This window comes from Lysobacter sp. Root667 (assembly GCF_001427715.1).
Taxonomy (GTDB): Bacteria; Pseudomonadota; Gammaproteobacteria; order Xanthomonadales; family Xanthomonadaceae; genus Lysobacter.
This window is the reverse complement of the sequence record NZ_LMHF01000001.1, coordinates 1-225,997: the sequence shown is the minus strand read 5'-3', so window position 1 is coordinate 225,997 and position 225,997 is coordinate 1. Positions and strand designations below refer to the sequence as shown.

Genomic DNA, 225,997 nt, shown 5'->3' with positions numbered 1-225,997 from the left:
AGATCCGCCGCTTCAACCTGCGCACCGGCGACCACCTGTCCGGCCGCATCCGCTTCCCCAAGGACGGCGAACGCTATTTCGCCCTCTCCATCGTCGACACCATCAACGGCGAGCCGCTGGAAGCGTCCAAGAACAAGGTCCTGTTCGAGAACCTGACCCCGCTGTTCCCGCGCCGCAAGTTCCGGCTCGAACGCGGCGACGGTTCGACCGAAGACATCACCGGCCGCATCCTCGATCTGATGGCGCCGCAGGGCAAGGGCCAGCGCGCCCTGATCGTCTCGCCGCCCAAGGCCGGCAAGACCATGCTGATGCAGCAGGTCGCCACCGCGATCACCCACAACCACCCCGACGTGCACCTGATCGTGCTGCTGGTGGACGAGCGTCCGGAAGAAGTGACCGAAATGCAGCGCACCGTGCGCGGCGAAGTGGTCTCCTCGACCTTCGACGAACCCGCCGGCCGCCACGTCCAGGTCGCCGAAATGGTGATCGAGCGCGCCAAGCGCCTGGTCGAACACAAGAAGGACGTGGTGATCCTGCTCGACTCGATCACCCGCCTGGCCCGCGCCTACAACAACGTCGTGCCCAGCTCGGGCAAGGTCCTGACCGGCGGCGTCGACGCCAACGCCCTGCACCGTCCGAAGCGCTTCTTCGGCGCCGCGCGCAACGTCGAGGAAGGCGGCTCGCTGACCATCATCGCCACCGCGCTGATCGACACCGGCAGCAAGATGGACGAGGTGATCTACGAAGAGTTCAAGGGCACCGGCAACTCGGAAGTGCACCTGGACCGCCGTATCGCCGAAAAGCGCGTCTACCCCGCGATCAACATCAACCGCTCCGGCACCCGCCGCGAGGACCTGCTGATCGAGCCGGAACTGCTGCAGAAGATCTGGATCCTGCGCAAGCTGCTGCACGGCATGGACGAGATCGGCGCGATGGAGTTCCTGCTGGACAAGATGAAGACCACCAAGTCCAACGACGAGTTCTTCAGTTCGATGAAGCGCTGAGGCGCGCTTCGCCGGCGCCGCGAAACGCCCCGCTTTGTGCGGGGCGTTTTTGTTTGGGCGGTGGGGATGGGCGGCCCTCACCCCAACCCCTCTCCCGCGAGCGGGAGAGGGGCTAAAGCAGCAGCGTCGCAAGGATTCCCTCTCCCGCTTGCAGGGAGATGAGTTAAAAGCAGTAGCGTCGTTGCTGTTCCCTCTCCCGCTTGCGGGAGAGGGCTAGGGTGAGGGGATGAGCGCAAAGCGCGAATGCTTTTGCCGCTAACAGAACAACGGCAGGAGCCCCTCACCTCCCCGTCTCCATGGGGAAGAGCCGACGCAGTAGTCGCAGGTTCGCAGTCGCAGCTTACGCAGCTCCTACCCAGCGCATCGAAGCGCTGCCGCATTCGGCAGCCTGGAAAAAGAAACGCCCCGCAGCGCGGGGCGTTTCGCTGGTGCGATTGCTGGGATCAGAACCCGCGACCGCCACCCTGCGCCTGCTGCTGCGTCGTCTCGCCGCTGGCCATGTTGCGCGCCGCCAGCTGGCTGCTGACTTCCAGGCTCTGGCTGGCGCCGGCGGCCACGTCTATCGAGACCATGCGCCGGGTCGCCGACTGCGGATCGCCCTGCACCGCGAACAGCTTGCTGCCGTCCTTGCTCGCGAACAGATGATCGACCTGGGTCAGGCCGCCGTCGCGGGTCACGGGCACCAGCGCCGCGGCCAGGTTCTGCTGCTGTTGCTGGTTGAGCTTGACCTGCGCGGGGTCGACGCCCTTGAGCTTGTCGAGCATGTCCTTGTACATGCCGTTCAAGGAATTCGCGCCGCTGGTCAGGGCGCCGGCCACGCGCAGGCCTTCGTCGACCGCACCGCCGAGCTTGTTGGTGTTGCGGTTGGCCGCTTCCTGCGCCGCCGCCGGCAGCAGATAGGTGCCGCGCTCGCGGTCGCCATCGCGATCACGCACGTAGCGCTTGACGTCCTTGAGCTCCAGGTCGAGGAACTCCCTGGACGAACTCTTCGCCGCCTTGGCCAGATCGACGGCCTGTTGCGCGCTCAGGCGCTCCAGGCCCTGGCCGGAGGCGAGGATGTCGACCAGCGACTCGGGCTGCACCTTCTGCTTGAGGAAGGCGAGGAAGCGCTCGCGCGTTTCCGCGTTCTCGCCCAGCGCGTCGAGCACGCGGGTGGCGGTGGACATGGCGTTGCCGGCGTCGGTGGGCATGCCCGAGATCTGGCGCATCACGCCGTTGATCGCCTTGCGCGGCTCCAGGCCCTCGGCGAACGGGAAGCGCTCGCGGAATTCTTCCCAGCGCGGCGCCAGCAGTTCCTCGCGGATGTGCTTGATCAACTGGTACGCACCGGCGGCGAAGGCGACGATGGCCGCGCCCGCCGGCGCGACGCCGATCAGGCCGGTAACCAGGGAGCCGCGCGCCCCCAGCATCAAGGCGGTGGCTCCGACATCGCCGGCCATCTTGAAGCCGTTGCCGAGCAGGTCGAACGCGGCGTCGACGCGGCGATCGGTGTCCAGCGGTTTGCGGGTGATCGGGTCGCGACCGTTGAATACACGTTCGGCGTCCTGGCCGATGAGCTTGGCGTCGTTGGCCACGCCCTTGACCGCGCTGTAGCGCTCGAGGATCTTCGCCGCCTCGCGCTCGCGTCCGGTACTGGTCGCGAACTGCAGCACGGCGGCCATGGCCACCGCGTCGATCGGCTTGCCGGCCTGGTTGGCGGCGCTGCCGGCCTGGATCGCGGCTTCCAGCGCGGCCAGGGTCTGGGCGATGTCGCCGTGACCGCCGCTGCGGGCGAGCTGCTGGAGCTCGGCCAAGGGTTTGTCGATCGGCGCCTCGGGGCCGGCATCGCGCTGCGCCGACCAGGTCTTGGCGTACTCGGCCAGCGAGTTTTGCAGGTTGGCGGGCACCTCCACCGCATAGCCGTGGAACGGCGGCGAGGCGCGGCCGTCGGCGCGGGTCTCGCCGGGGTGCAGCTTCCAGGTCAGCGCCGTCTGCGCGAGCGCGCCGCCGGGGGCTGAGACCGAGGCCACCGTGGCTTCGAGGGTGTCCTCGTCCACGACCTGGCCGTTGCGTTGCAAAGCGTCGGCGACGATCGCGCGGAGCACGTTGTCGCGCGACCACTCGTCGTCGGCGGGTAGCAGCGCCGTGTAGTTGAGGGCGCGTTCCTGCGGCGCACCCTGTCCCGCATACCAGCGGCGGGCGACGGACACGCCGCCCCGGTTGCCGCTGTCGATCGAATCGACCACTGCATTCATGGACTTACTCCTTGTTCGGTGAACTAGCTCCTGGTGTACCGACCCCTGGCGCTCCGGCCGGGGGTCGAACCTGAATCATGCGCCCGTCCCGTGACCGGGGCAATTCGGGGGCGTGTGGTGGGCGCCGGGCAGGCGGGCCGGGCCGGCCAGGGCCGCCGGCGGCGGCCCGTATCGGTCTGAGATAGCCGCCGGCGGCGGCCCGTATCGGCGTGACATGCCGGATTCGGCCGTGGACGCCGGTTTCGCCTTGCGCGGTGCGACGGACCCAGAGAGAAAAGCCCCGTGGTGCGGGGCCGTTGGAGCCGGCGGGTCAGAGGCTCAATCCCGTCGGATGGCATCCAGGCCGCAGGCGTTGGGCATTCACTCGTCGACGCTGTCGAGATCGGATTCGACGTGCTGCCAGCCCGCCGCGCTGCGGCGCATCAGCACGCGGCCGCGGCGGCGGATGTCGTCGCGGTCCACCCCTTCCACCCAGAGCACGGCCTGGTCGGCGTGCTGGCGGCCGCGCGAAATCTGCGCGCGCAGCGGTTCGCCGTCGCGCAGGGATTTCAGCGATTCCTTGACCGTGCCCGGGTCGTCGTCGGGAAAGCGCCAGCGCGCGTCCTCGCCGCCCATGCGCCGCAGCGCGGCGACGTCGCCTTTGGCCAGGGCGTCCAGCCAGGCGTTGTAGGCCGCGCCGGGCGCGCCGCCGCCGGCGGGCAGGTCGCTGCCGGGCGCGGGCACGATCGGGGTGTCGAAACGCAGGTCGTAGTCGTAGGGCGTGCCGAGGAAATCGCCTTTCGCCAGCAGCCAGCGGCCGGCGATGTGGGCGGGCTCGTTGCGCTGCAGGCTCAGTTCGCCGTAGCCGCCGCTGTTGAAGCCCTCGGGCGAGTAGTACAGGCCGCACTCGCTGCCGTCGGCGGCGATGCATACGCGCACGTAGCCGCCCGCCGGTTTCTGATCGCGCACCGCGTCGGCGGCGTCGAAGGCGGCCGCGATCGCGGCCGCGTCCAGCGGCTCGGCGCTGAGGAACACCAGGGTGCGGCGTTCGTCGGCCCGATCGGTCGGCTCTTCGCTCACGGCAACCGCGTGCTTGAGCGCCAGGCGCGCATCGGCGTAACGGAAGTAACCCGAGCCGCCCTGGGCCTTGGCATTCGTGCCGATGAGTGCGGCGGCGATCAGTGCCGCCGCGAGCGCCAACGCGTTCGGGCCGTTGCGTATTCCTTGCGAGTCGCCCATGGCCGCCGTCCTTCGTGGCTGTCCCAACTAGACGGACGTACGGACCGCGCGGCGGCGGACAACGGCCGCCGGGAGATAAACCCGGCGGCCGCGGGCCGGCTTACAGCGCGAGGCCCTGCACTTCGCTGGCGAGCTTGAACGCGCTCGCCAGCGGGACCACGTCGCCGGAGTCCACATCGGACACGCCGATGCGCTGGGCGCCGGCGTCGTCGCGCAGCCAGGCCGCCTCGCGGCGCGCGCCGCGGACTTCGGTGCGCCATTGCCCGGGCCGGGTCTCGTGCGCGCCCGGGGCCTGGAACTCCACCGGCATGCTGACGGTGAGATCGCGCGCGCTGGGATGGTCGGTGTGGACCTGGACGTTGAACTGCCAGCTGCGCGCGGCGCGCGCGGTGGCCTGCTCCAGCGCCGACACGCCCTGGGCCAGGCTGCGGTCGTTGCCGTAGACGTTGAGCAGGCTGGTCTGCACCGGTGCGGCATCGAGCACGCGGCCGTCCGGCGACAGGCGCAGGTACAGCAGCACCACGCCGCCGACGCCGGCACGCGCCAAGCCCTGGGGATAGGCCGGCGCAACGATCTTGCGGCTGCTGACCGTGACCGCGGACGGCGGTGCATCCGGCAACACTCCGGAGCCGTTGCTGGGGAAGGTGACGTTATCGACCGTGACCGCGTAGCGCTCGTCGCCGAGCTGGCGCGAGGCCAGGGTGATGCGCATGCGGGTTTTGGCCTTGACCGGTTTGCCCTCGACCAGCACCGGTTCGAAACGCCAGGTGCGGACCTGGCGCTCCAGGCTGGTCCTGACGTCGTCGGGCAGCGGCGTTTCGCTGCGGTAGTCGATCAGGGCGCCGCTGGGGTCGATCGCGATCTCGCTGTCGACGCGGGTGGTCATGATCGAGTCCACCGCCGGCTTGGGCGCGGCTTGCGGCGCCTGGGCCTGGGCGGCGCCGGTGAGGGCGGCGCCGGTAAGAGCGGCCAGCGCGAACGCGGCCAACTTGCTTGAGTTTCCTTGCATCGTGTAGCTCCTGTGGTTGCCGTGAATGCGCGCGACCCCGACGTCCTGCCGGTGCAGCGGCCGCGCGCGTTGCGAGCTTAGCAATGCGCGCGCGGGCCAGGCGGGCCGAAATCACCGTTTCGCCGCACGGCGACGCGGCCCGACCGTGCTGCGACGCGCCATCGGCGGCGATTGGACCGCTGCGGCGGAAGCTGTTTCCCGCCAACGCGCATCCACCGCGGCGGCGGCGCTGGGTAAGATGACGCTATCGCGGTCGGCGCGATCTACTCAGCGACGAGGTGATGCATGCATAGCGGTGGTCTGGAACTCGCCTTGGTCTTTCTGCTCGCCGCGGTGATCGCGGTGCCGGTCTTCCGGCGTTTCGGGCTGGGCGCGGTGCTGGGCTACCTCGCCGCCGGCGTGGTCCTGGGCCCATACGGGGTCAAGGTGATCCGCGACGCCGAGCCGGTGCTGGCGGCGTCGGAAATCGGCGTGGTCATGATGCTGTTCGTGATCGGCCTGGAACTGTCGCCGTCGCGGCTGCGGGTGATGCGCAAGCCGGTGTTCGGCGCCGGCGGCCTGCAGGTGCTGCTCAGCGGCCTGGCCCTGGGCGCGGTCGCGATGTTCGGCGGCGGCCTGGGATGGAAGGCGTCGGTGGTGGTGGGCGTGGGCCTGGCGCTGTCCTCGACCGCGGTCTGCCTGCAGTTGATGTCCGAACGCAAGGAACTGACCAGCGACTACGGCCGGCTCGCGTTCGCGATCCTGCTGTTCCAGGACCTGGCCGCGATCCCGCTGCTGGCGGCGATTCCGCTGCTGGGCAAGGCTGCGGCGGTGCAAGGCGACGGCCTGCAATGGATGGCCATCGCCAAGGCGGTCGGCGCGATCGCGGCGGTGATCTTCGGCGGCCGGGTGTTGCTGCGGCACGTGTTCCGGATCGTCGCGCGCACCCAGATGCCGGAAGTGTTCACCGGCGCGGCGCTGCTGACCGTGCTCAGCGCGGCCTGGGTGATGCAGATCGCCGGCCTGTCGGCGGGCCTGGGCGCCTTCATCGCCGGCGTGCTGTTGGCCGACTCGGAATTCCGCCACGAGCTCGAATCGCAGATCGATCCGTTCAAGGGCCTGCTGTTGGGCCTGTTCTTCATGGCCGTGGGCATGAGCATCGACCTGCAGCGCGTGGTCTCGGAGCCGGCGATGATCGCGGCGATGGTGGCCGTGCTGATGCTGATCAAGTTCGCGCTGCTGTTCGGCGTCGGCCTGCACCCGGGCGGCCTGGACCGGCGCGAATCGATACAGCTGGCGGCGGTGATGTCGCTGGGCGGCGAGTTCGCCTTCATCGTGTTCAACGAAGCGGTCAACGCCGGCCTGCTCGACGACCCGTCCCGCGACCGCCTGATCGCCGCGGTCGGCGTGTCGATGGCGCTGACGCCGCTGCTGCTGATCGCGATCTCGCGCGCGCTGTCGGCCGCGCCGAAGGCCAAGCCCAAGCGCGAGTTCGACAAAATCCCCGACAACCACCCCAAGGTGATGATCGCGGGCATGGGCCGCTTCGGCCAGATCGTCGCGCGCCTGCTGTTGGCGCACAAAGTGCCGTTCATCGCCATCGAGAACAGCGCCGACCAGGTCGACTTCATGCGCCGCTTCGGCAACATGGTCTATTACGGCGATCCCGCGCGCCCCGAACTGCTGCGTTCGGCCGGCGCGGCCCAGGTCGACGTGTTCGTGATCGCCATCGACGACCTCGACGGCAACATCCGCACCGTGCGCACCCTGCGCCGGCTGTACCCGCGCGCCAAGGTGTTCGCGCGCGCCCGCGACCGCCGGCACGCCTGGCAGCTGATGGACCTGGGCGCCGAGCCGATCCGCGAGACCTTCTATTCCAGCCTCAAGCTGGGCGAGCACGTGCTGACGTCGCTGGGCGTGGCGCCCGAGGTCGCGCGCGACCACACCGAACGCTTCCGCGAGCACGACGAACGCATGCTCAACGCCCAGTACCTGGTCCACGACGACGAAGCCGCGCTGCTGCAGTCGGCCAAGGACGCGCGCAAGGAATTGGAAGAGCTGTTCGAGGCCGACCAGGGCGAAGGCATCCTCGGCGAGATCACCGCCGAGGCCGACGCGGCGGCGCAGCGCTCGCTGCATTGAACCGCGCGGCGCCGCAACGGCGCCGCGTCGCTAGGCGACTCAACGCTCGCGCAGGAAGCGCGCCATCGACACGCCGTTGCCCGGCGTCGGCGGGGCGAACTCGGCGGCGATATCGACGAAGCCGCGCATCACCGCGATCTCGCGCGGGGTGCGGTTGAGGGCGTCGCGCAGGTCCGGATCGGCGCCCGCGCGCAGCAGGCGCTGGACCACCCGCAGCAGGCCGTGCAACGCCGCCAGATGCAGCGGGCCGAAGCCGCGCGGGTCCTGGGCGTCGAGCGCGGCGTCGTGGTCGAGCAGCAGGTCCAGGCCGGCGACCAGCACTTCCTCGTCGGCGGCGGTACCGGGCTCGGCGCGCGCGCCCAGCAGCAGCAACAGCGGGGTGGCGCCGGCGGCGGACTGATCGGCGTCGACGCCGGCCAGCAGCAGGGTGTCGAACAGGGCCACCAGGCGGCTGCGCTCGCGCGCGGTGAAGCCGTACATGGACGCGCAATGCAGGGCCATGCGGCCCTGCGCGTCCTGGGCGTGGACGTCGGCGCCGGCCGCAAGCAGGCGTGCGGCGAGGTCGGTCAGGCCCAGCGCGCAGGCGACCATCAGCACGGTCAGGCCGCCGGGCAGGCGCTGTTCCAGCGAGGCGCCGGAGGCGACCAGGCGGTCGACGATTTCGCCGTGGCGCATGCTGACCGCGGCCGACAACGGCGTCGCGCCGGAATGCGCGGGCAGCTGCGGATCGGCGCCGCGCGCCAGCAGCAGATCGACCACGGCGCGATGGCCGCCGCCGGCCGCGCGCAGCAGCGCGCTGCAGCCCTGGCGGTCGAGCGCATCCACCGGCAGACCGAGATCGAGCAGGCGGCGCACCGCGTCGGCGTCGCCGACGATCGCCGCGGCCGGCACGTCGTAGGCCTGCAGCGGGCGCTTGGGCAGCGGCCAGCCGCGCCAGTCCAGCCAGTCGGCGAGGTCGCGGCGGCCGGTCGACAGCGCCACGCCGAGCGGGCTCTGGCCGTCGGCGGCGAGCAGGTCGGGCGATGCGCCCTGCGCGACCAGGCGCTTGAGCATGGTCTCGCGGCCGAGCGCGGCGGCCAGGTGCAGCGCGCTCATGCCGTGGCTGTCGCGGGTGTCCAGGGCGACGCCGATCTCGACCAGGCGATCGACCAGGCGGGTCCAGCCCAGGCGCACGGCCAGCGCCAGCGGCGGGTCGCCGTTGCGCGAATGCGCGAACGGGTCGGCGCCGCGTTCGATCAGGTCCAGGGCGAACTGTTCCAGGCCGCGCGCGGCCTGCTCGGCGCTGGCGCAGGCGGCCAGGAAGCGCGCCAGGCCGCCGCCACCGGCGGGCGAAACGCCGCGCCGCAGCAGCGCCTGCAACGCCGGCACCGCGGCCGGGCCGCGCGCCAGCAGCGCGAACATCGGAGTGTCGCCGTGCGCGTCGCGGGCTTCGGCGTCGGCGCCCTGCGCCAGCAGCCAGGCGATGCGTTCGGGCGACGGCGCATTGTCTTCGTCGTGCAGCTGGGCGCCCAGTTCGGCCGGCGTCAGCAGCTTGGCCAGGCCGCCCAGGTCGGCGGCGCGGCCTTCGCGCAGGCCGTCGCGCAGCAGGCTGGCGGGCATGCGGTCGGGCAGCGGCGCGTCGCCGGCCTCGTCGTCGCTGACCGCGGCCGGCAGTGGATAGGCGCGGTCGAGCGCGGCCACCAGCGACCAGCGCCCGGCCTCGGCGGCGCGATCCACCGCGCGCTTGCCGATCGCGTCGCGCTGTTCGGGGTCCACGCCCAGATCGAGCAGGCGCTGCACCAGCGCCGGGGTCGCGTTGTCGGCCATGCAGGCCAGCGCCAGCGCGTTGCGGCCGTCGGCGTCGGTCATCGCCGCTTCGGCGACGCCGCCGCGCGGCAGGTGTTCGAGCAGGCGCTCGAGCACGCCCAGGCGCGCGCCGCGCGCGGCTTCCAGCAGGGGCGTGCGGCTGCGCGCGTCGATCGCATTGGGATCGGCGCCGGCGGCGAGCAGCACGCTGACGATGTCCAGATGACCGGCGTAGGCGGCTTCGTGCAGGGCGCTGCGGCCGTGGCCGTCGCGCGCGTCGATCTTGGCCTTCTGCTTGAGCAGCAGGCTGACGCCGGCCGGATCGTCCTCTTCGGTACCGGCCGCGGCCAGCAGCACCGGCTGGCCGCCGGCGGGTTCCGGACGCGCGCCGCGTTCGAGCAGGAACTTGGCCAGGCGCCAATTGCCGCCGGCGCAGGCCACGCCCAACGGCGACTGGCCGTCGCGATTGAGCGGGTCGAGTTCGGCCTGGGCGTCGCGCAGCAGCGCGGCCACGCCGGGGTCGGAACTGCGCGCGGCATGGTGCAGCGGGGTATTGCCGTCGCCGTCGGCCAGGCGCGGATCGGCGCCGTTGGCGAGCAGGGTCATGACCGCGTCTGGACGGCCGTGCCAGCTGTCGCGGGTCGCGGCCAGCAGCGGGGTCATGCCCGCGGTGGCGGCATTGAGGTCGACGCCGTGCGCGATCAGCGCGCGCAGCAGGCGCAGGTCGGGCAGCACCGCCGCCAGCACCGCCACACTGCGCTGGTCGCGCTCGTCCGCGGGCGGCGCGGCGTTGACGTCGGCGCCCAATTCGATCAGTTCCAGCGCGCGCTCGACCCGGCCGCCGCGCGCCGCCGCATACAGCGCCGGCTCCAGCGGCTCGCCACTGAGCAGCGGCGCCTGGGCGGCGTCCAGCGGCTCTTCGTCGACGACGAAATCCAGCCCCGGCAGCGGGTCGGCCGGCTCGATCCGCTGCAGCAGCCAGTGCAGCAGCGGCGAGCCCAGCGCCAGCGCGACCGCCGACGCCCAGCGCCCGCCCTCGGACAACAAGCCCGGCCAGGCCAGCGCGATCACCGCGGCGGCCAGCGCCGCGACTATCGCGGCCGCGCCCAGTCCGCGCCAGGCGCCGAGCTCCAATTCGCCCAGGGCCTGCCAGTACTCGCGCAGGCCGCCGCCGTCGCGCTCCAGTTCATGCCACAGCGGCCACACCCGCCATAGGCCCAACAGGGCGATACCGGCGACCGCGCTCAACCCCAGCGCCGCCATCAGCGAGCCGGTCTGCAGCAGCGACGACAAGGGCCAGGCCACCACCAGCGCCAGCGCGGCCACGCCCGTGGCCCACAGCAGCGCCACCGAACCGGCGTCGTGCAGCCAGGCCGCGGCGCGCGGCTGATCGGCGCCATCGCGCCAGAACCGCACCGCCAGCGCATAGGCCGGCTGCGCCAGGGTGCCGGCGACCGCGGCGACCACGCCGCCGAACCCGCTCAACAGCGCCAGCGCGAGCCCCGCCGCCGCGGTCGCGGCCAGGCGCAGCCGGGCGTGCTTGGGCTCGGACCAGGGACGACGGCGCTCAAGCATCGGACCGCACTTCGTCGTGCCGCGGCGGGAACTGGATATGGAAACCGCGCGCCGCCAGGTTCTCGCGCACCACCGCGGTATCGCCGCGGGCCAGCTGGCGTTCCGGCGTCAGCGCCACTTCAAGCACGAACTGCAGCGCCCCCAGCTGGGTGCGCAGCGGTTCGGGCAGGCGCTCGAAATCGTCGCGCACGGCCAGGAAGACGTAGGTCTCGTCCTTGCGGAGGCTCTTGTAGACGTAGGTTTGCATGCGCTGGACGGCTCGGCTCCCGGTCGGATTTTCGGTGCGGATTTATGTGACACACAGCATACCTGCCCATCCGCGTCACGCGAACTCTGACGTTCAGCGTCAGGCGCGGGGCGGGCTGGTAGCGGGGGCGCTGAAGCCGGGGCCGGAGTGGCGGGTGACCGGGGTCCTGGCGCGGCGCTCCGGAGGGTCCGCCGCCTTCCAGGTCGTCCCGGCAGCCGCCGGTTGTCGCCATCGCCATCGCCATCGCGGTTGCGATTGCCGTTGCCGTTGCCGTTGCCGTTGCCGTTGCCGTTGCCGCGGCATTGAAATCCAATGCCCCGCACTCGCCCAACCCCACCCAGACCCGAAGGGCGGCGCGCAGGACGCGCGCCGTTTTTCGAGGAACAGGATGTTCCTTCGAAAAATCCCCGGAGGGTTGTCAAGGCAAGCCCTTCTCTTTGGTTACTTTCTCTTGGGCTAGCAAGAGAAAGTGACCCGCACGCGCAGCGGGCGGAAGCTGTTGCTTAAGTAACGAAACCCACGCAGCAAACTGAATTCGCGATCGCGGCTTACGCCGCTCCCACAGAAGGCAGAAGCAGAGCCGCAACGGAACCTCCGTCGGCGGGCGAAGTTCGCGGTCGCGGCTCACGCCGCTCCTACCCCAAGGCGAGTGGCAAGAGAAAGTGACCCGCCAGCGCAGCGGGCGGAAGCTGTTGCTTAAGAACGAAACCAGCGCAGCAAACGGAATTCGCGATCGCGGCTTACGCCGCTCCCACAGAAGGCAGAAAGCAAAGCCGATCCGCATCGAAACTCACGCAGCAGCCGGAGGTCGCGGTCGCGGCTCACGCCGCTCCTACCCCAAGGCGGGTGGAAAGAGGCCGCCAGCCTCAGTGATACCCCGCATCCGCCGCAATCTTCCCCTTGAACACGCTATACGACCAATACGTGTAGCCCAGGATCGCCGGCAGCAACACCACCAGCCCCGCCAGCACGAACCCCTGCGATGAAGGCGGCGACGCCGCATCCCAGATCGTCAGCCCCGGCGGCACGATGTTCGGCCAGATGCCCAGCACCAGCCCCGCGAATCCGAGCATGAAGAAGCACAGCGTCAGCACGAACGGCGCCAGGTCGCGGCCCTCGCGCATCGCCGCGCGCCACAGCGCGAACGCATTGACCAGCACCAGCAGCGGCACCGGCGACAGCCACAGGAAGTTGGCCCCGTCGAACCAGCGCGCCATGATCCGCGAGTCCAGGAACGGCAGCCATGCGCTGACCAGCCCCATGAACACGACCACCACCAGCACCAGCGGCCGGGTCAGGGTGCGCGCGATCTGCTGCATGCGGCCCTCGGTCTTCAGGATCAGCCAGGTCGAGCCCAGCAGCGCATAGCCGAACACCACCGCCGCGCCGGTCAGCATCGAGAACGGACTGAACCAGCCGAACACGCCGCCGACGTATTTGCCGCCCTGCAGCGGCATGCCTTCGACCAGCGCGCCCAGGATCACGCCCTGCGCGAACGCGCACAGCAGCGAGCCCAGCGCGAACGCCGCGCCCCAGGCCGGCTTGGCGCGATGCGCCTTGAAGCGGAACTCGAACGCGACGCCGCGGAACACCAGCGCGATCAGCATCAACAGCACCGGCAGGTACAGGGCCGACAACACGACCGCATAGGCCTTGGGGAACGCCGCCAGCAAACCGGCACCGCCCAGCACCAGCCAGGTTTCGTTGCCGTCCCAGATCGGCGCGGCGGTGTTCATCATGTGATCGAGCTGGCCCTCGTCCTCGGCGAACGGCGCCAGGATGCCCAGGCCGAGCACGAAGCCGTCCAGCAGCACGTACATCAGCACGCCGAAGCCGATCACGCCGAACCATACGATTGGCAGCCAGTATTCCATCGCCCACCACCTTCTGTGTCGCTCCCGCCGCGGCGGGACTGTCGTGCATGCGCGCGGGCCGCGCGCAAGCGATCACGCCTTGCTGTCGGCCGGCTCGTCCGGCACCGACAGCGGCCGCGCCGGCGTCTTGTCGCCCAGGCCCGGACGCGGCGCCGGCTCGTGCGGCTGCGGGCCCTTGCGGATCAGCTTGAGCAGATAACCGACGCCCGCACCGAACACGGTCAGGTACACCACCGCGAACACGATCAGCGACGTCATCACGCTCGCGGCGTCGATCGCGCTGACCGCATCGGCGGTGCGCAGCAGGCCGTAGACCACGTAGGGCTGGCGACCGATCTCGACCACGTACCAGCCGGCCAGGATCGCGACGAAGCCGCTCAGCGTCATCGCGCGCCAACCGTTCAGGACCCAGCGCCCGAAGCCGCGGCCTTCGTACAACTGCTTGCGCTTCCACGCCCACAGCGAAGCCAGCACCAGCGACAGCATCGTCACGCCCAGGCCGATCATCACCCGGAACGCGTAGAACACCGGTTTCACCGGCGGGCGATCTTCCGGCGGCACCGACTTCAGCGGTTGGACCTCGCCGTCCAGCGTGTGGGTCAGGATGATGCTGCCCAGCTTCGGGATCGCGACTTCGTAATCGTTGCGCTCGGCCTGCTCGTTGGGCACCGCGAACAGCACCAGCGGCACGCCCTCGCCCTTGGGCTTGGCCTCCCAATGCGCTTCCATCGCCGCGACCTTGATCGGCTGATGCTCGCGTGCGTTGAGGCCGTGCAGATCGCCGATGAACACCTGGGTCGGCACCGTGATCGCGGCGAAGATCACCGCAGCCTTGAGCATCCGCCGCGCCGCGTCGACGTGCACGCCGCGACGCAGATAACCCGCGCTGACGCCGCCGATCACGAAGCAGGTGGTAATGAACGCCGCCAGCACCATGTGCGCCAGGCGATACGGGAACGAGGGATTGAAGACGATCGCCCACCAGCTGTCGGGTTCGAACACGCCTTCGACGATCTTGTAGCCGGCCGGCGTCTGCATCCAGCTGTTGGCCGAAATGATCCAGAACGTCGAGATCAAGGTGCCCAGCGCGACCATGCAGGTCGCGAGGAAATGCATCTTCTCTTCGACCCGGTTCCAGCCGAACAGCATCACGCCCAGGAAGGTCGCTTCCAGAAAGAACGCGGTGAGCACTTCGTAGGACAGCAGCGGCCCGAGGATATTGCCGGCCTGTTCGCTGAGCACGGCCCAGTTGGTGCCGAACTGGAAGCTCATGACGATGCCGGACACCACGCCCATGCCGAAGGACACGGCGAAGACCTTGGTCCAGAAGAAGAACAGGTCGCGCCAGACGGTGTCGCGCGTGCGCAGCCAGCGCCATTCCAGGAAGGCCAGCCAGCTCGCCAAGCCGATGGTGAAGGCCGGGAACAGGATGTGGAACGAGATCACGAACCCGAACTGGATACGCGACAGCATCAATGCATCCACGTCACGACTCCTGTCATGTCCCGCGATTCCAACGGGACTTCAGATGCGCAGGAACATTGTGCGCCGCGTCATCAGGCCCGGTAAAGCACCGTGACGCATGGCCCAATCGCGCAAACTATTGAGGCTGCTACCCTGCGTCAATTTGCCCACCCTAGACTTCCAACCAGGTCCGCCGATGCGCCTAGTTCCGAACGCTCTGACCCTGTCGCTGGCCGCGCTGTTTCTTATGGCCCCCAGCGCCCACGCCCAAACCCCGATCACGCTCGCCCAGGCCATGGCCGACCCAGACTGGATCGGCCCGCCGGTGGAACAGGCGTGGTGGGCCTGGGACGGCCAGCGCGTGCAGTACCAACTCAAGCGCGAAGGCGCGACCGTGCGCGACATCTGGCAACAGGGCACCGGCGCCAATGCGGTGGCGGCGAAGATCGACGGCGCCGCGCGCGCCGATCTGGATGCCGCGCAGCCGGTTTACGACGCCCAGCGCACGCGCATGGCCTATGTGCGCAACGGCGATGTGTTCGTGCGCGACCTGCGCAGCGGCGCGCTCACCCAGGTCACGCGCAGCAACGACAACGAATCGCGTCCGCAGTGGAGCCGCGACGGGAACCTGGTGTTCCGCGTCGACAACAACTGGTACCAGTGGCGCGCCGGCCAGGGCGTGAGCCAGGCCGCGCAGCTCAAGGCCGAGAACGATCCGGCCAAGCCGCCGAAGGCCGACGATCTGCGCGATCGCCAGCTCGCGACCATCCGCACGCTCAAGGACGACCGCGCCAGGCGCGATGCCGCACGCGAGCAGGACGAGGCCTGGCGCCGCGCCGACGGCAGCCGCGCGCCGGCGCCGATCTACCTGGGCAGCGATGTCGAGATTTCCGACAGCGCGCTTTCGCCCGACGGTCGCTGGATGCTCGCCGTCACCCAGGCCAAGGGCGCCGACGCCGGCCAGGTCGGCAAGATGCCCAAGTACGTGACCGAATCGGGTTACGAAGAATTCGAGGAAGTGCGCACCCGCGTCGGCCGCGGCGCGCCGCTGCCGCAGAAGCTGTGGCTGATCGACATCGCCGGCGGCAAGGTCACCGAACTCAAGTACGACCGCCTGCCCGGCATCGCCGACGACCCGCTCGCGGCGATGCGCCAGGCCGCGAAGAAGGACCCGCTCAAGGGCGATCGCGCGGTGCGGATCGAAACCGACGGCGACGGCAGCGGTCCTGCGATCCGTTGGAGCGATGACGGCCGCCAGGCCGCGGTGCTGGTGCGCGCGGTCGATAACAAGGACCGCTGGCTGACCACGGTCGACCTGGCCCAGGCCACGCTGGTGGTGCGCAACCGCAGCAGCGACCCGGCCTGGGTCGGCTGGAACACCACCGACTTCGGCTGGCTGCCGGCTTCCGGTAATGCCGGGCCGGCGCTGTGGTGGCTATCAGAGCAGAGCGGTTACGCCCACCTGTACCTGAGCGAGGGCAACGGCGCGGCGCGTGCGCTGACCTCGGGCAGTTGGGAAGTGTCCTCGCCGCAGGTCAGCGCCGACGGCCGCGGCTTCTACTTCGCCTGCAACCGCAAATGGCCGGGCGACTACGAAGTCTGCGCGGTAGACCGCAACGGCGGCGCGGTGCGCGAAGTCACCGCGCTCGACGGCGTCGAAGACTTCACGCTCTCGCCCGACGGCAAGCGCCTGCTGCTGCGTTATTCCTCCAGCTACATGCCGGCGCAGCTGGCGGTGATCGGCACCGACGGCGAAGGCCTGAGCAAGCTCACCGACACCCGTACGCCGGAGTTCAAGCAGCGCGAATGGATCCAGCCCGAGTTCGTGCAGGTGCCGTCCAAGCACGGCGCCGGCACGATCTGGGGCAAGTTCTACGGCCCGAAGAACTACGAACCCGGCAAGAAATACCCGATCGTGATGTTCGTGCACGGCGCCGGTTACCTGCAGAACGTCACCGCGCGCTACCCGAACTACTTCCGCGAACAGATGTTCCACAACCTGCTGGTGCAGCAGGGCTACGTGGTGCTGGACCTGGACTACCGCGCCAGCGCCGGCCTGGGCCGCGACTGGCGCACCGCGATCTATCGCCAGATGGGCCATCCGGAACTCGAGGACTACCTGGACGGCCGCGACTGGCTGATCACGCAGAAGCAGGGCGACGGCGACCGCGCCGGCATCTACGGCGGCTCCTACGGCGGCTTCATGACCTTCATGGCGCTGTTCCGCGAGCCCGGCAAGTTCAAAGCCGGCGCCGCGCTGCGCCCGGTCACCGACTGGTCGCAGTACAACCACGAGTACACCTCCAACATCCTCAACACGCCGGAGCTGGACCCGGAGGCGTACAAGAAGTCCTCGCCGATCGAATACGCCGACGGCCTGCAGGACCACCTGCTGATCGCCCACGGCATGATCGACGACAACGTGTTCTTCAAGGACTCGGTGATGCTGTCGCAGCGCCTGATCGAACTGCGCAAGGACAAGTGGGAACTCGCGCCGTATCCGATGGAGCGCCACGGCTTTACCCATCCGGACAGCTGGTACGACGAGTACCGGCGTATCTACGAACTGTTCGAACGCAACTTGAAGTAAGACCGCGCGAACCGGGGTGCGCGGCGATGCCGCGCGCCCCGCCAGCCGGTGGGGCAGCCCGGCGCTCGTGCGGAAAGCAGGCGCCACCGGTATCGTCGCCGTCATGGACGACACCAACGACTCTCGACTTCATCCACCCTCTTGGCGGCTCGGCCGTAACGCAGCGTTGGCCGCGCTTGCGGGTGCGTGGGCGGCATTCTGTCTCCTGCTGCCGAGATTGGGTTATGCGCTGCTCGACGAGCCCGTGCGCACGCACATGCTTGAGATAACGGACACGCTGGGGCTGGTCATGGCGAAGTATTTTTCTCTGTCCGGACTACCGCCATGGCCGCTTCAGGCGATGCTGGTCTTCATCGTAGCCGCGCTCGCCGCGCTGGTTTGGCTGCTCGTGTTGCACTGGCTCGATCGGGACAAGAGCGCACGGCAAGCCTTGCGCTGGAGCCTGCGCACTTTTCCGATGCTGCTGCTGTGGTGTGCCGGGCTGGGACTCATCACCGGCGCAACGGTGCTTGCGCATGAGCACCTGGGCTCCTATGCCGTGTGGAGCATTGCTCTACTGTTGATCTATTTTCTGTCGCTGCCGTTCTTTTTCCTGCGACGCGAACCCATCGCGAGCGACCGCCCGCCGTTGGCGTGGCTTCCGTCCTGGCCCGGCTGGCCGGTGGTCAGCGTCGTTGGCGCTTGCGTACTCCTCATGTCGGCCACAGCGATGCTGGAAGCGGGACTGGAATCGGGCCCCAGCATGGTGGAGCTAATCGCGGCTGCGGTCGTTTGGGTACTGCAATCGATCGCTTTGGCGACCGTAGTGCTGCTGTGGCTGCGACGCCCCCGCTGGAATCGGCTAACGGCGGATGTGCGCGATTCATGGCGTTGGTTCCGCTTGCGTCGCGTATTCGCGGTGAGATGGCGTCTCTACGGCCTCTTTGTGCTGACCGTATTCCCGCTACTGTTCGCTATCGCACTGGATACGATCTTCTTTCAACCCGAGTTGGCACGCACGCTCGATATGCGACAACTCGCCAGACCGCTTGCGCTCGTCCGCTGGGTCGAGGTATCGGATTGGGTGATGCAATGGTGGTGGCCTGGATTAGGGCTGACCATGCTTTGGCTCGATCTGACCGCCTGTGCACGCACGCTGCTGCAGGTGGACAACGCTGGCCCGCCCTAGTCGCGCACGATCATCGCGGTGCTAGCATCGCCGCACCCAGGAGGGAATCGCCTTGCAGTCCATCCGTCGCTGTGCCGCGCTCGCCGCTTTGTTGATCGTCTCCTCCCTGGCCGCCGCGCAGGACCGGCCCGCCGCGAAGCCCGGCTACCAAGAGCAGGTCGCGCTGCGCACCTTCACCACCTCGCTGATGCGCGAGGCCATCATCGCCGAGTGCCGGGCCCAGGGGTATGCCGGCATCGACCGGCTGCAGGCCGCCTACGCGCAGTGGCGCGCGCCGCGCGAGGTCACCATCGCCACCGGCCAGGTCGCCGCGCTGACCCGCTATCCGGAGCTGGGCGGCAATGCCGCCGCGCAGCGCAGCAACTTCCGCCGCCAGTTCGACAAGAACCTGAAGCCGGGCATCGAGGCCGACCCCGGCGAGGCCTGCTCGGCCGCGCTGTCGACCTTCGCCAGCGGTCTGCCGATTCCGTTCAGCGGCGACACCCGGACCTCGCAGGAACTGCGCTTCGACATCTACAAGCAGGCCATCGTCGCCGGCAGCGCGGCCAATGGCTGTCCGGAGTTCGACACCATCGAGAGCAGCGTGCTGGAAACCTCCAAGACCGGCACCGGCGCCACCGAGCGCTGGCTGCTCAAGGGCTGCGACACGCAGATCGCGCTGACGGTGAAGCACCACCAGCCCGCGGCGAACGGCGGCTCGGACTTCGTGATCTCGGTGGCGCCCGCCGCCCAGCCCTGAGCGGCACCGGCCCAGAGCCGCACCGGCTCTGGCGGTTCGCCGAGCGATGCCGGGCCGGCGCGCCCGGCCCGGTAGAATGCGCGCCATGAGCGATTTCGACCGCGTACGCGACTATCTCACCGGCCTGCAGGACCGCATCTGCGCCGCCATCGAACAGGCCGACGGCGACGCCCGTTTCGCCGAGGACCTGTGGCAGCGCGCCGAAGGCGGCGGCGGGCGGACCCGCATCCTGCGCGGCGGGCGCGTGTTCGAACAGGCCGGGGTCGGCTTCTCCGACGTCTCGGGCACAAAGCTGCCGCCGTCGGCGACCGCGGCGCGGCCGGAACTCGCCGGCGCGTCCTGGCGCGCGGTCGGCGTGTCGCTGGTGTTCCATCCGAACAATCCCTACCTGCCGACCACCCACGCCAACGTGCGCCACTTCCATGCGGTCCGCGACGGCCAGACGGTGGCCTGGTGGTTCGGCGGCGGCTTCGACCTGACCCCGTTCTACCCTTTCGACGAAGACGTGCGGCACTGGCACCGCACCGCGCGCGCGCTGTGCGAACCGTTCGGCGGTGCCGAGCGCTACGCGGCGCATAAGCGTTGGTGCGACGAGTACTTCTTCCTCAAGCACCGCAACGAAACCCGCGGCGTCGGCGGCCTGTTCTTCGACGACCTGCACGGCGATTTCGAACGCGACTTCGCCTACCAGCGCGCGGTCGGCGACGGTTTCCTCGACGCCTACCTGCCGCTGGTCGAACGCCGCCGCGACACGCCCTACGGCGAGCGCGAGCGCCAGTTCCAGCTGTACCGGCGCGGCCGCTACGTCGAATTCAATCTGGTGCTGGACCGCGGCACCCTGTTCGGCCTGCAGTCGGGCGGGCGCACCGAGTCGATCCTGATGAGCTTGCCGCCGCTGGTGCGCTGGGAATACGGCTACGTGCCGGAAGCCGGCAGCAACGAGGCCAGGCTGGCCGAGTATCTGGTGCCGCGGGATTGGCTGGGCGAAGCGGCGGTCTAGGACCGGCCGCGGCTTTCGCAGCACGCGCGGTTTCGCGATCGCGGCTTACGCCGCTCCCACAGGAAGCGAGGCTTCGGCGCGGCGGCTCACGCCGCTGCGCCTGCGGGAAGCGCGGCCTTGGGGTAGGAGCGGCGTAAGCCGCGACCGCGTCGCGCCGCCCACGACGCCATCACGAATGCGCTAGACCCGATCGCCCCTGCGCAGAATCGTGATATGGCCGTTGGTCTCGAGCGTCGCCAGACCGATATGGTCGACCTCGGCGCAATCGTTCTCGCGCATCGCCTTGTGGAAATCGGCGCGACTGACCAGTTCGCGCCTCAGTATTTCGCGATAGACGTGGCCGTCGCGCGCCAGCACCACCGGCACGCCTTCGAACAGGCGCTCGGCGCGGTCGCTGCGCGAGCTTACATAGCCCACTCCCCAGTTCAAGGCGATCAGGGTCGCGGCCAGGATCAGGCCGCCGCCGACCGTAGTATCGGTGCCCAGCAACGCGTTCTGCACCGCGTTGCCCAGCAGCACGACCAGCAGCATGTCGAACGAGGTGAACTGCCCCATCGAACGCTTGCCCGATACGCGGATCATCACCAGCAACACGAAATACACGACGCAGGCGCGCAGCAGGTAATGCCACCACGGCATCGACAGGTCGAAGGCGTCGGACATGGGCACGGACTCCTGCGGCGGGGATGGCTGCGATTGTGGCCGAGCGGCGGGCAGCGCGGGTGTGGATCCAGTGCGCAGGTACGGCGAGCCCGGCCGCGATCGGGCCGTTCCTGAGCCCGACCGCCGCCGACGCGGCGGCCGGCGCGGCATTCCGCCGCTCGGATCCGGCAGACCGCAGCGAAGAGACGGCCCGATTTAGTCGCACAGAATCTCGCCCCGAAGGTGTGCGGTGCGGCGGTGCCGGCGCGCGACTTTCTGCGGCGCAAATAAAAAGCCCCGCAGGCAGGGGGGGCCGGCGGGGCTGGTGGAGCGGGACCTGGGGAGGGGCCTTCGCTCCGGGATCACTCCAGGGGAGGGAGAGATCAGCGACAGACGTTGCATCTGTCGCGACCTATATGACCACTCCGCACATGGATAGTTCGTGAAGATGGAAGTTAATAATTTGTTGGATTCAGGACCGATTCATTCTGCCAAACGCAGCAACGACGGGCTTTTCCGGATTATTAATGCGCTTCGTCCCAATTATCACCGACCCCGCTGTCGACGACGAGCGGCACCCTCAGTTCGGCCGCCCCGGACATCATCGCCCCGGCCTGGGCGACCAGGGTATCGACGAAGCCGGCCCGGACCTCGAACACCAGTTCGTCGTGGACCTGCAGGATCATCCGGGCCTGTCCGCCCTGCCCGGCCAGCCAGGCGTCGATGGTAATCATGGCCCGCTTGATGATGTCGGCCGCAGTGCCCTGCATCGGCGCGTTGATCGCGGCGCGCTCGGCGCCCGCGCGCAGGCCCTGGTTGGAGGCCTTGATGTTCTCCAGGTACAGGCGGCGGCCGAACACGGTCTCGACGTAGCCCTTCTCGCGCGCGTCCTGGCGGGTGCGCTCCATGAAGTCGCGCACGCCCGGGTAGCGGCTGAAGTAGAGCGCGATGTAGTCCTGCGCTTCGCCGCGGCCGATGCCGAGCTGGCGCGCCAGGCCGAAGGCGCTCATGCCGTACATCAGGCCGAAATTGATCGCCTTGGCGGCGCGGCGTTCGTTGCCGCTGACCTCGTCCATGGCCTTGCCGAACACTTCCGCCGCGGTCGCGCGGTGGATGTCGGCGCCGGACGCGAACGCGCGCAGCAGGCCCTCGTCCTCGGACAGGTGGGCCATGATCCGCAACTCGATCTGCGAGTAGTCGCAGGCGACCAGCTTGCAGCCCTCGGGCGCGATGAAGGCGCGGCGGATGCGGCGGCCGTCTTCGGTGCGGATCGGGATGTTCTGCAGGTTGGGATCGCTGGACGCCAGGCGTCCGGTCGCGGCGCCGGCCTGGTGGTAGCTGGTGTGGACGCGGCCGGTGTCGGGATTGACGATCTCCGACAGCTTGTCGGTGTAGGTGCTGCGCAGTTTCGCCAGGCCGCGGTATTCCAGGATCACCCGCGGCAGCTCGTGCTGGTCGGCGATCGCCTCCAGCGCTTCTTCGTTGGTGCTGGGCTGGCCGGTCGGGGTCTTGATCAGCGCCGGCAGCTTGAGTTCGTCGAACAGCAGGGCCTGCAACTGCTTGGGCGAATCCAGATTGAAGGTACGCCCGGCCAGTTCGGTGGCCTTCTGCTGCGCCGCGAGCATGCGCTTGCCCAGGTCCTGCGATTGCCGGCGCAGCTCGTCGGCGTCGATCATCACGCCGTTGGCCTCGATCCGTTCCAGCACCGGCACCAGCGGGATCTCGATCTCGCGGTAGACGCGCTCCAGGGCCGGCTCGGCGGCGAGCTTGGCGCCCAGCACCCGGTGCAGGCGCAGGGTCACGTCGGCGTCCTCGGCGGCGTAGCGGGTGGCGTCGTCCAGCGCGACTTGCGAGAACGAGATCGCCTTGGCGCCCTTGCCGGTCACGTCGGAGTACTTGATGGTGTCGTAGCCGAGGTAGCGCTTGGCCAGCGAATCCATGTCGTGGCGGCTGGCGGTGGCGTTGTAGACGAAGCTCTCCAGCATGGTGTCGTCGGCGTAACCGGCGACGTCGATACCGTGACGGCGCAGCACGTGCAGGTCGTACTTGCCGTGCTGGCCGAGCTTGCGCCGGGCCGGGTCGGCGAACACCGGACGCAGCGCGTCGCGCACCGTATCCAGCGCCAGCTGCGCGGGCACGCCCGGGTAATCGTGGCCGACCGGAAGGTAGTACGCACGCCCGGGCTCGACCGCGAAACTCAGGCCGACCAGGCGCGCGCGCATCGGGTCCAGCGAATCGGTCTCGCAGTCGAAGGCGAACTCGGCGGCGGCCTGCAGCTTCGCGACCAAGGCGTGCAGCTGGGCCGGCTCGACGATGGTTTCGTACTCGCCCTTGGCCGCGAGCGCCGCGTCGGGCGCCTCCGCCGACGCCGACGAGCGCGCGTGGCCGGCCGCGGTCGCGCGCAGCCCGGCGCGGTCGGCCGCGAGTTCATTCTCGGCGCTGCCGGCGCCGCCTTCGAGTTCGCGCAGCGCCTGCTTGAAGCCGTAACGCGCGTACAGCCGGCGCAGGTCCTCGGCGTGGCGTTCGCGCAGCGCCAGGTCGGTCGGGCCGCGCTCCAGGGCAACGTCGGTCTTGATCGTCGCCAGCTGGCGGTTCAAGGGGAGCCGCTGCAGCGCCGCGCGCAGGTTGTCGCCGATCTTGCCCTTGATCTGGTCGGCATGCGCGATCACGCCATCGAGGCTGTCGTACTCGGCCAGCCATTTGGCCGCGGTCTTGGGACCGCACTTCTCGACGCCGGGGATGTTGTCGACGCTGTCGCCCATCAGCGACAGCAGGTCGATCACCTGGTTCGGGCGCACGCCGAACTTGGCGAACACGCTTTCGTCCGAATCCATGCGGCTGCCGCTCATGGTGTTGACCAGGGCCACGCCCGGACGCACCAGCTGGGCGAAGTCCTTGTCGCCGGTGGAGATGGTCACGTCGATCCCCGTGCCAGCGGCCTGCAGCGCCAGGGTACCGATCACGTCGTCGGCCTCGACCCCGTCGATGCGCAGGATCGGAATGCCCAGGGCCTCGACGATCTCGCACATCGGCAGCACCTGCGAACGCAGGTCGTCGGGCATCGGCGGGCGATTGGCCTTGTACTGCGGGTCGAGGTCGTCGCGGAAGGTCTTGCCGGGGGCGTCGACCACGAATGCGACGTAGTCCGGGCGTTCGTTCAAGGTCGAGCGCAGCATGTTGACCACGCCGAACAAAGCGCCGGTGGGCTCGCCGGCCTCGTTCGTCAGCGGCGGCAGGGCATGGAAGGCGCGGTAGAGGTAGCTGGAACCATCGATCAGGACGAGTCTTTTCATGCCGGCGATTCTACGCCCGCCGGTCGCGTGCGCCGCGACCGGAGCGTGACGCCGATGCGGCCGCTTCACGGCCCCCGGAGGTATGCTGGTGGCCTGGATTCCGGAGAACCGCCATGCGCACCCTCACCGCATCGCTCGCCCTGCTGCTGCTCGCTCCGCTGGCCGGCTGCGCCACGATGGGCGGCGGCGACCCCACCGCCGACCTGAGCAACCCCGAGATCACGCGCCGCTCGACCCAGGGCGGCGACAGCGTCGAGGAATACCGCGTGGCCGGCCAGCTGCGGGTGGTCAAGATCACGCCCCAGCGCGGCCCGGTCTACTACCTGGTCGACAGCGACGGCGACGGCACCCTGGACAGCAGCAAGGGCGAAGGCCCGATCTCGCCGGTGCAGTACAAGCTCTTCAGTTGGTAAGGCACGTCCCGCACATGTCCGGACACGAGATCCGCTCCCTCAGCGGCGAGGACGAACTGCGCGCGGTGTGGCCGCTGGTGGCGCAATTGCGGCCCGAATTCGACGAGGACCGCTTCGTCGTCCAGATCCGGCGCCAGATCGACCAGGGCTGCCGCGCCACGGTGCTGTTCGACGCCGACGGTGCGCCGCGTGCGTTCGCGTGCTGGCGGGTGCTGGAAATGCTCGCGGTCGGTCTGCACGTCTACGTCGACGACCTGGTCACCGACCAGACCGTGCGCAGCCGCGGCTACGGCAAGGCGATGCTGGACTGGCTCAAGGCCGAGGCGAAACGCCTGGGCTGCGTGCGCCTGCAACTGGACTCGGGCACCCAGCGCCGCGACGCGCATGCGTTCTATCTGCGCGAGGGCTTGCGCATCGAGGCCTTTCATTTCGGGATCGCGCTGGGCGAGTAGGCGCCGCGCGGCGCGGCGGTTCGTCGCGCTCATCGCATCCATATTGCTGCGTTCGACGCGTTTCACCGCGTTGCGCATCGTATCCGCGCGGCCTCTGGACGAGCGCAGCGCGCGCCTAGCTCAAGCCGATTGCAAGTTGGCTGCATCCGCTCGTCGCTTCGGATCTGCCGGCGCATCGGCCCCGCGCGGTTTTCGCGCCGGCGCCACTACCGTTCGTCGTGGCGTCGATTCCGTTTTGGAACCGCGCGCACAAACACCGCTACCGCTGCGCTCATTTTGCGTTGCGCGACTGCGTTAAATCTAGCTGCCGGCGTGGAATCGCTCGCGCCGGTCTGGCCTAGAAGGCCGGTTCCGATGCTCAACATGGAGGTTTTCCGATGCTTAGCCTTAAGCCGCGCAGCCTGTCTGCGCTGATCGCACTCGCGCTGATCGCACCGGCCGCCAACGCGGCCCCGACCTGTCCCGCCAACGTCCTCGCGCAGCCCAAGACCAACCAGTTGTACGTGTTCTATCCGACGGTCAACACGCCGTTCCCGTCGATCGGTCCGTCCTCGTCGGCGGCGCCGTTCAACGTGGCCGATCTGGACCCGGTGGTCGGCAGCACGACAACGTTGCGCAATCGCATCACCGACTTCGTCGTCGACGACTACTGCGAGTTCAACGTCAAGGTCAATCCGGTCACCACCCTGCCCAGCCCGACGGAACCGCGCTGGCAGATCGTGGCGGTCGGCTCCGACACCGCCGGCAGCCTGTTCGGCCAAGCCCAGGCCGTAGATACCAACGACGCCGATCCGCAGGACTACGCCCGCGTCTGGGCCAAGTCCTTCAAGGACACCTACGGCGCCGCGGGCCAGCCGCTCAACGGCATCGGCTCGACGCTGGAGCGCTGGTCCACCGCGATCGGCACCACCACCTCGCACGAGTCCGCGCACAACTACGGCGCCGCCCATGGCCATTCCGCGCCGCGGCCGACCGAGGACGCGCAGAACTGGCACATCATGGCGACCGGCTCGACCGGCCTGACCGGCGAGATGCGTGCCGCGCGCAACCGCCACTTCAGCGACACCGAGTACGAGATCCTCGGCCACAACGTCGGCCTCAACACCAAGACCCTGCACAACTGGGACTTCGTCAACCCCAACAACACCAACGCCAACAAGATGCGCATCAAGCTGCTCAGCACCACCAACAGCCTGAGCATCAACTGGTGGTACAACGGCTCGGAGAGCCCCTGGCAGAACCCCACGGTGACCTACACCGGCGGCACCCAGAACTTCCAGGGCAACGTCTACTACGTGCACGACCTGGACTTCGCCAGCGCCAAGCCCTGGAGCGGCCCGACCGCCGGCGTGGTGATGCCGGCCGCGCCGTTCCACACCGGCGCCAGTTTCGCCGGCGGCGCCAGCGTGATCGTGTTCGACGTGCAGCTGTTCAACGGCGCCACCCTGCTGCCGCTGGCGCCGCGCCTGGCCGGTTACGACGCCGGCGACATCGACGTCGCCAGCGGCGCGTTCAATCTGAACTTCTTCAATACCAACCCCGCCGCCGGCGCCCTGGAATTGTCCGAAGTGCAGATCTTCCGCTCGCCGCGCATGCTCGACATCTCGGCGATGATGCGCGACGGCCGCCCGGTCGATGTGCGCGGCCAGCCGGTGGAGTTCCACTCCAGCAGCGTCATCCGCAAGCAGGTCGTGCAGGATCGTCTGCAGATCCCGCTGGGCAAGCTCACCGATCCGCGTACGGTGGATATCGTCTACCGGCCCGAAGACTGCCCGAAGGGATCGCCGGGTTCGGCGGGGCCGGGCGATCATGCCACTGGCGAGATCCGGTACTGCCACAAGGGCAACGCCCTGAGCCTGTTCCCGAACACCTACACCTACCTGGTCGCCAACGTGATCGAACCCAATGCGACCTATTGGGATCCGGGCCAGCGCAAGTTCGTGCAGGGGCCGCAGCAGAACACCATCTACTACCAGGTGGGCGGCGTGGTGCCGGACCTCAACCGCAATGGCCAGGACGATCTGATCGACATCCGTACCGGCGTGTCCAAGGACGAGGACCGCAACGGCGTGCCGGACGACGCCAGACCGGAACAGTGATGGATCGCTGAAACGCAGCGATGCGTCGGCCACGCGGCCGACGCATCGCACCGGCTTCAGGCCGGCTGCAGGTTCGCGTAGGCCAGCACCAGCCACTTGCTGCCGGCATCGTCGAAGTTGACCTGCACGCGCGCATGCGCGCCGGTGCCTTCGTAATCGGTGACGGTACCGGTGCCGAAACTGGGATGGCGCACCTGCGAGCCCAGGCGCACCGGCGGCGCCTCGATGGCGGCGTGGCCGGGGTCGCGGCGCGGCTGATTGCCGTACACCGGGCGCGACACCTGCACCTTCGGGCGCACCTCGTGCAGCAGCGACGGCGGAATCTCGCGCAGGAAGCGCGAGGGCACGCCGTACATGTCCATGCCGTGGATGCGGCGGGTCTCGGCGTAACTGAGCACCAGTTTCTGGCGCGCGCGGGTGATGCCCACGTAAGCCAGCCGGCGCTCTTCTTCCAGGCGCCCGGATTCTTCGGTCGAACGGTTGCTCGGGAACAAGCCTTCTTCCAGACCGCCCAGGAACACCAGCGGGAACTCCAGGCCCTTGGCGCTGTGCAGGGTCATCAGCTGCACGCCGTCGTCGCCGGCCTGGGCCTGGCCTTCGCCGGCTTCGAGCGCGGCGTAGCTCAGGAACGCGATCAGCTCCGGCATCGCCGCGGCGTCGTCCTCGTCGCTGCGGGTGAAGCGCGAGGCGACCGAGACCAGTTCGTCCAGGTTGTCGGTGCGCGAATCGAGCTGACCGCGCGATTCGTTGGCGTAATGCTCGCGCAGACCGGAGCGCTGCAGCACATGGTCGATCTTTTCCGGCAGCGGCATCGACGCCAGGTCGGTTTCGAGTTCGTCGATGATCCTGATGAAGCCCGCGAGCGCATTGCGCGCGCGCGCCGCCAGCAGCGTCTCCTCGGTCATCCAGCGCGCGGCGGCCCACAGCGGGGCGCCGTCGGCACGCGCGCGCTTGCGCACTTCGTCCAGGGTGCGCTCGCCGATGCCGCGCGCCGGCGTGTTGACCGCGCGCTCGAAGGCGGCGTCGTCGGCGCGGTTGGCGACCAGGCGCAGATAGGCCAGGGTGTCCTTGATCTCGGCGCGCTCGAAGAAACGCTGCCCGCCGTAGACGCGGTAGGGCACCTGTTCGGACAGCAGCGCTTCTTCGTAGGCGCGCGATTGCGCATTGCTGCGATAGAGCACCGCGACGTCGCCGTAGCTGCCGCCGTCGCGCACCCACTGGCGCAGGCGCTCGACCACGAAGCGCGCCTCGTCCATCTCGTTGTAGGCCGCATACAGGTCGATCGGTTCGCCCAGGCCGGTGTCGGTCCACAGCTTCTTGCCCAGGCGGTCCGGGTTGTGCGCGATCACCGCGTTGGCGGCTTCCAGGATGTTGGCGCTGGAGCGGTAGTTCTGTTCCAGGCGGATGGTCTGGGCGCCGGGGAAGTCGCGCAGGAACCGCTGCACGTTCTCGACCTTGGCGCCGCGCCAGCCGTAGATGGCCTGGTCGTCGTCGCCGACCACGAACACGTGGCCGCTATCGCCGGCCAGCACGCGCACGAACGCGTACTGGATGGCGTTGGTGTCCTGGAATTCGTCGACCAGGATCTCGCGGAAGCGGTGGCGGTAGTGCGCGAGCAGGGCCGGGTTGTCGCGCAGCAGTTCGTGCGCGCGCAGCAGCAGCTCGGCGAAATCGACCAGGCCGGCGCGTTCGCAGCGTTCCTGGTAGGCCTCGTAGGCGCGCCGCATCGCGTCGGCCCAGGGGTCGGCGGCCGGCTGGATATGCTCGGGACGGCGGCCTTCGTCCTTCTGGGCGTTGATCCACCAGGCGATCTGGCGCGGCGGGAAGCGCGCCTCGTCCAGTTCCAGCGCCTGCACCACGCGCTTGACCAGGCGCAGCTGGTCGTCGCTGTCCAGGACCTGGAAGCCTTCGGGCAGCTTGGCGTCCTGCCAATGCAGGCGCAGCAGGCGATGGGCCAGGCCGTGGAAAGTGCCGATCCACATGCCGCGCGCGCCGTGGCGCAGCTGCAGGTCGACGCGGTTGCGCATCTCGCCGGCGGCTTTGTTGGTGAAGGTCACCGCGAGGATGCCGTGGGTCGGCACGCCGACGACTTCGTTGAGCCAGGCGATGCGGTGGGTGAGGACTCGGGTCTTGCCCGAGCCGGCGCCGGCCAGAACCAGATAGTGGCCCGGGGGGGCCGATACGGCTTCGCGTTGGGCGGGATTGAGTGCGTCGAGCAGGTGCGATACGTCCATCGTCGTATTGTAGCGGCCGCACCCGCGGGAACCTTGCTCCAGCCTGGACATCCAATGCCCATGCGCCCTACGCCCCTGCTGTTCCTGATCGCCTGCGCGCTGGCCGCCGCCGCGCCGCCTGCGCGCGCGGACGACGGCGCCGCGCCGGCGCGCACCCTGCGCGCCGGCGGCAATGCCCTGCAGGTGAGCGTGGAAGGCGTGTCCGACCCGGCACGCGCGGCGATGCTGCAGCGCTGGCTGGCCGAAGCCGCCGACGCCACCCTGACCGCGTTCGGGCGCTATCCGCTGCGCCGGGCGCAGGTGCGGATCCGCCAGATCGACAGCCGCGATCCCAGCCCCGTGCCCTGGGGCCAGACCGAGCGCGGCGACGGCGTCGCGGTGCTGCTGTTCGTGCGCCGCGACGCCAGCCTGGCGCAACTGCGCGCCGACTGGACCGCGGTCCACGAACTCTCGCACTTGTTCCATCCCTATCTGGGCCGCGACGGCCGCTGGATGGCCGAGGGCCTGGCGAGCTATTACCAGAACGTGCTGCGCGCCCGCGCCGGCCTGCTCACGCCGGACCAGGCCTGGCGCCAGCTCGACGCCGGCTTCGGCCGCGGCCGCCGCCTGGGGCCGGGCGCGGCGCTGGACGAACTCGGCCGCGGCGGCACCATGCGCGTGTATTGGGCCGGCGCGGCGTACTGGCTGGAAGCGGACCTGGCGCTGCGCCGCGAACGCGGCCTGGATCTGGACACGGTGCTGTCGCGCTACGCGCGGTGCTGTCTGGACGCGGCGGCGGACGACATGGACGAGGCCTCGCCGCAGGCGTTCGCCGACGAGCTGGATCGCCTCGGCGGCGACGGCGTGTTCGCGCGCCTGTACCGGCGTTATGCGCGTTCGCGCGAGTTTCCGGACTTGAGTGCGGCCTACGCGGCGCTGGGCCTGGAAACCGACCCGAACGGCCTACGCTATTCGCAGCGCGCCGATGCGCTGAACTTGCGCATGGCGATCATGGCTCCGCGCCCGTCGAACGCAACGCATTGATTGCGCCAACCCGGTTCGGCGCAGCGGCGCGGCCGACGGCACCGATGCCGGAGAGCCGGTGATAGATTGCGGCGGTAGACGCGTCAGGCCATGGATTCGGCAGAAACGCCGCTGGCTGCCGGAGCCCCAGCACCCGCATAGCGGCATCGGACAAGGAGTCTTACAGATGCACAAGATCATGCTCGGCGCGGCGATCGCGTTGCTCAGCCTGGGAATGAGCTCCAGCGCGAACGCGTGGCCGCCGCCGACCGCGACCTGCGACGCCTCCAACGCCGGCGCGCAGACCGCCACCCCGTTCGGTTCCGGCTACATCGTCTGGGAATGCGACGGCAGCCAGTGGTACTTCATGCTGCAGTACGTCTGCGATTCGCAGGGCAACAACTGCATACCGCTCTGAGGGAGCGTCGCCGGACGCAGGGGCCTGCGCCTCTGCGTCTTTCCCGCGCCGCGCGCTAGATCGCGGCGCGCCGGAAGGCTGGCTTTACTGGCTCAATGCGCCGGCTTGGCCTTGGGCGCATGCGACATCAGCTTGTCCGTCATCGCGATGCCGATCGCCGAGACGATGAAGACCATATGGATGATGGTCTGCCACATCACGCCGGTCGAGGTCGACGTCGTGCACTTTGCGGCCACGCCGGTCATGCCGGCGGCCACGGCCTCGGCGGCCGCGCGGCTGGCGTTGATCGCCTCCAGCGTGTTGCACATCGGCAGGCCCAGGTCGCCGGCGGCGATGAAGGTCTTGAGCAGGTGGATCGAGGAGATGCCGATGATCGCCATCGCCAGCTTGACCTTGAGCACCGAGGCGTTGACGTGGCTCAACCACTCCGGCTGATCCGGATGCCCTTCCAGGCGCAGGCGCGAAACGAAGGTCTCGTAGCCGCCGACGATTACCATCACCAGCAGGTTGGAGATCATGACTACGTCGATCAGGCCCAGCACGATCAGCATGATCCCCTGCTCGTTCAAGGTGTTGGCGCCGTGGATCAGGTGCCACAGCTCCTTGATGAACAAGAACACGTAAACGCCTTGGGCGACGATCAGGCCCAGATACAAGGGCAGCTGCAGCCAGCGCGAACTGAAGATCAGCGCGGGCAGCGGATTGAGGCGTTCGGTACGCTCGACGGTCATGCGATGGCCTGGCGGGCTGTGTCTTAAGGCCGTCCAGGGTAACGGCGCGCCCATGACTGCGCCAAGTCGCCTGCTGAACGAAGCGCGCCGCCGCGCAGGCCCGCGCCGCCGCAACGATGCCTTCCCCGCCCGCCGGGACCGCCGCCCGGCGCAGCGCTTACACTCGGCCTTCGTCCCTGTGCGACCCGCCCATGATCGATCTCTATTACTGGCCCACGCCCAACGGCCACAAGATCACCCTGCTGCTCGAAGAGGCCGGCCTGGACTACCGCATCCGCCCGGTCGACATCGGCGCCGGCGACCAGTTCAAGCCCGAATTCCTGGCGATTTCGCCCAACAACCGCATGCCCGCGATCGTCGACCATGCGCCCGCCGATGGTGGCGAGCCGATCAGCGCCGCTCCTATCAGCGTGTTCGAGTCCGGCGCGATCCTGCACTACCTTGCCGCCAAGATCGGCAAATACCTGCCCGACGACGTGCGCGGCCGGGTCGAGACCGACGAATGGCTGTTCTGGCAGGTCGGCGGCTACGGCCCGATGCTGGGCCAGAACCACCACTTCAACCGCTACGCGCCGGAGAAGATTCCCTACGCGATCGAGCGCTACGAGCGCGAAACCCAACGCTTGTACGGCGTGCTCGATCGCCGCCTGGCCGGACGCGAATACGTCGCCGGCGGCGCGCTCGGCATCGCCGACTTCGCCTGCCACCCTTGGGCCCACTCGCACGCCTGGCACTACATCGACCTGGCCGACTATCCCCATGTGCGGCGCTGGCACGACGCACTCGCCGCCCGCCCCGCGTTCCAGCGCGCCTACGCCCTGGAACAAACCTACCGCCCGTCTCGCGACATGACCGACGAGATGCGCAAGAACCTGTTCGGAACCCCGGCCCGTACCGCATGAACACTCCTCTCGCCCGCCGCGGCCTCGCCGCCTGCCTGTTGCTCGCCATGTCGCTGACCGCCCCCGCCCTTGCCCAGAACGCGTCCGCCCTGCCGCAGAACGCTGCCGAAAAACTCACGCTCGACGCCCTCGCCGGCGACGCACCGCTGTCCGGTCCCAGCCTGACCAAGCCGCGCGTCGCGCCCGACGGCAGCCGGGTCGGTTTCCTGCGCGGCAAGGAGCGCGACAAGAACCGCCTCGACCTGTGGGCCTACGACATCGCCAGCGGCAAGTCGACGCTGCTGGTCGATTCCGACGACGTGCTGCCGGGTGCGGAAGTGCTCAGCGACGCCGAGAAGGCGCGCCGCGAGCGCCAGCGCATCTCCGCGCTGTCGGGCATCGTCGACTACCAGTGGTCGCCCGACGGCAAGACCCTGCTGTTCCCGCTCGGCGGCGAGCTCTACCTCTACGACTTGGTCATCGCGCGCTCGTCGAAATCGGGCAAGGCCGCGGTGCGCAAGCTGACCCACGGCGAGGGCTTCGCCACCGATCCCAAACTGTCGCCGCTGGGCGGCTACGTCAGCTTCGTGCGCGACCGCAACCTGTGGGTGATCGACCTGGCCGACGGCAAGGCGACCCAGCTCACCCGCGACGGCAGCGACACCATCGGCAACGGCATCGCCGAGTTCGTCGCCGACGAAGAGATGGACCGCCACACCGGCTACTGGTGGGCCCCGGACGACTCGGCGATCGCGTTCGCGCGCATCGACGAAAGCCCGGTGCCGGTGCAGAAGCGCTACGAGGTCTACCCCGACCGCACCGATGTGATCGAGCAGCGCTACCCGGCCGCGGGCGACCGCAACGTGCTGATCCAGCTCGGCGTGATCGCGCCCAAGGGCGGCCAGGCGCGCTGGATCGACCTGGGCAAAAACCCCGACATCTACCTGGCCCGCGTCGATTGGCGCGACGGCCGGCACCTGAGCTTCCAGCGCCAGTCGCGCGACCAGCACCTGCTGGAGCTGATCGAGGCCGACCTCGACAGCGGCAAGCAGCGCGTGCTGGCGACCGAGCGCGCCAAGACCTGGGTGCCGCTCAACAACGACCTGCATTTCCTCAAGGACGGCCGCATCCTCTGGAACAGCGAGCGCAGCGGTTACGAACACCTGTACCTGCTGTCCGCCGACGGCCGCAAGGCCACCGCGCTGACCGCCGGCGACTGGCCGGTGGACGGCGTGCTGGCGGTGGACGAGGAGGCCGGCCAGGTCTACTTCGCCGCCGGCAAGGACTCGCCGCTGGACGTGCAGATCTACCGCGTGGCCCTGAGCGGCGGCCCGATCGAGCGTCTGTCCAAGAGCGACGGCATCCATAACGCCAGCTTCGCGCGCAATGCCAGCGTCTACGTCGACAACTGGTCCAACCCCTCGACCCCGCCGCAACTGGAGCTGTACCGCAACGACGGCAGCCGCATCGCCGCGCTGATCGACAACGACCTCGCCGACGCCAAGCACCCGTACGCGCGCTACCGCCAGGCCCATCGCGACATCGAGTTCGGCACGCTGACCGCCGCCGACGGCAAGACCCGCCTGCAGTACAGCGTGCTCAAGCCCTCCGGCTTCGATCCGGGCAAGCGTTACCCGGTCGTGGTCAACGTCTACGGCGGTCCCGCCGCGCAGACGGTCAAGCGCACCTGGGCGCCGGACTTCAACCAGTACCTGGCCCAGCACGGCTACGTGGTGTTCTCGATCGACAACCGCGGCACCCCGCGCCGCGGCGCGGCCTTCGGCGGCGCGCTGTACGGCAAGCAGGGCACGGTGGAAGTCGCCGACCAGCTCAAGGGCGTGGCCTGGCTGAAATCGCAGCCCTGGGTCGACGGCCAGCGCATCGGCGTGTACGGCTGGTCCAACGGCGGCTACATGACCCTGATGCTGCTGGCCAAGGCCAGCGACGCCTACGCCTGCGGCGTCGCCGGCGCGCCGGTCACCGACTGGGCCCTGTACGACAGCCACTACACCGAACGCTACATGGGCCTGCCCGACAAGAACGTCGACGGCTACCGCGAAGCGCGCGTGCTCGAACACATCGACGGCCTCGAGTCCAAGCTGCTGCTGATCCACGGCATGGCCGACGACAACGTGCTGTTCAGCAATTCCACCGTGCTGATGAGCGCCTTGCAGAAGCGCGGCCAGCCGTTCGAACTGATGACCTACCCCGGCGCCAAGCACAGCCTCAAGGGCAAGGACAATCTGCACCGGCTGCGCATCACCGAGGACTTCTTCGCGCGTTGCCTGAAGCCGTGAGCCTGCGCGCACCGTCGCGTTGGCGGCTGCCGCTGGCGGCGGGGGCGCTGATCGTCGGTGGCGCCGCGCACGCCGGCACGCCGACGCTGGGCGCGACCGAGGCGCAGGCGCGCGCCGCGATCCATGCGCGCCTGGTCGCATCGCCGTACAAGATGTCCGAGCGCGCGCGCAGCGGCCGTATCCGCTACGCGCTCGCCTTCGAGCCCGCGCTGGCCTGGCCGTGGCCGGCCACCGGCGAACAGCGCGTGCAGCCGCGCGATGCCACGGCCGCGACGGCGCTGATCGACGTCTGCGGCGACTGCGGCAACGAGGCCGCGCCCGACGCCGCCGAATTGCGGCGCCACCTCGCGTCCAACGCCTGGGTCGACAGCGACGAGCGCAGCGTGCGTGCGTTCGCGCGCACTCATGTGCGCGGCCGCGGCGTCGAACACCGCATGCAGTCGCTGGTCGAGGCGGTGCAGCAGCACATGAACGGGCCCATCGCCTACCGCGACTATCTCAGCGCCTCGCAGGCCTTGAGCGCGCGCAGCGGCGACTGCACCGAGTTCGCCTTGCTGCTCGCGGCACTGGCGCGCGCCCAGGGCATTCCGACCCGCATCGTCTACGGGATCGCCTACTCCAGCCGCTTCACCGGCCAGAGCCACGTGTTCAGCCCGCATGTCTGGGTACAGAGCTGGAACGGCCGGCGCTGGATCAGTTACGACGCCGGCCTGGGCCGCTTCGACAGCGGCCATATCGCGCTGCGGGTCGGCGACGGCACGCCGCAGGACGGCGCCGGCGTGATGCAGGCGATCGGCCGATTGAAAGTGATCGAGGCGACCGGCGTGACCGCCGCCGCCCGCTGAAGGCAAGGCTCAGCGCGCAGGGCGCGAGACCCCGTCGGCCGCGTCCACCCGCGTCGGTGCGGCGTCCGGACTCGCGGCATCGCGCATCGGCAACTCCGGCAGATCGCTGTCGTCGATCCACTGCGCGTCCTGCGGATTCCTGACGCCGCCGCCGACCACCGTGACGAATTCGAGCTCAGCCGACTCTTCGCCTTCCGTCGCCGCTTGCGACGGCAGCAGCGGAGCCACGGCGACCGGAGACGTCACCGGCCCGGTGGTGGTGGCGGGCGCGAGCAGCGACGGAGGATCGGCCGCGGGCGCACCGCCGGCGAACGCACCGCCCGACACCAGGGTCGCGGCGATCGCGATACCGAAACCGGCGCCACGGCGGGCGGATGCCGGACGCGGCACACGGTAGGACACGCAGATCGGCCCAGCCGCCGCCCGCAGCAAGGCCTTGCGTTCCTGCTCGCCCATGCCGTCCAGGGCATGCACGTTCGTGCCGCAGTGCCCGCAGTAGCCTTGCAGGCGTCGCAGCTCATCGATGCCGAGCGGGCAAGGCGAATCGATCTTGGGAACCAGGGCCATGGCGCGTACTCGTGTGGGTGGGTCGTAAATCCTGGAACGGCTAGCGGCTCGGAGCGGGGTTAACGACGGGGGTTAACGACCTGGACCGAGACGGGCGCGCTCACGGCCTGCTCCAGCTGATCGGCTTGGCGCATCGGCAGTTCGGGCAGATCGCTGTCGTCGATCCATTGCGCGTCCTGCGGATCGCTGACGCCGCCCACGAAGACGATGCGTTCGTCCTCATCCTCGCCGCCGGCCTGCTCGGACGGGACCAGCGGTGCGGCCGCGGTCACCGGCGAAGCCTGCTCGCTGGCGACGGGCGGCAGCAGCGGGGGCGGATCGGTCGCGAATGCGCCGCCCGACACCAGGGTCGCCGCGATCGCGATACCGAAGCCGGCGCCGCGACGCACCGCGCTCGGCCGCGCCGACCGGTAGGACACGCAGATCGGGCCGGCGGCGGTGCGCAGCAGTGCGCGCCGTTCGGCATCGTCCATCGCGTCCAGCGCATGCACGTGCTTGCCGCAGCGGCCGCAATGGCCGTCCAGGCGCAACTGCTCGTCTATCCCCAAAGGACAGGGCGAATCGATCTTCGGTACCTGGGCCATGCTCCCCTCCTGCATGCTCCACTCTTGTAGCCCGGGTTGTATCACGGCCCGGCGCATCGCAGCAGACGCGTCTTGGCGCCCGCGTCGCCGCTGCGGATACTCTGCCGGACACCGCTCCGGAATCCGCCCGCATGACCGCCGCCGCTCTGCCGCCGCCCCTGCCCCAGCGCGACTGGGCGCAGCGCAACCGCTACTGGTTCCTGCCGCTGTTGATCATGGCCTCGGTCGGCCTGCTGCTGGGCTTCGTGCTTGGCATCGGTTCGCTGGTGATCGGGCAGCTGAAGTCCTCTCCGGCCTACATCGAAGGGGTGAAACGCGCGCGCGCCGATCCCGAGGTGATCGCCGCGCTCGGCCAGCCGATCGAGGAAGGCTGGCTGGTGATGGGCAGTTTCCGTCAGAGCAACGAGGAGGTCGACGTCACCATCAACGCGCCGCTGTCCGGCCCCCGCGGCGCGGCGCGGCTGTGGGTAACCGGCACGACCCGGGGCGAAGGCTGGGCCTACACCCAGATGAACGTGCAGCTGGAAGGCAGCCAGCGCAAGATCGATCTGCTGGATGCGCCGGCGGACTAGCCGGTCCGGGTGCGTGTCCGCGCGGCGCGCAAGCCCGGGAAACCGCCGCAAGGAAACGTGACCTACGGCGGATGCCCTCGCCCGGCGCAGGGCCTAAGGTCGGCGGACCCACTCCGGACCGCCACCAGGACCGCCACCTCATGAAAGCCCTCGCTCTAGCGATTTCCCTGGCGCTGTTCGCGCCGACCGCGGTGCTCGCCGCGCAGGCCGCCGCGAAACCCGCCGCTGCCGCCGCCAAGCCGGTGCCGGCCTGGGTCACCACGAGCAACGGCTACGCGCAGATCCTGCTCAAGGCCCAGGGCGAATTCGCCCCCGAACAGATGTCGTTCTTCGGCGTGCCCGGCTTCGACGAGCGCGTGAGCGACCTCAACCCGGACAACGGCAAGCGTTTCCGCGCCGCGATGGCCAAGGGCAAGGCGGAACTGCAGGCCAAGCTGGAGACCGAGCGCAATCCCGACGTGCGCCAGGATCTGGAAATCATGATGGCCGCCGCCGATCAGAACATCGAAGGCAGCGAGCTCAACGAACGCCTGGCGTTGCCGTGGAACGACGCGCCGCAGTTGGTGTTCCAGGGCATGCAGGGCCTGCTGTCCGACCAGACTCCGCCGGAACGCCGGGCACGCGCGCTGGCGCGGCTGAAGAACTACGTCGGCCTGGGCGCGGGCGGCAAGCCGATCACCACGCTCGCGCGCGAGCGCTACGAGGAGCGCGCCGGCGACAAGGCCATGCTGCGTCCGACCAAGCTCGAAGTCGAGCAGGCGCTGGGCAATGTCGAGACCTACGCGGCCGGCGTGCGCAAGCTGTTCGAGAAGTACAAGATCGCCGGCGCCGACGCCGCGCTGGCGGCGATGGACCAGCAGTTCAAGGACTATGCGGCCTGGGCGCGTTCCACCGTGCTGCCCGAGGCGCGCAGCGACAACCGCCTGCCGCCGGAGCTGTACGCGTTCCAGCTCAAGCAATACGGCATCAACATCGATCCGCAGCTGCTGATCCGCCGCGCCCAGGTCGAGTTCATGGAAACCCGCGCGGCGATGCGCCAGCTCGCGCCGCTGGTCGCGCAGGCCAAGGGCATCACCGGCGTCGATGGCCACGACTACATCGCGGTGATCCGCGCGCTCAAGCGCAACAGCATTCCCAACGACCAACTCGAAGCGCGCTATCGCACGGTGATCGACGCGATCGATCCGATCATCCGCAAGGAGAAGATCGTCGACGTGCCGCAGCGGCCGATGGTGATGCGCCTGGGCAGCGAGGCCGAATCGGCGGCGCAGCCGGCGCCGCATTTCCTGCCGGCGCCGCTGGTCGGCAATACCGGCCAGCAGGGCCAGTTCGTGCTGCCGGTGGCGGTGCCCAACCCCGACGGCACCGCGCTGCAGTACGACGATTTCAACTTCGACTCGGTCGCCTGGACCCTGTCGGCGCACGAAGGCCGCCCGGGCCACGAGCTGCAGTTCACCGCCATGGTCGAGCGCGGCGTGTCGCTGGCCCGCACCATGTTCGCCTTCAACTCGGTCAACGCGGAAGGCTGGGCGCTGTACGCCGAAGCCGAGATGGTGCCGTACGAGCCGCTGGACGGTCAGTTGATCGCGCTGCAGTTCCGCCTGATGCGCGCCGCGCGCGCGATGCTGGACCCGATGCTCAACCTGGGCATGACCGACCGCGAACGCGCCGGCAAGGTGCTGCTCGACGAGGTCGGTCTGTCGCCGGCGATGACCAAGCAGGAACTGGACCGCTACACCTTCAATGCCCCGGGCCAGGCCGGCAGCTACTTCTACGGCTACAGCCGCATCCTGGAACTGCGCATGGAGACCGAGCTTGCGCTAGGCGACAAGTTCGACCGTCTGGCGTTCAACAACTTCCTGCTCGACCAGGGCCTGCTGCCGCCGGATCAGTTGGCCAAGGCGGTGCGCGAGAACTTCGTGCCGGCCCAGCGCAAGCGCTGAGCGGTCGCGATACAGGCAGGGCCCGGACCGCGACGCGGTCCGGGCCCTGCGTTTTTTTGGCGCCGCGGCTCAGTAGTTCAGGTCCAGGCTCAGCAAACGCAGGCTGAGGACGAACCAGACCAGCGCGGTGCAGGCCAGCGCGATCAGGCTCGCGCCCAGGCGGCGCCAACGATCGCGCGGCGCGCGCCAGGCTTCGATCGCGTTGCGGATCGCGAGCAGCGCGACCGGCAGCGACAGCAGGGCGAGCAGCTGGGCGAAACGGATCCAGCCGTCGAGGCCGCCGTCGAAATCGGCGATGCGGGCATCGGCGCGCGACAGCAGCCACAGCCACAGCAGGGCCATCGCCAGGTTCGAGATCAGTCCGAGCCGGGTCGCCAGGCGCCAGCGCTGCGCGGCCTGGGTCAGAGTCAGCCGGCGGCCGTAATGACGGCGCACCAGCGCCGCGACCGGCCACAGCAGCAAGGCCGCCGCGTGCAGCGCCAGCGCGCCGATCAGCAGGGGCAGCGACCAGCCCGCCGAGCGCCAGGCCGGCACGGGCTGCAGCCACATCGCCGGCGGATGCGCGTCGCTGGCGACCGCGATCACGCGGCCGCGGTCGAGCTTCGCCGCCAGCAGCGCGTCGCCGCCGACCTCGCGCCAGACATAGGGCCGCACTTCGCGCCAGCGCCGCGGTTGCTCGTCCAGACCGCGCAGCGACGACACCGTGAGCGTGGCGTCGTCGTTCAACACGATCCTGCTCTGCGACAGCAGATTGGCGATGGCGAAGAAGTTGCTGAAGGAGGCGCGACTGCTGCCGTAGCGGCCGACCAGCTGGCGGCCGTGCTCGCGCGCGCTCGCCAGGGTCGGCTCCGGCGCCGGCGCTCGCGGAAAATAGCGCTGCTGGAAGCCGCGCACGATCTGCCGCCGCAGCGCGGACGCCGCGTCGCCGGAGCCGTCGACCGAGACGAACAGGCCGACCTGGGCGTCGGGGAGCAGCAGCAGCGTGCTCTGGAAGGCTTCGGTGGCGCCGTCGTGGCCGATGGTGAGCGGGCCGTTGCGGTCGTTGCGGAAGAAGCCCAGCGCCATCGCGTTCAAGGCCGGGAATGGTCGCTGCGCGGCGGCGTGCATGCGCCGCAGGGTCGCAGGCTGCAGCAGTTGGGCCTGGTCCAGGTGGCCATCGCCCAGCTGGGCGAGCATGAAGCGCGCCATGTCCTCGGCCGTGGCCGACAGGCTGCCGGCGGGCGCCGGGTTGACCAGTTCGAACGGGCGCGGCGGCGCGCCGCGGCCGTCGGCGTAAGCGCCGGCCATGTTCGCGGCCAGGAGCTTGGGCAGCGGCTGGCGGAAGCTGGAGCGGTACATGCCCAGCGGGTGCAGCACTTCGGCTTCGATGTAGTCGTCGTAACGCTGCCGGGTCACGCGTTCGACCACATAGCCGGCCAGCGCCGCGCCGTAGTTCGAATACGCGGGCACCTCGCCGGGCGCGAACACGCGCTCGGGCTGCACCGACTTGAGATAGCGGCCGTTGCCGATCAGCGACGACGGACGGTCGGCGAACAAATGCCTGATCGATTCCTCGAAGCCGGGCGTGTGCGTCATCAACTGGCGCATGGTCACCGGCCGGCCGCGGTAGGGCGCGATCTTGAAGTCGAGGTAGCGGTTGATGTCGGCGTCGAGATCGATCCGGCCGCGTTCGACTTGCTGCATCACCGCGGTCCAGGTGAACAGCTTGGACACCGAGCCGGGGCGGAACAGCGTGCGCGCCGGATCGACCGGAATGCGGCGCGCGACATCGGCGTAGCCGTAGCCCTTGCTCAGCAGCAGCTGGCCGTCCTTGACCACGGCCAAGGTCACGCCGGCCACGTCGCTGCGGGCGATGCCGTTGCCGATCAGGCCGTCGAAGTAGGCCAGGGCATCGGCGGCGTCGAGTTGCGGGGCGTCGTCCGCCTGCAAGGCGATCGCGACGGGAGGCGTGGTCGTCGTGGCGAGCGCGGGGTCCAGGATCGGCAACACCGTGGTCGGCGCGGGACCGGCGACTTCGTTCGCGGTGACCGCCAGCGGCTCGACCACGGTCTGGTCCACCGGCACGGTCTGGTCCGTCGGCACGGCTTCGCCGGTCGCGGCGGCATCGGTGCTGGAAGTGCGGCTGGGCGCGGCGTCCGGGCGCGGGGTTTCCTGCTCGAACACCACCGCCGCCGGATCGGCATTGGCTTGCACAGCACCAGCCGGCGGCGCGGCGGCGGCCTGCTGCTGGGCCGCTGCGGGCGCGGCGGCCTGCGGCGCAGCGGCGAGCGGCCGCCATCCCGCGGTCGCGACCACGATCAGGACCAGACCGATCCGGCCCTTGAACGAACCCAGCGACTTGCGCATTGCCAACGACTCCCCGGTGCGGCCGCGCGAACGGCGTGGCGACGCGCATCATCCTAAACGGCGGCGGCCGGGGGCGGGTCCGCGGCGATGCGATCGGGGCCGATCGGAGCCATGCGGCCAGAGGCGGCGCCGTCTAAAACCGCGCCGTCCCGATCCGCGCCCATTCGTACTGCCGGGCCGTTTCTGTCCCGGACGACGGCCCCGGTCGCTTTGCAGCGCTCTCGTCTTGGCCCTAAAGTTCGGCCATGACACCAAAAATGCGCACCGCCCGCCCCAAGTCCGGCTCGCGGGGCGGCGCTTCCGAGCCTGCGAGCCAGCCGGGCGACACCCTGCGCATGCTGCGTACCCAGCGCGGCTGGACCCTGTCCGAACTCAGCGACCGCACCGGGCTGCCGATCTCGACCCTGTCCAAGGTCGAGAACAACCGCATGTCGCTGACCTACGACAAGCTGACCCGGATCAGCCGCGGGCTAGAGGTCGACATCGCCGACCTGTTCGGATCGCAGTCGGCGGCGCCGCAGCAGGTGCCGACCGGCCGCCGCAGCATCACCCGCGCCGGCGAAGGCTATTCGATCGAGACCGAGAACTACGGCCAGCGGTTCCCGGCCTCGGAACTGCGCCAGAAACGCTTCACGCCGATCATGGCCGAGGTGCGCGCGCGTTCGCTGCAGGAATTCGGCGAACTGGTCCGCCACTCCGGCGAGGAGTTCGCGCTGGTCCTGGAAGGCTCGCTGGAGCTGCATACCGATCTGTACGCACCGGCGCGGCTGGAAGTCGGCGACTCGATCTATTTCGACAGCAACATGGGCCATGCCTACATCGCGATCGGCGACGCGCCCTGCCGGGTGCTGTCGGTGTGCACCGAACCGGATTCGCCCTACGCCAGCGCCGGCGCCGGTGGCGATCACTTGCACGGTCTCGCGACCGGGCGCAGCGCCGGGGCCGTCGCCCCGCCGGCCCCGGTGCGCCGCCGCGCTGCAGGCTGATTCCGCGGCATCGAGCGCCGCGATTCATTGATGTAGTCGATATCGATCGGCGCGCCCCGATGCGGCGCGCCCAGACGCTCAAGTCACCCGCGCCAGCATCCGGCGGTGCCCGATCAGGCGCGCCCAGCGCGCGCCGATGTCGCTCATGCACACATAGGCCGCTTCGCCGGCCAGGCGCAGGACCATGCGCGGGCCCAGTTGCAGGCGCGGTTCGGCCGCGCACAGCTCCCAGTCGAATCCGAGCTGGCGCGCGAACAAGGCGCAACGCGCCAGGTGGTAACGGCTGCTGAGCAGGGTCACCCGCGAGCGCATGCCCTCGCCGAGCAGGTGGCGGGCGTTACGCAGGTTCTGCAGGGTGTCGCGCGATTCGGCCTCCAGCCGCAGCGGCGCGTCCGGCGACAGCCCGCGCGCGAACAGACCGCCGCGCGCGACTTCGGCCTCGCTGGGTTCGTCCGGGGCGCCGCCGCCCAGCAGCACCACGCTCGCCGGCGGGCGCTGGCGCCACAGCGACACGGCGCGGTCCAGGCGCGCTTCGAAATCGCGGTCGATGAGTCCGCGCGGCGCGTGCTTGCCGAACAGCAGCACGCATTCGCCGCGCTCGGGCTGGCAGGGCGCGTTGCGCGCGACCCGCAGCACGTGCACGAAGTAACCGACGTAGACCAGCCCCGCGCTGAGCGCGCACACCGCCGTGGCGACCGCGCAGGCGTGCAGCACGTCGCGGTCGCCGAACAGGGCCAGGCGGTGAGCGGTACGGCTGGACATGGCGGCGCGGACGGGAAGGAACGGCGGGACGCGCAGTCTACGCCTGCGCCGCTCCCACGCCGCGTGCCGGAAGACGCACCGCCGGCATGAAAGCTGCGCACGGTGGCATGCGCGCCCGCCGGCAAGCTGAACGGCGCGGCGCGGCCGTGGAACGTCGCGCTGGCTATACTCCGGCCTCATACCGCCCGGAGTCCTGCGTGTCGTTTGAGCCGTTGCCGCCCCCGCCGATGCCCGCGCTGGCGATCCGCGCGTACACCGCGACCACCGCTCTCGGGCGCGGTCGCCAGGCCCAGGCCGAAGCCCTGCGCGAGCGTCGCGGCGGCCTGCGCCGCAACGACTTCGGCCGCGAGCCGCTGGACTGCTGGATCGGCCGCGTGGACGGCCTCGAAGACTCGCCCCTGCCGGCCGAATTCGCCGACTGGGACTGCCGCAACAACCGTCTGGCCTGGCTGGCGCTGAACCAGGACGGCCTGCGCGAGGCCCTGGCCGCGCTGGTCGCACGCCGCGGCGCCGAGCGCGTCGCCCTGATCCTGGGCACCTCGACCGCCAGCATCGGCGCCACCGAGGACGCCTATGCGCGCCTGAGCGACGGCCGTTTCCCCGCCGACCTGGACCGCCCCCACGTCCACCAGCCGCATTCGCTGGGCGGTTTCCTGCAGCAGGCGACCGGCCTGCGCGGCCCCTGCGTCACCGTCGCCACCGCCTGTTCGTCCAGCGCCAAGGTGTTCGCCCAGGCCGCGCGCCTGATCGGCTCGGGCTACGCCGACGCCGCCCTGGTCGGCGGGGTCGATACCCTGTGCGGCAGCGTGCTGTTCGGCTTCAACTCGCTGCAGCTCGTGTCCGCCGAACCCTGCCGCCCGTTCGACGCCGAGCGCGTCGGCCTGTCGCTGGGCGAAGCCGGCGGCTACGCCCTGGTCGAACGCATCGACGGCGACGACGCCGGCGCGCTGCAGTTGCGCGGCTACGGCGAATCCAGCGACGCCCACCACATGTCCGCGCCGCATCCGCAGGGCCTGGGCGCGCAGCTGGCGATGCGCGACGCGCTCGCGCGCGCCGGCATCGGCGCGGGCGAGGTCGGCTATCTCAACCTGCACGGCACCGCGACCCCGGCCAACGACCAGGCCGAAGCGATCGCGGTGGCGGCGCTGTTCCCCGCGGGCCTGCACGCCAGTTCCACCAAGGGCTGGACCGGCCACACCCTGGGCGCGGCCGGGATCGTCGAATCGGCGATCGCGCTGCTCGCGCTGGAGCGCGGCGAGCTGCCCGGCATCCTCAACAGCGTCACGCCCGATCCGGTCTGCGGGCCGCAGATCCGTTTCGGCAACGCCCAGGAGCAGATCCGCTACGCCATGAACAACTCCTTCGGCTTCGGCGGCAACAACTGCTCGCTGGTGTTCGCACGCGCATGAACGCTCCCGTCGTCATCGAAGGCATCGCTTACTGGAGCCGCGGCCTGCCGTCCTGGGCCGCCGCGCGCGATCACGTCCATGGCGCCGCGATGGCGGACGACGCGCCCGCGCGGCCGTCGCCGCAGTTGCTGCCGGCGAACGAACGCCGGCGCGCGCCGGAAACCGTCGCGGTCGCGCTGGACGTCGCCCTGGCCGCCTGTCAGGCCGCCGGCCGCGATCCGGCGACGCTGGCCTCGGTGTTCGCCTCCGCCCACGGCGACCTGGCGATCACCGACTACATGTGCGCGACCCTGGCCGGCGATCCGCGCTCGGTGTCGCCGACGCGTTTCCATAATTCTGTGCACAACGCCGCCGCCGGCTACTGGACCATCGGCGCCGGCTGCATGCGCGCGGCCACCGCGATCAGCGCCGCCCAGGCCAGTTTCGCCCAGGGCCTGATCGAAGCCATGGCGCAGCTCGACGACGGCGCCGAGGCGGTGCTGCTGGTCGGCTACGACGGCGAATCCGCCGGCCCCCTGGCCGCGGTCACGCCCAGCGGCGGCTTGCTCGGCGGCGCGCTGGTGCTGTCGCGCACGTCGCGCGCGGGCGCGCCGCGGCTGCGCGCGCAGCTGCGCGACGGCCAGGCCGATCGCGGCGGCACGCTCAGCCGGCTCACCCAGGCCAATGCGATGGCGCCGATGCTGCCGCTGTTCGACGCCCTCGCCGGCGCCGGCGGCGTCGTGCGCCTGGCCGCCGGCGCCGGGCGCGTGCTCGAACTGGACATCGGCCATGGCTGAATCGCAACGCCCGGAGCGCGACACGGTCGCGGTGGTGATCCCCGCGCTCAACGAGTCGCTGCGCATCCGCGAGACCGTCGCCGGCGCGCTCGCGCATTGCCCGAACGTGATCGTGATCGACGACGGCTCCGACGACGGCACCGCCGACCGCATCGCCGACCTGCCGGTGACCGTGCTGCGCCATGCCCGGCGCATGGGCAAGGGCGCGAGCCTGCGCGACGGTTTCCGTGAAGCGCTGCGGCGCGGCTACGCCGGCGTGCTGACCATGGACGGCGACGGCCAGCACGACCCGGCCGACCTGCCGCGCCTGCTCGCCAGCGCGCAGCGCCACCCGCACTGCATCGTGATCGGCGCGCGCCTGCGCAAACGCGCGGCGGCGCCGACCTACCGGCGCCTGGCCAACGAATTCGGCGACTGGGGCATCGGCTGGGGCTGCGGTTACCGCATCGCCGACAGCCAGAGCGGCCAGCGCTACTACCCGGCGCAGGTGTGCGCGCTGGAAGACGTGCCCGGCGAGGACTTCGTGTTCGAAGCGCAGATCCTGATCTCGGCCGCGCGCCGGCTCGGCATGGGCGTGGTCTCGGTGCCGATCGAATCGCGCTACCAGCAGGCCGACGCCACGGTGCAGTACCGCAAGAGCCATTTCCGCCCGCTGCGCGATCTGTACCGCATCACCTCGCACGTGGTCTCGCAGGTCTGGAGCTACGGCCGGCTGGTGGACGAGTACCGGCGCACCCGCGCCGCCGCGCCGGTCATCGACGATCCCAGCGGCGAGTTCGCCGCCGCGCCGCCGCGCGATCTGCCCGCCGAACCGCGCTGACCCTTCCGCACCCGCATCACCGAGTAGCCGCTCGATGACCCATACGCTGCTGTTGCAACTGCTGGTGATCCTGGTCGTGGCGCGCATCTGCGGCGCCTTGCTGCGCCGGCTCGGCCAGCCGGCGGTGGTCGGCGAGATGGCCGCCGGCTTCGTGCCCGGTCCGGTCGTGCTCGGGGCCTGCGTGCCGCGCGACGACCGTCTGCTGCGCGCCCTTCAGTTGCGCGGCGGTGCCGGCGGTGCCGGCGGTGGCGGCGCGTTCGGGCCCGGGTCGCCCAAGGGCGGCGGATTGGCGACGTAGATCGCCACGCCGTGGCCGTACTTCTGGCGCGGCGTGATGTCGACGCCGACGCCGCCGGAACTGAAACTGCGGCCGCCGTAACGGCCGCCGCCGGCGCCGACGCTGACTCCGCCGCCGCCGTAGCCGTCCTCGGTGCCCTGGAACAGCACGCCGTTGGCACCGAGCTTGGCGGCCTCGTTGCGCAGCTTGCCGATCACCGAGTTCATCTTGTTCTGTTCGCCGTAGGTGAAGGCGCCGCTGTTGCTCTGGAGCATGGCGATCTGCTCGTAGCCGCCCGGCGGCGGCGTGAAGTACACCCGCACCTGGGCCGGATCGATCGGCGGCCGCGGCGAGCCGACCAGGACATGCGAACTGGCGCAGGCGGCCAGCAGCGGAATCAGCATTGCGAGGGCGAGATGACGGCGCATGGCGCGCTCCGCTCGTGGAGGTGTGCGGCCATGCTAACTCCGCGCCGGGGTGGCGGGGTGACGGCGCGCCGAACGGGCGCGCGGCCCCGACCGGTGGCGCCCGGCGCTCGCTGCGGCCGTTCGCGCGGGCTTCAGCCCATGCCGCCGTTGATGCCGATCACCTGGCCGTTGATGTAGCCGGCGGCGTCCGAACACAGGAAGCCGACCAAGTCCGCGACCTCCTGCGGCCGCCCGGCGCGGCCGGCCGGCACCAGCTGACGGATCGTCTCCGGCGGAAACGCGTCGGCGGCCATGCGGCCTTCGATCACGCCCGGCGCGACCACGTTGACGGTGATGCCGCGCGAGGCCATCTCGCGCGCCAGCGACATCGAGGCGCCGTGCAGTCCGGCCTTGGCCGCGGCGTAGTTGGTCTGGCCGCGGTTGCCGAGCACCGCGGCGACCGAGGACAGGTTCACGATCCGGCCCCAGCGCGTGCGCGCCATCGGCAGCAGCAGCGGCTGGGTGACGTGGAAGAAGCCATGCAGCGACACGTCGATCACGCGCTTCCATTGCGGCTCGCTCATGCCGGCCATCGGCGCGTCGTCGTGCACGCCGGCGTTGTTGACCACCACCTGGATCGGGCCTTCGCCCAGCAGGCCTGCGATCGCCGCGCGCGCGGCCTCGCCGTCAGCGACGTCGAAGGCCACCGCCTCGGCGCTGCCGCCGAGCTCGCGGATCGCCGCGACCGTGGCCTGGGCGCGTTCGAGGTTGGCGTTGGCGTGCACGATCACGTGCAGGCCGTCGGCGGCCAGGCGCTCGCAGATGGCCGCACCGAGATCGCCGCTGCCGCCGGTGACCAGGGCGCGGCGGGCGGTGGAGGGCGGCTGGCTCATGCGTTGGACTCGCGGCGACGGAAACCGCGATTGTCCGCGCAGCGCGGCCACGGAGGAAGCGGCAGGCTTCAGTACGGTGCGCTTCAGTAGGGCGCGAACCCTTCCGGATACGGCGGATCGCCGTCGTCGCCGCTGCTGTTGCCGGTCTGGACCAGGGTCTGGGTGCTGATTGCGCCGGTGTCGGTGCAGGCCAGTTCCTGGGTGCCCTGCCACACCGCCCAGTCGTCGCCGTTGCCGTCCAGGACCACGATCCAGAATTCCAGCGTGCGCCTCGCGTACGGCTCCATCCGCATCGACGGCGGATCCACGAAGCTCACCGTGACCGCGCCGCTGTCGTCCTGGGACTCGTTCCAGCCGTTGAACACCGTCGACTGGCCATGCACCAGCTGGTACAGGTCGGTCCAGGTGTCGGGCTCCATGCCGGCCACATAGGGACGGTCGCTGCGCTCGATCCAGTTCAGGCGCGCGTTGTCGCGCTGTTCCAGGGCGATGCGCAGGGTGAAGGTGTGACCGAACTGGCCCGCGGCCTGGTACGGCTCCACGCTCAGCAGCTCGAATTCGATGGCCATGGCGGCTCTCCGGCGGTGCGCGAACGCGCGCGATACCTACCTGGAACGCGCCGCCGCCGGCGCCGTGAACGCTCAGTCCGGGCGCAGCATCACCGCCGCCCGGCCCGAGGCGAGCAGGACGCCGTCGTGGTGCAGGGCGAACTCGTACTGCCAGCTGCCGCCGCCGTCGATCAGCTTGCGCGCCTGCGCTTCGATCGCGCCGGGCAGGTCGTCGATGCGCGCGCGCTGCAGTTCGACGCCGCGCAGGGCGACCAGCAGACCGGGTCGCGCGGTCGTGCCGGCGTCGCGCGCGAGCAGGCCGCCGTGCACCGCCATCGCCTGGGCGCCGTACTCGCACAGATGCACCGCGCGCAGGCGGCCGCCGCTGCGCAACGGGTGCGCCGGATCGCGGTGGCCGTGGCTGCGCAGACGGATGCTGTCGGCGTCCCAGTCCAGCACTTCTTCCCACAGGCACATCGCGCCCTGGTGCGGGATCAGCGCGGCGATCGCCTCACGCGTGCGCATCGGCGTCGCCCTGCATGGTCGCCGGCTCGCGCACGATCAGCAGCGCGAGCACGAAGTTGAAGGCCACGCCCAGCGCGACCGTGGCGCCGATCGCGCGCAGCACCGGGATCGACGACAGCGCCAGCAAGGCGAACACCAGCAAGGTGGTCAGGCTGCAGACGATCACCGCGTGCAGGGTGCGCAGTTGTTCGGCGTAGTCGTCGCCGGCATGGTCGAAGAACAGCGCATAGTCCAGGCCCAGGCCCGCGGCCAGGATCAGCGCGACCAGGTGGAACAGGTTGAGTTCGACGCCCAGGCCGCGCAGCACCGCCAGGATCAGCAGCGTGGTCAGCGCCATCGGCGCCAGCACCCGCAGCACCCGCCGCGGCGAGCGCAGCGCGATCCACACCGTCGCCGCCAGCAGCACCGCCGCCAGCGCCAGCGCCCACAGCACGCGACCGCGGTAGGCGGCGACCAGCGATTCGGAGGCTTGCTTCAAGTCCAGCAGCTGCGCGCCGTGCGCGGTGGCGATGCGCGCGACCGCGGCCGGATCGTTCAAGCCGCTCAACGACACCAGCGCGGTGGCGTGGCCGGGCCGCTGCAGCAGCAGACCGGCGACGCTGGCCGCGAGCGGGGTGCCGTCGAGATCGGCCGCGGTCAGCGGCGGCGCGCTGCGCGCGGCGGCGACATCGGCGGCGAAGCCGGCGAAGGCATCGGCGCGGAACGGGCTGTCGGCGACCGCGCTGGCCAGCGCCGCGTCCAGGGTGGCCGCACCCGGCAACTTGATCTGGCGCGCGCGCTGGGTCGCGGCGCTGGGCAGGTAGCGCGCGGCCAGGTCGTAGCCGGCGATCGCGCCCTGCGCGCGCAGCCGGTCCAGGGCCGGCAGCAGGCCTTCGGAACCGCGCAACGCGGCTTCGGCGTCGCCGGCTTCCAGCGCGATCACGTAGCGCACGTCGGGCGCGCCGAGTTCGCCGCGCAGTTGCGCGTCGCGCGCGAGCGCGTCGGCCGGCACCGGAGTGAGCTTGGCCAGATCGTTCTGCCAGAACGGGCCCGGCGCCAGCCAGGCCAGGGCCAGCGCCAGCGCGGCCAGCAGCGCGATGCCGATGCCGCGCAGCCGCGGCAGCCGCGCAAGAGCGGCCCAGGCGCGCGCCAGCCAGGCCGAACCGGCGGCGTCGCGCGGCGAAGGATCGATCAGCGCCGGCAGCACGAAGCGCGTCGTCAACGCAGCCGTGCCCAGGCCGACGATGGTGAACACCGCCAGCTGCTTCAACCCGTCGACGCCGGAGACCATGAAGGTCAGGTAGGCGATGCAGGTCGAGGCCACGCCGGTGCCCAGGGTCGGCCACAGCGCGCGCGCGCTGGCCCAGGGCGACAGGCCAGGACGCTGATGACTGAAGAGGTGGATCGGGTAGTCCTGGGCGACGCCGATCAGGGTGAAGCCGAACGCGACGGTGATGCCGTGCACGCCGTCGAACAGCAGCGCGACCGCGCCCAGCCCGGCCAGGCCGGCGCTGGCCAGCGGCAGGCCGCCGAGCAGCGGCGCCTTCCAGCTGCGGTAGGCCAGCCACAGCAGCAGTACGAACACCAGGCTGTCGATGGTGCCGATCAGGCTGGCCTCGCGCGCGGTGCGGCCGCCGATCTCGACCGAGAAGGCGCCCGGCCCGCTCAGGGTGAGTTGCGACTTCGACGCGCCGCGCGCCTGCGCGAACGCGGCGCGGATCGCGTCGATCGCGGCCTGCTGGCCGGTGGGATCGAAGCCCGCGGCGCGGGTTTCCAGCGCCAGCAGCGCTTCGCGACCGGCGCGGTCGAACCAGACCCCATGCAAACGCTGCGGCGCGTTCGCCGGCTGCCAGGCCTCGGCCAGCTTCAGGGTTTCCAGGGTCGGATCGTTCGGCAGCAGCGGTTCCAGCATCGCCGAAGCCGGCGAGCCCAGGTCCTGCACCCGCGCCTGCAGTTCGTCGCCGAGGTAGGCCGCGTCGAAGAGATTCGTATCCAGCGTCGGCGACAACAGATAACGGTAGGGACGCAGGCGTTCGGGGATCGCATCCAGACCGAGGTCGGCGCCGTTGGCGACCAGTTTGAATTCCGGCTTCGTCGCCAGCGCATTGCGCATCGCCTCGGACTGCGCGGCCAGCGCCTGCGGCGTATCGCCGGACAAGGCCACCAGCAGCAGGCGCGAGCCCGGGCCTTCGCCGAGTTCGTCGATCAGCAGCTTCTGCGCCGGGGTCTGCGCGCTGGGCATGAAGCGGCGCAGGTCGCCGCTGAGTTGCAGGCGCTGGCTGATCGCCCAGCCCGCGAGCGCGAGCGCGGCCAGCCACAGCAGCGCGAGGGCAAGACGACGCGCTGGCGTCATCGCTGCGCGGCGCCGTGGCCGCGGCACAGCGCGGCGAGCTGGCTGGCGTCGACGATGCCGGCGGCCTCGCGCGCGGCGCCGGCCAGCAGGGTGCGTTGCAGCTCGATCCCGCCGCTGGCGTCCGAACGCGCCGGGCGCGCTTCGATGCAGCGCAGTTCGGCGCCGCGCCCGCGCAGGGTGATGCCCTGCAGCTTGGCCGCGACCGCGCTGCTGCGCGGCGTCAGGACCATGGTCCATTGCTGGTGCGTGCCTTCGGCGGCGACGCGGTAGTGCTGTTCCAGGCGCTTGCGGTCGCCGGCCAGCAGGGCGCCGAAGCTGGCCTGCAAGCCGGCCAGTTCCGGCGCGCGCGACAGCGAAAAGGTGCGCGCGGCCTTGCCGGCGCGCTGGATCTTCACTTCGCCGGCGCGGATGGTGGTGGTTTCCGCATACGGCGCGCGCACGTCGCGGATCAGGGTGTCGTCTTCCAGCCGCTGGTACTCGCCGCTGAGCCGCAGCGGCGCCTTGAGCAGCGCCGAACCGCGGATCTCGACGAACGAGGTCCGCATCGCCGCCGGCTGCGCCAGCCGCGACAGGATCCAGTCCGGGTCCACCGCTGCGCCCGCGTCGGGGGTCGGCGCCGCGGCCGGCTCAGGGGGAGCGGCGTACAGCGAGCCGGCGGCGCAGGCCAGCGCCAGCGCCCAGGCCCAGCGCCGCGGCCGGATCGTCGTGCGCGCCCGGGTCGGCGCCGTCGTGAGCTGTGCTGTCTTGAACCGCGTCATCGGCATGCCAGAAGTCGTAGAAGTTGAACCAGTTGTAGGGCGCGTCGCAGGCGTGGTGCTGCAGGCGCGCGGCGTAGCGTTCGATCATCGCCGGCAGCGCACGCGACCGATCCTGGCGTGCGATCGCCGATCCGTCGCTGAACGGCTCGAACACCAGATCGTAGCGGGCGCCGCCGCGGTACAGGCCGAAAGCCAGCAGCACCGGCGCCTTCAGGGTCGCCGCGACCAGCCAGGGCGCGACCGGGAACGGCGCCGGCGTGCCCAGGAACGGCGTGCGCAGCCAGGGCTCGCCGGGGCGGGCGCGGTCGACCAGCAGCGCGACCAGCGCGCCCTCGTCCAGCGCCTGCTTCACCGCCAGCACGATCGAGGGACCGTCCTGGCCGGCGTCGATCACCCCGGCGGCGATGCGCGGGTCCAGCGAATCCAGCAGCCGGGTCATGGCCGGGTTGTGCGATCGGTCGAACACCACCCGCACCTGCACCTCCGGCGCGCTGCGCGCGAGCACGCGCAAAGCCTCGAAGCTGCCCAGGTGGGAACCGAAGATCAGCGCGCCGCCGCGTCCGTGCTGGGCGTGGATCGCGTCCAGGCCGCTCACGCGCACGTCGAAGTACTGCATCCGCCCGACCAGCATGAACAAGCGGTCGAGGATGGTCGCGGAGAAGGTGTGGATGTGGCGGGCGATTTCGAACAGGCTCGGCGCCCGGCCCAGCACGCGCGTGAGGTAGTCGCGCGAAGCGCGTCGCTCGGGACCGCGCACGGCCACGAAATAGGCGGTGATCGGGTACAGGCACAGCCGCGCCAGACCGCGTCCGCCGCGCCGGCCGATCCAGCCGATCAGCCACAGCGCGAACGGGCTGCCGCCCTCGGGGCGCTGCTTCCAGTGCCCGGCGTTCACGGCGCGGCCACGACTTCGCCGCTGGCCAGCAGGGTTTCGCCGCGCAGCACCCGGAAGCGCCAGCGCGGCGCGGCGCCGTCGAGTTCGATGCGCGCGGTTTCGCCCGGCAGCAGCGGCTGGGCGAACTTCACCTGCGGCAGGCGCAGCGCGGCCAGGGGCCCGTGGCCGGATTCGATCGCCTCCAGCACACGCTCCAGCACGACCACGCCCGGCACCACCGGCTGGCCGGGGAAATGCCCAGGCAGGCTGGGATGATCGGCGGCGATGACGAATTGCATGCGGGCGATGTTCGGCGGCGGATCGGTCGAACGACAGGATAAGCCACCCGGCCGCGGCGCCATGCCGATCCTGGCGTCAATCGAACAGGCTGCGCCAGAACGAAGGCCCCAGCGCGGCCATGCGCCGCAGGAAATCCCAGAAGTTGCGGTAGGGGCGGTTCTGGAACAGGCGCTTGCGGAACAGGTACTCGCCGATGAAGAAGCCGCCGACGATGCCGTAGTTCAGCAAGTTGGCGAACAGCGACCATTGGTCCTGGCCGATCGCGAGCGGCGGCGTATGCCCCAGCCGCGCCAGCACCCCGCCGGGCACCGCGATCAGCGCCAGCACGGTATTGGCCAGCGACAGGCCGCCCAGCAGCCAGGCCCAGATCGCGGTCAGCTTGCGCGAGTAGCGGTAGACGTCGGCCGGCAGCTGTTGCGGCGCGCAGCCGTCCAGGGCGGCGACGATACGGGTGATCAGGCCCTCGCGCGGCGCGCGCAGGCTGCGCCCGAACCACCACGCCAGGACGCCGGTGAACAGCATCGGCGGCGCCAGCAGCAGCAGTTGCGGCCAGATCGTGCCGGCCAGCGCGGCCAGCGCCGCGACGATGGCCGCGAACAGCAGCCAGGCGCCGATGCGCAACCGCAGCAAGGCCTCGATCTGCACGATCAGGGTCAGGTCGACCAGGGCGATCACCGCCGGCCAGCCATCGCCGTCGTGGCTGGCCCAGTGCGCGAGCGCCGGATAGGCGATCGCCAGCAGCAGCCGCAGCACGGCGCCGGTCATGGCCTGGGGTTCGGCGTCCGCGGCGGGCGACGGGCCGGGCGCGGCGGCGCTCAGGCCGCCCGGCTCTGCTCGATGTGCGCCGACAGGGCGCGCAGCGAGCCGAAGATGCGGCGGTTTTCGTCGCTGTCCGAGCGCAGCTGGAAGCCGTACTGCTTGGACACCGCCAGCGCCAGCTCCAGGGCGTCGATCGAGTCCAGGCCCAGGCCGTCGCCGAATAACGCCGCCTCGGGGTCGATCTGCGCCGGATCGACGTCTTCCAGGTTCAGGCTTTCGACCAGGAGCTGCGCAAGTTCGCGTTCGGCGGGGCTTTGTTCGGACATCGGACGATCCAACTACGGGCGGCAAGGTGCGCCACGATCCGGCATCGGGCGGCCGCGCGCAACCGCCGGTCCGGCCGGAGGGACCGGGACAGCGATCACGAACGGCGGGCTATCATCTGCGGATGAGCTCAAGTATTCCTGCGCCCGGCCCCGCCGGCGCCCGCCCGGACCACAACCTGAACGACGCCGCCGGCCCGGCGGACCCCAAGTCTGAGGCCCTCAGCCCCGACGTGCTGGTCATCGGCGGCGGCCCCGCCGGCACCACCGCCGCGACCCTGCTCGCCCGCAAGGGCTGGAAGGTGCTGCTGCTGGAGAAGGACGCGCACCCGCGCTTCCACATCGGCGAGTCGCTGCTGCCGATGAACCTGCCCATCCTCGAGCGCCTGGGCGTGCTCGAGCAGGTCAAGGCGATCGGCACCCACAAGCCCGGCGCCGAGTTCCCGATCGACGAGCGCAACTACAACACCTTCCGCTTCGAGCGCGCGCTGAACCCGAAGTTCGGCTACGCCTACCAGGTCAAGCGCGAAGAGTTCGACCAACTGCTGTTCCGCAACGCCCAGGCCAACGGCGTGGACGCGCGCGAACAGGTCAAGGTCGAAAAGGTCGAGTTCGGCGCCGACGGCCGTCCGTCCGTGGTCCATGCGCGCGCCGCCGACGGCTCCGCCCTGAGCGTGCGTCCGCGCTACGTCGTCGACGGCAGCGGCCGCGACGCGTTCTTCGGCAGCCAGCTCAAGCTCAAGAAGAAGAATCCGCTGCACCAGTCGGCGGCGATCTTCAGCCACTTCACCGGGGTCGAGCGCCGCGACGGCGAAGACGCCGGCAACATCACCGTGCAGCGCTTCCCGCACGGCTGGATGTGGCTGATCCCGCTGCAGCAGGACGTAATGAGCGTCGGCGCGGTGTGCTTCCCCGAATACCTCAAGCAGCGCCGCGGCGAGACCGAGGCGTTCCTGATGAAAACCCTGGAATCCGAGCCGCAGGTGTGGGCGCGCATGCAGGGCGCGCAGCGGGTCGGCGCGGTCCACGTGACCGGCAACTACTCCTACACCTGCACCCAGATGACCGGCCCGGGCTGGGTCATGGTCGGCGACGCCTACGCCTTCGTCGACCCGGTGTTCTCCTCCGGCGTGTACCTGGGCATGAACAGCGGCGAGCAGGCAGCCGACGTGGTCGACGGCGCGCTGCGCGATCCGGCCAGCGAAGCCGCGCTGCAACGCGCGATGGTCAAGCGCCTCAAGCGCGGCCTCAAGCACTTCCAGTGGTTCATCTACCGCTTCACCACGCCGGTGATGCGCGCGCTGTTCAACGAGCCGCGCAATTACTGGCAGATCGAGCAGGCGGTCATCTCGATGCTGGCCGGCGACGTGTTCGACAACCAGGCGGTGCTGCGCCGCCTGCGCATGTTCCGCCTGATCTATTCCCTGACCGCGATCCGCATGGCGCCGCAGGCGCTGCGCGGCTGGTTGCGGCGCAAACGCCAGGTCGACGTCGACTTCCGCGGCGACACGCTGCAGCAGGGCAATCCGTGAGCGCGGCCGCGACCGTGGTGGCGCCGATGCCGCGCTACAGCGTCGATTACACCGACGCCGCGCCGGCGACCGTGCTGGCCGACGACGACGTGCTGGCGGTGTTCGGCTTCGGCGCCGACGCCCCGCATCACGACGACCCGCGTTACGTGCGTGTGGCCCTGGAGCCCTACGGCGAGCCCCGCCTGGAAGTCTGGCGCGGATCGGCGCCGGTGGCCTGCGGCCGCGACGGCGACCTGGTCTGGGCCGAGGATGGCGCGCTGCAGTTCGGCGCGATCGAACTCGACGAACCGCCGGGCCTGAACGTCAACGACGGCCTCGGCGCGGCCGCCGAGGCGATCTACGCGCGCATGACCGAATTCACCCGCGAGCGCGGCTACCGGCACCTGCTGCGGATCTGGAATTACCTCGACGGCATCACCGTCGGCCAGGGCGACGCCGAGCGCTACCGCGTGTTCTGCGTCGGCCGCGCCGCCGGCCTGGGCGACTTCGATCCGGCCCAGCTGCCGGCCGCGACCGCGATCGGCAAGGTCGCCGACGGCAGCCAAACCCGTCGCCTGCAGGTGTACTGGCTGGCCTCGCGCACGCCCGGCACGCCGCTGGAGAACCCGCGCCAGGTCAGCGCCTACCGCTACCCGCGCCAGTACGGCCCGCAGCCGCCCAGCTTCGCCCGCGCGATGCTGCCGCCGGCCGGTAGCGCGATACCGCTGCTGCTGTCGGGCACCGCGGCGATCGTCGGCCACGAGTCGCGCCACATAGATTCGGTCGACACCCAGCTCGACGAAACCCTGGCCAACTTCGACAGCCTGATCGCCGCCGCGCGCGTGCAACGGCCGTCGCTGCCGGCGCGCTTCGGCGCCGGCGCGCGCCTGAAGGTCTACGTGCGCGACCGCGAGGAAGTGCCGGCAGTGATGGCCGCGCTGGACGCACGCCTGCCCGGCATCGAGCGCATCGTGCTGCAGGCCGCGGTCTGCCGGCGCGAACTGCGCGTGGAAATCGACGGCGTCCACGACCTCTGACGCAGGGTGCGGTGCGCCCAAGGCGAACCGCACCGGCGCAAGCCTCCCGCTCCGACGCGAAGAGCGCGAAGCACGTAGGGTGCGGTGAGCCAAAGGCGAACCGCACCACCACGCCCCTGCACGCGCATGGCGAACCTGCCCTTCCTTAGTGAAGCCAGGAAAACGCGCCCGCCGCTGCGCTCATCCCTGCCAGCGCCCCGCTCCGCCTCCCCAGGGGTGCCGAAAGACACCCCCTGAACGCGACCGTCGGCCCTTGAATCGCCGCGATCCGGCAGCATCATGGGCTTGAGCGCATCCGCGCCCGAACGGGAGACCGCACGATGGGACTGATCAGCCTGATTTGGGGCATCCTCGCCATGATCTGGATGGTGATCGCCCTGATTCCGCTGTTGGGCTGGGGCAACTGGCTGCTGATTCCGTTCGCGGCAGTAGGCGCCATCATCGCCGCGGTCGGCATCCTGTTCACCCGCGAAACCAAGCGCGGCCGCGCCAAGGCCGGCCTGGTGCTCAACGCCATCGTGATCGTGGTCGGCATCGTCCGCTTGTCGATGGGCGGCGGCATCATCTGAGCGCGCCCGGCGCGGCGTGATCCACAGGGCGGCTTTCGCAGCCGCCCTGTGCGACGCAAACCTCTTTTGTGGGAGCGGCGTAAGCCGCGATCGAACCCCAGGCATAGCAGCCTCGTCGCTGCGAGTCGCGACCCGTATCGCTCGCACATCGCATACGGATGCACGACCGCCCGCGGAACGGATGCACGACCGCCCGCGAATCCGTTGGGGTAGGAGCGGCGTAAGCCGCGACCCGCGTCGTGGCCTAAGGAGTGCGGTCGCGGCTTACGCCGCTCCTACCCCACAGCCGTCTTCAGTCGCGCCGCGAGCAGCGCCCGCGTATGCGCAGTGCGACGCAACTCATCTCTGTGGGAGCGGCGTGAGCCGCGATCGAAGCCCAGGCGAAGCGCGTCGTCGCCGCGAGTCGCGACCCGCGTCGCTCGCACATTGCATACGGATGCATCACCTCCCGCGAATCCGTTGGGGTAGGAGCGGCGTAAGCCGCGACCCGCGTCGTAGCCGAAGGAGCGCGGTCGCGGCTTACGCCGCTCCTACGCCACTGCCGCCTTCGGTCGCGCCGCGAGCAGCGCCCGCGTATGCGCATGCTGCGGCGCGCGCAGCACCTGCGCGGTCGCTCCGGTCTCGACGATACGCCCGGCTTCCAGCACCGCGATCCGCTCCGCCACCGCGGCCGCCGCGGCGAGGTCGTGGGTCACGAACAGCAAGGCCAGGCCGCGCTCGCGCTTGAGCGTCGCCAGCAAGGCCAGGATCGCGCCGCGGTGGTGCGCGTCCAACGCCGACACCGCTTCGTCGCAGACCAGCAACTCGGGATCGGTCGCCAGCGCGCGCGCGATCGCGATGCGCTGGCGTTGCCCTCCGGAGAACTGGTGCGGATAGCGGTCCAGCATCGCCGCTTCCAATCCGACCGCCTGCAACAACTCGCCGGCGCGCGCGCGACGCGCGGCGGCGTCGCCACGGCCATGGATGCGCAAGGGTTCGGCGACCAGCTCGGCCACGCGCATGCGCGGGTCCAGCGAGGCATACGGGTCCTGGAATACCACACCGGTGCGCGCACGCAAGTCGCGCAACGCACGCGGCGCCGCCGCACTCAGGTCGATGCCGTCCAACAGCACCCGGCCCTGCGCGCCGCGCAGCAAGCGCAACAAAACGCGGCCCAGCGTGCTCTTGCCGCTGCCGCTCTCGCCGACCAGTGCCAGGCCTTCGCCGCGACGCAGCTCCAGGGAGACATCGTCCAGCGCCGCACGCGGCGCACGCGGGTAGCGCATGCGCAGGCCTTCGCCGCGCAGCAGCACCGGCGCGTCCATCGTCGACGGCGCGGCCGGCGCGATCGTATCGGCGGCCAGCAACTCGCGCGTGTAGGCGTGCTGCGGCGCCGCGAACACCGTGCGGGTGTCGCCGCGCTCGACCGCCTGACCGCGCTGCAGCACCACCAGCCGCTGCGCGTAGGCGCCGACCAGCGGCAGGTCGTGGCTGATCAGCAGCAGCGCCAGGCCGTCCTGGCGGCGCAGGTCGTCGAGCAGGTCGAGGATCTCGCGGGCGATGCGCGCGTCCAACGCGGACGTCGGCTCGTCGGCGATCAGCACGCGCGGCTGCGTCGCCAGCGCCAAGGCGATGGCGATGCGCTGGCGCTGTCCGCCGGAGAACTGATGCGGATAACGCGCCAGGGCCGCGACCGGATCGGGCAGTTGCACGCGCGCCAGCAAGGCGGCCGCTTCGGTCTGCGCCGCCGCGCGCGGCAACGCCCGCAGCGCGCGCACGGTCTCGACCAGTTGCGCGCCGACGCTGCGCAAGGGATGCAACGCCGCAAGCGGGTCCTGCGGCACCCAGCCCAGCACGCGGCCGCGCAGCGCCGCATGCGCGCGCGACCCGAGGGCGATGCTCGCGCCGTCCGCGCTCAGCCGGCCCTCGGCGCGCAGGCCCGGAGGCAGCAGGCCCAGCAACGACAATGCGCTCAGGCTTTTGCCGCTGCCGCTTTCGCCGACCACGCCCAGGCATTCGCCGGCGCGCAGTTCCAGATCCAAGGGCCCGAGCAACCGGCGCGCACCGGTATCGACGGTCAGCGCCTGCAGCGCCAGGGTCGTGCTCATGCCGCAGCGGCCTCGCTTTCGCCGCGCACGTCCAGCCAGTCGCGCAGGCCGTCGCCGAGGAACTGGAACGTCGCCAGGGTCGCGACCAGGAAACCGGCCGGGAACAGCAGCGTCCACGGTGCGCTGTCGAGTTCCTGCACGCCTTCGGACAACAGCGTGCCCCAGCTCGCCGAGGGTTCGTCGACCGACAAGCCGAGGAAACCGAGAAAACTTTCCACCAGGATCGCCTGCGGCAGGATCAGCCCCAGATAGACGAAGGCCAGCGGCAGCAGGTTGGGCAGCACGTGCCAGCGCAGGCGTTGGCCGAAATCGGCGCCGGCGGCCTGGGCCGCGAGCACGAACGGCGCCTCGCGCAGGCGCGCGGCCTCGGCCCGCATCACCCGCGCCAGGTCGATCCAGACATAGCCGCCGATCGCCGCCAGCAGCAGCCCCAGCGAACGCTCGAACAAGGTCAGCAGCAGGATCACCACCAGCAGGAACGGCAGCGCCGAGAACACGTCCAGCACCCGCAGCAGGGCGCGCTCGACCCGGCCGCCGGCGAGCCCGGCGATCGCGCCGTAGCCCAGCCCGATCGCCAGCGCGACCACGCTGGCGAGCAGGCCGATGGTCAGCGACAGGCGCCCGCCGGCCAGGGTGCGCGCATAGACGTCGCGGCCGATCGCGTCGGTGCCGAACCAGTGCCCGGCCGTGCCGGGGGCGACCGACAGCGCCTCCCAATCCGGCGTGTGCGGGTCGTAGGCGCTCAGCCACGGCCCCAGCCAGCACAGCGCGGCCAGCGCCGCCAGCGCGATCAGGCAAGCGCGGGCCAGGGGCGGGAGGGTGCGCAGGGGTCGCATCGCCTCATCGTACCGGCCACATGCCGCCCAGGCATATGCAGATGACGCATCGCCTTTTCCTTCGCGCCCGGCTTTGCGGCTCTATTCCCTACATGGCGAATAGGAAATGCTGACGATGAAGGCGAAGTACGCACTGCGCGCCATGTGCGCGCTGGCGCGCGCCGACGACGGCCGGCTGCAGGCCCGGGCGATCGCCGAACATAGCCGCGCGCCGGAAAAATTCCTGGAATCGATCCTGGTCGACCTGCGCGAGGCCGGTTTCATCCACAGCCGGCGCGGCCAGAAGGGCGGACATGCCCTGGCGCGGCCGGCCGAACAGATCCGGGTCGGCGACCTGATCCGCGCCATCGACGGTCCGCTGGCGCCGGTGCGTTGCGCCAGCGTCAGCGCCTACCGCGCCTGCGCCGACTGCCCAGACCCGGCGCAGTGCGAGCTGCGCGCGCTGATGCGCGAGGCGCGCGACGCGCTGTCGCGGGTGCTCGACGGCTGCAGCCTGGGCGAGCTGGCGCGCGGCCACGGCGCGCCGCTGCTGAGCGGAGACGCGGCATGAACGCAACCCGACGCAAACCGCGCGGCCACGACCCGGCCGCCTCGCCCGCAAGCGAGGCGGAGCCCGCGGTCAACATCGTCAACCTCAGCGACAGCGAGTTCGCGGTACTGACCGCGCTGCGCGAGATCGGCTACGGCCAGGTCGAAGTGGTGATGCACGCCTCGCAGATCGTGCAGATCACCCGCAGCGAACGCGTGCGGGTGGAAGAAGTGCGGAGCCGTCCGCGGTGAGCGGGCGTCCCCAGCGCGCGCGCCGGCTGCGCTGTCGTCGCCGGCACCCGGCTTCGATGGACTGAGGCCCTCGCCGCACGCGCGCCACGCACTCTCACCCCACTTTCCCAAGGAATCCGCCATGCCCCATCGACATCGGCGACCTGCGACCGCGACACCGTCCCCCGCCTGGCTGCTGAGCGCACTGGGCTGCGCGCTGGCGCTGCCGGCGCAAGCGCAATCCTCCGCAGTCAACGTCGAAGACCTGGCCCGCCGCCTGCAGGCGGTCGAACAACGCCTGGGTACCGCAACCGCCGACGCCGGCACCAGCGCCGCGGTCGATCCGGCCGACCTGGACCAGCGCCTGCGCGTGATCGAACGCCGCCTGGAGCTGCAGGCCGAGGCCGAGGCCGCGCGCGTGGCCTCCACCCCGACCGTCACCCTCAGCGCCGCCAAGGGCCTGTCGGTGAAGTCGCCGCCGCCGGGCGATCTGGAAGTGAAGGTCCGCGCCCTGGTCCAGGCCGACGGCCGCTTCTTCATCGACGACCGGCGCAGCCCGCAGAACGACAGCTTCTTGTTCCGCCGCGTCGAGCCGACCATCGAAGGCAGCTGGGGACCGCTGTTCGCGTTCCGCCTTGGCGCGCAGCTGGCCGGGGACAGCGCCACCGTCAACGACGCCTATGTCGACGTGCGTTTCAGCCCGCGCGCGACCGTGCGCGTGGGCCGCTACAAAGTGCCGCTGGGTCTGGAGCGGCTGCAGTCCAGCAGCGCCGGCGCCATGGTCGAGGGCGGCTTCGCCAGCGAACTGGCGCCGGTGCGCGACCTGGGCGTGCAGCTGCAGGGCGAGTTCGCCGACGGCGCGATCAGCTACGCGCTCGGCGCCTTCAACGGCGCGCCCGACGGCCGCGACGGCGCCAGCACCAATCCCGACAACGAGTTCGACCTGATCGGCCGCGTGTTCGTGGAACCGTGGAAGAACAGCGGCGGCGCCCTGTCCGGCCTGGGCTTCGGCGTCGGCGCCAGCCAGGGCGACAAGCGCGGCGCCGGCAACAACTTCCTGCCGCGCTACCGCACGCCGGGCCAGGTCCCGTTCTTCAACTACCGCAGCGCGGTGCTGGCCGACGGCGAACACACCCGCTGGTCGCCGCAGGCCTACTACTACCGCAATCGGCTCGGCCTGCTCGGCGAATACATCCGTTCGCGCCAGCAGCTGCTGCTGCCGGCCGGCAACGTGCGCGACACGCTCGATCACGAAGCCTGGCAGCTCACCGCCGGCTGGGTGCTCACCGGCGAGGACGCCAGCTACAAGGGCGTGGTCAAACCCAGCCAGCCGTTCACGCCCGGCGGCGCCGGCTGGGGCGCGCTGGAACTGGTCGCGCGCTATGGCCGCCTCAGCATCGACGACGACGCCTTCCCTCGTTTCGCCGATCCGGCCGCGGTCGCATCCGAGGCCAGCAGCTGGGGCCTGGGCCTGAACTGGTACCTGACCGGCAACTTCAAGCTGGTCGCCAACTACATCCAGACCGACTTCGAGGGCGGCGCGCCGGCCGGCGCCGATCGCGAAGACGAAAAGGTTTTCTTCACGCGGGCGCAATTCTCCTTCTGAGCATGCTCACCATCGGCGCGCGCCTCACTCGCGCACGCTTCACCACGCAAAGAGATCGCCACATGAAAATCATGCTTTCCTCGCTCGTCGTCGCCTTGGCGCTGGTCGCCGGCCCGGCCGCGGCCAAAGACGTCGAATTGCTCAATGTCTCCTACGATCCGACCCGCGAGTTCTACGCCGAGGTCAACACCGCCTTCGCCGCGCAGTGGAAACAGCAGACCGGCGAGACCCTGAAGATCCGCGCCTCGCACGGCGGTTCGGGCAAGCAGGCGCGCTCGGTGATCGACGGCCTGGAAGCCGATGTGGTCACCCTGGCGCTGGCCGCCGATATCGACGCCATCGCCAGCAACGGCAAGCTGCTGCCGGCGAACTGGCAATCGCGTCTGCCGCACCAAAGCGCGCCCTACACCTCGACCATCGTGTTCCTGGTGCGCAAGGGCAATCCCAAGGGCGTGCGCGACTGGGGCGACCTGGTCAAGCCGGGCGTGGCGGTGATCACGCCCAATCCCAAGACCTCCGGCGGCGCGCGCTGGAACTACCTCGCCGCCTGGGCCTGGGCCTCGCAGCAGTACCGCGACGGCGGCAAGGTCGTCGACTACCTCACCCGTCTGTTCAAGAACGTGCCGGTGCTGGATACCGGCGCGCGCGGCTCGACCACCACCTTCGTCGAGCGCGGCATCGGCGACGTGCTGCTGGCTTGGGAAAACGAAGCCTTGCTGACCCTCGACGAACCCGGCAACCGCGGCAAGTACGAGATCGTCGTGCCCAGCCTGAGCATCAAGGCCGAGCCGCCGGTGGCCTGGGTCGACAAGAACGTGGCCAAGCACGGCACGCGCAAGCAGGCCGAAGCCTATCTGCGCTTCCTGTACACGCCGCAGGGCCAGCGTTTGGCCGCCAAGCACCATTACCGTCCGGCCGAACCGGACAAGGTGCCCGCGGCTGAGTTGAGCCAGTTCCCGGAGATCAAGCAGGTCACGATCGACAACGCGTTCGGCGGCTGGAAGAAAGCGCAGGCCGAGCACTTCGCCGATGGCGGTTTCTTCGATCGGATCTATCAGCCGAAGTGAGGTCGATCGGGCGAAACACGGTGCCGGGCGGTTTCGGCACTGCGTAGTCGTCATTGCTGCGCAGGCGGGAATGACGAGCAGCAGCAAAACAAGCAAGAACCGCATACCGGAAGCGAACCCAGAAGACCGACCATGAGCTCCATCGCCCTCCCTTCGCTCTCCGCATCGCGCTGGCGCCGGCCGCTGCCTGGCTTCGGCCTCAGCATCGGCCTGGGCCTGGCGTGGCTGAGCCTGGTGGTGCTGCTGCCGCTGGCGGCGCTGACCATCCGCGCCGCCGGCCTGGGCGCCGACGGCTGGTTGCGCGCGGTCCAGGATCCGCGCGTGCAGGCCTCGCTCAAGCTCAGCTTCGGCGCCGCCCTGGCGGCTTCGGTGCTGGCCTTGTTCGCCGGCGCGCTGATCGCCTGGGTGCTGGTGCGTTATCGCTTTCCGGGCCGGCGCCTGCTCGATGCGCTGGTCGATCTGCCGTTCGCGTTGCCGACCGCGGTGGCCGGCATCGCCCTGACCGCGATCTATTCCTCCAACGGCTGGGTCGGGCGCTGGCTGGAGCCGGCCGGTTTCAAGATCGCCTACGCACCGGCCGGCATCGTGATCGCGCTGGTGTTCATCGGCCTGCCGTTCGCGGTGCGCACAGTACAGCCGGTGCTGGAAGCGCTGGGCCGCGAACAGGAAGAAGCCGCGGCCTCGCTCGGCGCTTCGCGCCTGACCACCTTGCGCCGGGTGATCCTGCCGGAACTGCTGCCGGCGCTGCTGACCGGTTTCTCGCTGGCGTTCGCGCGCGGCCTGGGCGAGTACGGCTCGGTGATCTTCATCGCCGGCAACCTGCCCTACAAGACCGAGATCGCGCCGCTGCTGATCACCATCCGCCTCGAAGAATACGACTACAACGGCGCGATCGCGATCGCCGCGCTGCTGCTGGCCGCGTCCTTCGTCTGCCTGCTGGCGATCAACGCGATTCCGTCGCTGTTCGCCCACGAACGCCGGGAGCGCCGCCGTGAGCCGTGAACATTCCGCTGTGCGCGAGCGCGACGATCTGCAAGAGCCCGCATGGCTGCGCTGGACCCTGATCCTGTCGGCGGTGCTGGTGATGGCGCTGCTGGTGGTAATGCCGCTGCTGATGGTGCTGGGCGCGGCCTTCGCCAAGGGCGTCGGGGTCTGGTTCGCCGCGCTCCGGGAGCCCGACGCCCTGTCCGCGCTCAAGCTGACCCTGTTCACCGCGGCGATCGTGATTCCGCTCAACGCGGTGTTCGGCGTGTTCACCGCCTGGGCGGTCACCCGCTTCGAATTCGCCGGCAAGCGCGTGCTGCTGGCCCTGATCGACCTGCCGTTCGCGGTTTCGCCGGTGGTCGCCGGCCTGTGCCTGGTGCTGCTGTTCGGCTCGCACGGCTGGTTCGCCGGGCTGCTGGCGCAGTACGACATCAAGATCCTGTTCGCGCGCCCCGGCATCGTTCTGGCGACCTTGTTCATCACCTTCCCGTTCGTGGTGCGCGAACTGATCCCGCTGATGCAGCAACAGGGCGCCGACGAGGAACTGGCCGCGCGCTCGCTGGGCGCCGGCGCCTGGACCATGTTCCGCCGCGTCACCCTGCCCAACATCAAATGGGGCCTGCTCTACGGCGTGCTGCTGTGCGGCGCGCGCGCGATGGGCGAGTTCGGCGCGGTATCGGTGGTGTCCGGGCATATCCGCGGCCTGACCAATACCCTGCCGCTGCATATCGAGATCCTCTACAACGAATTCGACAGCACCGCGGCGTTCGCGGCCGCGTCGCTGCTCGCCGGCCTGGCCCTGGTCACGCTGGTCATCAAGTTCTGGCTGGAAGCGCGCCACGGCGACGCCCTGGCGCAATCACACAGGCGGCATTGAAATGAATCTCATCGTTGCGAATCCGGCGAGGGCGAACGACCCCGCGCAGTGGCGCTCGGCGGACCCGGGCGCGGCTCTGCCGGCCGATGTCTTACCGCCGGCCGCGGCCTTGGGTCATCATGGCGCCGGGACGGTTCAAGGCAAAGGCATGGACCTGCACATCCAGGGCATCAGCAAGCAGTACGCGAACGTCGCCGCGCTGGACGCGGTCGATCTGGATATCGCCTCGGGCGAACTGGTCGCGCTGCTGGGTCCGTCGGGCTCGGGCAAGACCACGCTGCTGCGGGTGATCGCCGGCCTGCTCCATCCCGATCGCGGCCGCCTGCTGTTCGGCGACGACGACGCCACCCGCCTGAGCCTGCGCGAACGCAACGTCGGTTTCGTGTTCCAGCACTACGCATTGTTCAAGCACATGACCGTGGCCGAGAACATCGCCTTCGGCCTGCGCAGCCGCCCGCGCAGCCGGCGCCCGGACAAGGCCGCGATCGCGCGCCGGGTGCAGGAGCTGCTGACGTTGATCCAACTGCCGGAACTCGGCGGCCGCTATCCCGAACAATTGTCCGGCGGCCAGAAGCAACGCGTCGCGCTGGCGCGTGCGCTGGCGATCGACCCGACCGTGCTGCTGCTGGACGAGCCCTTCGGCGCGCTCGATGCCAAGGTCCGGGTCGAGCTGCGGCGCTGGCTGCGTCGTCTGCACGAACAGACCGGACAGACCACGCTGTTCGTCACCCACGACCAGGAAGAAGCCCTGGAACTGGCCGACCGCGTGGTGGTGCTTCGCGACGGCCGCATCGAACAGGTCGGCACGCCGGAACAGATCTACCGCGAGCCGGCTTCGGCCTATGTGTTCGACTTCATCGGCCGCGCCAACAGCATCGACGGCCGCGTGGAGCGCGGACAGTTCGCGATCGATGGCCACGCGCTGCGACTGCCGGCCGAGGGCGTCGCCGACGGCGCGGCCAGGCTGTACCTGCGGCCGCACGACCTGGCCTTGAGCGCAGCCGGCGACGGCCTGGCCGCGCGCGTGCTGGCCGTGCATCGGCTGGCCGACCGGATCACCTTGGAGCTGCAACTGGGCGGACAGGCGCGATCGCTGGAGTTGGACCTGGCGGCGACGCCGGATGCGGTGGTGCCGGCGATCGGAAGCGCGGTCGGGGTACGGCCGTTGAGGTATCGGGTGTATTCGGCTTAGTTCGGGGCATGCCTTCTCCGGCTCGCGGCGCGCTAAAGGTGTGAACACCCTCACCCCAACCCCTCTCCCGCCAGCGGGAGAGGGGCTAAGGGCCTGATGCCCGGCCTTGCCGTCTGTGGCAGAACGCTGCATCCGCGATCCCGCCGCCCAGCCCGCGCGCGACGAGGCGTAAACTAGCGCGCCATGAGCTACCCCTACACACGCCCGCGGCGGATGCGCCGCGACGAGTTCTCGCGGCGCCTGATGCGCGAGACGGTCCTGACCGCGAACGACCTGATCTATCCGGTCTTCGTCCACGAACTGCAGGGCCGCGCCGCGGTCGCCTCGATGCCGGGCATCGAGCGGCTGTCGATCGACGAACTGCTGCGCGTGGCCGAACAGGCCAGCGAACTGCGCGTGCCCGCGCTGGCGCTGTTTCCGGTGACCGCGCCGGAGGCCAAATCGCTGACCGCCGAAGCCGCCTGGCACGAGGACGGCCTGTGCCAGCGCGCGGTGCGCGCGCTCAAGCAGCGCTTCCCGGAACTGGGCGTGATCACCGACGTCGCCCTCGACCCCTACACTACCCACGGCCAGGACGGCCTGATCGACGACAGCGGCTACGTCCTGAACGACGAGACCGTCGAAGCCCTGGTCAAGCAGGCGCTGTCGCACGCCGTCGCCGGCGCCGACGTGGTCGCGCCCAGCGACATGATGGACGGCCGCATCGGCCGGATCCGCGAGGCGCTGGAACTCGACGGCCACATCCACACCCGCATCCTGGCCTATAGCGCCAAGTACGCGTCGAGCTTCTACGGCCCGTTCCGCGACGCGGTCGGCAGCGCCGGCGCGCTCGGCAAGGGCAACAAGTACACCTATCAGATGGACCCGGCCAACAGCGACGAAGCGATGCGCGAGATCGCGCTCGATCTCGACGAGGGCGCCGACATGATCATGGTCAAGCCGGGCATGCCCTACCTGGACATCGTGCGCCGCGCCAAGGACGAGTTCGGCGCGCCGACCTTCGTCTATCAGGTCAGCGGCGAGTACGCGATGCTGCGCGCGGCGATCGACAACGGCTGGCTGGACGAAAAGGGCTGCGTGCTGGAAGCGCTGACCTCGATCAAGCGCGCCGGCGCCGACGGTATCCTGACCTACTTCGCGCTGGATGCGGCGCGCTGGTTGCGCGAGGCGAAGTAAGCGACGCGGCGGGCGCTGCGGTTCGCTGCGCTCACCGCATCCTACGCTGATGGTCGCGAGGCTCGATGAGCCCCGCGACCGCTTGAACCGGTATTCCCGGAACGTATAGAACCGCGCGTTCGATCGCAATGTAGGATGCGGTGAGCGCGGCGAACCGCATCGCCACGCAGCTCATGGCGCGACGCAACCGACCTGCCCCGTCGCCGTCGGCGCCTTCATCCGATAGATATCCATCTTGCCGGCCTTGGGCGACTTGGCGCTGCCGGTGATCAGCAACTCGCCGGGTTTGTTCCAGTCCAGCGCCGGACCCAGGGTGTAACCGTCCTCGCCGTTGAACGACAAGGCCAGCGGCGTGGCCTCCGCATACTTCGCGCCTTCGCACTGGGCGACATACAGCCGGATCGGTTGCTGCTCCACGTCTTTGGAACGCGCGAACACGATCGCGCGGCCGTCGCCGAGCCAGGCCGCGTCGAACTCATCGGCGGCCGTGTTCACGCCGGCCACCGGCTTGGGATCGACAAAGGCCTTGCCGTTCCAACGGGCCACGAACAGGTCGTGGCGGCCGGCGCCGCCGAAGCTGTCGCTGGCGAACAGCAGATGCCTGCCGTCGCGGCTGGGCGTGGGCGCCCACTCGTCGCCGCGGCCGTTCACGCCCGCACCCAGGTTCTCGGCCGGGCCATAGCCGCCGTCGGCGAGGACCGGCGCGCGATACAGATCGTCGCCGCCGCGTCCGCCGGAGCGGTTGGAGAAGAAGTACAGCCAGCGGCCGTCGGCGCTGAACGACGGGTCGAAGTCGTTGGCGCCGGTATTCAGCGGCAAGGGCGACGGGTCCTGCCAGCGGCCCTGCTTCAGCGTGGCCTGCCACAGGTCCCAGCCGCCGGCGCCGCCGGGACGGTCGGTGCTGCCCCAGACGACGCGCCGCCCGTCGGGACTCTCGCTGGCGCGCACTTCGCTGTACGGCGTGGAAACCACGCCCATGCCCTCGATGCCGAACTCTGACAGAAAGCCCAGTGCGGGCATGGCCAGCAGCAGGCCGGAGAGTAGACTGAGGCCGGACAAGGCCGTGGCGCGCCGCATAGTGCGTCTCCCTTGAATATTCCCCATCAGCATCCCCAACGAGGCTGTCCATGTCCATTCCACGTTTTGCGGTGATCGGCCACCCGGTGGCGCACTCGCTGTCGCCGCGGATCCATGCCGCATTCGGACGCCAGCTCGGGATCGCCCTGGAGTACGTCGCCATCGACGCCGCGCCGGAACAGTTCGACGCGCTGCTGGCCGAGTTCGCCGCCGAGGGCGGCCTGGGCGCCAACATCACCCTGCCGCACAAGACCCGCGCGGCCAGCATCTGCACCCATCTGAGCGAACGCGCGCGCCGTGCCGGCGCCGCCAACACGCTGATCCGCAGCGCCACCGGCTGGGAAGGCGACAACACCGACGGCGCCGGCCTGGTCCGCGATCTCACCGACCGCCACGGCCTGGACCTGCGCGAGCGCCGCACTCTGCTGATCGGCGCCGGCGGCGCCGCGCGCGGCGTGGCCCCGGCCCTGCTCGATGCCGGTATCGGCGACCTCTACATCGTCAACCGCACGCCCGAGCGCGCCGATGCCCTGGCCGACGCGCTGGGCCAGCCCGGCCGCGTGCATCCGCGCTACATGAAGGACATGGTCGCGCTGGGAACCTTCGACCTGATCGTCAACGCGACCTCGGCCGCGCGCGACGCACAGCTGCCGTCGCTGCCGATATCGCTGGCCAACCCGCGCGCCGCCGCGGTGGACCTGAGCTACGGCGAAGTCGCGATCCCGTTCCTGGCCTGGGCCAAGGCCGCCGGCGCGCACGACCGCATCGACGGATTGGGTATGCTGGTCGAACAGGCCGCCGAGAGCTTCGAACGCTGGCACCGGGTACGCCCGGAGACCGACCCGGTCTACGCCGCCCTGCGCGAACGCGACGACGCCCTGGTCACCGCCGACTGATCCGCCGCCCACGGCGTGCGGCCGCCAAGCGCGGCCGTGCCGACGTGCCGGCACATAACGGAAACGACGATGGACCCCAAAGCTCTATCCGCCATGCTGCTCGGCCCGGTGTTGTACGCCACGCCGCACCTGCTGGTGTGCACGGTCGGCCTGGTGCTGTGCCTGATGCGCCGGCCCGCGCTGGGCGCGGCCGGCGTTTACGCCAGCGTGGGCTTCGGCTTGTTCATCTTCGGCTCGTTGCTGGGCCTTTGCGGCCAGGTCTGGCTGCTGTGGATGCAACAGAAGGGCGAACCATCGGCGTCCTCGCTCGCGATGGGCATGGGCGCTTTCAGTGCGCTGGTCATCCTGCTCCACGCGATCGCGATGGGGCTGCTGATCGCCGCGATCCTGGTGCGGCGGCCGGCGCGGGCGGCATGAGCGCCGTCGAGCGCGCCGCGTCCTGTTGAGGCGATGCCCGTGTCCACGCAAGCCGCGCCTGCGGATGCCACGCCCGCAGGCACCGTCTATCACTTCGCCGATCCCGCCGACTGGGCGCGGGCGCAATCGACGGACGTCTACGCGCCCGATGCGCTGCGTCGCGACGGTTTCCTGCATTGCGCGACCCAGGCGCAGCTGGCCGCCGTGATCGAACGCCACCAGCGCGGCCGCGGCGAGCTGGTGCTGCTGCACCTGGATGCGGCGGCGCTGGGCGAGGCGCTGCGTTACGACCTCAGCCCCCGCAGCGGCGAGGCCTATCCGCACGTTTACGGCCCGATTCCGCTGCGCGCCGTGCGCACCGCCGAACCGTTCCAGGCGCCGGCTTGAGTCCGCACGCGTGAACTGCCGCGAACGCTGCGGGGCCTGCTGCACCGCACCCTCCATCGCCAGCCCGATCCCGGGCATGCCCAACGGCAAGCCCGCCGGCGTGCGCTGCATCCAACTCGACGAACACGAGCGCTGCAAGCTGTTCGGCAAACCCGAGCGGCCCGCGTTCTGCGCGTCGCTGCGGCCGGCCATGGACATGTGCGGCGGCAATCGCGCCGAGGCTATGGCCTTGCTGTCGGCTTTGGAGATCGCAACGCGGCCCGATTCGCCCGCACCGCTTTCTGTGGGAGCGGCGTAAGCCGCGATTGAACCCCCAAGCGGGTCCGATGGTCCGCCTGCTCGCCGGGCCATCGATCGCGGCTTACGCCGCTCCCACAGACACCGCTCCCACCGGCGCAGCTCCCGCAGAAAGCGCCGCGTATCCGCGCTGCGCACGGCGGCGTTACGGCAAGCCGCCGCGCTTCACCGCCACATATTTTTCCATCCGCGACGCCGCCAGCTGATCGCAGGACACGCCCAGTACCATCACACCGTGGTTGCGCAGGGCATCGCGGCCTGCTTCGCATTCTGTGGGAGCGGCGTAAGCCGCGATTGAACCCCAGTCGGATGTGATGGTCCGCATGTTCGCCAGGCCATCGATCGCGGCTTACGCCGCTCCCACAGAAAGCGGTGCGTTGCGCATATCCGGCTGCGCACGGCGGCGTTACAGCAAGCCGTCGCGCTTCACCGCCAGGTATTTCTCCACCAGCGACGCCGCCAGTTGGTCGCAGGACACGTCCAGCACCATCACACCGTGGTTGCGCAGGGCATCGTGGGCGGCGCTGCGCTGTTCCAGGTACTGCGCGGCGGCGCCGGCGCGGACCGCGTCGCGCAGCTCGTGGACCTCGCTCGCGAGAGCGGCGTCGATCGAGTCTTCGCGCAGCGAGGCGACGCAGACCAGATGGCGCTTGCGCAGCATCTGCACCGCAGCCAGCACGTCGTCCATGTCTTCGTCGCGCAGGTTGGTGACCAGCATCACCAGCGAACGCCTGCGCTGGCGCAGCGACAGTTCGGTGGCGGCGGCGAGGAAGTCGGTGGCGACCGGTTGCGGCTGCAGGGCGTAGCTGGCGCGCAGCAGGCTGTCGATGGTGCCGACGCCGCGCTTGGGCGGCACCCAGGCCGAGGCGCCGCCGCTGGCGAGCAAGCCGACCGCGTCGCCCTGGCGCAACGCCAGGTAGGCCACCACCAGCGCCGCATCCAGCACGCGGTCGAAATGCGAGAGTTCGCCGTCGCGCGCGAGTAGGCGGCGACCGGTGTCCAGCATCAGCACCAGCTGTTGATTGCGTTCGTCCTGATACTCGCGCGAGATCAGGCGGCGCGCGCGCGCGGTCGCCTTCCAATCGATCTGGCGCAGGCTGTCGCCGACGCGGTACTCGCGCATCTGGTGGAAGTCGGTGCCTTCGCCGCGACGGCGCTTGAGGTGCGCGCCGACCAGGCGCGAGGCCTGTTCGGCGCTGAACATCGCGAACTTGGCCAGCGGCGCGAAATTCGGGAACACGCGCACCGGCTGGACCGCGCCGGCCAGGCGCGACTGCCACCACAGCCGCCACGGCGAATGCAGCCGCAGCTGCACGCCGTCGAAAGCGAAATCGCCGCGCACGTTGGCGCGCAGGCGGTAGTCGATGCTGCTGCTCTCGCCGCGACGCAGGGTCAGGCGGCGCGGCAGGCCGGCCATGCTCCAGCCGCCCGGGTGCAGGTCGAACACGTCCAGCGCTTGCCGGCGCGCCGCCGCTTCCAGGGTCAGGGTGACCTCGCGCTCCAGACCGATCGGCCAGGTGTCGGGCATGCGCCGCTGCACCTGCGGAGTCGCGCGCAAGCCGACCCGCCAGGCGTCGAACAAGGCGATCAGCGCCAGTGCAGCGCCGGCGACCCACCATGCGCGCAGCGACGCCCAGCCGATGGCGACCGCCAGCCCGAACGCGCCCCACAGCACCAGCAACGCGAGCAGCGCCGGCGCCGGGCGCGGCAAATTGCGCGCGCGGGCGGCTTTGGCCGGGGCGACGACCGCACTCATTGACGCGGCGCTTCGACCTTGGCCAGCAGCGCATGCAGCACATCGTCGGGCGACTGGCCTTCGATCTGCATTTCCGGAGCCAGGGCGATGCGATGGCGCAGCGCCGGCTTGGCGATCTCGCGCACGTCGTCGGGGGTGACGAAGTCGCGGCCCGACAGCACCGCCTGGGCGCGCGCGGCGCGCACCAGCGCCAGGCTGCCGCGCGGACCGGCGCCGAGCGCGATGCCGGCCCATTCGCGGGTCGCCGCGGCGATGCGCACGGCGTAGTCGATCACGGCGTCGTCGACGGTGATCAGCGCGGTGCCGTGCTGCATGGCCACGATCTCCTCCGGGCCGAGCACACGCTGCACCTGCGACAGGTCGAAGTCCGAGGCGCTGCGGCCCTGACTGACCGCGGTGACCATGCGCTTCTCGTCGGCGCGACTGGGGTAGCCGATCAGCACCTTGAGCAGGAACCGGTCCAGCTGCGCTTCCGGCAGCGGGTAGGTGCCTTCCTGCTCGACCGGGTTCTGGGTGGCCAGGGTCAGGAACGGCGGCGCCAGTTCGAAGCTGTGGCCTTCGATGGTGACCTGCAGTTCCTGCATCGCCTCCAGCAGCGCCGACTGGGTCTTGGCCGGAGCGCGGTTGATCTCGTCGGCCAGCAGCAGGTTGGTGAACACCGGGCCGCGGCGGATGTTGAAGCTCTCGGTCTTGGGGTCGTAGACCGCATGGCCGCTGATGTCGCTGGGCATCAGATCGGGGGTGAACTGGACGCGCGCGTAGCCGCAGTCCAGGGCCTTGGACAGGGCCCGCACCAGCAGAGTCTTGCCCAGCCCGGGCACGCCCTCGATCAAGGCATGGCCGCCGGCGAGCAGGGCGATCAGGATCTGATCCAGCGCCTCGGCCTGGCCGATGAAGGCCTTGCCGACCTCGTCGCGCACGGCGGCGGCGCGCTGCGCCAGTTCGGGGCCGGTGATCGGAGCGGGCAGGTGCGCGTTCGCGGTGGTCATAGCGAGTTTCTCAGTCGGATCAATGTGGCGATGCGGGATCGGAACGCGGCGTGATCGCGCGCGACCGGCGTGGCCAGCGCTTCGCGGATGTCCGCGGGCGCGAGCTTGAAACGTTCGGCCAGCAAGGCCGCCTGCGGCTCGCCGTCGAGCGCGGCGGCCTGCGGGTCGCGGCGGCGCAGGCGGATCAGGAAGGCGTTGCGCACGGCCGCGTGCAGCAGATGGCCGTAGCCGTAGCGATAGGTGTGTTCGCCGCTGGCGACGATGTGCTCGAGCAGCGAGCGGCGTTCGCCGGCCGGCGCCGGCAGCAGCGGACCGAAGCGCTCGGCGCGCCGCCACAGCCACAGCAGCAGCGCCAGCAGCAGCGGACCCCAGGCCATCCAACTGCGGGTCAGCAGGGTCATCCACAGCGACGGCATGTCGGCGGCATAGATCAGGTGCACGGTGCCGGCGCGGTAGTTCGGCGCCAGCAGCTGGCGCAGCAGGGCGATGTGCGGCACGTCCTTGATCGACTCGCTGCGCGCTTCGCCGGCGGCATTGACCGCGAAGTCGAGATCGGCGATCACGTCGACGCTGCCCTTGCCCTGTGGCAGGCGCGCGAACACGTAGCCGGTGTCCTCCCCGCCCCAGGCGCGCAGCGGGGTCGCGGCGCGTTCCATCAGCAGGAAGCGCCGACCCTGGCAGAACTCGACGTGCGAATCCCGGCGCTCGACGTACATCGCCACGCAGTCGGTGTCGCGCTGCGGGAAGAACTTCACTCCCAGATCGGTCAACAGCGGAATCCGCATCGCCGCGCTGAGTTCGCCCGGCGGCGGCGTGCGCACGATCAGGTGACCGCCGCCGTGGACCCAGGCGATCAGGGTCTGCGCGTCCTGCGGCGACAACTGGCGCGGATCGCGCAGCAGCAGCACGGTATCGCGCGCGCCCAGCGGATGGCGGTCGGGCTGCAGGCGCTGGCGCGAGAGCGCCTTCACCCCGTCCTTCTGCAGCGCCAGCTTGAGCACGTACAGCGGGTTGCTGGCGGCCTCGCCGCTGCGCGGCAGGTCGATCCATTCCTCGACCCGCTCGTGGGTGCGCCACCACCAGAAGCCCAGCCCCGCCAGCAGCAGGACCACCAGCGCGGTCGCCAGTGCGGTGCGCAGGTTCATGCGGCCCACCCGAAGCGTTGCGTGAGCGAGCGCAGCAGGGCGTCGAACTCGTCGGCGCCGGGCAGGCGCTGGGCGTAGGCGGCGTACTGCCAGGTGCGCACGGCGCTGGCGAAGACTTCGCGGTCTTCGCTCAGCGGCATCCTGCGCGAGGCGCGCAGGCATTCGGCCTCGGTCGCGCCGGGTACCAGCACGACCTGGGCGCGCGCGACCATGGCCTCGACGCTGGCGCGGTACAGCAACGCCAGCGCATCGCGCTGACGGCCGGACTGCCACAGGCGGCGCACGGCGGTGGGGATGTCGTCGGGCAGCGGCTCGGATTCGGCCACGGCGTTCTGACGGACCTGTTCGGGTTCGCGCTCCTCCGCGCGCACGCTGTCGCGCAGCCAACGCAGCCAGCGCGGCGAGGTCAGCACGATCAACAGCGCCAGCGCGCCGATCAGCACCCACAGGCCGTACTTGCCGATCGCGGCGATGATCGCGCCCAGGCCCGCCAGCGCGGCGGTCTCGCCCGATGCGTCCTTGGGCTTGGCCGGATTACGCGGCTTCCAGGTCGTGACCTTGCGCTTGGGGGCGACGGTCGGATCCTGGTAGGCCTGCTCGACGGCCTTGCGCAGGCCGGCGTCGTCGGCGCGGGCCTCGCCGAAGACTTCGTCCAGGGTCGGCGGCGCCTTCGCTTCGCGCGCGGCGACGGCTTTCTGCAAGGCCGCCTCGTCGTCGCCCTCGGCTTCGACGTCGGCCGGGCCGACCGGTTCGCGCAGCGGCGCGCCGATGCGCGGCGGTGCGTCCTCGTCCTCGACGAATGCCTCTTCCGATTCCCCGTCTGCCGGCGCGCTCGCCGCGGTCGCCGGTTCCGACATCGGTGCCGGCGGCGCGGCTTCCTGCGCCGATGCTTCCGGCAGCAGGCCCATGCCCAGACACAAGGCCAGCAGCAGCGGTGCGCTCGCCGCGCTCAGGCGCGCGCGCAGGCGCCGGAACACGATCTCGATATCCCAGGCCTCGATCTCGGTGCGGCGGTTGAGATACAGGCCGAAGCCGGCGCCGACGTAGAACGGCTCGATCACGCAGACCGACACCCAGGCCAACACGTTGGTGGCCAGCTGCACCCAGCTCGCCTCCGCCAGCAGCGCCTGCCAGGCGCCCTGAGCGGTGTCGGCCAGGTATTCGGACGGAATGAAGATCGCCGCGCCGGCCGCGATGCCCAGGTTCAGCGCGAACTCGAAATTCACGCAGACCAGGGTCAGCAGCGCGGCCACGCCGTACACCGGCGCGCCCAACGCGCTGCGGCGCTGGCGCGCTTCGGCGCCGCGCCCGCCTTCGAGCAGGTCCACCGGCAGGTACAGCGAACGCGCCGGGCTGAGCCGGCGCCAGGTCAGATAGGGCAGCCACCAGCGTGCGCCCCAGCGCAGCTGCGCGCGCAGGGTCTGGCGCGTGCTGGGCACGTCGCCGAACACCGCGCGCGACAGCACATACAGCGGCACCCGGTCGAACAGCGGCTTGAGCCACCACATCAACACTGCGGCCAGCCACAGCTTGTCCAGCGCCCAGGCCGCGGCGTTGACCGCGACGAACAGCGGCAGAGTCAGCAGCAGATACGGCGCCCAGATCGCGGCGGCATGGCGGCGCACCAGGGCGGTGCCCAGCTCGACCGCTTCCCAGGCCGTGCGCGGACGCAGCGCGACAGTGAGCGATTCGATCCTCATGGCTCGATCCGGTCTTCGAGCGCGACGTTCTGATTGCGCCCGCCGAACCACAGCCAGGCGCCGACCAGCAGCCACAAGACCGCGCCGACGCCGTACTTGACCGCGGCCGGGATGGTCGCGATGGACGACCAGAACGCTTCGACGAACGCGGCGAACACCAGCATCGCCAGCACACCGACGCAGATCATCGCACCGCGTTTGCCGCCCTCGATCAAGGCGTCCATGCGCCGACGCCGCCCCGGCGCGACCAGGTTCAAACCCAGACGCAGCCCGGCGCCGCCGGAAATCCAGATCGCGGTGAGCTCCGGCGCCGAGTGTCCGGCGACGAAACGCCAGAACGGATCGCCGTGGCCGACCGCCTGCAGATGGCCGGCGACGCCGCCGATGATCAGGCCGTTGCTGATCAGCACCACGATCGAGCCCAGGCCGAACAGCAGTCCGCTGGCGAAGGTGCGGAAGCCGATGCTGACGTTGTTGAGGATGTAGTAGCCGAACATCGCCATGTCGGTCTCGGCGCCGCGGCCGAGGGTCTGCAGCGGGCTGTTCGGGTCGTACATGTGCTCGAACTCGGCCAGCTGTTGCGGCGCGAACAGCGCGCTGGCCAGTTCGGGCTGGATCTGGATCGCGACGAAGATCGTGATCAATGGCAGCCAGAACAGCGCCGCGGCGGCGGCCATGCAGCCGCGTTCGGCGCGCACCAGGCGCGGGAAGCCGGCGAACAGGAACTCCAGCGCACGCCGCCAGCGCGGACGCGGCGCGCGGTACAGCAGGCCGTGGCCGCGTTGCATCAGCTCCTGCAGGCGGTCGGTGACCGCCGCGCTGTAACCGCGCCGGCGCGCCAGGGCGAGTTGCTGGCACAGGCGGCGATAACGCGCCGGGATCTCGTAGTCGGGCACGCCCTGCCAGCTGCGGCGCTCGGCGCGCGCACGCTTGGCGCTGCCGCCACGCGCGTCCAGCCAGGTTTCCAGCTCGTTCCATTCGGCCTGGTGGCGCTCGACGAAGCGCTCTTGCTTGACTGCGGCGCCCTGGATCATCGACGCCCCAGCAGCCAGTTGGCGATGCCGTACACCCGCGCGACCGCGGTTTCACCGCGCGCACCGGTCAAGGGCTGGACCAGGTCGGCCAGCTCGATCTGGCGCGCCGCGGCCAGGCGCGGCGCGCGTTCGGCGAAGGCGACCATCGCGGCCTGCTCGTAGGGCAGCAGCGGCACCGCCGGCGCGGTCGCGGTATCGATCGGCGCGGCCGCGGATTCGTGGCGACGCGCCTCGTGCACGACCAGGGTGCCGGCGACCATGTCGCCCAGGCGCCGGCCGTAGGGGTCGGAGTAGCTCGCGATCAGGCCGAAGGCGTAGCCGAACGGCAGCATGTCGACCACCCGCAACAGGTTGCGCACGAACGACTGCATCCAGCCCACCGGCGCGCCGTTGCCGGCGACCACGCGCAGGCCCAGCGCGCGCTTGCCGGGCGTGCGGCCGTCCCACATCGCTTCGAACGCGACCGCGTAGAACCACAGCAGCAGGAACATCAGCACCAGGAAGAAGCCCATGCCGCCCTGGCCCAGCAGGCCGAGCACCAGCGAGCCGACGAACATCAGCGTCAGGCGGATGCAGAAATCGATCAGCCAGGCCAGCGCGCGCGGCACCGGACCGGCCGCGGGCAGGCGCAGGGCGACGCCTTCGGGCGTCACCACTTCGCGGTAGGTATCCAGCATCACGGCGGCGCGGCGCCCGCGGGCGGCATCGGCCGCATCCGGTATCGCGCGGCCTGTGTTCGGTGCAACTCGTCCATGCGTTTTCCGGTTTTCCCCCTGCCGCGACTGTAAACGCGGCCCACCGCCCTGCCTAGCCTGCGCTCAGCATGCCCAGGTAACGGTCCTTCAAGCGTACGTAGTGCTGCGCGCTGTATTGCAGCTGTTCGATCTCGCGCTCGCTCAGCTTGCGCACGAAGCGCGCCGGGTTGCCGAGCCACAGCTCGGCCTCGCCGACCGTCTTGCCGGGCGCTATCACCGCGCCTGCGCCGACGAAGCCGTAACGCTGCACCGTGGCGCCGTCGAGGATCTTGGCGCCCATGCCGATCAGGCTGAATTCTTCCAGCCGGCAGGCGTGCACGATCGCGCCGTGGCCGATGGTGACGTCGTTGCCGATCACCGTCGGCAGGCCGCCCGGGCGCGTGAACGGACCCTCGTGGGTGACGTGGACGATGGTGCCGTCCTGGATGTTGGTGCGCGCGCCGATGTGGATGCTGTTGACGTCGCCGCGGACCACGCAGCCGGGCCAGATCGACACGTCGTCGCCGAGGACGACGCGGCCGATGACGGTGGCGGCGGGGTCGACATAGACCCGTTCGCCGAGTTCGGGGTGATGCTCTAGGTAAGGACGCAGGCTCATGCACCGATTGTAAGCCGCGAGGCATGGCCTCACGCGCACGGCTGGGCGCAGGCACGGCGGCATTCGGCGCTTGGCGTTCGATGCGGTGCTTGCCCGACGCCATGATCGGCACAACGGCCGATCTGGAGTGAGGCGCCGCCAGCCGGCCGTCGCAGCGGAGGTTCGCAGCCCGCGCCGAGGGCACCGCCCGCCTCACCGACGCCCTCGCCCGGCCGGTCCGCCCTCAGGACGGCCGCATCGCCCCCCATGGCTGGCCTCTGCCGCCCCGTCGCGGTCGCTCCCTAGCGAGCCCGGCGCGACTACACTGCGGCGTATGGATATCACCGCCGACACCACCCCCAGCGAACTCGACGCCACCCGCGAACGCCTGCGCGCGGCCTGGCGCGCGCGCAAGCCCGACTACGCCCAGCGCCGCGCCGACCTGCTGCGCCTGCGCGACGCATTCCGGGCCCGGGTGCCGGCGATGGACGCGGCGATCCAGGCCGACTTCGGCCACCGCTCCAGCCACGAGAACCTGCTGTCCGAGGCCATGATCACCCTGGCCGAGATCGACCACGCACTGGGCCACCTGCGCCGCTGGATGCGGCCGCGCCGCGCCGCGGTGGGCTGGCGCTTCTGGCCCGCGCGCGCCGAGATCCGGCCCGAGCCGGTCGGCGTGGTCGGCATCCTGTCGCCGTGGAACTACCCGGTGAATCTGGCCCTGGTGCCGCTGGTGTCGGCGATCGCGGCCGGCAACCACGTCTACCTCAAGCCCTCCGAGCACACCCCGCGCACCAGCGCCTTCCTGCGCGAACTGCTGGCCGAGGCGTTCCCGGCCGACCGGGTCGCCGTGGCGATGGGCGGGGCGGACGTCGGCGCCGCGTTCTCGGCGCTGCCGTTCGACCACCTGCTGTTCACCGGCTCGACCGCGGTCGGACGCAAGGTCATGGCCGCGGCCGCGCCCAACCTGACCCCGGTCACCCTGGAGCTGGGCGGCAAGGCGCCGGCCGTGGTCTGCGACGATTTCCCGATCGGACTGGCGGCCGCGCGCATCGCCAGCGGCAAGTGGTTCAACGCCGGACAGACCTGCATCGGCGTGGACTACGTGCTGGTCGACGCCGCCCGTCGCGACGCCCTGGTCGCGGCGCTGCAGGCCGAACTGCGCGCGCGCTACGGCCAGCTCGACGCGCCGCAGGATTACACCCGCATCATCAACGACAGCCAGTACGCGCGCCTGCGCGGCTACCTCGACGACGCGCGCTCGCGCGGCCTGCAGGTGATCGAACCGTTCACGCTCGATCCCGACACCGCCGCGCGCGAACGGATCTTCCCGCCGACCCTGGTGATCGAGCCCGGCGCCGACGCCCAGGTGATGCAGCACGAGATCTTCGGCCCGATCCTGCCGGTGCTGTCCTACCGCAATCTGGACGAGGCGATCGCGCGCATCAACGCCCTCGACCGGCCGCTGGCGCTGTATCCGTTCGGCTACGACCGCGCCCAGGTCGAGCGCATCCTGAGCCAGACCCTGGCCGGCGGCGTCACCGTCAACGACACCCTGCTGCACTTCGGCGCCCACGACCTGCCCTTCGGCGGCGTCGGCCCCAGCGGCATCGGCGCGATCCACGGCCGCAACGGCTTCGACACCTTCAGCAAACTGCTGCCGGTGTTCCGCCAGCGCCGCATGGCCGCCAGCGACTGGCTGAAGCCGCCGTACCGGGGAAAGATCGACAAGCTGATCCGCTTCCTGAGCAAGTGAGGCCGCGCCGGCGCGCAAGCCCGGCACAGGCCAAACCACGGCGGCCGTGGTTACGCTCGCGCCCATGAAAATCGTCGGATGAAGTAAGAAACGACGTCTCAAGCAATCCATTTCCATCTCGGGAGTGCGCGCCGAACACGCGAAGTCCCGCAAGCTGGTGGAGCAGGGCATTCATCCTGTCCAGGGACGCAAGCAGCGCCGTGAGGTGCTGGCGATCGAATACCTGAACCGCGATAAGGGTGAGTTCGGCGCCATCCATGCGCAGTGGGGCGACGCGACTTCGGTCGACCTCAAGGGAGGAACGGCCAGGCAGCGCCGGCGCGAGATCAAGAACGATCTTTTGCCGACCCTCAAGACCCAGGGCGGTCGCGAGCATCACGCGCCTCGAACTGACGGCCATCCGGAAGGATGTCGAGAAGCGCGCGCAGGAAATTGCCCGGAACCTCCGCAACTATCTTTGCGGCATCTTCGAGTACGCCATCGATTCGGGTTTGCTCGAAATCGATCCCGTGCCGCCCTTGCGCACCCTGAAGAAGCGCAAGCAGAAGAACCATGCCGCGTTGTCGTCCCCGCAGATCGGCGAGTTCCTGGGTGCGGTTGCGTTTGGCGTCAACGAGCTCGGCACGTGCATCACCATGCGGCTTCCGTACATGACGGCTACACCTTGAGCGGCGCACGCATTGGGCGCCCGGTCCCTCGCTGAAGGCTTGATCTGGATCAACGCGGCGATGCCACCGCGACATCGGACTTGACGCAAGTCAAGTCGGGCCCGGAGGCGCGCCGCGAGACTGCGGACATGACTCACCAGTCCATCGCCGCGATCGGATCGTTCTGGCTGGCCTTGTTGGCCATTCCCACCTGTCTCTTCTTCTCGAATCCATCGCCGGCGTTGGCGTCGGAACCCGACCAAACGCCGCTGTACGAATGGCAGCCGCAACTGGCTCCTGAAGGCCCGGTCACCATCGTTGTCCGCATCCCGCAACAGACCGCCTACGTCTACCGCAATGGTGTGCGCATCGGCCGCTCGCACGTCAGCACAGGACGGCCGGGCTACCAGACTCCGGCCGGTGTATTCGCCATTTTGGAAAAGCAGCGCGAGCACTACTCCAATCTCTACGATGATGCGCCCATGCCTTACATGCAGCGGCTGACCTGGAACGGGTTCGCCCTGCACGCAGGCTCCTTGCCCGGCTATCCGGCGTCGCACGGCTGCATTCGGCTGCCTTATTCCTTCGCGGAAAAACTCTTCGCCATTACATCCAAAGGCACGACCGTCATCGTCAGCGATACAACTGCGCCTGCGGCCGCGGCCATCGGAGACCCTTTCCGAATGGCGCCCGTCGTTGGCGACCGGGCAGCGGAGTGGCACCCCGAAAGATCGGCCGTCGGCCCGGTAGCGGTCATCCTGAGTTTGAGCGACCGGGAGCTCGTCGTCTTACGCAATAGCCTGGAAATCGGCCGCGCGCCGGTGGCCGTCTTCGCGAACGCATGGCGCGGGACGCATGCCTATGTCCGCCTGCCGGGCGATTCGATCTTGCCCAGCTCGATCGTTCCTGATCGCCCGGCGCTAAAATGGCTGGAGATCCCGCTGACGCCGGATGCCGCCTCCGCCAACCTGAATGTGCTGGCCGAAAGTCTCCAGGTGGATACCGGATTCGCCGCGCAGGCCTACGACGTACTAGCGCCGGGCAGCACGCTGATCGTCACCGATGAGCCCATTTCGGCGGGGCCGGACACAACATTAATCCTCGCCGGGACTCCGATGCCCTGAACCAGCATGATCCGCTATGCTGAGGCATGGTCAGACCCCTCGCAATCGCCCTACTGGCGGCACTAGCGGCTGCATCCGCGCCGGCAGTGGCCGAGGAGGGGCTCCTCCGGCGACTGCAGGCGGCAGCCCCGGAAATCGATCCGCATGTCCTCTCCCTGGCGCTGGAAGCGCGCGACTGCGCGATGAGCCATGGCGTTGCGACGGCCGGCGAGCGATTGGCCGTCATTGATTATTCGCGTCCCTCCACCGAGCGGCGGCTCTGGGTCTTCGACGTGCCGCAGGCCCATCTGCTCTACCGGGAATACGTTGCCCACGGCCAGGGCAGTGGTGAAAACCTGGCCAACCGATTCTCGAACGCCAGCGGTAGCCACCAGTCGAGCCTGGGGTTGTTCCGCACCGCGGATACCTACCAGGGCGGCAACGGCTATTCGCTGCGCATGGATGGCCTGGAAGCCGGCATCAACGACCAGGCGCTTGCGCGCGCGATCGTCATGCACGGCGCTCGCTACGTCGATCCGGCGCTGGCCGAAAAACAGGGCCGTCTGGGTCGCAGCTACGGTTGCCCCGCGTTGCGCACGGCAGTGGCCCGGGAAGTCATCGACACCCTCAAACAGGGCCAGCTGCTGTTCGCCTACTATCCCGACGGGGACTGGCTGCGGCATTCCCGTTTCCTCGGCTGCGTCACCGCGAGGGTCGCCGGCGGCTGACACCTGCGTTGATCTAGGTCAAGTCCGGCGCGGCGTTTCCCACCGATGCTGGCTGCGTCCGAAGCACCGGAGCAGCACCATGACTGATACCTATTCGCCCTCAGCCTACGTCGGACCCGACTACCCGCGCTGGAGCCAGACCCTGTCCGACGGCACCTGGGTGCTGATCCGACCGATCGGCCGCCAGGACGCGAAAGCCGAGCGCGAGTTCATCCAGGGCTTGTCGGCGCAATCCAAGCGCATGCGTTTCCTGGGCCAGATATCCGACCCGAGCGACGATTTCATCGAACGCCTGACCGACATCGACTACGTCAATGACGTCGCCCTGGCCGCCCTAGCCCAGGTCGGGGGCAAGGAAAAGGTCGTGGGCGTCAGCCGTTATGCGGCCGACGCAACCCGCGAGCGTTGCGAATCGGCGATCGTGGTGGCGGACGATTGGCAAGGCAAGGGCCTAGGCACCGCGCTCATGCACAAGCTGATCAAGATCGCCCAGGAACGCGGCTTGCGCCTGATGGAGTCTACCGACTTCGCCGAGAACACCGAGATGCGCGAGCTGGCCGCCGACCTGGGCTTCCATTGCCGCCCAGATCCGAACGACGCTCGCCAGGTCATCTATTCGCTGCCGCTGAACGATTACAAGACAGGCGCCTAGTGCCGCCCTCAGTCGCGACCGAATATCCGGCGACGGCGATCTACTAGCGGCGCGGCGGCATGCGATGGGCTCCGACGAGGGTTCCGTAATACAGCAGCGGAATCACGATCAGGGTGAGAACGGTGCTGGCCAGGATGCCGAAGATCAGCGACACCGCCAGCCCGTTGAAGATCGGATCGTCGAGAATGAAGGAGGCCCCGAGCATCGCCGCCACGCCGGTCAGCGCGATCGGCTTGGCGCGCACAGCGCAAGCCTCGATTACGGCTTCCGCGGGCAGGCGGCCCTCCGCGATGGCCTGATTGACGAAGTCCACCAGCAGGATGGAATTGCGCACGATGATGCCAGCGAGCGCGATCATGCCGATCATCGACGTCGCGGTGAACTGCGCGCCAAGCAGCGCATGCCCTGGCATCACGCCGATCACCGTCAGCGGTATCGGCGCCATGATCACAAGCGGCACCCGATAGCTGCGAAACTGCGCGACCACCAGCAAATAGATCAACACCATGCCCGCGGCGTAGGCGATGCCCATATCGCGGAAGGTCTCGTAGGTGATCTGCCATTCGCCGTCCCACTTCACCGCAAAACGGCTGGTGTCCTCGGGTTGGGCGATGAAGCTCTGCCGCAGCCACTGTCCACCGACATTCTCACGGCGCAACTGTCCGACCAGGTCGAACATGCCGTACAACGGGCTGTCCAACTCGCCGGCTTCGTCGCCGGTCACGTACACCACCGGCAACAGATCCTTGTGGTAGATCGCGCCGTCCCAGCGTGCGCTCTTCACCGCGACCAGTTCCGATAGCGGGATCAGCTGCCCCGGCCCGCCCCGCACCTTCATCGCGAGCAGGCGGTCGAGCGTGGCCTGGTCGGCCGTCGGCAAGCGCATGCGGACCGGACGCGCGTATTTGGATCGGCCATCGTACAGCCAAGTCGCATCCAGTCCGCCCACTGCAGCAGCGACCGCGTCCGCAATCGACGACTGCGGCACGCCCAATCGCGCTGCGCGGACGCGATCGATCGCGAGCGTCTCGCGTGGGGCATCGCTCTCCACGCTGGTGTCGACATCGACGATGCCTTCGGTGGCCAAGAAGCGTTTTCCCAGTGCCTTGGCCAGAACGCGCGCGCGGCCATAGTCGGGTCCGTACAGCTCGGCCACTATCGGCGCCAGCACGGGGGGGCCCGGCGGCACTTCGACCACTTTCACCGAAGCGCCGTGACGCTGCCCGATCTCGGTAAGCACGCGTCGCAGCGTGAGGGCGATCCCGTGACTTTGGCGGTCGCGCTGGTGCTTGTCCACCAGGTTTACCTGCAGGTCGCCGACGTTGCTTCCGCTGCGCAAATAGTACTGCCGCACCAGGCCGTTGAAGTTCACCGGCGCGGATGTGCCGGCGTAGCCCTGGTAATCGAGCACTTCGGGCACCGCATCGACGGCCGCCGCAAGCTCGGCGAGCAGGGCGTCGGTGTCCTCCAGCGTGCGGCCCTCCGGCAAATCGACGACCACCTGCAACTCGGATTTGTTGTCGAACGGCAGCATCTTCAGCACGACCCATTGCAGCGCCGCCAGCGACACCGCGGCGAGCACCAGTCCGGCCATCGAGGCGTACAGCCAGCGCCGGCGACGCGTGCCGCGAGCGGGATCGAGGAACGGGCGCATGATCCGGTCGAAGAGGCGATGCAAGCGTGCGGATCCGTGCGCGTCGGGATCCGAATCGCTGCCGGAGCGCTCTGCTGGGGGCTTTGCCGCATGCCGCCCGAGCAGCTTCAGCGACAGCCACGGCGTCACAATCAACGCGATCGCCAGCGACAGCAGCATGCCCGCCGAAGCGTTGATCGGAATCGGCCGCATGTAGGGCCCCATCAGGCCCGAGACGAACGCCATCGGCATCAGCGCGGCGATCACCGTGAAGGTGGCGAGGATCGTCGGGCCGCCGACCTCATCCACAGCCGGCGGTATCGCCTCGCGCAGCGTCGTCCCGCCGCGCGTCATGTGCCGATGGATATTTTCCACCACCACGATGGCATCGTCGACCAGGATGCCGATCGAGAAGATCAGCGCGAACAGCGACACGCGATTGAGCGTGAAGCCCATCGCCCACGACGCGAACAAGGTCACCGCCAGCGTCAGCACGACCGCGCTGCCGACGACGACGGCTTCGCGCCAGCCGAGCGCGAACAGCACCAGCAGCACTACCGAACCGGTCGCGAACACCAGCTTCTGAATCAGCTTCTGCGCCTTGTCGGTGGCGGTGCGGCCGTAATCGCGGGTCACAGCGACCTGCACGCCCTCGGGAATCAGTTCGCCCCGCAGCTGCCGCACGCGGCGAGCGACGGCCTGGGTGATGTCGGCGGCGTTGCTGCCGGGCTTTTTCGCTATCGCGATGGTCACCGCCGGCGCGATGCCCTGCGCCGGCCCCTGCCGACCGGGAGGCGCGCCATGCCAAACGTAGCGCGTCGCCACGTCGCCGCCGGCGCGCACCTCGGCCACGTCGGACAGGCGCAGCGGACGGCCATCGCGCAGACCGATCACCAGGTCGGCGACGTCTCGCTCGTCGGCAAGGAATTCACCGATCGTCAGCGGCGTCGCACCGGCCGCACCCACGCGCTCGCCGGCGTGCCGCACGACATTGGCGGCCTGCAGGGACCGACTGAGGTCGGAAACCGTCAATCCGTAGGCGGACAGCTTTGCCGGATCCAGCCGCACCACTACCACCCGATCCGGGCCGCCGATGGTGTATACATCGCGCGTTCCCGGTATGCGCTTGAGTTCGGTCTCCAGCGAGTGGGCGACTTCGGCCAATTCGGCGGCGCCGCGCTGCGGATCGTCGGTCCACAGGGTGAGGCTCATCACCGGGACATCGTCGATGCCCTTGGGCTTGATCAACGGCGTGCCGACGCCGAGTCCGGCCGGCAACCAGTCCATGTTCGAGTACACCTGGTTGTACAGGCGCACGATCGCCGGCTGGCGTTCGACGCCGACCACGTATTCGACCGTCAGCACCGCCTGGCCGGGACGGCTGATCGAGTAGACGTGCTTGATGCCCTCGATCTCGGCCAGCTTCTGTTCCAGCGGCGTGGCGATCATCTGCTCGACGTCGCGCGCGCTCGCGCCGGGCAACGGCACGAACACATTGGCCATGGTCACGTCGATCTGCGGCTCTTCTTCGCGAGGCGTGACCAGCACCGCGACCAGGCCGAGCATCAGGCCGAGCAAGGCGAGCACCGGCGTCAACGGATTGGCCTGAAACGCGGCCGCGAGCCAGCCCGAAAGGCCGAGACGAGGCTCAGTCACGGACGATCGCCTCGCGCTGCTCGGCGAGCGCCTGCATCGCAGCGACCGGATCGAGGGCGATGCGTTCGCCCGGCTTCAAGCCGGCCAGTATTTCGACTCCGTCGCCGATCCGCTGGCCGATGCGTACCTGGCGCAGGACCACGCGCCCTTCCACGACGACGTAGACGCCGCTGACCTCGCCGCGCTGGACGACGGCGGAAGCCGGAATCCGCGGCGCTTGCGTGCCGGCGGCGATCGGGAACACCACCTTCGCGGTAGTGCCCGGCTGCGGTGCGTTCTTCATGTCCGGCAACATCACGCGCACGCCCACGCTGTGCGTGGCGGCGTCCGCGGCGGGAAACACGGTCAGCCCGGCGGCATCGATGCGCCGCCCGTCGGACAGCACGATCCAGGCGTGGGCAGCGGCGCGGATCGCTTCCGCCTCGGACTGCGGGATCTGCACCTCGATGCGCAGCGCGCCGGGCGCGTACATCGACATCAGCGGCTGGCCCGGCGCTATCGCCTCGCCCGGCTCGACTCGTCGCGCGGCGACGATGCCCGCGAATGGCGCCCGCACCACAGTGTATGCCGTCTGCTGGCCGGCCCGGACGAGATCGGCCCGTGCGGCATCACGGGCGGCGACCGCGCTGTCGCGCGCCGCGCGCGCCAGGTCGACTTGCGCGCGCGAGACGTATTGCTGCGCGGCCAACGATACGAAGCGGCGATGAGTGTTTTCCGTCTCGATCGCGGCGGCCTCGGCGGCGCGCAGTTGCGCGCGCGCGGCGTTCGCACCGGCCTGCTGCTCGAAGGCGGTGATGCGCAGGAGCACATCGTCGCGCGCGACGCGATCGTCGACATCGACGTAGACCGCGACGACGCGGCCCGCGGTCTGCGCGGACAGATCGGCATGCCGCACCGCTTCCACCACGCCGTCCCAGATGCGCCCATCGATGCCGCTACCGGCGCCTACGATCTGCGTACGCAGCGTCGGCGCCCGGGTACGCGTGCCTGCGGCGGGCTCGGCGCCGCAGGCGGACACCACCAGCGCGGCGGACAGAAGGAGGGCGAGGATGCGCGGCGTCATCGTCCATCCACCGGTTCAGCGGAACGCGCAGCCGCTGCGGACGCCGAGCTTGCGGAACAGCATCGCCGCCGGGCAGAAGCCGGTGACGCTGGCCTGCAGCAGGTTGAGCCCGACGAAGGCGGTGAGCAGCCACCACCATGGCGACACGAGCTGGGTCAGCGCGACGCTGACCAGGATGACGACGCCTGCGAACGCCATTACGGCACGGTCGATGTTCATGCGATTCTCCATCGAAGGGTGGGGAAGGAATGCGTACTCATGCGCGAGGCCGGTGCGGCCACATGCGGCGCAGCGTGTCGTCGCGGACGAGGGTAGTGACGGACTAGCGCGGCTGCGGTATGCAGCCCGATCAGCCAATGGCCGCGCACCGCCATGGCTACGTGCAGTTCTTCCGCAGTCTCGCCCAAGGATTCGTCCACGCCGGGCGGTGGCGGAACCGCCCAACCCAAGCCGGGCAACCGTGCCGTTTTTCCTTCGCGGCTGAACGCCATCCACCCGAGCAGCGACATGGCGATCACGAACAGATACAGCGCCAAGTGGGTCAGCCTCGCGAGCAGGCGTTGCCATGCGGGCGGTTGCGAATGGATCGGCGGCACGGGGCCGTCCGTGCGCACCGCGGTGCGCACGGCCACCAACGCCAGCACGCACAAGCCCAGCGCGTAAAGCCGGGCTTCCACGGCCTCCTCGCCAGCGGAGAACGCGTCATCGAACTCCATCGCCGCGTAGACCGCGACCAACAGCACGGCAATCGTCCAGTGCCAGCGTGCCGCTTTCGGCTCCGTCGCGCTCATAGCCGCTTCTCCTGGCGTCGGTTGCTCTCGCTCTGCGGCTTCAGGCGATCTATGCCCAGCGCGGCCAGCACGCGTTTCTCGATGACGGGCTCGGAAGTGCCGTGCCGCATCTTGAACAGGAAGTATTTTTCGAACGCGACCTTCGCCAGATGCACCCAGCGTCCTTCCTTGGTCCAGGTCACGTTGCGCGGCGGAATCTGCGGTAGCGCAACGAAGGCGATGCCGGAATCGCCAGTATCGGCCAGGCATACTGCGTTCCACGTGCCTTCGAACGTCGCCGGCTCGCCATGAAGTTCCGCGGCGATGTTACGCACGGCGGTGGTGACCATCGATTCGATCATGAAACCGGTCTTCGGCGCACCGGTCGCCACCGGCGTGGCTTCGATCGGCGCGATCGCCACGCACACGCCGGCGGCGAAGATGGCCGGATACCGCGGGCTGCGCTGTTGCTTGTCGACCAGCACGAAGCCCCGCGGGTTGCACAATCCCTCCACCGCCGCGACCGCATCCACGCCCTTGAACGCCGGCAACAGCATCGCGTAACTGAACGGCAGCACGCGTTCACGCTGGGTCTGGCCGTCTTCGCCGCACTCGACGATGACCGCTTCGCCGGCGCGCATTTCCTGCACCTTCGCATTGGTGATCCAGCGGATGTGCCGCCGGCGCAGCTCGGACTCGAGCATGCTTTTCGAGTCGCCGACCCCACCCAGGCCCAGATGCCCGATATAGGGCTCGCTGGTGACGAAGTGCATCGGCACGCGGTCGCGCAGTTTGCGCCTTCGCAGGTCGGCGTCCAGGATCAAGGCGAATTCGTAGGCGGGGCCGAAGCAGCTCGCGCCCTGCGCAGCGCCGATCAGGATCGGCCCCGGGTCGTCGAGGAAGGCTTGATAGGCTTGCCAGGCGAGCGCGGCGTGAGGCGTGGTGCAGATCGACTGCGTGTGGCCGCCGTCGGGCCCGGCTCCGGGCACTTCGTCGAAGGCGAGTTTCGGCCCGGTGCAGATGATCAGATAATCGTAGTCGTGCTGGGCGCCGTCGGCGGTGTGTACGCGCTTGCGTTCCGCATCGATGCGCACTGCGGCATGTGGGACGAACGCGATGTCCTTGCGCGCCAGCGGTTCCGCGGCCGCGAGCGTGAAGTCCTCAGCGGTCCGCCATCCGACGGCGAGCCATGGATTGGACGGCGTAAAACTGAAGCGCTCGCCGGCGCCGATCACGCTGATGCGGTGCGCGGCACCGAGCGTATCGCGCAGCTCGTACGCGGCGCTCATACCGGCCAAGCCGGCGCCTAAGACCAGGATGTGAGACATCGTGCCGCTCCGGTAGGGGAAGCGCTTTCGATGCTAGAAGCGCCAACCTCGGCCGCTCTTGATCCCGATCAATAGAACGACGGATCAGCCGGCACGCCTGGCGTCACGGCGCATTGGGCTTGTCGACTTCGGTTTCGTCCTCCTCCGGCTGGGCGTCTTCCGGCTTCGGGCGCTGCGTGCTCAACGTCGCCGCCAGGTCGCGATAAGCCCGCACGAATCCCGCGCGCGCGCGTTCCCAGGCCTGCGCATTGCTTTGCTGCATTTCGTGGTGCCGCTTCTCCAGCACCGCCCGCCGTTCGCGGGCTTCGGCCAGCGCCCGCTCGCGATTGGCTTGAACGTCCTCGCCGATGCGCTTGGCTTCGCCAGACCAGTCGGCCTGGAGCTGCCGCAGACGACGATCCATGGCGTCCATGGCCTGCTGCGCCCTTTGCACCGCAGCGGCCCGGCGCGCCACCGTGTAGGCGTTGATGGCGCGTGCCGCCTCTTCGACTTCCCGACGCATTTCCGCCCGCTGATCGACCTCGGTGGGTTCCGAAGCTTTTTTCTCTTCCTGGGGAGGCGGTTGTTGTGCCGCTACGGTAGCGCCTACCGTCAGCAACAACGCCAGCGCGAGATTTCGAAGCTTAAGCATGTGCGTGGCTCCTCTTCCCGAACATGGGGCGATTGCACGCTAGCCCGGCCAAGACCGGATGGAATTGATCCCGATCAACTAAGGGGTTGCGCGCTGCGCAAGCGCCCGCGGCCGTAGCCGAAGCGCGATCGGCCGGGATCCGGGTGATCCTGATGACCGGCGATCATGTCGAGACGGGGCGTTCTATCGCCCGGGCCGCAGGCATCGACGACACGCCGATAGTCGCGTTTGGGGCTGAGCTCGAGCAATTGGATACGGCAGGCGTGGCCGAGCTACTGCGGCGAACTCGCTGGCGATAGCGATTGCCCTCCCCTGCCGCTTACTCCTGGCCAGCCGGTGGGTGTCGCACGAGCGGAGCGCCCCCGGCTAAACACGTTCGAATTGATGTCGGTCAACGCGCCCCGACCGCGCGAGCCGCTGAATGGCGGTTCTCGAGCCAAGGATCACCGATGTGGTTCGCCTGCTGCCGATCCGAGCCGCTTCACCCTGTCGTTCCTCGGCGCCAACGCCACGGTGACCGGTTCCCGACATGCTGGAGGCCGGGAACGCGCGCTTGCTGGTGGATTGCGGCTTGTTCCAAGGATCCAAAACCTTGCGTTTTCGGAACGGTGCGCCGCTTCCAGTCGGTCCCGGATCGATCGACGCCGTCGTGCTGACCCACGCCCACCTCGATCATTCCGGTTGCCTGCCGCGCCTGGTGCGTGACGGCTTTCCCGGCCCTGTCTGGTGTACCGAGGCGACTCGGGCGCTCTGCGGCATCCTGTTGCCGGATTCGGCCAGGCTACTGGAGGAAGAAGCCGGGTACGCCAACAAGATCGATTCGTCGCGGCACCACCCGGCCGAGCCGCTCTACACGGAAAGGGACGCGCACGCCTGTCTTGATCGCTTCCGCACCGTGCCGTTCGAACAGCACTTCACCGCCATTCCCGGCATCCAGGGATTTCTCAAGAACCAGGGCCACATCTTGGGCGCGGCGGCCGCCACTCTCGATCACGGCGGTATTCGCATCACCTTCAGCGGCGACATCGGCCGGTCCAACGATCCGATCATGCCGGCGCCGGCACCGCCGGCCGAAAGCGATTGGATCGTTTGCGGATCTACCTATGGCGATCGGCGCCACCCTCCGGGGACACTCAAGAACGAATTGAAAAACGCACTCGCGCGTGTGCTGGAAAGAAGCGGGTCGCCATCGCCCCGGCCTTCGCGGTAGGCCGCGCGCAACTGCTGCTGAACACGGTCGCCCAGCAGCAGCAGGAGCATTCCATCGCCGATGGTGCCCGTTTATATCAATAGTCCGATGGCGACGGACGTGACCGAGCTTTACCATCGTTATGCCAGCCAGAACCGTCTGGACAACGACGCACTGGACCACATGCGGCGAATGACCCGATTGGTCAATTCCGCCGAAGAGTCCAAGGCCCTCAACCGCAGGAAGGGGCCGATGATCATCGTCGCCGCGGCGGGGATGCTGACGGGAGGCAGGGCACGCTATCACCTGATCGCGTTCGCGCCCGCCCCGCGCAACGCGATCTTGTTGAGCGGCTACCGAGCCGGCGGCACGCGCGGCGCGGTGCTGGCATCGGGCGCCAAATCGGTGCGCATCTATGGCCAGGACGTCTCGGTGAACGCCGAAGTGGTGTCGCTGGGCATCGCATCGGCCCATGCCGATTCGGACCTAATCCTGGCCTGGCTCGACGCGGCGCCCCGCCAGCCGCGAGCGAAGTTCCTGGTGCACGGGGAACCCGAGGCTTCGGGTACGCTGCGCAAGCGGATCGAGCGGGAACTGCATTGGCAAGCCCGTGTCCCGGAATACAGGGACGCGGTCGACTTGCGCTACAAGCTTCCGGCTTGATCCAAATCAAGGCGCTGTCCCGCATTCAATGCCGGAATGCAGGCTCCCCCACCGCTTCGGAGGTGCCTGCAATGAACGACAAAGAATTGCGCCAATTCGTTCTGGACGAGTTGGAATACGAACCGAGCATCGATTCGGCCAACATCGGCGTGACCGCCGAACACGGCGTGATCACGCTGAGCGGGCATGTCGCCGATTACGCGCAGAAGGTGGCAGCCGAACGCGCCGCATGGCGTGTGAAGGGCGTCAAGGCCATCGCGCAGGAAATCGAAGTGCGCCTGTCGTTCGACAAGAAGCAGAACGACGACGAGATCGCGCAACGGATCCTGAACATCCTCGCCTGGAACACGGTCGTTCCCAAGGACGCCATCAAGGTCAAAGTCTCTGAAGGCTGGGTTACCTTGACCGGCCAAGTCCACTGGCATTACCAGCGGGAAGCGGCCGCGGCGGAAGTGCGCAAGCTCACCGGCGTGAAGGGCGTCATCAACGACGTCAAACTCGCGCCCGCCGCCCAGATCGGCGACGTCAAACGGCGCATCCAGGATGCGCTGAAGCGCTATGCGGAGATCGAGGCCAAGGGTATCCGGGTCGAGATCAAGGATGGCAGCACCGTCCGCATCGAGGGACAGGTGGACAACTGGGACGAAAGGCAGGCGGTCGAGCGTGCGGCGTGGTCCGCGCCCGGCGTGCGCATCGTCGAGGACCATCTGACCATCGGCTGACCGCTTCTTTTCCCGGCGGGCGTCGCCCGCCGGGATGGTCATGCCATGGCCTCGCGTTCCGGCGCGCGCCACAGCGTCGACAATGCGTTCCCATTGACCTCATCCTGACCGCAGATTTGTCCCTATTCCCATTTCTCATGCCTTCCTCTACGGATCCGAACCATGGCTTGACGGTTTTGGACGCGTCTTCCAGCCGGCTTACGCTCTTGTTCCTACTGGCAGCGACCACCGTCTTCGCGCCGATCGCGCTGGGTTACTCCGCCTGGACCTCGCGGACGAAGCGGGGCAACGGCGCCCGCATGCGGCCGCATCGTTCCAAAGAGCTCTACTGACATGCCGTTCATCGGCGCCGATCCACATGCTCGCTGAAGGCGCGATCTCCGCATCGCGCCCGGCGAAGGAGATATCCCATGAACCGGGTGCAGGACAAAGTCTGCATCGTCACCGGAGCGGCGCTGGGCATCGGCCGGGCATGCGCGCAGCGGCTGGCGCAGGAAGGCGCGCGCGTCGCGCTCTTCGACGTGCTCGATGCCGAAGGCGCAGCGCTGGCGGACGATCTGCGGATGCAAGGCTTCGATGCCGGGTATTGGCACGTCGACGTTAGCCGAGAGGCGGAGGTTTCCCGCGCGACCGAAGAAGTCGCCCGTACGTTCGGCGCAGTTCACGTGCTGGTGAACAATGCCGGCATCGCAGGGAGCAACAAACCCACCCACGAACTCACCGAAGCCGAATGGGACCAGGTCCAGGCGATCAACGTGAAAGGCGTGTTCTTCTGCACCAAGCACGCCATACCGCACATGCGTCGCGCCGGCCACGGCAGCATCGTCAACCTGTCGTCGATCTACGGCTTGGTCGGCGCCGCCGACGTGCCGCCTTACCATGCCTCGAAGGGAGCGGTGCGCCTGATGAGCAAGACCGATGCTCTGATCTACGCGCCGGACCGCATCCGTGTCAACTCCGTGCATCCGGGCTATATCCGCACACCGATGGTAGAGCATCACCTACGCGACAACGGCGCCGCCGACCTTGAAGCGGCCATGATCGAAGTCGGCAAGCTGCATCCATTGGGCCACATGGGCGAACCGGACGATATCGCCTGGGGCGTGGTGTATCTGGCCTCGGACGAAGCCAAGTTCATGACAGGTGCCGAACTGGTGGTGGACGGGGGCTACACCGCGCGGTGATGAGAAAACGCGTTTCGGCGGAAATGATGGCTCAGGGGCGGCCGCCGCTTCGAAAAATCGACCACAGCAGCCATACGCCGGCCAGCGAGGCGCCAACGAAGCCCAATAGCCCGAAAAGCGCCGCCCCCCAATAACGTCGGCCTGCCTTCGATCGTCATCGCGATCGGCGAGCCGACGATCACAGCCGCTATCGCCATCGCGCCGGACAGGCGATTGGCCGCGCGACCAATCCCATGGTTGAACTCATGGAGCTCGTCCACCTGCATATGCATGCGCGCTCCTCCTCCAGTGCGCAGCAATTGCAGCGGGCTGGGCCTGGGGCGCCATATCGAAGTCGAGGTCGATGGTTCGCCCGAAACCTTCGAGCGTCAGGCAGACCTTGATCAGCAGCGTCAGGTCGGCAGGCAAGGCCAGGCGATGGGAACGCAGCGGCGTCGCCGGGCACTTCCGTATCCAGGCCGAGGTCCAAGTCGAGCGTGCCGACATGCGGCTGTCCTCGTGGGCGAGCGGCAGCCACGGCACCGCACCGCCGGCCACGGCAAATTTTCCCTTGAAGCTGCCGAGGATCTGGCCGTTCTCGACCAGCAGGTCTTGACCGCGGCCGTGGTGCGGTCGTCGTAGTCGGCGGCGGACCGCGGTTCCTACCGGATCAACCTTTCGGCCACGCCAGCTTTTCCTTTCGCAGATGGTCGGCCGCTTCCGTGCCGCGTTCGCTGGACACGACCAGGTCCAGATAGGTTTGCACGGGGCTGGTGCAGACTGCACCGGGCGCCGGCTCAATGATGTCGAGGAACAGCCCTTCGTCCTTGGGCAGCGTCACGACGACATTCTGGCCGTTTGAAGCCGAGGATAGGTTCAGCACGGAACGAAGTCTTTCAAGGCCCTTGGCGTCCGCGTAGAAATAATGAGTGCCGGTGCGCGCATAAGACGCCAGCCAATGCGCCGCCGAATAGGAAGCGAACACGGCCTGTCCTTCTTCAGCGTCCGTGCCTAGCGCCTGTCGCGCCGCCTCGTCCAGCGCCTTGCCGTGCAGCGTCGTATGTAAGTTCACCCGTTGCCCGGTGGGAGCCGCGTACGTGGCCGCCCATGCGTCGAGCAATGCGTCAGGCTTGGACAAACGCAGTCCTTCTTCGGAGACTTCCGCCCATTCCCTGTCCAGCAAGCTGCCGCGCACGTTGCTGACATGGCCCACGCTGACGGCGGCCGCTTCGGCGAGTTCGACTACCCGCCAGGTCCGGTCCGGATCACGGAGCAGCACGCGTAGCACCTGCGCCGACTTCGGCATGAACAACGACTTTAGTTCGCGGCGCTCCGTCTTCGGCTTGCTCGCGACCTGTCGCTCGATGAAGATGCCACCGAACGCCAGGTAGGCGTTGCCTTCGAGGTCGAGGAACCCTACGCCTTCCTCGCGGCACAGCGATTGGACGTTGGGCGACAGGTAGGGAGCGACCAGCACCGGTATGGTTTCCGGGGTTCGTCCAGCAACGTAGTCGCGCAACTGTAGAAGCGCCGGACGGACATACCGTGGCTGGCCGTTGGACTCCACCTCGCACGCCAGCGTGTAGCGGCGACCGTCGGCGTCGAGGCGCGCAAGAATATCGACCTGTTTACCGGCGTCGGCGACTTCCTGCTTGACGTCCAACACCCGGATCGCAGGCACCCGCTCCAGCAGTTCCCGGAGCGCCTCGGCAGCGCGGGATTCGGTGCTTTTCACTGATTCGGCCTGTTTCAGAATTTGCTGAAATTAGCAATTCTAGTGAAATAATCAAGCGGCGTTCAGTGGAATGGCAGGTTTCAGCAAATGCTGAAAGAGGGCTATAGTCTGAAAATGACGCCCGGCCACAGGCATCTGCGACCTAGGCAAATTGCGGGTATCGCTGGGAGCATGATCGATGAAGCGAAGAAATAAATATAATAAATTCAATAGGTTGATGCCCATATGAAAATCGCCAGCTGGAACGTCAACTCGCTCAACGTGCGCATGCCGCACCTGGAAACCTGGCTGGGCCTGCGCATGCCGGACGTGGTGGCGCTGCAGGAAACCAAGCTCGAAGACCACCGCTTCCCCGACGACGCCCTGGCCGCACTGGGCTACCGCAGCGTGTTCGCCGGCCAGAAGACCTACAACGGCGTGGCGATCCTGTCGCGCGAAAGCGCGCGCGACGTGCAGATCGGCGTGCCCGGCTTCGAGGACGAGCAGAAGCGCGTGATCGCCGCCACCGTCGGCGATGTGCGCATCGTCAACCTGTACGTGGTCAACGGCCAGGACGTGGGCACCGACAAGTACGCCTACAAACTGCGCTGGCTGGATGCGATCCACGACTGGCTGGCCGAAGAACTGCGCGCGCACCCGCAGCTGGTGGTGCTGGGCGACTTCAACATCGCACCCGACGAGCGCGACGTGTACGACCCGGCCGTGTGGAACGAGGGCCACATCCTGACCTCGACCGCCGAACGCGATGCGCTGCGCCGCCTGTACGCGCTGGGCTTGCACGACAGCTACCGCATGCACAACGACGGCGCCGGCGAGTTCAGCTGGTGGGATTACCGCCAGGCCGCGTTCCGCCGCAACCTCGGCCTGCGCATCGACCTGGCGCTGGTCTCCGACGCGTTGCGCGCCCGCTGCGCCGGCGCCGGCATCGACCGCGAGCCGCGCACCTGGGAACGGCCCAGCGACCACGCGCCGGCTTGGGTGGAGTTGGGCTGAGTCTGGTCGCACGGACGGACGAGCTTCGCCGTTGCCGTTGCCGTTGCCGTTGCCGTTGCCGTTGCCGTTGCCGTTGCCGTTGCCGCGGCATTTGAATCCATAGCAACGCACTCAAACGAACATCCGTAGACCCGAAGGGCGGCGCGCAGGACGCGCGCCGTTTTTCGAGGAACAGGATGTTCCTTCGAAAAATCCCCGCGCAAGCTCCGATCTCGCAAGGGAGGGTTGTCAAGGCAAGCCCTTCTCTTTGGTTACTTTCTCTTGGGCTAGCAAGAGAAAGTGACCCGCATGCGCAGCAGGCGGAAGCTGTTGCTTAAGAACGAAACTAACGCAGCAAACGGAATTCGCAATCGCGGCTTACGCCGCTCCCACAGAAAGCAGAAAGCCAAGCCGATCCGCATCGAAACTCACGCAGCAGCCGAAGGCCGCGGTCGCGGCTCACGCCGCTCCTACCCCAAGGCCGGAGCGGGACAGGCGCGGCCGCCGGGCTGGCGATCGCGGCTTACGCCGCTCTCCCACAGGAGGCAGGAAGCAGAAGGCAGAGCCGTAGCGAAACCGCCGGGTCGGAGGACGAAGGTCGCGGTCGCGGCTTACGCCGCTCCTACCCCAAGGCCAGAGCGGGACAGGCGCCGCCGCCGGGCTTGCGCGGCTTGCAGATGCGGTTCGCCTGTGGCTCACCACATCCTACGATTCGTCGACGAGGAGGATGCAGCGAGCTCGCGCACAAACTCGCGCACAAAAAAGCCCGGCGATGCCGGGCTTTTTCGTTTCCGTCGGCCTGCGCGCTCAGCGCACGCGACCGCGCCGGAACAGGTTGACGATGCCGAGCAGCACGATCGCGCCGACCAGCGACAGCAGCAAGCCGGTCAGACTGAAGTTGCCATCGTTGATATCGCCCGCACCCAGACCCAGCACGCCGCCGAGCCAACCGCCGAGAAATGCGCCGACGATGCCTACGATGACGTTGAGAAAGATGCCCTGCTGCCCATCGGTGCGCATGACCAAACTGGCCAGCCAACCGATGACGCCGCCAACCACGAGCCAAATGATGATGCCCATCATGTCGGTGTCTCCTAATAGTTCAGAGGACGCCCGATCGCACTTGCGCCGTGAGGATGCACTCGCCTGTCGCATCGGACGATTGCAGTCTGGATGCGTATTTGTGATGGCAACGTTAAATGTTCACACTGCGGCGAAGCGCGTCACGCGGCGTAGACACGCCGCGCGTGGAGTTTAACCACCGTTGCTGCGCAGCAGCTGCAAGAGCAGGTCGCGCGGCAATTTTCCGGTCTCGTTGCGCGGCAGCGCATCGACGCGGCGCAGCGGACGCGGCAGGAATACCGGATCGATGCTGGCGCGCAATGCGCGCAGGATTTCGGCCTCTTCCAACCGCGGCGCGACCGCGAGCGCGGCGATCCGGCGCACCGCGCCGTCGTCGCTGTCGAGCTGGAACACCACGCCGTCCTCGACGCCGTCGATCGCGAGCAGTTTGCGGGTGAGGTCGCCCAAGGAAGCGCGCTTGCCGGCGATTTCGAGCAGGTCGGCGCTGCGCCCGCGCAGCACGAAACGGCCGTCGGCGCCGACTTCCATCAGATCGGCCAGCACCACCGCCTCGGGCAGGTGCGGCGCGTGCACCGCGGTGCCGTCGGGTTGCGGCGACAAGCGCACGCCGGGCAGCGGCGTCCAGGCGTCCTCGTGGGCGGTGCGGCGGCGCGCGATCACGCAGGTTTCGGTGGAACCGAACACTTCGCGGACCTCGCAGCCGTAGCGCGTTTCCGCGGCCAGGGCGAGTTCCCGCGACAGCGGCGCGGTGGCCGAGACGATGCCGGCCAGCGCCGGCAAGGCGATGCCGGATTCGACCAGGGCGCGCAGATGCACCGGCGTGGTCACCAGCAGCGGCGGCGTCGGCGCGTCGGCCAGGGCCAGGGCGACGTCGCCGGGAAAGAACGGACGCGCCGCGTGCACCGCGACCGGGCCCAGCAGCGGCAGCAAGACCGACATCTCCATGCCGTACATGTGCTGCGGCGGCACGGTCGCGACCAGCGGCGTGATCGTGTCGGGCGCGAGCAGATCGGCGAGCGCGGCCAGGTTCTGCGCGGTGCTGGCGCGGAAGCAGCGCCAGGTTTTCGGATTGGGCTTGGGCTGGCCGGTGCTGCCGGAGGTGAAACCGATCGCGACCAACGCATCGGCCGCGACGGTCGGCGCCGGGCCGTCGAGTTGCGCCAGCGTCCCGGGCAGGCGCCAGTAGCGCGGCGGCGGCGGTTCCAGCGCGGTATCGCCCAGGCAATAACTGTCGGCGTGCTGGGCCAGCGCGTCGCCGACCACGGCCGGCGCGCGCGAGGGCGGCAACAGCGTGGTCTGGCCGCGCAGGGCGGCTGCGCTGAAGGCGACCAGGAAGCGGTAGCGGTCTTCGCACAGATTGATCGCATAGCGCGCCGACGGCAGCGCCGCCGCCAGCGCGCGCACTTCGCGCTCGAAGCGCTGCTGCGCGATCGCATCGCCATGCGCGAACGCGAACAGACGCTCGCCCGTACCGGTCGCCAGGGCGACGCGTTCGTCGCCGGGTACCGCATCATGATCAACTACCGCTGACATCGTCCGCCATTCGTCGCTCCGGCCGCAGCCGCACCATTCCTACGCCGACGGCAGCGCCGTCTTCCCCTAAGCGCCGGCCGTGCGGCATCGGCATCGATCGCGGCCTAGCGCCGCGTCCCCGTCTTTAGCTTACGCTGGCGCGCTGGCGTTCCGCCAAACGATTGTTCATGTCCCTGACCTACCGATGACTCCCACCGACTCCGCGCCGCGCTGGATCTGGCAGCCGCACACGCCCGGCCATGCCGCCGAGGCGCAGGCGCGGACCTGGCTGGCCGAACAGCTGGGCGCCGCGCCGCAGGCCCTGCGCCTGGGCCGCGACGGCCGCCAGCGCCCCTACCTGGAAGCGCCGTACGAGCGCTGGGACTGCAACTGGAGCCACAGCGGCGACAGCCTGCTGATCGCCCTGACCGCGCGCGGACGGGTCGGCGTCGACCTGGAACGGCTGCGCCCGCGGCCACGCGCACTGGCGGTGTCCGATCGCTATTTCACCGCCCCGGAAACCGCCTGGCTGAACGCCCAGAGCGACCGCGACCGCGCCTTCCTGCGCCTGTGGTGCCTGAAGGAAGCGGTACTGAAAGCGCACGGCCACGGCCTCTCGTTCGGCCTGCACCGGCTGCGTTTCGAAGAACGCGACGGCCGCCTGCTGCTGGTCGACAGCGACCCCGCCTTGGGTGCGCCGTCGGAATGGCGGCTGCAGGAACTGGCGCCGGCGCCGGGCTACGTCGGTGCGCTGGCCTGGCGACCGTTCGCCGACGTCGCGGCGCCCGCCGGCACCGGTGCGACCTGAGCCCGGCCGGCGCCATCGGCGATACTGTCGCCGATGAACGCACCCGCTCCCCTCCCCGCCGGGCTCCGTCGCGAGCTCGAAGCCGGCCTGTCCGCGCTGGCCCTGGATCCGGCCCTGGCCGCGCCGCTGCTGGACTATCTGGCCCTGCTCGCGCGCTGGAACCGCACCTACAACCTCACCGCGGTGCGCGACCCGCAGGAGATGGTGACCAAGCACCTGCTCGACTCGCTGGCGATGCACCCCTACGTCGACGCGATCGCGCAGCGCGGCGGCGCCCTGGCCGACCTGGGCACCGGCGCCGGCCTGCCCGGGATCCCGCTGGCGATCGTCAAGCCGGGCCTGCGCGTGACCCTGGTCGAGAGCAACGGCAAGAAGGCGCGCTTCATGCGCGAAGCCCTGCGCACCCTGGGTTTGAAGGACGCGCGCGTGGCCGAATCGCGGATCGAGGCCTTCGCCGAGCCCGGCGCCTACGACGCCATCACCGCGCGCGCCCTGGCGACCCTGCCGCTGATCCTGGAACTGGGCGGCCACCTGCTCAAGCCCGACGGCGTGCTGCTGGCGATGAAGGGCGCCCACCCGGTCGACGAGATCGCCGCGCTGCCCGCGGGCTGGCGCGTGCGCGCGTCGCACCCGCTGGCGGTGCCGGGGCTGAATGCCGAGCGCCATCTGGTCGTGGTCGACCGCGCCCCTGCCGGCCCCGGGCCGGACGCGGACCGAAATGACGCATGACGGACCGCGAACGCGTCCCGTCCGGGCATAATCCCCAGTCCGACCGGCGCCCGGCGCCGTCCGAATACACCTCACAGCCGGTACAGCAGGGGACGAGCCGCATGGCCCGCATCATCGCCGTCGCCAATCAGAAAGGCGGGGTAGGCAAGACCACCACCGCGGTCAACCTGGCCGCCGCGCTCGCGCGCACGCCCAAGCGCGTGCTGCTGGTCGACCTGGACCCGCAGGGCAACGCCACGATGGGCAGCGGCATCGACAAGCGCACGATCGAGGACTCGATCTGCGACGTGATGCTGGGCGAAGCCGACGCCGCCTCGATCCTGGTGCGCGCGCCGGAAGAGTTCGACCTGCTGCCGGCCAACATCGAGCTGACCGCCGCCGAAATCCGCCTGATGGGCGAGGACGCGCGCGAGCAGCGCCTGAAGAGCGCATTGGCGCCGCTGCGCGCCAACTACGACTACATCCTGATCGACTGCCCGCCGGCGCTGTCGCTGCTCACGCTCAACGCGCTGACCGCGGCCGACTCGATCATCGTGCCGATGCAGTGCGAGTACTACGCGCTGGAAGGCATCAGCGCCCTGCTCGACACCATCAACGCGCTCAAGGCCAGGCTCAACCCGGACCTGGAGATCGAAGGCGTGCTGCGCACCATGTTCGACGTGCGCAACAACCTCGCCAACGCGGTCTCGGCCGAACTGACCAATCACTTCGGCGACCGCGTGTTCCGCACCATCGTGCCGCGCAACGTGCGCCTGGCCGAAGCGCCCAGCCACGGCCAGAGCATCGTCGGCTACGACAAGGCCAGCCGCGGCGGCATCGCCTACCTGGGCCTGGCCGGCGAAGTGCTGCGCCGCCAGCGCGAGCGCGACCAAGCCGCCAAGACGGCGCAACGCGACCACAAGGAGACCGTGGCATGAGTGCGGCCAAGAAGCGCGGCCTCGGCCGCGGGCTGGAAGCCCTGCTCGGCCCCAAGGCCGCCGCCGAGGCGCCGATCCTGGAAGCCACCGAAGCCGACGTGATGCGCAAGCTGCCCGTGGACGCGCTGACCGCCGGCAAGTACCAGCCGCGCAAGACCTGGGACCACGACAAGCTCGCCGAGCTGGCCGAGTCGATCAAGGCCCAGGGCGTGATCCAGCCGATCGTCGTGCGCGACATCGGCGGCAAGCGCTACGAAATCATCGCCGGCGAACGCCGCTGGCGCGCGACCCAGCTGGCCGGGCTGACCGAAATCCCGGTGGTGATCCGCGAAGTCGACGACCGCACCGTGGTCGCGATGGCGCTGATCGAGAACATCCAGCGCGAAGATCTCAACCCGCTGGAAGAAGCCACCGCGCTGCAGCGCCTGATCGACGAATTCGACCTCACCCACGCCCAGGCCGCCGAAGCGGTCGGCCGCTCGCGGGTGGCGGTGTCCAACCTGCTGCGCCTACTGGAGCTGCCGGCCGAGATCCGGGTGCTGGTCGAGACCCGCGCCCTCGACATGGGCCATGCGCGCGCGCTGCTGACCCTGGCGCCGCAGGCCGCGATCGCGCTGGCGCGCCAGGCCGCCGAACTGGGCTGGTCGGTGCGCGACGTCGAACACCGCGTGCAGCAGCTGGCCGCGGGCAAGGTCCCCACCGGCAGCGGCAAGCCCAAGCCGACCAAGGCCAAGCCGCAGGCGGACATCGCCACGCTCGAGCGCGAGCTGTCGGAATCGCTCAACACCCAGGTCAACGTGCTGCACGGCCGCGGCGGCAAGGGCCGCCTGGTGATCCATTACAGCGACCTGGACTCGCTCGACGGCGTGCTGGAAAAGCTGCGCGGCAAGGTCGAATAAGGCCCGGCACGCAGCGACCACGGCCGGACCTGAGGGGGGAGGCGGACATGGCGGAAGACCAGACGGAAAACCAGGCGGAAGGCGCGGAAGGCAGGAAGGCCGAGGTGGTCAGCCTCAGCGGCAGCCCGATCTACCGCTACGACGCAGCGCCGGAGTGGGAGCCGGTCCAGGGCGAGATCTGCCTGGAACAGATTTCCGAGCATATCGAAGCCCATCTGGGCCCGATCGGCAGCGTGTTCCATGAGCTGGCCTCGGACCTGGTCCACATCGACGTGCATTTCCTGCCGGCCAGCGAGAACCAGCCCTACGTCCGCCTGGTGACCTCCGGCATGAGCGACCTGGCGATGGCGGTGCCCGAAGGCTCGGACGCGCCGCGCTATCTGGAATTGATCGCGACCCTGCCGGCCGACTGGCGGCTCGACCAGGAATCGATGAAGGACGAGCGCTGGTACTGGCCGGTCCGGCTGCTGAAGATGCTGGCGCGCTTTCCGCACAAGCACCGCACCTGGCTGGGCTGGGGCCACACCGTCGCCAACGGCGACCCGCCGGAGCCCTACGCCGACGGCACGCGCCTGGATACGGCGATCCTGCTGCCCTCGGTCAGCGTGCCCGACGGCTTTCACCGCCTACGCATCGACGACGACAAGGAGATCCAGTTCCTCGCCGTGGTGCCGATGTACCCGGAGGAGCGCGAGTTCAAGCTGCGCAAGGGCACCGACGGCCTGCTGGACAAGTTCGCCGACCTCGACGACATCATCGACCCGACCCGGCGCAACGTCGCCAAAAAACGTTTCGGCCTGTTCTGACATCCCGGCGCGATAAGCTCCGCTTCCACGGCCGCCCCACTTCCACCCCTCGTCCAAAGCCCATCGCAATCACCAAGGAGATGCATATGAAACGGATAGCCCTCGCGGCCCTGCTGCTGGCCCCGTCCCTGGCCTTCGCCCAAGCCTACGCCCGGGCCGGTGCGACCTGCCCCAGTCTCAACAGCGCCGACCTGGCCTGGACCGAGCGCAGGGGCGACGACTACACCCTGTGCTACCTGGAACTGCCGTCCAACATCGCCGCCGGCAAGGGCCTGGGCGTGTACCTGGGCTCGCGCAGCTTCAAGCCGGACAAGAAGGCCCGCGCCGAAAAGGGCACGGTCGGCAGCCAGCAGGTCGTCTGGTACAAGAAGGCCACCGTCAACGACGCGCGTCCGTTCTCACGCGAAACCACGATCGTGCTGCCCGGCGAAAAGCCCAAGAGCAAGGTCCGGGTCTACGTCTGGATCGACGCGGCCACCCAGTCCGAGCTCAACGAAGCCTTCGGCCTGGCCAAGCAGCTCGTGGTGAAGTAAGCGCGACCGGCGCGGCGGACTCCGGCCAGCGCGCGGAGTCTGCTGCGCTTCAGGCGCGGGCGGCCATGCTGGCGCCCGCGTATCGGTCGCCCGCGCATCAGTCGCCACCGCGACGACGCGGTTCCGACCCGGGATCGCCGACATTGTCGATACGGTAACCACCGCCAGCGCATGCTTCCCGCTCCCGAATCCGTCACCATCGCCCCATGACCCTTCTCGTCACCGGCGCTGCCGGTTTCATCGGCAGCTACGTCTGCCGCGCCCTGCGCGCCCGCGGCCAAGCCGTGATCGGGCTGGACAACTACAACGACTATTACGACCCGCAGCTCAAGCGCGACCGCGTCGCCGCGCTGTGCCCGGACACGGACATCCGCGCCATCGACCTGAGCGACCGCGACGGCCTGGCCGCACTGTTCGACGAGGTCGCGCCGACCCGGGTGATCCACCTGGCCGCCCAGGCCGGCGTGCGCTATTCGCTGACCCACCCGCACGCCTACGTCGACAGCAATCTGGCCGGCTTCGTGAACCTGCTGGAGCTGTGCCGCCATCGCGGCGTGCAGCACTTGGTCTACGCCAGCTCGTCCTCGGTCTACGGCGACTCGGCGGTGCCGCCGTTCTCCGAAGACCAGCGCGTCGACCAACCGCGCTCGCTGTACGCGGCGACCAAGGCCGCCAACGAGCTGATGGCGCACACCTACGCCCACCTCTACGGCCTGCGCGCGACCGGCCTGCGCTTCTTCACCGTCTACGGCCCCTGGGGCCGCCCGGACATGGCGCCGCTGCTGTTCTCGCGCGCGGTGCTGGCGGGCCGGCCGATCCAGGTTTTCAACCATGGCCGCATGCGCCGCGACTTCACCTTCGTCGACGACATCGTCGCCGGCGTGCTGGGCGCGCTCGAACACCCCTCGCAGGACGAGCCGCCGCACCGCGTGTTCAACCTGGGCAACCACACCCCGGTCGAGCTGGAACATTTCATCGGCGTGATCGAGGCCGCCGCCGGCCGCACCGCCGAAAAGGTCTACCTGCCGATGCAGCCGGGCGACATGGTCGAGACGATGGCCGATACTGCGCGCGCCAAGGCCGCGTTCGGGTTCGAGCCGACGACCTCGATCGAGACCGGGCTGCCGCAGGTGGTCGCCTGGTGCCGGGACTATTTCGGCGCCGACGCCTGACTCTTCGCCGCCCCGCCGGAGCGGGCGCGTGGGGCATGGATCGCGGCCCGGCGCCGGTTTCGAGCGCTGCCGGTTCGTAGGCGTCGCTCCCGATCGAGGCCGTGCGTCGTACCCTCTTACCGGCCCCTGTTCCGATGCTCGGGGGCCCCGCACCGCCAATCCCGGCTCATGCGAGCCGCGACGAGTCCGCTAGATGACCGCAAACCATAGCCCCGAACTGTCCGTCGTCGTCCCCGTGTTCAACGAGCAGGACAATGTCGCCCCGCTGGTCCACGAGATCACCGCCGCCTTGCGCGGCGTGGCCGACTTCGAGATCGTCTACGTCGACGACCGCTCGCGCGACGGCACCCTGGACGCGCTGCGCGCGCTCAAGGCGCAAGTGCCCGAGCTGCGCGTGGTCCACCACGTCAGCCAGAGCGGCCAGAGCACCGCGATCCGCAACGGCGTCAAGGCCGCGCGCGGCGCCTGGATCGCGACCCTGGACGGCGACGGCCAGAACGACCCGGCCGACATCCCCAAGCTGCTGGCCAAACGCGCCGAATCCACGCCCGACATCAAGCTGTTCGCCGGCTGGCGGGTGAACCGCCAGGACTCGGGCAGCAAGCGCTGGGCCTCGAAGTGGGCCAACGCGATCCGCAGCCGCATGCTGCGCGACGACACTCCCGACACCGGGTGCGGCATCAAGCTGTTCGAGCGCGAGGCCTTCCTCGACCTGCCGCACTTCAACCACATGCACCGCTACCTGCCCGCGCTGATGCAGCGCGCCGGCTGGAAGACGGTCAGCGTCCCGGTCAACCACCGCGCCCGCTCCACCGGCGTGTCCAAGTACAACAATCTCAACCGCGCCCTGGTCGGCATCAGCGATCTGCGCGGCGTCGCCTGGCTGATCAAGCGCGGCAAGGTCACCTCCACCGAAGAGGTCTGAGACGCATGGACTTCATGAATTCGCCGATCGAGTGGCTGGCCTGGACCGGCCTGCACATGTCGCCGTGGAAGCTGATCGGCCTGACCGGCGCGCTGATGTTCGGCGGCCGCTGGCTGGTCCAGTTCGTCGCCAGCAAGCGCCACGGCAAGCCGGTGATCCCGCGCGCGTTCTGGTACATGAGCCTGATCGGCAGCGCGATGACCCTGAGCTACTTCGTGTTTTCGCAGAAGCAGGACTCGGTCGGCGTGATCCAGAACCTGTTCCCGGCCTTCACCGCCGCCTACAGCCTGTACCTGGACATCAAGCACCGCGGCTGGCACCGGGATCGCGCCGGGCACTAGCCGGACCCGCATGCGCGGCGGGGCGGCTTGCCCGCCCTGCCGATCCGCCGGGACCGCCGTGCGGCAGCATGGGTACGGCGGCAATCGCGTCGCCCCCCGCCTCAATCGATGTGCTCGATCCCCTCGGGCAAGCCCACCCAGGCATGCCGGCGGACTTCGTAGACCGAGTGAGCCGGCGCCGGGTAGCCCGGCTCGGCAAAGTTCCCGACCGCGACCGCGACGTGGCCCGGCACCGCCTCCAGCTCCCAGTAGACCGTCGAGCCGCAGTCCTGGCAGAACCGGAAGCTGGCCAGGCTGCCGGTATCGCCACGGCGCTCGAACCGCCCGGAACGGCCCTCGAGCAGGCGCACCCGCTCGCGCGGGTAACGCGCCTGAACCCCGAACGCGCTGCCGGTGCGGCGCTGGCATTCCAGGCAATGGCAGACCGAGACCCGGACCGGCTCGCCCTCGCAAGCCAGGCGCAATTGGCCGCAGGAACAGGTGGCTACGCGGATCATGGGCACCTCGTGGGGTCGCTGTGGAAAGGGCGGAACGCCGCGGACGGCGATTCGCGGCCCTGAAGGATACTGCGCCGGCCGGGCCGACCGACCCGCCTGCGCGGCCAAGTGCTTGTCCCGGCTCGGATTTACCTGCATAATGCGCGGCTCGCTGTGTCCGACGCACCCTTAGGGGCAAGTCCGGACGGGACCGGAAGCGCGAATCCGACCCGTGCCGCCCAGCTGAGGTAATCACCCGTATCGCGCGCTGTCCGCGGATTTCCGCGCCGACGGCGGGGCCGCCGCCTCCCTGGCCAAGGGAAGCATCCAATCCTTTCGAGGTGCACATGTCCCGCGTATGCCAAGTAACGGGCAAGCGAACGACGACCGGCAACAACGTCTCGCATGCCATGAACAAGACCCGCCGCCGCTTCCTCCCCAACCTCCACGAGCGCCGCTTCTGGGTCGCCAGTGAGAACCGTTGGATCAAGCTGCGTGTTTCCGCCAACGCCATGCGCACCATCGACAAGAACGGCATCGACGCCGTTCTGGCCGATCTCCGCGCCCGCGGCGAAAAGATCTGAGGACCTGACCCATGGCTTCCAAGCGCGACAAGATCCGACTGATCTCTTCGGCCAACACCGGTCACTTCTACACGACCGACAAGAACAAGAAGAACACCCCGAACAAGATGGAGGTCAAGAAGTACGACCCCGTCGTTCGCAAGCACGTGATCTATAAGGAAGGCAAGATCAAGTGATCTTCCGGCCCGTTCGCGCGGCGCGCGAACGGCTTTGCCGGTAGGTCATCCCGCGCAGGCGGGGATCCATGCCTCGCGAGAAACCCGCCCACAAGGCGGGTTTCTTGTTTTTGGCCCCTCTCTTTTGGGGCCGGCGGAGCGGTGATGGCGTGAGGATCCAGAGCATTCGCGCTGCGCGCTCATGCCCTCTCTCGCCTGCGGGAGAGGGGTTGGGGTGAGGGCGGCCGCCCCACCTAAGACTTTCGTAGCCCCCAAGCCTCCCCCGCCTCGCCCGCCGTACACTCGTTAATCCGAATGCGGAGTGGTCCTGCGGTGATCCCAGGCTGGATATTGCTGCTGGTGTCGGCCGGCTACGTGGGCCTGCTGTTCGCGGTCGCCTACTACGGCGACCAGCGCACCGCGCGCATCCCGAAGCTGCGCTGGCTGCGCCCGGCCGTGTATTCGCTGGCGCTGGCGGTGTACTGCTCGTCCTGGACCTTCTACGGCGCGGTCGGCACCGCCGCGCGCACCGGCCTGGGCTTCCTGCCGATCTACCTGGGCCCGCTGCTGATGCTGGCCTTCGGCTGGCGCATCCTCGAACGCCTAGTGCTGATTTCCGGCGAGCACCGCATCGTCTCGATCGCCGACTTCCTGTCCTCGCGCTACGGCCGCGCGCCCGGCCTGGCCGCGCTGGTCGCCGCGGTCGCCCTGACCGCCGCGGTGCCCTACGTCGCCCTGCAGTTCAAAGCCGTGGCCATGAGCGTGGAAGTGCTGGCCGGCGTGCCCTCCGACGCCAGCCTGCTCGCCGATCCGGCGTTCTACGTCGCGTTGATGCTGGCGGTGTTCGCGATCCTGTTCGGCACCCGCCAGATCGACGCCACCGAGCACCATCACGGCATGGTGCTGGCGGTCGCGCTGGAGTCGCTGGTCAAACTGGTCGCCTTCGTCGCGATCGGCCTGTTCGCGCTCGCCCACCTGCCCGGCGACGGCAGCCTGGCCGCACGCGTGGGCCAGGCCGCGCACGTGGTCACCGCGCCCGGGTTGCCGCCCGGCTTCGTCGCCCAGACCCTGCTCGCCTTCGCCGCGATCCTGTGCCTGCCGCGGCAGTTCCACGTCGCCGTGGTCGAATGCCAGGACCCGAACGACCTGCGCCCCGCGCGCTGGCTGTTCGGCGGCTATCTCGCCCTGATCAGCCTGCTGGTGGTGCCGATCACCCTGACCGGCCAGGCCGTGCTCGCAGGCAGCTCGGTGTCGCCGGACACCTACGTGCTGGCCCTGCCGCTGGCGCTGAAGCAGGAAACCCTGGCGCTGATGGTCTACATCGGCGGCTTCTCGGCCGCGACCGGCATGGTGATCGTGGCCAGCGTCGCCCTGGCGACCATGGTCAGCAACGACCTGATCGTGCCGTTGCTGCTGCGCAGCGGCGCCCTGCGCGAAACCCAGGGCATCGACCGCCAGGTGCTGTGGGTGCGGCGCGCGACCATCCTGGTGCTGGCGATGATGGCCTACGCCTACCACCGCGCCTCGGTCGGCGCCGACAGCCTGGCCCAGCACGGTCTGCTCGCGTTCGCGGCGGTCGCGCAGTTCGCGCCGGCGCTGATCGGCGGGCTCTATTGGCGTGGCGCGAGCCGCGCGGGCGCGTTCGCCGGCCTGCTCGCCGGCGCGCTGCTGTGGCTCTACACCCTGCTGCTGCCGGCGCTGGGACGGGTCGGCTGGATCGACACCGGCTGGATCGAGCACGGGCCGCTGGGCGTGTCTTGGCTGCGGCCGGAGCAGCTGTTCGGGCTCACCGGCTGGGACGCGCTGACCCACGGCACCTTCTGGTCGCTGCTGTTCAACATCGGCGCCTTCCTGTTCGTCTCGGTGCGGCAACGCCCGCGCCTGCAGGAGCAATTGCTCGCCGCGACCTACCTGGATCCTTACGTGCAGCGCCCGGCCCTGGGCCCGGGCGGCTGGGCCGGCAGCGTGCGCAGCGGCGAACTGCTGACCCTGGCCGAACGCATCGTCGGCGAACGCCACGCGCGCCGCGCATTCGAGGAATACGCGCAGGCCCGGGGCCGCACCTGGCTGCCCGACCAGCCCGCCGACCGCGCCCTGGCCCAGTTCACCGAACGCCTGCTGGCCTCGGCGATCGGCGCGGCTTCGGCGCGGCTCACCCTGACCAGCGCGCTGCGCGGCTCGGGCATGGAACTGGGCGAAGTCGTGGCCCTGCTCGACGAGGCCAACCAGGAACTGCGCTTCAATCGCCAGGTGCTGTCGACCACGCTGGAGAACATCAGCCAGGGCGTGAGCGTGGTCGACCGCGACATGCGCCTGGTGGCCTGGAACCGCCGCTACCAGGAATTGTTCGACTACCCCGACGGCATGCTCTACGTCGGCCGTCCGGTCAGCGACCTGATCCGCTGGAACGCCGAACGCGGCGAGATGGGCCCGGGCGACATCGACGCCCAGGTGCGGCGCCGCCTCGCCCATCTGCGCGCGGGCGCCTCGCACGTGTTCGAGCGCGTGCGCGCCAACGGCCAGGTGATCGAAATGGTCGGCCGCCCGCTGCTCGGCGGCGGTTACGTCACCAGCTACAGCGACGTCACCGACTACAAGCGCTCCGAACAGGCGCTGCGCGAGGCCAACGAGACCCTGGAGCAGCGCGTCGAGCAACGCACCCAGGAAGCCGAAGCCGCGCAGCAATCCAAGACCCGCTTCCTGGCCGCGGTCAGTCACGACGTGCTGCAGCCCTTGAACGCCGCGCGCCTGTTCACCACCGCGCTGCGCGAAACCACCGACGCCGACGAACAGACCCGCCTGGCCGAACGCGTCGACGCCTCGCTGCGCGCGGCCGAAGACCTGCTCGACGGCCTGCTCGACATCTCACGCCTGGACGCCGGCGCGCTGCGTCCGGAACTCACCGATTTCGATGCCGGCGAACTGCTGCACGAACTCGCCGCGCAGTACGCGCCCAGCGCCGCCGGCCGCGGCCTGCAGCTGCGCGTGCGCGTGCCCGCCGACGAGATGCCGGTGCGCAGCGACCGCCGCCTGCTGCGCCGCGCCCTGCAGAACTTCATCGCCAACGCCCTGCGCTACACCCGCGAAGGCGGCGTGCTGATGGCCGCGCGCGCGCGCGACGGCCAGGTCGAACTGCAGGTCTGGGACACCGGTCCGGGCATCCCCGAGCATCATCTGGAGCAGATCTTCGACGAGTTCCGCCGCTTCGATCAGCCCGGCGTCGGCGGCGAACGCGGCCTCGGCCTGGGCCTGTCGATCTGCCAGCGCATCGCGCGCACGCTCGACCACCCGCTGCAGGTGCGCTCCCACGTCGGCCGCGGCAGCGTGTTCTCGATCGCGGTGCCCTGCGGCCGCACGCCGCGCGCGCGCGCCGTCGCGGCGCCGGCGATCGCCGACTCCCTGGCCGGCCTGCGCGTGCTCTGCGTCGACAACGACCTGGAGATCCTGGACGGCATGCGCACCTTGCTGATGCGCTGGCAGGCCACCGCCCTGGTCGCGGCCACGGTCGACGAAGCGCTGGCGCTGATGGATCAGCGGCCCGATGTGGCCCTGGTCGATTTCCATCTGCACGACCGTCTCGACGGCCTGGGCGTGGTCGATGCCCTGCGCGAGCGCGCCGGCCGCATCCTGCCGGCGGCGCTGCTTACCGGCGACGGCAGCGACGCGCTCAAGCTGGCCGCGCGCGAACGCGGCTGCCGGGTGCTGACCAAACCGATCAAGCCGGCTTCGCTACGCGCGTTCCTGGCCGCGCAGCGGCAGACCGTGCAGGCCTGAGGGCGAACTCGGGCGCGCCATCGGCGGCCTACGGCAGCGCGGCGTCGGTCCGCGCGGCGTCTGCGGCTTCGCAATAACGCTGCAACGCCGCCAGCGTTATTTCCCAGTAGTAGTTGATGTGCCCGTACACCGCGTAGTTGTTCATGTTGCTCAGGGTCAGGTCCAGGCGCGTGCCGGCGCCCGACGGGCTCATCTCGAAGCGCAGCACGGTGTGATTCTCGAGCGCATCGGACATCACCCTGCGCGACAGCGAACTCCAATGCGTGTACTGCAGCAGCCGCGGCGGCTCGAACGCCTGCACCACGCCCTTGTTCTCGAAGCGCAGGCGGTCGTGCAACACGCCACGGAATACGATCGGGCCGCCGACCCGCCAATCCGTCTCGACCGCGAAGGCCTCGTCGGACATCCAGGCTGCGATGCAGCGCGCATCGGTCATGGCCTGCCACACGCGTTCGGGCGGCACGGCTATCTCGACCGATTTGGTCACGCGCTCCGGGAATTCCTGGCCCGCCTCGAATCTCAGGCTCGATCCGGGCTCGTTCTGGCGCGCGTCGTCAGTCATGCGGCCGCAAGCTCTTGCCTTCGCATGCGTATGCGGCGATCGACAGCGGCATGCACATCCGCGAGCTACTCGCCCTCTTCCGCCGGCAGCACGATCGCGCCCGGATCCAGCGCCAGACGTCCGGCGATCAGCACCGCCTGGGTGCGGTTGTTGGCGCCGAGCTTGCGCAGGATCGCAGTCACGTGCGCTTTCACCGTGGCCTCGGACACGCCCAGTTCGTAGCCGATCTGTTTGTTGAGCAGGCCCGAACCCAGCATCTGCAGCACGCGGAACTGCTGCGGGGTGAGATCGCGCAGGCGTTGCGCCGCGTCGTGCTCGTCGGCGGCCGCCGCCGGTGCCGACAGCGCGGCCGGCGGCGCCCAGCGATCGCCGGCCAGCACCGTCGAGATCGCCTCGCCCAGGGTCGCCGCGTCGGCCGACTTGGGGATGAAGCCGACCGCGCCATGATCGAGCGCGCGCCGCATCACCGCCGGCTCCTCGCGCGCGGACACCACCACGATCGGCAGCTGCGGATGCAGCGCGCGCAGATGCACCAGGGCGCTGAAGCCCTGCGCGCCGGGCATGTTGAGATCCAGCAGCAGCAGGTCGGCGTCGGACTCGGCCTCGACCAGCACGTACAGCGCGTCGACGCTGTCGGCCTCGCGCAGCACCGCGTCGGGCAGCACCCGCGCCACCGCGCCGCGCAAGGCTTCGCGGAACAGCGGATGGTCGTCGGCGATCAGCAGGGTGGCCACGGCTGCGCTCCTGGGCAAGGGTTTTCCGGGTCTGGCCTGCGGTGTGCACCGACTGTCGCGACCGTCGTATCGCGCGATCCAATGGCCGCATGCAGCCGTATCGACGCCAACTCAAATACCCGGTGCGGAGATTGCGGACGGCCATGACAGCTGCCGAACAGGCCTTGTGGTTCCGGCTTCGTCGGAAACAAGTCTTGGGCGTGCAGTTCTACAGGCAAACGCCGCTGCTGGACTTCATCGTGGACTTTTACGCACCCGCTGCCGGGCTGGTGATCGAAGTGGATGGAAGCCAGCACTGCGATAGAGGTCGTGCGCTTGCCGACAGGGCGCGCGACGCCGCCTTGGCTGGGCGCGGTTTGCGCGTGTTGCGATTCGATAATCGGCAGGTTCTTGTGGAGACCGACAGTGTGATGCTGGTCATCTGGCAGATCGTGGCTGAGCGGCTGTGCGGAGGAGAGCGTTAGGAGCGCCCCCCCCCTGCCCCCCTTTTTCAAAGGGGGGAAAGGCGAAAGGCCAAACGGCGGCGAAGACAGAGGACGCGAAAGGGGACGCGCTCCAGCGCAAGACGACCCATCCGCGGGAAACGACGCACCCGCAGACAGCGACGCCACAGATCCCCCCCTTTGAAAAAGGGGGGCCAGGGGGGATTTGCTTTTACTCGCCGCGATCACTTGCCCAAGCGCTCGCTGACCAGGCTATCCACCACCGACGGATCCGCCAGGGTGCTGGTGTCGCCGAGTTGGTCCGGCGCGTTCTCGGCGATCTTGCGCAGGATGCGGCGCATGATCTTGCCCGAGCGGGTCTTGGGCAGGCCCGGCGCCCATTGCAGATGGTCGGGCGTGGCGATCGGGCCGATCTCCTTGCGCACCCAGGCCACCAGTTCCTTGCGCAGGTCCTCGCTGGGCGCTTCGTCCGCGATCAGCGTCACGTAGGCATAGATGCCCTGGCCCTTGAGATCGTGCGGGAATCCGACCACCGCGGCCTCGGCGACCTTGGGATGCAGGACCAGCGCGCTCTCGACCTCGGCGGTGCCGATGCGGTGGCCGCTGACGTTGATCACGTCGTCGACGCGGCCGGTGATCCAGTAGTAGCCGTCGGCGTCGCGGCGGCAGCCGTCGCCGGTGAAGTAGCTGCCGGGGTAAGTCTTGAAGTAGGTCTCGATGAAGCGCGGGTGGTCGCCGTAGACGGTGCGCATCTGGCCCGGCCAGGAATCCAGCAGCACCAGGTTGCCCTCGGCCGCGCCTTCCAGCGCCTCGCCGTTGGCGTCGACCAGGGCCGGCTGCACGCCGAAGAAAGGCTTGGTCGCCGAACCGGGCTTGAGGTCGATCGCGCCGGCCAGCGGCGTGATTAGGATGCCGCCGGTCTCGGTCTGCCACCAGGTGTCCACGATCGGGCAGCGGGAATCGCCGACGACCTCGTAATACCAGCGCCAGGCTTCGGGATTGATCGGCTCGCCGACCGAACCCAGCAGGCGCAGCGATTTGCGCTTGGTGCGCGTCACCGGCTCGTCGCCGTCGCGCATCAATGCGCGGATCGCGGTCGGCGCGGTGTAGAAGATCGTGACCTGGTGCTTGTCGATCACGTCCCAGAAGCGCGACACGTTCGGATAGTTGGGCACGCCCTCGAACACCAGCGCGGTGGCGCCGTTGGCCAGCGGCCCGTACACGATGTAGCTGTGGCCGGTGACCCAGCCGACGTCGGCGGTGCACCAGTAGATGTCGTCCTCGCGCAGGTCGAACACGGTCTCGTGGGTGTAGGCAGCGTAGGCGAGGTAGCCGCCGGTGGTGTGCAGCACGCCCTTGGGCTTGCCGGTGCTGCCGGAGGTGTAAAGGATGAACAGCGGATCCTCGGCATTCATGCGCTCGGGTTCGCAGCTGTCGGGCTGCCCCTCGACCACCGCGTCGTACCAGCGGTCGCGCGGCATCTGCATGTCGACCGCGGCGCCGGTGTGGCGCACCACCAGCACGGTCTCCACCGAGTTCGTGCCCGGCAGCTTCAGCGCCGCATCGACGTTGGCCTTGAGCGGAATCTTCTTGCCGCCGCGCAGGCCTTCGTCGGCGGTGATGATGAGCTTGCTGGCGCAGTCGGCGACGCGGTCGGCGATCGAGTTGGGCGCGAAACCGCCGAACACCACCGAGTGGATCGCGCCGATGCGCGCGCAGGCCAGCATCGCGACCACCGCTTCCGGAATCATCGGCAGGTAGATGGTGATGCGGTCGCCCTTGCGCACGCCCAGCGCGCGCAGGGCGTTGGCCAGGCGGCAGACGCGCGCGTGCAGGTCGCGGTAGGTCACGTGCTCGGCCGGCAGGTTGGGATCGTCGTGCTCGAACAGCAACGCGGTCTTGTCGCCGCGCGTATCCAGATGACGGTCCAGGCAGTTGACGCTGGCGTTGAGCTCGCCGTCCTCGTACCAGCGGATGTGGAAATCGTCGAGCTGGAAGCTGACGTCCTTGATCTTGGTCGGCTTGCGGAACCAGTCCAGGCGCTGGGCGACCCGGCCCCAGAACGCTTCGGGCTGCTGCACCGATTCGGCGTACAGGCGCTCGTAGTCTTCCCGCGTGACCCGCGCCTGGGCGGCGAAGTCGGCGACGACGGGATAGACGGTGGCGGGCTGGTTCATGGGGTGCTCCGATGGGCGGTTGGACGTGGGACGTGGCGGCGGGACGTGGTCGGCAGGACACGGGACGCTCGCGCAGGCGCGGGCGAACCTCCAGTGTGCCGCATCCGCCACGATAGCCGCCCCGGCCGCGATTTAGACCATGGTCGTACGCGCTGTCTGAACGCGGCTTTTTACGACCAATGGCGAATGGCCCCTCCCCGGCGCCGCGCGCAGGCTGGCCGCAGTCGCGCGTCCTGCGCGGCATTCCTCGGGAGGGAATCATGTCCAATCGCATCGCATCGCCGGCGGGGAGCGCGATCCGGCGGCGTCCGCTCGCCGCGGCCCTGTTGCTCGCACTGGCGCTGCCCGGTATGGCCTTCGCCCAGACGGCGAAGGAGAAGGAGCTGGAGGCGCGCGTCGCCCAGCTCGAAGCCATGGTCCAGCAGCTGGTCTCGCAACAGCAGCAACAACAAAGCCAGATCGCCGAGGTCAAGACCGCGCAGGCCACCGCGCCCGCGGCGCCGGCCGCGACGCCAGGCAAGCCCGCGCTGCAGACCGCAGCGATCACGCCCGGCGCCAATCCGGGCACCCGCTTCAGCTACGGCGGCTTCATCAAGCTCGACGCGTCGGTCACCCAGACCAACGACGGCGACATCGCCGACGGTTCGGTCGGGCGCCTGTTCTACGTGCCCAAGGCGATTCCGGTCGGCGGCGGCCGCACCCGAGAGGGCGGCACCGACACCGATATGGGCGCGAACTTCTCGCGCTTCTGGTTCGCGGCCGACACCGACCTGGACAGCGGCGACAAGCTCAAGGCCTACCTGGAGTTCGACCTGTTCGGCGGCGGCACCACCGCCTTCACCGGCAATGAGGTCGCCACCAACACCTACGCCCTCACCTTGCGCCAGGCCTACGTGACCTGGAACAACTGGCTCGCCGGCCAGGCCTGGTCCAACTTCCAGGACACCGCGGCGCTGCCGGACACGGTCGATTTCCTCGGCCCCACCGAGGGCACGGTGTTCGTGCGCCAGGCCCAGTTGCGCTACACCAAGGGCCCGTGGTCGTTCTCGATCGAGAACCCGGAGACGGTGTACACGCCGTTCCGAGGCAACATGGCCCAGGTCGCCGGCGACGACGGCAGCATGCCGGACCTGACCGCGCGCTACACCGCCAAGGGCGACTGGGGCCACTTCGGCATCGGCCTGCTCGCGCGCCAGCTCAAGTACCAGACCGGCCCGGTCAACGACAGCAGCACCGGTTACGGTGCCAGCGTCTCGGGCAAGTTCAATCTCGGCAAGAACGACGACCTGCGCTACATGGTCACCGCCGGCAGCGGCATCGGCCGCTACGTCGGCCTGGCCTTGAACAACGACGCCGTGCTCGATTCCACCGGCAACCTGGAGAACATCGACCTGATCAGCGGCTTCGTCGGCTGGCGTCACGTGTTCAGCCCCAAACTGCGCACCAACCTGTTCTACTCGCGCGCCGAGTACGACAACGATACTGCGCTGACCGGCGTGGGCATCACCAGGTCGGCGCAATCGGCGCACGTCAATCTGATCTACACGCCGCTGCCCAAGCTCGACGTCGGCGCCGAGCTGATCTGGGGCAAGCGCGAACTCGAAAACGGCGACTCCGGCGAACTCAATCGCCTGCAGACGCACGTCAAGTACAGCTTCTAACCTTTAGGGGAACGCATCATGTCCAGCGTCACCGCCACCGCGTCGCCCGGATCCGGCGATCTCACCAAGGACCACAAGAAGGTCATCTTCGCGTCCAGTCTCGGCACCGTGTTCGAGTGGTACGACTTCTATCTGTACGGTTCGCTCGCCGTCATCATCGGCAAGCAGTTCTTCGGCGGCCTCAACGACACCAGCCAGTTCGTGTTCGCGCTGCTGGCCTTCGCCGCCGGCTTCGCGGTGCGTCCGTTCGGCGCCCTGGTGTTCGGCCGTCTCGGCGACATGATCGGGCGCAAGTACACCTTCCTGGTCACCATCGTGATCATGGGCCTGGCGACCTTCCTGGTCGGCATCCTGCCCAGTTACGCGACCATGGGCATCGCCGCGCCGATCATCCTGATCAGCCTGCGCATGGCGCAGGGCCTGGCGCTGGGCGGCGAATACGGCGGCGCGGCGACCTATGTCGCCGAGCACGCGCCCCACGGCAAGCGCGGCCTGTACACGAGCTTCATCCAGACCACCGCGACCCTGGGCCTGTTCCTGTCGCTGCTGGTGATCTGGGGCTGCCGCAATTACTTCGGCAAGGAAGACTTCGAGGCCTGGGCCTGGCGCATTCCATTCCTGGTCTCGGTGCTGTTGCTGGGCGTGTCGGTGTGGATCCGCCTGCAGCTGGCCGAATCGCCGCTGTTCCAGCAGATGAAGGCCGAAGGCAAGACCTCCAAGGCGCCGATCACCGAGAGCTTCTTCTCCAAGAACGGCAGGATCGCCCTGCTCGCCCTGCTCGGCGCGACCGCCGGCCAGGCCGTGGTCTGGTACGGCGGCCAGTTCTACTCGCTGTTCTTCCTGACCAAGACCCTGGGCCTGGACCCGAACCGCGCCGACATCCTGATCGCCATCGCCCTGGCCCTGGCCACCGGCGGCTTCATCTTCTTCGGCTGGCTGTCGGACAAGATCGGCCGCAAGAAGATCGTGCTCGCCGGCTGCCTGATCGCGGTGTTCACCTACTTCCCGGTGTTCAAGGCGCTGACCCACAACGTCAACCCGGCGCTGGAGTCGGCGGTGGCGAAGTCGCCGGTCACGGTGACCGCCGATCCGGAGCGCTGCGCGTTCCAGTTCGACCCGGTCGGCAAGGCGACCTTCAAGCAGTCCTGCGACATCATCAAGTCGGCGCTGGCCAAGAAGGGCATCCCGTACAACAACGCCCCGGCCGCGGCCGGCAGCGTGGCGACGGTGTCGATCGGCGGCACCAGCCTCAACAGCTTCGAAGGCGAAGCGCTGGGCAAGGACGAGTTCAAGGCCCAGTCCGACGCGTTCGGCAAGCAGTTGAGCGAAGCGCTCAAGACCGCCGGCTATCCGGAAAAGGCCGACCTGGCGCAAGTCAACACGCCGGTGGTGATCGCGCTGCTGACCTTCCTGGTGCTGTTGGTGACCATGGTCTACGGCCCGATCGCGGCCTGGCTGGTCGAGCTGTTCCCGACCCGCATCCGCTACACCTCGATGTCGCTGCCGTACCACATCGGCAACGGCTGGTTCGGCGGCTTCCTGCCCTTCACCGCCTTCGCCATCGTCGCCGCCACCGGCAACATCTACAGCGGCCTGTGGTATCCGATCATCGTCGCGGCGATCACCGTGGTCATCGGCACCTTGTTCCTGCCCGAAACCAAGGACCGCGACATCCGCGACTGAGGTCGCACCCGAACGACCCCACGTCGTATGCGGTAAGGCAACGCCGGCGCAAGCCGGCGTTGTTCTTTATGCGCCCGTCGCGCGACTGTGCTTATGCTCCGACGACCGCGGATGCGGGGGCCCAGGAGCGCAGATAATGGAACTATCCGATCAGGTTCATGAACGAGTTCAGGCGTTGTCCGCAGAAGGAGACGCCAGCGCCGAGCAGGGCCGCTATCGCGAAGCCCTGGCCAAGTACGCCGAGGCCTTGGGCTTGCTGCCCGAACCGACCACCGACTGGGAGGCGGCGACCTGGCTGCTCGCCGCGATCGGCGACGCGCACTTCCTGGCCGGCGACTACGAGCCGGCGCGCGCGGCGCTCTCCGACGCGATGCATTGTCCGGACGCGATCAGCAACCCCTTCCTGCATCTGCGCCTGGGGCAGTCGCAGTTCGAACTGGGCAACCTGGAGCGCGCCGAAGACGAACTCACGCGCGCCTACATGGGCGCCGGCCCGAGCATCTTCAAACACGAGGACCCGAAGTACTTCGAGTACCTCAAGAGCGTGCTGAATGCGCCGGCCGATGGCGGCGGCTAGGACCCCGCGCCATCGCCAGCGCCACGACCCAGGATGAGGCCGGCACCCGGCTCGACCGGTGCACTGCCCACAGCGCCGCCGCGATTGCGGGATCGCCAGCGGAACCCAACACTGGCCGCAGTCGCGCGACGCCGCGGCTGCGCCCGAACTCAGACCCGGCCCGGACCCCGCCATGAAACCGTCGATCCATCGCTACGACCCCAGCACCGAGTTCTACATCTCCGAGCAGTGCCACATCGTCGAGCTGTCCAACCACGCCGACGATCCGGAGGTCTCGATCGCGCGGGCGCGGGTTGCGCCCGGCGTGACCACGCGTTGGCACCGGCTGAGCGGGACCACCGAACGCTACGTGATCGCCGAAGGCCTGGGCCGGGTGGAAGTCGGCGAACTGCCGCCGCAGGAGGTCGGGCCCGGCGACGTGGTGCTGATCCCGCCGGACTGCCGCCAGCGCATCGCCAACCTGGGCCACGGCGACCTGGTGTTCCTGGCGATCTGTTCGCCGCGCTTCCGGCCCGAGGCCTACCAGGACATCGACGAGGCGCCCCTGCCCTGCAGTTTCGACGACGCTTAGCGTCGCCCGCCCGCGGCTGCATTTCCGCGCGGCTGATCCGTGGGCAGCGCGAAGCGTCCGCTCTCCGCGAACGCGGCCTCGACGGTCCGCGCCAGACGCGCGCCGTAGACGCCGTCCGGGTCGAGGTCCGGGTCGTAGATCGTCAGTTCCAATCCGATCGCCTTGGGACTGGCCAGCGAGGGCGCGAGCGTGCGAGACACAGCTTCCGGCCCCACGACGCTGAACCTTTAAATATATCTTTGACGGTTATATGCCCGCGAGCATAACCTGTCAATATCGCTTAGCGGGTTACGCATGCGCATCGAACATCACGCCTTCCAGCCCGCCGACCTGGTCGCCGGCCATCTCGCCCTCGACCTGGCGAATACCGTCACCGCGCGCGACACCCAGCCGCGCGACTGGCTGGACGATTACGACGCGCTGCTGCGCTGGGCGCGACAGTCCGGTCACTACGCGCGCGCCGACCTGGCCAAGCTGGAGGAACTGGCGAACGCCGAGCCCGCCAAGGCCGCCACCGCCTTGAACCGCTGCAAGACCCTGCGCGAAGCGCTGTGCGCGATCCTGTACGCGCTGGCACAGGACACGCCGCCGGCAGCCGACGATCTGGCGACCTTGGACAAGGCCCGCCTGGCCGCCTCGTCCGCCGCCCGTCTGGTCGCCCGCAAGGGCCGCCTGCTGGCCGAGTGGTCGGTCGAGCGCTCGGGGCCGGACCTGATCGCGCATGTGGTCACCGCGCACGCGATCGACTTGCTCAAGGACGCCCAGCTCGACCGCCTGCGCATCTGCGACGGCCACGACTGCGGCTGGGTGTTCATCGACAGCTCCAAGAACGGCCGCCGCCGCTGGTGCGACATGGCCACCTGCGGCAACGTCGCCAAGGCGCGCCGGCACCAGCAACGCACCAGCGCGGCGCGCTGAACCGCGCCCAGGAAAGTGCGCAGACGCATCAAATCGCGCGTCCAGGCGGGTGCTAAGGTTTGCGCAGATTCCGGAGCCGCGCCATGAACCCCGTCCGCGCCGCACTGCTGCTCGCCGTACTCCACGTCACGCCGGCCATGGCCGCCGACGACATCGACTTCGTGCGCGGCTGCTGGGTGTCGCGGGCGACGCCGGGCGGTCCGATCGACGCCTTCCTGCGCCTGCTGCCCGACCGCGAGATCAAGGACACGCTCAGCGGCCACGCCATGAGCGCGACCGGCGATCCGCCGGTGCCGCGGCTGGATCTGAGTTTCGCGCGCGACGGCAGCGTGCTCGGTCTGCGCCGGCCGATTCCGAACTACCAAGCCTTGGACGCACGCCTGCTGAGCCACTATGCACGCGTGCCGCAGGTCGGCGCCGCGCTGCTGAGCGGCGACGGCCAGGTCGCGGCCTACGCGCAGCAAGGCGCGAACGACTGGATCGTGGTCAAGGCCCACGACGAGCGCCTGTCGATCCAGCGCATCGGCGCCGACGGCCGCGTAGCCGAGACCTATTTCGACGGCGAACGCGACGGCTGCGACTGAGCCGCGCTACAGCACCTTGGCGTCGTGCAGGCCGCGCGCGGCCAGGTCGATCGCGGCGTTGGCGTCGAGATCGCGCGCGCCGACGACGCAACTGACGAACACGTAGGAACGCCGGCCGCGCTGGACGTGGCCGATCAGCCAGCGCACGCCGCGGCGTTCGCGGTCGCTGGTCGATCCGGTCTTGGCGCTGAGCACGGTGCCGGCCGGCCAGGGCGCGGCGAACGCGTGCTCGCCCATCGCATTGACGACCCGGCCCTGCGGCTGCACCAGCATCGCCTTGACCTGGGCGACCGCGCGCTTGGACAGCGGCAGGCGGCCGGCATAGAGATCGAGCAGGAAGCGCTGCTGTTCCTGCGGCGAGATCGTCAGGCTGTCGCCGAGCCAGAATCGGGTCAGCGCGCCGCTGGCGTCCTCGTTGCCGTAGTGGATCTTGCGCAGGTAGTCGGTCTCGCGCTGCGCGCCTAGCCGTTCCGCGATGCGCTGGAAGTACCACACCACCGAGTTGCGCATCGCCGAGGCCAGGTCGTGGTCGCGCCGCGACGAAGCCGGCCAATCGCCCTGGCCGTCGAAAGCCATGCGTTCGTCGGGGCCGGAGACCACGCCCGCGTCCAGGGCGAACAGGGCGTGCGCAACCTTGAAGGTGGAGGCCGGGCTGTAGCGCTGCGTGCAGGCCTGGGCCGGATCGCGGCGCAGTTCGCCGACGCCGACTTCGTAGAGCAGGAAGCAGGATTGACTGGCGGCCTGGGGCGTATCGGCCGCGCGCAGCGGCAGCGCGGCGAAAGCGCTCGACAATACGATCGAAACCAGCAGACGACGGAATCCGCTCATGGACGACCTCGGCAGGCGATAGGCGGAGCGAGTCTACTGCGGCGGCGAGGCCAGTTCGCGTGCGTCCAGCGAACCGTCGCGGTTGCGATCCTGCTTGCGGAAGGTCTCGGCCAGTTGCGCCCGGTGCTGTTCGCGGGTGAGCGCGTTCTGGGCGCTGCGGCGGCTGGGCGGGAACTCGTCGACCTCGAGTACGCCGTTGCGGTTCTTGTCCATCGCATCGAAGCCGTAGCTCAGCCAGTCCTGGTATTCGACCAGCGAGACCTTGCCGTCGCCGTCGCCGTCCATGCGCGACAGATAGTCGCCGGTGGAGCGGACCTGGGCCGCGGCCAGCGCGGGCAGCAGCAGGGGCAGACAAAACGCGAGGGCGGTAAGCGGACGGCGCATGCGCGGGGAGACGGTGCCAGGGGTGTGCGCAGCCTGACGCGCGCGCGCGTCGCAGACAAGCCGGGGCGCGGCCGGCGTGGGATGCGATTCAGCCTGAGGGCGCGCTGCGCAGAACGCATGGCCGGCCACGAGGGCCGGCCACGCGCGGGCGATACAGGGGATCGCCCTGGGGGAGCTGGAACAGAAACTGATTACGGCAGCTGGCAGCAGCCGCCGGTGCGGAGCCCGCCGTACTTGCAGCCCGGCTTGGTCGGGCAACCGGTATCCGGGTCGGTACCGAACGCCTGCGCGGCGCCGAAACCCAGGGTGCCGACAATCGCGATCGCGAATACGACCGCCTTCAGACGCTTCGACAAAACCTTCATCGCTCTCTCCCTAGTGACTGAACCGCGACCTGCCTTTCCGTGGCATGCAACGCGGTCAAGATGGTGGGCACCTGCTCCTTGGTATCGATTTTTCCGACGTGCGAGTACACGACGCGGCCGTCGCGATCGACCACGACCAGCAGCGGCACCACGTTGACGTTGAACAGCGCGCGGATTTTCGGCGTCGACAGCGCGACCGGGAAGCCGAAGCCGCGCGCGCGCAGATAGGCGCCCAGGCCGGGCGCGTCCGGGCGGGCGACGCCGAGCATCTGCACGCGCGCCGGATCGTGGCGCTGCAAGGCGCGGCCCAGATCGAGGATCGCGGGCACCGAGGCTTCGCAGACCGGGCAGCTGGGATCGAAGAAGTACAGCACCTGGCGGTCGCCGGAGGCGCGGCCGAGCACGACGGATTCGCCGGCGAGCGTTTCTGCTGGGGTATCGGGCAACCAGGCGCCGACGCGCGGCTTGGCGCCTTCGACGATCAGAGCGGCATAGTCGCTGCGCAGCTGGCGGTTCTGCACGCTCAGCATGACGACCAAGGCGCAGGCCAGCGCCAAAGCGACATAGGCATAGCTCTCCCTGCGCATGCACGCACCTCCCTGTGGCCTTCGCCTGCGTATCGCGCGCTTGCAGCGCGGATCGCGTCCTGGCATCGAAGCTAACACCGCCGATGCGAGCGCCGCAACCGACGCGGCCACAGTGAGACTTCGGTGTGAAGATCGCGCCAGGCGCAGCGTAAAAACGAAAAGCCCGCGCATCGCTGCGCGGGCTTTCGGGATTGCAATTACGAGGTGCGGATCAGGCGCGCGCGGGCGCCAGCGCGTAGCCCTTGAGGCGCGCGGAGAAAGCCTGCAGCGCCTGAATGCCGCTGGCTTCGGCCTCGGCGCACCAGGCATGCAGTTTCTGCAGCGTGGCCTGGGCGTCGTGCGAACGGTCGTCGAGCACCTGGGCCAGACGCTGGCGGAAATCGGCCAGGGTGGCCATGCGCGGACGCTCGGCGACCCAGTTCTGCAAACGCTCGCGGGCGTCGCCGTCGAGCCAGCGGCCGCCGTCGGCCAAGCCCTTGCGCAACTTGCGCGGCAGCGCGCGCATGCGGTCGCCGGCATTGCCGGCTTCCTCGCGCAGCGCCGGCAGGGTGACGCTGCGGTAGTAGTCGGTCATGGCCTGGAAGCGGATCGCGAGCAGCGCCTTGAGCGTCTCGGCGTCGGGCATGGCGATGTTCGGACGCACGTCCAGCGACGGCGCCACGCGCAGCACCTTGGCCAGGCGCACGGCCTGCAGGCCGCGGATCACGGTCCAGCCGATGTCGAACTCCCACTTGCGCAGAGCGAACTTGGCCGAGCTCGGGAACGCGTGGTGGTTGTTGTGCAGCTCTTCGCCGCCGATCCAGAAACCCCAGGGGGTCAGGTTGGTCGCGGTGTCGGTGGTTTCGAAATTGCGGTAGCCCCACCAGTGGCCGAGACCGTTGACCACGCCGGCGGCCCAGAACGGGATCCACAGCATCTGCAGCGCCCAGATCGCCACGCCGGCGAAGCCGAACAGGGCGAAGCTGATCAGCAGCAGCAGGGTCGGGCCCTTGGTCGCGTGCGGGGTGTACAGATTGCGTTCAATCCAGTCGTCCGGGCAGCCCTTGCCGTACTTCTCGATGTCCTCGCGCTCGCCGCGCGCTTCGCGGTAGAGCTCCACGCCACGCCACATCACCGTGTCGATGCCCTTGAACTGCGGGCTGTGCGGGTCTTCTTCGGTCTCGCACTTGGCGTGGTGCTTGCGATGGATCGCGGCCCACTCCTTGGTGATCATCGAGGTCGTCAACCAGGTCCAGAAGCGGAACAGGTGGGCGAGCGCGGGATGGAAGTCGACCGAGCGGTGCGCCATCGAGCGGTGCAGGTACAGCGTCACCGACATGATGGTGAGCTGGGTGACCGCCAGGAAATAGAAGGCGAGTTCCCAGAAGCTGGCCTGGATCAGGCCGCCGGCGAGGAAGTCGAGCAATGAAGCGAGCATGGAATGGAACTCCGTAACGGACGACCGGCCCATGGAAGGAAGGGAGCCGGAGGGGAGGCGCAGGAAGCACCTCCCGCGCGGGATGATGCCACCGCGGCCATACCGTTCGCGCCGGTACGGGCTGGTTCTGTGATGGGGGTCGCCGGGCCTGTACGCAAGCACCGCGGGGCCCTCCGCGGACCAACGGCTTCAGCCTGGGCAGCGGCGGACGGAGGGCAGGCCTGGATCGCCGGCGCGGCGCCGGCGCCGCCGGATCCGCTTGGGGCAATTTCGGCGATTTGCGAAAATATCCGCAGCAATTTCGCTCAAGTTCGGCCATCGCTCGGGGCTGGAGCTTCTTCGCGGACGCCGTTGCGGGTGTCCGCCTCGGCCAGGGCCGCGACGATGCGCTTGCGGGCGCGCGCCTGCTGGGCCCGACCGTAGCGCCGCAGCGCCGCCCGGTCGGCGGCGGCGAAGGGCGAGCGGCGGCCGCAATGGTCCAGCAGCAGGGCCAGGTCCTGGGCGAGGCCGAGCCGCTCGGCGGTGTGCTTGTCCAGGTCCGGCGCGTGCACCTCTACCCCCGCCGCCTTCAGCGCCCGCCGCTGCTGCGACAGCCGGCGGGCACGACGGCGCCAGCGATGCCAGGCCTCGTCATTGCCGTCGGCGCGGGCGCGCCGGCCGGCGCGGTCCAGGCGCTCGCGGCTGTCGGCGATCGCCTGCTCCAGGGCGGCGACCTGCAAGGCAGGCCAATCCAGCGCAGCGACGCCGGCGCGCAGCACCGCCAGCATGCTGCGGCGGCCCTGCAAGCCGGGATCGGCCAGCCGCGCCTGGCGCGCATGCTCGGCGCGTGCGCCCGCCGCGACCCGGCGGGCGCGCCGCAACAGGCCCAGCGTGTCGGCGTCGGCATCGCGGGCGATGAGGCGGTCCAGGGTTTCGACCAGGGCGTGCGCATCGCGCAGCGCCGACAGACCGGTGTTGAGCCGGCGCAGTTCGCGGTCGATCAGGGGCGCGCCGGGGCCCAGCGCCACGCCGCCCAGGGCCAGGGTCGCGCGGGCGCGACGCAGGCTCTTGCGCGCCAGGTGCACGCCCTCGTGCAGCGCGCCGCCGCGGCGGGCGAGTTGGGCGATGGCGGCGTCGAGTTCGGCCAGGAGGTAGCCGCGCAGCGCCAGCGCGGGCGCGGCCTGCGCGGCGGCGGCGGGTATGGCGGGATCGGGCACGGCAGGATCGAGCACGGAACCTCCGGCGGCGGCGGCCGGTGCGCATCGCGCGCTGGCGTGCCGGCACGACGATAGTACGCTTGCGCCATGCCCGAACTTCCCGAAGTCGAAACCACCCGCCGCGGCCTGGCGCCGCACCTGGAAGGCCGCGACGTGGTCGCCGCGATCCTGCGCCGGCCCGACCTGCGCTGGCCGATCCCGCACGAAATCGAGACCGACCTGCCCGGCCAGCGCATCGACGCGGTGCGCCGCCGCGCCAAGTACCTGTTGCTGGACACCGCCGCCGGCAGCGCCCTGCTGCACCTGGGCATGTCCGGCAGCCTGCGCGTGCTGCCGGCCGATTCCCCGGTACGCGCCCACGACCACATCGACCTGCTGCTGGATTCCGACCGCGTGCTGCGCTTCAACGACCCGCGCCGCTTCGGCTGCCTGCTCTGGCAGCGCCCCGGCGAGACCCACGAACTGCTGCGCGACCTCGGCCCGGAACCGCTGTCGGACGACTTCGACGGCGACTACCTGTTCGAGCTCAGCCGCGGCCGCAAGGCGCCGGTGAAGACCTTCCTGATGGACCAGCGCGTGGTGGTCGGGGTCGGCAACATCTACGTCGCCGAGGCCCTGTTCGCGGCCGGCGTCTCGCCGCTGCGCGCGGCCGGCAAGGTCGCGCGCGAGCGCTACGGCGAACTGGCCGGGGCGATCAAGACCATCCTGGGCTATGCGATCCAGCGCGGCGGCACCACCCTGCGCGATTTCATCAGCCCGGACGGCGCACCGGGCTACTTCGAGCAGGAACTGGCCGCCTACGGCCGCGGCGGCGAACCCTGCCCGCGCTGCGGCCGGGCCCTGAAACAGGCCTCGGTCGGCCAGCGCACCACCGTCTGGTGCGGTCACTGCCAACGTTGACTTGGCATGCCCTTCTGGGCAATTTTGATGCCAACCGGTGAATACGCCGGGCTAAGATCAACACGTTATAGTCGCGCCTTGCCCCGGGGAACACGATGGCCGAAAGCGCTGACATCACCCTGCTGTTGGACGCCGCGCGCGAGGGCGATCGGGGCGCGCTGGACAGCGTTCTGGCCACCCTGTACCAGGAACTGCACACCATGGCGCGGCGCCAGCTCGCCGGCCAGCACGGCCAGACCCTGGACGCGACCGCGCTGGTGCACGAGGCCTACCTCAAGCTGGTCGGGCGCCGCGAGGCGCAATTCGACGACCGCGCCCATTTCTTCGCCTATGCCGCCTCGGCCATGCGCAGCGTGGTCGTGGATTACGCGCGCCAGCGCCTGGCGCAGAAGCGCGGCGGCGACCTGCACCGGGTTACCGAACTGCCCGACGACGTCGAAGGCGGCCTGCGCCTGGACGAGGAAACCCTCGGCCTGGACACCGCGCTGACCAAGCTGGCCGCGGTCGATCAGCGCCTGGCCCACGTGGTCGAGTTGCGCTACTTCGCCGGACTGTCGGAGCTGGAGATCGCCGCCCTGCTGCAGCGCTCGGAGCGCAGCATCCGCCGCGACTGGCAGAAGGCCCGCCTGTTCCTGCTGGCGTCGCTCAAAGACAGCTGAGCGCCGCCGCCCATGGACGCCGAGCGTTGGCAACGGCTGTCCCCCCTGCTCGACGCGCTGTTCGAGCTCGATCCGCCGGCGCGGGCGGCGCGTCTGGGCGAACTTCGCGATGAAGACCCCGCGCTCGCCGACGAACTGCAGACCCTGATAGCGCTGGAGGAAGGCCACGAGGACTTCCTCGCCGAACCGCTGGTCGCCGCATTGGCCGGCGCGCGCGTCGGCAGCACGGTCGGCCCCTACCGGCTGGAAAGCATGCTCGGCGAAGGCGGCATGGGCCAGGTCTGGCTGGCCTCGCGCGCCGACGGCCTGTACCAGCGCCGGGTCGCGCTGAAACTGCTGCGCCCCGGCCTGGCCGACACCAACCTGCGCATCCGCTTCACCCGCGAGCGCCAGATCCTCGCCCGCCTCGCCCATCCGCACATCGCCCGCCTGCTCGACGCCGGCATCAGCACCGACGGCCTGCCCTACCTGGCGCTGGAATACGTCGAAGGCGAACCGATCACCGACTACTGCCGCAACCAGTCCACGCCGCTGGACAAGCGGCTGCACATGTTCCAGCAGATCTGCGACGCGGTCAGCCACGCCCACGCCAACCTGATCGTGCACCGCGACCTGAAGCCGTCGAACATCATGGTCACGCCCGGCGGCGACGTGCGCCTGCTCGACTTCGGCATCGCCAAGCTGCTCGACAGCGACGCCCCGGTGCCCGAGCAGACCCGCACCGGCATGCGCGCCTTCACCCTGCACTACGCCGCGCCGGAACAGGTGCGCGGCGAGCCGGTCACCACCATGACCGACGTCTACTCGCTGGGCGTGGTGCTGTACGAACTGCTGACCGGGACCAAGCCCTACCGGCTCAAGCGCCAGACCGACGCCGAGTGGGAAGAAGCGATCCTCGCCGCCGACCCGCTGCGGCCGTCGCAGACCGTGCTGCGCAACGCCGAGAGCACCGGCGAGGAAGGCCCGCCGCCGGACAGCGCCGCGCTGCGCCGGCACGCGCGCCAGCTCGCCGGCGATCTCGACAACATCGTCCTCAAGACCCTGTCGAAACGGCCCGAGCAACGCTATCCCTCGGTCGAAGCCCTGGCCCTGGACCTGCAGCGCTTCGGCGCCGGACGCCCGGTGCAGGCACGCGCGCAGAGCCTGGGCTACCGCTTCCACAAATACGTGCTGCGCCACCGCTGGGCGCTGGCGACCGGCACCCTGGTGACCGTGGTGCTGGCCGCGGCGCTGGCGATCGTCGCCTGGCAGGCGCGCCAGGCCGTGCGCGAAGCCAGCCGCGCGCAGGCCATGCAGGACTTCATGGTCGGCCTGTTCGAAAACGCACGCGGCACCCCGGAGGGCGAAGCGCTGGACCTGCGCGGCCTGCTCGACGCCTCGGTCGCGCGCGGCAACCGCGAGCTCGCGCGCCAGCCGCGCGCGCGCGCCGAACTGCTGGGCGTGGTCGCGCGCCTGCGCACCGGCCTGGGCGACTACAACGAAGCCAAGGCCCTGCTCGACCGCCAGGCCGGCATTCTCGAACTCACCGACGACGTCCCCAGCAGCCTGCAGCTGGAATCGCTGACCCAGCGCGGCCAAGTGCTGCGGTTGCTGGGCGAAGCGCGCGCCTGCATCGACCTGATGCAGCCCTGGGCCGACCAGGCCCGGCGCGAACAGGCGCAACTGCCGACCCAGGCCGCCGAGTTCTATTCGCAACTCGGCCGCTGCCGCCGCATCAACGGCGAGCGCCAGAGCGCGCGCCTGCTGTTCGAACGCTCGCTGGCGCTGCGCCGCGAAGTGCTGCACAACCAGGCCGGCGAAGTTGAGAACCTGATGGACCTCGCCGGCCTGCAGGCCGACGTCGGCGAAACCCGCGCCGCGCTCGAAGCTTTCGAGCGCGCACGCGAGCAACTGCGCCAGAGCGGCGGCGAGAAGCACCCGCTACTGGTCGAAATCGGCTGGAACATCGCCGCCCGCCTGCGCGACCTGGGCCAGGTCGACGCCTCCGAACGCGAAGCGCAAAACGCGCTGGCGATCGCCCTGGAGGTCAACGGCGCGCAGCATCCGACCACCCTGTCCGCGCGCCGGCAAGTCGCGGCGATCCATGTCGACCAGGGCCGTTTCGCCCTGGCCGAGAACGAATTCCGCGAAATCCGCGACCTGCTGACCGCGCGCCTGGGCGCCGACCACACCGACCTCAGCGCGACCTACAACAGCCTGGGCGTGATCGCCTGGGAACGCGGCCAACTGTCGGATGCCGTGGCCGCGCTGCGGCGCGCGATCGAGATCGCCCGCAAACACGGCGACACCGGCCGCCTGTCCGGCACCCTGTTCAACCTGGCGATGGTGCTGCACGAACAGGGCCGCGACCGCGAAGCCCTGACCCTGCTGCGCGAATCGCGCCAACTGCGCGACACGCGCTACGGCGTCGACCACCCGCTGCTGGGCGACACCGACCGACTCGAAGGCGAAGTCCTGTTGGCCCTGGGCGACCGCGACCGCGGCCTGGCCATGCTCGGCGAAGCCGTGCGCCAGACCCGCAGCGGCTACGGCGCCGCACACTCCCACACCCGCCGCGCCGAACTCAGCCTGGCGTATCCGCAGGCCCTGGCCGGCGACCTCGATGCACTGGCGCAACTGGATGCGCTATCGGCGCTGCCGAACGCGGATATCGAACTGCGCAAGATCGGCTGGCTGGCGCAGGCCTACGCCGCGCGCGTGCGATGCGACGGTCCTGCTCGCGAGCAGGCGCGCGAGCGGCTCGACGTGCTGCATCGCACCTTGGCTACGCAGCGGCCGGATGGGAGTGCGATTGGGCGGGAGATTGATGGGATTAGGGCGGGGTGTGGGAGCTAGGCGAAAGGTGAGACCAGGACGCGCCCTTAATCCAACTTTTCCAGTCTAAGAGTTACCCCCAACTGATTCAGCTCTCTGCAAAGCTGTATCGCTTGATCATCGGGCAGCTCGAATTCAACCTCGCCCCCATTTAGGATTGCATCGACCGTATCTTTCGCTTCACGCAAATCATAGTCCAGATACCCCCTTAGCCGCTTGTTTGTTTCGACCTTATTAAAACCTGGAACCCAGCCAGTTACTACTACACGAATCACGATTTAAATATCTCTTTACCAGAGCCCCAATTCACTTCCCCAATGGCTGCCTAGCTCTATATTCATCAGAGTAAGTTCGTTTAAGTGTTGAAATGCTGTCGACAGCTCCATTTTTCACATGAAGAACCCCTAAGCAAATATATACGGGCGGCGCATCAGCATACTCGTCGCACCTAATCTCGAACTGAATACTGAAAGAGTCGCGCGTGGCATCGCTGCTCGTCATCAAAGCTAGCGTACTGGGCAACGGCTCAATCTCTAGATTCATCATTTCCCGCGTGATCGCGTACCTTTTTCCGCCGACTCGCGCTCTGATTTTGCACGCGTTATTTTTATCGCAAACCATCTCCACCGAATCGCCAGACGAGTAGGAGATTTTTTCTCCGACCCTAGCCCCTTCCATGCTAGAGATTGCGGCAGCGGGGCCGCTAATGGCCAACAGCGCAAGCAATGCAAGAGATTTCTGATTTCGCATTTTAAAGACCCTTTTTTAGAGCACCCGTGGGCGTTGACAAGTATCCCGCCCCATCATATTCCGAGAATTCATCTAGCGTTTGATTCGGTATACTTGGCTCCCTCAAAGATCCTGGGCGAAATATAAGATCAGGCCTGGCAAGCCTATCAATTCCATTAAACCTTACGCCGCCTAATCCATGATTATGCATTGTAAGCATCTTTCCATTTACCGTCATTATTTCATAGCCGGGCGGGCCATAAAAAGCGAAGCTAGCCAGATGGGAGTTTTGGGTTTGTATTTGTGCCGCGTACTGAATTTTTTGTTCTAACTCACCTTGTTTCACCGCTCGCTTGCCGAACACACTTATATATTCGATGGATCACGTTCGCTTCGTTGCCTGATACAGCGGCTTGATGCAATTATTTTCCAGCTCCACCTACCCGCCTACAAACGCCGCCAATATGCGATGTGGCTGTCGAAACTAAACTTGCATGAGTCGATTTCACGCCGCTGGCGTAGCTGCCGGCCTGGGTCGGTTGGCCCAGGGCGTTAGGCGCGTAGGCGATCGACAGGCCGGTGGGGTAGGCGTGCGCGGCCAAGCTGCCATAGCGGTCGTAGCCGTAGCCCAGCGACCAGGCGTACCAGCCGGTCTGGCTGACGCTTTCGCCCTGGCCGTCCAACAGCCGGCGCTCAGGCTAGCGCGAAATTGTGGGCGTCCAAATTTCCGCAATTTCTCGTTTCATGGCCCAGGTTTTATCTCAATGTATGGGATTAAGAGATCAGATACATTTCCAGCGAATTTATGCGATTGGCCTGGGACCTCATCCGCGTAAGCCACCCGAAATGAACCTGACTCCATTTCTCCTAAAAATTTACCGGCAGTCTGTCGGCTTTAATCCAAGAATCCAAAGGCAAGCCTCTCACGCGATCAATCGAAACCACCAAGCCATGGTCGTTGTCGATTAGAGCAAAGTGTTCAGCAGGAATCGAGCTTAGTAGATCATCAATCAGCCCCCCCCCTCTCCATTCAATGACATAGGCTTCGAATGTCGGAATAGCCTTGCGAACGACAGCAGCCTCATCACTTTCATAGTCGTCAAGAACGTTCGGATCGCGCGACACTGATATCCAACCACCGAAGCTCTCAACCACGAACTCCCCATACTCGCCTTGCGAAGCCCCATGACTGACCGCCCAATATTCAGGGCTCCAGTCACGTCCTAGGCTTTGAAAAAAGATAATAGTATTCAAGGTTTAACCGCCTCAATGAGCGTCCTCTCGCAGTTGGTTGCTGCACAATTTCTCAGAACATGGCGGCCAAGGTCTGGGCCATATCCGATCGCAGGCAATCCTGTAGCCTGCTCCGTTCTTCTAAGCTGTCCTGACATTCCTTTTCCTCCGCCCGACTTAACTTGCACGGCTGCATTGCGGAGTAAAATATCAATGTCAGTCACCATTCTTCCATCCCCACTCCTTACCGGTACATTCACACCACGAACATGCCCCGGGTAAGCAGCCTCAATCTTTGTGGCAAGCGCTGTAACCAATGGGTCAGAGGACGCGAATCGAATAGCTGCTTTAACCTCGGTCGCCGCGGCGGCCTCAGCCCTAGCGGCAGGCATAAATAATGCAATTAGACCAACCTTTGACGATTCCAGTTGCCCAGCGTCGCGGAACTCATGGCTTAGCGGGTTATATCCATCCGAACGAAATAGAGCGATGGTATCTCCGAGCTGCTCCGACCACATCCTTCCTGAAAATGTATGCTTGAAGACGTTGAAAGGTGGAGGCTCATGGCAAGGCCCCTTATCAATGCAACGACCATCAGGGTCGGTGTACCTGTAGGGGTTATTATTTGCATACCAATACCTGTTGTAATTTTCACCCGAATTTGAGTTCGCCGACACCGGATCAACCGACAGGAACCGCCCCAACGTCGGATCGTAATACCGCTGCTGCATATACGTCAGCCCGGTCGACCCATCCATCACATGCCCGGTGTAGCCGATGCCGTCGACCGTCTTGTTGATCGCGCTGCCGTAGGGCTCGTAGTTGGTCCGCTCAATCACCGTACCGCTCGTGTCGGTGACCGCGACCGGGCTGCCCAATGCGTCGGTATGGTGATACTTGGTCGCAATGACGGTATTGCTCGGCCAGTTATGGTCGATCGTCGCGATCAAGCTGCCGGACAGATAGACGTTCTCGTGCGTGGTCTGAACACCGGCGGACGAGACCTTGGAACTGAACAGCAGCTGCCCCGCTTGGCTGTACTGGAAAACATGCAAGGAGCCGTCGTCATTGGCCGACTCCGATCGGCGGCCGAGACTGTCGTAGCGATAGCTTTCCTTACCCAGCACCCGGCGCAGACGATTGCCGTAGTCGTAGGTGTACAGCTGGCCGCTCTTGTTGCCGAGATTGCCCTGTACGTCATAACCCATACCTACGACCGTCGCGCCGTTGGGAGTCTGGACATTCGTCAGACGATTGTTGGCGTCGTACCAATAGCTATGCTCACGCACACCGGGATGGCTTACGGTGCGAATGTTGTCTAAGGCGTCGTAGGTGTAGTTGATGTAATGCGTGGTTCCGCCGAACATTGCTGAGCCAGCTGCCGTCAGGCGATCGAGGTCGTCGTAACTCAGGTAGCGCTTGAAGCTCTGACCCTGCGCTAAGTCGTCGATCAACGTAGTGTTGCCGTTGGCGTCATAGAGGTTGGTGAAACCCACCACGCTGCCGTCCTGCGTGGTCTGGGGCAGCAGGCGAGCGTTTTGCACCATGGTGTGCACAATGCCGTTGCCATAGGTGAACTGCTTGATCGCGCCGTTGGGGTAATAACCGACGCCGGTAGCGTAGGTACCCGAAGTGCTACTGGTTGACGTCGTCCCCACCTGGGTCGCTTGACCCAGAGCGTTAGGGGCATAGGCCAGCGCCAGACCAGTCGGATAGGTCTGCGCGGCCAGGTTACCGTTCTGATCGTAGCCATAACCGATGGCCCATTCGTACGGCCTCAGCAAGGACTCCTTGGTCAGCAGGCGGCGCTTGTTGTAGGTATAGACGGTATCGACGATGGTGGTACCGGCATCGTTCCAAGTCCGTACTTGATGCGGCAAGCCATCAGGTGTGTAGCCCCAATGCTGATTTCCGTTACCGTCCGGGAACGACTGATCGGTCACCCGGTTGCGCGCGTCGTACAGGCGATCGGAGCGACGACCGGACCCATAGGCCGCCGCAAAATCGCAGCTGGTCGTGTTCGGCAAGTTCAAGCCGGATGCGGACCACATCAGATTGCCCGCGCCGTCGTACCGCATCACCGTAGCGCCGGTTTCCGGCTCGATCACCTTGCATAAACGCTGATCGGCGCCATATGCCGGGTCGTTGTTGTAGACGTAGTAACGCCCCACACCACCTGTCGCGATGGGCGGCGGCGAACTGACGCTGATACCGACGGCCGTCGAAGTCGTCTGCGCATTCAGAGGGTCGATCGCGACTGCCGTGAGCGAGTGCCCACCCGCCGTCGAGCTCCAATTGGCGGTGTAGGGCGCACTGGAGTCTTCGCCTACCTTGACGCCGTCGACATAGAACTCGACCCGCTGCACTCCGTTATCCGGATCCGAAGCCGTCGCCTTCAAGCTGACCGCGCCGGCGGATGGGAATACCTGTCCGCCGATCGGCGCAGTCAGTTGCACCGATGGAGCGACATTGGCCGCGAGCTGACCCACCACATCGATGGTGTCCAGGGTCAAGGCGCCGCTCTTGAGATGGAAACGCACACCGCCGGCATTGATCCACGAAGCCGCTTGCGAGCCGCTCTTGGCGCTCGCGAAGAGCTGTGGATTGGCGTTGTCCAAACCCGTCACCCAGACCTGGGCATTGGCGGCGCTGGACACCCAACCGATGCTGCTGGAGCAGGTCGAACTTCCGCTCGGGATGGAGCACGGGTTCGGTGTCGCAGAAAGCGAGCCGGAGGTCACCGCGATCGAGAGGTTAGGGCTGAGCTCGCCGAACCAGTCGCTGCCGTCTTTCAGCATCCGCCACTGGAAGTTGTGGCTGCCGGCACCATTCGGCGCTTGCACCGTGAAATTGAACGTCGCCGTCTGACCTGGCGCCACGCTGCCAGACAACGAGACCCGAGAACTGCCCCATTTGGTGTTGTCGGCCGGATTCTGCGAGCCGAGCCGATGCGAATCCGCCGCCGTCCAGGTCGCCGTACCCGTATTCTTCATCTGCACGGAGACGGCGTAGGACTGGCCAGCCGCCATTGCGGTCGGCACCGTCTGCGCGATGAACTGAGCGTTGTGCGCCGGCGCGGCGGTGACGACGAACTGACCCGACACTTCGACAGGGTCCAGCAGCGCCTGACCGCCGCTGTACGCGATCCCGGATGCATAAATGCTGTACGTGCCCGGCGCCAGGTTCTGCAGCGACGCGTTATTCTGGACGGGCTCGTCATTGACCTGGACGAAGATATCTTCGACCGTCTGATTGGGTTCCGTGCTTCCGCCTTCGATGCTGATGAAGACGTTGCCGGGTGCCGGAAACGATGCGCCGTTGGTCGGGCTCGCTATATGGATCCAATGGCCATTGGCGGCATGCGCAAAGCCAAGGCCCGTCAGCATCAACGACAGCACCAAGAAGCCTCTGGCGATCAGAGACATCGCAAACCGAGCGGCAACCACTTGCGAATGGAGGCACTGGTCGACTCCGCTCATAAGTTTCTTAGCTCGCGATGCGAAAGACCCAACATTCGTGTCAATCGAGAGACCGGGGCTCATGGCGCCACCTCGGTGCGACGGTTCTGGACAGGCCGCAACAGCGCGTCGCGCACGATCTGAGTAAACGCACCTTCAGGATGGAAGACCTCGATCGGATAATCGGTGCTCGGCTGATCCCAGGCCGCGTAGCGGGTCCGAGTCGCTTTACCGCGCGGATTGGTTACCGTGATATCGCCACCGAGTTGATATGTGGTGGTGGTGGCCAGACGCGCGCCGAGCTCGGAGTCCTGCTCGACCTTGATCACGCGACCCAGCGCATCGTATGACGTGTAGATGCCGGTATTGATCGCCCAGTTCCCGTCCGCATAGGGGTTCCGCGGGTACGAAGCGAAGGTCTGCCGGCCTTCCTGATCGTAGCCATTGATAGTGATCTTGTAGGTCTGATCGTTGCTGGCAATGTCGCGCTCGTATTGGAGCACCGGCCGCAGCAGCGCATCGAAGAGGGTCACTTTTTCGTAGTTGCCCTGCAGCACTATCTGGCGCCAATGGCCGGCCGGGACCCCCATCTCCGTCTGATTCACTTGCACGAAAGAACTCGTCGTGCTGTTCCAGAGCACCGAATCGTCTGTTGGGTATGTCACCGTGGATACGCGCCCCATGCTGTCGTAACCGTAAGCCGTGGCATAGCCGTTCTCATCGCTCGCCGAGGTAACCCAACCTGCGTCGTTGACGACTGCGGTCTCGGTGCTGCCGCCTGGCGCCTCGGGCGTGGCAGGGTATTGAACAGTCCTGGGGACGCCGCGCTTCCAGTCCGACATCATGGTGATGTGGTTGTTGCTGTCCTTGACCGTAGCGACGGTGCCGTCGGGATTGTAGGTCACGGTCTGCACCGGGTTGCCGAAGGCGTAGTTGCGGATCGGCAATGCCGTGGCGCTGTCGTAGTCGGTCTGCGTGGGCACCAACCCGGCAGTAGTGACGGAGGCCACCTGCCCCAGCACCCACTTCGACAGGTTGTCGTGATAAGTCGTGACGTCGCTGCGGCTGTACCCGTAATTGATATTGCTGGAGCGGGTCACCGATACCGGGCGTGCGAATTGGTCGAAGCTGTCGACGATATTGGAATAGGTGACACCATCGCGCTGCAGCACGGTGGAGACCAGCGGGCGCAGCTTGGATTCCATCCGATCATGGAAACCGAACCCGGCCTCGTCCGGGAAGGGCTGCTGCCCCATTTCCTCGTCCTGGACATAGGCGTAGTCGGCCCGCTGCATCTGCGTGCCACTGGAACTAAAAACTTGCTCGCTCAGCAATTCACCTTCGTTCTTTTCGAAGATGACACCAAATCGCTTCTTGACTACGGTTCCAGTAGGAAGGGTGATCGTGGTCAAACGCCCCACACCGTCGCAAGAGCCGTCCGCGCAGGGGTCCTGGTTGCAACCTACGCCGGAAGGCAAACCTGTCTGATGGTCGTAGATACCGCAATAGGGATAGCTTTCCTCTCCGTAGGTATACGAGGTCGTCGCTGTAGCAATGCCAGGCCCTGATACCACCAGGGATTTTAAGGAGTAGACGTCGAAGTAGTTCGGCGTCCCGATTCGGGCATAACCGGACACACTAATGAAGTCTTCGGTCGTGCCCTGCGCTTCGTAGTTGTCGACCCCCTGGAGCGTTGCGGCCCAACTTATTCCAGCCATCGACATTTCATACACCTTCGTCCAAAGGACCGAAGCCGTAAAGTCGATTGTTCCACCGGAAACCTTCACTTCATGGTCGAAGAAGTCGATGAAGCAAAGGTAAGGAACCCGGCTGCGATAGAAGCGATGTCCGTCGAACTGGAACGTTGCGTTCGCTCCGCTTGGGTGCTTGACCGTGAAAGGAAACTCGCCCGCATAACGGCCGCGATCCGATTCGGTTAAACACATGTTGCCCGGATCAAAATACGAGAGGCCCAGCGAATCGGACTGCGGCTCGTTGTAGATCCCACCAAAACCATACGGCGAGTACTGCCAGGTCGACCCATCGGGATTCGTAACCGTGGTCAGGTGCCCGTTCTGCATCGCATAGGTCCACGTGCGGCCGTGGCTGGTCGCCGTTACGGAGTTTGTGCCGTACTGCACCGAAATCTGTCGTCCGTCGTTAGCGGCGATTCCGGTCAGCTGCCCATTCGTGTAGGTGTAGTCCACATAGTTGCCGAACCTGTCCTCGACGCGGCTCGCCAGCAAATAGATGTTCTTGCGCGCCATGTTGTAGCCCGGGATTCCCTTGGGCCCTTTGCGCACCGTGAGCGCCGTCCGCTCGACCGGGTAATCGAAGTAGTACTTCACGCCATCGGTGGTGAGCAGATAAAAACCCTCGCCGGGATAACCGTTCTTCACGGTAGGCAAGCAGCCTAATCGCCCCATCGACTTGAGCACCCAGGGGTGGCCGGCGCCATTGGTGGGGTCGATGTTCGTGGTGTTGTCGACCAGCATCGGCTCATCGCCCATTCCGGGCACGTGCAGCCGATAGCCCTGAGATACTTCCTCAGGATTGACCAACAGGCCCTCCACGTACGGCAGGCCAGGGAAGGAGCAGCGCTTGTACCGGTTCGGAGAGGAAGGGCTGTCGATCGACCATCCCATATTGCTGGACACGGTCGTCTGGATATACGGGACCTCGACATCCCAATTGCCGAAGCCGCCCAGCTGCTCCGGCAGATATAGCCAGTCGATGGACAATCGTCGCCCCAGCTGTACGGGCAGATCGCTGTTGCCGGGCACGTCGATATCGACATTCACGAATTCCGTCTTGCCGGTCGAATCCGTCGTGCGGTTGCCGAAGAACCCGACGCTAGCCGCCGTGATCGTCGACGCCGCCTGGATCTTCTTCTGATACTCGGCCTCGGCGGTGATGCTTTGGGCCGATACCGCGCCGGTTATCAAGGCCAGCAATGGCAATGTCGCGTGGGCGAGGCGCGCACGCAGGCGGGACGGACGCACACCGGAAACCGTGCCCGTCGAAGCGGAGGCGAAATGGGATTGCATGCGATAGCTGCTCTCGCCGGGCCGAACGGCGCGGACTGTGATGCCTGAACTCAAGCCGACATGGTCGGCCCCCCTAACCACAGTGTGGAGGCTATCGTGGGGTGATCGCAAACGCTGCGACGAAGGGAGGAAGGTGGCGCGGCCCAGCAAGGCCTGGACGCAATAATCGGTTGCAAACCAACCCGTACGAGGCTGTTACAAGCCGCTGAGCACCTTGCTGGAAACGAGAGGCGGTAAATCCATAGCCCGAACCTACAACGGCAACGGCTGCTGCAACGGCTCGATCGTGCCTTCCCCGCGCATCACTCGCTTGTACTCCGCGCGCGACACCGACACGTAGCGGTCGTTGCCGCCGATTTCCACCTGAGGGCCGTCCTGGACCGCACGGCCGCGCTCGTCGACGCGCACGGTCATGGTCGCCTTCTTGCCGCTGTGGCAGATGGTCTTGATCTCGGTGAGTTCGTCGGCCCAGGCCAGCAGGTACTGGCTGCCTTCGAACAGTTCTCCGCGGAAATCGGTGCGCAGGCCGTAGCACAGCACCGGTATGCGCAGTTGGTCGACGACTTCGCTGAGCTGCCAGACCTGTGCGCGGGTCAAGAACTGGGCCTCGTCGACCAGCACGCAATGCAGGGTGCCGTGGGCGGCGATGTCGGCGCGGATCAGCGTTTCCAGGTCTTCGCCCTGGTTGAAGCCGATACCGTCGGCTTTCAGGCCGATGCGCGAGGCCACGGTGCCGCTGCCGGCACGGTGGTCCAGGCGCGGGGTCAGGATCGCCACCCGCATGCCGCGTTCGCGGTAATTGTGCGCGGACTGCAGCAGGGTGGTGGTCTTACCGGCGTTCATCGCCGAGTAGTAGAAATAGAGCTTGGCCATGCGCCTAGTGTAGGCATCCGCGGCCCAAGTTCCGAGATTGCGCGGGCGGCGGGGGCGTGCTTGCGCGGCGCTAGGTGCGGTTCGGATGAGCGATGGGCGGCGGCGGCGCCGGAATGCGCCGCCGTCGGCGCGGCTTCATGGATCGCGCTGCCCTCCTACCTTGCGCGGCGTGCCGACTTCGACCGTGCCCAGGTCGAGTAGGCGATCCTGTTCATTCCAGTACGCGCCCAGGCGCTGCAGGCCGCCTTCCTTGCCGTAGAGCTCGTCGGGCGTCGCCGCGGCGGCGATGGCATAGGCCGCGGCATTGCTGCCGGTGTCGACGGCGAAGGCGCCGTTGACCGGCGCGCCGGAGATGTTCATGGCCTGGTTGCGGTAGCCGACCCGGCTGCCGGTCATGTCGCGGGCGAAACTGCGGATCTGGCTTTCCGCGCGCGGCTTGGCGACCTCGTCGCCGTAGCGCGCGTAGTAGTCCCCGCCCTGGGCCTCGACCTGCGCGCGCTGCTCGGGCGTGAGTTCGGCCCACATCTTTTCGCGGATCGCCAGCAGCCGGCGCGAACCGCGCTCGGCGGCCAGGTCGGCCCAGATGTAGCCCTGCACGCGATCGGGGGCGCCGCCCACACCGTGCCAGCGCATCAGGCTGAGGTAATGCTGCGAATATTTGTCGGCGTACTGGGCGGCGTGGCGGAAGCGCTCGTCGGCCTCACCGTAGCGGCCCTGCACGTAGGCTTTGAGGCCGTAGAGACGGTGCTCCTCGTTCGGGCGGCCTTTGGCGGCCAGCACCATGGAGTCGATGTCCATGTAACTGGCATCGGTGAACTTGAGCGGTTGCGCGGCGGACGCGGCCCAGGCGGCGGCCAGAGTCAGCGCCAGGAATGCGAATCGACTGCGCGTGGATATCGCCATGATGATGCCTCCGGCGGAACACGGGCGCGGATGCGCCCGTGGCCGGTTTAGCACCCAATCCGGGCCGGGACCATGCCCGGCGCAGCGATTTCGCTCCGCGGGCGACCGACGGTCGCCGCGGCGGAGTGGCCCGACTTAGGGCTTGGGCGCGGGCTCGTCGGGCACGGCGGGAGCCGGCGCATCGATGTTCGGCGCGTCCGATTGAATTCGAGTACCTACGACCTGTCCGGCCTCGACTTTCTCGACATCGCCCACGTCGACCCGGCCGACGCGCGGCTTCATCCAGATCTGGTCGTGCCATTGCGCGTACTGCGCCGGGTCCCAGTAACGCTCGTCGTAGAACTTGGTGCCCGAAATGACCTGCTGGCTGCCGCCGGGGCCGGGCACGATGATCTGCATGTTGCCGGTAAAGCCGGTACGGCTGCCCGTGGTCTGGCGGCGCCCGCGGCGCAGTTCGCGATTCAGGCGTTCGCGCGCGGCGGCGTCGCCGTTGACCGCGTAGAGGGCCGGGCCTTCGCTCAGCGCGCGCGCCTGTTCGGCTTCGCTCATTTCGCCCCAATACTTCTCGCGCAGGCCCAAGAAGCCGCGGTAACCGCGCTCTGCGGCCAGATCCATCCAGACATAGCCCAATGCCCGGTCTTTGGGGGCGCCTTCGCCGTTCCACAGCATCTCGCCGACCATGCCCTGCGAGGCCTTGTCGGAGTAATAGCCAGCGCGCATGAAGAACTTCAGCGCCTTTTCGAACTTCTTCTCCTTATAGGCCTCCAGTCCGAGCAAGCGATAGCGCAGGTCCGGGTGGTGGGTCAGAAAGCCGGAGCTGAGCATCAGCGGGTCTTCCGTCGGATCCGGCGGCGGCGCAGCCTTCTTCTCGGCCGCGATGGCTCCCAAAGACAGCGGCAGCAAGGCCAGCAGCATGATCGTCTTACGCATTGCGTCAGTTCCTTCTTTCGTTTCTGGAGGTCCAGGGGCACAGGTTAGCGGGTCGGGGCGACCCGAGCGGGTAAACTCATGGGCTAGATAGACCGGCCGACCGGCCGAAAGATGACAACGATGCACGGCCTCAATCCCCCCCAACGCGCTGCTGTCCTGCATACGGATGGCCCCCTGCTCGTGCTCGCCGGCGCGGGCAGCGGCAAGACCCGTGTGATCGTCGAGAAGATCGCCCACCTGATCGCCTCCGGCCGGATGCCGGCCAAGCGCATCGCGGCGATCACCTTCACCAACAAGGCCGCCAAGGAAATGCGCGAGCGCGTCGCCAAGCGCATCAAGGGCGACGCCGCGGACGGGCTGACGATCTGCACCTTCCACGCCCTGGGCCTGCGCTTTTTGCAGATCGACCACGCCAAGGCCGGGCTGCGGCGCGGTTTCAGCGTGTTCGACAGCGACGACTCGGCCGCTCAGATCAAGGACCTGCTGCCGCCTGGCAGCAAGCCGGACGTGCTCGACGGCATGCGCAACCTGATTTCGCGCGCCAAGAACGCCGGCCTGTCGCCAGAGGAGGCCCTAGCCGCGGCGACCAGCCCGCGCGAGATGGAGGCGGCGCTGCTGTACCAGCGCTACCAGCAGCGCCTGAGCACCTTCAATGCGGTCGATTTCGACGACCTGATCCGCCTGCCCGTGCAATTGCTGGAAGCCGACGAAGACCTGCAGCTGGCCTGGCGCGAGCGCATCGGCTATCTGCTGGTGGACGAATGCCAGGACACCAACGACGCCCAGTACCGCCTGCTCAAGTGCCTGGCCGGCACCCGCGGCCTGTTCACCTGCGTGGGCGACGACGACCAGTCGATCTACGCCTGGCGCGGCGCCAATCCCGACAATCTGCTGGAGCTGGGCAAGGACTACCCGACGCTGGAGATCGTCAAGCTGGAGCAGAACTACCGCTGCAGCAACCGCGTGCTGCGCGCGGCCAACACCCTGATCGCCAACAACCCGCACGAACACCCCAAGACCCTGTGGAGCGAGCAGGCCGACGGCGAGCGGATCCGGGTCTGGGAATGCCGCGACAGCGCGCACGAGGCCGAGAAGGTCGCCAGCGAGATCCACTTCCTGGCCCAGAAGCACAGCGCGCCGTGGAGCGACTTCTGCATCCTGTTCCGCGGCAACCACCAAAGCCGCGCGTTGGAAAAGGCCCTGCAGCTGCTGCGCGTGCCCTACCACCTCAGCGGCGGCACTGCGTTCCTGGAGCGGCACGAGGTCAAGGACGCGCTGTCCTGGCTGCGCCTGATCGCCAACCCCGACGACGACGCCGCGTTCCTGCGCGCGGTCACCTCGCCCAAGCGCGAGGTCGGCGCGACCACCCTGGCCAAGCTCGCCGAACTGGCGCAGCAGGCGCACATGCCGATGTCGCGCGCGGCCGAATCGGTGGGCGCGCTCAAGCAACTGCAACCGCGCGCAGCCAATGCGCTCGACGGCTTCGTCAACATCGTGCGTTCGCTGCGCGGCGAAGCCCAGCGCATCAGCCCGGCCGAACTGGTGCGCGTGCTGGCCGAGCGCAGCGGCCTGCTGGCCGCGATCCGCGCCCAGTGCAAGGACGAGGCCAGCTTCCAGCGCCGCAAGGAAAATCTGGAAGAACTGTCCGATTGGTTCGACGGCGGCAAGGGCGCGGGCCCGGGCGAACTGGCCGCGCAGCTGGCGCTGCTGTCGCACGCCGACAAGGGCGAGGCCGGCAACCAGGTGCGGCTGATGAGCCTGCACGGCGCCAAGGGCCTGGAATTCCGCTATGTGTTCATCGTCGGCGTCGAGGACGGCAACCTGCCGCACGAGGCCAGCATCGAGGAGGGCCGCCTCGACGAGGAGCGCCGCCTGATGTACGTCGGCATCACTCGTGCCAAGGAAGCGCTGTACCTGTCGCATGCGCGCGAAACCCAGCGCTGGGGCGACCGCATCCGCCTGCAGCCCAGCCGCTTCATCGAAGAGTTGCCGGCGGCCGAACTGCAACGCGACGGCGCCGATCCGGTGGCCGACGCGGCGCGCAAACAGGAACGCGCCACCGCCGGCTTCGCTGCGATCAAAGCCCTGCTGGAAGGCTGAGCGCGCCACCGACCGGATACGAAACCATGACCGTGCACGACGATACCCGCCTGCGCATCCGCGATATCGCGCCCGACGACCATGCCGCGGTGCTGGCGCTGAACCTGGAATCGGAGGAACTGCTCAGTCCGATGGATGCGGCGCGGTTGCGCGAACTGCTGGCCGAAACGGCCTACCAGCGGGTGGTCGCCGACGGCGACGACGTGATCGCGTTCCTGCTCGCATTCCGTGAAGGCTGCGGCTACGACAGCCCGAACTACCGCTGGTTCCAGGCGCGCTACCAGCGCTTCCTGTACATCGACCGGGTCGTGGTGTCGGCGGCGCAGCAGGGGCGCGGGCTCGGCGCCCTGCTCTACCGCGATCTGTTCGATTTCGCCCGCGATCAGCGCATCGACGCGGTCGCCTGCGAGTTCTACAGCGAACCGCTCAACGAAGCCTCCCGCCGTTTCCACGGCAAGTTCGGCTTCCGCGAAGTCGGAACGCAATGGGTGGCCGAGGGCCGCAAACGGGTGTCGCTGCAGATCGCGGCGTCGGGCTGACGAACGGCCGCTGCGGACCATCCGGGATTGCGTGGCCACGGCGCTTGCGCGATGGTGCGATTCCCTGCCTCGTCCGGACATGCCCATGCCTGCGCCCACTGTGCTGTCGCGCTGCGTTTTCGTCGCTGCCCTGTTCGCCGCCACTGCCGCCATCGCCGGCGAACCGCCCGAGTTCCTCAGCTCGCCCGATCCCGCCGCCGCCTCGCTGCCGTTCTCCGAAGCGGTGCGCAGCGGCGACCTGCTGTTCCTGTCCGGTCAGATCGGCACCGCGGAAGGCAAGAACGAGCTCGTGCCCGGCGGCATCGCGGCCGAGTCGGACCGGACCCTGCAGCGCATCGAGGACGTGCTCAAGCGCCACGGCGCGTCGATGCGCGACGTAATCAAGTGCACCGTGTTCCTGGCCGACATCAAGGAATGGCCGGCGTTCAACGACGTCTACCGCCGCCACTTCCAGGCCCCGTACCCGGCGCGCAGCGCGCTGGCGGCATCGGGCCTGGCGATGAACGCGCGGGTGGAAGTGGAATGCATCGCGCAAGTGCCTAAGCGCTGACGCTTTCGCACTGCAGGCGATCCAACACGCCATAGAAGGGACCTGCATACTGCGGCTGTCGTTGTCGTTGCCGTTGCCGTTGCCCTTGCCCTTGCCCTTGCCCTTGCCCTTGCCCTTGCCCTTGTCCTTGTCCTTGTCCTTGTCCTTGTCCTTGCCGTTGCCGTTGCCGTTGCCGTTGCCGTTGCCGTTGCCGCGGCATTGAAATCCAATGCCACGCACTCGCCCAATCCCACCCAGACCCGAAGGGCGGCGCGCAGGACGCGCGCCGTTTTTCGAGGAACAGGATGTTCCTTCGAAAAATCCCCGCGCCAGCTCCGATCTCGCACGGGAGGTTTGTCTAGGCAAGCCCTTCTCTTTGGTTACTTTCTCTTGGGCTAGCAAGAGAAAGTGACCCGCACGCGCAGCGGGCGGAAGCCTTTGCTTAAGAACGAAACCCACGAAGTAGCTGGGATTCGCAATCGCGGCTTACGCCGCTCCCACAGAAAGCAGAAAGCGAAGCCGATCCGAATCGAAGCCAGCGCGGTAGCCGAAGGTCGCGATCGCGGCTCACGCCGCTCCTNAGCAAGAGAAAGTGACCCGCTCGCGCAGCGGGCGGAAGCCGTTGCTTAAGAACGAAACCAACGAAGTAGCAGGGATTCGCAATCGCGGCTTACGCCGCTCCCACAGAAAGCAGAAAGCGAAGCCGATCCGAATCGAAGCCAGCGCGGTAGCCGAAGGTCGCGATCGCGGCTCACGCCGCTCCTACCCCAAGGCGGGCGGCAAGAGAAAGTGACCAGCGCGCGCAGCGGGCGGAAGCTGTTGCTTAAGAACGAAACCAATGCAACAACCGGAATTCGCAATCGCGGCTTACGCCGCTCCCACAGAAAGCGAAGCCAATCCGAATCGAAGCCAGCGCGGTAGCCGAAGGTCGCGGTCGCGGCTCACGCCGCTCCTACCCAAAGGCGAGTAGCAAGAGAAAGTGACNCAGAAAGCGAAGCCAATCCGAATCGAAGCCAGCGCGGTAGCCGAAGGTCGCGGTCGCGGCTCACGCCGCTCCTACCCAAAGGCGAGTAGCAAGAGAAAGTGACCCGCTCGCGCAGCGGGCGGAAGCTGTTGCTTAAGAACGAAACCGACAAAGTAGCTGGGGTTCGCGATCGCGGCTCACGCCGCTCCCACATGAAGCAGAAGGCAGAGCCGTAGCGGAACCGCCGTCGGAAGACGAAGGCCGCGGTCGCGGCTCACGCCGCTCCCACCCCAGGGCGAGTGGCAAGAGAAAGTGACACGCATGCGCAGCAGGCGGAAGCCTTTGACTTAGGTAACGAAACCAACGCAGCAGCCCGGAGTTCGCAATCGCGGCTCACGCCGCTCCCACAGAAAGCAGAGGCAAGGGCAGATCGGAAGCGAAACCGCCGGTCGGCAAGCGGATTTCGTGGTCGCGGCTTATGCCGCTCCTACCCCAAAGCGAGAGCGGCGCAGCTCCGGCTGAGGGGCCGACGATAGCGGCTTATGACCGAAGGAAATCCCTGGGGAATGCCGCTCCTGCGGAAGGCAGAAGCGAACTCGGGCGGCACCCGCCAACCCTGCCACACACCTCGGCTACACTTCAGCCCTTCCCAAGCTCCGGATCGCGCATGCACACCCGCGCCCTTACCCTGTCCGTCCTCGCCTGCGCGCTCGCGCTGGGCGCCTGCAAGCGCAGCGAGGCGCCTGCCGCCAAACCAGCCGAGCCGGCAACGCCTGCGGCCACCGCACCGGCTGCCCCGGCCGCGACTCCGGCGGCGAGCGCCGCGCCCGGCGGCGACGACAACCTCAATGCCGTGCTCTGGGTCCAGACTTCGGCCGAGTACCGTGCCGCGACCGAGACCGTCTACCGCGCCGCCGCCGACAAGCTCGATACCGCGCTCAAGCAGAAGAACTGGGATGCGCTGGTGACCGATGAACGCGGCAACGCGGCCACCGGCCTGCCGCCGGCGGTGGTCATGGACGTGGACGAGACCGTGCTCGACAACTCGCCCTACCAGGCGCGCCTGGTGCGCGACGGCAAGGAGTACGACGACGTTACCTGGGACGCCTGGGTCGCCGAGAAGAAGGCCAAGCCGCTGCCGGGCGTGGTCGATTTCGCCAAGGCCGCGACCGCCAAGGGCGTGACCGTCCTGTACTTGTCCAACCGCGCCGAGCACCTGCAGGCCGCGACCCTGGCCAATCTGCGCGCGGCTGGCATGCCGGTGAAGGACGACAGCGTGTTCCTCGGCTTGGGCACCTTCGTCGAGGGCTGCGAGCAGAACGGCAGCGAGAAGAATTGCCGGCGCAAGCTGGCCGGGCAGAAGTACCGGGTGCTGATGCAGTTCGGCGACCAGCTCGGCGACTTCGTCCAGGTGGTGGCCAACACCCCGGCCGGCCGCGACGATCTGCTCAAGCAGTACCACGACTGGTTCGGCGAGCGCTGGTGGATGCTGCCCAACCCGACCTACGGTTCGTGGGAGCCGGCGCTGTTCAATAACGCCTGGGACCAGCCGCGCGAGGCGCGCCGGGCCAGCAAGCGTGAAGCGCTGAACGTCGCGCCCTGAACCGGGCGCGCCTTGCGTGCGCATCGCAGTATGTAATCGAAGTCTCTTCCTCGGATGCTTCAACCCAGCATCTCATGCGCTTGACGCGACCTCAGGCTGGCGCCGAACCCGGCGCCTTGCCGCAACCCGCAATCTTCCGGCGCACGCCGGTACGAGCGAGGCCTGGCGCCTCCTCTTCTCCACTGCGCTGGACATCCGTGTCGCCCGGGCCGGCGATCAGTAAGTCACCGTCACCGTGATGGTGTCGCTGTAGCTGCCGATGGCCGGCGCTTGTGCGCCGACTCGGCCGTACACGGGCAGCGACTCTGCCGCCCCTGTGCCGGTGCCGGCCAAGGTATCGGTGCCGAGAGTATTGCCCCAGCGCAGGCTGCGCGGGCTGTTGCGATACAACTCGTAGACGACGAACTGGCCGGCGCCGTTGCGCATGCGCCGGGTCGTGCCGCTGGCGTAGAGGCCGTTGTCGAGGCCGATCTGCCAGGCGGTGCGGCCGCTGCAGACCAGGCCGATCGAAGTGGTCTGGTCGACGTTGGAGGTGATCGGTCCCGGCACATTGCCGAAGGCCAGGTTGGGCACCGGCTTGGGCGTGAGCGTGCAGCTGTCCGGCACCGAGCCGTTGACGGTGAAGGGGAATTGGCTCGAAGTGCCGCCGCTTCCTCCGGAGATGCACGAGGCCGGCATCGGTGGGGTGCCGAGCAACTGTTCGGCATAGCGGAACTCGATCAGGGTATCGGCCCCGGCGGTGAAGCGGTTGACGTAGGTGCCGGCGTTGAGCCCCGTCTGGGTCGGAATGCGGCCGTACAGAGTGGTGTCGATGGTCTGGTTGCCGCCGAGCAAGGGCACGTCATAACTGAATTGCAGCAGCAATGGATTGGGCACCGTGGCATTGCCGCGCGCGCCCCAGATCGCGCTGCGGGCGGCGTCGGTGTAGAGCTGCATGTTCATCGGATCGTTGAAGGTGTTGACGAGGCGGCGCGGGTTGAGGGTGCCGCCGCCGTCGGTGCCGCTGAAGATGCTCACGCACATGTTGACCTTGGCATTGGCGAGCAGGGACAGGCCGAAGGTCGAACAGGTAATGCTCAACGTCGCGGTGGCGTCGCTGATCGAGCCGCTCGTCGCCGGAAAGTTCAGCGTGGTCATGGTGCCCGTGCAGGTGGTCGTCGCGGATGCGGGACGTGCGGGCAGCCAGAACATCAGCGTCATGCACAGCGCGGCGGCGAGCAGACGATTCATGGCATCACCTCGGTCTGGCAGATCAGCGGCCCGATGCGCGGTACGCCGCCACCGGCCGGGTACGCGAAACGCACGCTGCAGGAGCCGTCGGCGGTGTCGACGCGCACCGTGTTGAGCTCCTGCAAGGTGTCCAGGTAGGTTTCGCCGTCGTAGCCGACGACCGCGGTCGCGCCGGAATCCAGATGCACGCGACTGCCGACCGGCAGCGCCTGGCCGCGCATGTCGTGCAGCACCAGCACCGCGGCGCGGACCTGCTCGATGCCGAAGCGCACCAGGGTGCCGGAGCGGTCCCGCGGCGTGGCCTGGACTTCGACCCGGTCGAGCCGCAGATCGGCAGGCAGTTCCATCGGATCGATGCCAATGCGATTGCGCTGCCAGGCGTTGAGCGGCGTCACCAGCAGCATGCCGTCGCGATCGGTGCGGCCTATCAAGCGATTCTCGAGCAGCACCGGCACGTCGGCCCGGCCGGTCGAGACCACCGCGAACGCATCGCTGACGTTGCGCGCAGCGAAGGCGTGGCCGCCCATCCAGACCAGCGAGCCGCTGGCGCTGGCATAGCCGTAATCGTTGTCGCCTTGGCGGGCGAGGCCGAGGCTGTAGCGTCCGTACGAAGTCAGCCAGCCGGCTTCGGCCAGGCCGCCTTCTTCGCCGTCGCCGCCGCGCGCCTGCAGGCGCCAGCCGAAACCGCCGTCGCCGGGCACCGGCCGGCTCAGGTCGAGCACCGCCTGGTCGCGATCGCGGTTGCGTTGCAGCGAGGCGCTGAGTTGCAGGCGGCGATCTTCGCGGCCGTAGTCCAGGTTCATCGAGAAGCCGAGGTAGACGTTGCTGTCTTCGGAGCGATCCAGGTTCTGGTTGTACGACAGGCTCAGCGCCGCGCCGCTCTTGAAGTTGCGGGTCCAGGTCGCGCTGCCGTAGCGCGCCGGCGTTTCGTTGCGATAGATCAGGCGCACGTAGCTCAGGCCCAGACTGCCCAGGCGGGTGTCGCTCCAGCTCGCCACCGCGCGTTCGCTGACCCGCGCCGGGCCGAGGCCGTAGCGCGAAGCGACGTCGCGGTATTCGCCGCGCGTGCGCTGGGTGTCGGCGGCGAGGTTGAAGCGGCCGTTGCTCCAGTTGTAGGCGGCGGCATACAGCCAGCCGGAGTCGCTGCGGTCCTGGCCGTGCGCGAGCGACGCGCTGAACACGCCGGCACGTCCGAGCAACCAGACCGCGCCGAGTCCGCCGTTGACCACGCCGTCGCCGCCTTCGGCATGCGCCTCGAAGGTGAACTCGTCGCTGATGCCGTAGCGCAGGTCGGCGCTGCCGAGCAGTTCGCTGCCGTAGGAGAACGAACGCAAGGCGTAGTCTTCGCGCGCCATGCCCAGGCTCAGCGACCAATCCGACAAGCCCTTGGCGAGCAGCTGTCGCGCGGCATAGAACGGAAAATCCAGTTGCCGGGTGCGGCCGAAAGCGTCGGTGACGACCAACTGCGCATTGCCGGCGCCGGTGATGCCGGGGATGGTCGCGAGCTGGAACGGCCCGGGCGGCAGTTCGCCGCTGTATTGGCGGATGCCGTTGACGTACAGATCCACCGCTGACGGCACGGCGACTTCGCCCAGGAAGGTCGGCAGCGGCGTGGTGATGCGATACGGCTGCAGACCGAAGTCGCGGCCGATGCGCACGCCGCCCAGGCGCAGGGGCCGGGTCCAGTCGAGCTGGCCGCTGATCACGTCGCCGACGGTGACGCTGAACATCGAGGCCGGCGCGGACCAGCGCCAGCTGCTGTCCAGGCGCACCGATTCGGTCCGCCGCGGCTCGCCTTCGCTGCGATGGCTGCGCGTCACCGCAGTCTGGCTGAAGACGCCGGCGCCGAGACCGAAAGCGCGCAGTTCGGCGAAGGCGCTGATGCTGTCGCTGTGGTCGTCGCGGCTGGCGTAGAAGTCGTAGTTGAGCAGCACGCCCGGCGATGCGGTCGCGCTGGGAATATCGGTGCCCGGCGCATTCAGGCGCGTGGTCGCCAGGGACAGCAGCGACAGCGGCGCGTCGATCGCCACGCGTTGCAAGGAAGCGTCGTAGCGCACGCTGACGCCGGCCAGGCTGTCGGGCGCCAGCGATTCGCCGTCGTCGCGGCCCTCCAGGACGAAGCCGATCTGGCGCAGGGTCGCGACGCTGGCGAACAAATGGCCGTCGCGCAGCTCGAACGGTTGCGGCGTGCCGTAGGCGGTCTGGTTGAGGCTGACTTCGAGGTAGAGCTGCAGCGGAGCGGGTGCGGTGCCGATCCCGTCGGCACGGGCCAGGATCAACGGCGGCAGTTCCGCCGCATGGCCCGTTGGCGATGCCAAGAGCAGGCCGGCGAACATGGCTTCAGCGAGCCGGCGGGTCCAGCGCCAGTGTCCGCTCGGTCGATTCGCCATTGATCCTTGCCTTCAACGTGCCCGGACCACGCAGCAACTCGGCCGATGCCGCCAGCGGCCAACGCATGCGTTGGCCGGCCAGGGCATAACCGAGCAGACCAGGCGCGATCGCATGGCGGCTTCCTTGCGCATCGACGAATGTCAGGTCGGCCAGCTGCGCATGCTGGCCACCGCGGTTGTGCACGCTCAGGCGCGCGTGTGCGCCGTCGAAATCCAGTTGCGCGCGCAGGTCCGGGGCGATGATCGCGTCCCCGGTCGGAGCGAGGAACACCGGGACCGAATAGCGCAGCACGAATTGCAGGCCGGCCGGGCGGTCCTGATCGCCGGGCGGCAGCTCGTCGACGATCAGCCGATAGCTTTCCTCGGCCGCGGGCGGCGCGCCGAGCCGGATGACGCGCAGCAACTGCCGCGCGCCCGGAACCAGCTCGAGCATCGGCGGACTGACCGCCAGCGCGCGCGTCGGCTCGAAACGCTCCTCGCCGTTTTCCTGGACCCAGCGGAACACCCGGACCTGGGCCTGCAGCGAGGTGCTGCCGGTGTTGCTGAGCCACAGGCCGTCGGCGCTCTTGCGGACCGGCAGGGTCAACGACGTCGGGGTGACCTGTAGCCCGGCCGCAACGGCCGGCGCCAGCGCGAGCACGCCCCAGACGGCCGCGATGGCGAGAGCGGCGCGGACGGCATGCGGGAGCCGGCGACCGCTCATCTCACACACCCCGATCAGTAGGTCACCGTGGCGGTCACCACGTCATTGTAAGTAGCACTGGGAAAGTTGGCGCTCGGCGTCCTGCCGTAGACCGGCAGGTTCTGCGCCGCACCCGTGCCGCTGCCTGCAAGGACGTTTCCGCCGCCACCGGTGGTGCTGCCCCAGACGTCGCCGGCGCCACGGGCGGCGGCGCGATAGAGCTGGTAGGGGACTTGGTTGGTGCCGTCGCTCATCGCTCTGGAGTTGACGTCGGCGCCGTTCTGGCCGTTGTCGAGCGCGATCGTGTAGCCGGTGCCGGGCGTGCAGTTCACGGTCAGCTGGCCCTGCTGGTCGATATTGGTCGCGGACGAGGCGACCGAACCGAAATTAACGTCGGTGGCGGCGACGGTGTGAATGTCGCAGGTGCTGGTGATCGTGATCGTGACGTCGAACTGGGTGGAGTCGTTGGCGGCATAGGCGGGCGCGATGCCGGCCACGAAGAGAGCTGCGAACAGACGGGTCTGAGAAAGACGCATGGACGGGTGCTCCTGCACTAAGGCGCTCTGACGGTCCGGCGTTTTTGCCGGATCTGACGGTTAGGAACGCATAAAACATGCCATGGCGTCACCGCAAGCCAGATAGGTACGGGCACACGGTGATCGTCGTCATGTATATGCGCGCCGGCCTATTCAGTTCCATTTTTGTGAATATCGCGGGGTTTATCTTCGCGCTGAAACGGTTTTATTTTCAAGCTGAGAATTGGGATTATTAGACGTAATGCGTCAACTAGTGTGCTTTCTGAGCGCAGCCCGGATAGCCGGATAACGTCTTTCTCGCTCTGGGCGCCTGCGTCGGAGGCTGCGGGCGGAACGGTAGCGAGAAGAATTGCAGGCGCAGCCGGCCGGGCAGAAGTACCGGCACCGATGCAGTTCGGCGGCCTCGGTGAATTGACTTGGCGAGTGCTGGCGACCCCTTGTCCGACCCGACCTACGGGCCGTGGGCCGGCGCTGTTCAACCATGCTTGGGACTATGGGCCGCGAGACGCACCGGCCAGCGGGCGCTAAGCGCGGGGCGTCGCGCTTTGCACCGGCGATGCCTAGCTTGGCGCATCGCAGCATAACACGACACAATTAAATCAATGACTTAAATGATTTAACTTCAGGTATTGCATTAGCTTGGAAGGCGACGTAGTCTGCCCACGTCCGGCCTTGGCCGGAACCATGCCACAACTCGAAATCCCGGCCTCGGCCGGTTTGAAGGAGGCCCAGCGCCTCCTTTTTTTATGCCGGCCGCTTTCATCGAAGCCGAGATCGAAACACTCTGGGCTGAGACGATGGCGGCAAATTATCTATAATTGGCATCCGTTAGACGCTTTTAAGCGCTTATCCGTACAAGCCTTGCGCAATCCGGCCGCAACGCGCCTGTCGCCGATGCGGGCGACGATCCGGAACCGACTTGGCTTGTGGCCGGCCCCGGCCCCGGCCAAGATGCCGCTTGCGACTGGGGAGCCGCCTCATGCCACCGTTCCGACGCGCCTTGGCCGCGTTGCTGCTGATCGTCGCCGCCACGGGCGGCTGCGATCGCGCGCCGCTGCAGGACAACGAGGCGCCGCCGAAGCTGCCCGCCCAGGCGGTGCAGCAGCTGGTCCACGACCTGCGCAGCAACGACCTGGCCGGCTACGCCCGCCATGCCGTGCCGCCGGCGCTGCACGACCGTCTCGAACTCGCCTGGCGCGAAGGCCGCACCACCTGGCCGCTGACCGAGCTGCCGCTGGAGGACCGCCTGCCCGGTTTCCTGCAGGCCCTGGCCGCGCCGGGCGCCGAGAAGAAGCTGCAGGCCGTCTATCAGCGCCAGTTCGCCGGCGCCCACGCCGAACTGCGCTCGGCCGCGTCCACCCTGGGCATGTTCGCGATCCAGTACGTGCGCAGCGAGGGCGACTACAGCACCGAAGAGCGCGATCACTACGCCCAGCTGATCGGCGCCCTCAGCGCCTGGGGCCAGCGCGCGCCGCTGGGCGACCCCAAGCGCGCCCGGATCGCGATCCCGCAACTGGCCGCGGCCGCCCGCCAAACCGCCCTGACCGGCACCGACGCCCTGCGCCTGACCGGCATGGACCGCAGCCTGGAACGCCTGGGCCCGTTCTTCGGCCGCTTCAAGCGGGTGCTGGTCGGCTACGGCCTGGATTTCGACGCCAGCCTGGACCGGGTCGAAACGACCCTGGCCGAACAGACCGGCGACACCGCGCGGGTGCGCATCCGCTACACCCTGGCCGGCCAGCCCATCGACGCCTACGTGCGGGTCGAACGCCACGAAGGCCGCTGGTACCTCAGCGATGTGCTGCGCCACGCCGAAGCCGAGGCCACGCGCACCGTCACCGCCCGCGGCGCCCGCCCCGGCGCGCCCGCCGCCAACACCGCGCCCTAGTCGCGCACCGACGCCAAACGCCGGCCCCGAACGCCGTCGCGTTCGCGCAAGCAGTCCCAATCCGAATGGGCATAATGGCGCCGATGCCGAAACAAACGCCCCTGCCCTTCCCCAACGCCGCGCCGGCCCGCCCGGACGACGCCACGCTCAGCGCGACCACCGAAGGCGAGCCCGCGGCCCAGGCCGCCGCGCCCGATCCCGCGCCCTCCGCAGCCTCGACCGCCGCATCGGCCGAAACCTCGCATAACGCAGAAGCCGACATGTTCGGCGCAGAAACCAACGCGTTAACGGACGAAGCCGTGCAGAATCAGAATCCAGCCGCGCCGCCCGCGGACCCGGCAGGTCCGCAGGACTCCCCGGCCGCAAACGATCGCGCCGGCGCGGGTACCGCCGATCCCAGCGCGGCCCATGAAGCCGTCGCGACCGGGACGCTGGCCGACGCCGAACCCGAACCCGAACACGACCCGTCCCAGCCCGAGCTGCCGATCCCGCCGCCCGCTTCGACCTCGACCGAGGCGCGTCCGCTGCCGCCGGCGCGCCGCCCCTGGTGGGCCAAGCTGCTCGGCCGCCTGATGGCGCCGTGGGTGCAGCTGACGATCGAGCCCAAGTCGCCGTCCGAACACGTCGCCGAGGAATGGAACGGCCGCCCGGTCTGCTACGTGCTCGAGGACTACGGCCTGTCCAACGCCCTGATCCTGGAGCGCGCCTGTCGCGAGACCGGCCTGCCCTCGCCCTTGCAGCCGCTGCCCGGCGACCCGCTCGGCCGCAAGCGCGCCTACGTCGCGCTGTCGCGCCGCAACGCCGGCGGCACCCTGGTGCCGCTGCAGGCGCTGGGCGAATCGCTGGCCGGCACCGCGCCGCAGCCGCCGCCGGCCAAGACCCACTCCGGCTCGCTGGCGCGCCTGCTCGACGCCCACCGCGCCGATCCGGAACTGGACGTGCAGCTGGTGCCGGTGTCGATCTTCGTCGGCCGCGCGCCCGACCGCAGCACCGGCTGGTTCTCGGTCCTGTTCTCGGAAAACTGGACCCTGGTCGGCCGCTTCCGCCGCCTGCTCGCGATCCTGCTCAACGGCCGCCACACCCTGGTGCGGTTCTCGCCGCCGGTGTCGCTGCGCGGCATCGTCGCCGAAGGCCTGCCCGCCGAACGCACGGTGCGCAAGCTCTCGCGCGTGCTGCGCACCCACTTCCGCCGCATCCGCGCCGCGGTCATCGGCCCGGATCTGTCGACCCGGCGCCTGCTGGTCGATCAGGTGCTCGCCTCCGAATCAGTCAAGGACGCGATCGCCGACCAGGCGCGCCGCGACAACGGCTCGCCGGTCGACGCCTGGAAGAAGGCGCACGCGATCGCCTACGAAATCGCCGCCGACTATTCGCACCCGGTGGTGCGCTCGGCCAGCTTCCTGCTCACGCCGGTATGGAACCGCATCTACCGCGGCGTGCTGGTCCATCACCTGGACAAGCTCAAACAGGAAGCGCCCGGCTTCGAAGTGGTCTACGTGCCCTGCCATCGCAGTCACATGGACTACCTGCTGCTGAGCTACCTGCTCTACACCAAGGGCATCGTGCCGCCGCACATCGCCGCCGGCGCCAACCTCAATCTGCCGGTGGTCGGCACCATCCTGCGCAAGGGCGGCGCGTTCTTCCTGCGCCGCAGCATCCGCGGCAGCGCGCTGTACTCGGCGGTGTTCTCCGAATACGTCGCGCAGCTGGTCGCGGGCGGCTATTCGATCGAGTACTTCATCGAAGGCGGACGCTCGCGCACCGGCCGGCTGCTGCCGCCCAAGGGCGGCATGATCGTGATGACCGTGCGCGGCTTCCTGCGCCAGCCCACGCGGCCGGTGCTGTTCCAGCCGGTCTACATCGGCTACGAGAAGCTGATGGAAGGCAACAGCTACCTCGACGAGCTGTCCGGCAAGCCCAAGGAAAAGGAATCGATCTGGTCGCTGCTGTGGGGCATCCCCAAGGTGCTGCGCTCCAACTACGGCCAGGTGGTGGTGAACTTCGGCGAACCGATCCGGCTCAACGACGTGCTGGCCGAGCACGCGCCGGAATGGGACGGTCGCCCGGTCGGCGAAGACGACAAGCCGCAGTGGCTGTCCGACACCGTCGCGGTGCTGGCCGAACGCATCCAGGTCAACGTCAACCGCGCCGCCGACGTCAATCCGATCAACCTGCTCGCGCTGGCCCTGCTGTCCACGCCCAAGCACGCCATGGGCGAGGCCGATCTTCTGGCCCAGATCGCGTTGTCCAAGACCCTGTTGGCCGAACTGCCGTACTCCGACCGCGTCACCGTCACCCCGCACACGCCGCAGGAAATCGTCGCCCACGGCGAAGAGATCAACGTGCTCGAACGCATCGCCCACCCGCTCGGCGACGTGCTCGGCGTGGACGGCGAGGACAAGGCGGTGTTGCTGAGCTACTTCCGCAACAACGTGCTGCACCTGTTCACCGGCGCGTCGTGGATCGCCTGCTGCTTCCAGCACAACCGCCGCATGAGCCTGGCCGGCGTGCTGCGCCTGGGCCGCAGCGTGTATCCGTTCCTGCAGGCCGAACTGTTCCTGCCCTGGAGCGAGGACGAATTCGCCCAGCGCCTGACGCTCACCGTCGAAGTGTTCATCCGCGAAGGCCTGCTCGAACGCGTCAGCGAGGACGACGGCGGCATTCTGGCGCGCAACGCCGGCCAGACCGACGAAGTGTTCCGCCTGCGCGCGATCGGCCACTCGCTGCAGCAGGCCTTCGAGCGCTACTACATCGCGATTTCGGTGCTGGTGAAGAACGGCGCGGGCACGCTGTCGGCCGGCGAACTGGAAAGCCAATGCCAGCTCGCCGCTCAGCGCCTGTCGCTGCTGTACGCACCGGCCGCGCCGGAGTTCTTCGACAAGACCCTGTTCCGCGGCTTCATCCAGAAGCTGCGCGAACTCAAGCTGGTCTGGCCCGACAGCAACGGCAAGCTCGCCTTCGACGCCCGCCTGGACGCCTGGGCCAAGGACGCCAAGGTCATCCTGGGGCGCGAACTGCGCCACACGATCGAGAAGATCAGCCCGGAACTGGCCAAGCCCGCGGCCGAACCGGCGGCGGAGTGATCCACGGCGGCGCCGGAGTTCCGGCGTCGCCGCCGCAAGCGCTCGACTAGGCCCAGATCCGAATCTGCGCAGCACCGGCACCGGCGGGGCAGATCGTCTTTGCGCATACACAAAGCCCAGGCCAACGCCGGAACATCAGGACCCTCACGAGCAGGCGACCGTCGCGCATGATGGCGCGCGTCGCCGACAAGATGCCCGGGTGACAGTGCCTACGTTGCACTTTGCGGCAGCCGTGTAGCCCACTGTGGGCACTCTAACGGTGCCTCTTGCTAGGATGCGACCTCGCCCGCAAGGAAGCATCCGATGAGCGTTCGAGCCGCCAGCCCGGCACCCGCGGCACCCGCCCGCGCCGCCGCGCAACATGCCTGGCTGGAGATTCCGCTGCTGGCCGCGCGTCTGTTGTGGCGGCATTGGCCGGCGCTGACGTTTTGGTTCTTCGCCCAGCGCGTCTGCTACGACCTGCTGATGGATCTGGCGGTCAAGCTCGGCGAACGTTCGCTGCTGCTGTCCTTCGCCGCGCTGTCGTTGCTGATCGTGACCCAGCTGGCCGGAACCATCTTCATGTTCCAGTCGCTGCGGCTGTCGCTGCCGGTGCTCGCGCAAGGGGCTATCACGCCGGACACGAAAGCGGTGCGCAAACAGTGGATCACCGCGCTGGCGATCGCGCTGCTGCCGTTCTTCGCCTACTACGTCGGCTGGGGCCTGCTGGAAGGCCTGCGGCGCTACTTCGTCACCGCGTACATCTTCGGGGTGTGGGAGCGCGAGGATCTGCGCCACGTGCTCACTCTCAAGGGCCTGTGGGTCGCTCTGGCGATCGCCTGGGCGGTACGCTGGTTCAGTCGTCGCCGCGCGGCGGCCACCGGGCACGCCTCGTGGAACGTGCTGGCCACAGTATGCGAGGCGTACTGGGTATTCGTCGGTGTGGCCGCGATCGGCCAGGCGCTGCAGGCCGGCAAGGAGTGGTGGCACGAACGCGCTGTGTACGCGGCGGTGGCGGAGTGGTGGCAAAGCCCGGCCGCGCTGTTCCAGATGCTGGCGCCGATCAAGCGCGCGCTGGCGCCGCTGTGGGATTTCCTTGCCACCGCGACCGGCGCGGTGGCGCTGCCGCTGATCTGGCTGGCGATCACCGCGATCGTGTATGGCATCGACCTGCGCAAGGCCCAGCGCCTGGACGATGCCGACGCGCCGCTGGACCGCGCGGTCGCTCGATTCAAGGCCATGCATTTCACTTTGCGCATGCTCGCCGACAAGGCAAGCGCGGGTTGGACCAGCAAAGGCGTGCCGGTGATCAACAGCCTGCGCCTGGTGCTGCGCGCGGGCACGCCGGCGCTGCTGACGCTGTGCGTGTGCTGGCAGTTGCTGGCGTATCTGGACTCGTGGTCGTGGCACTGGATGCAGCAGCTGGTCGGCCCCAAGGACCCGGCCTGGCAGAAGGTGGAAGGACAGATCTACGCCGTGTTCCTGAACACGCCGCTGTCGTTCCGCAGTTCGTTGCTGACCGATGTATTGCGCGTGGTGTTGTTGGCGGCGACGTTCGACCGCGCTGTCGCGCGCTTGCCGCGCGCGGACTGAGCCGATCGCCTGCGCGGCTTGCGCGGGCACCGGCAGCCGGCCGCTGCGCTGAAACCGGGTGAAATCGAAGGCCGCGGGCAGCGCGCCGGCGCGGCCCGGACCTCACAACCCGAATTCGAGATATTGCCCTTCGGCTTTCTGCGAGTTCTTCAGCTCGATGCGCGCGCGCAACTCGTCCGGGCGCAGCCCGCGCGGCAGCACGAACGCGTGCCGGAACGCGAACGGCCGCGTGGGCAAGGCCTGCACCCGTTGGAACGCCGCGTCGTAGCCGCTGCCGCAGGTCTCCGGCAAGCGCGGCCCGGACAGACGCGGCAACGCCGCGCCGCCGGCCTCCCAGCGCCGTCCGCGCGCGTCGACGATCGCGCCGCGGCATAGGTCGAGGTCGCTGGCCTTGGTGCCTTCGTCGGCTATCACTTCGTAGCTCAGCAGCAAGACTTCGGCATCCTTGCGCAGCCGTCCGCGCAAGCGCGCATCGCCCGCGAGCATCGACTCGGCAGCGACCAGCCTCCAGCGCGCGCCGGCGAAGGCGGTCCAGTCGCCCTTGGCCGCACTTACTGCAATGCTGGGATTGCGCTCACGGTATTGCTGCAGCGCATCGCGGTACGGCAGCCACAGTGCCAGCGCGCCGAATACTGCAGTGCCGGCGAGCCAGCCGGCATTGCGCCGCCACCAGCCGGTCGACGGCGCGGGCACCGCGGCGTCTTCGTTCGTCGTCATCGGTGCGGCGCTCACAGTCGCAGGTCCAGGACCGGTTTGGCGTCGGCGAGCAGCTTGCGCGCGGCGGCCTTGTCCAGGCGCAGATCGACGTCGACCAGGCTGTCGCCGCCCACCGGCAAAAGGCTGCCCCAATACAATTGCAGGTGCGCGCCTTCGAGTTGGTCGGGCGGCAGCTCGAAGAACCACGCGCCGCTCTCGGGCAAGCCCGGAGCCAGCTCGCGCTCGCTGAGGTTGAAGCCGTCGAGCTTGGGCCGTTCCTTGTTGGAGGCAACGTAGACCAATCCGTCGCGGGTGCGGATCTGCGCGCTCAGATAACCCGGCCGCTGCAGCGCCTCGACCTTGGCCAGCACCGACAGCCATACGCCGGGGCTGCGCAGCGTGCGGTCCTCGGGCCGCGCGAAGTCGCCCTTGAGCAGATAGGCCCGGGCGACCTTGAGGCGGCCGACCTCCACCGCGAAGTTGCGCCCGACCGCGCGCGCGGCCGGCGCAGATTGCAGCAGGGGCGCATCGCGCTGTTCGTAATCGGACTGGCCCGTGCGCAGCGCGACCACTGCGACCAGCGCCAGTGCGATCCACAGCAGGTCGCGCCAACGCCAGCGCGGCAGGCGCCAGCGCGTCGCAGCGGCGGACGGAGGCGCGCTCACGGCGCCACCAGCCGGTCGCGCAGGTCTTGCACGGGCAGATCGAGCTTGGCCAGCGGATCGCCCTGCAGCCAGGCGCCTTCGTCGTTGAGATAGGCCTTGGCCTTGTAGTCGCGCGCGAACAGGCCGAAGGTCTGGCGCGGCGCGTAGACGTAAGCCGGCGGCAGCTTCCAGATCAGGTCCACGCGTTGGCTAAGGCGCGGATGCAGGTCGGCGACCACGCCGTGGTCATCGGCCATGAGCAGATTGTCGGCTTGCACCGGCTCGCGCTGGGCCGATACCAGGATGAGATCCTGGCGCGGGTAGCCGAAGCCGCTGTAGCTGCGCCCGGTGAGGTTCTCGATGTCGGCTTGCAGAACCAGGTAAAGCTGATTCGGTTCCATCCGCCCGCCCGGGCGGTAATGCGCCACCCAGGCGCGCACCGGCGTCACCGCCATCGCCCCGCTCTGCACGCGTTGGCCGGCTGAGTACTGCGCCAGCGGCTTGGTCTTATCCTTCGCCGGCTTGAATCCGCCCAATGCGAAGGTCGCCACCAGCGCCAGCGCTGCGACGATGGCGGCAGCCCGCCACCACGGGTTGCGCGCCGCGCCGATGAGTTCGTCCTTGTTCGCCATTCGGTGACCCGCTACGAGTGCGCGCACCGTAGCACAGGGGCTAAGGCCGGCAGCAGCCACGCACGTCACCAAACGCGCATGAGGCGGCGCGCGCTACGGCGATGACGGTGTTGCCGCGACCGGCGCTCAGGCCGGCTCGTCGGGGATCAGCGCGCTTTCCAGGCGCGCGATGCAATCCTTCAGCCACAGCTTGCGTTTCTTCAGACGCTTGACTGTGAGTTCGTCGGCATCGGTGTCCTGGGCCAGACGGTCGATGGCCGCATCCAGGTCGCGATGCTCCAACCGTAGTTCGGCCAGCTTGCGTGCTATTTCGGCGGGGTCGTCGCTCTCGCTCATGCGTCGAGCTTAACGCGCGGCGATGGCGTCGCCATAACTCCAGACGGCGCCGCCTGACGCGCAGCGATCGACGCGCGGCAGCGCGGGCCCGCCGCCTGCCGCGTCGCGCCGCGGTCGGGCAGCCGGCCCGGCCGACTGTCGGTCGCCTGAATAGTAAAAATTTCGTTAATATTTAGTTAGAGAATCGTTTGCATATCCTGGCGCCGCGGATAAGCCGCACACCAAGGAGAGGTCTGATGAATCGCTTCGTTCTGACTGCCGCTTTCGTGTTGATCGCATGCGCCTCGCAGCAGGCCATGGCCAAGAACATCATCATCGCGGGCGAAAGAGGCACCAAATGGTGCTGTCCGGATGGCGTGAAAAGCGACAAATGCCAGCAATTCCCTTCCGGCGTTCCGCTCAAGAAGGAGTGCCGCCTCAATATTGCGGTCGCGCCCGATACGAACCTCAACCCGGGTCAGACGCCCACGGACGGCCACCGCGAGATGACGCTGAAGCCGGTGGCCGAGGACAGCCCGGCCCCGGTTCGCGGCAAGGATGCCCCCAAGTAGTGCCCCACAGGTAGAAGCAGGCTCGCGCCGACCGCCCCGGAGAACGGGCGGCGGCTTTCGGCGGACCTCGGCTTTCCGCCACGGCGGCGCGGTGCACCGCGCCGTTCGTTTCAGCGCCGTTTGCGGCGCGCACGGATCAGTGATCCGCCGCGCCCGGCCCCGGATCGCAGCCGCGCCGGCCCAGCCCGTAGAATGGTCGGTCTGATGAGCACCGTCCTGCCCCTAGCCGAACCCCAGCGCCACGTCCGCGCCGAGCAGCGCCGCGCCCACGAACAGCAGCGCCTGGCCAAGCGCCTGCGCCACCAGGTCGGCCGCGCGATCGCCGACTTCGGCATGATCGAAGAAGGCGACAAGGTCATGGTCTGCCTGTCCGGCGGCAAGGACAGCTACACCCTGCTCGACATCCTGCTGCAGCTGCAGAAGAAGGCGCCGGTCAAGTTCGAACTGGTCGCGGTCAACCTGGACCAGAAGCAGCCCGACTTCCCCGAGCACGTGCTGCCGGCCTACCTGGAATCGGTCGGCGTGCCGTACAAGATCCTCGAGCAGGACACGTACTCGGTGGTGACCCGGGTCGTGCCCGAGGGCAAGACCATGTGCTCGCTGTGCTCGCGCCTGCGGCGCGGCGCGCTGTACACCTACGCCGAGCAGCAAGGCTTCACCAAGATCGCGCTGGGCCACCACCGCGACGATCTCGTCGCGACCTTCTTCCTCAACCTGTTCTTCCACGCCAAGCTCAGCGGCATGCCGCCCAAGCTGCTGTCCGACGACGGCAAGCACGTGGTGATCCGGCCGCTGGCCTACGTGCGCGAGGACGACATCGCCCAGTACGCCGCGCAGCGCGAGTTCCCGATCATTCCCTGCAACCTGTGCGGCTCGCAGGAAAACCTGCAACGCAAGCAGGTCAAGAAGATGATGGACGCCTGGGAGCGCGACACCCCGGGCCGGATCGAAACCATCTCGCGGGCCCTGGGCGACATCCGCCCCTCGCAGCTGTCGGATCCCAAGTTGTTCGATTTCCTCGCCCTGGGCCATGCTGGCCCCTCGCCCCTGCCGGACACGCATGCGTGGCTGGCGGGAGAGCCGCACGAACGGGAAGACGAGGCGGAGTCGCCGGCCATGTAAGCCCGGCCGCGATTCCGCTGCGCCCCCCTTCATCACTTTTTCGGGATTTCGATGTTCTTCCGCAACCTGACGCTGTTCCGCTTCCCGACCACCACCAAACTCGACGAACTCGACACCGGCCTGGAGGAGTGCAAGCTCAAGCCGGTCGGCCCGCTGGAGCTGTCCTCGCGCGGTTTCATCTCGCCGTTCGGGCGCGATGCCGAAGCCATGTCGCACCGCATCCAGGACGCGATCTGGCTCAGCGTCGGCGGCGAAGACCGGCTGCTGCCGGGCTCGGTGGTCAACGACATGCTGGCCAAGAAGCTGGCCGAGATCGAACAGAAGGAAGGCCGCAAGCCGGGCAGCCGCACCCGCAAGCGGCTCAAGGACGAGCTGATCGTCGACCTGCTGCCGCGCGCCTTCATCAAGCCCAGCCGCACCGACGCCCTGCTCGACCTGGAGCACGGCATCGTCGTGGTCGACACCTCCAGCCGCAAGAGCGGCGAGAACGTGGTCAGCGAGATCCGCCGCGCGCTGGGCAGCTTCCCGGCGCTGCCGCTGAACGCCGAAGTCGCACCGCGCTCGATCCTGACCGGCTGGCTCGCCGGCGAACCGCTGCCCGAGGGGCTGACCCTGGGCGACGAATGCGAGCTGCGCGACCCGATGGAACAGGGCGCGGTGGTCAAGTGCCAGCGCATGGAGCTGCAGGGCGACGAGATCAACAAGCACCTGGAAACCGGCAAGCAGGTCACCCGCCTGGCGCTGAACCTGGACGACCACGTGTCGTTCGTGCTCGGCGAGGACTTGGTGATCCGCAAGTTCAAGCTGCTCGACGGCGCCGTCGACAGCCTGGAGAACACCGAGCGCGACGACCTGCGCGCCGAACTCGACGCGCGCTTCGCGCTGATGAGCGGCGAGGTCAAGCGCCTGTTCAACGTGCTGGAGCCGGCGCTGAAGTTGAGCAAGGCCGAGGCTTGAAGCTCTGAGCCCTTCGCTCCTGCCGTAGCCGCCGGGGTGAGGGGCCGTGCTTGCGAGCCGTCGGCTCGCGCTGCACCGGACGCCCGACCGCTGTGCGGTCAGGCCGGGGTGCGGCTTGGGGTGAGGGTTCGGCGCGAGCGCCAGTCTCTACGAGCCGCCTTCGTCCAAGGGAGAAGGAGAATCGGAACCTTCTGCGCCGCAGGCATCAGCTCAGCGCACATCCAAGCCCGCGTTGAAGCGCTCACCGCACCTCGCCCCGCAACCGTCATCCCCGCGCGCTATCCTCTGCGCATGGCGGAACCCCACCCATGACCAGCCTGCTGCGCCTGCTGACCGGCCAGTCGCGTCCGGTCGCGCGCGGGGTCGAACGCGAGACGGTCACGATCGTGCTCGACGACGGGCGCGCGGTCGAATTGCTGCGCGTGCGCGATCCGCGCGCGCGCCGGCTCAAGCTCAGCGTCGACGAACGCGGCGCGCGCCTGACCCTGCCGGTGCGCGCCAGCGACCGCGCCGGCGAGCGCTTCGTGCGCGAGCACGGCGACTGGCTGGCCGCGCAGCTCGCCAGCACCCGCAGCGAACACGCGGCGTTGCAGCCGCACGTGGACGGGCAGCTGCCGCTGCGCGGCGAATCGCGGCCGCTGCGCTGGAGCGTCGGCCGCTACCTGCGCATCGCCGAGGACGCCGACGGCGCGATCGCCATCGTCGCCCCCGAAGCGGTCGCGCCGGCTGCGCTGCGGCGCGCGCTGCGCGATTTCTACGAGGCCCAGGCCCGCGCCGACATCGGTCGCTGGCTGCCGAAATACCTGCACGGCCTGCCGCGCGCGCCCGCGCGCATCCGCCTGCGCGTGATGTCTTCGCAATGGGGCTCGCTGTCGCCCGACGGCGCGCTGTCGCTGGACCTGGCCCTGGTGCTGGCGCCGCCGGCCGCGTTCGAATACGTGCTGGTGCACGAGCTGTGCCATCTGATCCACGCCGACCATTCGCGCGCGTTCTGGCGCGAGGTCGAAGCGCGCAGCCCGCGCTGGCGCGACCAGCGCGAGTATTTCCGCAACGAAGGGCGGCCGTTGAAGGCAGCGCTCAACGCCCTGTGCGGCAAGACGAGCTGAGCGCCGACGTCGACCGCCGCAGGCACTCGCGCTGGCGCGGCGATATCGAGACCGGCCTGGACGCAACCGTCGCGCGTTGCGCCGCGCTCAGCGCGGCCCCCACCATGCGGCCAGTTCCGCGGTGGTCGCCTCGATGACGCTCAAACGCATCGCCCTGGTTCTGTTCGCCGTCGCCCTAATCGGCGCGGGCGCCGCTACATTCTGGTGGGTCCGCTTCGACGGCGGCGGCTATTGCTACGACGTGACTCCCGCGGTGCGCTGGCGCGGCGCGATCTACACCGGCGAATGCGACAGCGAAACCGGCTGTCATTTCATCAAGCTCGACGACAACGGCCTGCGCGAGTACCTCGGCCTGGCACCGATCCGCTGCCCGGATGGAAAGCCGCCGACACCGTAGGCAGGCGCTTGGCTATCTCGTCGTGCGCTCGGCCCTTACAGCGGCCGGGTCAGGAAGTCGCCGATCGCGGCCATGACCGCATCGGGGTCTTCCATGTGCAGGTGATGGCCGCCGGGCACCGCCGCGCTTTCGCCGTGGCGCAGCAGCGCGATGCGCGCATTGCGCAGTTCGGTGTTGAAGTACCGGAATGCGGGCTCGACGTAGATCACCCGGGTCGGGCATTGGATGGAGGCGATCAGGTCGCGCACCTGCGCCTCGGTCATGCGCACCGCCGTGGCCAGGGTCAGGCGCGGGTCGCTGCGCCAGATGTAGCCGCCGGCCGCGTCGTCGGCGTAGCGGCCGGCGGGCACCGGGGCGATGCCGCGCTCGACCAGCAACCGCGCCACGGGCTCGCTCAGGCCGTTGGCCTGCATGCGCGCGCGCACCGCGGTGGCGATGTCGCCGAACACGCGCAGTTGCTTGCCGGACAAGGCGGCCTGATGGGCGAAGGCGTCGCGCAAGCGCGACGCGGTGCGCTCTTCGGCCTCGGACAAGCCGCCCAGGGCCTCGATCAGCTGCAGGCGCTCGATCCGCTGCGGCGCCGCGGCGGCCATCAGGCTGGCGGTGGCGCCGCCCATCGAATGGCCGAGCAGGGCGAAGCGGTCCCAGCCCAGCGCATCGGCGACCGCGAACGCGGCGCGCGCGGCGGCCACCAGGGTGTACTCGGCGGACGGCGGCAAATGCGCGCTGACCCCGTGACCCGGCAGGTCCGGTGCGACCAGGTCGAAACCGGCCAGATGCGGCGCCAGCGGCACGAAGCTCGCCGCATTGTCCAGCCAGCCATGCAGCGCCAGCAGGCGCGGCGCGCCGTGGACGTTGTTGCGCAGGCCGCCGAGGCGGCCGAACGGGGTGTCGACCGCGAACTCGCGCAAGGCCGCGGCGGCGCGCTGGCCGTCGCCGCTCATGCCCAGGCCTCCAGTTCGCGGCGCGCGATCGACGCCAGCACCGCCGCATGCTCGGGGCTGTCGTTGAGGCAGGGGATGTAGCGCAGCTCGCCGCCGCGCGCGGCGAAATCCTCGGCCAGCATCATCGCCACCTCTTCCAGCGTTTCCAGGCAGTCGACCGCGAACCCGGGCGCGACCACGTCGACCCGGCGCAGGCCGCGCGCGGCCAGGGCTTGCAGCGTGGCAGTAGTCGCCGGCTCCAGCCAGCGTTCGCGGCCGAAGCGCGACTGGTAGCTCAGGGTCCAGGCCTCGTCGGCCAGGCCCAGCGCCCGCGCGATCGCGCGCGCGCCGGCCTCGCAGTGCTGCGGATAGGGATCGCCGTCGTCGGCCAGGCGCTGCGGCAGGCCGTGGAACGAGAACAGCAGGTGCTCGCCGGCGCCGTTCGCCTCGCGATGGGCGCGGATCGAGTTCGCCACCGCCGCCACCCAGCCCGGATCGCGGTGGTAGTCCTCGACCATGCGCGTGGTCGGGCCTTCGCCGCGCGCGATCACATCGGCCACCGAGGCCGTGGTCGAGGTCGAGTATTGCGGGTACAGCGGCAGCACCAGCAGCCTGCGCACGCCGTCGGCGCGCAGCTGTCGCAGGGTGCCGCGCAGCGAGGGCGTGCCGTAGCGCATCGCATCGAGCACCCGCACCTGCGGCAGTTCGCGCTGCACTGCGCGCGCCAGGCGCCGCGTGTACACGGCCAGCGGCGAGCCGCCGTCCTCGCCGGGCATCCAGATGCTGGCGTACTTGTGCGCGACCCGCGACGAGCGCAGCGGCAGGATCGCGAAGTGCAGCAACGGGCACCACAGCCAGCGGGTCAGGCTGACCACGCGGCGGTCGTGCAGGAATTCGGACAGATAGCGGCGCACCGCGGGCGCGGTCGGGGCCTCGGGCGTACCGAGGTTGACCAGCACCACAGCGGTGTCGCGCGCGGCTGCGGCGCTGGAACCGTCGTCGGGAACGGAGGTATCGGGGTCGATGCTGGCGTCGGCGGGCATGCCTATAGGATGACAGCACCGACGCGGCCGGGCAGCATGCGCGGTCGCGGCGCGATGCCGTCGCGGTTCCGTGGCGATTCATCGCCGCGTTACTAGCCTGAACCACGGCGCGCCTTCGCGGTCATACGCATGCGCGCCATCCCCCGTCTTCGCCGGAGTCCGTCCATGTCCCGTCCGTCGCGTCTCGCCCTCCTCGTGCTCAGCCTGAGCTTCGCCGCGTCCGCCGTCGCCGGCCCCGACGAGGACGCCCGCGCCCGCAACGCGGTGCGCGTGCTCAGCGACATCCAGCAGATTCCCGAGTCGGCGATTCCGGACAAGCTGTTCGACGAGGCGCGCGCGATCGTGGTCGTGCCCGACACGCTCAAGGTCGGCCTGGTGCTGGGCGGCCGCCGCGGCCACGGCCTGGTGTCGGTCAAGAATCCCGACGGCACCTGGTCCAACCCAAGCTTCGTCAAGCTCACCGGCGGCAGCATCGGCTTCCAGGCCGGCGTGCAGTCCTCCGACATCGTGCTGGTGTTCCGCGGCGAGCGCGGCCTGGATTCGATCGTCAACGGCAAGATCACCCTGGGCGCCGATGCCGGCGTCGCCGCCGGCCCGGTCGGCCGCAGCGCCGCGGCCGCCACCGACGGCCAGCTCAAGGCCGAAATCTGGTCCTGGTCGCGCGCGCGCGGCCTGTTCGCGGGCGTGGCCCTGGACGGCGCGGTGCTGCAGATCGACGACCAGGCCAACCAGGTCGTCTACGGCAACGGCACCACCCCGCGCATGATCTTCGAAGGCCGTTCGGCGCAGGCGCCGTCGGAAGCCGTGGTCGATTTCCGCGATCGCCTGGAAGAAGCCAGCGCGATCGCCCGCACGAACCGCCAGGAAGAGCCGCGCCCGGCCACCGGCGCGACCGTCTACCCCTCCAACCCGACGCCCGCCGCGGCCCCCGTCCAGCCGGCTCCGGTCCAGCCGGCCGCGCCCACCGAGCCGGCCGACGAGCCCAGCCAGACCAAGGTCGAACCGCTGCCCTGAGCCCGGCGCCCATTCATGCGCAGACATGCCTGCGGTCACGGGTCCCGTAACAAGGCTTGCGGTATCCTGAGCACCCAACTTCGGCGGAATCACACATGGGCGGTTTGAGTCTTTGGCACTGGCTGATCGTGCTGGTGATCGTGGTGCTGGTGTTCGGCACCAAGCGCCTGAAGAACGTGGGCCAGGACCTCGGCGAAGCGGTGAAGGGTTTCAAGAAGGGCGTGCAGGACGAAGACAAGCCGGCCGCACAGCTCCCCGACGAAACCCGGCGCGAAGACGCCAACGCGCAGACGCGCAACGACGAACAAACCCCGCGCTGATACCCGTTAGCGTCCCCCCCGACGTTTCCGGCGCGCGGTCATGTTCGACATCGGCTTCTCCGAAATCTTCGTCATCGCGGTCGTGGCCCTGCTCGTGCTCGGCCCCGAACGCCTCCCCAAGGCCGCGCGCTTCGCCGGCCTGTGGGTGCGGCGCGCGCGCGCGCAGTGGTATTCGGTGAAATCCGAACTCGAGAACGAACTGGCCGACGAGGAATTGCGCCGCAGCCTGCGCCAGACCCAGGCCGACCTGCGCGAAGCCCAGGAAAGCCTGCGCAACCAGATCCACGACAGCCGCGACACCGTGCAGCGCGAGCTGCGCGACGCCGAGCGCAGCGTCGAAGCGCTGAATCCCGGCCCGGCCGCCGAGCCCACGGCGCTGCCCGCCGACGCCCCTACCGACACGAAGCCCGACGATGAGCGACGCTGATCCCCGCGCCGCGTCGTCGGCCGAAGACGAAGCCGGCCCCGAGCCGCGCCTGCTTGATCACCTGATCGAACTGCGCGCGCGCCTGCTGCGCGCCGTGGTCGGCCTGATGATCGTGTTCCTGGCGCTGATGCCGTTCGCCTCGGAGATCTTCTCGCTGCTGGCCGGCCCGCTGCTGGGCAAGCTGCCGGAATCGGGCAAGCTGATCGCCGCCGATCCGGCCGGCGGCTTCTTCGTCCCGGTCAAACTGGCGTTCTTCACCGCGCTGTTCCTGACCGTGCCCTGGCTGCTCTACCAGGCCTGGGCCTTCGTCGCGCCCGGGCTGTACAAGCGCGAGAAGCGTCTGGCCCTGCCCTTGCTGGCCTCGGCGGTGACGCTGTTCTACGCCGGCTGCGCGTTCGCCTACTTCCTGGTGCTGCCGGCGGTGTTCGGCTTCCTGGTCAGGTTCACTCCGTCGGTGGTGGCGATGACGCCGGACATCGGCAAGTACCTGGATTTCGTGCTGGTGATCTTCCTCGCCTTCGGCGCCAGCTTCGAGCTGCCGGTGGCGCTGGTGATCCTGGTCCTGCTCGGCTGGGTCACGCCGAAGCAGTTGAAGGAAGGCCGCGGCTACGCGGTGGTCGGCATCTTCATCATCGCCGCGGTGATCACCCCGCCGGACGTGGTCTCGCAGCTGATGCTGGCGATCCCGATGTGCGTGCTGTACGAGCTGGGCATCGTCGCTGCGGGCTGGGTCACGCCGCGCGAGCCGGAAGCGGCGGGCTGATCGGGCTTGCGGCGCCGGTCCTGGGATCGGTCGTCGCGGTGTCGGGTCGCGGCTTACGCCGCTCCTACCCGAAGCTTGGCCGCCTACGCAGGACGCGCCGCTCTCACAAAGGGCCTGGGCATCGACGCGCCCGACCCAGTCGCCAGATTCGGCAAACATCGCCTCGCGGGCCGTGCATTCCCAGCCCGCGCGCAGCACCGAACCCCGCTCACGGGACGCAGCGATGCATCCGCGCCGCTGACGTATTTGCTGCGACGCAGCAATAATACCCGGCCTCCCCTCCGCGGACCCCACCATGGCCGATTCCGGCATCCCGATGTCGCCGACCCTGTCCCGGCGCCAGGTCGCGTTGATCCTGTTCGCGCTGGCGATGGGCGGCTTCGCCATCGGCACCAGCGAGTTCGTGGTGATGGGCCTGATGCCCGATATCGCGCGCGGCCTGTCGGTGACCGAACCGCAGGTCGGCCACGTGATCAGCGCCTACGCGCTGGGCGTGGTGGTCGGCGCGCCGCTGCTGGCGATCCTGGGTGCGCGCCTGCGCCGGCGCACGCTGCTGCTGGCGCTGATGGCCTTCTACGCGCTGGGCAACATCGCCAGCGCGCTCGCGCCCAACTACCCGACCATGCTGCTGTTCCGCTTCATCGCCGGATTGCCGCACGGCGCCTACTTCGGCGTCGCGGCGCTGGTGGCGGCGGCGATCAGTCCGCCCGAGCAGCGCGGCGTCGCGGTCAGCCGGCCGCTGCTGGGCCTGGCGATCGCGCTGCTGATCGGCAATCCGTTCGCGACCTGGCTGGGCCAGGTGCTGGATTGGCGCTACGCCTTCGGCCTGGTCACCGTGATCGCGGCCATGACCGTGGCGATGGTTGCGCGCACCCTGCCGCCGGACCCGGCCGAGCCGCGCCAGGACCCTATCCGCGAACTGCGCGACTTCAACCGCGCGCCGGTGTGGCTGACCCTGGGCATCGGCGCGATCGGCTTCGCCGGCATGTTCTGCGTGTTCGGTTATCTGGCGCCGACCCTGATCCACGTCACCGGCGTGCCCGAGTCCTGGACTCCGTTCGCGCTGGTCGCGTTCGGCGTCGGCGGCATCCTCGGCAACCTCGCCGGCGGCTGGCTGTTCGACCGCCTGCAGTTCCGCGCCGCCGCCGCGGTGCTGCTGTGGTCGACCCTGCTGCTGCTCGTGTTCCCGCTGGCCGCGCAATCGGTGTGGGCGGTGCTGCCGGCGGTGATCGCGGTCGGCACCATGGGCGCGCTGGCGCCGGTGCTGCAGGCGCATCTGATGGACGTGGCGGCCGACGCGCAAACCTTGGCGGCCGCCTCCAACCACTCCGCCTTCAACGCCGCCAACGCGCTGGGCCCGTGGCTGGGCGGCATGGCGATCACGGCCGGCTACGGATGGACCTCGACCGGTTACATCGGCGCCGCGACCGCGGTCGCAGGCCTGCTGATCTATCTGTGGGCGCGCCGCGATCTGCGCCGCGGCGCGGCCCTGGAAGCGGCGGCCTGATCGGAGGTCTCGGCCCTCGCCGCGCGAACGCCGCGCGGCCCGGCCATCGCCGGGCCGAAATGTTCGGAACTCAGGCCTCGATGTGGCCGTTTCCGGCCGGCGGCGGCACCGGCGCGTCTTCGTCGCCGAAGGTGTCGCGCCAGGCCAGGTAGCTGCCGCCGACCAATACCACCAGCACCGCGGCACCGAAGGCCGCATACAGCACCAGCGACAACAGGGCGCCCAGCAGCGGGTGAACCACGCTACCGATCAGGGCCGCCAGCAGCCCGAGCACGCCGACGATCAGCGCGGCCAGCAGCATGCTCGCCATGAACAGGCCGCCGGCCAGCAGATTGGCGCCGACGTTGGACACCGAAGCGCGCAGGCTGGCCTTGACCGCGTCGACCAGGCCGGCGCGGGAGAACAGGATCAAGGGAATGCAAAGCAGGAGCAGGGTGTAGGTGAAGTAGTTGAAGACCAGCTGCACCGCCATCATCAGGCCCGGATGGTTCGGCTGCGGCATCACCGGGGTACCGCCGGTCATCACCGTGCGCATCGCGGTCATGTAGTCGGTCCAGTAGTCGTCGCCGGCCAGCAGCACCACCAACAGGATGCTCAACGCGGCCAGGACGATCTGGATCACGCCCAGCAAGGCCAGCGGGCCGGCCTTGCGCAGACGGAACGGCGCGAACAGATCGCGCGCGCGCACAGGACGGCCGGCCTCGGCCTCGCGGATCACGTGCATCAGGCCGCCGAGCAGGATCGGCAGCACGAACACCAGCATCAGGAACAGCGGCGCCATCGCGGTCAGCACCCGCGTGGGGTCCGGCGACGCCGCGGCGCCTTCGCGCATGCTCGCGGCGAACGGCAGCACGAACAGCAAGGTGAGCGTGTACAGCGTGGCGATGAACAGCAGCGCCGCGCCGAACACGGCGCGCGGATTGCGCGCGCCGATATTGACCGCCTGCACCAGCCATTGAACGCCCTGGCTGAGCGGCACCTTGCGAATCTGGATCATTCCGATCTGTTCCCCGGCCCTGTGGCCTGTAGTGAGCGCATGCGTACCGAACCGCGGTCCTTCCGTCGCCGCCTCAGCGTCCGTGCAGGCCGCGCGCGTGGTGGACGAACCGGCGCAGCACGCGCCGCGCGTGCGGCGTGGCGGCGATGTTGCCGGCGATCGTCTTCGGGCAGTGGCCCTCGCGCTGCAGCGCGACCTTGCGCGCCTGCACGTAGCCACGCATGTGGGTGGCGCTGAATTCGGGGTGGAACTGCACGCCCCAGGCGCGATCGCCCCAGCGGAACGCATGGCAGGCGTCGTGCGGCGAGCGCGCCAGCACGGTCGCGCCGTCGGGTGCGCGCAGCACGGTCTGCAGGTGCGTGGCCTGGGCTTCGAAGCGTTCCGGCAGGCCGCCGAACAGAGGATCGTCGCCGGCCTGCGGATGCAGCTCCAGGCCGATGGTGCCCATCTCGCGGCCCTGCGGATGATCGCCGACCTCGCCGCCCAGCGCGTGCGCGAGCAGCTGGTGACCGTAGCAGATGCCGAACAGCGGCATGCCGGCGTGGGCGGCGTCGCGCAGCCAGGCCGCGCTGCGTTCGCTCCAGTCGGCGCGGTCGGTGACCATGGCGCCGGAACCGGTGACGATGGTGCCGGCGAAACCTTCGCGCGTGCTCGGCAGCGGCTCGCCGGCCTCGACGTTGACGGTCACCGCCTCGTCGCGCTCCAGGCCCGCGGCGACGCGGATCCAATGCGGAAAGCCGCGGTGGCGGCGCATCGTGGCGACCGGTTGGCCGGTCTCGAGGATCAAGAAAGGGGCGCTGTTCATTCCTGCGGGGGCAATACCGATACGACTTCGGGGATTGTAGTCAATCCCAGCGCCACCTTTTCGGCCGCGGCCACCCGCAGCGAACGCACGCCCTCGGCCGTGGCGGCGCGGTTGAACGCAGCCAGGTCCAGATCCGGCCGGATCAGCCGCCGCAGGCCCGGGGTGATCGGCAGCAGCTCGTACAGGCCGACCCGGCCCAGGTAGCCGGTGCGGCGGCATTCCAGGCAGCCGACCGGGGCGTGGGCGCCGACGCCCGACGGCGGGGTCTGGCCGACGCCGAGCAGGGCCTGCCACTCGGCTTCGCCCAAGGGGCTGGGCCGCTTGCAGTGCGGGCACAGGGTCCGCACCAGGCGCTGCGCGAGCACGCCGTTGAGCGTGGACGCGACCAGGTAATGCGGCACGCCCAGGTCGAGCAGGCGCGTGATCGCCGAAGCGGCGTCGTTGGTGTGCAAGGTCGACAGCACCAGATGGCCGGTCAGCGCGGCCTGCACCGCCATCTGCGCGGTTTCCAGGTCGCGGATCTCGCCGATCATGATGATGTCGGGGTCCTGGCGCAGCAGGGTGCGCACGCCGCTGGCGAAATCCAGGTCGATCGAGGGCTGCACCTGCATCTGGTTGAACTCGGGCGCGATCATTTCGATCGGGTCCTCGACGCTGCAGACGTTCACGTCCGGCGTCGCCAGCTGTTTGAGCGTGGAGTACAGCGTGGTGGTCTTGCCCGACCCGGTCGGACCGGTCACCAGCACGATCCCGTGCGGACGCTGCACCAGGTCGTTCCAGCCCGCCGACTCCTGCGCGCTGAAGCCGAGCTGGTCGATCGTCTTCAGCGCCGTGTCCGGGTCGAACAGCCGCGCCACGCACTTCTCGCCGAACGCCGTCGGCATGGTCGACAAGCGCATCTCGACCTCGCGCCCGCCCGGCGAGCGGGTCTTGATGCGGCCGTCCTGCGGGCGCCGGCGTTCGGCCAGGTCCATGCGGCCCAGCACCTTGATCCGGCTGACCACCGCGTTCATCACCGGCGGCGGCATCTCGAACACCTTGTGCATCACGCCGTCGATGCGGAACCGCACCCGGCCGATGTCGCGGCGCGGCTCCAGGTGGATGTCGGACGCGCGTTGCTCGTTGGCGTACTGCAGCAGCCAGTCGACGATGTGGACGATGTGATGGTCGTCGGCGCCGACTTCGCCGACCCGGCCCAGTTCGACCAGCTGTTCGAAGCTGGGCATGCCGGTGCCCTGCTCGCGATTGCCGTCGCGGGCGCCGCGCACCGAGCGCGTCACGCCGAAGAACTCCATGGTGTAGCGGTGCAGGTCGAGCGGATTGACCACCGCCAGCTCGATCTCGCGCCGGGTCAGGTGGCGCACGTCGGGCAGCCAGTCCAGGTCGTTGGGTTCGCTGGTCGCGATCAGCACGCGCTCGGCGTTCACCGCCAGCGGCAGGATGCGGTGCCGGCGCGCATAGGCGTGCGAGACCACCGCGGTCGCCGCGGGCACGTCGACGCGGGTCGGGTCGATGCGCAGGTAGCGCAGGCCGCTGACCTGGGCCAGCCACTCGCTCAGCCGCTCCAGGCCCAGATCGGTGCCCGGGGTCTGGCCGGAGGCGAACTTGAGGTTGGCGATCAGCACCAGCGGGTGGACGTCGCTGGAATGGCGGGCGCCGGTGGGCAGCTGCACGCGCTTGACGTCCTCGGGGCCGATCAGGCCGTCCTCGGCCAGGGCCGCGGCCACGTGATCCAGGGTCAGGCGGCCCGGCGGCAGACGCGGCGCGCCGCGACCGGATGCGGCCGTGGATGCGGGACCTTGCCGATATTCCACCGGGTACAGCTCCTGCCTGCTCAGACACCGTGGGGGCGGCCGCTATACTAGCGCGCCCCGTTCACGGCACTCTTTGAACATGTCTGCGAATTCGCCAGCGATAGTGACGGACGCACCCACGTTCCAGCAGCTCATCCAGCGCCTGAACGCCTATTGGGCCGATCAGGGCTGCGTGCTGATCCAGCCGCTCGACCTGGAAGTCGGCGCCGGCACCTTCCACCCGGCGACCTTCTTGCGCGCGCTGGGTCCGGAGCCGTGGAACGCCGCCTACGTGCAGCCCTGCCGCCGCCCCACCGACGGCCGCTACGGCGAAAACCCCAATCGCCTGCAGCGCTACTACCAGTACCAGGTCGCGATGAAGCCCAGCCCCGACAACATCGTCGAGCTGTACTTCGATTCGCTCAAGGCGCTGGGCGTGGATCCGCTGGTGCACGACCTGCGCCTGGTCGAGGACAACTGGGAATCGCCGACGCTCGGCGCCTGGGGCCTGGGCTGGGAGGTCTGGCTCAACGGCATGGAAGTGACCCAGTTCACTTATTTCCAGCAGGCCGGCGGCCTGGAGTGCCGGCCGGTGCTCGGCGAGATCACCTACGGCCTCGAGCGCCTGTGCATGTACCTGCAGAACGTCGACAACGTGTTCGACCTGGTCTGGACCTACGGTCCGGATGGCACGCCGGTGACCTACCGCGATGTCTACCACCAGAACGAAGTCGAACAGAGCGCCTACAACTTCGAGCACGCCGACGTGGCCGAACTGTTCCACCGCTTCGACGCCTGCGAGGCCGAAGCGCTGAAGCTGATCGAACTCGGCCTGCCGCTGCCGGCCTACGACCAGGTCTGCAAGGCCAGCCATTCCTTCAACCTGCTCGACGCCCGCCGCGCGATCAGCGTGACCGAGCGCCAGCGCTACATCCTGCGCGTGCGCCGCATCGCCCAGGGCGTCGCCGAGGCGTACCACGCGCAGCGCGAGAAGCTCGGCTTCCCGGGCCTGAAGCGCGACAAGCAGGAGGCCGCGTGATGTCCCAGCAGACCCACATGCAGCCGCTGCTGATCGAACTGGGCACCGAAGAACTGCCGGTCAAGGCCCTGCCCGGCCTAGCCCAGGCCTTCTTCGACGGCGTGATCGACGGCCTGGCCAAGCGCGGCATCGCCTACGACCGCGACGGCGCCAAGCCGCTGTACACGCCGCGCCGCCTGGCCGTATTGCTCAAGGGCGTCGCCACCGAGCAGCCGGAGCAGAAGTCCGAAGTGCTCGGCCCCTACCTCAACATCGCGCTCGACGCCGACGGCCAGCCGACCAAGGCCCTGCAGGGCTTCGCCGCCAAGGCCGGCATCGATTGGACGCAGTTGGAGAAGACCAGCGACGCCAAGGGCGAACGCTTCGTCCACCGCGCGGTCAAGCCCGGCGCGCAGACCCGCGAGCTGCTGCAGGACGTGATCCGCGACGCGCTCGCCGCCATGCCGATTCCCAAGCCGATGCGCTGGGGCGACCACGACTACGGTTTTGCCCGGCCCGTGCATTGGCTGGTGGTGCTGCTGGGCAAGGACGTGGTCGACGCCGAGATCCTCGGCGTGCGCAGCGACCGCATGAGCCGCGGCCACCGTTTCATGCACGACAAGTCGGTGTGGTTCAGCACGCCGGACGATTACGTGGAATTCCTGCGTGGCGCCAAAGTGCTGGTCGATCCGGACGAGCGCCGCGAGCGCATCGTCCAGGAAGTGACCGCCGCCGCCAGCGCGGACGGCGGCAGCGCGCGCATCGACGCCGGCATCCTGGAAGAGGTCAACGGCCTGACCGAATGGCCCAAGGCGATCGCCTGCAGCTTCGAGGCCGCGTTCCTGGCCGTGCCGCAGGAAGCGCTGATCGCGACCATGGAAGCGAACCAGAAGTTCTTCCCGGTGCTGGACGCCAGCGGCAAGCTCAGCGAGCGCTTCATCGGCATCGCCAACATCGAAAGCCGCGACGAGTCGGAAGTGCGCAAGGGCTACGAGCGGGTGATCCGCCCGCGCTTCGCCGACGCCAAGTTCTTCTTCGTCGAGGACATGAAGCAGGGTCTGGCCTCGATGAACGAGGGCCTGAAGACGGTCAAATACCAGGACAAGCTGGGCACGATCGCCGACAAGGTCGCGCGCGTTGCCGCGCTGGCCGAAGCGGTGGCGCAAGCCGCGGGCGTCGACCCGCAGCTCGCGCGGCGCGCGGCGGAACTGTCCAAGGCCGATCTGCAATCGCGTCTGGTCAACGAATTCCCGGAATTGCAGGGCATCGCCGGCCGCTACTACGCCGCGGTCGAGAACCAGCCGCTGGAACTGGCCGCCGCGCTCGACGAAGCCTACATGCCGCGCTACGCCGGCGACGCGATTGCGCCGTCCAAGCTGGGCCAGGTGCTGGCGATCGCCGAGCGTCTGGACACGCTGGCCGGCGGTTTCGCCGCGGGCCTCAAGCCGACCGGCAACAAGGATGCGTTCGCGCTGCGACGCAACGCATTGGGACTCGCTCGAACGATGATCGAGACGGGGCTTGATCTCAACCTGAGAAGCTTGTTGAACACCGCTCTGGATCAGGTGAGCTTCGCGAAGACGCTGAAAGCCACCGACGATCGCCGAAAGGCCGCCGACGGCGCCGCAAACGCAGGCGTGGAAGCGAGTAAGCCGGCGCCGGTCGTGGGCGGTACCTCGCTTGCTGAAATTGACGAGCTGCAGGATTTCATCCTCGACCGTCTGCGCAGCTACTACGCCGACCAGAACGTGCCGACGCAGCAATTCAATTCCGTCGCGGAACTGAAGACGGCCTCCCTGCTCGACTTCGACCGCCGCCTCAAAGCCATCGCCGAATTCGCCCTGCTGCCCGAAGCCGAGGCTCTGGCCGCGGCCAACAAGCGCATCCGCAACATCCTCAAGAAGGTCGAAGGCGAGCTGCCGACCGCGATCGATCCGGCGCTGTTCGCCGAGAACGCCGAACGCGAGCTGGCCGAGGTCGTGGATGCCGCGGTCGCCGATACCGATCCGCTGCTGGCGCAGCGCGATTACGTCGCCGTGCTCGGCCGCTTGGCGCGGTTGCGGCCGCAGGTCGATGCGTTCTTCGACGGCGTGATGGTCAACGTCGACGACGCGGCCGTGCGCAACAACCGCCTGGCCCTGCTCAAGCGCTTGTCGGACAGGTTGGGCAGCGTCGCGGCGATCGAGCATTTGTCGATCTGACAGGCGCCGCTGAAAAAGCGCCCCCTTTTCACAAAAGGGGGGAAGCCGGCCACCGGCGCTGCTCGGCCCCTTTCGCAAAGGGGAAACCGGCCGCGAACGCTCCATGGCCGCCCTTGCAAAGGCGAAGCCAGCCTCCCTGCTCCCTTTCGAGAATGGGGGCGGCGGGCGCGTAACGCGCGCGAGGGCTTGCTGTCGCTACGACGCCGAGTAGCGAATCCCTTTGCCCTGCTGCAAGAAGGGAAAGCAAAGGCACATCGAGCGGCACAGAAAATCACCATCGGCGTGCACATTGCATCACGTGCGCTTAACACGGCGCTCGATCGCCACATGCGCGCAAGCAATGGCCGCCTTCGTTGGTTATCCTCCCCCGCATGCCCCATTTCCCCCGCCTCATCCTCGCTGCTGCCCTCGCCCTGAGCGCCTGCGGCGTGGCGCAGGCGGCGACCGTCACCGCGGTCGAGGTCCGCGGTCTGGACGAGACCATGACCCTCAACGTCCGCACCTCGCTGTCGCTGGTCGACGCGATCGGCAAGGAAGTGTCGGGCCGGCGTCTGGGCTATCTGCTGCGCGAGGCCGAGAAGGAGACGCGCGAGGCGCTGGAACCGTTCGGCTACTACTCGCCGACGATCAAGGTCGAAGACACCCGCAGCGGCGGCAACGGCACGCGCAATGCGGCGGCCGGCGCTGCCGCGGTGCCGGCCCAGGACGCCAACGCCGGCGCCGACGCGAACTCGGCATCGACGGACCGCGCAGCGCCCAACCGCGTGGACCCGACCAGCGCCGACGCGCCCAGCGAGGCCATCGCCCGTGCCGAACGCGCCGATGCCGCCGCCCAGGCGGCCGCGCCCGCGTCGTCCGACCCCAACGATCCCAACGCCGCCGCCCCGCGCTCCAACGCCAAGGTTTCGGTGGTCATCACCGTCGACAAGGGCGAGCCGGTGCGGGTGCGCCGCTCCGACGTCGCCATCCTCGGCGCCGGCAGCGAGGACCGCTATCTCAAGGAAGACCTGGCCGCGTTCCAGCCGCAGATCGGCAACGTCTTCGACCACGAGATCTACGAAGCCAGCAAGACCAAGATCACCCGCCGCCTGGCCGAGCGCGGCTACTTCGACGCCGACTTCACCTCGCGCCGGGTCGAGGTCACGCGCGCCGAGCGCGCCGCCGACATCGACCTGGTCTGGAGCAGCGGCGACCGCTACGACATGGGCCCGATCAGCTTCGAGCAGACGCCCCAGCGGATCATCCGCGACAGCCTGCTCGACAAGCTGGTGTACTGGGAACAGGGCAGCTACTACCACCAGGGCAAGCTCGACCGCTTTCGCGAATCGCTGGCGCGGCTGGACTACTTCGCCAGCATCGACATCCAGCCGCAGCCGGAAAACGCGGTCGACGGCGAAGTGCCGGTCAAGGTCACCCTGACCCCGGCCAAGCGCAGCATCTACACCGCTGGCGTCAGCTTCGGCACCGACAGCGGCGCCGGCGTGCGCATGGGCGTGGAGCGCCGCTACGTCAACGACCGCGGCCACAAGGCGCTGGCCCAGGTCGACTGGGCCGAGAAGCGCAAGACCGCGACCCTGCAGTACCGGATTCCTGCGTTCACCTGGCTGGACGGCTGGTACACCTTCAGCGCCCAGCTCGCCGACGAGCAGACCGACTACATCGACTCGCGCCGGGTCGAGATCGTCGCCAGCCGCAGCGGCCAGATCAACCGGCGCTGGAACGCGACCGCCTCCGTTCATGTCCTCCGCGAGCGCTGGGCCTATGCGATCGACGACGACGACGACGCCAGCACGCCGGTCGACTACCGCAGCGCCACCTTCACCTATCCCTCGCTGCGCGCCGAATACGTCGACGCCGACGACCGCATCTACCCGCGCAACGCCTTCGGCGCGACCGTCATGCTGCGCGGCGGCGTCGAAGGCGCCGGCTCCGACGCCAGCTTCGCCCAGGCCCACGCCAGCGCGCGCTGGTACCGCGGGTTGGGCGAGCGCAGCCGCCTGATCGCGCGCGGCGAGCTCGGCCACACTTTTACCGATGCGCTGATCGACATGCCGCCCAGCCTGCGCTTCTTCGCCGGCGGCGACCGCAGCATCCGCGGCTACGCCTGGCGCGAAGTCGGCCCGCGCATTCCCGGCAACGACGGCAAGCAGTACGCGCTGGGCGCGAAGAACGTCGCCACCGGCAGCCTCGAGTTCGAGCAGTATTTCAACGACAGCTGGGGCGCGGCGGTGTTCGTCGACAGCGGCAGCGCCTTCGACGGCACGCCCGACTGGCATACCGGCGTCGGCGTCGGCGTGCGCTGGCGCTCGCCGGTCGGCCCGCTGCGCGTGGACATCGCGCGCGGCCTCAACGATCCGGATTCCGGTTTTCAGCTCTACCTCAACATCGGCGCCGATCTCTAAAGCGCCGCGCACCTGCGCCACAGGACAAGACCGCACACGGATATGAGCGACACGCCCAAGACCGCCGCAGAACTGCTCGCCGAGCGCCGCCAGCGCCGACGCGCGACCGCGCGCCGCTGGGCCTGGCGCAGCAGTTTCGTCGCCGGCGCGCTGACCCTGCTGATCGCGTTCGCCCTGTACTGGCTGCTGGCCACGGTCGGCGGACGCAACGTGCTGCTGAACCAGATCAAGGCGCGCCTGCCCGAGAACGCGACTTTCACCTGGCGCGACGCCGACGGCCCCGCGTCCGGTCCGCTGACCCTGCGCGGCGTGCACTTCGCCTACGAAGGCATCGACTTCCGCGCCGAGCGCGTCTACCTCGACACCGATATCCGCCCGCTGCTGGGCCGCAAGCTGCGCCTGGACGCGCTGCAGGTCGAGGACGCCACCCTCGACGTGCCCAAGAGCAAGGAGCCCTTCAAGTTCCCGAGCTGGCCCGACGTGCTGCCCGACATCGCGCCGCCGCTGTCGCTGCAGGCCGACGACGTGCGCGTGGACCGCATGAAGATCAGCCAGGCCGGCGAGCACATCATCGACATCCGCAAGCTGCGCGGCGGCCTGGATGCGCAAACCGGCAAGCTCAAGGTCGAGAAGCTCAACGTCGACAGCGACCGCGCGCATATCACCCTGCACGGCGAGTACGCGCCGCGCGACGACTACCGCACCGACCTGGTCGCCACCGCGGTGCTGCCCGCGTCCGCCGGGCGCACGCCGCCGCGGCTGGGCCTGGTCGCGAAGGGCGATCTGGCGCGCATGGACGTCGCCGTGGCCGGCTACGCGCCCGGCCCGCTGCGCGCGAGCCTGACCCTGCGCGGCAAGGACGATCCGCGCTGGCAGTTACGCGCCAAGGCCGATGCGCTCGACATCGGCATGCTGCTTTCGCCCGACGCCGCCCCCAGCGAAACCCCGCTGGCGGCGCAGCTCGACCTGCACGGCGTCGGCGGCGCGGCCGAACTCAGCGGCCGTTTCGCGCAGGGCGACCTGCGCGCCGAGATCCTGCCGTCGAAGGTCAGACTGGAAGAACAGGTGCTGGACGTGCAGCCGCTGGCGCTGCGCATCTTCGATGGCACCGCGACCCTGCGCGGCCACGCCGACTTCACCGACGCGCAGAACGGCCGCTTCAAGTTCGCGGTCAATGCGCGCGGCCTGCGCTGGGGCGGCTCGGCGCCGGCGCCGAGCGCGAAGACGCCGCTGCCGCCGGCGGCCGCCACCACGGCGGCGATCGTCGCCGACGCCGACCTCGGCTTCGCCGGCACGGTCCAGGCCTGGGCCGCGATCGGCAAGGCGCGCATCGAGCGCGACAGGCAGGTCGCGACCGTGCGCTTCGACGGCCGCGGCAACGACCAGCGCATGACCCTCAACGCCCTGCAGGCGCAGATGCCGACCGGCCGCCTCGACGGCAAGGGCGACGTGGCTTGGGCGCCGAAGCTGGGCTGGAACTTCGACGCGATCCTGGCCGGTTTCGATCCGGGTTACTTCGCGCCCGACTGGAAGGGCGCGGTCAACGGCAAGCTGGTCACGCGCGGCGACACCCGCGCCGACGGCGGCCTGGAGATCGCGGTCGATGCCAGCCAGCTCGGCGGCCGCCTGCGCGACCGCCCCTTGCAGGGCCGCGGCCGCTTCCTGATGCACGGCGCCGCGACCGGCAAGAGCGACGACGCCTATGAAGGCGAAGTCGCGCTGTCGCTGGGCGGCAGCCGCATCGACGCCAAGGGCAAACTCGCGCAGACGATGGACGTGGACGCGAAGTTCTCGCCGTTGCAGCTTAACGACCTGCTGCCCGATACCGCCGGCAGCCTGCGCGGCACGCTCAAGCTCACCGGCGCGCGCGATGCGCCCAACATCGATGCCGACCTCAGCGGCAGCGGCCTGAAGTACAGCGACTACCGCGCCGAGACCCTGCTGGCGAAGGGCAAGCTGCCCTGGCGCGGCCGCGGCGGCGCGATCGAAGTGCGCGCCAGCGGTCTGGACGTCGGCCTGCCGATGGACACGGTCGCGCTCGACGCGCGTGGCGCGGTCGAGTCGCTGCAACTGCAGGGCAACGCGCGCGGCGAGATCGGCACGCTCGAATTGTCCGGCCATGCCGACAAGCGCGGCGCGGGCTGGCAGGGCGCGTTGGCGAGCTTGCAGCTGGCGCCGAGCAAGGGCGCATCCTGGCGTTTGCAGCAGGCCGCGCAATTTCGTTGGGACGGCAAGAACGGCGCGCTCAGCAATGCCTGCCTCGCCTCCAGCGGCGGCGGCTCGCTGTGCGCGAGCGCGGATTGGCCGCGACGCGGGCTGGACGTGAAGGGCCAGGGCCTGCCGCTGACGCTGGCGCAACCGTATCTGCCCGAACGCTCCGACAAGCGGCCGTGGCTGCTGCGCGGCGAAATCGCGGTCGACGGCGAGCTGCGTCCGGTCGGCAGTGCCTGGCGCGGCCAGGCCACCGTGACCTCGGCCGGCGGCGGCATGAAGTTCAGCGAACGCTCGCGCCGCGAACCGGTGCGCTACAGCAACCTCAGCCTGCGCGCGACCTTCGATCCGCGCCGGATCGAAGCCGACCTGGGCGCGGTGCTCAACGACGACGGCCGCATCGACGCGCGCATCGCCACCGGCTGGGACGCGTACTCGCCGCTGGACGGCGAGGTCGCGATCAACACCGACGAACTGACCTGGGTCGAACTGTTCTCGCCCGACATCGTCGATCCCAAGGGCAAGCTCGACGGCCGCATCAGCCTGAGCGGCACGCGCGACGCGCCGCGCCTGGGCGGACAGGCGCGGCTGAGCGAATTCAGCACCGAACTGCCGGCGCTGGCGATCGCACTGCAGAACGGCGACGTGCGCCTGGACGCGCAGCCCGACGGCAGCGCACGCATCGTCGGCAGCGTGCGTTCGGGCGAAGGCACGCTCAACATCGACGGCACCCTGGGCTGGCAGGGCGACGATACCCCGCTGGTGTTGAGCCTGCGCGGCAAGAACGTGCTGATGTCGGACACGCGCGACCTGCGCGCGGTCGCCGACCCCGACCTGACCGTGCGCTACGCCGCCAGGCAACCGCTGCAGGTCACCGGCACGGTCACGATTCCTTCGGCGCGGATCGACCTGGAGCGTCTCGACCAGGGCGTGTCGGCGTCGCCGGACGTGGTCGTGCTCGATCCGGCCGATCCCGAAGACACCGGCAGTTCGCCGCTGGACCTGGACCTGACCCTGGCGCTGGGCGACGACGTCAAGCTCAACGGCTTCGGCCTGGACGGCAGCCTCGAAGGCCAGATGCGCGTGCGTGCGCGCCCCGGCCGCGAGATGACCGCGAGCGGCCGCCTCGATGTCGACGGCCGCTATCGCGCCTACGGCCAGAAGCTGCAGATCACCCGCGGCCACCTGGCCTGGTCGAACGGGCCGGTGTCCGACCCCATCCTCGACATCCGCGCCGAACGCGAAGTCGGCCAGGTCACCGCCGGCGTCGACATCAGCGGCCGCGCCAGCGCGCCGCAGGCCAACGTCTGGTCGAACCCGGCCAGCTCGCAGTCCGAAGCCTTGGCCTACCTCGCGCTGGGCCGCCCGCTGTCCAGCGCCAGCGGCGACGAGAGCCGCCAGCTCAACGCCGCCAGCGCCGCGCTGTCGGCCGGCGGCAGCATGCTGGCCTCGCAGCTGGGCGCCAAGATCGGCCTGGACGATGCCGGCGTGATGGAAAGCCGCGCCCTCGGCGGCTCGGTGCTGGGCGTGGGCAAGTACCTGTCGCCGCGGCTGTACGTCGGCTACGGCGTGTCCCTGCTCGGCACCGGCCAGGTGCTGACGCTGAAGTACCTGCTGCGCAAGGGCTTCGATATCGAGATCGAATCGAGCACGATCGAGAACCGCGCTTCGGTCAACTGGCGCAAGGAAAAGTAGGCGACCGGGCCGAGTCGCCGTAGTCGCGAGGCCATCCATGTCCACGATCCTGCGCCAACACTACGTACTCGCGGTCCACGAACTGCAGGCCTCCGTGCGCTTTTATGTCGAGGCGCTGGATTTCTCGGTCGTCGCCGAACATCCCGGCTGGGTGTTCGTGCGCAAGGACGACTGCACGATCATGCTCGGCGAATGCCCGGACGATCTGGCGCCGTCCGCGCTGGGCAGCCACGGCTACTACGCCTATCTGATGGTCGACGATGCCGACGGCTACCACGCCCGCGTCGAAGCCCACGCGCCCGGCGCCTGCGGCCCGATCAAGGACCAACCTTGGGGCATGCGCGAATTCGGACTGCGCACCGCCGACGGGCATCGGATCATGATTGGGCAGGAGATCGCGGGCGAGGTGCCCGCGTCAGGCGACGGGAGCTGACTTGATCATCACGCGGGGCTTGAAGTCCGGCTTCTACCGTCTGCTTTTCGGCGCCGGCGCGCTGGCCTGCGTGATCCTGGCGATGGCGGCCGCGGGGCGCAACTTCGCGCTCGGTATTTATCTGGCACCGGTGTACGCGGCTTTTATCCTGGCGTTCGCGATCTTCGGGCGGCCGCTCCGTTTCGGCTTCAGGCGGTCGAGGCCCAGCGTCGCCGGCTCGTACGTGGTCGCGCTGCTGTCCGTGCTGATCTCGGTCTTCGTGCTTTGGTTCGCTACGGACCCGGCCATCGTCGCCGGACTCCCCGCTTCGAGGTGAGCCCGTGCCAACTGCGCGCGCTGGCCGAGCGACCGGGCACTCGCAGCAGCGTAACGATCGGACAGGTTCGATGGCGCGACGGAAGCACGCGTCCAGCCGGGCCGCATCGCTGGGATCGGCGTCGCGGTTCATCGCATAAGGACAGGCAAGGACTGGCGTCGAGCTTAGCCGAGCGGCGACACTGGGCGACATCGTATTTAGCGACATCCGTACTTAGCGACATCCGTATTCGGCAACATCCGTCGTGCAACCGGAGGGCAGTGCTGCGTGGTTACCGTGATCGAAACCGAACGCCTGACGCTGGTCGAACTGACGCCGGCGGACGCGGCGTTCATCCTGGAACTGCTCAACGAACCTTCGTTCCTCGCCAACATCGGCGACCGTGGCGTGCACGATCTGGAAGGCGCGGTGCGCTACATCGAAGGCCAGGTCGCGAACTACGCCAAGCTCGGCTATGGCCTGTGGCTGGTGCGGCGCAAGGACGACGGCGCGGCCATGGGCTTGAGCGGCCTGGTGCGGCGCGTCACCCTGCCCGATGCCGATATCGGCTACGCCTTCCTGCCGCGCTACTGGGGCCAAGGGTATGCAGCCGAGGCCTGCGCCGCGGTGCTCGCGCATGCGGTCGGTCCGCTGGCGCTGCCGCGGGTGCTGGCGATCGTGTCGCCCGGCAACGGGGCCTCGACCAAGGTGCTGGACAAGATCGGCCTGGCTTATCAGCGCACCGTGCAGCTCGGCGACGACACCGAGGAGCTGTTGCTGTACGCCAGCGACGCGACCTGAGCCTTCAGCGCGCGACGATCCGCGCGCCCTGCAGGCGTGGACGGCCGTCGACCACGTCGGTCCAGACCGCATAGGCCGCATCGCCGGACAGCGCGAGTTGCGGGAAACCGGTGGCGCGGCCGCGCCCCTGCAAGCGGGCGACTTCGATGCGCTGCGGTTCGCCCGACAGATCGGCGGCGTAGCGCGCCAGCTGCAGCGACTGTCCGTTCGCATCCTCGCGCAGCCACAGCAGCCAGACCGCATCCTCGCCCAGCGCGACATCGACGCGCCCTTGCAGTTGCGCGCCCTGGTCCAGCACCCGCGGCGCGGCGAAACTGTCGCCGGCATCCTCGCTGCGCGCGAGCTTGAGCGTGGGCACTTCGCCGGTCGCGGTGTACCAGGCCACCATGGCGCGCGATCCGCGCGCGGCCACCGCCGGCCCGTTGACCGGGCAGGCCGGCATGGTCCAGCGGTCGGCGTGCACCGGGCGCGGCGCGGTCCAGCCGGTGGCATCGCGGCGCGAGGCGGCGATGTCGCGGATTTCCTCGGCGCTGCGATCGCGATAGACCAGCAGCGCGCCGTGTTCGGTGAGTGCGACGTCGGTCTGGCAGCAGTCGCAGGTCATGCGGTCGAGTTCGAGCTCGTCGCTGCGCCGCAATTGCGAGTCGATCACCGCGCTGCGCAGCGTCATCGTGCCGCCGTGCGCATCGTGGCCGGCGTGCGCCTTGTCGGCGGGCGCGGCGGCGTTGCGGCGACCGTCCAGCCAGGCGATACCGAGGCGGTCGCGGGCGGCCGGCCACAACGAGACGAAACCGTGCTCAGTCGCGGTGCCGTCGTCGTTGACCAGGACCGGCGCGGACCAGGTCATGCCCTCGTCGCCGGAGCGCGCCAGGGCGACGTCGTAGGCGTAGGGCGCGCTCGCCGACTTGCGCAGCCAATGCGCCCACAGCGCGCCGTCCTGGGTCGCCATCACGTGCGGCGTGTCGGCCCAATTGACGAACCAGTCGTCGCCGGCCGCGACCTGCGTCGGCGCCGACCAGGCCGCATGCGCGGCATCGCGCGATTGCGCCAGACGTAGCGCATGGCCGCTTTCGCGCGGCTCGATCCACAGCAACAGCAAACCGCCGTCGGGCGTCGCGAGCAGGTCCGGCTGCGCGGCGGCGGCCTCGACCGGCAAGCGCCAGGCGCTCGCGTCCAGCCGCACGGCCGGCGTCCGTGCCGCCACGATGTCCGGCGTGGGCGACGGCGCAGCGGCGCGCTCGCAGGCGGCCAGGCTCAGGACGAACGCAATCGCGAGTGCCGGATTGGATTTCATCCCGGCAGGGTAATCCAGCCCGGCGGGGTGCGCATGCGCCGGACCGCGGGCGTCGAATCGTCGAAGCCGGCGCCCGATACCGCGACGCGTGGTTCCATACGGCCGCCTACGCGGCCGCAGCGCGAATCGACGTGCGCCTCAGGCCACCCGCGAACGCCGCGCTCGCGTCAGGTACACCAGCAACAGCGAGATCGCCGCCGGGGTCATGCCCGGGATGCGCTGGGCCTGGCCGACGGTCTGCGGACGCACGCGCTCCAGCTTCTGCTGCACCTCGGCCGACAATCCGTGCACGCCGGCGTAGTCGAAGCCGTCCGGAATCGCGGTGCCTTCGTTGCGCTGCTGGCGCGCGATCTCTTCGCGCTGGCGATCGAGATAACCGGCGTACTTGACGCCGATCTCGACCTGCTCGGCCACCGCCGCATCGTCCACCGCCGGGCCCAGCGACGGCACCGAGGTCACTTGCGCGTAGTCGAGTTCGGGACGCTTGATCAGGTCCAGCGCGCTGGTCTCGCGGCTGAGCTCGATGCCCAGCGTCTGCGTCACTTCGCGGCCCAGGGCGTTGTTGGGCGCGGCCCAGACCGCGGCCAGACGCGCGCTCTCGCGCTCGATCGCCTCGCGCTTGCGCGCGAACGCGCTCCAGCGCGCGTCGTCGACCAGGCCGAGTTCGCGGCCGGTCGGGGTCAGGCGCAGGTCGGCGTTGTCCTCGCGCAGTTGCAGCCTGTACTCGGCGCGCGAGGTGAACATGCGGTAGGGCTCGCTGGTGCCGTGGGTGATCAGGTCGTCGACCAGCACGCCCAGGTAGGCCTGGTCGCGGCGCGGGCTCCAGCCTTCGGCGCCGCGCACCTGGCGCGCGGCGTTGGCGCCGGCGAGCAGGCCCTGCGCGGCGGCTTCCTCGTAACCGGTGGTGCCGTTGATCTGGCCGGCGAAGTACAGACCGGCGACGGCCTTGGTTTCCAGCGTGGTCTTGAGGCCGCGCGGATCGAAGTAGTCGTACTCGATCGCGTAGCCGGCACGGGTGATGTGCGCGCGCTCGAAGCCGCGAATGCTGCGCACCAGCTCCAGCTGCACGTCGAACGGCAGCGAGGTGGAGATGCCGTTGGGGTAGATCTCGGCCACGTCCAGGCCTTCGGGCTCGACGAAGATCTGGTGGCTGGCCTTCTCGGCGAAACGCACCACCTTGTCCTCGATCGAGGGGCAGTAGCGCGGTCCGGTGCCTTCGATCTGGCCGGTGTACAGCGGCGAACGGTCGAGCGCGCCGCGGATGATCTCGTGGGTGCGCTCGGAGGTGTGGGTGATCCAGCACGAGACCTGACGCGGGTGGTCGGCCTGGCTGCCGAGGAAGGACATCACCGGTCGCGGATCGTCGCCGGGTTGCTCCTCCATCACCGAGTAGTCGAGGCTGCGGCCGTCGATGCGCGGCGGGGTGCCGGTCTTGAGCCGGTCGACCACGAACGGACCTTCGCGCAGGCGCGCGGCCAGGGCGATCGCGGGCGGGTCGCCGGCGCGGCCGGCGGCGTAGGTGGTCTGGCCGACGTGGACCTTGCCGGCGAGGAAGGTGCCGGCGGTCAGCACCACCGCCTGCGCCTGGAAACGCAGGCCGGTCTGGGTGATCACCGCACGCACGCGGCCGTCATCGAACTCGATGTCGTCGACCGCGGCCTGGAACAGGGTCAGGTTCGGCTGCGCTTCGACCGCGCGCCGGATGTAGCTGCGGTACAAGGCGCGGTCGGCCTGGCAGCGGGTCGCGCGCACGGCCGGACCCTTGCTGGCGTTGAGGCGGCGCCACTGGATGCCGGCGGCGTCGGCGGCGCGCGCCATGATGCCGCCGAGCGCGTCGATCTCCTTGACCAGGTGACCCTTGCCGATGCCGCCGATGGCCGGGTTGCAGCTCATCGCGCCGACGGTCTCGACCGAATGGGTGAGCAGCAGGGTGCGCGCACCGGCACGCGCCGAGGCCAGGGCGGCCTCGGTGCCGGCGTGGCCGCCGCCGACCACGATCACATCGTATTGGTAGAAAGAATCGGTCATCGCAGGGTCCGGCGCCGCGGGGCGGCGGGCGGAATTTTAGGGCATGGCGCCGGTGGGTGCGTCGGCGTCGAAACTTGGCACGGTTCCTGCGTCATAACTCATGCACCCAGCGGGGCAGGCGCTAGACGCCGGTCGGAATTGGAACAGGGGCTGGCCAAGCGCTCGCGGGGGAAGCAGGGGGCCGAATGTCGGGGGACATTCGGCCCCTTATTTTTTGCGCGATTCGCGCCGATTCTCAGCTATCCGGTGGGCCTGGCGCGTCGAACGCGCGGGGCGCAAAGCCTTGCGCCGTGGCCGGGAGAGGCGCCGACGCCCGACGGGGACGGAACAGGGGGGATCCGTGATTCCTCGCCGGGCGCCGACATAGTCAGGCTGTCTTACCGACTACGTCCAAATGCGACGCAGCCGGTCAATACCCGTAGATTGCGGTCAGTCCGGTCCCGATGCAATACCCTGAGATGTGACCGCAAACCCGCTATGGCAGCGGCGCTTGCGGCCCCCGGTACCGACGGCCGGTTTACTGCTCGTGGGTGGCCGGCCGATGGTCGTTCCGGCTCTCGACGGCGCGACGGAAGGTCTGCTCCATGCGCGAGCCGCCTTCACGGCGCGGCGGGGCGCTCTGCTGGACCCGGGGCATCGGCTGCGACGGCACGTAGGTCGGCGGACGGTTGCCGTCGGCGTGCTGGCGGCGGATGCCGTCCAGATTGCGCCACGGCGAGCGGTCGTTGTCCGGCCGGCCCGGGGGCGGCGGGTTGGTCGGCTGGCCCGGATTGGTCACCACCGGCGGACGATGCGGGCGGTGCGGTCGGTGGCCCGGGTAGCCGTAGCCGGGGTAATAGCCCGGATAACCGTAGCCATAGCCGTAGCGGCCCGGATAGCCGTAGCCGTACGGATACGGGTAGCCGCCGCCGTAGCGGTAGCCGAAGCGGTAGGAATCGCCGTACGGGTAGTAGCCGCCGTAGGAACCGTAATAGCGGTACTCGGTGCTCGGCTGACCGTAGTAATAGTCGCCGCGCGCGCCGTCGCGATAGACGTAATCGGGATAGCAGCCGGCCAACAGGACGGCGGCTACGACGGGCAGGATCAGTTTGCGGATCATGGCAGGACCCCCCAGGGTGTGCCGTCAGCTTCGGCCCGACGCATTGAACTCGGGCTTAACTCGGCGGGTTGCGGGACGACCCATCCTGACCGGTTCAGCCTCGCGCGACCAGTGTCGGCGGCCGAACCGACCGGACCCGCATTGCCGCTCGCGCGCACCGGTGCCAGCATGCCGGTCCGCGGGCGCGCATGCGGCCCCGTTCTCCGCTTTCGAGTCCCCCATGACCCTGCACCGTACCTCCGGCCATTGGCGGCTGGGCCTGCTGCTGACCCTGATCACCGCGGCGTGCTGGGCGACCCTGCCGATCGCGCTGAAGATCGTGCTGGAAACCCTGGACCCGATCACCCTGACCTGGTTCCGGTTCCTGGTCGCGGCCGGGTTCACCGGCGTCTGGCTCGGGATGCGCGGGCGCCTGGGCGGCTACCGCAGCCTCGGCCGACGCGGCTGGGCGCTGCTGGCGACCGCCGCGGTGATGCTGATCGGCAACTACGTGCTGTATTTGCTGGGCGTGCAGTACACCTCGCCGGCCAATGCCCAGCTGTTGATCCAGCTGGCGCCCTTGCTGATGACCCTCGGCGGCATCTGGGTGTTCGGCGAGCGCTTCCGCGCCGCGCAGTGGCTAGGCCTGATGCTGTTGCTGGCCGGGCTGGGACTGTTCTTCCGCGACCAGCTGGTCCACGCCTGGGCGGCCGAGGCCGCGCCCGCCAGCGCGAGCCGCGCCGGCGGCTACGTGCTGGGTTCGGCCTTCGTGATCGTCGGCGCGGTGGTGTGGGCGCTATACGCGCTGCTGCAGAAGCAGTTGCTGATGAAGCTGGGCTCGATGCAGATCCTGCTGTTCATCTATATCGCCGCCAGCGTCTTGCTGTTGCCGTTCGCGCAGCCCTCGACGCTGCTGAAACTGGACGGTTTCCATTGGGCGATGCTGGCCTACTGCGCGCTCAACACCATCGGCGCCTATGGCGCCTTCGCCGAGGCGCTGGCGCATTGGGAGGCCTCGCGGGTGTCGGCGATTCTGGCGACCACGCCGCTGCTGTGCATCGTCGCGGTGACCGTGGTGCACGCGTTCTGGCCGCAGATGCTGGCGCCGGAACGGATCTCCGCGCTGGGCTGGATCGGCGCGGCCCTGGTGGTCGCGGGCTCGGCCGCGGTCAGCCTGCTCGGCCGGCGCGAGGCGGCCGACGAACGCGCATGAACGGCGCCGCGGCGGCGGCATGGAGTGCGGCGCATCGGGTGCGTTAGTCTCGCGACAATGAGCGAACTTCCCCTGCCCGGTTTCAACGACGTGCTGGCCGCGGCCGCACGCATCGCCCCTCACGCCCACGCCACCCCGGTGCTGCGCTCGCGCTCGATCGACGCCCTGGCCGGCTGCGAGCTGCACTTCAAGGCCGAACACCTGCAACGGGTCGGCGCGTTCAAGTTCCGCGGCGCCTGCAATGCGGTGTGGTCCCTCTCGCAGGCCGAGGCGCTGCGCGGCGTGGTCACCCATTCTTCCGGCAACCACGGCGCCGCGCTGGCGCTGGCCGCGCGCACCCGCGGCATCGCCTGCCACGTGGTCGTGCCCGACGGCGCGGTCGCGGCCAAGCTGGCGGCGATCGAAGCCTACGGCGCCACCCTGCACCGCTGCGCGCCGAACATCGCCGCGCGCGAGGCCAAGTGCGCGCAGGTCCAGGCCGAGACCGGCGCCGAACTGGTCCATCCCTACACCGACGCGCGCGTGATCGCCGGGCAAGGCACGGCGGCGCTGGAACTGCTGACCGCCGTGCGCGGGCTGGACGCATTGATCGCGCCGGTCGGCGGCGGCGGCCTGGCCAGCGGCACCGCCATCGCCAGCGCCGCGGTATCGCCGTCGACGCGCTTGTTCGTGGCCGAACCGGCCGGCGCAGCGGAGACCCACGCCTCGCTGCGCGACGGCAAACGTATTACGGAGTTCGAACCGGACACGATCTGCGATGGATTGCGCGGCACCTTGGGCGCGCCGAATTTCGCCTTGCTGCAACGCTATGCCGTCGAAGCGCTGGTGGTCGACGACGCCGACACCGTGGCCGCGATGCGTTTGTTCCTGCAGCGCGCAAAACAAGCGCTGGAGCCCTCCGCAGCGGTCGCGCTGGCGGCGGTATTCGCGAACCGTTCGCGTTTCGCCGGGCAAAAAGTCGGCGTGATCCTGTCCGGCGGCAACGTCGATCCGGACGCGTTGGCGAGTCTGTTCGCGCGCTGACTGCAGCGTCGGTCGCAACGACTGGCATCGACGACGATGCCTTATGTTTTATTTGTGACATCCCTACCATTTTTTTGCGTATGCGACTGGCACGCTGAGCTACGCAGCGCACCCCACGGCGTTGATTCATTGAACGCCCGTGCGCGACGAGATCCGACCATTTCGTTCAAGCATGAACAACGTTTAGCCGAAGGGGTGGCTGATGGTGGATGTCGAGTTTCGGGTGGTCGCAGACCGCCGCGATGGGTTGTTGCTGGCCCTGGGCCAGACCGTGATCGCCGCGGGGTTCACCCTGCTGCGCCAGCGCATGGTCAACAGCGAAGAAGGCGTCGTCCTGACCATGGTGGTACGCGGCCCGGAAAACGGGCTGCTGATGCTCGAAGAGCGTCTGGGCACCCATCACCTGGTCAATAGTTTCGAGGCCTCGGCGATCGACGCCAGCGTCGCCAACACGGTCAGCGCGCCCGCGCCGGCCGCGCCCAAGGCCAATGGCGGGGCGCCGTCCAAGCCCGCCGGCGCCGCCGACGATGCCGCCACCGCGATGGACACGCGCCGGGTCGAGTCGCTGCTGCCGCAGCTCGCCCGCGACTACCCCAACATCTTCATCCAGTTGCTGGCCCTGGAACACGACCTGCCGCCGCCGCAACGCGAAGCCACCTTGCGCTACATCGGCCAGCGCGTCGGCGCCTGGGTCTACAAGCGCGACTACGCCCTGGGCGGCCACCTCGCCCTGGCCGACTCGGTCCGCCACATCGCATTGCCGGCCATGCGCCAGTTGGTCCAGGCCGAACTCCAAGAAGACACCCTGCGGATCAAGAACAGCCCCTTCTGCCATCGCGGCGAGCACGGCGCCTCCTGCCATTTCCTGCGCGGCATGCTCGGCGGCCTGCTCGGCGGACTCCACGGTGCCGAAGGAGTGCGTGTGGTCGAAAGCCATTGCCGCAACACCGGCGCGGAGACTTGCTGCTTCGAGTTCCACGCCTGAGTACGCCAACCACCACGGGGGACTACCCATGCCGCACGATCACGCCATCCAATGCCTACACGACCCGCTGCTGGTCGTGCTCTCTTACCTGGTTTCGGTGCTGGGCTCGTTCACCGCCCTGCAGCTCGCGATCGCGATCCCGGCCGCGCACGGCGCGCAACGCTGGCGCGCGATCTTCGCCGCCGGCGCGGCGATGGGCGGCGGTGCGATCTGGGCGATGCACTTCATCGCCATGCTGGCCTGCCAGATGAAGATTCCGGTGACGTACGACCTGACCATCACCATCGCCTCGGCGGTGATCGCGATCGTCTCGTGCATGGCCGGCTTGGCGATCGCCAGCGCCGGCGTATTCGGCTGGGGCAAGTTGATCGTGGCCGGCATCTTCATGGGCCTGGGCGTGACCGGCATGCACTACAGCGGCATGGCGGCGATGCGCATGCCGGCCGACATCCACTACGACATGACCCTGGTCGCGGTTTCGGCGGCGATCGCGATCGTGGCTTCGATCGTGGCGCTGTGGCTGGCCTTCAACCTGCGCGGCTGGCTGCAGATGCTGGGCAGCGCGCTGGTGATGGGCGTAGCGGTGTGCGGCATGCACTACACCGGCATGCTCGCCGCCAGCTTCACGCCCAACCAGGCCGGCGCGGCCGCGCTGGCCGGCGGCATCAGCGGCGCCAATCTGGGCATGGGCATCTTCGCGGTGACCACGCTGCTGCTGGCCACGGTGCTGACCCTGAGCATGCTGCGCCAGCGCCAGCGCGCGATGGTGCAGATCTGAGGTGCAGATCTAAGCTCCGCCTCGACCGCAGTCCGCGCCGAGCGCCCGCCATCGCGGGCCCTCGGTGTTTGCGGGCGCGTCCGACGCCGCCGATCGTGCGTTCTTCGACCGCGCTCACGTGGCCTGCGCACGGCGTGGGTATCATCGCCGCGACCCACGCCCGATCAGCCAGGCCCCCGATGAAGATAGACGGCACCCGCAGCCACGACCGCGCCACCGAGGTGGTGCTGGCCTACTACGCAGCCTTCAACCGTGGCGACTGGGACGGCATGCTCGCCCTGCTCTCCGACGATGTCGCCCACGACCTCAACCAGGGCCCGCGCGAAACCGGCCGCGCCGCGTTCGCTGAGTTCCTGCAACGCATGCAGGCCAGCTATCGCGAACAACTGCACGACATCGTGGTGCTGGTCTCGCCCGACGGCAGCCGCGCCGCGGCCGAGTACGTGGTCCACGGCCAATACCTGGCCAGCGACGCCGGCCTGCCGGAAGCGCGCGGGCAGAAGTACGTACTGCCCGGCGGCGCGTTCTTCGAATTGCGCGACGGCCGCATCCAGCGCGTGAGCAACTACTACAACCTGCAGGAATGGATCGCCCAGGTCAGCTGAGCGGCCGCCTCGGCGCCGCCGCGCCTGCGACCGATCCGTAACATTCGCTCCGCTAGGCTGTGGCGGTTTCCGACCGCCGCCCACGGCCCCCGTATGCTGCGACTCCCGCGTTCGCCCGCCTTCTGGATCGCCGCGCTCGCCTTGGCGCTGGCGTTGTGCTTTCTCGGCAGCCGCGGCATCTGGGATCCCGACGAAGGCCGCTACACCAACGTCGCGCTGAACATGCTCGACACCGGCGACTGGATCAATCCGCGCCGCAGCCACGAAGTCGCGCACTGGACCAAACCGCCGCTGACCTATTGGGCGATCGCGTCCAGCGTCGCCGCGTTCGGCCACCACGCCTGGGCCGCGCGGCTGCCGGCGGCGTTGGCCTATTTGCTCAGCGTATGGCTGGCCTGGCGGGTCGCGCGCAGGCTCGCACCGGGCGCGCAGGCCCAGGCCGCGACGATCTACGCGACCATGCCGTTCACGGTCGGCGCCTCGCAGTTGATCACCACCGACTACCTGCTGTCGGCCTGCACCGGGCTGGCGATGTGGGCCTACGTCGAAGCGCGCTTCGGCCCGGCCCTGGCCGAGCCCGCGCGCGAACGCCTGCGTGCGCGCAGCTGGATCGCGCTGATGTGGGTGGGCTTCGCGCTGGGTTTCCTGTGCAAGGGGCCGCCGGCGTTGCTGCTGTTGCTGCCGATCCTGGCCTTCAACCTGCTCGCGCCGGGCGGCTTCCGCATCCTGCAGTGGTCGGGCCTGCTGCTGTTCGTGCTGCTGGCCCTGCCCTGGTACGTGGCGGTGATCGCCAATCATCCGGGTCTGTTCCGTTACTTCATCGGCGACGAGGTGATGAACCGCGTCGCCACCAACGAGTTCGGCCGCCACGGCGAGTGGTACGGCTGGATCGAGGTCTACGCGCCTACGCTCCTGCTCGGCACCCTGCCGTGGACGCCGGCGCTGTGGCGCTGGGTGCGCGCGTTGCCGGCGACGCTGCGCGGCTGGCGCGAGCGCGGGCGGCGCACGGACGATGCGCCCGCCCTGCTGCTCGCGATCTGGCTGCTGTTGCCGCTGCTGGTGTTCTGCCTGGCGCAATCGCGCATGCCGCTGTACCTGCTGCCGCTGTTCCTGCCGCTGGCGGTGATCGCGGCCCGGCAGCGCCACGGCGAAGGCCGTGGCCTGCCGTCGTGGCCGCGGCTGGCGGCGCTGATCGCGGTCCTGCTCGCGCTCAAGCTGGCCGCGGTCTATTGGCCGACCCACAAGGACGCGTCGGCCTGGGCCGAGGCGATCCGGGCGCGCGCACCCGGCCCGGTGCGCGAGGTGGTGTTCGTCGAAGACATGGCGCGTTACGGCCTGCACCTGCACCTGGATACCGAGATCGAGAAGATCTCGCTGGAACCCGTCGCCGGTGCGCGCTTCAACCCGGAATTCGACGAATCGCTGGCGCAGGAACTGGCCGAGCACGAGCCGGGCGCCGTCTGGATCTGCAAACAGGCGGCGTGGCCGCAACTGCGAACGCGCATCGCCATGCTGGGCCATCGCGCGACCGAGCTGGGCACGCCGTACGAGCGCCGGGTGATCTTCCAGGTCGAATTCGCGCCGCGCCTGGCGGAGCCGACGGCGCCGCCGCACTGACGCGGCTCAGGCGCCGCGGTCGCTGCGCAGTTCCTTGGTGCGGTGATCGTCGCCCGCCGCGGTGCGTGCGGCGACCAGACTGAAGGCGACGATGCCCGCGATCACGATCAAAGCGCCGATCAGGCTGCGTCCCTGCGGCCAGGCTTCGCCCAGCCAAAGCGCGCCGATCGAGGTCGCGAACAGAATCTCCGCGGCCTGCATCGCTTCGGCCGCGGCCAGCGCGGTCGGGTCGTTGCGGACCATGCCGGTGGCCTGGAAGAACAGCACGGTCGCGATCACGCCCGCGCCCAGCGCCACACCGGCGGCCAGCCATAGCTGTCCGGCCGAAGGCAGGCCGGCCTGAGCGAACGCGTACGCCGCGACCGCAAGCCACAGCGGCTGGCTGGCCAGGGTCATGCCGAACACGCGCTGGGTCGCGTTCAACTCGATCCCGCTGCGCTCCAGATGCAACAGCAGACCGCGATTGCCCAGGGGATAGGCGAACGCCGACACCGCCACGCAGATCAACGCGATCCAACCTTCGCGATCCAAGCGGCCGCCGCCGTGGCCGAACTGCATCAGCAGCACGCCCACCACCACCACCGCACCGACCAGCAGCGCCGGCAGCGGAATCCGCGCGCGCTGGTCGCGGTACAGGAACGGCGCGCACAGCATGCCGGCGATGACGGTGAGCTGGAACGTGCCCGCGACCAGCCATGAGGGCCCGCTCGCCGCGGCCCAACTCAGGCAGACGTAGAACAACCCGAAACCGACCCCGCTCCAGACCAGCCACGGCCCGGGATGCGCGCGGATCGCGCGCCACACCGGCGCCGCGCCGCCCTGCATCGGCATCACCACCAGCAGCAGCGGCAGCGTGATCAGGTAGCGCAGCGAGGCCGTCCACGCCCAATGCCCACCACCGACCGCGGCCGCGCGGTTGAGCACGTAGGTGCAGGTGAAGAAGAACGCGGACGCCAGCGCGATCGCGACGGCGGCCAGGGCGAGACGGCGTGCGCTCACGTGCGTCTCCGGATCGGAATCTTCGCCACCGGCACCTGCACTTCGTCGATGCCGCCGACCCGGATCGGCGTGCCCGGCTGCGGGCCCCAGGCGTGGGCATAGACCACTTCCCAGGTCGCGGGCAGGCGGCCGTCGTCGCCGCGCAGCGCTTCGTAGGCCTGCGCCGCGCGAGCGAAGCGGGCGCGGCCGGTCAGGCTGCGGCGGCGCTCGCGCATGGCGTTGGTCGCGCCCAGGGTGCGCAGCTCGCGCATCAGATCGCCCAGATCGTCGTGCTTGAGGGTGAACTCGTCGCGGTCCAGCACCGGGTCCTTGAAGCCGGCCGCGATCAAGGCGTCGCCGAACTGCGCGATCGACGGGAACAGGCTCACGTGCGGTGTGTTGTCGGCTTCGGCGAAGGCACCGCGCAGCTCGAACAAGGTGTCCGGGCCGAAGGTCGATACCAGCAGCAGGCCACCGGGCTTGAGCACGCGGCGGAAACCGGCGAACACCGCCGGCAGGTCCTCGACCCATTGCAGGCACAGATTGGAATACAGCACGTCGACGCTGGCATCGCGCAGCGGCAGCGCGCGCGCGTCGGCGCAGACCGCATCGGGCCGACGCGCGCCGCCGAGGAAACGCGGCAGACCGCCGCCACCGGCGTTGTGGCGGGTTTCCTGCAGCATCGGCAGGGCCAGGTCCAGCGCGATCAGCTGCGCGCGCGGCCAGCGCTTCTGCATCGCGATCGCGGCGTGGCCGGGGCCGCAGCCGACATCGACCACGACCTCGGGCGCGCGGTCGTCCAGATAATCCAGGGTTTCGGACAGGCGTGCGCCGACTTCGCGCTGCAGCGCGGCGGCGCCGTCGTAGCCGTGCGCGGCACGCGAGAAGGCGCGGCGTACCTGGCGGTGGTCGAACAGATCGGTCATCGGTAAGGCGGATTCGATGGCAGGCGCTCGTCGTGGGCGCGACGGGCGCGTAGTGGGGAATTAAAGCGATGCCTCGGCGGCGCTCTGCGGCGGAAGGGCCGAGGCGAATTCGTCGATCAGCTGGGCGACCTGCTCGGCCGCGCTCAGGAACGGGGCGTGGCCGGCGCGGTCGAGCACGACGCTGCGTGCCTGGGGCGCGAGCGCGGCAGCGGCCGGCATCGCGCCGGCGGGCACCAGGCGGTCGCGGCGGCCGGAGATCCACAGGCTGGGCACGGCCAGCCGCGGCAACTCGGCGCGCACGTCGATCGTATCGAGCAGGCGCAGGCCTTCCTGCAACGCATGCTCGGCCGGCTCGCCGCGCTCGAAGGCCTGGCTGCGCAGCTTGCGCAACTCGTCCTGGGCGCTGGCCGAGCCCAGGGCCTCCAGCGCCAGGAAACCTTCAAGCGTGCCGCGGAAATCGCGCTTCAGAGCGTCGCCGAAATCGCGGAACAGGCTGGGCGAGACGCCGTGCGGCCAGTCGGCGCCGGTCACGAAGCGCGGCGAGGACGCGATCATCACCAGCCCGCGCACCCGCTGCGGATGGTCGAGCGCGGCGCGCAGCGCGAACTGCCCGCCCAGCGACCAGCCCAGCCAGACCGCATCGGGGATGCGCGCGACCAGTTCGCTCGCGATCGGCGCGGGGTCCAGCGGCGTGCGGTCTTCGCGTGCATGGCCGTGGCCCGGCAGGTCGATCAGGTGCAGGGTGTAATCGTCGGCCAGGCGCTCGACCAGCGACGCGAACAGCCCGCCATGCATGGCCCAGCCGTGGATCAGCGCCAGCGAGGGTCCGCTGCCGAGGGTCTGCGCGTACATGGCCGCCCTCAGAGCGCGTCGGCCGGGCGCCGCAGCGCGGCCAGGGCCGCGACCGCGTCGGCGGCGCGTTCGGCCGGCACCAGCAGATGGTCGTGATGCAGACCGGCGATCACGTTGCAGGCGATGCCGCGTTCGCTCAGCGCGCTCGACACCGCAGCGGTCAGGCCGACCGCGTCCAGCGCCGAATGCACGGTCAGGCTCAGCCAGGCGGCGACGAAACCGTAGTCGAGCGCACGCGCATCGGCGTCGGCGCGTGCGAGCACATAGCTGGCGCCTTCGTCCTCGCGCACGCTGGCGTGGGCGAGCGCGGCCAGGGCGGGATCGTGTTGCGGGCTGGCGACGAACACGTATTCGCCCGCGCGTTGCGCGACCTCGAGACTGGCGAGCATCTGCGCCAGGTCGCGCTGGGCGGCCGGACGCGCGGCGGCGGGCGCCGCGGTCATGGTGCGGGCGTGGCGCGCAGCCCGGCCGTCGTCGTCGCGGCGGCCGGTTCGCGCGCCAGGCCGACGCGTTCGGCGGCGCGCGCCAGCGCATCGAGCAGGCCGTCGACATCGGCCGGCGTGTGCAGCGCCGACAGGGTCACGCGCAAGCGGGCGCGGCCTTCGGGCACGGTCGGCGGGCGGATCGCCGCGACCCAGTAGCCGCTCTCTTCCAGCGAACGCGCCATCGCGATCGCGCGCGCGTCGTCGCCGCAGACCACCGGCTGGATCGGCGTGGTCGAGGGCTGCAGTTCCAGGCCGAGTTTGCGCCCGCCTTCGCGGAAGCGCTGGACCAGTTCGCCGAGCTTTTCGCGGCGCCAGTGTTCGTGCCGCGCCAGCTTGACCGCGGCCAGGGTCGCCGCGGCCTGCGCCGGCGGCAGCGCGGTGGTGTAGACGTGGCTGCGCGCGGTTTCGGCGAGATGGCCGATCAGGTCGGCGTCGCCGTGCAGCGCGGCGCCGTAGCTGCCGAGCGCTTTGCCGAAGGTCGCCAGCTGCAGCGGCACTTCGCGCACCGACAGTTTGACCGCCGCGACCGCGCCGCGGCCGTCGGGACCGAGTACGCCCACGCCGTGGGCGTCGTCGACGTACAGCAGCGCTTTCTGCGCGCGCGCGATCAGGGCCAGGTCGCGCAGCGGCGCGATGTCGCCGTCCATGCTGAAGACGCCGTCGCTGGCCAGCATCGCCATGCCTTCGGGCACGCTGCGCAGCTGGCGGATCGCGCCTTCGGCATCGGCGTGCGGATAGCGGCGCAGGCGGCAGCCGGCCAGGCGCGCGGCGTCGATCAGGCTGGCGTGGTTGAGCCGGTCCTGGACGCAGACGTCGTCCTCGCCGAGCAGGCCCTGGACCGCGGCCAGATTGGCCAGGAAACCACTGCCGAACAGCAGCGCGCGCGGCGAGCCCAGCCAGTCGGCGATCTCGCGCTCGAGCGCTTCGTGGATGGCGTGGTGGCCGCAGACCAGGTGCGAAGCGACGCCGCCGGCGCCCTCGCGCGAGGCCGCGTCCTGCAGCGCGCCGACCACGGCGAAGTGCTGCGAGAGGCCGAGGTAGTCGTTACCGCAGAAATTGAGCAGCTTGCGCCCGTCGACTTCGCAGCGCGCGCCGTCGCGGTGCGCGACCGTGCGCATGACGCGGGTGCGCGAGGTCGCCTCGCGCTGTTCGCGCGCGGCGGCGATGCGTTCGGGCCATTGCGCTCGTTGCATGGTGGTCAGGCTGCGCAGGAGTGGGCGGGCGACGCGTCGGTTTCGACGATGTCGGCGTGTACGGTGCCGCCGCCGTTATCGGCATGGTCCTCGACAACCTGCATCGGCCGCAAGCCCAGGCGCTCGAACAGGGCCAGGTCGCGCTCGGTGTCGGGGTTGCCGGTGGTCAGCAGCTTTTCGCCGTAGAAGATCGAATTGGCGCCGGCCAGGAAGCATAAGGCCTGCAACTCGTCGGACATGCTCTCGCGGCCGGCCGACAGGCGCACCATCGAGCGCGGCATCAGCAGGCGGGCGACCGCGACGGTGCGGACGAATTCGAACGGGTCCAGCTCGGCGGTGCCGGCCAGCGGGGTGCCTTCGACCTGGACCAGGCGGTTGATCGGCACCGAATCGGGGTGCGCGGGCAGGTTGGCCAGGGTCTGCAGCAAGCCGGCGCGCTGGTTGCGCGACTCGCCCATGCCGACGATGCCGCCGCAGCAGGTCTTCATGCCGACGTCGCGCACGTGCGCCAGCGTGTCCAGGCGGTCCTGGAACTCGCGGGTGTGGATGATCTCGTTGTAGAACTCCGGCGCGGTGTCGAGGTTGTGGTTGTAGTAGTCCAGGCCGGCCGCCTTGAGCGACTTGGCCTGATCGCCCGACAACATGCCCAGGGTCGCGCAGGTTTCCAGGCCCAGCGCCTTCACTTCGCGGATCATCGCCGCGACCTTCGGGATGTCGCGGTCCTTGGGCGAGCGCCAGGCCGCGCCCATGCAGAAGCGCGAGGCGCCGGCGGCCTTGGCCTGCTTGGCCTTCTCCAGCACCGCCTCGGTGCTCATCAGCTTGGTCGCGTCTACGCCGGTGTGGTAGCGCGCGGCCTGCGGGCAGTAGCTGCAATCCTCCGGGCAGCCGCCGGTCTTGACCGACAGCAGGGTGCTGACCTGGACCTCGGTGGCGTCGAAATTCTCGCGGTGGGCGCTGGCGGCGCGGTGCAGCAGTTCCGGGAACGGCAGATCGAACAGGTCGCGCACTTCGCTGCGCGACCAGTCGTGGCGCAGGGCCCGCGGGGGCGGGACGGCCGACTCGGCGACGGGGACTTCACTGACAACGGACATGGAGGTTTTCCGGCAGACGACACGGGGCAGGAGCGGCAGTCTGGAAAGCATGGACGACGCTGTCAACCAAATCCCCTCCGCTGAGGTTGACGGGCGCCTGGCCCGGCTCGGGCGTGGGCTGTGGCCGCCGCGCTGCCTGGTTTGCGGCGAGCGCGGCGCCGGCGGCCGCGACCTGTGCCGGGCCTGCGCCGGCACCCTGCCCTGGAACCGCAGCGCCTGCGGGCGCTGCGCGATCCCGCTGCCGGCCCCGGCCAACCTGTGCGGGCGCTGCCTCCGCCGCCCGCCGGCACTGGACGCGGCCCGTGCCGCCTTTGTCTACGCCGCGCCGCTGGACCGGCTGCTGCCGCGGCTCAAGTTCCACGACGACCTGGCCGCGGGACGCTTGCTGGCGGCGCTGATGCTGGACGATCCGCGGCGCCCGGCCGCGGCCGCGGCGACCGCCCTGATCGCGGTGCCGCTGGCGCGCGCCCGGCTGCGCGAACGCGGCTACGACCAGGCCCGCGAACTGGCCCGACCCCTGGCGCGGGCGCTGGGCCTGCCGCTGTTGGATCGGGCGCTGCAGCGGGTCCGCGACACCCCGCCGCAATCCAGCCTCGGCGCGCTGGCGCGGCGGCGGAATCTGCGCGGCGCGTTCGCCGCCGGTTTTGCGGGCGCGGTGCCGGCGCGAGTGCTGCTGATCGACGATGTGATGACCACCGGCGCGACCCTGCATGCGGCGGCCGCGGCTTTGCGGCGCGCAGGTGTGGCGAGGGTGGAGGCTTGGGTCTGCGCGCGGGTGCCGTGATCGGGGCGGTTGATCGGCGCGAAGAACGGCCGACCCCGTCGCGCACCGCGCTCAGTCCGCCAGGTGCTTGCCGATCTTGGCGTTCATGGCGTCCATCGCGCCTTGCTGCCAGCCGCCCCGGAGCTGGCGCAGTACGCGACCGTAGAACAGCAGTACGCCCACCATGGCGTACAAGCCGGCCAGGGTGGCCATCAGCGCGATCACCCACGGATCGGACCAGGGCAGGCCGCTGCTGCGCACGGTCTGCAACGAAACCATGGTCAGGCCGATCACCACCACGCCGATAGCGCTCATATACACCGCCTCGCGGGTGTGTTCGCCCTCGAACTCGATCGCGCGCAGCGCCAGGTAGGCGTGAATGTCGGCGCGGCGCTCGGGGTTGGTCGCACGTGAGGCCAGTTCGCGCGCGAGCGCCCGGCCCTGCTCGCTCGCCCGCCGAATCTCGGCGATGCGCTGGCGCAGGTAGCGCGCGAAGCGCCACAGGCCGCTGCCGATCAGTACCACGCCGCCGAAGATGCCGAGGATGTTCGCTATCGTTGAAATCTCCATGGCGCGATTTTAAGCACAGGGCGCGCGTCGGATCGCCCTTGCGATGGCGGGCGGGCGGCCTCGGCTATGCTCGCCGGCACCCTGGGGCACGGAATATCACCATGCAGGCATCTTTTTTGCGCAGCACGGCTGTACGCAGCACAGCGCTCGCGATCGCGGTTCTCGTGCCGATCGCGCTCGCCGGCTGCATGTGGCGGCCGCAGGAACCGATCACCCATGCGCCGCGCGCCGATGTCGGCCTGCATTCGGCTTCGCGCGAGCCCTGCCCGGGCTGTCTGGAGCGCAAAGGCCCGGATGGGCAGACGGTCTATCTGCGCCGCCGTCCGCTGCTGTCCGCCCAGCACATCGCCGCGGTGTCGAAGGTGATCGATATCGGCGGCGGCTACGCGATCCAGCTCGACTTCAAGCCTGAAGTGCAGGACCGCGTGCGCTCGGTAAGCGAAGAGCAGATAGGGGAACTCATCGCCTGGGTCGCGCAGGAGCGCGTGCTGAGCGTGGCCGTGAACCGCGGGGTGTTCTCCTCGGGGATGCTGTTGTCGGGGATCACGGCCGAGGAGGCGGACCAAATCTATACGGCGATGACGGGCGATCCTACGCAGCGGCGGCCGAGCCTGGAGCGGTGAGTCGCGGGTGGGTTGGTGATTGACGGCGACAGCAACGACGCCCTCGCGCGCCGCAAACGGCAGAAGGAACTATGCGGCCGGCTTGAGAAGCCGAACGATCGCTTACGGCATCACCGGCGCCTGGTAGGTCAGCGTCAGCCCCAACGCCCACAGCAGGCCGAGCACCAGCGGGATGTGCACCAGCAGCTGCACGAAGGTGAAGCCGACGATGTCGCGCGCCTTCAGGCCCAGCACGCCCAGCAGCGGCAACATCCAGAACGGATTGATCAGGTTCGGCAGCGCCTCGGCGGCGTTGTAGACCTGCACCGCCCAGCCCAGGTGCACCTTCAGGTCGATCGCCGCCTGCATCACGTACGGCGCTTCGATGATCCATTTGCCGCCGCCGGACGGCACGAAGAAACCCAGCACCGCCGAATAGGCGCCCATCACCAGGGAGAAGGTCTCGGCGCTGGCGATGCGCACGAACACGCTGGACAGATGATGCGCGAGCGTCTCGCCGCCGTGGCCCGGCGCCGAGGTCAGCAATGCGGCGATGCCGCCGTAGAGCGGGAACTGGATCAGCACGCCGGTGGTGCTGGGCACCGCGCGCGCGACCGCGTCCAGGAAACTGCGCGGCCGCCAATGCAGCAGGCCCAGGCCCAGGGTCAGGAACAGGAAGTTGTAGGTGTTGAGGCTGGCGATCGCGGTGACCGCGGGCTTGCTCGCGAACTCGTAGACCAGCCAGCCCAGGCCCAGCGCGGCCAGGGCGAGGGTGATCAGCGGGCTGTATTCCAGCCATTCGCCGGGACGCGTGCGCGGCGGCAGGGTCGGCGTGGCCGGGCCCTGGTCGGCGCCGAACGCGCTGGCGCGCCGCACCGAGGCGCCACGCGGCGCGGTGACGTAGCACACGATCAGCGACACGCCGATCAGCGCCGCGGTCAGCACGATCGACTGCCACAGGAAGATGGTCTGGCTGAAAGGCAGCACGCCGGTGATCGCCAGCAGCGCCGGCGGCATGCTGGCCGGATTGGCTTGCAGCTGCGCGGCCGACGAGCTCAGCCCCATCGCCCAGACCGCGCCCAGACCCAGATAGGCGGCGGCGCCGGCGGCGCGGTAATCCATGTCCAGGTCCTCGCGCCGCGCCAGTGCGCGCACCAGCAGGCCGCCGAACACCAGCGAGAAGCCCCAGCTCAGCAGCGAGGTCAGCATGCTCAGCAGGCCGACGTAGCAGATCGCGCCGCGGCCGCTGCGCGGCACCCGCGCCAGCGCGTCGATCAGGCGCGCCACCGCCGGCGCGGTCGCGACCACATAGCCGCCGATCACCACGAACGCCATCTGCATGGTGAACGGGATCAGGCTCCAGTAGCCGTCGCCGAACGCGGTCGCGGTGGCCTTGGGCGTGGCGCCGAACCCCAGCGCGGCGATCGCGACCACGACCACGGCCAAGGCGGCGAACACGTAGGCATCGGGGAACCAGCGCTCGGCCCAGGCCGCGCTGCGCAGGGCGAAGCGGGCGAGCGGGCCGTCGCTGGCGGCAGAGGCGTTCGGTGCGGTGGCGGTCATCGGCGGCTCCAGGCAGCGGCAACGTCATTGTCGGCCGCGCGACGCGCGGCGCCGCTAGCACTTTAGTCGCAGCGCGACCGCGTCGTAGACCGACCGGGATGCCTCCAACGTCCCGCGAGCCCGCTTCGTGTAGGAGCGACGTGAGTCGCGATCGCGAAACCCGCATACCGGCGCTCCGCCGACCGCGAGCAACCACCCACCGCCCGCGAACCCGCTTCGTGTAGGAGCGACGTGAGTCGCGACCGCGCCAGTCGGCCACTACGCAATCGCGACTCACGTCGCTCCCACAGGGCAGGTTTCGGTGCGCTGTGCGACTGCCATCGCCTCGGCATCCATTCTCAGCTATGGCCGGAGGCGAGGCAGGAGCGGCGCGAGTCGCGACCGCGAAACCCGCACACCGGCGCTCCGCCGACCAAGCGAGCAACCACCCACCGCCTGCGAACCCGCTTCGTGTAGGAGCGACGCGAGTCGCGACCGCGCCAGTCGGCCACTACGCAATCGCGACTCACGTCGCTCCCACAGGGCAGGTTTCGGTGCGCTGTTCGACTGCCATCGCCTCGGCATCCATTCTCAGCTATGGCCGGCGGCGAGGCAGGAGCGGCGCGAGCTGCAACCGCGAAACCCGCACACCGGCGCTCCGCCGACCGCGAGCAACCATCCACCGCCCGCGAGCACGCTTCGTGTAGGAGCGACGTGAGTCGCGATCGCGCCAATCGGCCACTACGCAATCGCGACTCACGTCGCTCCCACAGGGCTGGTTTCGGTGCGCTGTGCGAGCGCCATCGCCTCGGGCAATTCGCAGCCAAGGCCGGAAGCGAGGTAGAAGCGGCGCAAGCCGCGACCGCGAAACCCACACACCGGCGCTTTGTCGAATAAGCGAGCAACCACCCATCGCCTGCGAAGCGGCTTCGTGTAGGAGCGACGTGAGTCGCGACCGCGCCATTCGGCCACCACGCAATCGCGACTCACGTCGCTCCCACAGGGCAGGTTTCGGCGCGCTGTGCGACCGACATCGCCTCGAGCGTCTCGCAGCCGCCGGAGGCGAGGCAGGAACGCCGGGCTTCTGAGCGATCGCTGCGTTATGGCGCGCGAACCGTCGCAGGGGTCGCCGGGCCGACCGCAAGCCGGCCCGCGCCGTTCAATAGCCCGTCGCGTTCGCGGCGAACCGCACCGGCACCGTGACCGTCGCGCTGCCGCCGCTGTTGAGGTTCACGCTCAGGTTCACCACGCTGTCGCCGGCGTTGCCGCCCGAGGACGGGCAGCTGCCGCCGCTGGCCACGCACGACCAGGGGCCGCTCAAGGTCACGCCGTTGGGCAGGCTGTCGTTGATCTGCGCGGCGTTGGCCGCATCGGGGCCGTTGTTGATCACGGTCAGGGTATAGCTGGCGGTGCCGCCGGGGGTGTAGGTCGCGGCGCCGTCGCTCTTGCTGATCGACAGGTCGGCCTGGCGCAGGGCGTTGACGATGGTGCAGCTGAGGTCGTCGCCGGCGCTGGGCGAGAACTCGGGCCACTGCTGGCGGTTGCCGACGTTGTTGCCCGCGCCGGACGGCAGCACGGTCGCCGAGCCGACGGTCGCGCTGCTGCAGCTCAGCGACACGCGGTAGGCGCTGGGCGCCTGGTCGGCGCCGGCCGGCGTGGTCCGGATCGCCTCTTCGAACTGCATGGTGCTGCCCGGGGCCAGGACCACGGTACCGGTGCCGGCGCTGGCCGGCGCGGTGCCGCCGGTGGTCGTGGCGCTGGCGGCCAGGACGCCGCCGGAGTAGATCCGCACCGTCGCCTGGTCGCTGGCGCCGACGCGGCCCTGCAACTGCTTGCTCAGGCTGACCCAGACCGGGGTCGGAGTCGGACGGCAGGCGCTGGCGTCGAAGTCGGTATTGCTTACCAGGCCGCGCAGCACCGCGCGCGCGGCGTTGTGCAGGCCTTGGCCGGCGACGCTGGGCGCGGCGCAGGCGTCGTTGCCGGTGCTGCCGCCGCGGTTGATCCGCACCCGCACGTCGATCGTGTAGGTGTCGGTCTGTCCGGCGTTGAGGTTGCGCCACTGCCCCTGCAGCAGCCACGGACCGCTGCCGGCCAGCGCCGTCGCGGCGCCGCCGTTGAGGCTGTAGCTGGCCGACACCACGCTCGCGTCCGGATCCAGGCCAGGCGTGTCGGTGAGGCTGTAGCTGGCGGCGACGATGCTGGGGTTGCTGACCGCCACCGTGTAGCGGATGTCGGACAGGTCGGCGCTGCCGGCCACGACCACGGGAGCCGCAGCGTTCTTGGTGATGGCCAAGCTGGCGTCGTCGTCGGTGATCGTATAGCTGCGCACGCTCTGCGCCGCGGCGCCGCAGCTGGTGCCGGAGGTCAGCAGGAACGGCAGCGGCGAACCGCTGGGCGGCGAGATCCGCAGGTCGATGGTCTCGTTGCCTTCCGCCAGCGCGTCGTTGGCGATCGCGATCGGCAGCGCGATCATGCTGCCGGCGCCGCCGTCGTAGGTGCCGGCAGGCACGGCGACGGTGAAGGTCGTGGCGTTGCCGGGGGTGGTGTAGTCCACGCCCAGGGTCGCGCTGCCGCCGGTGACCTGCACCTGCACGCTCAGCCCGCCGGCCGGAACGATGCCGTTGATGCGCAGCGCCGGCAGGTTGCCGCCGCTGGCTTCGGGCGAGGAACTGCTGGGCTGGTCGAATTCGACGAAGGGGCGCAGCACCAGCTGGATCGCGTCCAGGAAGTTGCCTACGGTGAGGTCGCCGCCGGCGGTGCTGATCGACTCGAAGCCCAGGCTGTTGGTGCCGGTGGCGCCGGCGTAGGTGAAGTTGCCGCTGTAGTCGACCCAGCCGTTGCCGCCGGCGACCGGCGTGGCCGCGGTGCCTTGCGACACAATCGGCGTATTGAAGCTGCCGTTGGTGGTGGTGCCGACCCGGATCACGGTCGAGGACGCGCCGACCTTCATCTCGGCCACATCGCGCACGGTCGCGCTGGAGCGGCCGCGGTGGCTGAACACCCAGTCGATGCGCTCGCCGTTGATCATGCACACGTTCTGGTACATGCGCGACGTCGCGGCGGCGTTGAGTTCGGCGAACTGGCGGCCTTCGCGCGCGGGCACGCCGTTGAAGCTGTTGGCCCACAGCTCCATCAGGCGGCCGCTGGTGCCGGCCCAGGCAGGCGGCACGCAGCTGCCGTTGGCGGTGCCGACCGGATGGGTCGTGGTCCAGCCGGGAACCGCGGCTTCCGGGATCAGCGCATAGCAGGCCGTGGTGCCGTTGCCGAGCACGGGCGCTTCGAAACCGATGTTGACGAAGCTGCGTTGGACCTGCGCGGCGGCAGGCAGGGCAAGGCAGGCGGCGGCGAGCGCGGTCAGGCCGCGAAGCAAACGGCCATGAGTCATGGATCCCCCTGTAGCGTGACCAGTGCCACAAATACTGGGCAAGAAAACCTGAACTGGTCCTCACATCGCCGGTCGCTCCGGCGTCCGGCACCGCTGTCGCGCAGCGCCGGAATGCGCGCTCAGGGCCGAGCCGGCGGCGTTGGCGGCGCGATCCCGGCACGGGTACGGCACACAGGACGGACTCAGGCAGACGACGCGTCGCGGCACTCCATTGGCGGACGATGCGGCGATTCTAGGCACGGCTACCGCATGCGGAGCGTGTCCAGTGCGCGGCTTCAGGCGCCGCCGCCGAGGGCGTAGTCCAAGGCCAGGCCGGCAAACACCGTCAGCCCGACCCAGTGGTTGTGCAGGAAGGCCTTGAAGCAGCCGGCGCGGTCGCGGCCGCGCGCGATCGCGAATTCGTAGATCACCAGCAGCGCCGCCAGGCCCAGGCCGCCGTAGTACCAGACGCCCAAGCCGGCGCGCTGCCCGGCCAGGCCCAGCGCGGCCAGGAACAAGGCGTACAGCACGCCCTGTGCGATCAGGTCCATTTCGCCGAACAGGATCGCGGTCGATTTGGAGCCCATGCGCAGGTCGTCCTCGCGGTCGACCATCGCGTACCAGGTGTCGTAGGCGGTCGCCCACAGGATGTTGGCCGCGTACAGCAGCCAGGCCACCGGCGGCACTTCGCCCTGCACCGCCGCGAACGCCATCGGAATGCCCCAGCCGAAGGCCATGCCCAGATAGACCTGCGGCAGGTAGGTGTAGCGCTTGAGGTAGGGATAGCTGGCGGCCAGGACCACGCCGACCACGCTCATCAGCACGGTCAGACGGTTCATCGTCGCCACCAGCGCGAACGCGGCCAGCATCAGCACGGCGAACACCAGCAGCGCCTCGCGTCCGCGCACCGCGCCGGTCGCCAGCGGCCGGTCCTTGGTGCGCTCGACATGCGGGTCCAGCCAGCGGTCGGCGTAGTCGTTGATCACGCAACCGGCCGCGCGGGTCAGCCAGACCCCGGCGCTGAACACGAACAAGGTCCACAGCGGCGGCACCCCGCGCGCGGCGATCCACAGGCCCCACCAGGTCGGCCACAGCAGCAGCAGCCAGCCGATCGGGCGGTCGCCGCGGACCAGCTTCCAGTACAGCCGCAGCCGCACTTTCCAGGCCGGAAGCGGTGCCGGTTCGGGGCTTTCGTAGCGCTCGTAACTCATCCGATCAGAGTACCAAGGCCGGCCAGCGCGTCGCGAGCGCGGCCGATCGCCGCCGCGGCGCGACCTGCGCCTGCGTTTGCGGCTAGAATGCCGGTCCCGCGCGGTCCCGACTTTCATCGGTCGGAGCGGCGGGATCTCAGCCAGGCGCCCGTAGCTCAGCCGGATAGAGTAGTGGCTTCCGAAGCCATTGGTCGGGGGTTCGAATCCCTCCGGGCGCGCCATTCCCATGCCTACGGGCAGGGGAGCCGGCTTTATACTGGCGCGCGGCCGCACCCTGGGTGCGGTTCTTGTTGATGGCTCCGCATGCCCCCGACGGGTATGCGCAATAGGTGGATCGTGCGCAATTACGACCTCGAATTCCTGAAGAAATTCTCGATGGTGATCGGCTTCCTGATGCTGGTCACCCTCGGGCTGATGATCGCCGCGTACTACGTGCACCAGCAGATCCCGCCGGAGATCGATCCGGCCACGGTCAAGCGCACCGAGCAGCGCATCGCTCCGGTCGGCGCGGTCTACGCCGGCAGCACCGGCGCCTCGGCCCAGGCCGCCGCCAAGGCGGCCGCCGCGGCCAAGGCCGCCTCGCAGGTCGCCTACGGCGGCACCAAGGACGGCGCGGTGATCTTCGACAGCCTCTGCGCGGGCTGCCACAAGTCCGGCGCCGGCGGCGCACCGACCTTGGATCAGGCGCATTGGGGTCCGCGCCTGGCCAAGGGCAAGGACACCCTGCACAAGCACGCCATCGAGGGCTTCACCGGCACCTCCGGCGTCATGCCGCCCAAGGGCGGCAACCCGGCCCTGACCGACGAGCAGGTCGCGGCCACGGTCGACTGGATGCTGGGCAACCTCAAGTAAGCGCCGCCGCATCGCGCTGCCTGCGACGCCGCCTTCGGGCGGCGTCGTCGTTTCCGCGACCGGCAATCCGGATCGGTCCGTTCGCCGCCTGCAACACGGAAGCCGCCCGATCCGTTCGATAATGCGCGACCTCTCCGTGGCGCCTCCGCGATGCCTGCCTTCCGCCCCCGTTCCGCCGCCCTGCTGTTGCCCTGCCTGCTGTTGTCCGCCTGCGCGAGCCTGCAGCGCGATCCGCTCGCCGATGCCGCAGCCACGACGCCGATCGGCGCGCTGCACGGCCGCGACGCCAGCCGCCCGCTGGAAGGAACCCGGCTGACCATCGAAGGCACGGTCACCGCCGCCCTCACCGGCGAGGACGACGGTTTCGTCGGCTGGTTCGTGCAGGACGCCGGCGACGGCGACGACGCCACCTCCGACGCCGTGTTCGTGCCCGCCACCCCGGAGGTGTCGCTGCACGTGGGCGATCGCGTGCGCGTGTTCGGACGCGCGACCCAGCTCGACACCGGCCGCGGCAGCCGCCTCACCGCGCTGGAACCCGAAGCCGCGCGCGCTCTCGGCGCCGGCCGCGCCGAAACCCTGGTGCTGGACGCGCCGCCCGCGGACTGGTCGCGCTATGCCGGCATGCGCATCGGCATCGGCCGGCGCCTGACCCTGGCCGACACCGGCGATATCCTCAAGGAAGGACGCGCCCTGGTCGCCTTCGACGGCCCGCTCTGGCAGCCCGGCGAACGCGCCGCCCCCGGCAGCGAGGCCGCGCGCGCGGTCGCCGCCGACAACGCCCGGCGCCGGCTGTGGCTGGACGACGGCCGCATCGCCGGCGCACCGGCGCTGGACAGCGGCGTGCTCCCGCCCGGCTATGCCCAAGCCCGCAGCGGCAGCACCCTGGAAGGCGTCGAAGGCGTGCTCGACGCGCGCGACGGCGCCTGGCGCCTGCAGCTGACCGCCACCCCGACCCTGCACCCGGCCGCGCGCGAACCCGCGCCGCAGGCCGGCGACGCCAACGACCTGCGCATCGCCGCCTTCAATCTGGAAAACCTGTTCAACGGCGACGGCCGCGGCGGCGGCTTCCCGACCCCGCGCGGCGCCCGCGACGCCGCCGAATACCAACTGCAGCAGGACAAACTGGCCGTCACGATCCAGAGCCTGAAGCCCGACATCGCCGCATTGATGGAGCTGGAGAACGACGGCTACGGCCCCGACTCGACCCTGGCGCAACTGGTCGAACGCCTCAACCGCGACGGCGGCGACTGGCGTTACGTCGCCCCCTGCCGCCCCTGCGCCGCCGACGCGCGCGGCCCCGGCGACGATCAGATCCGGGTCGGCATGATCTACCGCGCCAGCCGGGTCGCGCCGCGCGGCGCCGCCGCCACCCTGCAAGGCGGCCCGTTCGGCGCCGGCAGCCGGGTGCCGCTGGCCCAGGCCTTCGTCTCGCTGCGCCGCGGCCGCCCGGCCGGCCCGGCGTTCGCGGTCGTGGCCAACCACTTCAAGTCCAAGGGCTGTGGCCAGGCCCAGGGCGCGGACCGCGACCAGGGCGACGGCGCCGCCTGCTGGAACGCCCTGCGGACCGATTCGGCGCGCCGCCTGGACGCCTGGCTGAAAACCGATCCCACGAAATCCGGCAGCGATCTTGCGGTCATCCTCGGCGATCTGAATGCCTACGCCGAAGAAGAGCCAGTCCGCACGCTGAAGGACGCGGGCTGGCGCGACGCCTTCGCGGTGGCCAAGGTCGCCCGCCCCTACAGCTATGTCTACGACGGCGAACTCGGCCGCCTCGACCACGCCCTGCTCAGCCCCGGCCTGGCCGCACGCCTGCGCGGCGCCGTGGAATGGCACAGCAACGCCGACGAACCGCTGGCGGCCGGCTATCGCGCCGGCGCCGCCGGGCCCTGGCGCAGTTCCGACCACGACCCGCTGCTGCTGTCGTTCCGCCTGGTTCAAAGCCGTTGACTGCAAGCCGGTTGACTGCAAGCCCGTTGACCGCAGACCTGGCTGATCGCCGGCCCGCTAACAGTCGCTCGGTATGATGCGCGTATGACCACCCCTGCCTTCCCCGGCGACGCCTCCACCGCGCTCAGCCTGCGCGGCCCGGCCGGCGCGCTCGAAGCCATCGTCGAAGCCGCCGAGGACACGCCGCGGCCGCTGGTCGCGATCGTCTGCCACCCGCTGCCGACCGAGGGCGGGACCATGCACAACAAGGTCGTGACCATGACCGCGCGCGCCCTGCGCGAGTCCGGCGCGGCCACGGTGCGCTTCAACTACCGCGGCGTCGGCCAGTCCGAGGGCGAGTTCGACCATGGCCGCGGCGAAGCCGACGACCTGCGCGCGGTCGCCGCCTGGGTCCGCGCGACCCGTCCCGACGCGCACCTGTGGCTGGCCGGCTTCAGCTTCGGCGCCTACGTCTCGCTCAAGGTGGCCGACGAACTCAAGCCCGGCATGCTGATCTCGATCGCGCCGCCGGCCGGGCGCTGGGATTTCGCCGACATCGTCATCCCCGACTGCCCCTGGCTGGTGATCCAGGGCGAGGCCGACGAAATCGTCGACCCCAGCGCCGTCTACGCCTGGCTCGACAGCCTCAAGCAGCCGCCGGACCTGGTCCGCATGCCCGACACCAGCCACTTCTTCCACCGCCGCCTGATCGACCTGCGCGGCGCGATCAAGAACGGCATCAAGCCCTACCTGCCTGCGCAACCGCATGAGTGAACCGATCGCGGCGGCGCTGCCGTCCGCCGCCTACGCTGCCGGCGTCGCCCGCGGCGACTGGAACGACGACCCCGCCCAGCACCCCGCGCTGCGCGAACTCGACCGCCTCCACGCGCGCTTGAGCGAACCGCTCAAGCGCGGCCTGTTCGACGGCCTGCTCGGCAAGAAACCGGAAACCCCCAAGGGCCTGTACCTGTGGGGCGGTGTCGGTCGCGGCAAGACGTTCTTGATCGACCTGTTCTTCGACGGTCTTCCGATCCGCGGGAAGCGCCGCACCCACTTCCACCGCTTCATGCGCGAAGTGCATGCGCAGCTGCGCGCGCATACCGGCGAGAGCGATCCGCTGGCCAAGATCGCGCGCCAGTGGGGCCGCGAACTGCGCGTGCTGGTGCTGGACGAATTCTTCGTCATCGACATCGGCGACGCGATGTTGCTCGGGCGCCTGCTCGAACGCCTGTTCGCCGAGGGCGTGGCCCTGGTCACCACCTCCAACACCGCGCCGCCCAACCTCTACGCCGAAGGCCTGCAGCGCGACCGCTTCAAACCCGCGATCGCGCAGATCCAGCAGCATTGCGAAGTGCTGCTGCTCGACAGCGCCCACGACTACCGCCTGCGCGCGCTGACCCGCTCGCCGGTGTATCGCACGCCGCTGGACGCCGAATCCGACGCCTGGCTGGCCGCGCGCTGGAAGGAACTGTCGATGGCCTGCCCCAAGGAACAGGGCCCGCTGCACATCGACGGCCGCGACATCCCGGTGCGCGGCCTGGCCGAAGGCCACGCCTGGTTCGACTTCGCCGCGCTGTGCGAAGGCCCGCGCGCGGCCGGCGACTACATCGAGATCGCGACCGAACACCACACCGTGCTGCTGGGCGACATCCCGCTGTTCGACGGCCGCAACGACGACCCCGCGCGCCGCTTCGTCACCCTGATCGACGAACTCTACGACCGCCACGTCAACCTGGTCTGCACTGCCGCCGTCGCGCCGACCGAGCTCTACCTGGGCCACAAACTCGGCGGCGCCTTCGAACGCACCGTGTCGCGCCTGATCGAAATGCAGTCGGCGGAGTATCTGGCCTTGGAGCACCGCGGCTGACCACCGCTCTTTCGCACCACGCCGCCGCCTCGGGGTAGGAGCGGCGTAAGCCGCGACCGCACTCGATCACGCAGCAGCGTCGTCGGCGAACCAGCGCAAGTCCTGCTCTCATCGTCCAGCCCGGCACACAGCCCGAACCCCGCAGCGACTGTGGGAGCGACGTAAGTCGCGATTGAACCTCCCCTTGCCGACGTACCCGCGATCGCGAGCCATCATTGGCCACAGCCACATCGCGATCCGACTCGCTCCACACAAGAGCAGCACGCGCTACACACGCAGGTCACGCTTTAACGACGCACACACTTTCGCAACAACCACCTCCGTTACCCTGCGCCTCGACAGGAGCTCAAGCGGTCGGAGGAAGGGATGGCAGGACTCAGCCTGTGGCACTGGATCATCATCCTGGGCCTAGTCGGTTGCCTGACCCTGGTGGTGATCCTGGTGGTCGCCTTGCTGCGCATGCGCCGCGACAACTAGCCACGCGCGCACCGATCCGCGGGACCGGTGCGCGCGACGCGGTTCAATCGTTGACCTGCGCCTGCAGGCAGTTGTGGTCGATCAGGGTTTCGAAAGCGCCGGCTGCGGTGAAGCGGCCGCTGTTGTTGCCCCAGTAGTCGCGCACGTTGACGCCATCGGCGCCGTCTTCGCCGTCCTCGCGGTTGTCGCTGCCGTCGTCGAACTGGCGCCAGCCGGTGACGATGTCGGTGCTGGCGTAGGCCAGACGATCGTCGTCGCCGCTGGCCGCACCGCTGCCGCCCTCGTTGTTCCAGTCGTCCAGGTCCCAGAACGCCTTGCCGGTCTGGATCTCGTTGTGGGCGTTGTCCGAACAGGTGGCGAAGCCCAGGGTCGCGGTCTCGAAGTTGCGGCCCCAGCCGAACGGCACCGTCGCGCTGTTGTTCGGCTCGTACCAGCTCACCAGGGCGACGTAGTTGCCCCAACCCTCGGTGGTCGCGCAGGACTCGTGTTCCAGCGAGTCCAGGCTGTGACCGTCGCCGCCGCGGCTGCAGTCGTCGCGCAGCCAATCCTGGTCGAACTCCTGCATCTGGATCACGTGGCCGAGCTCGTGGGTCACGTTGGAACCGTTGGCGCCGCGGGTGCGGGTGATCTTGATCAGGTCGCGGTCCGGCGCGCAGCTGGTCGGGCAATCGGTCTGGCCCGGGTATTGCAGCCGCACGCTGGTGTCCATGATCTCGCCCAAGGCCTGCAGGGTGTGCTGGGCCGAGTCCAGCGCCATGATCCGCAGGCCGCGATCGGAGGCGATGTCGTTGGTCGGCACCAGCGTGCCCGATCCGAACACGCTGCAGGTGGTGTTGGCCTTGCAGTTCATGGATACATAGCGTTCCGGGTCGCCGGACTGGCCGTTGCGCCACGAGGTCACGCTGGCGGCGCTGTTGTCGGTGTTCACGCCGCGCACTTCGACGTAGTGGCTGTAGCCGGTGCGGTTGACCCTGTTGATGTAGCGCAGGTACAGATCGGGATTGGCTTCGCCCTTGTCGTAGTCGGAGTTCTCCCACTCGAATGCGACGCACTGGCTGCCGCCGCCGCCGATGTACCAGGTGCCGATGTATTCGTCGTCGCCTTCCCAGTCCTTGTCCCAGACTTCGATCTGGTGGCCGACCATGTCGACGTAGCCGCCGGAATTGCAGCCGCGGCGCGCGCCGGCTTCGGAGGTGTCGGCGCACTGCACGCGCTCGTCGCGCAGCTGCAGGCGGAAGCAGACGTTGCGTTCGGCCGCGGCCGCGACTTGCGCGACCAGCAACAGGGCCGCCGTGGCGGCGAATTGGATAATGCGGATGTTCATGGCGGGTGCCTCCTAGCGTTCGCGTGATTCGTCGGCGTTCCGGCCGGCGTCCTGGTCCTTGCGGCGTGCCGCGTCTTCGCGTTCGGGCAGCAACCCGCCCGCGCGCCCCAGCGGAATGGCGCGGCCGAGCCTGGTCTTGCTCACAGGCATTTTCGCCGCCGCGCCGCGGCCCTCGTTCCACTGCACTTTCTCGCCCAGCGCATCGAGCCCGTCGTAAGGCGGGTCGACCATGCGCGAGTACTCGGCCTGGCTGACATAGGCCGGCTTGCCGTCGCGGACCACGAAGTGCGCCCAATACACCATCTGCAGCGGCTTGCTCTTCGGGTCCTCGTTGGCCGCATGCGCGCGGGCGAGGATTTTCTCGGCGTAGGCGCCGTCCTTAAGCTGCGCGGCCTTGTCGCTGGCCAGCGGGATCAGCACGCCGACGCGCTTGGGCCGTTCGTCCCGGAGCGCGGTGCGCGCGGCGGCGGACGCGTCGGCCAGGCGCAGCTCCGCGCGCGGCTCGGCGCGGGCGATGCTCGGGAGCTGGCGCTCGGCTTCGGCCGCGCGCCGCGGCGGCGCTTTGTCGCGCGGATCGCGGTATTTGAAATCGTTGGGCCCGGTGAACGGCGCGGTGTAGTCGAACATGCGCAGCTTGCGCCACGGCACCGGATCGGGCTCGCGCGCCAGCGGCGTGCCGTCGCTGTAGATCGCGCGGGTGACGTCCAGCGACGCCAGGCGTTCGGGCTCGATCACCATCACGACGAAGCCGTCGCGCACGTAGTGATCGACGAAATCGACCGGCGCCTCCGGGCCGATCGCGTAGGCGGGCGCGGCCAGCAGCACGGCCAGCGCCGAGGCATAGAGCGCCGCGCGCGGCGCGGCGACGGTGGGAATGCGGATGCTCGGGTTCATGGGGTCCTCCTTGGACCTGTCGCGTGGGTCGAACGCACGCAGCGCGCAAGGCTTTGCGTCGCCGCGAACGCGCGGACACCGATCACGAATGCTTGCTGCGCGCCGCAACGCCATGGCGGACCTCATTCCGCCCCGGTCCCGTTGCGGGACCGCTTCCTTGGCCTGTACTTCCGCGCGTCCTTCACGCGTCGATGTCGCCCGAATACCAACGGTCGAAACCGGCCGGGCCGGCCACGCTGCGCCTGTTCAGACCCCGCGCTGGAGCGCGTCCGACCAGCGGCCGAGCCGATTCCCGGCCCGAGGCGGACGCGTCACTTGCCGATGATCTTCGGTATTTCCTCCACCAGCGCATCGATCGCCACCCGCGTCTTCGACGGCAGGTAGCGCGACTGCGGCCACACCGCGTGCACGTCGTTCGGGTACACCAGCTCGTGGCCCATCACGCATTCCAGCTCGCCGCTGGCGAGATAGCGCGACAGCATCCAGCACGGCAGCCAGGCCAGGCCGACGCCGGCGATCGCGGCATCGGCGATCGCCTGCACATCGTCCATGCGCAGCTTCACGTCCATGCGCGGCTCGCGCACGCCATCGCCGTCGCGCACCCGCCAGCGCAGGTCCTGACCGGCGCGGCCATAGACGATGCAGGCGTGGCCATCCAGTGCTTCGGCGCTCTCCGGCCGACCGCGTCGGGCCAGATAAGCGGGCGATGCGCCGATGCCCATGCGCTGCGTGCCCAGACGGCGCGCCGCCAGCAGGGTGCTGTCCGGCAGCGGACCGATGCGTATCGCCAGATCGATGCCCTCCTCCAGCAGATCGACGACCCGGTCGCTGAAGGAGATCTCCACCTGCAATTGCGGATGCTGCTGCGCCAGCGTCATCAGCACCGGCGCCACGCAATGACGGCCGAACAGCACCGGCGCGCTCACCCGCAAACGGCCGCGCGGCTCGCGGCGGCCGCTGTCCAGCGTCGCCTCGGCTGCGTCCAGCTCGGCCAGGGCCCGCACGCAACGCTCGTAATAGGCCTGACCGTCCTCGGTCAGGCTCTGCCGGCGCGTGGTGCGATGGAACAGGCGCGCGCCCAGGCGACGTTCCAGGCGCCCCACGCTCTTGGCCACGGCGGACCGGGTGAGGTTCATGCGCTCGGCCGCGACCGCGAAGCTGCCCGAGTCCACGGCCTGTACGAAAGCGGCGATGCCGGTGAGTTTGTCGTCCATTGGCGCCTATAGGGATACAGATTAGCGATTGAATAGAGCCACCGGGGCCCATCAGGCGACTATATCGTATGGATCACCGTCCGGACCGCCCGGACCCCCTACGGAGATCCACCCCATGCAGGCTTACCAGATCGTCAGCGGCGCCCACGTCGCCGGCCTGGAGCGCGTCGAACGCCCCGCCCCGGTCGCCGGTCCGTACGAAGTGCTCGTGCGCACCCATGCCGTGTCCCTGAACTACCGCGACCTGATGTTCGCGCGCGGCCAGTACGGCCCGGTCGCCGCCCACCCGATGATCCCGGTGGCCGACGGCGCCGGCGAAGTGATCGCGGTCGGTGCCGGCGTTACCCGCTTCAAGCTCGGCGACCGCGTCATCAACACGTATTTCCCCGACTGGATCGACGGCAGGCCGACGCCGACCAAGACCCGCGACTCGTTCGGCGCCCAGATCGACGGCGTGCTCGCCGAGCAGTTCATCGCCCACGAGGACGCGCTGGTCGCGATCCCCGCCCACCTCGACTACGCCGAAGCGGCCGTCCTGTCCTGCGCCGGCATCACCGCCTGGAACGCGATGTTCGTCGAAGCCGCGCTCAAGCCCGGCGACAGCGTGCTGCTGCTCGGCACCGGCGGCGTTTCGATCATCGCCCTGCAGCTGGCCAAGGCCGCCGGCCTGCGCGCCATCGTCACCTCGTCCAGCGACGACAAGCTCGAACGCGTGCGCGCCCTCGGTGCCGACGCCGTTATCAACTACCGCGACACCCCGGAATGGCAGAACGAAGTGCTGCGCCTGACCGACGGCATCGGCGTCGATGCCGTGATCGAAGTCGGCGGCGAAGGCACCCTCGCCCGATCCATCCAGTCCACGCGCATGGGCGGCACCGTCGCCGTGATCGGCGGCGTCACCGGCTTCGGCGGCACCCAGGTCGACCCGCTCGCACTGATCGTCGGCGTGAAGCACCTGTCCGGCATCTTCGTCGGCAGTCGCGCGATGCTGGATGCGTTGACGAAGTTCGTCGAGGTCAATCGCATCGTGCCGGTGGTCGACCGCGTGTTCGGCTTCGACCAGGCGCGCGAGGCGTACGAGTACCTCGAGGCGGGCAGGCATTTCGGCAAGGTGGTGGTGCGGGTAATGGGCTGAGGCCTGGCATCGCGCATGTTTTCAGGCTGTTCGGCTACGCGGACCTATGTGTCCGCGTGGCGCGCGCATGCGGACTGGGAAATGGTTTTGGGTCCTCGATCGTATAACCGTACTGAGCAGCGAGTGCGATCACCTTATCGACGCACTAAGGCAATGGGCGACGGCTGGATATCAGCTGTATCTGCTGCTCCGCGGCGACCAGAAGAGAGTTCAGTTTCGATAGGCTGAGCTTCTCGACATCGATTTTAGCGTGTCGTATTACGACGTAAGCAGGTCGATCATGGCTCGTGCCGCTGCGGATTGACTCCGGTGTGGCGCATAGACGACCGAGAACGGCCGCGATCGCCCCCGCAACTGCGGCAGCACTTCCACCAACCGGCCGCGTTCCATCCGGTCGCGAACGATGAATTCGTAGCTCTGGCAAATGCCGACGCCTTGTTCGGCCAGCGACACCACGCCCAGCACATCGTCCGAAATTTCTATCGGCGCGTCGGGCAACCAATCGATATCTTTCCCGCCGTCGCGGAACACCCAGGGCGCGAGACGACCCGTGCGCGGCATCAGGAAGGGCAGGCACAGGTGCCGCCGCAAATCCTCCAACGCCTGCGGCAGGCCCATCCGTTGCACGTACTCGGGGGATGCGACCAGGAGCAGGGCGGCGTCTTCGAGCTTGCGCGCGACCAGGCCGCTATCGGGCAGATGTCCTAGGCGGATGGCGAGATCGAATCCTTCCGCCACCAAGTCGACATTGCGGTTGGTGATGTTGAGTTCTACCTGGACCCGGGGGTATTGCCTGGCGAAGCGCGCAAGCAGCGGCGGCAGCCGATAGTGGCCGTAGGTGGTCGGCACGCTCAGCCTGACGCGGCCGGCCATTTCGCCCTCCTGGCCCTGCACCTCGCGCTCGGCGTCTTCGAGCAGCGAGAAGGCCGAGCGCGCCTGCTCCAGGTAGAGGCGTCCGGCTTCGGTCAGGCCCAGGCGGCGCGTGGTCCGCTGCAGCAGCTGCCGCCCCAGGCGCGTCTCCAGCCGGGCGACGGCGCGACTCAGTACCGAGGGCGTGGTCGATAGCGCCACGGCGCCGGCGGTGAAAGAGCCGTGCTCGACCACGGCGATGAAGGCTTCCACGTCCCCCAGGTAGTCGAATTTCCGGCTCATCTTGTCCTCAGAAGAACAAATGTTTTTCTCCCTGATCAGTTTATCGCCGCATAAGTGCTGAATACAGTGAGTCCATTCCGCATCGCAGGGCCACGACCATGAACCAGAGCACCTCCATCCCTTCCGCCAGACTCGTGCCGCCCGTGCCGAGTCAGGGCAGCCAGGGCGGCAACGAACGGCCGACCGGCACCTAGCTCGGGCAGGTCATCCACCCCTGGCTGACCCGCAAGCGGCCGGCCTCTGAAGTCGCAGTACCTCCGGTTGCGCGACCAGCGGCCGGCGGATCGGTCGGCCCCACTCTTTCTACGCAGAGCGATGCGCACGTCCGTTCGCGCGGGCGCGCCGTCGGCTCGTCTCAAGGAAATCACCATGGACCTTCAACTCGCCGGCAAAACCGCTCTCGTGACCGGCGCCACCGCCGGCATCGGCCTGGCCATCGCCCGCACCCTGGCGCGCGAAGGCGTCACCGTCACCCTGACCGGCCGCGACCCGGAAAAACTGCAGAACGCCGCCGCCGAGATCGCCAAGGGCGCACCCGACAGCCGCGTCGCCACGATCGTCGCCGATCTCGGCAGCGCCGAAGGCGCCGCTGCGCTGACCGCGGCGCAGCCGGACGCCGACATCCTGGTCAACAACCTCGGCTACTACGAAGCCAAGCCCTTCGCCGAGATCACCGATGCGGACTGGCTGCGCATGCTCGACGTCAACCTGATGTCGGGCGTGCGCCTGTCGCGGCATTACTTCCCACGCATGTTGCAGCGCAACTGGGGCCGGGTGATCTTCGTTTCCAGCGAGGTCGGCGCGTTCACGCCGCCGGACATGGTGCATTACGGCGTCAGCAAGTCGGCGCAGCTGGCGGTCTCGCGCGGCATGGCCGAGCTGACCAAGGGCACCGGCGTCACCGTCAACAGCGTGCTGCCGTCGGCCACGCGTTCCGACGGCATCGTCGAATACCTGCGCCAGACCGCGCCGCGTCCTGGCATGACCGACGCGGAGATCGAAGCGCACTTCTTCCAGACCTATCGCCCCAGTTCGCTGATCGCGCGAATGATCGAGGCCGACGAGATCGCGGCGATGGTCGCGTTGCTGGCCAGTCCGCTCGGCGCCGCATCCAACGGCGCGGCGGTTCGCGTCGAAGGCGGCACTTTCCGTTCGATCCTCTGAATCCGGAGCCATCATGTCCGACCTCATCGTCATCGCCATCGCGCAGGCCAAGCCCGGTTACGAAGCCGCGCTGGTCCAGGCGCAAGCCGAACTGGTCGCCGTCGTGCGCCAGCTGCCCGGATGCATCAGCTACGAGTTGAACGAGTCCCTGGAGCAGCCGGGCCGGGTCGTATTCGTCGAACGCTGGCGCGACCGCGCTGCGTGGGAAACCCACATGCGCGGTCCGCACATGGACGCGTTCCGAAGCAAGGCCGGGTCGATGATCGGCGCGTTCGACCTGCTGCAGATGCGTCAGGTCGCCTGAGCCCGCCCGACTTCCAGCATCTCCTCCTTCCCTTACGGAACACGACCATGTCCAAGCGCCCCTGTCGTACGTCCGCCATCGCGATGGCGGCCCTGCTTTCCTTCGCAAACGCGGCCGGTGCGGCGGATGGGCCCTCCCTGGAACGCTGGCGCAGCTACGCTGGCGTGAGCTGGGATGCGCCGGACAACGGCAAGAACCCGGCGCCTTTCGCCGCGTCGGTCGACGCACCCATCGCCGGCATCCACTTCGATGCGCAAGGTGTCGCTTATGTGAGTACGCCGCGTCTGGTTTCCGCCGCGGCGCCGGCCACGCTGAGCATTCTGGACACCCGGGCCGAATCCGGTCCGGCACGGCTGACCGCCTTCCCGTCACACCCAGGCAACGCGGTGGAGGGCGCGCCGGAACGAAGTCTGCGCAATGTGCTCGGATTCCATGTCGATCGCAGGAACGGCTGGCTGTGGGCGCTGGACATGGGCTTCGTCGCAGGCGAAGCCGAGGCGCCGGCGGGCTCGCAGAAGGTGCTGGTGCTGGATCTGAAAACCGGCCGTACCGTCAAGCGCATCCCGTTGGATAGCGTCGCCGACCGCAAGGCCAGTTTTCTCAACGATATCGTCGTCGACGAGCGCCGTCGCATCGCCTACATCTCCGACAGCGGGTCGCGCAGTGCGCCGAATAACAAGGTCGGCCTGATCGTGGTCGACTACGCCAGCGCTACGGTCCGCCGCGTCCTCGATCGGCACCCGAGCCTGCAGATCGAACCGGGTGTGAAGGTCGTCGCGCATGGCGCCGACGTATGGCCGGGCAAGCCCTTGCTGATCGGCATCAACGGCATCGCACTCTCGCCGGACGCCAGGACGCTGTACTGGACGGTGACGACCGGAACGCGCATCCACGCGCTGCCGACGGCGATCCTGCGCAAAACCGGTTCCACCGACGAACAGATCGCCGCGACGATCCAGGACCTGGGCGCGGTGGACGGCAACACCGACGGCATCGTGACCGACGCCCAAGGCGACCTCTACATCACCGACGTCACCCGCAACGGCATCGTGAAGTACGACCACAAGACCCGATCGATGTCCTTGATCGCGTCCAACGAGGGCGTGCGCTGGCCCGATACGCCCGCCATCCAGCCCGGTGGCGATCTGATCTTCACCTCGAGCCGCCTCAACGACCACTTCGCGGGCTCCGTCCCGCTTGGGGAAGAACGCTACGAGTTGTGGCGCCTGCCGTTGAGCGGTCGTCAGAAGAAGGGCAATTGATCGGTCAAGATGCATCACCGAACCGATCGATGACAACGAAACACGCGGGCCGCAGGTTCACGAGTTTCATCGACGTCACTTGGAGGCCGTGCTTATGCGCGCGGCGTCGGCGCGGTCGGCCGCTTCGGTGCCGACGCGCTCACGCAGCACGGATACCACCTGCTGCAACTGTGCTTCTGCCAGGCCGACATTGCGGCTGATGCGCATATGGGACTGCATCTGAGGATCCACTCCCTGCAGCGCGGCAAGCGCGCCGACGGTGGCCGAAGAATGGCGAAGAATGGGAGGCGAAGAATGGGACGAAGAATGGGAGGACGAAGAATGGGACACCCACAGATATCCCATCGAAAACCGAAGAATGGAACCGAAGAATGGGACACCCACAGATATCCCATCGAATACTAACAACCTGAGGGATCGCGAGATTCACAAAAGGTCGACGGATGCCCAGCCCCGTCACGGGCGAGGCGAAGAATGGGACACCCACAGATACTGGGAAGAATGGGACACCCACAGGTATCCCATCGGATACTAACAACCTGAGGGATCGCGAGATTCACAGAAGGTCGACGGATGCCAGCCCCGTCGCGTGCGCCACAGGTCCATTGCCCCTGGAGGGATAATTGTCAGCCCTTACTCGCGCGCTTCCCGCCATTTTCAGGCGCCTTAGGCGAGTTTGACCGCTAGACCCACACCTTTAAGCCAGCGCTGACCCAGTCGTTGCGCCAGTTCGATCAAATCCTGGGCTTCGCCGACCACACGCCAGTAGCCCGAGCCCACCGACCTCACCCGCTTCGTCCAGCGGCTTGGCTCCCTATCCAGCTTTACCAATACGCTCGGCGCGTCAGAGGGAATGGCACCTCGCTTGTCCGGATGGACCTGCCGCCCAGTCCACTCCAGCAACGCCAAGTACTCACCCAACCGGATCGGCAAGCAGGCCACCTGCGAGCCGGCGACCGGGCGAAGCGCCGTCTCGGCGGAATCAGTGTTGAGCGCGCGCAACCGGAGGAATCCTGGGCTTCGCCGACCACACGCCAGTAGCCCGAGCCCACCGACCTCACCCGCTTCGTCCAGCGGCTTGGCTCCCTATCCAGCTTTACCAATACGCTCGGCGCGTCAGAGGGAATGGCGCCTTGCTTGTCCGGATGGACCTGCCGCCCGGTCCACTCCAGCAACGCCAAGTACTCACCCAACCGGATCGGCAAGCAGGCCACCTGCGAGCCGGCGACCGGGCGAAGCGCCGTCTCGGCGGAATCAGTGTTGAGCGCGCGCAACCGGAGGTGCGCGCTGGTGTGATGCGATTCCTGCAGTCCACTCGCGAGACCGGCGCGAATCGGATTCAGATCCACATAGGCCATAGCGGCCAATACGGCTCGATCGTCGCAAAGTACTTGCGCCTTGTAGCGGCCTTCCCAGAAGCGCCCTTTGCAGCCGTCCTCGGCGTTGGCGGCGCGGGCTATCGGCTCCGCAACACAACGCATCAGCCAAGACAGGTCGCCCAAACGGGTACGGATCAACGATAGGCGAGCCGGATCGGCCAGTAGCGCGCTGCGCTTGCACTCGTGAGCGGCGAGAGTGTTCTCGCGAGGCGGAAACAACCGAACCCAACGTGCGGCCACTTCGGCATCCGCCCATTGCCTTGTCARRCTCGGTTCCAATTGCACGACCAAATGCAGATGATTGCTCATCACCGCGTAGGCGTGAACGGCGATAGCGAAGCATTCGGCYAGCAGCAGCAACCGCTGCTCAATCCAGTCCTTTCGATGCTCGTAGGACCGACCCGTGTAGCGGTCAATTCCGCACAGGAACGCGCGACGCACGCAGCGTTGCACGCAATG

The 225,997-nt window shown here is 69.0% G+C and carries 201 protein-coding genes, 1 tRNA gene and 4 pseudogenes (1 of these 206 cut by a window edge); 110 read left to right on the top strand and 96 right to left on the bottom strand.

Going from position 1 to position 225,997, the window contains the following annotated elements; all coding sequences use genetic code 11:
- Positions 1-1,004 carry the 3' portion of a transcription termination factor Rho gene (gene rho / locus ASD78_RS00990; protein ID WP_055907744.1) on the top strand. 709 nt of this gene lie to the left of the window's left edge, so the window shows 1,004 of its 1,713 coding nt (coding positions 710-1,713); its start codon lies off the left edge, out of view; the stop codon is at positions 1,002-1,004.
- Between the two features lie 443 nt (positions 1,005-1,447).
- Here rho and ASD78_RS00985 read toward each other — a convergent pair whose 3' ends face one another.
- From ASD78_RS00985 to ASD78_RS00975, 3 genes are all read right to left on the bottom strand, one after another.
- Positions 1,448-3,238: an XVIPCD domain-containing protein gene (locus ASD78_RS00985; RefSeq protein WP_056097769.1), complete on the bottom strand. Its 1,791-nt coding sequence runs from the start codon at positions 3,236-3,238 to the stop codon at positions 1,448-1,450.
- A gap of 360 nt (positions 3,239-3,598) precedes the next feature.
- Positions 3,599-4,456, bottom strand: a complete 858-nt coding sequence (locus ASD78_RS00980; protein WP_056097768.1) for a hypothetical protein — start codon at positions 4,454-4,456, stop codon at positions 3,599-3,601.
- A gap of 100 nt (positions 4,457-4,556) precedes the next feature.
- Positions 4,557-5,465 (bottom strand): hypothetical protein, encoded by a 909-nt coding sequence (locus ASD78_RS00975; protein WP_156087517.1) that lies wholly within the window; start codon positions 5,463-5,465, stop codon positions 4,557-4,559.
- Positions 5,466-5,750: 285 nt separating this feature from the next.
- Between ASD78_RS00975 and ASD78_RS00970 the strand changes: the two genes are divergently transcribed.
- The gene (locus ASD78_RS00970) at positions 5,751-7,586 is read left to right on the top strand and encodes a monovalent cation:proton antiporter-2 (CPA2) family protein (RefSeq protein ID WP_056097766.1); all 1,836 of its coding nucleotides are present in this window, start codon (positions 5,751-5,753) and stop codon (positions 7,584-7,586) included.
- A 39-nt stretch (positions 7,587-7,625) separates the two neighbouring features.
- On the opposite strand, the gene ASD78_RS00965 is transcribed toward ASD78_RS00970, so the two are convergent.
- The 4 genes from ASD78_RS00965 to ASD78_RS00950 all read right to left on the bottom strand — a co-directional run bounded on the left by ASD78_RS00965 (position 7,626) and on the right by ASD78_RS00950 (position 14,552).
- A complete protein-coding gene (locus tag ASD78_RS00965) occupies positions 7,626-10,946 on the bottom strand; it encodes an ankyrin repeat domain-containing protein (RefSeq protein WP_056097765.1) in 3,321 nt (1,106 codons plus the stop codon).
- Positions 10,939-11,193, bottom strand: coding sequence for a YcgL domain-containing protein (locus tag ASD78_RS00960; protein WP_055907726.1), 255 nt, complete (start codon positions 11,191-11,193; stop codon positions 10,939-10,941). The genes ASD78_RS00965 and ASD78_RS00960 overlap by 8 nt, the downstream gene beginning before the upstream one ends.
- 866 nt (positions 11,194-12,059) lie before the next feature.
- The gene (cydB, locus tag ASD78_RS00955) at positions 12,060-13,067 is read right to left on the bottom strand and encodes a cytochrome d ubiquinol oxidase subunit II (protein ID WP_055907723.1); all 1,008 of its coding nucleotides are present in this window, start codon (positions 13,065-13,067) and stop codon (positions 12,060-12,062) included.
- A 72-nt stretch (positions 13,068-13,139) separates the two neighbouring features.
- The gene (locus ASD78_RS00950) at positions 13,140-14,552 is read right to left on the bottom strand and encodes a cytochrome ubiquinol oxidase subunit I (RefSeq protein WP_056097764.1); all 1,413 of its coding nucleotides are present in this window, start codon (positions 14,550-14,552) and stop codon (positions 13,140-13,142) included.
- A 175-nt stretch (positions 14,553-14,727) separates the two neighbouring features.
- Between ASD78_RS00950 and ASD78_RS00945 the strand changes: the two genes are divergently transcribed.
- The 4 genes from ASD78_RS00945 to hemF all read left to right on the top strand — a co-directional run bounded on the left by ASD78_RS00945 (position 14,728) and on the right by hemF (position 20,028).
- Positions 14,728-17,121 (top strand): S9 family peptidase, encoded by a 2,394-nt coding sequence (locus ASD78_RS00945; protein ID WP_056097763.1) that lies wholly within the window; start codon positions 14,728-14,730, stop codon positions 17,119-17,121.
- 103 nt (positions 17,122-17,224) lie between these two features.
- Positions 17,225-18,289: a hypothetical protein gene (locus ASD78_RS00940; RefSeq protein WP_156087515.1), complete on the top strand. Its 1,065-nt coding sequence runs from the start codon at positions 17,225-17,227 to the stop codon at positions 18,287-18,289.
- A 52-nt stretch (positions 18,290-18,341) separates the two neighbouring features.
- Positions 18,342-19,028 (top strand): hypothetical protein, encoded by a 687-nt coding sequence (locus ASD78_RS00935; RefSeq protein WP_056097761.1) that lies wholly within the window; start codon positions 18,342-18,344, stop codon positions 19,026-19,028.
- Positions 19,029-19,113: 85 nt separating this feature from the next.
- Positions 19,114-20,028, top strand: a complete 915-nt coding sequence (hemF, locus tag ASD78_RS00930; RefSeq protein ID WP_056098143.1) for an oxygen-dependent coproporphyrinogen oxidase — start codon at positions 19,114-19,116, stop codon at positions 20,026-20,028.
- Between the two features lie 180 nt (positions 20,029-20,208).
- Here hemF and ASD78_RS00925 read toward each other — a convergent pair whose 3' ends face one another.
- Positions 20,209-20,691 (bottom strand): YetF domain-containing protein, encoded by a 483-nt coding sequence (locus ASD78_RS00925; protein WP_056097760.1) that lies wholly within the window; start codon positions 20,689-20,691, stop codon positions 20,209-20,211.
- 503 nt (positions 20,692-21,194) lie between these two features.
- Positions 21,195-23,963: a DNA polymerase I gene (polA, locus tag ASD78_RS00920; protein ID WP_056097759.1), complete on the bottom strand. Its 2,769-nt coding sequence runs from the start codon at positions 23,961-23,963 to the stop codon at positions 21,195-21,197.
- Positions 23,964-24,076: 113 nt separating this feature from the next.
- Here polA and ASD78_RS00915 point away from each other — a divergent pair, with 113 nt between their 5' ends.
- The 3 genes from ASD78_RS00915 to ASD78_RS00905 all read left to right on the top strand — a co-directional run bounded on the left by ASD78_RS00915 (position 24,077) and on the right by ASD78_RS00905 (position 26,927).
- A complete protein-coding gene (locus tag ASD78_RS00915; RefSeq protein WP_055907701.1) occupies positions 24,077-24,376 on the top strand; it encodes a DUF2782 domain-containing protein in 300 nt (99 codons plus the stop codon).
- Positions 24,377-24,390: 14 nt separating this feature from the next.
- A complete protein-coding gene (locus ASD78_RS00910; RefSeq protein ID WP_056097758.1) occupies positions 24,391-24,828 on the top strand; it encodes a GNAT family N-acetyltransferase in 438 nt (145 codons plus the stop codon).
- A gap of 377 nt (positions 24,829-25,205) precedes the next feature.
- The gene (locus ASD78_RS00905; RefSeq protein WP_055907695.1) at positions 25,206-26,927 is read left to right on the top strand and encodes a hypothetical protein; all 1,722 of its coding nucleotides are present in this window, start codon (positions 25,206-25,208) and stop codon (positions 26,925-26,927) included.
- 56 nt (positions 26,928-26,983) lie between these two features.
- Here ASD78_RS00905 and uvrD read toward each other — a convergent pair whose 3' ends face one another.
- Positions 26,984-29,161, bottom strand: a complete 2,178-nt coding sequence (gene uvrD, locus ASD78_RS00900) for a DNA helicase II (RefSeq protein ID WP_056097757.1) — start codon at positions 29,159-29,161, stop codon at positions 26,984-26,986.
- Positions 29,162-29,221: 60 nt separating this feature from the next.
- Between uvrD and ASD78_RS00895 the strand changes: the two genes are divergently transcribed.
- Positions 29,222-30,184 (top strand): hypothetical protein, encoded by a 963-nt coding sequence (locus ASD78_RS00895; RefSeq protein ID WP_162250107.1) that lies wholly within the window; start codon positions 29,222-29,224, stop codon positions 30,182-30,184.
- Positions 30,185-30,350: 166 nt separating this feature from the next.
- A complete protein-coding gene (locus tag ASD78_RS00890) occupies positions 30,351-30,581 on the top strand; it encodes a hypothetical protein (protein WP_055907685.1) in 231 nt (76 codons plus the stop codon).
- Positions 30,582-30,673: 92 nt separating this feature from the next.
- Here the strand turns inward: ASD78_RS00890 and ASD78_RS00885 are convergent, their stop codons facing one another.
- Entirely contained in the window at positions 30,674-31,312 is a 639-nt protein-coding gene (locus ASD78_RS00885; RefSeq protein ID WP_055907682.1) for a TIGR00645 family protein, read from the bottom strand.
- 191 nt (positions 31,313-31,503) lie between these two features.
- On the opposite strand from ASD78_RS00885, the gene ASD78_RS00880 reads away from it, so the two are divergent.
- From ASD78_RS00880 to ASD78_RS00870, 3 genes are read left to right on the top strand one after another with little or no spacing between them, the layout of a single operon-like run.
- Positions 31,504-32,214 carry a glutathione S-transferase N-terminal domain-containing protein gene (locus ASD78_RS00880; protein WP_056097755.1) on the top strand — a complete coding sequence of 237 codons (711 nt, stop codon included), beginning with the start codon at positions 31,504-31,506 and terminating at the stop codon, positions 32,212-32,214.
- Between the two features lie 47 nt (positions 32,215-32,261).
- Positions 32,262-34,490: a S9 family peptidase gene (locus ASD78_RS00875; RefSeq protein WP_056098141.1), complete on the top strand. Its 2,229-nt coding sequence runs from the start codon at positions 32,262-32,264 to the stop codon at positions 34,488-34,490.
- Positions 34,487-35,335, top strand: coding sequence for a transglutaminase-like domain-containing protein (locus ASD78_RS00870; protein ID WP_056097754.1), 849 nt, complete (start codon positions 34,487-34,489; stop codon positions 35,333-35,335). The genes ASD78_RS00875 and ASD78_RS00870 overlap by 4 nt, the downstream gene beginning before the upstream one ends.
- Before the next feature lie 9 nt (positions 35,336-35,344).
- On the opposite strand, the gene ASD78_RS00865 is transcribed toward ASD78_RS00870, so the two are convergent.
- Entirely contained in the window at positions 35,345-35,902 is a 558-nt protein-coding gene (locus tag ASD78_RS00865) for a hypothetical protein (RefSeq protein ID WP_056097753.1), read from the bottom strand.
- A 59-nt stretch (positions 35,903-35,961) separates the two neighbouring features.
- On the bottom strand, positions 35,962-36,486 hold the full coding sequence (locus tag ASD78_RS21045; RefSeq protein ID WP_162250106.1) for a hypothetical protein: 525 nt from the start codon (positions 36,484-36,486) through the stop codon (positions 35,962-35,964).
- A 131-nt stretch (positions 36,487-36,617) separates the two neighbouring features.
- Here ASD78_RS21045 and ASD78_RS21040 point away from each other — a divergent pair, with 131 nt between their 5' ends.
- Together ASD78_RS21040 and ASD78_RS00850 are read left to right on the top strand one after the other, a co-directional pair.
- Positions 36,618-37,058: a cytochrome c oxidase assembly factor Coa1 family protein gene (locus ASD78_RS21040; protein ID WP_056097751.1), complete on the top strand. Its 441-nt coding sequence runs from the start codon at positions 36,618-36,620 to the stop codon at positions 37,056-37,058.
- Positions 37,059-37,198: 140 nt separating this feature from the next.
- On the top strand, positions 37,199-39,001 hold the full coding sequence (locus ASD78_RS00850; protein ID WP_056097750.1) for a DUF885 domain-containing protein: 1,803 nt from the start codon (positions 37,199-37,201) through the stop codon (positions 38,999-39,001).
- A gap of 69 nt (positions 39,002-39,070) precedes the next feature.
- Here the strand turns inward: ASD78_RS00850 and ASD78_RS00845 are convergent, their stop codons facing one another.
- Positions 39,071-41,347: a serine hydrolase gene (locus ASD78_RS00845; protein WP_056097749.1), complete on the bottom strand. Its 2,277-nt coding sequence runs from the start codon at positions 41,345-41,347 to the stop codon at positions 39,071-39,073.
- Between the two features lie 257 nt (positions 41,348-41,604).
- On the opposite strand from ASD78_RS00845, the gene ASD78_RS00840 reads away from it, so the two are divergent.
- Positions 41,605-42,333 (top strand): XRE family transcriptional regulator, encoded by a 729-nt coding sequence (locus ASD78_RS00840; RefSeq protein WP_082575363.1) that lies wholly within the window; start codon positions 41,605-41,607, stop codon positions 42,331-42,333.
- A 78-nt stretch (positions 42,334-42,411) separates the two neighbouring features.
- On the opposite strand, the gene ASD78_RS00835 is transcribed toward ASD78_RS00840, so the two are convergent.
- The gene (locus ASD78_RS00835) at positions 42,412-43,095 is read right to left on the bottom strand and encodes a YdcF family protein (protein ID WP_055907658.1); all 684 of its coding nucleotides are present in this window, start codon (positions 43,093-43,095) and stop codon (positions 42,412-42,414) included.
- A 227-nt stretch (positions 43,096-43,322) separates the two neighbouring features.
- On the opposite strand from ASD78_RS00835, the gene ASD78_RS00830 reads away from it, so the two are divergent.
- The 4 genes and pseudogenes from ASD78_RS00830 to ASD78_RS21315 form a co-directional block, all read left to right on the top strand.
- Positions 43,323-44,504: a beta-ketoacyl-[acyl-carrier-protein] synthase family protein gene (locus ASD78_RS00830; protein WP_056097748.1), complete on the top strand. Its 1,182-nt coding sequence runs from the start codon at positions 43,323-43,325 to the stop codon at positions 44,502-44,504.
- A complete protein-coding gene (locus ASD78_RS00825; protein WP_056097747.1) occupies positions 44,501-45,280 on the top strand; it encodes a beta-ketoacyl synthase chain length factor in 780 nt (259 codons plus the stop codon). Before ASD78_RS00830 ends, ASD78_RS00825 begins: the two co-directional genes overlap by 4 nt.
- Positions 45,273-46,100 carry a glycosyltransferase family 2 protein gene (locus tag ASD78_RS00820; protein WP_056097746.1) on the top strand — a complete coding sequence of 276 codons (828 nt, stop codon included), beginning with the start codon at positions 45,273-45,275 and terminating at the stop codon, positions 46,098-46,100. The genes ASD78_RS00825 and ASD78_RS00820 overlap by 8 nt, the downstream gene beginning before the upstream one ends.
- 34 nt (positions 46,101-46,134) lie before the next feature.
- A pseudogene (locus ASD78_RS21315) lies at positions 46,135-46,287 on the top strand (cation:proton antiporter); the annotation flags it as partial.
- Between the two features lie 26 nt (positions 46,288-46,313).
- Here the strand turns inward: ASD78_RS21315 and ASD78_RS00815 are convergent.
- From ASD78_RS00815 to ASD78_RS00770, 10 genes are all read right to left on the bottom strand, one after another.
- A complete protein-coding gene (locus ASD78_RS00815; RefSeq protein WP_235566414.1) occupies positions 46,314-46,805 on the bottom strand; it encodes a DUF4156 domain-containing protein in 492 nt (163 codons plus the stop codon).
- Positions 46,806-46,936: 131 nt separating this feature from the next.
- On the bottom strand, positions 46,937-47,677 hold the full coding sequence (gene fabG / locus ASD78_RS00810; RefSeq protein WP_056097745.1) for a 3-oxoacyl-ACP reductase FabG: 741 nt from the start codon (positions 47,675-47,677) through the stop codon (positions 46,937-46,939).
- An 83-nt stretch (positions 47,678-47,760) separates the two neighbouring features.
- Entirely contained in the window at positions 47,761-48,246 is a 486-nt protein-coding gene (locus ASD78_RS00805; protein WP_056097744.1) for a hypothetical protein, read from the bottom strand.
- 72 nt (positions 48,247-48,318) lie between these two features.
- The gene (locus tag ASD78_RS00800) at positions 48,319-48,750 is read right to left on the bottom strand and encodes a hypothetical protein (RefSeq protein ID WP_055907632.1); all 432 of its coding nucleotides are present in this window, start codon (positions 48,748-48,750) and stop codon (positions 48,319-48,321) included.
- The gene (locus ASD78_RS00795) at positions 48,737-51,082 is read right to left on the bottom strand and encodes an MMPL family transporter (RefSeq protein ID WP_056097743.1); all 2,346 of its coding nucleotides are present in this window, start codon (positions 51,080-51,082) and stop codon (positions 48,737-48,739) included. Before ASD78_RS00795 ends, ASD78_RS00800 begins: the two co-directional genes overlap by 14 nt.
- Positions 51,079-51,672: a LolA-related protein gene (locus tag ASD78_RS00790; protein WP_235566413.1), complete on the bottom strand. Its 594-nt coding sequence runs from the start codon at positions 51,670-51,672 to the stop codon at positions 51,079-51,081. Before ASD78_RS00790 ends, ASD78_RS00795 begins: the two co-directional genes overlap by 4 nt.
- Positions 51,673-51,709: 37 nt before the next feature.
- Positions 51,710-52,735, bottom strand: coding sequence for an acyltransferase (locus ASD78_RS00785; protein WP_055907629.1), 1,026 nt, complete (start codon positions 52,733-52,735; stop codon positions 51,710-51,712).
- Positions 52,732-53,013: a dehydratase gene (locus ASD78_RS00780; protein WP_055907626.1), complete on the bottom strand. Its 282-nt coding sequence runs from the start codon at positions 53,011-53,013 to the stop codon at positions 52,732-52,734. The genes ASD78_RS00785 and ASD78_RS00780 overlap by 4 nt, the downstream gene beginning before the upstream one ends.
- Positions 53,014-53,089: 76 nt before the next feature.
- Positions 53,090-53,779, bottom strand: coding sequence for a hypothetical protein (locus ASD78_RS00775; protein ID WP_056097742.1), 690 nt, complete (start codon positions 53,777-53,779; stop codon positions 53,090-53,092).
- A gap of 50 nt (positions 53,780-53,829) precedes the next feature.
- The gene (locus tag ASD78_RS00770) at positions 53,830-54,099 is read right to left on the bottom strand and encodes a phosphopantetheine-binding protein (RefSeq protein ID WP_055907620.1); all 270 of its coding nucleotides are present in this window, start codon (positions 54,097-54,099) and stop codon (positions 53,830-53,832) included.
- A 122-nt stretch (positions 54,100-54,221) separates the two neighbouring features.
- Here ASD78_RS00770 and ASD78_RS00765 point away from each other — a divergent pair, with 122 nt between their 5' ends.
- The 3 genes from ASD78_RS00765 (at position 54,222) to ASD78_RS00755 (ending at position 57,213) form a co-directional block, all read left to right on the top strand.
- Positions 54,222-55,628: an NAD(P)/FAD-dependent oxidoreductase gene (locus ASD78_RS00765; RefSeq protein WP_082575360.1), complete on the top strand. Its 1,407-nt coding sequence runs from the start codon at positions 54,222-54,224 to the stop codon at positions 55,626-55,628.
- 26 nt (positions 55,629-55,654) lie between these two features.
- Complete coding sequence (locus ASD78_RS00760) at positions 55,655-56,644, top strand: hypothetical protein (protein ID WP_055908485.1); 990 nt, start codon at positions 55,655-55,657, stop codon at positions 56,642-56,644.
- Positions 56,645-56,964: 320 nt separating this feature from the next.
- Complete coding sequence (locus ASD78_RS00755; RefSeq protein ID WP_055907617.1) at positions 56,965-57,213, top strand: hypothetical protein; 249 nt, start codon at positions 56,965-56,967, stop codon at positions 57,211-57,213.
- A 530-nt stretch (positions 57,214-57,743) separates the two neighbouring features.
- On the opposite strand, the gene ASD78_RS00750 is transcribed toward ASD78_RS00755, so the two are convergent.
- Both ASD78_RS00750 and ASD78_RS00745 read right to left on the bottom strand, forming a co-directional pair.
- A complete protein-coding gene (locus tag ASD78_RS00750; protein ID WP_056097741.1) occupies positions 57,744-59,300 on the bottom strand; it encodes an ABC transporter ATP-binding protein in 1,557 nt (518 codons plus the stop codon).
- Complete coding sequence (locus ASD78_RS00745) at positions 59,297-60,136, bottom strand: ABC transporter permease (protein ID WP_055907611.1); 840 nt, start codon at positions 60,134-60,136, stop codon at positions 59,297-59,299. Before ASD78_RS00745 ends, ASD78_RS00750 begins: the two co-directional genes overlap by 4 nt.
- A gap of 106 nt (positions 60,137-60,242) precedes the next feature.
- Between ASD78_RS00745 and ASD78_RS00740 the strand changes: the two genes are divergently transcribed.
- The 8 genes from ASD78_RS00740 to hemB all read left to right on the top strand — a co-directional run bounded on the left by ASD78_RS00740 (position 60,243) and on the right by hemB (position 67,797).
- Positions 60,243-60,686: an Rrf2 family transcriptional regulator gene (locus ASD78_RS00740; RefSeq protein ID WP_055907608.1), complete on the top strand. Its 444-nt coding sequence runs from the start codon at positions 60,243-60,245 to the stop codon at positions 60,684-60,686.
- Positions 60,683-60,916, top strand: a complete 234-nt coding sequence (locus tag ASD78_RS00735; RefSeq protein WP_056097740.1) for a DUF2292 domain-containing protein — start codon at positions 60,683-60,685, stop codon at positions 60,914-60,916. The genes ASD78_RS00740 and ASD78_RS00735 overlap by 4 nt, the downstream gene beginning before the upstream one ends.
- 121 nt (positions 60,917-61,037) lie before the next feature.
- Entirely contained in the window at positions 61,038-62,501 is a 1,464-nt protein-coding gene (locus ASD78_RS00730) for a porin (RefSeq protein ID WP_056097739.1), read from the top strand.
- 62 nt (positions 62,502-62,563) lie between these two features.
- Positions 62,564-63,568, top strand: a complete 1,005-nt coding sequence (locus ASD78_RS00725) for a sulfate ABC transporter substrate-binding protein (RefSeq protein WP_055907597.1) — start codon at positions 62,564-62,566, stop codon at positions 63,566-63,568.
- A 132-nt stretch (positions 63,569-63,700) separates the two neighbouring features.
- Positions 63,701-64,570, top strand: coding sequence for a sulfate ABC transporter permease subunit CysT (gene cysT / locus ASD78_RS00720; RefSeq protein ID WP_055907595.1), 870 nt, complete (start codon positions 63,701-63,703; stop codon positions 64,568-64,570).
- Positions 64,560-65,429, top strand: coding sequence for a sulfate ABC transporter permease subunit CysW (gene cysW / locus ASD78_RS00715; protein ID WP_056097738.1), 870 nt, complete (start codon positions 64,560-64,562; stop codon positions 65,427-65,429). The genes cysT and cysW overlap by 11 nt, the downstream gene beginning before the upstream one ends.
- Before the next feature lie 148 nt (positions 65,430-65,577).
- A complete protein-coding gene (locus tag ASD78_RS00710) occupies positions 65,578-66,621 on the top strand; it encodes a sulfate/molybdate ABC transporter ATP-binding protein (RefSeq protein WP_056097737.1) in 1,044 nt (347 codons plus the stop codon).
- A 183-nt stretch (positions 66,622-66,804) separates the two neighbouring features.
- Positions 66,805-67,797: a porphobilinogen synthase gene (gene hemB / locus ASD78_RS00705; protein WP_055907587.1), complete on the top strand. Its 993-nt coding sequence runs from the start codon at positions 66,805-66,807 to the stop codon at positions 67,795-67,797.
- Positions 67,798-67,968: 171 nt separating this feature from the next.
- Here hemB and ASD78_RS00700 read toward each other — a convergent pair whose 3' ends face one another.
- Positions 67,969-68,874 carry a PD40 domain-containing protein gene (locus ASD78_RS00700; RefSeq protein ID WP_056097736.1) on the bottom strand — a complete coding sequence of 302 codons (906 nt, stop codon included), beginning with the start codon at positions 68,872-68,874 and terminating at the stop codon, positions 67,969-67,971.
- 50 nt (positions 68,875-68,924) lie between these two features.
- Between ASD78_RS00700 and aroE the strand changes: the two genes are divergently transcribed.
- The 4 genes from aroE (at position 68,925) to ASD78_RS20380 (ending at position 70,872) form a co-directional block, all read left to right on the top strand.
- The gene (aroE, locus tag ASD78_RS00695; RefSeq protein ID WP_056097735.1) at positions 68,925-69,770 is read left to right on the top strand and encodes a shikimate dehydrogenase; all 846 of its coding nucleotides are present in this window, start codon (positions 68,925-68,927) and stop codon (positions 69,768-69,770) included.
- A gap of 69 nt (positions 69,771-69,839) precedes the next feature.
- The gene (locus ASD78_RS00690; protein WP_156087512.1) at positions 69,840-70,187 is read left to right on the top strand and encodes a hypothetical protein; all 348 of its coding nucleotides are present in this window, start codon (positions 69,840-69,842) and stop codon (positions 70,185-70,187) included.
- Between the two features lie 39 nt (positions 70,188-70,226).
- Positions 70,227-70,574, top strand: a complete 348-nt coding sequence (locus tag ASD78_RS21310; RefSeq protein WP_162250105.1) for a DUF952 domain-containing protein — start codon at positions 70,227-70,229, stop codon at positions 70,572-70,574.
- Between the two features lie 10 nt (positions 70,575-70,584).
- On the top strand, positions 70,585-70,872 hold the full coding sequence (locus ASD78_RS20380) for a YkgJ family cysteine cluster protein (protein WP_235566412.1): 288 nt from the start codon (positions 70,585-70,587) through the stop codon (positions 70,870-70,872).
- Between the two features lie 144 nt (positions 70,873-71,016).
- Here the strand turns inward: ASD78_RS20380 and ASD78_RS20375 are convergent, their stop codons facing one another.
- The 8 genes from ASD78_RS20375 to ASD78_RS00645 form a co-directional block, all read right to left on the bottom strand.
- Positions 71,017-71,196, bottom strand: a complete 180-nt coding sequence (locus tag ASD78_RS20375; RefSeq protein WP_156087510.1) for a hypothetical protein — start codon at positions 71,194-71,196, stop codon at positions 71,017-71,019.
- A gap of 81 nt (positions 71,197-71,277) precedes the next feature.
- On the bottom strand, positions 71,278-72,627 hold the full coding sequence (locus ASD78_RS00675) for a DUF58 domain-containing protein (RefSeq protein WP_056097732.1): 1,350 nt from the start codon (positions 72,625-72,627) through the stop codon (positions 71,278-71,280).
- Complete coding sequence (locus ASD78_RS00670) at positions 72,624-73,616, bottom strand: MoxR family ATPase (RefSeq protein ID WP_055907564.1); 993 nt, start codon at positions 73,614-73,616, stop codon at positions 72,624-72,626. Before ASD78_RS00670 ends, ASD78_RS00675 begins: the two co-directional genes overlap by 4 nt.
- Positions 73,613-74,761, bottom strand: coding sequence for a DUF4350 domain-containing protein (locus ASD78_RS00665; RefSeq protein ID WP_056097731.1), 1,149 nt, complete (start codon positions 74,759-74,761; stop codon positions 73,613-73,615). Before ASD78_RS00665 ends, ASD78_RS00670 begins: the two co-directional genes overlap by 4 nt.
- Entirely contained in the window at positions 74,758-76,461 is a 1,704-nt protein-coding gene (locus ASD78_RS00660; protein WP_056097730.1) for a hypothetical protein, read from the bottom strand. Before ASD78_RS00660 ends, ASD78_RS00665 begins: the two co-directional genes overlap by 4 nt.
- Positions 76,458-77,495, bottom strand: coding sequence for a stage II sporulation protein M (locus tag ASD78_RS00655; protein ID WP_056097729.1), 1,038 nt, complete (start codon positions 77,493-77,495; stop codon positions 76,458-76,460). Before ASD78_RS00655 ends, ASD78_RS00660 begins: the two co-directional genes overlap by 4 nt.
- Positions 77,492-78,172: an RDD family protein gene (locus ASD78_RS00650; protein ID WP_055907551.1), complete on the bottom strand. Its 681-nt coding sequence runs from the start codon at positions 78,170-78,172 to the stop codon at positions 77,492-77,494. The genes ASD78_RS00655 and ASD78_RS00650 overlap by 4 nt, the downstream gene beginning before the upstream one ends.
- A gap of 130 nt (positions 78,173-78,302) precedes the next feature.
- Entirely contained in the window at positions 78,303-78,848 is a 546-nt protein-coding gene (locus ASD78_RS00645; protein WP_055907548.1) for a gamma carbonic anhydrase family protein, read from the bottom strand.
- A gap of 313 nt (positions 78,849-79,161) precedes the next feature.
- On the opposite strand from ASD78_RS00645, the gene ASD78_RS00640 reads away from it, so the two are divergent.
- The 5 genes from ASD78_RS00640 to ASD78_RS00620 all read left to right on the top strand — a co-directional run bounded on the left by ASD78_RS00640 (position 79,162) and on the right by ASD78_RS00620 (position 83,713).
- Entirely contained in the window at positions 79,162-80,583 is a 1,422-nt protein-coding gene (locus ASD78_RS00640; RefSeq protein ID WP_055907544.1) for a coniferyl aldehyde dehydrogenase, read from the top strand.
- A 257-nt stretch (positions 80,584-80,840) separates the two neighbouring features.
- Positions 80,841-81,251 carry a hypothetical protein gene (locus ASD78_RS00635; RefSeq protein WP_056097728.1) on the top strand — a complete coding sequence of 137 codons (411 nt, stop codon included), beginning with the start codon at positions 80,841-80,843 and terminating at the stop codon, positions 81,249-81,251.
- A gap of 128 nt (positions 81,252-81,379) precedes the next feature.
- Entirely contained in the window at positions 81,380-82,354 is a 975-nt protein-coding gene (locus ASD78_RS00630; protein WP_156087509.1) for a L,D-transpeptidase family protein, read from the top strand.
- Positions 82,355-82,380: 26 nt separating this feature from the next.
- The gene (locus ASD78_RS00625) at positions 82,381-83,061 is read left to right on the top strand and encodes a murein L,D-transpeptidase catalytic domain family protein (RefSeq protein ID WP_056097726.1); all 681 of its coding nucleotides are present in this window, start codon (positions 82,381-82,383) and stop codon (positions 83,059-83,061) included.
- Between the two features lie 79 nt (positions 83,062-83,140).
- Entirely contained in the window at positions 83,141-83,713 is a 573-nt protein-coding gene (locus tag ASD78_RS00620) for a GNAT family N-acetyltransferase (RefSeq protein WP_056097725.1), read from the top strand.
- A gap of 43 nt (positions 83,714-83,756) precedes the next feature.
- On the opposite strand, the gene ASD78_RS00615 is transcribed toward ASD78_RS00620, so the two are convergent.
- The 6 genes from ASD78_RS00615 to ASD78_RS00590 form a co-directional block, all read right to left on the bottom strand.
- Positions 83,757-87,002 carry an efflux RND transporter permease subunit gene (locus ASD78_RS00615; RefSeq protein WP_056097724.1) on the bottom strand — a complete coding sequence of 1,082 codons (3,246 nt, stop codon included), beginning with the start codon at positions 87,000-87,002 and terminating at the stop codon, positions 83,757-83,759.
- Entirely contained in the window at positions 86,995-88,065 is a 1,071-nt protein-coding gene (locus ASD78_RS00610) for an efflux RND transporter periplasmic adaptor subunit (RefSeq protein WP_056097723.1), read from the bottom strand. The genes ASD78_RS00615 and ASD78_RS00610 overlap by 8 nt, the downstream gene beginning before the upstream one ends.
- 15 nt (positions 88,066-88,080) lie before the next feature.
- A complete protein-coding gene (locus ASD78_RS00605; RefSeq protein ID WP_056097722.1) occupies positions 88,081-88,284 on the bottom strand; it encodes a DUF2892 domain-containing protein in 204 nt (67 codons plus the stop codon).
- Positions 88,281-88,856: a cytochrome b/b6 domain-containing protein gene (locus ASD78_RS00600; protein WP_056097721.1), complete on the bottom strand. Its 576-nt coding sequence runs from the start codon at positions 88,854-88,856 to the stop codon at positions 88,281-88,283. Before ASD78_RS00600 ends, ASD78_RS00605 begins: the two co-directional genes overlap by 4 nt.
- The gene (locus ASD78_RS00595) at positions 88,853-90,163 is read right to left on the bottom strand and encodes an FAD/NAD(P)-binding oxidoreductase (protein ID WP_056097720.1); all 1,311 of its coding nucleotides are present in this window, start codon (positions 90,161-90,163) and stop codon (positions 88,853-88,855) included. Before ASD78_RS00595 ends, ASD78_RS00600 begins: the two co-directional genes overlap by 4 nt.
- A gap of 103 nt (positions 90,164-90,266) precedes the next feature.
- A complete protein-coding gene (locus ASD78_RS00590) occupies positions 90,267-90,794 on the bottom strand; it encodes a hypothetical protein (protein ID WP_156087508.1) in 528 nt (175 codons plus the stop codon).
- A 529-nt stretch (positions 90,795-91,323) separates the two neighbouring features.
- On the opposite strand from ASD78_RS00590, the gene ASD78_RS21305 reads away from it, so the two are divergent.
- From ASD78_RS21305 to ASD78_RS00575, 5 genes and pseudogenes are all read left to right on the top strand, one after another.
- A complete protein-coding gene (locus ASD78_RS21305) occupies positions 91,324-92,004 on the top strand; it encodes an MBL fold metallo-hydrolase (RefSeq protein WP_235566410.1) in 681 nt (226 codons plus the stop codon).
- Positions 92,005-92,091: 87 nt separating this feature from the next.
- Positions 92,092-92,646: an MBL fold metallo-hydrolase RNA specificity domain-containing protein gene (locus ASD78_RS21300; RefSeq protein ID WP_235566409.1), complete on the top strand. Its 555-nt coding sequence runs from the start codon at positions 92,092-92,094 to the stop codon at positions 92,644-92,646.
- Positions 92,647-92,717: 71 nt separating this feature from the next.
- The gene (locus ASD78_RS00580) at positions 92,718-93,368 is read left to right on the top strand and encodes a BON domain-containing protein (protein ID WP_056097718.1); all 651 of its coding nucleotides are present in this window, start codon (positions 92,718-92,720) and stop codon (positions 93,366-93,368) included.
- Between the two features lie 119 nt (positions 93,369-93,487).
- Positions 93,488-93,700, top strand: a pseudogene (locus ASD78_RS21295) (hypothetical protein); the annotation flags it as partial.
- A 78-nt stretch (positions 93,701-93,778) separates the two neighbouring features.
- Positions 93,779-94,552, top strand: a complete 774-nt coding sequence (locus tag ASD78_RS00575) for a glucose 1-dehydrogenase (RefSeq protein ID WP_055907510.1) — start codon at positions 93,779-93,781, stop codon at positions 94,550-94,552.
- On the opposite strand, the gene ASD78_RS20370 is transcribed toward ASD78_RS00575, so the two are convergent.
- Both ASD78_RS20370 and ASD78_RS00560 read right to left on the bottom strand, forming a co-directional pair.
- A complete protein-coding gene (locus ASD78_RS20370; protein ID WP_056097717.1) occupies positions 94,537-94,824 on the bottom strand; it encodes a hypothetical protein in 288 nt (95 codons plus the stop codon). The two genes, ASD78_RS00575 and ASD78_RS20370, sit on opposite strands and share 16 nt — an antisense overlap.
- Positions 94,825-95,201: 377 nt before the next feature.
- Positions 95,202-96,266: a type IV toxin-antitoxin system AbiEi family antitoxin gene (locus ASD78_RS00560; protein WP_200944102.1), complete on the bottom strand. Its 1,065-nt coding sequence runs from the start codon at positions 96,264-96,266 to the stop codon at positions 95,202-95,204.
- Positions 96,267-96,491: 225 nt separating this feature from the next.
- Here ASD78_RS00560 and xth point away from each other — a divergent pair, with 225 nt between their 5' ends.
- On the top strand, positions 96,492-97,259 hold the full coding sequence (gene xth / locus ASD78_RS00555; protein ID WP_056097714.1) for an exodeoxyribonuclease III: 768 nt from the start codon (positions 96,492-96,494) through the stop codon (positions 97,257-97,259).
- A 786-nt stretch (positions 97,260-98,045) separates the two neighbouring features.
- Here xth and ASD78_RS00550 read toward each other — a convergent pair.
- Positions 98,046-98,318: a GlsB/YeaQ/YmgE family stress response membrane protein gene (locus ASD78_RS00550; RefSeq protein WP_055908482.1), complete on the bottom strand. Its 273-nt coding sequence runs from the start codon at positions 98,316-98,318 to the stop codon at positions 98,046-98,048.
- A 174-nt stretch (positions 98,319-98,492) separates the two neighbouring features.
- On the bottom strand, positions 98,493-99,854 hold the full coding sequence (locus tag ASD78_RS00545; protein ID WP_082575358.1) for an AMP-binding protein: 1,362 nt from the start codon (positions 99,852-99,854) through the stop codon (positions 98,493-98,495).
- Between the two features lie 184 nt (positions 99,855-100,038).
- On the opposite strand from ASD78_RS00545, the gene ASD78_RS00540 reads away from it, so the two are divergent.
- The 9 genes from ASD78_RS00540 to ASD78_RS00500 all read left to right on the top strand — a co-directional run bounded on the left by ASD78_RS00540 (position 100,039) and on the right by ASD78_RS00500 (position 106,963).
- A complete protein-coding gene (locus tag ASD78_RS00540) occupies positions 100,039-100,641 on the top strand; it encodes a 4'-phosphopantetheinyl transferase superfamily protein (protein WP_082575357.1) in 603 nt (200 codons plus the stop codon).
- Between the two features lie 33 nt (positions 100,642-100,674).
- Positions 100,675-101,370 carry a 16S rRNA (guanine(527)-N(7))-methyltransferase RsmG gene (rsmG, locus tag ASD78_RS00535; protein ID WP_055907500.1) on the top strand — a complete coding sequence of 232 codons (696 nt, stop codon included), beginning with the start codon at positions 100,675-100,677 and terminating at the stop codon, positions 101,368-101,370.
- Between the two features lie 101 nt (positions 101,371-101,471).
- Positions 101,472-102,287 carry an AAA family ATPase gene (locus ASD78_RS00530; protein ID WP_056097713.1) on the top strand — a complete coding sequence of 272 codons (816 nt, stop codon included), beginning with the start codon at positions 101,472-101,474 and terminating at the stop codon, positions 102,285-102,287.
- Complete coding sequence (locus ASD78_RS00525) at positions 102,284-103,186, top strand: ParB/RepB/Spo0J family partition protein (RefSeq protein WP_055907493.1); 903 nt, start codon at positions 102,284-102,286, stop codon at positions 103,184-103,186. Before ASD78_RS00530 ends, ASD78_RS00525 begins: the two co-directional genes overlap by 4 nt.
- 47 nt (positions 103,187-103,233) lie before the next feature.
- A complete protein-coding gene (locus ASD78_RS00520; RefSeq protein ID WP_056097712.1) occupies positions 103,234-103,992 on the top strand; it encodes a suppressor of fused domain protein in 759 nt (252 codons plus the stop codon).
- A gap of 86 nt (positions 103,993-104,078) precedes the next feature.
- Positions 104,079-104,525 (top strand): hypothetical protein, encoded by a 447-nt coding sequence (locus ASD78_RS00515; protein WP_056097711.1) that lies wholly within the window; start codon positions 104,079-104,081, stop codon positions 104,523-104,525.
- Positions 104,526-104,731: 206 nt separating this feature from the next.
- A complete protein-coding gene (locus tag ASD78_RS00510; RefSeq protein ID WP_056097710.1) occupies positions 104,732-105,697 on the top strand; it encodes an NAD-dependent epimerase/dehydratase family protein in 966 nt (321 codons plus the stop codon).
- Between the two features lie 193 nt (positions 105,698-105,890).
- Positions 105,891-106,622, top strand: coding sequence for a glycosyltransferase family 2 protein (locus ASD78_RS00505; RefSeq protein ID WP_056097709.1), 732 nt, complete (start codon positions 105,891-105,893; stop codon positions 106,620-106,622).
- Between the two features lie 5 nt (positions 106,623-106,627).
- Positions 106,628-106,963, top strand: a complete 336-nt coding sequence (locus ASD78_RS00500; RefSeq protein ID WP_055907477.1) for a lipid-A-disaccharide synthase N-terminal domain-containing protein — start codon at positions 106,628-106,630, stop codon at positions 106,961-106,963.
- Positions 106,964-107,064: 101 nt separating this feature from the next.
- Here the strand turns inward: ASD78_RS00500 and ASD78_RS00495 are convergent, their stop codons facing one another.
- A complete protein-coding gene (locus ASD78_RS00495) occupies positions 107,065-107,460 on the bottom strand; it encodes a GFA family protein (protein ID WP_055907476.1) in 396 nt (131 codons plus the stop codon).
- 326 nt (positions 107,461-107,786) lie between these two features.
- Between ASD78_RS00495 and rpmB the strand changes: the two genes are divergently transcribed.
- From rpmB to ASD78_RS00480, 3 genes are all read left to right on the top strand, one after another.
- Positions 107,787-108,023, top strand: coding sequence for a 50S ribosomal protein L28 (gene rpmB / locus ASD78_RS00490; protein WP_055907473.1), 237 nt, complete (start codon positions 107,787-107,789; stop codon positions 108,021-108,023).
- An 11-nt stretch (positions 108,024-108,034) separates the two neighbouring features.
- Positions 108,035-108,199 (top strand): 50S ribosomal protein L33, encoded by a 165-nt coding sequence (gene rpmG / locus ASD78_RS00485; RefSeq protein WP_036168663.1) that lies wholly within the window; start codon positions 108,035-108,037, stop codon positions 108,197-108,199.
- Between the two features lie 312 nt (positions 108,200-108,511).
- The gene (locus ASD78_RS00480; RefSeq protein ID WP_056097708.1) at positions 108,512-111,952 is read left to right on the top strand and encodes a PAS domain-containing hybrid sensor histidine kinase/response regulator; all 3,441 of its coding nucleotides are present in this window, start codon (positions 108,512-108,514) and stop codon (positions 111,950-111,952) included.
- A gap of 28 nt (positions 111,953-111,980) precedes the next feature.
- Here ASD78_RS00480 and ASD78_RS00475 read toward each other — a convergent pair whose 3' ends face one another.
- Both ASD78_RS00475 and ASD78_RS00470 read right to left on the bottom strand, forming a co-directional pair.
- Positions 111,981-112,514 (bottom strand): SRPBCC domain-containing protein, encoded by a 534-nt coding sequence (locus tag ASD78_RS00475; RefSeq protein ID WP_056097707.1) that lies wholly within the window; start codon positions 112,512-112,514, stop codon positions 111,981-111,983.
- Positions 112,515-112,579: 65 nt separating this feature from the next.
- Positions 112,580-113,248, bottom strand: coding sequence for a response regulator transcription factor (locus ASD78_RS00470; protein ID WP_055907463.1), 669 nt, complete (start codon positions 113,246-113,248; stop codon positions 112,580-112,582).
- A gap of 89 nt (positions 113,249-113,337) precedes the next feature.
- Between ASD78_RS00470 and ASD78_RS00465 the strand changes: the two genes are divergently transcribed.
- Positions 113,338-113,712: an endonuclease domain-containing protein gene (locus tag ASD78_RS00465; RefSeq protein WP_056097706.1), complete on the top strand. Its 375-nt coding sequence runs from the start codon at positions 113,338-113,340 to the stop codon at positions 113,710-113,712.
- 203 nt (positions 113,713-113,915) lie between these two features.
- Here ASD78_RS00465 and acs read toward each other — a convergent pair whose 3' ends face one another.
- Positions 113,916-115,868 carry an acetate--CoA ligase gene (gene acs / locus ASD78_RS00460; RefSeq protein ID WP_056097705.1) on the bottom strand — a complete coding sequence of 651 codons (1,953 nt, stop codon included), beginning with the start codon at positions 115,866-115,868 and terminating at the stop codon, positions 113,916-113,918.
- A 260-nt stretch (positions 115,869-116,128) separates the two neighbouring features.
- On the opposite strand from acs, the gene ASD78_RS00455 reads away from it, so the two are divergent.
- The 4 genes from ASD78_RS00455 to ASD78_RS00440 all read left to right on the top strand — a co-directional run bounded on the left by ASD78_RS00455 (position 116,129) and on the right by ASD78_RS00440 (position 120,360).
- The gene (locus ASD78_RS00455; protein ID WP_056097704.1) at positions 116,129-117,529 is read left to right on the top strand and encodes a DcaP family trimeric outer membrane transporter; all 1,401 of its coding nucleotides are present in this window, start codon (positions 116,129-116,131) and stop codon (positions 117,527-117,529) included.
- 18 nt (positions 117,530-117,547) lie between these two features.
- Positions 117,548-119,212 (top strand): MFS transporter, encoded by a 1,665-nt coding sequence (locus tag ASD78_RS00450; protein WP_055907452.1) that lies wholly within the window; start codon positions 117,548-117,550, stop codon positions 119,210-119,212.
- A 175-nt stretch (positions 119,213-119,387) separates the two neighbouring features.
- Complete coding sequence (locus ASD78_RS00445) at positions 119,388-119,789, top strand: tetratricopeptide repeat protein (RefSeq protein WP_200944101.1); 402 nt, start codon at positions 119,388-119,390, stop codon at positions 119,787-119,789.
- A gap of 172 nt (positions 119,790-119,961) precedes the next feature.
- Complete coding sequence (locus ASD78_RS00440; RefSeq protein WP_055907446.1) at positions 119,962-120,360, top strand: cupin domain-containing protein; 399 nt, start codon at positions 119,962-119,964, stop codon at positions 120,358-120,360.
- On the opposite strand, the gene ASD78_RS20365 is transcribed toward ASD78_RS00440, so the two are convergent.
- Positions 120,357-120,512 carry a hypothetical protein gene (locus ASD78_RS20365; protein ID WP_156087507.1) on the bottom strand — a complete coding sequence of 52 codons (156 nt, stop codon included), beginning with the start codon at positions 120,510-120,512 and terminating at the stop codon, positions 120,357-120,359. The genes ASD78_RS00440 and ASD78_RS20365 overlap by 4 nt on opposite strands.
- 142 nt (positions 120,513-120,654) lie before the next feature.
- Here ASD78_RS20365 and ASD78_RS00435 point away from each other — a divergent pair, with 142 nt between their 5' ends.
- On the top strand, positions 120,655-121,278 hold the full coding sequence (locus tag ASD78_RS00435) for a CGNR zinc finger domain-containing protein (RefSeq protein WP_056097702.1): 624 nt from the start codon (positions 120,655-120,657) through the stop codon (positions 121,276-121,278).
- Between the two features lie 83 nt (positions 121,279-121,361).
- The gene (locus ASD78_RS00430; RefSeq protein WP_056097701.1) at positions 121,362-121,862 is read left to right on the top strand and encodes a hypothetical protein; all 501 of its coding nucleotides are present in this window, start codon (positions 121,362-121,364) and stop codon (positions 121,860-121,862) included.
- A gap of 6 nt (positions 121,863-121,868) precedes the next feature.
- Here the strand turns inward: ASD78_RS00430 and ASD78_RS00425 are convergent, their stop codons facing one another.
- The 6 genes from ASD78_RS00425 to ASD78_RS00405 form a co-directional block, all read right to left on the bottom strand.
- Complete coding sequence (locus ASD78_RS00425) at positions 121,869-122,690, bottom strand: penicillin-binding transpeptidase domain-containing protein (RefSeq protein WP_056097700.1); 822 nt, start codon at positions 122,688-122,690, stop codon at positions 121,869-121,871.
- Positions 122,691-122,723: 33 nt separating this feature from the next.
- Entirely contained in the window at positions 122,724-123,074 is a 351-nt protein-coding gene (locus ASD78_RS00420) for an EF-hand domain-containing protein (RefSeq protein WP_055907430.1), read from the bottom strand.
- Positions 123,075-123,265: 191 nt separating this feature from the next.
- Positions 123,266-123,439 (bottom strand): hypothetical protein, encoded by a 174-nt coding sequence (locus tag ASD78_RS20360; protein WP_156087506.1) that lies wholly within the window; start codon positions 123,437-123,439, stop codon positions 123,266-123,268.
- On the bottom strand, positions 123,436-124,026 hold the full coding sequence (locus ASD78_RS00415; protein WP_056097699.1) for a redoxin family protein: 591 nt from the start codon (positions 124,024-124,026) through the stop codon (positions 123,436-123,438). Before ASD78_RS00415 ends, ASD78_RS20360 begins: the two co-directional genes overlap by 4 nt.
- A 211-nt stretch (positions 124,027-124,237) precedes the next feature.
- A complete protein-coding gene (locus ASD78_RS00410; protein WP_056097698.1) occupies positions 124,238-125,443 on the bottom strand; it encodes a fatty acid desaturase in 1,206 nt (401 codons plus the stop codon).
- 305 nt (positions 125,444-125,748) lie between these two features.
- Entirely contained in the window at positions 125,749-126,654 is a 906-nt protein-coding gene (locus ASD78_RS00405; RefSeq protein ID WP_056097697.1) for a CHAD domain-containing protein, read from the bottom strand.
- Positions 126,655-126,726: 72 nt separating this feature from the next.
- Between ASD78_RS00405 and mutM the strand changes: the two genes are divergently transcribed.
- From mutM to ASD78_RS00390, 3 genes are all read left to right on the top strand, one after another.
- Positions 126,727-127,539 carry a bifunctional DNA-formamidopyrimidine glycosylase/DNA-(apurinic or apyrimidinic site) lyase gene (gene mutM / locus ASD78_RS00400; RefSeq protein WP_056097696.1) on the top strand — a complete coding sequence of 271 codons (813 nt, stop codon included), beginning with the start codon at positions 126,727-126,729 and terminating at the stop codon, positions 127,537-127,539.
- A gap of 95 nt (positions 127,540-127,634) precedes the next feature.
- Positions 127,635-128,198 (top strand): ECF-type sigma factor, encoded by a 564-nt coding sequence (locus ASD78_RS00395; RefSeq protein ID WP_055907413.1) that lies wholly within the window; start codon positions 127,635-127,637, stop codon positions 128,196-128,198.
- A gap of 12 nt (positions 128,199-128,210) precedes the next feature.
- Positions 128,211-131,033 carry a serine/threonine-protein kinase gene (locus ASD78_RS00390; protein WP_056097695.1) on the top strand — a complete coding sequence of 941 codons (2,823 nt, stop codon included), beginning with the start codon at positions 128,211-128,213 and terminating at the stop codon, positions 131,031-131,033.
- Positions 131,034-131,059: 26 nt separating this feature from the next.
- Here the strand turns inward: ASD78_RS00390 and ASD78_RS20355 are convergent, their stop codons facing one another.
- The 7 genes from ASD78_RS20355 to ASD78_RS00365 all read right to left on the bottom strand — a co-directional run bounded on the left by ASD78_RS20355 (position 131,060) and on the right by ASD78_RS00365 (position 142,185).
- Positions 131,060-131,287, bottom strand: coding sequence for a hypothetical protein (locus ASD78_RS20355; protein WP_156087505.1), 228 nt, complete (start codon positions 131,285-131,287; stop codon positions 131,060-131,062).
- A 1,321-nt stretch (positions 131,288-132,608) separates the two neighbouring features.
- Positions 132,609-132,995 (bottom strand): hypothetical protein, encoded by a 387-nt coding sequence (locus ASD78_RS20350; protein ID WP_156087504.1) that lies wholly within the window; start codon positions 132,993-132,995, stop codon positions 132,609-132,611.
- Positions 132,992-136,399: an Ig-like domain-containing protein gene (locus ASD78_RS19700; protein WP_162250104.1), complete on the bottom strand. Its 3,408-nt coding sequence runs from the start codon at positions 136,397-136,399 to the stop codon at positions 132,992-132,994. Before ASD78_RS19700 ends, ASD78_RS20350 begins: the two co-directional genes overlap by 4 nt.
- A 113-nt stretch (positions 136,400-136,512) precedes the next feature.
- Positions 136,513-139,533 carry an RHS repeat protein gene (locus ASD78_RS00380; protein WP_156087503.1) on the bottom strand — a complete coding sequence of 1,007 codons (3,021 nt, stop codon included), beginning with the start codon at positions 139,531-139,533 and terminating at the stop codon, positions 136,513-136,515.
- Positions 139,534-139,731: 198 nt separating this feature from the next.
- Positions 139,732-140,352 (bottom strand): thymidine kinase, encoded by a 621-nt coding sequence (locus ASD78_RS00375; protein WP_056097693.1) that lies wholly within the window; start codon positions 140,350-140,352, stop codon positions 139,732-139,734.
- 135 nt (positions 140,353-140,487) lie between these two features.
- Positions 140,488-141,255, bottom strand: coding sequence for a hypothetical protein (locus tag ASD78_RS00370; RefSeq protein WP_056097692.1), 768 nt, complete (start codon positions 141,253-141,255; stop codon positions 140,488-140,490).
- A 135-nt stretch (positions 141,256-141,390) separates the two neighbouring features.
- Positions 141,391-142,185 carry a sel1 repeat family protein gene (locus ASD78_RS00365; protein ID WP_056097691.1) on the bottom strand — a complete coding sequence of 265 codons (795 nt, stop codon included), beginning with the start codon at positions 142,183-142,185 and terminating at the stop codon, positions 141,391-141,393.
- Between the two features lie 120 nt (positions 142,186-142,305).
- On the opposite strand from ASD78_RS00365, the gene ASD78_RS00360 reads away from it, so the two are divergent.
- The 4 genes from ASD78_RS00360 (at position 142,306) to ASD78_RS00345 (ending at position 147,920) form a co-directional block, all read left to right on the top strand.
- Positions 142,306-144,285 carry a UvrD-helicase domain-containing protein gene (locus ASD78_RS00360; protein WP_056097690.1) on the top strand — a complete coding sequence of 660 codons (1,980 nt, stop codon included), beginning with the start codon at positions 142,306-142,308 and terminating at the stop codon, positions 144,283-144,285.
- 26 nt (positions 144,286-144,311) lie between these two features.
- Positions 144,312-144,824, top strand: a complete 513-nt coding sequence (locus tag ASD78_RS00355) for a GNAT family N-acetyltransferase (protein ID WP_056097689.1) — start codon at positions 144,312-144,314, stop codon at positions 144,822-144,824.
- Positions 144,825-144,909: 85 nt separating this feature from the next.
- The gene (locus ASD78_RS00350) at positions 144,910-145,374 is read left to right on the top strand and encodes a RidA family protein (RefSeq protein ID WP_056097688.1); all 465 of its coding nucleotides are present in this window, start codon (positions 144,910-144,912) and stop codon (positions 145,372-145,374) included.
- 1,610 nt (positions 145,375-146,984) lie between these two features.
- On the top strand, positions 146,985-147,920 hold the full coding sequence (locus tag ASD78_RS00345; protein WP_055907383.1) for a 5'-nucleotidase, lipoprotein e(P4) family: 936 nt from the start codon (positions 146,985-146,987) through the stop codon (positions 147,918-147,920).
- Positions 147,921-148,136: 216 nt separating this feature from the next.
- On the opposite strand, the gene ASD78_RS00340 is transcribed toward ASD78_RS00345, so the two are convergent.
- The 4 genes from ASD78_RS00340 to ASD78_RS00325 all read right to left on the bottom strand — a co-directional run bounded on the left by ASD78_RS00340 (position 148,137) and on the right by ASD78_RS00325 (position 152,758).
- A complete protein-coding gene (locus ASD78_RS00340) occupies positions 148,137-149,150 on the bottom strand; it encodes a spore coat U domain-containing protein (protein ID WP_056097687.1) in 1,014 nt (337 codons plus the stop codon).
- Positions 149,147-151,429, bottom strand: coding sequence for a fimbria/pilus outer membrane usher protein (locus ASD78_RS00335; protein WP_162250103.1), 2,283 nt, complete (start codon positions 151,427-151,429; stop codon positions 149,147-149,149). The genes ASD78_RS00340 and ASD78_RS00335 overlap by 4 nt, the downstream gene beginning before the upstream one ends.
- Before the next feature lie 61 nt (positions 151,430-151,490).
- Complete coding sequence (locus ASD78_RS00330; protein ID WP_082575352.1) at positions 151,491-152,243, bottom strand: fimbria/pilus periplasmic chaperone; 753 nt, start codon at positions 152,241-152,243, stop codon at positions 151,491-151,493.
- 14 nt (positions 152,244-152,257) lie between these two features.
- Positions 152,258-152,758 carry a spore coat U domain-containing protein gene (locus ASD78_RS00325; RefSeq protein ID WP_056097685.1) on the bottom strand — a complete coding sequence of 167 codons (501 nt, stop codon included), beginning with the start codon at positions 152,756-152,758 and terminating at the stop codon, positions 152,258-152,260.
- 979 nt (positions 152,759-153,737) lie between these two features.
- On the opposite strand from ASD78_RS00325, the gene ASD78_RS00320 reads away from it, so the two are divergent.
- From ASD78_RS00320 to ASD78_RS00310, 3 genes are all read left to right on the top strand, one after another.
- A complete protein-coding gene (locus ASD78_RS00320; RefSeq protein ID WP_056097684.1) occupies positions 153,738-154,646 on the top strand; it encodes a hypothetical protein in 909 nt (302 codons plus the stop codon).
- Between the two features lie 83 nt (positions 154,647-154,729).
- Positions 154,730-157,729 carry a glycerol-3-phosphate 1-O-acyltransferase PlsB gene (gene plsB, locus ASD78_RS00315; RefSeq protein ID WP_235566407.1) on the top strand — a complete coding sequence of 1,000 codons (3,000 nt, stop codon included), beginning with the start codon at positions 154,730-154,732 and terminating at the stop codon, positions 157,727-157,729.
- Positions 157,730-158,032: 303 nt separating this feature from the next.
- Positions 158,033-159,301 carry a hypothetical protein gene (locus ASD78_RS00310; RefSeq protein ID WP_056097683.1) on the top strand — a complete coding sequence of 423 codons (1,269 nt, stop codon included), beginning with the start codon at positions 158,033-158,035 and terminating at the stop codon, positions 159,299-159,301.
- Between the two features lie 102 nt (positions 159,302-159,403).
- On the opposite strand, the gene ASD78_RS00305 is transcribed toward ASD78_RS00310, so the two are convergent.
- The 4 genes from ASD78_RS00305 to ASD78_RS00290 all read right to left on the bottom strand — a co-directional run bounded on the left by ASD78_RS00305 (position 159,404) and on the right by ASD78_RS00290 (position 161,609).
- A complete protein-coding gene (locus ASD78_RS00305; RefSeq protein ID WP_056097682.1) occupies positions 159,404-160,018 on the bottom strand; it encodes a hypothetical protein in 615 nt (204 codons plus the stop codon).
- 11 nt (positions 160,019-160,029) lie between these two features.
- The gene (locus ASD78_RS00300) at positions 160,030-160,662 is read right to left on the bottom strand and encodes a hypothetical protein (RefSeq protein WP_056097681.1); all 633 of its coding nucleotides are present in this window, start codon (positions 160,660-160,662) and stop codon (positions 160,030-160,032) included.
- Complete coding sequence (locus tag ASD78_RS00295) at positions 160,659-161,273, bottom strand: hypothetical protein (protein ID WP_056097680.1); 615 nt, start codon at positions 161,271-161,273, stop codon at positions 160,659-160,661. The genes ASD78_RS00300 and ASD78_RS00295 overlap by 4 nt, the downstream gene beginning before the upstream one ends.
- Positions 161,274-161,399: 126 nt before the next feature.
- Positions 161,400-161,609 (bottom strand): YdcH family protein, encoded by a 210-nt coding sequence (locus tag ASD78_RS00290; protein WP_055907361.1) that lies wholly within the window; start codon positions 161,607-161,609, stop codon positions 161,400-161,402.
- Between the two features lie 236 nt (positions 161,610-161,845).
- Here ASD78_RS00290 and ASD78_RS00285 point away from each other — a divergent pair, with 236 nt between their 5' ends.
- From ASD78_RS00285 to ASD78_RS00265, 5 genes are all read left to right on the top strand, one after another.
- Positions 161,846-162,160, top strand: a complete 315-nt coding sequence (locus tag ASD78_RS00285; protein ID WP_056097679.1) for a hypothetical protein — start codon at positions 161,846-161,848, stop codon at positions 162,158-162,160.
- Between the two features lie 204 nt (positions 162,161-162,364).
- Entirely contained in the window at positions 162,365-163,282 is a 918-nt protein-coding gene (gene ttcA / locus ASD78_RS00280) for a tRNA 2-thiocytidine(32) synthetase TtcA (RefSeq protein WP_055908463.1), read from the top strand.
- A 51-nt stretch (positions 163,283-163,333) separates the two neighbouring features.
- Complete coding sequence (locus ASD78_RS00275; RefSeq protein WP_055907354.1) at positions 163,334-164,239, top strand: recombination-associated protein RdgC; 906 nt, start codon at positions 163,334-163,336, stop codon at positions 164,237-164,239.
- A 308-nt stretch (positions 164,240-164,547) separates the two neighbouring features.
- Positions 164,548-165,345, top strand: coding sequence for a SprT family zinc-dependent metalloprotease (locus tag ASD78_RS00270; protein WP_056097678.1), 798 nt, complete (start codon positions 164,548-164,550; stop codon positions 165,343-165,345).
- 133 nt (positions 165,346-165,478) lie between these two features.
- A complete protein-coding gene (locus ASD78_RS00265; RefSeq protein WP_156087502.1) occupies positions 165,479-165,742 on the top strand; it encodes a hypothetical protein in 264 nt (87 codons plus the stop codon).
- Positions 165,743-165,777: 35 nt separating this feature from the next.
- Here the strand turns inward: ASD78_RS00265 and ASD78_RS00260 are convergent, their stop codons facing one another.
- Complete coding sequence (locus ASD78_RS00260) at positions 165,778-166,686, bottom strand: alpha/beta hydrolase (RefSeq protein ID WP_056097676.1); 909 nt, start codon at positions 166,684-166,686, stop codon at positions 165,778-165,780.
- Positions 166,683-167,708 (bottom strand): ferrochelatase, encoded by a 1,026-nt coding sequence (gene hemH / locus ASD78_RS00255; protein WP_082575351.1) that lies wholly within the window; start codon positions 167,706-167,708, stop codon positions 166,683-166,685. The genes ASD78_RS00260 and hemH overlap by 4 nt, the downstream gene beginning before the upstream one ends.
- Positions 167,709-167,873: 165 nt before the next feature.
- Between hemH and ASD78_RS00250 the strand changes: the two genes are divergently transcribed.
- The 5 genes and pseudogenes from ASD78_RS00250 to ASD78_RS00230 all read left to right on the top strand — a co-directional run bounded on the left by ASD78_RS00250 (position 167,874) and on the right by ASD78_RS00230 (position 171,739).
- Complete coding sequence (locus ASD78_RS00250; protein WP_055907343.1) at positions 167,874-168,722, top strand: lipid-binding SYLF domain-containing protein; 849 nt, start codon at positions 167,874-167,876, stop codon at positions 168,720-168,722.
- 95 nt (positions 168,723-168,817) lie between these two features.
- Positions 168,818-169,042 (top strand): Sec-independent protein translocase subunit TatA, encoded by a 225-nt coding sequence (gene tatA / locus ASD78_RS00245; protein WP_055907340.1) that lies wholly within the window; start codon positions 168,818-168,820, stop codon positions 169,040-169,042.
- 40 nt (positions 169,043-169,082) lie between these two features.
- A pseudogene (gene tatB / locus ASD78_RS21755) lies at positions 169,083-169,319 on the top strand (Sec-independent protein translocase protein TatB); the annotation flags it as partial.
- Positions 169,320-169,455: 136 nt separating this feature from the next.
- The gene (gene tatC, locus ASD78_RS00235) at positions 169,456-170,232 is read left to right on the top strand and encodes a twin-arginine translocase subunit TatC (RefSeq protein ID WP_056097672.1); all 777 of its coding nucleotides are present in this window, start codon (positions 169,456-169,458) and stop codon (positions 170,230-170,232) included.
- A 295-nt stretch (positions 170,233-170,527) separates the two neighbouring features.
- Entirely contained in the window at positions 170,528-171,739 is a 1,212-nt protein-coding gene (locus tag ASD78_RS00230) for an MFS transporter (RefSeq protein ID WP_055907333.1), read from the top strand.
- A 70-nt stretch (positions 171,740-171,809) separates the two neighbouring features.
- Here ASD78_RS00230 and ASD78_RS00225 read toward each other — a convergent pair whose 3' ends face one another.
- The 3 genes from ASD78_RS00225 to ASD78_RS00215 all read right to left on the bottom strand — a co-directional run bounded on the left by ASD78_RS00225 (position 171,810) and on the right by ASD78_RS00215 (position 175,355).
- Complete coding sequence (locus tag ASD78_RS00225; RefSeq protein WP_055907330.1) at positions 171,810-172,736, bottom strand: hypothetical protein; 927 nt, start codon at positions 172,734-172,736, stop codon at positions 171,810-171,812.
- A gap of 73 nt (positions 172,737-172,809) precedes the next feature.
- Positions 172,810-173,541 (bottom strand): glutamine amidotransferase, encoded by a 732-nt coding sequence (locus ASD78_RS00220; RefSeq protein ID WP_055907327.1) that lies wholly within the window; start codon positions 173,539-173,541, stop codon positions 172,810-172,812.
- On the bottom strand, positions 173,538-175,355 hold the full coding sequence (locus ASD78_RS00215) for a GspE/PulE family protein (protein ID WP_056097670.1): 1,818 nt from the start codon (positions 175,353-175,355) through the stop codon (positions 173,538-173,540). Before ASD78_RS00215 ends, ASD78_RS00220 begins: the two co-directional genes overlap by 4 nt.
- 103 nt (positions 175,356-175,458) lie before the next feature.
- Between ASD78_RS00215 and glyQ the strand changes: the two genes are divergently transcribed.
- The 7 genes from glyQ (at position 175,459) to ASD78_RS00180 (ending at position 186,390) form a co-directional block, all read left to right on the top strand.
- A complete protein-coding gene (gene glyQ, locus ASD78_RS00210; RefSeq protein WP_056097668.1) occupies positions 175,459-176,373 on the top strand; it encodes a glycine--tRNA ligase subunit alpha in 915 nt (304 codons plus the stop codon).
- Positions 176,373-178,553, top strand: a complete 2,181-nt coding sequence (gene glyS / locus ASD78_RS00205; RefSeq protein WP_056097666.1) for a glycine--tRNA ligase subunit beta — start codon at positions 176,373-176,375, stop codon at positions 178,551-178,553. Before glyQ ends, glyS begins: the two co-directional genes overlap by 1 nt.
- 371 nt (positions 178,554-178,924) lie before the next feature.
- Entirely contained in the window at positions 178,925-180,955 is a 2,031-nt protein-coding gene (locus ASD78_RS00200) for an outer membrane protein assembly factor (RefSeq protein WP_056097664.1), read from the top strand.
- Positions 180,956-180,997: 42 nt separating this feature from the next.
- Positions 180,998-184,861: a translocation/assembly module TamB domain-containing protein gene (locus tag ASD78_RS00195; protein ID WP_056097662.1), complete on the top strand. Its 3,864-nt coding sequence runs from the start codon at positions 180,998-181,000 to the stop codon at positions 184,859-184,861.
- A 37-nt stretch (positions 184,862-184,898) separates the two neighbouring features.
- Positions 184,899-185,294 carry a VOC family protein gene (locus ASD78_RS00190; protein ID WP_056097661.1) on the top strand — a complete coding sequence of 132 codons (396 nt, stop codon included), beginning with the start codon at positions 184,899-184,901 and terminating at the stop codon, positions 185,292-185,294.
- A gap of 1 nt (position 185,295) precedes the next feature.
- Positions 185,296-185,610, top strand: a complete 315-nt coding sequence (locus ASD78_RS00185) for a hypothetical protein (protein WP_056097660.1) — start codon at positions 185,296-185,298, stop codon at positions 185,608-185,610.
- 267 nt (positions 185,611-185,877) lie between these two features.
- Positions 185,878-186,390, top strand: a complete 513-nt coding sequence (locus tag ASD78_RS00180) for a GNAT family N-acetyltransferase (protein ID WP_200944099.1) — start codon at positions 185,878-185,880, stop codon at positions 186,388-186,390.
- 4 nt (positions 186,391-186,394) lie between these two features.
- On the opposite strand, the gene ASD78_RS00175 is transcribed toward ASD78_RS00180, so the two are convergent.
- The 3 genes from ASD78_RS00175 to ASD78_RS00165 all read right to left on the bottom strand — a co-directional run bounded on the left by ASD78_RS00175 (position 186,395) and on the right by ASD78_RS00165 (position 190,811).
- The gene (locus tag ASD78_RS00175; RefSeq protein ID WP_056097658.1) at positions 186,395-187,684 is read right to left on the bottom strand and encodes a sialidase family protein; all 1,290 of its coding nucleotides are present in this window, start codon (positions 187,682-187,684) and stop codon (positions 186,395-186,397) included.
- A gap of 138 nt (positions 187,685-187,822) precedes the next feature.
- Positions 187,823-189,712, bottom strand: coding sequence for a tRNA uridine-5-carboxymethylaminomethyl(34) synthesis enzyme MnmG (gene mnmG / locus ASD78_RS00170; protein ID WP_055907300.1), 1,890 nt, complete (start codon positions 189,710-189,712; stop codon positions 187,823-187,825).
- A gap of 517 nt (positions 189,713-190,229) precedes the next feature.
- Positions 190,230-190,811 (bottom strand): hypothetical protein, encoded by a 582-nt coding sequence (locus ASD78_RS00165; RefSeq protein WP_055907298.1) that lies wholly within the window; start codon positions 190,809-190,811, stop codon positions 190,230-190,232.
- Positions 190,812-191,031: 220 nt separating this feature from the next.
- Here ASD78_RS00165 and ASD78_RS00160 point away from each other — a divergent pair, with 220 nt between their 5' ends.
- The 6 genes from ASD78_RS00160 to ASD78_RS00135 all read left to right on the top strand — a co-directional run bounded on the left by ASD78_RS00160 (position 191,032) and on the right by ASD78_RS00135 (position 197,011).
- Positions 191,032-192,003: a DMT family transporter gene (locus tag ASD78_RS00160; RefSeq protein ID WP_055907295.1), complete on the top strand. Its 972-nt coding sequence runs from the start codon at positions 191,032-191,034 to the stop codon at positions 192,001-192,003.
- 57 nt (positions 192,004-192,060) lie between these two features.
- A complete protein-coding gene (locus tag ASD78_RS00155) occupies positions 192,061-193,026 on the top strand; it encodes a pyridoxal-phosphate dependent enzyme (RefSeq protein WP_055907292.1) in 966 nt (321 codons plus the stop codon).
- Positions 193,027-193,228: 202 nt separating this feature from the next.
- Positions 193,229-194,011, top strand: a complete 783-nt coding sequence (locus ASD78_RS00150; RefSeq protein WP_055907289.1) for a V4R domain-containing protein — start codon at positions 193,229-193,231, stop codon at positions 194,009-194,011.
- 28 nt (positions 194,012-194,039) lie between these two features.
- Complete coding sequence (locus ASD78_RS00145) at positions 194,040-194,789, top strand: MHYT domain-containing protein (protein WP_055907286.1); 750 nt, start codon at positions 194,040-194,042, stop codon at positions 194,787-194,789.
- Positions 194,790-194,968: 179 nt separating this feature from the next.
- The gene (locus tag ASD78_RS00140) at positions 194,969-195,394 is read left to right on the top strand and encodes a ketosteroid isomerase-related protein (protein ID WP_055907283.1); all 426 of its coding nucleotides are present in this window, start codon (positions 194,969-194,971) and stop codon (positions 195,392-195,394) included.
- A 93-nt stretch (positions 195,395-195,487) separates the two neighbouring features.
- Positions 195,488-197,011 carry a glycosyltransferase family 39 protein gene (locus tag ASD78_RS00135; protein WP_055907281.1) on the top strand — a complete coding sequence of 508 codons (1,524 nt, stop codon included), beginning with the start codon at positions 195,488-195,490 and terminating at the stop codon, positions 197,009-197,011.
- A gap of 6 nt (positions 197,012-197,017) precedes the next feature.
- On the opposite strand, the gene ASD78_RS00130 is transcribed toward ASD78_RS00135, so the two are convergent.
- Genes ASD78_RS00130 through bioB form a run of 6 tightly spaced genes read right to left on the bottom strand, consistent with a single transcriptional unit; the run spans position 197,018 to position 202,536 of the window.
- On the bottom strand, positions 197,018-198,010 hold the full coding sequence (locus tag ASD78_RS00130; protein WP_055907278.1) for a multidrug resistance efflux transporter family protein: 993 nt from the start codon (positions 198,008-198,010) through the stop codon (positions 197,018-197,020).
- Positions 198,007-198,915, bottom strand: a complete 909-nt coding sequence (gene bioC, locus ASD78_RS00125) for a malonyl-ACP O-methyltransferase BioC (RefSeq protein ID WP_055907275.1) — start codon at positions 198,913-198,915, stop codon at positions 198,007-198,009. The genes ASD78_RS00130 and bioC overlap by 4 nt, the downstream gene beginning before the upstream one ends.
- A gap of 60 nt (positions 198,916-198,975) precedes the next feature.
- Complete coding sequence (bioH, locus tag ASD78_RS00120; RefSeq protein ID WP_055907271.1) at positions 198,976-199,767, bottom strand: pimeloyl-ACP methyl ester esterase BioH; 792 nt, start codon at positions 199,765-199,767, stop codon at positions 198,976-198,978.
- 8 nt (positions 199,768-199,775) lie between these two features.
- A complete protein-coding gene (locus tag ASD78_RS00115; protein WP_055907268.1) occupies positions 199,776-200,210 on the bottom strand; it encodes an ACT domain-containing protein in 435 nt (144 codons plus the stop codon).
- Positions 200,207-201,445, bottom strand: coding sequence for an 8-amino-7-oxononanoate synthase (gene bioF / locus ASD78_RS00110; protein ID WP_055907265.1), 1,239 nt, complete (start codon positions 201,443-201,445; stop codon positions 200,207-200,209). Before bioF ends, ASD78_RS00115 begins: the two co-directional genes overlap by 4 nt.
- A 5-nt stretch (positions 201,446-201,450) precedes the next feature.
- Complete coding sequence (gene bioB, locus ASD78_RS00105; protein WP_056097654.1) at positions 201,451-202,536, bottom strand: biotin synthase BioB; 1,086 nt, start codon at positions 202,534-202,536, stop codon at positions 201,451-201,453.
- A 49-nt stretch (positions 202,537-202,585) separates the two neighbouring features.
- Between bioB and ASD78_RS00100 the strand changes: the two genes are divergently transcribed.
- Complete coding sequence (locus ASD78_RS00100; RefSeq protein ID WP_056097652.1) at positions 202,586-203,320, top strand: double zinc ribbon domain-containing protein; 735 nt, start codon at positions 202,586-202,588, stop codon at positions 203,318-203,320.
- Positions 203,321-203,371: 51 nt separating this feature from the next.
- Here ASD78_RS00100 and ASD78_RS00095 read toward each other — a convergent pair whose 3' ends face one another.
- Positions 203,372-203,869, bottom strand: a complete 498-nt coding sequence (locus ASD78_RS00095) for a hypothetical protein (protein ID WP_056097651.1) — start codon at positions 203,867-203,869, stop codon at positions 203,372-203,374.
- Between the two features lie 101 nt (positions 203,870-203,970).
- Here ASD78_RS00095 and ASD78_RS00090 point away from each other — a divergent pair, with 101 nt between their 5' ends.
- Positions 203,971-204,492 (top strand): hypothetical protein, encoded by a 522-nt coding sequence (locus ASD78_RS00090; RefSeq protein WP_156087500.1) that lies wholly within the window; start codon positions 203,971-203,973, stop codon positions 204,490-204,492.
- Between the two features lie 102 nt (positions 204,493-204,594).
- Here the strand turns inward: ASD78_RS00090 and ASD78_RS00085 are convergent, their stop codons facing one another.
- From ASD78_RS00085 to ubiA, 3 genes are all read right to left on the bottom strand, one after another.
- Positions 204,595-206,034 carry a TIGR00366 family protein gene (locus ASD78_RS00085; RefSeq protein ID WP_056097648.1) on the bottom strand — a complete coding sequence of 480 codons (1,440 nt, stop codon included), beginning with the start codon at positions 206,032-206,034 and terminating at the stop codon, positions 204,595-204,597.
- A gap of 1,138 nt (positions 206,035-207,172) precedes the next feature.
- Complete coding sequence (locus ASD78_RS00080) at positions 207,173-209,398, bottom strand: DUF11 domain-containing protein (RefSeq protein ID WP_082575350.1); 2,226 nt, start codon at positions 209,396-209,398, stop codon at positions 207,173-207,175.
- Between the two features lie 275 nt (positions 209,399-209,673).
- Positions 209,674-210,588 carry a 4-hydroxybenzoate octaprenyltransferase gene (ubiA, locus tag ASD78_RS00075; protein ID WP_055907245.1) on the bottom strand — a complete coding sequence of 305 codons (915 nt, stop codon included), beginning with the start codon at positions 210,586-210,588 and terminating at the stop codon, positions 209,674-209,676.
- Between the two features lie 144 nt (positions 210,589-210,732).
- Between ubiA and ASD78_RS00070 the strand changes: the two genes are divergently transcribed.
- The 5 genes from ASD78_RS00070 to zapE all read left to right on the top strand — a co-directional run bounded on the left by ASD78_RS00070 (position 210,733) and on the right by zapE (position 215,233).
- Positions 210,733-210,809 (top strand) — tRNA-Arg (locus tag ASD78_RS00070).
- A gap of 115 nt (positions 210,810-210,924) precedes the next feature.
- Positions 210,925-211,440 carry a c-type cytochrome gene (locus ASD78_RS00065; protein ID WP_056098120.1) on the top strand — a complete coding sequence of 172 codons (516 nt, stop codon included), beginning with the start codon at positions 210,925-210,927 and terminating at the stop codon, positions 211,438-211,440.
- A gap of 150 nt (positions 211,441-211,590) precedes the next feature.
- Positions 211,591-213,387 carry an ExeM/NucH family extracellular endonuclease gene (locus ASD78_RS00060; RefSeq protein ID WP_056097644.1) on the top strand — a complete coding sequence of 599 codons (1,797 nt, stop codon included), beginning with the start codon at positions 211,591-211,593 and terminating at the stop codon, positions 213,385-213,387.
- Positions 213,388-213,471: 84 nt separating this feature from the next.
- Positions 213,472-214,140, top strand: a complete 669-nt coding sequence (locus tag ASD78_RS00055; RefSeq protein WP_055907240.1) for an alpha/beta hydrolase — start codon at positions 213,472-213,474, stop codon at positions 214,138-214,140.
- A gap of 4 nt (positions 214,141-214,144) precedes the next feature.
- On the top strand, positions 214,145-215,233 hold the full coding sequence (zapE, locus tag ASD78_RS00050) for a cell division protein ZapE (protein WP_200944111.1): 1,089 nt from the start codon (positions 214,145-214,147) through the stop codon (positions 215,231-215,233).
- A gap of 520 nt (positions 215,234-215,753) precedes the next feature.
- Here zapE and ASD78_RS00045 read toward each other — a convergent pair.
- The 3 genes from ASD78_RS00045 to ASD78_RS00035 all read right to left on the bottom strand — a co-directional run bounded on the left by ASD78_RS00045 (position 215,754) and on the right by ASD78_RS00035 (position 219,142).
- Complete coding sequence (locus ASD78_RS00045) at positions 215,754-217,034, bottom strand: hypothetical protein (RefSeq protein ID WP_056097639.1); 1,281 nt, start codon at positions 217,032-217,034, stop codon at positions 215,754-215,756.
- A gap of 12 nt (positions 217,035-217,046) precedes the next feature.
- The gene (locus ASD78_RS00040; protein ID WP_055907228.1) at positions 217,047-217,928 is read right to left on the bottom strand and encodes a hypothetical protein; all 882 of its coding nucleotides are present in this window, start codon (positions 217,926-217,928) and stop codon (positions 217,047-217,049) included.
- 311 nt (positions 217,929-218,239) lie between these two features.
- The gene (locus ASD78_RS00035; RefSeq protein WP_056097637.1) at positions 218,240-219,142 is read right to left on the bottom strand and encodes a LysR family transcriptional regulator; all 903 of its coding nucleotides are present in this window, start codon (positions 219,140-219,142) and stop codon (positions 218,240-218,242) included.
- Positions 219,143-219,257: 115 nt separating this feature from the next.
- Here ASD78_RS00035 and ASD78_RS00030 point away from each other — a divergent pair, with 115 nt between their 5' ends.
- A complete protein-coding gene (locus tag ASD78_RS00030; protein WP_056097635.1) occupies positions 219,258-220,277 on the top strand; it encodes an NAD(P)-dependent alcohol dehydrogenase in 1,020 nt (339 codons plus the stop codon).
- Between the two features lie 258 nt (positions 220,278-220,535).
- On the opposite strand, the gene ASD78_RS00025 is transcribed toward ASD78_RS00030, so the two are convergent.
- On the bottom strand, positions 220,536-221,429 hold the full coding sequence (locus ASD78_RS00025; RefSeq protein ID WP_055907212.1) for a LysR family transcriptional regulator: 894 nt from the start codon (positions 221,427-221,429) through the stop codon (positions 220,536-220,538).
- A 369-nt stretch (positions 221,430-221,798) separates the two neighbouring features.
- Between ASD78_RS00025 and ASD78_RS00020 the strand changes: the two genes are divergently transcribed.
- The 3 genes from ASD78_RS00020 to ASD78_RS00010 are packed head-to-tail and all read left to right on the top strand — an operon-like array spanning position 221,799 to position 224,159.
- A complete protein-coding gene (locus ASD78_RS00020; RefSeq protein WP_056097634.1) occupies positions 221,799-222,593 on the top strand; it encodes an SDR family oxidoreductase in 795 nt (264 codons plus the stop codon).
- A gap of 13 nt (positions 222,594-222,606) precedes the next feature.
- On the top strand, positions 222,607-222,897 hold the full coding sequence (locus ASD78_RS00015) for a putative quinol monooxygenase (protein ID WP_055907207.1): 291 nt from the start codon (positions 222,607-222,609) through the stop codon (positions 222,895-222,897).
- A 47-nt stretch (positions 222,898-222,944) separates the two neighbouring features.
- Positions 222,945-224,159 carry an L-dopachrome tautomerase-related protein gene (locus ASD78_RS00010; protein WP_056097632.1) on the top strand — a complete coding sequence of 405 codons (1,215 nt, stop codon included), beginning with the start codon at positions 222,945-222,947 and terminating at the stop codon, positions 224,157-224,159.
- A 75-nt stretch (positions 224,160-224,234) separates the two neighbouring features.
- Here ASD78_RS00010 and ASD78_RS20345 read toward each other — a convergent pair whose 3' ends face one another.
- On the bottom strand, positions 224,235-224,378 hold the full coding sequence (locus tag ASD78_RS20345) for a hypothetical protein (RefSeq protein WP_156087499.1): 144 nt from the start codon (positions 224,376-224,378) through the stop codon (positions 224,235-224,237).
- Between the two features lie 605 nt (positions 224,379-224,983).
- Positions 224,984-225,997, bottom strand: a pseudogene (locus tag ASD78_RS21285) (hypothetical protein); the annotation flags it as partial.

Bases quoted from the DNA above. Each gene is read 5' to 3' on its own strand.
- ASD78_RS00985 (WP_056097769.1), bottom strand. From the start codon at position 3,238: ATGAATGCAGTGGTCGATTCGATCGACAGCGGCAACCGGGGCGGCGTG.
- ASD78_RS00980 (WP_056097768.1), bottom strand. From the start codon at position 4,456: ATGGGCGACTCGCAAGGAATACGCAACGGCCCGAACGCGTTGGCGCTC.
- ASD78_RS00975 (WP_156087517.1), bottom strand. From the start codon at position 5,465: ATGCAAGGAAACTCAAGCAAGTTGGCCGCGTTCGCGCTGGCCGCTCTT.
- ASD78_RS00970 (WP_056097766.1), top strand. From the start codon at position 5,751: ATGCATAGCGGTGGTCTGGAACTCGCCTTGGTCTTTCTGCTCGCCGCG.
- ASD78_RS00965 (WP_056097765.1), bottom strand. From the start codon at position 10,946: ATGCTTGAGCGCCGTCGTCCCTGGTCCGAGCCCAAGCACGCCCGGCTG.
- ASD78_RS00960 (WP_055907726.1), bottom strand. From the start codon at position 11,193: ATGCAAACCTACGTCTACAAGAGCCTCCGCAAGGACGAGACCTACGTC.
- cydB (WP_055907723.1), bottom strand. From the start codon at position 13,067: ATGGAATACTGGCTGCCAATCGTATGGTTCGGCGTGATCGGCTTCGGC.
- ASD78_RS00945 (WP_056097763.1), top strand. From the start codon at position 14,728: ATGCGCCTAGTTCCGAACGCTCTGACCCTGTCGCTGGCCGCGCTGTTT.
- ASD78_RS00940 (WP_156087515.1), top strand. From the start codon at position 17,225: ATGGACGACACCAACGACTCTCGACTTCATCCACCCTCTTGGCGGCTC.
- hemF (WP_056098143.1), top strand. From the start codon at position 19,114: ATGAGCGATTTCGACCGCGTACGCGACTATCTCACCGGCCTGCAGGAC.
- ASD78_RS00925 (WP_056097760.1), bottom strand. From the start codon at position 20,691: ATGTCCGACGCCTTCGACCTGTCGATGCCGTGGTGGCATTACCTGCTG.
- polA (WP_056097759.1), bottom strand. From the start codon at position 23,963: ATGAAAAGACTCGTCCTGATCGATGGTTCCAGCTACCTCTACCGCGCC.
- ASD78_RS00915 (WP_055907701.1), top strand. From the start codon at position 24,077: ATGCGCACCCTCACCGCATCGCTCGCCCTGCTGCTGCTCGCTCCGCTG.
- ASD78_RS00910 (WP_056097758.1), top strand. From the start codon at position 24,391: ATGTCCGGACACGAGATCCGCTCCCTCAGCGGCGAGGACGAACTGCGC.
- ASD78_RS00905 (WP_055907695.1), top strand. From the start codon at position 25,206: ATGCTTAGCCTTAAGCCGCGCAGCCTGTCTGCGCTGATCGCACTCGCG.
- uvrD (WP_056097757.1), bottom strand. From the start codon at position 29,161: ATGGACGTATCGCACCTGCTCGACGCACTCAATCCCGCCCAACGCGAA.
- ASD78_RS00895 (WP_162250107.1), top strand. From the start codon at position 29,222: ATGCGCCCTACGCCCCTGCTGTTCCTGATCGCCTGCGCGCTGGCCGCC.
- ASD78_RS00890 (WP_055907685.1), top strand. From the start codon at position 30,351: ATGCACAAGATCATGCTCGGCGCGGCGATCGCGTTGCTCAGCCTGGGA.
- ASD78_RS00885 (WP_055907682.1), bottom strand. From the start codon at position 31,312: ATGACCGTCGAGCGTACCGAACGCCTCAATCCGCTGCCCGCGCTGATC.
- ASD78_RS00880 (WP_056097755.1), top strand. From the start codon at position 31,504: ATGATCGATCTCTATTACTGGCCCACGCCCAACGGCCACAAGATCACC.
- ASD78_RS00875 (WP_056098141.1), top strand. From the start codon at position 32,262: ATGTCGCTGACCGCCCCCGCCCTTGCCCAGAACGCGTCCGCCCTGCCG.
- ASD78_RS00865 (WP_056097753.1), bottom strand. From the start codon at position 35,902: ATGGCCCTGGTTCCCAAGATCGATTCGCCTTGCCCGCTCGGCATCGAT.
- ASD78_RS21045 (WP_162250106.1), bottom strand. From the start codon at position 36,486: ATGGCCCAGGTACCGAAGATCGATTCGCCCTGTCCTTTGGGGATAGAC.
- ASD78_RS21040 (WP_056097751.1), top strand. From the start codon at position 36,618: ATGACCGCCGCCGCTCTGCCGCCGCCCCTGCCCCAGCGCGACTGGGCG.
- ASD78_RS00850 (WP_056097750.1), top strand. From the start codon at position 37,199: ATGAAAGCCCTCGCTCTAGCGATTTCCCTGGCGCTGTTCGCGCCGACC.
- ASD78_RS00845 (WP_056097749.1), bottom strand. From the start codon at position 41,347: ATGCGCAAGTCGCTGGGTTCGTTCAAGGGCCGGATCGGTCTGGTCCTG.
- ASD78_RS00840 (WP_082575363.1), top strand. From the start codon at position 41,605: ATGCGCACCGCCCGCCCCAAGTCCGGCTCGCGGGGCGGCGCTTCCGAG.
- ASD78_RS00835 (WP_055907658.1), bottom strand. From the start codon at position 43,095: ATGTCCAGCCGTACCGCTCACCGCCTGGCCCTGTTCGGCGACCGCGAC.
- ASD78_RS00830 (WP_056097748.1), top strand. From the start codon at position 43,323: ATGCCCGCGCTGGCGATCCGCGCGTACACCGCGACCACCGCTCTCGGG.
- ASD78_RS00825 (WP_056097747.1), top strand. From the start codon at position 44,501: ATGAACGCTCCCGTCGTCATCGAAGGCATCGCTTACTGGAGCCGCGGC.
- ASD78_RS00820 (WP_056097746.1), top strand. From the start codon at position 45,273: ATGGCTGAATCGCAACGCCCGGAGCGCGACACGGTCGCGGTGGTGATC.
- ASD78_RS00815 (WP_235566414.1), bottom strand. From the start codon at position 46,805: ATGCGCCGTCATCTCGCCCTCGCAATGCTGATTCCGCTGCTGGCCGCC.
- fabG (WP_056097745.1), bottom strand. From the start codon at position 47,677: ATGAGCCAGCCGCCCTCCACCGCCCGCCGCGCCCTGGTCACCGGCGGC.
- ASD78_RS00805 (WP_056097744.1), bottom strand. From the start codon at position 48,246: ATGGCCATCGAATTCGAGCTGCTGAGCGTGGAGCCGTACCAGGCCGCG.
- ASD78_RS00800 (WP_055907632.1), bottom strand. From the start codon at position 48,750: ATGCGCACGCGTGAGGCGATCGCCGCGCTGATCCCGCACCAGGGCGCG.
- ASD78_RS00795 (WP_056097743.1), bottom strand. From the start codon at position 51,082: ATGACGCCAGCGCGTCGTCTTGCCCTCGCGCTGCTGTGGCTGGCCGCG.
- ASD78_RS00780 (WP_055907626.1), bottom strand. From the start codon at position 53,013: ATGCAATTCGTCATCGCCGCCGATCATCCCAGCCTGCCTGGGCATTTC.
- ASD78_RS00775 (WP_056097742.1), bottom strand. From the start codon at position 53,779: ATGACCGGCGCCGTGCTGCGGCTGCTGCTGGCGATCGCCTATCCGGCG.
- ASD78_RS00770 (WP_055907620.1), bottom strand. From the start codon at position 54,099: ATGTCCGAACAAAGCCCCGCCGAACGCGAACTTGCGCAGCTCCTGGTC.
- ASD78_RS00765 (WP_082575360.1), top strand. From the start codon at position 54,222: ATGAGCTCAAGTATTCCTGCGCCCGGCCCCGCCGGCGCCCGCCCGGAC.
- ASD78_RS00760 (WP_055908485.1), top strand. From the start codon at position 55,655: ATGCCGCGCTACAGCGTCGATTACACCGACGCCGCGCCGGCGACCGTG.
- ASD78_RS00755 (WP_055907617.1), top strand. From the start codon at position 56,965: ATGGGACTGATCAGCCTGATTTGGGGCATCCTCGCCATGATCTGGATG.
- ASD78_RS00750 (WP_056097741.1), bottom strand. From the start codon at position 59,300: ATGAGCACGACCCTGGCGCTGCAGGCGCTGACCGTCGATACCGGTGCG.
- ASD78_RS00745 (WP_055907611.1), bottom strand. From the start codon at position 60,136: ATGCGACCCCTGCGCACCCTCCCGCCCCTGGCCCGCGCTTGCCTGATC.
- ASD78_RS00740 (WP_055907608.1), top strand. From the start codon at position 60,243: ATGCTGACGATGAAGGCGAAGTACGCACTGCGCGCCATGTGCGCGCTG.
- ASD78_RS00735 (WP_056097740.1), top strand. From the start codon at position 60,683: ATGAACGCAACCCGACGCAAACCGCGCGGCCACGACCCGGCCGCCTCG.
- ASD78_RS00730 (WP_056097739.1), top strand. From the start codon at position 61,038: ATGCCCCATCGACATCGGCGACCTGCGACCGCGACACCGTCCCCCGCC.
- ASD78_RS00725 (WP_055907597.1), top strand. From the start codon at position 62,564: ATGAAAATCATGCTTTCCTCGCTCGTCGTCGCCTTGGCGCTGGTCGCC.
- cysT (WP_055907595.1), top strand. From the start codon at position 63,701: ATGAGCTCCATCGCCCTCCCTTCGCTCTCCGCATCGCGCTGGCGCCGG.
- ASD78_RS00710 (WP_056097737.1), top strand. From the start codon at position 65,578: ATGGACCTGCACATCCAGGGCATCAGCAAGCAGTACGCGAACGTCGCC.
- hemB (WP_055907587.1), top strand. From the start codon at position 66,805: ATGAGCTACCCCTACACACGCCCGCGGCGGATGCGCCGCGACGAGTTC.
- ASD78_RS00700 (WP_056097736.1), bottom strand. From the start codon at position 68,874: ATGCGGCGCGCCACGGCCTTGTCCGGCCTCAGTCTACTCTCCGGCCTG.
- aroE (WP_056097735.1), top strand. From the start codon at position 68,925: ATGTCCATTCCACGTTTTGCGGTGATCGGCCACCCGGTGGCGCACTCG.
- ASD78_RS00690 (WP_156087512.1), top strand. From the start codon at position 69,840: ATGGACCCCAAAGCTCTATCCGCCATGCTGCTCGGCCCGGTGTTGTAC.
- ASD78_RS20375 (WP_156087510.1), bottom strand. From the start codon at position 71,196: ATGCGGACCATCACATCCGACTGGGGTTCAATCGCGGCTTACGCCGCT.
- ASD78_RS00675 (WP_056097732.1), bottom strand. From the start codon at position 72,627: ATGAGTGCGGTCGTCGCCCCGGCCAAAGCCGCCCGCGCGCGCAATTTG.
- ASD78_RS00670 (WP_055907564.1), bottom strand. From the start codon at position 73,616: ATGACCACCGCGAACGCGCACCTGCCCGCTCCGATCACCGGCCCCGAA.
- ASD78_RS00665 (WP_056097731.1), bottom strand. From the start codon at position 74,761: ATGAACCTGCGCACCGCACTGGCGACCGCGCTGGTGGTCCTGCTGCTG.
- ASD78_RS00660 (WP_056097730.1), bottom strand. From the start codon at position 76,461: ATGAGGATCGAATCGCTCACTGTCGCGCTGCGTCCGCGCACGGCCTGG.
- ASD78_RS00655 (WP_056097729.1), bottom strand. From the start codon at position 77,495: ATGATCCAGGGCGCCGCAGTCAAGCAAGAGCGCTTCGTCGAGCGCCAC.
- ASD78_RS00650 (WP_055907551.1), bottom strand. From the start codon at position 78,172: ATGCTGGATACCTACCGCGAAGTGGTGACGCCCGAAGGCGTCGCCCTG.
- ASD78_RS00645 (WP_055907548.1), bottom strand. From the start codon at position 78,848: ATGAGCCTGCGTCCTTACCTAGAGCATCACCCCGAACTCGGCGAACGG.
- ASD78_RS00640 (WP_055907544.1), top strand. From the start codon at position 79,162: ATGGATATCACCGCCGACACCACCCCCAGCGAACTCGACGCCACCCGC.
- ASD78_RS00635 (WP_056097728.1), top strand. From the start codon at position 80,841: ATGCGCAGTGGGGCGACGCGACTTCGGTCGACCTCAAGGGAGGAACGG.
- ASD78_RS00630 (WP_156087509.1), top strand. From the start codon at position 81,380: ATGACTCACCAGTCCATCGCCGCGATCGGATCGTTCTGGCTGGCCTTG.
- ASD78_RS00625 (WP_056097726.1), top strand. From the start codon at position 82,381: ATGGTCAGACCCCTCGCAATCGCCCTACTGGCGGCACTAGCGGCTGCA.
- ASD78_RS00620 (WP_056097725.1), top strand. From the start codon at position 83,141: ATGACTGATACCTATTCGCCCTCAGCCTACGTCGGACCCGACTACCCG.
- ASD78_RS00610 (WP_056097723.1), bottom strand. From the start codon at position 88,065: ATGACGCCGCGCATCCTCGCCCTCCTTCTGTCCGCCGCGCTGGTGGTG.
- ASD78_RS00605 (WP_056097722.1), bottom strand. From the start codon at position 88,284: ATGAACATCGACCGTGCCGTAATGGCGTTCGCAGGCGTCGTCATCCTG.
- ASD78_RS00600 (WP_056097721.1), bottom strand. From the start codon at position 88,856: ATGAGCGCGACGGAGCCGAAAGCGGCACGCTGGCACTGGACGATTGCC.
- ASD78_RS00595 (WP_056097720.1), bottom strand. From the start codon at position 90,163: ATGTCTCACATCCTGGTCTTAGGCGCCGGCTTGGCCGGTATGAGCGCC.
- ASD78_RS00590 (WP_156087508.1), bottom strand. From the start codon at position 90,794: ATGCTTAAGCTTCGAAATCTCGCGCTGGCGTTGTTGCTGACGGTAGGC.
- ASD78_RS21305 (WP_235566410.1), top strand. From the start codon at position 91,324: ATGCTGGAGGCCGGGAACGCGCGCTTGCTGGTGGATTGCGGCTTGTTC.
- ASD78_RS21300 (WP_235566409.1), top strand. From the start codon at position 92,092: ATGGCGACGGACGTGACCGAGCTTTACCATCGTTATGCCAGCCAGAAC.
- ASD78_RS00580 (WP_056097718.1), top strand. From the start codon at position 92,718: ATGAACGACAAAGAATTGCGCCAATTCGTTCTGGACGAGTTGGAATAC.
- ASD78_RS00575 (WP_055907510.1), top strand. From the start codon at position 93,779: ATGAACCGGGTGCAGGACAAAGTCTGCATCGTCACCGGAGCGGCGCTG.
- ASD78_RS20370 (WP_056097717.1), bottom strand. From the start codon at position 94,824: ATGCATATGCAGGTGGACGAGCTCCATGAGTTCAACCATGGGATTGGT.
- xth (WP_056097714.1), top strand. From the start codon at position 96,492: ATGAAAATCGCCAGCTGGAACGTCAACTCGCTCAACGTGCGCATGCCG.
- ASD78_RS00550 (WP_055908482.1), bottom strand. From the start codon at position 98,318: ATGGGCATCATCATTTGGCTCGTGGTTGGCGGCGTCATCGGTTGGCTG.
- ASD78_RS00545 (WP_082575358.1), bottom strand. From the start codon at position 99,854: ATGTCAGCGGTAGTTGATCATGATGCGGTACCCGGCGACGAACGCGTC.
- ASD78_RS00540 (WP_082575357.1), top strand. From the start codon at position 100,039: ATGACTCCCACCGACTCCGCGCCGCGCTGGATCTGGCAGCCGCACACG.
- rsmG (WP_055907500.1), top strand. From the start codon at position 100,675: ATGAACGCACCCGCTCCCCTCCCCGCCGGGCTCCGTCGCGAGCTCGAA.
- ASD78_RS00530 (WP_056097713.1), top strand. From the start codon at position 101,472: ATGGCCCGCATCATCGCCGTCGCCAATCAGAAAGGCGGGGTAGGCAAG.
- ASD78_RS00525 (WP_055907493.1), top strand. From the start codon at position 102,284: ATGAGTGCGGCCAAGAAGCGCGGCCTCGGCCGCGGGCTGGAAGCCCTG.
- ASD78_RS00520 (WP_056097712.1), top strand. From the start codon at position 103,234: ATGGCGGAAGACCAGACGGAAAACCAGGCGGAAGGCGCGGAAGGCAGG.
- ASD78_RS00515 (WP_056097711.1), top strand. From the start codon at position 104,079: ATGAAACGGATAGCCCTCGCGGCCCTGCTGCTGGCCCCGTCCCTGGCC.
- ASD78_RS00510 (WP_056097710.1), top strand. From the start codon at position 104,732: ATGACCCTTCTCGTCACCGGCGCTGCCGGTTTCATCGGCAGCTACGTC.
- ASD78_RS00505 (WP_056097709.1), top strand. From the start codon at position 105,891: ATGACCGCAAACCATAGCCCCGAACTGTCCGTCGTCGTCCCCGTGTTC.
- ASD78_RS00500 (WP_055907477.1), top strand. From the start codon at position 106,628: ATGGACTTCATGAATTCGCCGATCGAGTGGCTGGCCTGGACCGGCCTG.
- ASD78_RS00495 (WP_055907476.1), bottom strand. From the start codon at position 107,460: ATGATCCGCGTAGCCACCTGTTCCTGCGGCCAATTGCGCCTGGCTTGC.
- rpmB (WP_055907473.1), top strand. From the start codon at position 107,787: ATGTCCCGCGTATGCCAAGTAACGGGCAAGCGAACGACGACCGGCAAC.
- rpmG (WP_036168663.1), top strand. From the start codon at position 108,035: ATGGCTTCCAAGCGCGACAAGATCCGACTGATCTCTTCGGCCAACACC.
- ASD78_RS00475 (WP_056097707.1), bottom strand. From the start codon at position 112,514: ATGACTGACGACGCGCGCCAGAACGAGCCCGGATCGAGCCTGAGATTC.
- ASD78_RS00465 (WP_056097706.1), top strand. From the start codon at position 113,338: ATGCAGCCGTATCGACGCCAACTCAAATACCCGGTGCGGAGATTGCGG.
- acs (WP_056097705.1), bottom strand. From the start codon at position 115,868: ATGAACCAGCCCGCCACCGTCTATCCCGTCGTCGCCGACTTCGCCGCC.
- ASD78_RS00455 (WP_056097704.1), top strand. From the start codon at position 116,129: ATGTCCAATCGCATCGCATCGCCGGCGGGGAGCGCGATCCGGCGGCGT.
- ASD78_RS00450 (WP_055907452.1), top strand. From the start codon at position 117,548: ATGTCCAGCGTCACCGCCACCGCGTCGCCCGGATCCGGCGATCTCACC.
- ASD78_RS00440 (WP_055907446.1), top strand. From the start codon at position 119,962: ATGAAACCGTCGATCCATCGCTACGACCCCAGCACCGAGTTCTACATC.
- ASD78_RS00435 (WP_056097702.1), top strand. From the start codon at position 120,655: ATGCGCATCGAACATCACGCCTTCCAGCCCGCCGACCTGGTCGCCGGC.
- ASD78_RS00430 (WP_056097701.1), top strand. From the start codon at position 121,362: ATGAACCCCGTCCGCGCCGCACTGCTGCTCGCCGTACTCCACGTCACG.
- ASD78_RS00425 (WP_056097700.1), bottom strand. From the start codon at position 122,690: ATGAGCGGATTCCGTCGTCTGCTGGTTTCGATCGTATTGTCGAGCGCT.
- ASD78_RS00420 (WP_055907430.1), bottom strand. From the start codon at position 123,074: ATGCGCCGTCCGCTTACCGCCCTCGCGTTTTGTCTGCCCCTGCTGCTG.
- ASD78_RS20360 (WP_156087506.1), bottom strand. From the start codon at position 123,439: ATGAAGGTTTTGTCGAAGCGTCTGAAGGCGGTCGTATTCGCGATCGCG.
- ASD78_RS00415 (WP_056097699.1), bottom strand. From the start codon at position 124,026: ATGCGCAGGGAGAGCTATGCCTATGTCGCTTTGGCGCTGGCCTGCGCC.
- ASD78_RS00410 (WP_056097698.1), bottom strand. From the start codon at position 125,443: ATGCTCGCTTCATTGCTCGACTTCCTCGCCGGCGGCCTGATCCAGGCC.
- mutM (WP_056097696.1), top strand. From the start codon at position 126,727: ATGCCCGAACTTCCCGAAGTCGAAACCACCCGCCGCGGCCTGGCGCCG.
- ASD78_RS00395 (WP_055907413.1), top strand. From the start codon at position 127,635: ATGGCCGAAAGCGCTGACATCACCCTGCTGTTGGACGCCGCGCGCGAG.
- ASD78_RS00390 (WP_056097695.1), top strand. From the start codon at position 128,211: ATGGACGCCGAGCGTTGGCAACGGCTGTCCCCCCTGCTCGACGCGCTG.
- ASD78_RS19700 (WP_162250104.1), bottom strand. From the start codon at position 136,399: ATGTCTCTGATCGCCAGAGGCTTCTTGGTGCTGTCGTTGATGCTGACG.
- ASD78_RS00375 (WP_056097693.1), bottom strand. From the start codon at position 140,352: ATGGCCAAGCTCTATTTCTACTACTCGGCGATGAACGCCGGTAAGACC.
- ASD78_RS00370 (WP_056097692.1), bottom strand. From the start codon at position 141,255: ATGGCGATATCCACGCGCAGTCGATTCGCATTCCTGGCGCTGACTCTG.
- ASD78_RS00365 (WP_056097691.1), bottom strand. From the start codon at position 142,185: ATGCGTAAGACGATCATGCTGCTGGCCTTGCTGCCGCTGTCTTTGGGA.
- ASD78_RS00360 (WP_056097690.1), top strand. From the start codon at position 142,306: ATGCACGGCCTCAATCCCCCCCAACGCGCTGCTGTCCTGCATACGGAT.
- ASD78_RS00355 (WP_056097689.1), top strand. From the start codon at position 144,312: ATGACCGTGCACGACGATACCCGCCTGCGCATCCGCGATATCGCGCCC.
- ASD78_RS00350 (WP_056097688.1), top strand. From the start codon at position 144,910: ATGCCTGCGCCCACTGTGCTGTCGCGCTGCGTTTTCGTCGCTGCCCTG.
- ASD78_RS00345 (WP_055907383.1), top strand. From the start codon at position 146,985: ATGCACACCCGCGCCCTTACCCTGTCCGTCCTCGCCTGCGCGCTCGCG.
- ASD78_RS00340 (WP_056097687.1), bottom strand. From the start codon at position 149,150: ATGAATCGTCTGCTCGCCGCCGCGCTGTGCATGACGCTGATGTTCTGG.
- ASD78_RS00330 (WP_082575352.1), bottom strand. From the start codon at position 152,243: ATGAGCGGTCGCCGGCTCCCGCATGCCGTCCGCGCCGCTCTCGCCATC.
- ASD78_RS00325 (WP_056097685.1), bottom strand. From the start codon at position 152,758: ATGCGTCTTTCTCAGACCCGTCTGTTCGCAGCTCTCTTCGTGGCCGGC.
- ASD78_RS00320 (WP_056097684.1), top strand. From the start codon at position 153,738: ATGCCACCGTTCCGACGCGCCTTGGCCGCGTTGCTGCTGATCGTCGCC.
- plsB (WP_235566407.1), top strand. From the start codon at position 154,730: ATGCCGAAACAAACGCCCCTGCCCTTCCCCAACGCCGCGCCGGCCCGC.
- ASD78_RS00310 (WP_056097683.1), top strand. From the start codon at position 158,033: ATGAGCGTTCGAGCCGCCAGCCCGGCACCCGCGGCACCCGCCCGCGCC.
- ASD78_RS00305 (WP_056097682.1), bottom strand. From the start codon at position 160,018: ATGACGACGAACGAAGACGCCGCGGTGCCCGCGCCGTCGACCGGCTGG.
- ASD78_RS00295 (WP_056097680.1), bottom strand. From the start codon at position 161,273: ATGGCGAACAAGGACGAACTCATCGGCGCGGCGCGCAACCCGTGGTGG.
- ASD78_RS00290 (WP_055907361.1), bottom strand. From the start codon at position 161,609: ATGAGCGAGAGCGACGACCCCGCCGAAATAGCACGCAAGCTGGCCGAA.
- ASD78_RS00285 (WP_056097679.1), top strand. From the start codon at position 161,846: ATGAATCGCTTCGTTCTGACTGCCGCTTTCGTGTTGATCGCATGCGCC.
- ttcA (WP_055908463.1), top strand. From the start codon at position 162,365: ATGAGCACCGTCCTGCCCCTAGCCGAACCCCAGCGCCACGTCCGCGCC.
- ASD78_RS00275 (WP_055907354.1), top strand. From the start codon at position 163,334: ATGTTCTTCCGCAACCTGACGCTGTTCCGCTTCCCGACCACCACCAAA.
- ASD78_RS00270 (WP_056097678.1), top strand. From the start codon at position 164,548: ATGACCAGCCTGCTGCGCCTGCTGACCGGCCAGTCGCGTCCGGTCGCG.
- ASD78_RS00265 (WP_156087502.1), top strand. From the start codon at position 165,479: ATGACGCTCAAACGCATCGCCCTGGTTCTGTTCGCCGTCGCCCTAATC.
- ASD78_RS00260 (WP_056097676.1), bottom strand. From the start codon at position 166,686: ATGAGCGGCGACGGCCAGCGCGCCGCCGCGGCCTTGCGCGAGTTCGCG.
- hemH (WP_082575351.1), bottom strand. From the start codon at position 167,708: ATGCCCGCCGACGCCAGCATCGACCCCGATACCTCCGTTCCCGACGAC.
- ASD78_RS00250 (WP_055907343.1), top strand. From the start codon at position 167,874: ATGTCCCGTCCGTCGCGTCTCGCCCTCCTCGTGCTCAGCCTGAGCTTC.
- tatA (WP_055907340.1), top strand. From the start codon at position 168,818: ATGGGCGGTTTGAGTCTTTGGCACTGGCTGATCGTGCTGGTGATCGTG.
- tatC (WP_056097672.1), top strand. From the start codon at position 169,456: ATGAGCGACGCTGATCCCCGCGCCGCGTCGTCGGCCGAAGACGAAGCC.
- ASD78_RS00230 (WP_055907333.1), top strand. From the start codon at position 170,528: ATGGCCGATTCCGGCATCCCGATGTCGCCGACCCTGTCCCGGCGCCAG.
- ASD78_RS00225 (WP_055907330.1), bottom strand. From the start codon at position 172,736: ATGATCCAGATTCGCAAGGTGCCGCTCAGCCAGGGCGTTCAATGGCTG.
- ASD78_RS00220 (WP_055907327.1), bottom strand. From the start codon at position 173,541: ATGAACAGCGCCCCTTTCTTGATCCTCGAGACCGGCCAACCGGTCGCC.
- glyS (WP_056097666.1), top strand. From the start codon at position 176,373: ATGTCCCAGCAGACCCACATGCAGCCGCTGCTGATCGAACTGGGCACC.
- ASD78_RS00200 (WP_056097664.1), top strand. From the start codon at position 178,925: ATGCCCCATTTCCCCCGCCTCATCCTCGCTGCTGCCCTCGCCCTGAGC.
- ASD78_RS00195 (WP_056097662.1), top strand. From the start codon at position 180,998: ATGAGCGACACGCCCAAGACCGCCGCAGAACTGCTCGCCGAGCGCCGC.
- ASD78_RS00190 (WP_056097661.1), top strand. From the start codon at position 184,899: ATGTCCACGATCCTGCGCCAACACTACGTACTCGCGGTCCACGAACTG.
- ASD78_RS00175 (WP_056097658.1), bottom strand. From the start codon at position 187,684: ATGAAATCCAATCCGGCACTCGCGATTGCGTTCGTCCTGAGCCTGGCC.
- mnmG (WP_055907300.1), bottom strand. From the start codon at position 189,712: ATGACCGATTCTTTCTACCAATACGATGTGATCGTGGTCGGCGGCGGC.
- ASD78_RS00165 (WP_055907298.1), bottom strand. From the start codon at position 190,811: ATGATCCGCAAACTGATCCTGCCCGTCGTAGCCGCCGTCCTGTTGGCC.
- ASD78_RS00160 (WP_055907295.1), top strand. From the start codon at position 191,032: ATGACCCTGCACCGTACCTCCGGCCATTGGCGGCTGGGCCTGCTGCTG.
- ASD78_RS00155 (WP_055907292.1), top strand. From the start codon at position 192,061: ATGAGCGAACTTCCCCTGCCCGGTTTCAACGACGTGCTGGCCGCGGCC.
- ASD78_RS00150 (WP_055907289.1), top strand. From the start codon at position 193,229: ATGGTGGATGTCGAGTTTCGGGTGGTCGCAGACCGCCGCGATGGGTTG.
- ASD78_RS00145 (WP_055907286.1), top strand. From the start codon at position 194,040: ATGCCGCACGATCACGCCATCCAATGCCTACACGACCCGCTGCTGGTC.
- ASD78_RS00140 (WP_055907283.1), top strand. From the start codon at position 194,969: ATGAAGATAGACGGCACCCGCAGCCACGACCGCGCCACCGAGGTGGTG.
- ASD78_RS00135 (WP_055907281.1), top strand. From the start codon at position 195,488: ATGCTGCGACTCCCGCGTTCGCCCGCCTTCTGGATCGCCGCGCTCGCC.
- bioC (WP_055907275.1), bottom strand. From the start codon at position 198,915: ATGACCGATCTGTTCGACCACCGCCAGGTACGCCGCGCCTTCTCGCGT.
- bioH (WP_055907271.1), bottom strand. From the start codon at position 199,767: ATGTACGCGCAGACCCTCGGCAGCGGACCCTCGCTGGCGCTGATCCAC.
- ASD78_RS00115 (WP_055907268.1), bottom strand. From the start codon at position 200,210: ATGACCGCGGCGCCCGCCGCCGCGCGTCCGGCCGCCCAGCGCGACCTG.
- bioF (WP_055907265.1), bottom strand. From the start codon at position 201,445: ATGCAACGAGCGCAATGGCCCGAACGCATCGCCGCCGCGCGCGAACAG.
- bioB (WP_056097654.1), bottom strand. From the start codon at position 202,536: ATGTCCGTTGTCAGTGAAGTCCCCGTCGCCGAGTCGGCCGTCCCGCCC.
- ASD78_RS00100 (WP_056097652.1), top strand. From the start codon at position 202,586: ATGGACGACGCTGTCAACCAAATCCCCTCCGCTGAGGTTGACGGGCGC.
- ASD78_RS00095 (WP_056097651.1), bottom strand. From the start codon at position 203,869: ATGGAGATTTCAACGATAGCGAACATCCTCGGCATCTTCGGCGGCGTG.
- ASD78_RS00090 (WP_156087500.1), top strand. From the start codon at position 203,971: ATGCAGGCATCTTTTTTGCGCAGCACGGCTGTACGCAGCACAGCGCTC.
- ASD78_RS00085 (WP_056097648.1), bottom strand. From the start codon at position 206,034: ATGACCGCCACCGCACCGAACGCCTCTGCCGCCAGCGACGGCCCGCTC.
- ASD78_RS00080 (WP_082575350.1), bottom strand. From the start codon at position 209,398: ATGACTCATGGCCGTTTGCTTCGCGGCCTGACCGCGCTCGCCGCCGCC.
- ubiA (WP_055907245.1), bottom strand. From the start codon at position 210,588: ATGAGTTACGAGCGCTACGAAAGCCCCGAACCGGCACCGCTTCCGGCC.
- ASD78_RS00060 (WP_056097644.1), top strand. From the start codon at position 211,591: ATGCCTGCCTTCCGCCCCCGTTCCGCCGCCCTGCTGTTGCCCTGCCTG.
- ASD78_RS00055 (WP_055907240.1), top strand. From the start codon at position 213,472: ATGACCACCCCTGCCTTCCCCGGCGACGCCTCCACCGCGCTCAGCCTG.
- ASD78_RS00045 (WP_056097639.1), bottom strand. From the start codon at position 217,034: ATGAACATCCGCATTATCCAATTCGCCGCCACGGCGGCCCTGTTGCTG.
- ASD78_RS00040 (WP_055907228.1), bottom strand. From the start codon at position 217,928: ATGAACCCGAGCATCCGCATTCCCACCGTCGCCGCGCCGCGCGCGGCG.
- ASD78_RS00035 (WP_056097637.1), bottom strand. From the start codon at position 219,142: ATGGACGACAAACTCACCGGCATCGCCGCTTTCGTACAGGCCGTGGAC.
- ASD78_RS00030 (WP_056097635.1), top strand. From the start codon at position 219,258: ATGCAGGCTTACCAGATCGTCAGCGGCGCCCACGTCGCCGGCCTGGAG.
- ASD78_RS00025 (WP_055907212.1), bottom strand. From the start codon at position 221,429: ATGAGCCGGAAATTCGACTACCTGGGGGACGTGGAAGCCTTCATCGCC.
- ASD78_RS00020 (WP_056097634.1), top strand. From the start codon at position 221,799: ATGGACCTTCAACTCGCCGGCAAAACCGCTCTCGTGACCGGCGCCACC.
- ASD78_RS00015 (WP_055907207.1), top strand. From the start codon at position 222,607: ATGTCCGACCTCATCGTCATCGCCATCGCGCAGGCCAAGCCCGGTTAC.
- ASD78_RS00010 (WP_056097632.1), top strand. From the start codon at position 222,945: ATGTCCAAGCGCCCCTGTCGTACGTCCGCCATCGCGATGGCGGCCCTG.
- ASD78_RS20345 (WP_156087499.1), bottom strand. From the start codon at position 224,378: ATGCAGTCCCATATGCGCATCAGCCGCAATGTCGGCCTGGCAGAAGCA.